The organism is Amycolatopsis jiangsuensis (assembly GCF_014204865.1).
Taxonomy (GTDB): Bacteria; Actinomycetota; Actinomycetes; order Mycobacteriales; family Pseudonocardiaceae; genus Amycolatopsis; species Amycolatopsis jiangsuensis.
Genome location: NZ_JACHMG010000001.1, coordinates 2058536 through 2287407, shown reverse-complemented (window position 1 = coordinate 2287407; position 228872 = coordinate 2058536). Strand labels below are relative to the sequence as shown.

Sequence of the window (228872 nt, the reverse complement as noted above, 5' to 3'; positions counted from 1 at the left end):
GGCTGTGGCACATCGCCCGGTTCGGCACGCGGACCCGGGACTTCGCCTACAAACTGAACTCGCTCGCGCCACCCGTGGAGGAGTTCCGGGTGGAGCTCACCGCACCGGACGGCACTGTCTGGGCGTTCGGCCCGGAGGGCGCCGAACAACGGCTGACCGGCAGCGCGCTCGGCTTCTGCCTGGTCGTCACGCAGCGCCGCCACCCCGACGACACCGACCTGGTCGCCACCGGCGACGAGGTGCGCGAATGGCTCGGCATCGCGCAGGCGTTCGCCGGGCCGCCCGGATCCGGGCGCGAAGCAGGGCAGTTCGCGTGAGCGCCCCAGCGCTGCGGATCGGCAACGCGTCCGGGTTCTACGGCGACCGGTTCTCCGCCGTGCGCGAGATGCTCACCGGCGGGCCGCTGGACGTACTGACCGGTGACTACCTCGCCGAGCTCACCATGCTCATCCTCGGCCGGGACCGGATGAAGGATCCGGATCGCGGGTACGCGAAGACGTTTCTCCGGCAGATGGAGGAGAACCTGGGCCTGGCCAAGGACAAGGGCGTCCGGATCGTCGCGAACGCGGGCGGGCTCAATCCGGCCGGGCTCGCCGCCGCGCTGCGCGCGCTGGCCGGGAAACTCGGCCTCGACGTCTCGATCGCGCACGTCGAGGGGGACGACCTGATCGGCCGCGCGGACGAGCTCGGTTTCGGCAAGCCCTTGACCGCCAACGCCTATCTCGGCTCCTGGGGCATTGTGGAGGGTCTGCGTGCGGGAGCCGACGTGGTCGTCACCGGCCGGGTGACCGACGCCTCGGTGATCGTCGGACCGGCCGCGGCGCACTTCGGCTGGGCGCGGGAGAACTACGACGCGCTGGCCGGCGCGGTGGCCGCCGGGCACGTGATCGAATGCGGTGCCCAGGCGACCGGCGGCAACTACGCGTTCTTCCGTGAGCAGCCGATCGGGGTCCCGGGTTTCCCGATCGCGGAAATCCACGCCGACGGGTCCAGCGTGATCACGAAACACCCGGGCACAGGGGGAGCGGTCAACACCGGCACGGTCACCGCGCAGCTGCTGTACGAGATCGCGGGTGCCCGCTACGCGAACCCCGATGTGACCGCCCGGTTCGACACCCTGGTGCTGGACGAGGACGGTCCGGACCGGGTCCGGATCTCCGGCGTGCGCGGGGAAGCGCCGCCGCCGACGTTGAAGGTGTGTCTCAACCGGCTCGGTGGTTTCCGCAACGAGACCACGTTCGTCCTCACCGGACTCGACATCGAGGAGAAAGCCGCGCTGGTGCGCGAGCAGCTGGAAGGGGCGCTGGCGAACCGGCGCCCCGCGGATCTCAAGTGGACGCTCGCCCGTACCGATCACGCGGACGCGGAAACCGAGGAACAGGCCAGCGCGCTCTTGCACGTTACTGTGAAGGACGCCGATCCGAAGGTCGCCGGCAGAGCGTTCAGCGGGGCCGCGGTGGAGCTGGCGCTGGCCAGCTATCCGGGTTTCCACGTCACAGCACCGCCTTCGGACGCTTCGCCCTACGGGGTCTACTCGGCGGCCTATGTGGACGCTGCCGAGGTACCGCACGTGGCGGTGCTGCCCGATGAAACGCGGGTCGACATCGCGCCGGCCGCGGAAACCCGTGTTCTGTCCGAAGTGGAGGAACCGGCGCTGCCCGAGCCGTTGCCCTCGGGTCCGGTGCGACGGGCCCCACTCGGAAAAGTGGCCGGCGCCCGCAGCGGGGACAAGGGGGGCAACGCCAACGTCGGCGTCTGGGTGCGTTCGGACGCCGCCTGGCGCTGGCTTGCGCACCGGCTCACCGTGGCGGAGTTCCGCCGGCTGCTGCCGGAAACCGAAGGCTTGCCGGTCACCCGGCACATCTTGCCGAACCTGCGGGCGGTGAACTTCGTGGTCGAGGGGATCCTCGGCGAAGGCGTCGCCTCGCAGGCACGGTTCGATCCGCAGGCGAAAGCGCTCGGCGAATGGCTGCGGGCGCGGGAACTCGACGTGCCGGAGGAGCTGCTGTGACCCTGGATCCCTTCGCGACACCCGAACGCCGGGAGCTGCGCGCGACGGTACGGCGGTTCGCGGAGAAGGAAGTCCTGCCGCACCTCGACGAGTGGGAGCGTGCCGGGGAGCTGCCCCGCGACCTGCACCGCAAGGCCGGTGACCTGGGACTGCTCGGCGTCTCGTTCCCGGAGCCAGTGGGCGGTGGTGGCGGCGACTACCTCGACGCGCTGGTGGTCGCCGAGGAACTGCACTACGCGGGTGGATCCGGTGGCCTTTTCGCGTCGTTGTTCACCTGCGGGATCGCCGTACCGCACGTCGCCGAGGCCGGCGACCCGGTGCAGATCGAGCGCTGGGTGCGGCCGACGCTCGCCGGGGACAAGATCGGCGCGCTCGCGGTGACCGAGCCGGACGGTGGCTCCGACGTCGCCGGGATTCGTACCACCGCGGTCCGGGAAGGCGACGAATATGTTGTCAACGGGGCCAAGACGTTCATCACGTCCGGCTGCCGTGCGGACTTCGTGACCACGGCGGTGCGTACTGGCGAGCCGGGTGCGCACGGGATCTCGTTGCTCGTCGTCGAACGTGGTACGCCCGGGTTCACCGTGTCACGCAAGCTGGAGAAGATGGGCTGGGCCGCTTCCGACACCGCCGAGTTGTCCTATGTGGACGCACGCGTGCCGGTGGAGAATTTGGTCGGCGCGGAGAACAGCGGATTCGCGCAGGTCGCCACCCAGTTCGTCACGGAGCGGCTGTCACTGGCCGTGCAGGCTTATGCGCACGCACAGCGCGCGCTCGAGCTCACGCTGGAGTGGTGCCGGATGCGCGAGACTTTCGGCCGTCCGCTGATTTCCCGGCAGCTCGTGCAGCACAAGCTCACCGAAATGGCCCGCAAGGTCGACGTCGCACGCACCTACACCCGGCAGACCGCGGTCCGGCACGTCGCCGGCGAAGAGGTGATCGCCGAGGCCTGTTTCGCCAAGAACACCGCTGTCGAGGCCGCCGAACGGGTCGTGAACGAAGCCGTGCAGCTGCACGGCGGTCTCGGCTACATGCGCGAGTCCGAGGTGGAACGTCATTACCGTGACGTACGCATCCTCGGGATCGGCGGCGGCACCACCGAAATCCTCACCGGCCTGGCCGCGAAGCGATTGGGATACACCGCATGACCACACTGAGGACCCGAGTGGACACGAGGGCGGACGAGTTCTCCGCCAACCGTGAGTCGATGCTGGAGAAGCTCGCGGAGATCGACGCCGAACACGCCAAGGCGGTGGCCGGCGGTGGCGAGAAGTACGTGGAACGTCATCGCCGGCGCGGCAAGCTGCTGGCGCGGGAACGGATCGAGCTGCTGCTGGACGAGGATTCGCCGTTCCTGGAGCTTTCGCCGCTGGCCGCCTGGGGCTCGGACTACCGCGTGGGAGCGAGCGTGATCACCGGTATCGGCATCGTGGAGGGCGTCGAATGCCTGATCTCCGCGAGCGATCCCACCGTCAAGGGTGGCGCGAGCAATCCGTGGACCACGAAGAAGTCCTTCCGTGCGGCCGACATCGCCGCGCAGAACCGGCTTCCGGTGATCAACCTGGTCGAGTCCGGCGGTGCGGATCTGCCCACCCAGAAGGAGATCTTCATCCCCGGTGGCCGGGTCTTCCGCGATCTCACCCGGTCGTCGGCGGCGAAGGTGCCCACGATCGCGTTGGTGTTCGGGAACTCCACCGCGGGCGGGGCGTACCTGCCGGGGATGTCGGACTACGTGGTGATGGTCAAGGAGCGCGCGAAGGTGTTCCTGGGCGGGCCGCCGCTGGTGAAGATGGCCACCGGGGAGGAGTCCGATGACGAGTCCCTCGGCGGCGCGGAAATGCACGCACGCACCTCCGGACTGGCCGACTACCTCGCCGCCGACGAGCAGGACGCGATCCGGCTCGGCCGCGGGATCGTCAAGCGGCTCAACTGGCGCAAACAGGGCCCGGCGCCGCGGACCGGCTACGCCGAGCCGGTGTTCGACGCCGAGGACCTGCTGGGCATCGTGCCCACCGACCTGAAGGTCCCGTTCGACCCGCGCGAGGTGATCGCCCGGGTGGTGGACGGATCCGACTTCGACGAGTTCAAACCGCTCTACGGGTCGAGCCTGGTCACCGGCTGGGCGAACATCCACGGGTATCCGGTGGGAGTACTGGCCAACGCCCGCGGGGTGCTCTTCGGTGAGGAGTCGCAGAAGGCGGCTCAGTTCATCCAGCTGGCCAACCAGATCGACACCCCGCTGGTGTTCCTGCACAACACCACCGGCTACATGGTCGGCAAGGAGTACGAGCAGAGCGGCATCATCAAGCACGGTGCGCTGATGATCAACGCGGTCTCCAATTCGAAGGTGCCGCATCTGTCCGTCCTCATGGGAGCCTCCTACGGCGCGGGGCACTACGGGATGTGCGGGCGTGCCTACGATCCCCGCTTCCTGTTCGCCTGGCCGAGCGCGAAGTCCGCGGTGATGGGGCCGGCCCAGCTGGCCGGTGTGCTGTCCATTGTGGCCAGGGCTGCTGCCGCGGGCCGCGGGCAGGAGTACAGCGAGGAGAACGACGCGGCGATGCGCACGATGGTGGAGAACCAGATCGAGGCGGAGTCGATGCCGATGTTCCTCTCCGGCATGCTGTACGACGACGGCATCATCGACCCGCGCGACACCCGCACGGTGCTCGGGCTCAGCCTGTCGGCGATCCACAACGGACCAGTGAAGGGCGCCGAGGGTGGCTTCGGCGTCTTCCGGATGTAGGGGTGGCTCAGTGATCGAGAACCTGCTGGTCGCCAACCGCGGCGAGATCGCGCGCCGGGTGTTCCGCAGCTGCCGCACCGGCGGAATCGGTACCGTGGCGGTGTTTTCCGACGCGGATGCGGAGGCGCCGCACACGCGGGAGGCGGACGTCGCGGTCCGGCTCCCGGGGAATGCGCCGGGAGACACGTACTTGCGGGCGGACCTGGTCGTGCGGGCTGCCGTGGACGCGGGTGCCGATGCGATCCACCCGGGTTACGGCTTCCTTTCCGAGAACGCCGCGTTCGCTCGGGCGGTGCTCGAAGCCGGGCTGACCTGGGTCGGCCCGTCGCCGGCGGCGATCGAGACGATGGGCTCCAAAGTGGAGTCGAAACGGCTGATGGCCGCGGCCGGCGTGCCGGTACTGTCCGAATTGGATCCCGGCGAAGTCACCGAGAGCGACCTTCCCCTGCTGGTGAAGGCATCCGCCGGTGGTGGCGGGCGCGGGATGCGCGTGGTACGCGAGGTGGCGGAGCTGGCCGAAGCGGTGGAGAGTGCGCGGGCCGAAGCGGGCTCGGCGTTCGGCGACTCCACGGTGTTCTGCGAGCGGTACCTCGAGACCGGCCGGCACATCGAAGTGCAGGTGCTCGCCGATACGCACGGGACGGTGTGGGCGGTGGGGGAGCGCGAATGCTCCATCCAGCGGCGGCACCAGAAAGTGGTCGAGGAAGCACCTTCGCCGTTCGTGGGTCCGGAAATGCGGGCCGAACTGTTCGACGCGGCCCGGAAAGCCGCGGAGGCCATCGATTACGTCGGGGCCGGCACGGTGGAATTCCTCGCCGCCCCGGACGGCCGGTTCTACTTCCTGGAGATGAACACGCGCTTGCAGGTGGAGCATCCGGTCACCGAGAACGTGACCGGGCTCGATCTGGTCGCCCTGCAGCTGTCGGTCGCCGAAGGTGCCGCGCTCGCCCCCGAACCTCCCGCGGCGGAGGGGCATTCGATCGAAGTCCGGCTCTACGCCGAAGATCCGGCGGCCGGCTGGCAACCGCAGAGCGGCACCCTGCACTCGTTCGAGGTGCCCGATGTGGACCGTTCCTTCCGGCACGGCGCCGGGCTGCGGCTGGATTCCGGTGTGGAGCCCGGATCGGTGGTCGGCGTGCACTACGACCCGATGCTGGCGAAGGTGATCTCGTGGGCACCGACTCGTGCCGAGGCCGCCCGGCGGCTCGCCGCGGCGCTGGCCGGCGCCAAGATCCACGGTGTGGTCACGAACCGCGACCTGCTCGTGCGCATTCTCCGTCACGAGGCGTTCCTGGCGGGAGAGACCGACACGGCCTTCTTCGACCGGCACGGGCTCGACACCCTGGCCCGGCCACTGGCCACAACGGACACTCGGCGGCTTTCGGCGCTGGCCGCGGCACTCGCGGACGCGGCCGCCAACCGCGCGTCCGCGACCACGCTGGGCAGGCTGCCCAGCGGCTGGCGCAATGTCCGGTCCGCGCCGCTGCGGAAGACGTTCAGCCTCGGTGAAGACCGCTACGAGGTCGATTACTCGCTCACCCGCGACGGGCTGCGGGCCGAAGGATATGACCACGTCGAGCTGGTCTCGGCGGAACCGGATCGGGTCGTGCTGGACGTGTCCGGAGTACGCCGGACGTTCGAGGTGTCCCGCTGGGCGGATGTGTCCTACGTGGACTCTCCGCTGGGATCCGTGGCACTGACCGCGGTAGCGCGGTTCGCCGACCCCGAGGCCGCACTCGCCGCGGGCTCCCTCGTGGCGCCGATGCCCGGCACAGTGGTGCGGGTCGCGGTGGCGGCCGGCGACACCGTGGCGGCGGGCGATCCGCTGCTGTGGCTCGAGGCGATGAAGATGGAACACCGGATCTCGGCACCGGCGGACGGCGTGGTCGCCGAGCTTCCGGTCGAGGCGGGGCAACAGGTCGAAGTGGGCACGGTGCTGGCTGTGGTGGGAGACGAGAAATGAACGCGATGAACTTCGTGGAACCCGAGGAGCGGGTGGCGCTGCGCAAGGCCGTCGCCGAACTGGCCGGCAAGTACGGCTACGAGTACTACGCGAAGAAGGCGCGTACCGGCGAGAAGACCGACGAGCTGTGGGCCGAGGCGGGCCGGCTCGGCTACCTCGGCGTGAACCTGCCCGAGGAGTACGGCGGCGGGGGCGCCGGGATCGCCGACCTTGCCGCGGTCCTGGAGGAGTTCGCCGCCGGCGGCACCCCGCTGCTGCTGATGGTGGTCTCCCCGGCGATCGTCGGGACCGTGCTCTCGCGGTTCGGCACGCCGGAGCAGAAGAAGCAGTGGCTGCCCGGGCTCGCGGACGGAAGCAGGAAGATCGTCTTCGCGATCACCGAACCGGATGCCGGGTCGAACTCGCACCGGATCACCACCACCGCCCGCCGGGATGGCGACGACTGGGTGCTGTCCGGCCGGAAGGTCTACATCTCCGGCGTCGACGAGGCGGACGCGGTGCTCGTCGTCGGCCGCACCGAGGACGGGAAGAGCGGACGGCTCAAGCCGGCACTGTTCGTCGTGCCGACGGACACGCCGGGGTTCGAGGCCCGCAAGATCGACATGGACATCATCGCCCCGGAAAACCAGTTCGCGCTGTTCCTCGACGACGTGCGGCTCCCGGCCGAAGCACTGGTCGGCGAAGAGGACGCGGCGATCGCGCAACTGTTCGCCGGACTCAACCCCGAGCGCATCATGGGTGCGTCGTTCTCGCTCGGCATCGCCCGGTACGCGCTGGACAAGGCGGTCGGCTACGCGAAGGACCGCCAGGTCTGGGGCGCGCCGATCGGCTCGCACCAGGGCCTGGCGCATCCGCTCGCGCAGGCCAAGATCGAACTGGAACTGGCGCGGCTGATGACCCAGAAGGCCGCTTCGCTGTACGACTCCGGCGACGACTTCGCGGCCGGCGAATCGGCCAACATGGCCAAGTACGCCGCCGCGGAGGTCGCGATCCGCGCGGTGGACCAGGCGGTGCAGACCCACGGTGGCAACGGCCTCGCGACCGAATACGGCCTCGGCACCCTGGTCACCGCGGTCCGGCTGGGCCGGATCGCGCCGGTGAGCAGGGAGATGGTGCTCAACTTCGTCGGACAGCACAGCCTGGGGCTGCCGAAGTCGTACTGAGCCACCGAATGCAGCGCAGCCGTCCGGTCTCGCGCGCACCGCGGGTCCTGAACGTCCGTCCGCGAACCACCGGAGTTCTGGAGTGCACATGGTTCCGTCCGCTGTTCCGACCGCCGGCCGAGGCCGGCGCGGGCCGGTCTGATGCTCCGCGAACCGCAGCAGGAACGCAGCCGTACGACGCGGCGGCGGTTGATCGAGGCTGCCATGGAGTGCTTCGGCGAACGGGGCTGGCACGGCGTCACCGTGGCGCTGATCGCCGAGCGCGCCGGGGTCTCCCGCGGGGCCGCACAGCACCACTTCCCGACCCGTGAAGCGTTGGTCGCGGCCGCGGTGGACCTGCTCGGCGAGGCACAGCTGGACGAGCTGCGGACGCGGGCGGCCGGGTTGCCCGCCGGCTCGCCGCGGATCGAACGCGTGGTCGAAATGGTGCTCAACCTCTACACCGGCCCGATGTTCCGCGCCGCGCTGCAGTTGTGGGCGGTCGCCTCCACCGACGAGCAGCTGCGGGCGGTGCTCGTGCCGCTGGAGGCGCGGGTCGGCCGGGAGGCGCATCGCGTCACGGTCGAACTACTGGGCGTCGACGAGGCCGGTGCCGGGGTGCGCGAGCTGGTCCAGGCCACCCTCGACCTGGCCCGTGGCCTGGGCCTGGCGAATCTGCTCACCGACGACACCCGCCGCCGTCGCCAGATCGTGCGCGAATGGGCGGCCACGCTGGAGGCCCGGCTCGGCGAAACCAGGGTGTCGTGAGTCACCTTCGAGGAAGGCGCGTTACAGTGTGGTTGTTAACACATTCGGCCCAACGGCCGATGACACTGAGTAAGTAGCTCCACCAGGAAGAAGGCGATTCCGGTGTCCGGTTCGGACGAGGCCCCCGTCGAGTTGTCCCATCGCGCGATGGCGATGCTCAAGGCCATCGCGCAGCAGCGTGCGGAAATGTCCACCAGCTGCGAACCCGACCTCTTCATCGACGGCTTCTCCTGCTGCGACCAGATGACCGCGCACGCGCTCGCCCGCGGCGGCTACGTCCGCCCGGCCACCGGCACCACCGCGGCCGGCGTCGGTCTGGTCACCGCGGAGCTGACCGAGGCGGGCGTCGCCGCGCTGTCGGTCACCCTCGCTGCCTGAGTAGGTCACTCGATCCAGCGTCCCCCGTTTGGCCGGTTGCGCGCAATGGGTCACGAACGCCGGAACGGGGACCTTCCCCGGACGGAAGGTCCCCGCAGTCAGACCGGTGCTTGTCCGGCGCCGGTACCGGGTCTGTCCGGCGTCTCAGCCCTGGTAGCCGGCCACGATCTTGGTGAAGGCGTACTGCTCCTGGTCGATGCCGCTGCAGTCACTGCCGCCGGAGCAGTCCCGGTTGGTCGCCCAGAAGGTGAGCCGGCCGAGGTGGTGGCTGCTCGCGTAGTCCCGAATCTTGGTGAAATCGTCCACCGACACGGATTCCCCGGCGTTGTCGGTGTTCCCGTTCATCGAGGACAGTCCGCTGCGCTGGTAGGCGGTGGCCTCGTCCCAGCCGAAGGTGGACTGCAGCTGCGCCGCCAGACCGTCGACGGCGGATTCGGTCATGGCGGCCATGTCACCCCCGTCGGAGAAGTCGAACGGCATCACCGACCACACGTCGACGTCCGCGCCGAGTGCCTTCGCCTGGGTGATCAGCCGCTTGCCCCAGTCGTTCGGGCCGTCCGGGGTGGTGCCCATGGTGATCACCACGCGCAGGCCGGGGTTCTTGTCCTTGGTGATCTTGACCGCGTTCAGGATCCGGTCCTGCACGGCCTCGTTCTCGAACTCGTCGGTGTTCTCGATGTCCAGGTCGATCGCCTTGAGCTGGTAGGCGTCGATCACCTTCTGGTAGGCGCCGGCCAGCTCCTCGGGTGAGCCGCACTGCGGGCCCAGTTTGCTGCCGGACCAGCCGCCGAACGAGGGGATCACGTCGCCGCCTGCGTCCCGGATGGTCTGGATCAACGCCTTGTCCGAGCCGTCGAGCGCGCGCGAGCCGTCCCAGGCCGGGGTGCAGCCGCCGCTGGAGAGCATGAAGGCGAGGGTGAAAGCCTTGACCCCGGTGGCGTCCATCGCCGCGGAAGGGTCGGACTGGCCGCCCCACTGGTACAGGTAGGGCGAGGCGACCACCGGGTCCGGCGCGGCGAGTGCGGACGGTGCGGCGAGCGCGGACGGCGCGACACCGGCCGTGGTGGCCAGCACGGCGCCGGCGGCGAACGCGAGAGTGCTGACGCGACGCAGGGATTTCATGGGTCCTCCAGCGAAAAGCCGTACGCCACCCGGCGTACGGGGGCGGAGCACCTGGCGAAGCGCGACGCGGCGTGATCGGCTCTCCGGCACTCGGCGGGGATGTGGGTGCCGTCACAATGGACTAGACCATTGGGAACTGTCAAGACGTCGCGGCGGGCGGAAAAACACCGCCCGGAACCGCCGAGGTCACCGCCCCGGCGCCGGTGCCGGTGAGCGGTAACCACCGGCTGCACCTGTTCGTCAGACGACGCGCTCGTCGGTGGAGGATTGGCTCGCCGGAGCAGGACGCGCTCACCAGGGAAGATGCCTCACGCGGCGGACGCACTCACTGAGCAGGGACGTGTTCGTCGGCGGACACGCTCGCTCGGGTCGACGTGCGCGGTTCACGAACCGTTGCTGCCGGACTCGCCCGGCCCGGGACCGGATCAGTCCGAAGTGGACGGTTCTCCGATGTCCTCGGCCCACAGGTCCGGTCGTTGCCGGATGAACTCCGTCATCAGTGCGGTGCACGCGGGGTCGTCGAGCAGGTCGACCCGGACGCCGTGGCCGGCCAGCCACGGGTGGCCGCCGGTGAAGGTGCTCGATTCGCCGATCACCAGGTGCGGGATGGCGAACTGGCGGACCAGGCCACTGCAGTACCAGCACGGAGACAGCGTGGTCACCATGATCGTGTCGCGGTAGTGCGGGCGGCGGCCGGCGGCGCGGAACGCGGTTGTCTCCGCGTGCAGGGACGGGTCGTCGTCCTGCACGCGGCGGTTGTGGCCGCGGCCGAGCAGACGTCCATCGCGGTCGAAGAGGGCCGCGCCGATCGGGACACCGCCTTCGGCCCTGCCCAGTTCGGCTTCTTCGCGGGCCACGGCGAGCAGCTGCTGCGGGTCGATCGGCATGCGTCAACCTTCGCCCGTCGGGGCCGTGATCGGCAAGCCGCACACCATCGAGGACCAAGGATGTCCGCGTTGTCTGGCAGAGTGCTCGGCATGTACGGAACGTCCGAGCGTCTGCTGCGGCTGCTTTCCCTGCTGCAGGCCCGCCGCGACTGGCCTGGTCCGGACCTCGCCGGCCGGCTGGGGGTGGACGTCCGCACGATCCGCCGCGACGTCGAACGGCTGCGCACGCTGGGCTATCCGGTGCACGCGACGCCGGGCGTGGCCGGTGGCTACCGGCTCGGCCCGGGTGCCGCGCTGCCGCCGTTGCTGCTGGACGACGACGAGGCGGTGGCGGTGGCGGTCGGGCTGCGCACGGCCGCGAACGGCACCGTCTCCGGGATCGAGGAGACGTCCGTGCGCGCGCTGGCGAAACTCGAGCAGGTCCTGCCCGCCCGGCTGCGCGGCCGGGTGCGGGCCATGGACTCCGCGCTCGTCCGGATGCCGGGCGGGGCGCCGGTGATCGACGCGGAGCTGCTCACCGTGGTCGCGGCCGCCTGCCGGGACCACGAACGGCTGCGCTTCACCTACGGCACGCGCGGCGGCGACGTCGCCGAACGCGACGTCGAGCCACTCAGTCTGGTGCACACCGGATCGCGCTGGTACCTGGTCGCCTACGACCTGGGCCGCGCGGACTGGCGCACCTTCCGGCTGGACCGCATCGACGGTTGCCCGGTGCCGGGTTTCCGCTTCCCGCCGAGGAAACCGCCTGCCGAGGACCTGGCAGCCTACGTGGCCGAGCGGATCTCCTCGGCGCCCTACGCGCACCAGATGACGCTGCGGGTGTCGGTGCCCGCGCACGAACTCACCGCGCGGATCCCGCCGTCCGTGGGCGTGGTGGAGCCGATCGACGCCGGGAGCTGCCGGTTGCGCACCGGTGCGAATGACCTCGACGCGGTCCCGTTCCACCTCGCGCAGTGGGACTTCGAGTTCGTGCTGGAGGACGCGCCACCCGGCCTGGCGCAGCGGCTCGCCCGGATCGCCGAGCGGTTCGCCCGCGCGGTGCCGTCGACCTGACCGCACTCAGCGCGCGCCGAGCATCCGCAGCACCAGTTCGCCGTACTCCTTGCCGAGTTCGTCCGGCGCCTGCCGGGTCCGCTCGCTGTACCAGCGGGCCACGTCCACTCCCAGCGACAGCACGGCGCGGGCCGCGACGTGCGGGTCCGCGACGGTGAACACGCCGTCGCGCACACCGTGCGTGACCACCTCCCGTACCCGCCGCTCGATCCGCCGGCGCAGCTCGCTGACGATCTGGTGCTCCTGCTCGGGCAGCGCGTTCAGCTCGTACTGCACGACCCGGGCGACGGTGTGTCGACGGGCGTGCCAGGCGACGAAGTCCTCGACCACCAGCCGGATCCGCTCGACCGGGTCACTGCTGCGGGCGAGGACCGCTTCCACCAGCGCCAGGGTCTGCTCGTGTCCGCTTCGGCTGATCGCGAACAGCAGCGCCGCCTTCGACGGGAAGTGCACGTACAGCGCGGCTGGGCTCATCCCGGCCGCGCCGGCGATGTCCCGGGTGGTCGTGGCGTGGTAACCGCGCTCGGCGAACGACTCCACCCCGGCGAGCATCAGCCGGCGCGCGGTCTCGGGCTGCACGTCGGGCCACAGGTCGTCGGAAACCGTCGTCATCCGGCGAACCTCCTCGTCGTCCCGGCGGCGGATGCGGCTGCCGGCGAGCTCGATTGTAAGCGCTTGCTTGGTGGAGGAACCCGGGTCCGGCCACACGAGAGCGAAAACGACACCGGGCTGAGCACGGACGGCGCTCATCGGCCGGATGTGTCCCGGCGTGCCGCGAGACTGCCGGCCGCTCCGATCCCGCGCTGTCAGCTGTGCCGTGCGTGAGCGCATCTCTCCGTGAAAAGCGCGAGGCCCAGACAAAGCGGCCGCCGGCCACTCGAGTGGCGGCCTGCTTGAGCCTGCTGAGCAGCGGCACAGCCTCGACGTGGAGCACCCCGGGGAGGCTCCCCAGCTGCTCGGTGATGTAGATGAAGAGCTCAGCGCTGTCGCGGCAGGTCCCCGCGGCCACGATGTTCGCAGAGCCCGTGACCGCAGCGACCCAGCTGGCCTGCCGATGCGAGGAGTGCGTCTCGCAGACCGCGACGATGAGGTGCGGGGAGACTTGCAGGAGCAGCGTGGCCGAAACCCGGTAGCCGAACGCTTCCGACATCACGTCCACGTCCACGGTGACCGCACCACTGTCCAGGAGCGCCTGGAGACGACCTCTGACGCGGGACAGTGGCCAGTCGAGGGTACGGGACAGCGCTGACGTGGTGGCCCTGCCGTCCCGGCGCAGCGCCTCCACAAGCGCGCGGTCTTCGAGGAGTACGGGACTGTATGTCTCCTTCCACCGGCGAGGATCGCGCCCGTCGAGGAGATGTCGCTCCGCTTCCTCGCTCAGCGGCTCCTCGAGACCGGACCACTCGGCAGGACCGCCGGAGTACGAGTGCAGCACCAGGTGAGTCGTGAACGAGAGCACTTCTGCCGTGTGCGAGATCCGGGGCAGCACTCCCGTGCCGCAGGCCGCATCGGCGGGCAGGGTCGTGGTGCACATCAGCTCCGCACCGCCGGAGTGCAGCGCAACCCAGGAAACGTCGTCGCGCGCGGCAAGCACATCGCCCAGGTGGGCAGCGGCAGCGGGACGGCACTGCAGCCGCAGCAGCCAGAGCCCACGTCGGGCAGAAGCTGCTGCCCCACTGACAGTGTCTCGGAGCGCACCTGCCTCGCGCATGGCGCGGTAGCGGCGTCCGGAACACCCGCTCAATCTCCATGACCAGCTCCGCATCACGCAAGGCACGTTTCGATAGTGCGCGCTTCTTCGCTGCCCAATATGTTCTCGGAGCGATCTGCACACCCGCGTCGTTCAAGACTGCACAGATCGACTCGACCCCGAGTTTCTTCCCCTCAACGACACGCTCGCGGTGGCCATCGATATAGTCGATGACCACCGCGAGCGGAACCTCCCGCCGATCCGCGGAACCGTCAAAGGCTATTTGGTCTTGCGGTCGAGCTCCGCCACGGCGAAAAACGCCGACGCCGTCTTCAGGATCTCATTCGCCCGCCGCAACTCACGCACCTCACGTTCCAGCTCGGCGATCCGCGCGGCATCGTCGCTGGTGCGGCCTGGTGCCGTGCCGGCGTCGATCTCGGCGCGCTTGACCCACGCCCGCAACGCCTCCGGATGAACGTCCAGCTGGCCCGCGACCCGACGGATCGCCGCCATCCGCTACCCCTCGGCCGCGATCGCGGCCAACGCCAGCCGCGTCGCCCGCTCACACAGCTCGTCGCTGTACTTCTTCGGTGCCGGCATGCTCTGCGTCCTCCCTGAGACCAGAGCCTGCACAGAACCCGGGGCGCAGCACCTGGAGCCGGACCGGACCCGGCCCAGGAGCGGTGGTCTGTCAGGACTGGTCGGGATAGGCGGCCGTGGCACGGATTTCGACCAGCAGGCCGGGGCTGGCCAGCCCGCTGACCCCGATCAGCGACCAGGTCGGATAGGGAGGCTTGACCAGCCGCGCCTTGGCCGCGGAAAAGCCGGGCAGGTGCTGGTGAATATCGACGTGGTAGCTGGTGACGTCGACGAGTGCGGACAGGTCGAGCCCTTCCAGCCGGAGGATCTCCTCGATCCGGCGGATGGCGATCTCGGTTTGTTCCTCGATGTCGTCGGGGATGGTCCCGTCGGCCCGGCGGCCGATGGTGCCGGCGATGAACAGATGCCCGTGCGAGCGAACGGCGGCGGAGTAGCCGAAGTTCGCGAAAGCGCTGACAGTTTTCCCGAACACTTCGGAGTCCTCGGGGACTTCGACGGGGTGGATGCTCATGGCGGTGTTTCCCTTTCGTTGATGCTGAATCGTGGGTTTCAGTTGCCCCAGCGGGACGAGCGGAAGGATCGCTCCATCCTGGTCCGGCCGAACTCCTCGCGTTCGCGAAGAAGCTCGCCGGGGATCGAGTACCGGGGCGCGTTCTTCGGGTCTTTCGCGGCTTGCGCGACGATCGCGTCGACCAGCGAACCGATCATGTTCAGTCGCGGGTACACCGCGTGCACGGCATCGGCCTGCTCGTCGCTGACCGCTTCGACGTGCGCGTTCCCCATCGGGCCGCCGAAATCGAGCGCGACGCCTTCGCGGACGAGCATGCACAGCGTGCCCCGGCGGTTCGCGATGCCGGTCGAGGTGTGCAAGGCGATCGCCTGCCACACCTGGTCGGCGTCCGATGCGGACACTCCGCGGCCGACGAGGAATTCGGCCGCGCGATCGGCGCCTTCGACCTCGAACCGTTGCCGGCCAGGGCCGTCCGCGGCGACCCCGAGGTCGTGCATCGCGCACGCGGTGAACAACAGATCGTCGTTGTAGTCGCTGCCCGCGGCCAGGCCGAGGCGGCCGGCCAGCAGCCGGGCGAACAGGTAACTGCGGATGCTGTGGTTGAACACCGGCGGCGTCTGCGCCGGGCGGATCAGCTCCACCACGGCCTCGGTCAACGGGGTACCGGGCAACGCGATCAGGTCATGCGCCTGCGCCAGTGGCGCCTCGGGAGTACGTGTGGTCATGTCCTGAGCTTGCCTGAGGACGGCCTGACCTGGCGATAGGCAAAATCACCACATGTCGATAGTATATTGCCATGACGGCCCATCGGATCGCGATCCTTGCCCTCGACGGGGTCATGCCCCTTGACCTGGCGATCCCGGCGCAGATCTTTTCCTCTCGCCCGGAGACCCCGTATGAGACGACCGTGTGCACCTTCGGCGCGAAGACACACACCGCAGGGGGCTTCGCGGTAGTCGCCGAAGGAAGCCTGGAACAGGTGCGCTCCGCCGACACCGTGATCGTGCCGGGGTCCGAACCGCCCGGCCTGCCGCCGGAAGCCATGCTCGCCGCACTGGCCGAGGCGCACGAACAGGGCACACGGATCGTGTCGATCTGCACGGGAGCCTTCGCGCTGGCCGCCGCGGGCGTGCTGGACGGGCTGCGCGCGACCACCCACTGGCAGTACATCGACGAGTTCGAGCGCGAATTCCCCGCTGTGTCCGTGGATCGCGATGTGCTCTACGTCGACGAGGGCGACGTCCTCACCTCCGCCGGAGTGTGCTGCGGCATCGACCTGTGCCTGCACATCGTGCGCCGCGATCTCGGCGCGGTAGCGGCCAACCGGATCGGCCGCGGCCTGGTGGCCGCCCCGCACCGCGAAGGCGGGCAAGCCCAGTACGTGCCCGCCCCCGTCCCGGCAGCCGGCGACGCGTCGCTGTCCGACACCCGTGAATGGGCCTTGCACCGTCTCGGCGAACAGCTCACGCTACGCCAGCTCGCCCGGCACGCGGGCCTCTCGCAGCGCACCCTCATCCGCCGGTTCGCCGAGGAGACCGGGACGACGCCGTTGCGGTGGTTGCTCGACGCCCGTCTTGGCCGGGCACGGGAACTGCTGGAGACCACCGATCAGCCGATCGACCGCGTAGCACGGGAATGCGGGCTGGGCACGGCCGCCAATCTGCGACTCCACTTCCGGCGCGCGCTGGACACCACTCCCACCGCCTACCGGCGCACCTTCCGGAGCTGACCGGCACGGCGGAGACCGGAAGCGCCGGTGCGCAACACCCCCGGCACGAGAGTCAGCTGGGACTCGCAGTCGCCACCGTGATCCCGAGATGACCACGGCCCCGCACACACCGTTTTCTCCCGATACACAAGGCATCCATGGCCGACGCCCACGGTCGTGCTCGCGAACTCGCCGCGACGGTCGCCCCGGCCGCCTGACCTCGGCGACGGGCGCTGAGCAGCCCAGCGCCGTCACGGGACGCTCAGCTGGAAGGTCGCAGCCGATCCGGAACCTCACGACCCATCCTGGTCGTCGGGCAGTTCGTGGCATGGGACACCGGCCGAGGCAGCGAATCACCTTGAGCGCTTGCTTTGCCGGGCGAGCCACAGCGAGCGGGGCTCGCTTGACTCGCCTCCTGTGCCGACCTAGTGTCTCTCGTATCTAATATACGATCGACCGAAGGGGTGGGATGATGGACGGCGCTCCCGCCGAGGTGGCCGCCGCGTTCCGGCTGGCGCTCGCCGACGGTGAAGTGGACCCGCTGGCCAACCGCACCGACCGGGCGCTGGCGGCGATCAAGCGCGGAATTCTCACCGGCGGGCTGCGGCCGGGCCAGCAGCTGGTGGAGGCCGACATCGCCGAGGTGCTGCAGATGTCGAAGACCCCGGTGCGCGAGGCGTTGAAGACCCTGGTGGGGTCGGGGCTCGTGGTGCTCAGCCGGTTCAAGGGCGCGGTGGTGCGGGAGCTGGACGCCGCAGCGGCGTCCGCGATCTACGACCTGCGGCTGCTGCTGGAGCCCGAAGCGGTGCGGCGCGCGGTGGCGAACGGTGCGGACGTGTCGGTCGCGGCGCGGGCGCTGGATCGCGCGGTGGCCGCGGGCGAGTCGGGAGACGCCGCCGGCATGAGCCTGGCGAACCGGGAGTTCCACCGCGCGCTCTACCTCGGCTGCGGCAATCCGCTGCTGATCTCGACGCTCGACGGGCTCAAGGACCAGACCGCGCTGGTCAGTGTCTCGGGCTGGCGTTCGGCCGGTGGCTGGCGGGACGAGGCCGAGGAGCACCGCGGCATTCTCGCCGCCGCGACCAAGGGCGATGCCGCGGCCGCCGCGGCGGCCCTGCACGAGCACGTCACCGGGTTCGTCGAGCGGACGATTCCCTTGCTGACCACCGAAACCGGGGAAGGCATCGCCGCCGCGGGCTGAACCTCCGGCGAACAGGCACCGCGAGCCGCTGGACTTCGCGGCGATCTCGCTGTGCCCTTTTCCCTCCCACGAAGGAGAACGATGGATCTGGACGAATTCCGGCGCCGCCTAGCCGACGTCGTGGCGATCACGCCGACGCCGTTCACCGCCGACGACGAGATCGACGTCGCGGCCTTCGAACGCGTCGTCCGGCGGATGGTCGACGGCGGCGTGCGCGTACTCACGGTCAACGGCAACACCGGCGAGTTCTACCCGCTCTCGCCCGCCGAACGGCGCACCGTGGTCGAGCTGACCGCGGCCGCGGCAGCGGATGAGGCACTGCTCGTCGCGGGGGTCGGGTTCGACACCGCGACCGCGATCGAAGCGGCGCACCATGCGCGTGACCAGGGCGCTCACGCGGTGATGGTGCACCAGCCGGTACATCCCTACGTTTCCCGTGCCGGCTGGATCGGCTACCACCGGAAGATCGCGACGGCGGCGCCCGATCTCGCGGTGATCCCCTACGTGCGGGACGCCCGGATCGAAGCGGAGGACTTCACCGTCCTCGCCGACGCCTGCCCGAACGTGCTCGCCGTCAAGTACGCCGTGCCGAATCCCGCCCGCTTCGGGGCGGTGGCCCGCGCCGCCGGGCTCGGCCGGTTCACCTGGATCGCCGGACTGGCCGAGCTTTCCGCGCCCGGCTACGCCGCGGTCGGCGCCGCGGGTTTCACGTCGGGCCTGGTCAGCGTGGCGCCGCACCTGTCACTCCGGATGCAGGAAGCCTTGGTGGCCAAGGACTTCCCGGCCGCGATGGAGGTGTGGGACAGCATTCGCGACTTCGAGCACCTGCGGCTGGCCGATTCCAGCGCCGACAACGTCAGCGTCGTCAAGGAAGCACTGCACCAGATCGGCCACGGCCGCGCCGACGTGCGTCCGCCCGCCTCCCGGCTCGACGTTCCCGCCAGGGAGAAGGTCGCCGAAATCCTCGCTGCCTGGGGTGTCCGGTGACCGAGCTGATCCGCAGTACCGATCCCCGGACCGGCCTCGCCGTCGACACCGAGTTGGTTGCGACCACGCGTGCCGAGGTCGCCGAAACCTGCACCCGCGCGGCAGTGGCGTCCGCCGGGCTGGAACGGCTCGGGCGAGCGGGCCGGGCGCGGCTGCTGCGCGCGATGGCCGAAGGGCTGGAAGCCCGGCGGGACGAGGTGGTGTCCGCCGCCGACCGGGAAACCGCGCTCGGCCGGTCCCGTTTGGACGGTGAACTGAATCGCACCGCGTACCAGCTGCGCTTGTTCGCCGAGGTGGTCGAGGAGGGTTCCTACCTGGAAGCCACCATCGACCATCCCGGCGACACGCCGATGGGACCACGTCCGGACCTGCGGCGCATGCTCGTGCCGACCGGACCCGTCGCGGTCTTCGGGGCCAGCAACTTCCCGCTGGCCTTCTCGGTGCCCGGCGGGGACACCGCCGCCGCGCTGGCCGCGGGTTGTGCGGTGGTGGTCAAGGCGCACGGCAGTCATCCGCTCACTTCCGCGCTGTGCGGCGAAATCCTCGAAGAAGCCGCAGCGCGCGCCGGCGCTCCGCGGGGCACGATCGCGGTGGTGTACGGCCGGGAGTCGGGTGAAGCCCTGGTCACCGATCCCGCGATCACCGCGGTCTCGTTCACCGGCGGGCATTCCGGGGCCACGGCGCTGCGTGCGCTGATCGCCGGCCGGCCGGACCCGATCCCGTTCTACGGCGAGCTGGGCAGCGTGAACCCCGTGGTGGTGACGGCACGGGCGGCTGCCGAACGAGGTGCGGAGATCGGCCACGGGGTGGTCGGCTCGTTCACCCTGGGCGGTGGCCAGTTCTGCACCAAGCCCGGGCCGGTGCTGGTGCCGGCGGGACCGGACGGGGACCGGCTGATCGCGGCCGCGAGTGCCGCGCTCGCCGAAGTCCCACCGCCCGCGCTGCTCAACGAGGGGATCGCCGAATCCTTCACGAAAGCGATCGCGAGCCTGTCCGGCCGGCAGCTGCTGACCGCGGACGAGGCACCCGGTGAAGGGTTCACCGTCCGGCCCACCGCGGTGCTCGTGGACGCTCGAGACCTCGATGCCGGGCTGCTGACGGAAACCTTCGGCCCGGTCACCGTCTTCGTCCGCTACTGCGCCGACCAGCTGCCTGGCCTGCTGGCGCGGCTGCCCGGTTCGCTCGTCGCGACCGTGCACGGTGCGGCAGGCGAGGATCCCGACCGGGACACCGCCGTCGAGGCGCTGCGCGGACGGACCGGGCGGCTGCTGTTCGACGGCTATCCCACCGGCGTCGCGGTCAGCTGGGCGCAGCACCACGGCGGGCCGTGGCCGGCCACCGACACCCAGCACACCTCGGTCGGAACCACCGCGATCCGGCGGTTCCTGCGGCCCGTCGCCTGGCAGAACGCACCCGAATCCGTGCTGCCGGAGGAACTCCGCGATCCGGCCGCGCTCGTGCCGCGGCGCGTCGACGGAGCCCTCGTCCTGCCTTCCTGACCCGATTCTCCTGCCGAAGCCGGGACCGCACGCGCGGTCGCCCGGCCGATGCCGCCTGCCCTCGCGGCGCGGCGATACCCCGAAAGGAACCGCACATGAGCACCCTGATCGACAGGGTCGAAGTCGTCCAGTTCGATGTGGACACTCCCGGCTACACCCGCACGTTCGACGTCGACGACCGCGGTGGGTCGTGGTACTACCAGCCCGGTGTCACGGGCAAGCGCGCGGTGCTGATGGTGCGGGTGCACACCACCGACGGGCACGTCGGCGAGTACGCGAACCACGCCGTCACCGGCGCGGCGCAGCAGGCCGCCGACGTCGCCCGCATCGCCGTCGGCAGGCCGTGGCACGCCCGCGAGCAGATCCTGCGGGTCGGCCGGAGGCTGTCCCGGCCCGCGCACTCGTACGGGCTTTGCTTCCTGGACAACGCTTTGTGGGATCTCGCGGGCAAGGTCTACGGCGTCTCGCTCACCGAACTCCTCGGAGGCGGGCGGGACCGCGTGCGGGCCTACGCCTCCAGCGTCAACGGTGACCGCGAAGGCAGCCTCACCACCAAGGAGGAAGTCGCCGAATTCTTCGGCGGGTTGCGTGACCTCGGCTGGACCGGGTTCAAGATGCACAGCTGGCACGAGGGCGACAAGTGGGAGGAAGCCGAGAACGTCGCGTACCTGCGGGAGAAGCTCGGCGAACGCGCCGACCTGATGCTCGATCCCGCCTGCGTCTTCGACTCCGTGTCCGACGCGATCTTCGTCGGCAAGGCCTGCCAGGAGGCCGGGTTCCGCTGGTACGAGGATCCGCTGCGGCCGCTGGGCGTCGGCGCGTTCGCCCACCGGCAGCTGCGGGACGCGCTCGACCTCCCGATCCTGCAGACCGAGCACGTGGCCGGGCCGGAGGCCAAGGCCGACTTCCTGCTCGCCGGCGGCACCGACCTGCTGCGCGTGGACTCGCACTTCGACCTCGGCATCACCGGCTGCCTCAAGACGATCAAGTTCGCCGAATCACTCGGGGTCAACGTCGAGGTGCACGGTCCGAGCCCGATCCACCGGCACCTGGTCGCGAGCATGCAGGCGACGTCGCTGTACGAGGTGGCCAACGTTTCGCCGCACCTGCCCGATCCGTCGCCGGAGATCTACACCTGCGGCTACCGCGACGCCTACGACTCGATCGGCGCCGACGGCACCCTGCCCGTGCCGTCCGGACCGGGCATCGGCGTCAGCTACGACGACGAGCTGATCAGCCGGCGCACCACGGCGAGCGTGACCGTCACCGCCGACAACTGAGCCGCCCTCCCTCCTCCTCACAAGGCAGGTGCAACGATGCCCTCCTCCCCGCCCACCGGGACCGGTGACCCGGCAGCCCTGGACAGCGCGACGCGCAAGGCGTTCCGCAGGCTCGTGCCACTGGTGATGATCATGTTCGTGGTCAACTACATCGACCGCGTCAACATCGGCTTCGCCAAGGACGCGATCGAGACCGATTCCGGGATCGGTGCCGCCGCCTACGGGCTCGGCGCCGGCCTGTTCTTCGTCACCTACGCGATCTTCGAGATCCCGAGCAACCTCCTCCTCGAGCGCTTCGGCGCGAAGTTCTGGCTGACCCGCATCATGGTCAGCTGGGGCCTCGTGTCCGCCGCGATGGTGTTCGCGCACAACGAGACCATCTTCTACGTCCTGCGGCTGCTGCTCGGCGTCGCGGAGGCCGGCTTCTTCGCAGGGGTGATCTTCTACTTCACCCAGTGGTTCCCCGACGCGGTGCGTGGCCGTGCGAACGCCGCGCTCTACTCGGCTTCGACGATCGCCGCGGTGATCGCGGGTCCGGTTTCCGGAGCGCTGCTGAGCCTGAACGGATTCGCCGGCCTGCGCGGCTGGCAGTGGATGTTCCTGCTGGAAGGCCTCGCCGCCGTGCTGGTCGGCGTGGCGGTCTGGTTCTGGCTGGTGTCCACGCCGGACAAAGCCCCGTGGCTCACCGACGAGCAGAAGACCGCGCTGCTCGGGAAACTGGCAGAAGAGGAACGCGCGCGAGCGGCCACGAAACGGGACCGGGCACCGTCCCGGTGGTCGATGCTGCGCGATCCGCAGATGCTGGTGTTCTGCTTCGTCTACTTCGCCGCACAGCTCGCGCAGTATTCGGTCACCTTCTGGCTGCCGAGTTTCGTCCGCCGGATCGGCGGGCTGGGCGAGTTCCTGATCGGGCTCATCGCGGTGGTCCCGTTCGCGGCCGCGTTCGTGGCGATCCTGCTGGCGGGCCGGATCTCCGACCGCACCGGGCTGCGCCGCACCGTGCTCGGGTCCGGGTTCCTGCTGGCCGCCGTCGGCCTCACGGTCGCGGCGCTGACGTCGCCGGTGCTCGCGGTGGTGATGCTGATCGTCGCGACCGTCGGGTTCAAGGTGGCGGCTTCGTCGTTCTTCGCGATTCCGCAGCAGTACCTGGCCGGCGCGCTCGCGGCACCCGGGATCGCGCTGATCAACTCGATCGGCAATCTCGGCGGTTTCGTTGCGCCGACGCTGATGGGCCAGGTGCAGGAACGCACCGGCAGCGTCTCGGGAGGACTGCTGGTGGTCGCCGCCACCTGCGTCGTCGCGCTCGTCGCGTGCGCCCTGCTGAAGTACGTCTCCCCACGACGCGCCGGGATCCGCCCGGAAGTCGCTCTCGCTCGTTCGCGCTGACGCCGCCGGGGAACCGGCGGGCGGGTGCGCGCGTCGCAGTATCGACTTCGCCGAACCGGGTGCCGGAGGCCCGGTCGGCTGACATACTGGTGCGCGCGCCCGTGACGTGGGCGTACGAGGAGGTGGACTGGGGTGAGTTCCCACCGCGTCTCGGACTGGGGTGACGTCCGGGCGCTGCACAAGAAGCAGGGCAAAGACGAGCACGCGTCCTCCCGGGCCGCCCGTGACGCGGACTCGGTGCACGACCCGTCCGGTGCGGGCAACGCCGAACTGGTCGCCGACGAAACCGGCACGATCGAACTGGATCCGGCCGAGATCGCCGCGGCCGACGCCGAGCTCGCGAAGCGGCAGGACGAGATCGCCGGCTACCTGCGGCAGGCGGGACAGCTGGCCAGCCCGCTCAAGGACGGCTACAGCCCGGTGGCCGCTCACCTGCGGAAAGCGTTCGGGCTCCGCGGGTCGGCGGACGCGGGCGTGCAGGCAGTGCTGCAGCAGTACCTCGACGAGCTGACGTCCCTGCGGGACGCGATCCGCGCCGCGAGTGCCGGGCACGTGCGCCACGAGGGCGACGCGCAGGACGCGCTCGGTGCGCTGCATCGCCGGGCGGACGAAGGGGGGCGGGCATGAGTCACAAACCGGACTACAAGCGGTTACCGTACGAAAAGCACCGCAAACACCGTTATTACCGCGAGGATCACCCGCAGACCGCGGCGCACAAGCGCCGGGTGCGGCGGGCGCGGCGGACGCAGACGAAGAACCGCAAGGACACCGCGTTCGGCAAGATCAACTGGGATGCCTACTCGCACCGCCAGCTCTACGACATGATCATGACCGCGGACCCGGCCGGGATGGGGTCGGCCGCGCACCAGTGGGCGGAGCTGGCGCTCAACGTCGACTCGGCCACCTCCGCGGTGCACAAGACGGTGCAGAAGCTGCTGCTGTCCTGGCGTGGCGGGGCGGCCGGGGGAGCGGCGCAGTCGGCCACGAAGCTCACCTCGTGGGGTGCCGGCGCGAGCGGGACCATGCGGCAGGTCGGGGACGATCTCGATCACTACACGACCGCGGTCACCACGGCCCGCAACAAGATGCCCGAGCCGGTGTTCTACTCGGCGGAGAACCAGTTCCGTGACGGGTACGACGTGAAGGCGGCGAGCGGGCCCAGCGGCGCGGTCATGGTCGACCAGCTGCTCGACGACCACCTGCCGGCCAAGAAGAAGGCCTCCAGCGCCAAGACCGAAGCGGTGCGGGTGATGGAGCACTACGAGACGACCAGCAAGGGCGTGCACGACAAGCTCCCGCACTTCACCGACGCGCCGGTGGCGACGCGGTCGGACCCCGGCGGGGACGCAGGCAGCGGCCCCGGCGGCGGTCCGGACCCGGACGGCACGACCACGGCCTCGGCCGGCTTCGGCGCGCCGGGCGGGATGCCGGGCGCGAGCGGCCCCGGGGCCGGCGCCGGGATGCCGGGCTCGATCGGTGCCGGGATCGGCGGGGCGGGCAGCGCGGGTGGTGCGCTCGGTGGCGGAACGAGCAGTGGTGGGCCGGGCAGCGGCGCCGCGGTGCCGGGCAGCGCGTTCGGCGGCCCGTCCGGGACCGCCGCGGCCGGTGCGGCGCAGAGCGCGGCCGGTGCGCGCAGCGGCATGGGCGGTGGTTTCTTCCCGCCGATGGGCGGCGGCCGCGGCGGGGAAGGCGACGGCGAGCACCAGAATCGCTACACCAAGGGCGGCAGCTTCGATTTCCTGGAGGACATGCCCTCGGCCTACCCGCCCGTGCTGGGTGAGTGAGGACCGGTGGCCAGGCAACTGAGCGGTGCGGACGGCGTCGTGCTGTCCCACCTGGAATTCGACCTGCTGTGGGCCGATCTCGACCTCGGCCCCAGCCCGTACCCGCTCGAGGTGCCCTCGCACGGCGGCACGATGGACGAGCGTGACGCGCTGGGGGCGAGCGTCGCGGAAAGCCTCGCCGAGGCCGGTCTCCTCGACGAGGAGGACGAGCCGCATCCGCGGCTGGCGCAGCTGTGCGGGTTGCTGGCCGACCCGGTGTTTTCGGTGGACCTGCTGGTGTTCCGGGAGCCGCCGCTGCGCGCGCTGGTCGCGGCCGGGCAGCGGCTGGGCGCGCTCGCCGTGCTCGACGCGGACGAGCTGGCGCTGCGGCCCTGCCTGCCGGACGAGGTGCCGGCGCTGGCCGCGGGCATCGTCGGGACGGCGCAGCCCGGGCCGGGCCGGACCGTCCGCCTGCCGCGGGAAACCTTCTCCGAGGCGATGACCGCCTTCGCCGACCGCGGGCACGACGCGTTCGAACGGGTGCTGGCCGGGGCCGGGATCGCCGGCGCCGACCTGCGCGGGCTGTCCACTCTGGTGGCGACCCCGCGCATTGCGTACGGGCAGCTGGCCGCGAACGGCCCGGGTGGCCGCTCCCCGTCGGTGGCTTGGTACGACACCGAGGCCGGCCGGTACGGCGCGGTCGTGCAGGAAAGTGCCGGCACCCGCTGGGTCACCGTCACGCCCGCGGACGACGCGTGGCTGGCCGACCGGATCGCCGAACTTCTCGACCGCGTCTTGTCCGTTCGAGGGAACCGGGAACCGAGGACCCCGCGGGACGCGTCTGATCCGAGCTAGCAGTGGAGCGCCTTGAAGGGGGCCTGCAGAGATGAGCAAGTTGTCGGCGGAGGAGATCGCGCAGCACGCCTACAAAGCGGGTTTCCGCGGGCACGCGCTGAGCACCGCGGTGGCGGTGGCGCTGGCGGAGTCGGGCGGCAACGCCCACGCGCACAACGGCACCCCGCCGGACAATTCGTACGGGCTGTGGCAGGTCAACATGCTCGGCTCGCTCGGCCCGGCCCGCAGGCACCAGTTCCACCTGCACTCGAACAACGATCTGTTCTCCCCGGACGAGAACGCCAAGGCGGCGTGGTCGATCTCGGGGCACGGCAAGAGCTTCCAGCCGTGGTCGACCTACACCAACGGCGCGTACAAGAGCCATCTCGCCGCGGCGCGCAAGGCCGCCGCCGACGTCGCCCGTCACCACGGCAAGGCCCAGCACCACAAGCCGGCGCACCACAAGAAGGCCGAGCATCACAAGAAAGCCGAGCACCACGGCCAGCACGCGCACGGCAAGAGCGGCGCCGGATTCCGCGCCGAACTCGAGCAGTTCGTCGCCTACGAGAAGAAGACCCAGCACATCGCCGACGAACTGGTCACCACCGGGAAGAAGACGGTGCACCGGGTCACCGGGATCGCCAAGGACAGCTTCGGCAAGGTCGGCGAGGAGACCGGGTTCGCCGACGCGCTGGGGGACTTCAGCCGGTCGCTGGAGCGCCAGGTGCGGGCCACCGGGGCGCAGGCGCGCACGATGGGCGCGGCGGTGTTCCGGGCGCGGGGAGACTACGCCGAGATGGACGAGCAGGCGGCGGCCGCACTGAGCAAACAGGACATCCAGGGCATTCTGGGCTGACGAGGGGGAGTTCCCGTGCTGGACACCGCAGGAGTCGCGACGTCGTTCGCGGACGAGATGAAGACCCACCACGGCAAGCTGCGAGGCAAGGCCGCCGACGCGCAGGCCGCGCAGCACGCGCTGCAGCAGGCCGCCCATGCCGTCACCGAGCAGCACGACGTGCAGCACAAGGCCGCGCATTCGCTGCTGAACGCCTGGCAGAGCAAGGCCGCGCCGTCGTTCGAGAAGGATTCGGACAAGTTCGGCAAGGAGCTGACCGTCACCGCGGGGGCGAGCCGGAAGGGCGCGCGGGTGGTCGGCGAGGTGACCGACGCGCTCGCCGGACGGCACCAGGCGACCGGCAAGCTCATCGACGAATTCGTCGCGAAGGCCCGCAAGCTGATCGACGCCGGATACCTGCTGGCGCGCAACGGAAGCCCGGCCGCGCTGCTGCTCGCCATCGGCGATGTGGCCGATCTGGCCGGCAAGTACCTCAAGGAATCCTCCGGGCACCTGAAGAACGCGCGCGCGGAAATGGAGGAGGCCGCCCGTAAGCTGCGGGCGCTGCAGAAGGAGCTGGCCCACGACGGGGTCGCGGACAAGGGTGGCGCGCACACCAAACCCGGGCACCACGAAAAGCACGAGAAACACCAGAAGCACGCGAAACACGAGAAGCACCACGGCACGAAACCCAGCCACAGCAAGAAGGTCGACAAGATCCTCGACCACGCGCGGTCCAATCTCGGCTACCACGAGGGCCCGAACAACCGGAACAAATGGGGCCCGACCGGGCAGCCGTGGTGCTCCTACTTCGCGACGTCGATGTGGCGGAAGTCCGGAGTGGACATTCCGAAGTACGGTTTCACCGGCGACGTCTACAAATGGGGCGAGCGCCATCATCTCGCCTACGGCCGCGGTGCGATCGCGCACCAGGCCAAGGCGGGGGACGCGATCCTGTTCGGCACCGGCCCGTCGTACGGGGGCAGCACGCACATCGGCATCATCGAGAAGGTCGACGGCCACAAGATCACCACGATCGAGGGCAACGCGAGCGACCGGGTCGAGCGCAACACCTACGTGCTGCCGCGCGATGCGCACCGGTTCTACGGAGGGGTGCACCCGAAGTGAGCATCACCGGCAGCGCACGTCAGGGCGGGGTGAGCGTCGAGGTGGCGCCCGGTGGTGCGCTGCGCAGCCTGGAGCTGACCGCCGAGGCACTGCGTGGCGGCGGCCCCGCGCTGGCGGGCGCGATCCTGCGCACGGTGCGCGAGGCGGCCGCGGAGGCGAACGAACGCGCCCGGCACGCGGTGGCCGCCGAACTCGGCCCGCTCGGCGACGACGAGCTGACCGGGCTCGGCCTCGGCCGGGAGGAGCATCTCGCGGAGCGCAGCGAGGACACCACCCCGGAGAGCTGGAGGGCGTGATGGAGGACGAACGCGGGGTCGACGACCTGATCGACATCGCCGACGAGATCCCGGAGACCCTGGGCCTGTCCGCCGGGCTGACTGAGATCCGCGCCACCGCCCGCGGCGAGGGGCTGTCGGTCACCGTCGACGTGCACGGCATGCTCGTGGCCCTGGACCTCGGCGAGGCCGCGCTCGAGAAGGGCCCCGCCGCACTGGCCGCGGAAATCTCCCGCCTCAGCACGGAAGCCGGTACCCGTGCCCTGCACGCGGGCATGCGCGCGATCAAGGCCGGCACGACCCCGGCGGTCACCGCCGCGGTCGGCGACGCACTGGCTCTGCCTCCCGAGTCCGAGCCCGGATCCGAGGCAGGCGTCGCCGCCGGTTCCGGTTCCGGTTCCGCGGACGATGCCGGAGACGGTCCCGCGGCTGCGGCGACCCCGCCGGCGCCCACCCGATCCCGCCGCCGCCCGGCACCCACGGACGACGACGAGGAGGGTTTCGTCCTCGAGCCGGTGAAAGACTGAGCGGCTACCCGGCTCGGCAGGCTCGTGGTTGGTGGAGGCCCGCTTCGGCAAGCTCGCGGTTCGTGGAGGCCCGCTCCAGTTTTCCGGCGGGCCTTGCCGCATCGCGGAAGGTGCGGTTCACGTCGGCCGGGCAGTGGCGAACCTGCCTCCCCAGTCGCCTGGTGGCTCAGGAGGTGGCGCCGCGCACCGCTGTCACGGCCTGGAGCAGCTCCGGGTCGCCGGCGGCCTTGTCGAGCGCGGCCTGCAGCACGGCGCGGTACGTCGGCTGGGTTTCGGTGAACCGGGTGCGCCCGGCGGGGGTGATCATCGAGTAGACGCCGCGGCGGTCCTCCTCGCAGAGGTCGCGGATGGTCAGGCCGGCGTCCTCCAGCCGGGCGCACATGCGGCTCACCGAGCTCTGGTTCAGCCCGACCGCCTCGGCCAGCTCCTGCATGCGCAGGCCGCCTCGTGGACCGTGCGCGAGGCGGGCCAGCGCGCGGTACTCGGACAGGCCGACACCGTGGCGGCGCTGCAGGGCTTTCGCCAGCTCCTGTTCGACCCGCGCGTGCAGGACGAGCATCCGGTCCCACGCCTGTTCGTCGATCATCGCGTTCTCCCTGCTCTTGACACCAGAATACCTGCAGGTCCAAGATTTAGATGTACATGCATCTAATGTGAGGAGGGCCTGATGTCCGACCGGGAATTCCTGTTCCTGCTGGGCGCCGCCCGCGCCGGGGGCAACACCGAGATGCTGGCCCGCCGGGCAGCCAAGGAGCTGCCCGCCGCGGTGCGGCAGCGCTGGATCCGGCTGCCGGAGAAGCCGCTGCCGCCGTTCGACGACCGGCGGCACGCCGAGGGCGGGCACCCCGATCCGGAGGGCAACGAACGGCTCCTGATGGACGCGACGTTCGCGGCGAGCGATCTGGTGCTCGCGTCGCCGGTGTACTGGTATTCGGTCTCCGCCGCCACGAAGCTCTACCTCGACTACTGGTCGGGCTGGATCCGCGTGGCGGGAGCGGAGTTCAAACCGCGGATGCGGGGCAAGACGCTGTGGGGCGTGACCGTGCTGAACGAGACCGAGCGCGAGGCCGAACCGCTGGTCGGCATGCTGCGCCTGTGCGCGCACTACCTGGGCATGCACTGGGGCGGAGTCCTGGTGGGCACCGGCAGCCGCCCCGGCGACGTCCTCGTCGACGACACCGCGATGACCGCCGCCCGCACGTTCTTCACCGCGGCCTCGCCGGAGCAGGTGGCAGCCGCTCACCCGTGAGCGGGACACACCCTGCACTCCGCGTCCGGTGATGTCACGCTGAGGTCATGACACACTACGCACTCACCCAATCGGTCGCGTTGGCGGCCGACCTGGAGGCGCGGGGATTCCTGGGCACGGTCGGCAAGATCGCCGCCGCGACGGTCATTTTCTTCATCGCCATCGGCCTGGTCGTCGGCCTGCTCATCGGCTTCTTCGTCGGCCGTGCGGTCGGCCGGAACAAGGCCCGCGTGCCTGACTGAACATCTTCGGGCTCGCGGGCCGGACACCCGGCCGGGCGCCCACGGCTGCCCACCCGGGACGGGGGTGGCTCGCCGGCCCGCGCGTCGCTGAGCCACCTCCGGCGCCCGGCCGAAGTCCTGTCCGGAACGGGACAGAACCACGGTCGCCTCTTCACCGGAACCGTCCGGTTTCCTATTCTGGAAAGCATTCCACTTCCCGGTGAGGGGAATGTCCATGCCGACATCGCTCGTGGTGGTGCTCGTTCTCGCTTCACTGGCCGTGCCGCGTGCGGCGGCGGACCCGGTGTGCGCGGTGTTCTGTGACCGGCTCGATCCCTCGCAGGCCGCGCACGAGAGTTTTCCCTTGCCCGACAAGCAGATCAACGGCCGGGTGCTCCGGTTGCACGCCTCCGACCCGGACGGGATGGCCTGGGCGAGCATCGACGACGGGCAGCCGGGGGACGCGGTGTGGCTCGACCGGTCCTGGGACGGCGGTGCCACCTGGGACGGGTTGCTCGGCCAGGCCGCGGTTCCGGACGGCCGGACCGGCGCCCGCACCCTGATGTACAACCTCACCGACCCGGTCGCGCACCGGCGCGGCCTGCTCCGTGCCTGCGGTGACGCGCAGGGCGTCGCGTGCACCGGCTGGATCCACCCGCAGGTGTGCGACGCGGCCTGCGACGGAACCGCGCCCGGGACCGGGGACGCCCAGCCGGTTCCGGCCACCACGATTCACGGCCGGGACGTCTCGCTGCACTTCGACGGCCAGGGCATGGCGTGGGCCGCGCTCGGCGCCGGCGGCGCGGGTGACGAGGTCTGGCTCGACCGTTCGTGGGACGCCGGCGCGAGCTGGCCCGACGGGTCCTCGCTCGGCCGCACGAGCGTGCCCGACGGCGCCACCGGGACGCACACCGCGGCGTTCGCCACCCGCGATCTGCGTGGCCGGATGCTCGGTGGCGCGGTCCGCGCCTGCGGTCGTGAGGTCACGCATTCCGACGGCAGTTGCACGGCGTGGGCGCGGCCGTCCCGCACCCGCGTGGCCGGCGCGGTGGACGCGCTGATGTGGTCCTACGAGCCCACCCGCGCCTGGTGGCCCTCGAGCTGGTGGAACTCGGCGGTCGCGGTGACCGCCGTGGCGAATTCGGGCAGCAGTGAGTTCGATTCCGTGCTGGCGCGGGTGTTCGACGTCAACCGGGCGTCCTTTCCCGCGGGTGAGCGCAGCTCCGATCCCATCGAGGGTGACTTCATCAGCAGGGCGATCGACGACTCCGCCTGGTGGGGGCTGGCCTGGATCGCCGCCTACGACCGCACCCACGAGGAGCGTTACCTCACCGAAGCGGTCACGATCGCCGAGTACGTGCACGGTTTCTGGGATCCGGGAACCTGTGGCGGCGGTGTGTGGTGGGACCGCGAACGCACCTACAAGAACGCCGTCACCAGTGGTCTGTACCTCCGTCTCACCGCGTCGCTGCACCTGCGTGTCTCCGGGGACACCGAATGGGGGCAGCGGGCCCGGGACGCCGGGGACTGGTATCTCGGCAGTGGCCTGATCAACGCCTCCGGGCTGGTGAACGACGGGCTCACCGCCGGGTGCGCGAACAACGGCCAGACGGTGTGGACCTACAACCAGGGGCTGGCGATCGGTGGCTTCACCGAGCTGTGGCGCGCGACCGGTGAACAGTCCTATCTGGACACCGCACGCCGGCTCGCGGACGCGGCGGAGGCCGGGCTCACCTCCGGCGGCATCCTCGTCGAGTCCTGCGACACCGGGTCGAATTCCTGTGACGACAACCAGAAGCAGTTCAAGGGCATCTTGCTGCGCTACTTCGGCGACTTGGCCGGGGCCACCGGCGAACAGTCCTATCAGGACTTCACTCGTACCCAGGCGGACGCGATCTGGCAGCACGACCGGGATCCGCTCAACCGGATCGGCCAGCGCTGGACCGGCGGCAGTCCGAACGTGACAGACTGGCGCACCCAGGCCTCGGGCCTCGAAGCACTGATCGCGGCCGGCTGAGCCCGGGAGAACGCCGGGCCGTCCACAGGGGACGGCCCGGCGTAGGGATGGGACTCACTGCCGGATCAGGTAATCGCTGTTCGCCACGTTCCAGTGGGTGGCCAGATAGCTGCCCTCGGGCGGGTCGGTGTTGAAGTAGTCGTCGCCGTTGCAGTCGATCTGGTTCTCCGGGGCGCCCTCGCACACCTTCACGAGCCCGCCCGGCGGGTCGGGAATACCGCCGTCGTCGTAGCACATGATGTCCTCGTCGTCCCAGCAGTGCCCGTTGCTGGTGGCGTTCGGCGCACTGGACTGGACCGCGCCGAGGGTGTGCAGCAGCTCGTGCCCGCTGGCCTGCCAGGACCAGCAGCCGGTGCCGATCGTCGCGTAGTGCGGGCCCGCGTTGTACGGGTTGTCCGCGCCGGGCCGGTCGTCCCCGCCGTTGCCGAAGGCCAGGCCGCAGCCGTCCTTGTCGTACCAGACCAGGTACTTGCGGTCGGCGTGGTCGTAGCCCTGCGCCTTGATCGCGTCGGTGATCGTGTCGACGGTGTCCATTGCGGAAGGATCGACGGCGACGTCGTCGATGACGGCCCGGCAGTCGCCGTCGGTGACGAACCGGACGTGCCGGGTCCCGCCGCCGAGGCGCTGTGCCGCTTCGACGAAGTCGTCGTCGATCTGGTCGGCGAAGCCGCGGAACTGCTCGGCCAGCTCGTCGTGCCGGTCCGGCTGGTCGGTGCTGTGCACGTAGAGCGCCTGAACGCGCTTCCCGCTGCTGCCGTCACCGTCGCAGACGGTCGAATGGGTCACCGGGCCGGACGCGGCTGCCGCCGTCGTCGCCGGCGCGGTCGCGGCGAGCGAACCGGCCAGCAGCGCCACCGCGCCCAGCACCGTCGCGTGCTTTCTTCTGAACACGTACTCCGACCTCTCTTCGTTCATGATCCACCGGTCCGGGAAGTCAGACCGCGTGGTGGAAGGTCACCGTGAAGCCACTGCAGCCGCTGCACTGCCGTACCACCTGGTTGCCGCCCTCGGAGTCCTGTTTGGACCATGCATACGCCTTGGGGCAGTGGCTGGAGATCGCGTCGCTGTAGGGGGTCTGCGCGTCGCGGTTCGGGTTCGTGCAGAGCACCGGCTTGCCACTGTCGTCCGTGCTCAGGTTTTCCGGCGGGCAGTACTGCAGGAGCGGGTCCGAGCAGCCGACCGGTTCGCATGACTCGCTCGGTGAGCGGGCGCCTGCTCCGGCGGGTTCGATCGTGATCGGCACCGACACCGCGTTCACGTAGCTCACGTTGTACCAGGGCGCGAGCTGGTCGCCCGGGTCGAAGTTGAACTCGGCGAGGCTGGTCGGCTGCTCGCCGGTGGTGCACTGATCCGCCAGCGGTCCGCAGTCGCCGATCGCGCAGTGGAACGAGCTGCCGGAGTCGCCGGTGCAGCCCTGCCTGCCGAAGAACCTGCCCCGCCAGTGCGGATCGTCGGGCACCGGGACGGTGGCCTGCTGACCGTCCTCGATGACCGGCAGCCCGGTCGGGGTGGGTGAGCCGTCGGCGTTGACGCTGGCACCGATCCAGAGCGTCTCGCCGCTCTGGTTGACCAGCGTGATGGTAGGGCCGTCGGTCGTCGCCGGGGTCTCGGCCGACGCGGCCGTGGACGAGGCCGCGGCTCCGCCGGTGGCCACCAGCGCGGCCGCCACCAGAGCCGCCAGTTTCGGGAAGATTCTTCTGCGCATCGCTGTTCCTCCGTGTCCGGGACCGGGGTACCGGAAAAGTCTCACCGGGACGGGAGGTGTCCGTCTTTACGGTCCGGCCGCACAACTGCGATGAACTCCGCCACGACAGCCATCGGCCGGCCCTGGGCGCGGCTGTTGACGAATCCGGCGCCGGTCTTATTCTCGGAAGCGACGCGGGCGGGAACCCGGAAACGAAACCCCACGCCGCCCGCGTCCGGGAGTGCGTTCGCTGTGTCGTCTCGCTTTTTCCGGTCCGCGTATCCCGGGCCGGCCGTGGCAGTGCCGCCCGGATCGTGCCCGGCGCGGCGGGCGATCGCGCTCGCGCGCGCCGGCCGTGACCTGGATGCCGCGGTCGGCGAGGCCGAGCGGGCGCTGGCCGATCCCGCCTGCAGGCACCGGCCCGGATGCGTGTTCGACGCGCTGAGCACCCTGGTCCTGGCAGGCGAGCTCGCCGCCGCCGATCGCGCGGCGGCCCGTCTCGGACATCACGACGACGCGGACACCGCAGCGCCGGACGAAGCAGCGCCGGACGAGAGACTGCCGGACGAGAAACTGCAGGACCACGGCACGCTCATCCGGGCGCGCACCGCACGGTGGCGCGGCGACCTGGACACCGCGTGGGAGCTCTACGATCAGCTCCACCGTCGTCCCGGCAGCGCGGAACTGCACCCGGTGCTCATGGCCGAAACGGCCGAGCTGCTGCTCTGTCGAGGTCGGCCGGTCGAGGCGAACGCGCTGCTCGCCGAAGCGGGCGACGGCGGAAACACGCCGGAGCTGCGGTGTGCCCGTGGCCTGGTCGCCATGGACGCCGGAGACTTCCGCGCCGGGCTGGCCGAGCACCTGGCCGCCGGACGGCAGTTCACCGTGAGCGGGGTGGCCAATCCCGCCGTGTCGCCGTGGCGGCGGCGGGCGGCGTGGTGCGCGCACGCGTGCGGGAACCTCGAACTGGCCGCGGATCTCGCCCGCGAGGACCATGAAGCCGCGCTGGCCTGGGGCGAACCGCGGGTGGTGGGGGAGACGCTGGCCGGGCTCGCGCTGCTGGCCGGCGACGGGCCCGAGCTCGACCTGCTCTGCGAAGCCGCGGAGCTGCTCGAGGCCGGCGCGGCGGCGATCGAGGCGGGCGAGGCGCGGTACGAACTCGGCCGCCGGCTGCTGGAGGCCGGCCGCCCGGCGCACGCCCGGGTCCAGTTCACCAGGGCCGCCACGGGATTCCGCGGTGCCGGGAACCGGCACCGGACGGCGCGGGTCGCGGAAGCACTGCGCGGATGCGATCCGCGACCCGGCCCCGCACTGACCCCGATCGAGCTGAAAGTCGCCTTTCTCGCCCTGGCCAACTATCGCAACCAGGACATCGCGGCGAAGCAGTTCCTCGCCGTGCGCACTGTCGAGTTCCACCTTTCGCAGGTCTACCGCAAACTCGGGATCCGTGGCCGCGACGAACTCCAATTCCCTCTGCTCGCTCCGGAGAACCTGCCGGCAGGCTGACGGCCGCGGATATCACCATTCACCCGAGGCCGCAGGAGTGCGGCGTACTGCCGCACGCCGCAATTGCGGGAAAACGCAACCGATGGCCGTGCACATTTCCTGCCCCCTTGTACCCTGCCCGCGGTGATCACACGAACGAGTGACAACGATCGTCGGGGCTCGCGTGCGGGCCAAGGCGAACACGCTGGTCACAGCGGTGTCGTCGGTCGAGCTCTCGGCAGGCTATTGGGCCACCCGGGTGGAAGGGGAAAATCCGGCGCCGGTACCGGTCGTTTCCCGCGCTACGCCACCCCGTTCGTGAAGATGCACCATGTTCCGTGAGATGACGGTGAAACCTTGCCGCCAGTGAGGCAGAGGAGCGGGCCGTGTCGTCGACGGAGGTGGCCAGTCCGGCAGCCGGTCCCGTGTTCGGGTTGCCTTACGCACCAGGGGGTGTGGCGGCCGCCCGGGTCGCCGCGGCGGAGCCGCCCGAACGTGCGCACGCGCTGCGGGCCGTCGCGCTGGCCAACGCCGGGGAGGACCGGGACCAGGTGGTCCGCGAGGCGGCTTTCGTGCTGGGTTCGCCGGGCAGACACGACGTGCTGTCGTTCTGGTACGCCGCGGTGGCCCTCGTGCACGCGGGGGAACTCGACCTCGCCGAGGAGCACTGCGACCGGGTGCTCACGGCGCGGAGTGCCGAAAACCGAGGCGTGACAAGGAATTTCGCGCTGGCCATGCGAGGCAGGCTGGCCTGGTTGCAGGGCGATCCGGCGGAAGCGGCCGCGACGTTCGACCGCGCCCTCGAGCGTGCTGCCGAGCCGTGCCTGCGCGATCTGCTCGTGGCGTGGTCGACCGTCGCGCACGTCGGCCTCGGCGACTTCGACACGGCCTACCGCCGGATGCTCGACCGGGTCTGTGCCGCGTCCCGTCCCGGCAACGACGACGAGGTGGAACTGGCTGCCGCGCTGGGAGAACTGGAGCTCGCGGCGGAACGCCACGAGGTGGCGAGAACGGCATTCCTCGACTGCGGCCGGCTGCTCACCGAACGCGGGGTGGCGAATCCGGCGGTGGTGCCCTGGAGATCCCGGGCGGCGCTGTGCGCGTTCGCGTCCGGGCGGTCCCGGCTGGCCGCGGTGCTCGCCGGCCGGGAGCTGGCACTCGCCCGGCGCTGGCCGAACGCGAGGACGCTCGGTGTGTCGACCCACGCGCACGCGGTCGTGGTGGGCCGGGGGGTTGCCGAGGCCCGCGAAGCGGCGGAAATCCTCGCCCGGGGCCCGGCCACCGGGGAACTGTTGTGCGCGCGGTACGACCTCGCGCACTTCCTCGCTGCCGACCAGCAGCATTCGCAGGCGCGTGCGGTCCTCGGCGGCGTACGGGATCTCGCGCGCAAGGCGGGTTACGCGGTGTGGGCCGCACGCGCGGAGGCCGCCTGCGACCGGCTGGCCCGTCAGGCCGGCGACCGGCTGACCGCGCAGCAGCGCACGATCGCGGAGCTGGCCCGGTCCGGGATGACCAACCGGCGGATCGCCGAACAGCAGTTCGTCACCGTGCGCACGGTCGAGTTCCACCTTTCCGGCGTGTACCGCAAGCTCGGGGTCTCCGGGCGGCGGGAACTGGCCGCGCTGCCCGCGCCCCTGCCCTGACGCCTGCCCTGAGTCACCGGACTTCCGGCGTGGCCGTGGCTGCGGGACGGCCGCAGCGGGCAGGGGCGGGCCTTGCGGTCCGGCCGCAGAAACGCCCGCTGGACCGGCGGGCACGGTTACCGTTCCCGGTGCGGGGGCGGAGAAACGGAGGCAGTCATGAGGTTCGTTCGCCCGCTCGCGCTGGCCGTATCGGCGATGCTGGCGGCGGTGACCTGGTTCCCGGCCACCGCTTCCGGCGAGCAGGACGGTGGGAAGAAAGGGGTCAGCCTGACCAACGTCGACGGCGCCGGTGACGCGCTCCGGGACTCGGGTGTGGGCTGGTACTACGACTGGGCCAGCGATCTGCAGGGGGTCGCGCAGCCGGACGGGGTCGAGTTCGTGCCGATGATCTGGGGCCGTGATTCGGTCACCGACGAGCAGCTGGACAGCGCGAAGTCGCTGGGCTCGACGCTGCTCGCGTTCAACGAGCCGGACCTGGCCGGGCAGGCGGAAATGTCGGTGGACGAGGCACTCGACGCCTGGCCGCGGCTCGAGGGCACCGGGATGCGGCTGGGCGCGCCGGCCGTGGCCGGCGGCGCGGACCAGCCGGGCGGCTGGCTCGACCAGTTCCTCAGCGGCGCGCAGGAACGGGGTTACCGCGTCGACTTCATCCCGCTGCACTGGTACGGCGGAGACTTCTCGGCCGCGGCGGTCGACCAGCTCCGCGGCTACCTGCAGGCGGTGCACGACCGGTACGGGAAACCGATCTGGCTTACCGAATACGCCTTGACGGACTTCTCATCGGGCACCCCGCGGTACCCGAGCCCGCAGGAGCAGACCGACTTCGTCAGCGGGTCGTCGGCGATGCTGCAGGATCTCCCGTTCGTCGAACGCTACGCGTGGTTCACCCTGTCCACCGGCACCGCACCCACCGGCCTCTACGACGGCGCGACCCCGAACGCCAGCGGTGAGGCGTACAAGGCGGGCTGAAAGCCGCCCGGATCAGTCCAGAGCCGAGTTCTTCGTTTCCGGGGCCCACAGCAGCGAGACACCGAGCCCGGCCACCAGTACCAGCGTGAGCACGAGCATCGTCGGTGAGAACCCGATGCCGTCGAGGCTGAGCGGGAGCAGGAAGGTGCCGATCGCGGAGCCGATCCGGCTGAGCCCGTTGAGCAGGCCGACCCCGGAGCTGCGCAGATCGGTCGGGAACAGCTCCGGCGGGTAGACCTGGTCGAGGTTCACCGCGCCGGACATGGTGAAGGTGAAGACGAGGAACAGCGGGAACAGCACCGCGGTCGGGGCGTCCGGCCAGATCGCCATCGGCGCCAGCGACAGGATCAGCACCACGAACGACCAGATGGTCAGGCCGCGGCGGCTGGCCTTCGCCACCGCCCACAGGCCGCCGAGGCTGCCCAGCAGCAGGAACAGGTTCAGCAGGCCGTCGCTGGTGGTGTCCTCCTCGCCGACGCCCATCTTCAGCAGCACCAGCGGCAGGAACGTGTAGATCGCGAAGTACGGGATGACCTGGGCGTTGTAGAAGATCGCGCCGAAGGCGGTGCGCCGCCAGTACTTCCGGCCGAACAGTTCGCGGTAGCGGGCGCGGCGCTCGCCGCGGTGCGAGGCGACCAGCGATTCGAACGCGGCGCCGTCGCCGCCGAGGCGGCGTACCACGGCGCGGGCCTGATCGAGTTTGCCGCGGGTGAGCAGCCACCGCGGGGATTCCGGGACGCCGATGCGCAGCAGCACGACCGCGACGGCCGGGAGGCAGCTGCTGGCCAGCAGCCAGCGCCAGGAATCGTCCCCGAGGTCCACCACGTAGTTGCCGAAGAAGAAGGCCGCGACGTAGCCGACGGTCCACAGCACGGTCAGCGAGGCGAGCAGACCGCCCCGGTACTTGCGCGGCACGAACTCGGCCACCAGCGTGGGCCCGAGCGCGTAGTCGGCGCCGATCCCGATGCCGATCAGCAGGCGCAGTAAGAACAACTGCACCGGATCGGCCACGAAGAACTCCGCCGCGGACGCGACCGCGATCAGCAGGAAGTCCAGTGTGTAGAGCCGTTGCCGGCCGATCTTGTCCGCGGCCCAGCCGACCAGCACGCTGCCGAGGAAGATGCCGATCAGCGCGGACGCACCGAGCAGCCCCTCCCACACCGAGCCGAACCCGAGCCGGCCGGCGATCACCGGCAGCGCGATGCTGATGATGCCCAGCTCGTACCCGTCGGAGAAGTTGGCGCAGAAGGTCAGGCCGGTGATGCGCAGGTGGAACCGGTTGAGCGGGACGTCGTCGAAGGCCGTCTCACTCGGCGAGGAAGAGGCCCTGGTCTGCGGCATAGTCTTCGAAACCTTCCAGTCGTTGCCGGGCGAGCGCGCCGGCCGCGTCGGCCATCGCCTCGACCAGCGCCACCGACAGGGACACGACCGCGGCGTGGGAGTCGAAGACGAACTCCGAGGCCACACCCGCCCCGAGCACGTCGTCGGCGAACGGGGTCAGCACGGACACCGGGCGGTCCGTGATCAGCAGGGTGCGCAGCCCGAGTGCCCGGGCCTGCGTGAGTGCTTCGGCGCTCTCCCGTGGGTAACGGGGGAGCGCGAACAGGACCATCACCCCGGCGCCACGCCGGTGGGCGTGGCGCAGGGCGTCCCCGAAGACGCTGCCGGCGTCGGTGACGAGGCGGACGTCCGGGTGGATTTTCCTGGCCAGGTAGGCGAACGATGCGGCCTGCGCGGCGGACACCCGGTAGCCGGCGACGATCAGCGGCTCGCCGGCCATCAGCGCCGCGGCGATGGTACGCAGCCGGGTCTCGTCGGCGAGCTGGGACCGCAGTGCTTTGAGCGTGCGCAGATCGGCGTCGATCGCGGCCTGGAACTTGTTCCCGCTCTCGGCCGGCGGTTCGGTGGGTGCCTCGCGCAGGTACCGGCGGAACTCGCCGTAGCCGTCGAAACCGAGCAGGGCGACGAACCGGGTCACCGACGGCTGGCTCACCTCGGCGTACTGGGCCAGCTCGGCACTGGTCAGCGCCGCGGCGTCGGCGGCGTGGTCGGCGAGGTAGCTGGCGATCCGCCGCTGCGCCGGGGTGAGCCGGTGCGCGGTCAGCAGATCGTGCAGCGGCCGGGGCATCGGACCTCCCGCCGTCTTGCCCACTGGGCGAATGAATAGTTTCATGTCACCATAAGAGTGAATGAAAACTTGTCAAGTGGGGTCGTGATGACCGACAGCAGCCGAATCGAGATCAGTGGCGCCGGGCTCCGGTGCGCCGACGTCGTGCGGGTGGCCCGCCTCAGTGCGTGGGCCGAACTCGCTCCGGACGCCATCGCCCGGGCCGGGCAGAGTTACGAACTCGCCGTCGAACTGGGCGCGAAACGCGCCGTCTACGGCCGGACGACGGGAGTGGGTGCCAACCGCCACACCGTGGTGGATCCGGAATCGGTCGACCAGCACGGGCTGCGGTTGCTGCGCAGCCATGCCGGCGGCACCGGCGAGCCGTTGTCCGGCGACGCGGTGCGTGCGGCGATGCTCGTGCGGCTGAACCAGCTCGCCGCGTCGGGCAGCGGAGTGCACCCGCGCCTGCTGCGGGCACTGGAAACCGCATTGCGCGTCGGCGCGCAGCCGCTCGTGCACTCACGCGGGGCGATCGGGACCGGTGATCTCACCTCGCTCGCCGAGGTCGCGCTGACCCTGGCGGGTGAGCTGCCCTGGGCGGCCGGTGCGCTCGATCCCGTCGCGATCAGCCCGGGCGACGCGCTCGCGTTCATCTCCAGCAACGCCGCGACGCTCGGCCAGGCCGTGCTCGCGTGGCGGGACCTGACCCGGCTGCTCGACGCCAGCACCGTGGTGACAGCGCTGACTTTCTGTGCTCTCGGCGGTTCGGCCGAGGCGTTCTCCGAACGCGTGCACCAGGCCCGGCCGCATCCGGGCGCGGTGCGCTGTGCCGCGCAGCTGCGCCGGCTGCTGACCGCGGCCGACGACCTGCCGCCGGGCCGCAGGCTGCAGGACCCGTTCGGGCTCCGGGCTTTCCCGCAGGTGCAGGGCACGGCGCTGGAAGCCGCGGCGAACGTGGAGCGCGTACTGGACATCGACCTCAACGCGGCGGCGGAAAATCCGTTCATCGACATCGAGACCGAGCAGGCCTACCACCACGGCCAGTTCTCCACCGCACACGTGGCGCTCGCTTTCGACCACATGCGGGCCGCGCTGCACCACGTGGCGGAGCTGTCCGCCGCGCGGTTGAGCGACCTGGTCGAACCCGATCTCAGTGGCCTCCCGCCGTTCCTCGCCGAAGGCCCGGCAGGCAGTTCGGGAATCATGATCCTCGAGTACGTCGCCCACGACGCCCTCGGCACGCTGCGTCACGCGGCCTCCCCGGTGACTCTCGGGACCGCGGTGATCTCGCGTGGTTTGGAGGATCACGCCAGCTTTTCCACGCACGCCGTGCGCAGCACGGTCGCCGCGACGGCCGCCTACCGCACGGTGCTGGCCTGCGAACTGCTCGGCGCGACGCGCGCGTTGCGTCTCGCGGACGCGCCGTTGCCGGACACCCCGCTGCGTGAGGCGTTCCAGCTCGCGTCGTCGGTTCTCCCGCACACCATGGCGGACCATCCGCTGAGCACCGAAATCAGCCAGGCGGAGACTCTGCTCGGCCGGCTGGCGTTGCTGTGAGGCCCGCCGCCGGGGCGGGATGATCCGCCACCGGAGCCGGGTGCAAGGCGGACCGGCGGCGCTCAGCGCGGGACCGGATGGCGCATGGGTACGGTGGCCGCGCTGGAAACGATCAGCACGGTCGCCGACCTTCGCCGCGCGGCGGTGAGCCGGTGCGGCCGGGCCGAGTCGAAATGCGCGGAGTCGCCGGTCTCCAGTGTTTCCTTGCGGTCGTCGAGGGTCAGCCGCACGGTGCCCGACACGACGTGCAGCCATTCCTCACCGACGTGTTCGGCCGCTGTGGTCGGTTTGCCTGCCGCGAGTTCGATGCGTACCACGGAAATCGCGGCACGCGGGCCGCTCAGCACCGTGTAGCGGCCGTCCTGTCCGACGTGCACCGGTGCTTCGCCGGCCCGGACGAGGTGCAGATCGTCCTCGTCGCGCTCCTCGACCAGCCGGCTGACCGAAACGCCGTAGACCCGGGCCAGCTGCAGGAGCGCGCCGATCGAGGGCTGCCGTTCGCCCTTTTCCAGACGGGACAGGTGCGGCGCGGAGATCCCGGTCTGCCCGGCGAGCGCGGCGAGCGTGATGCCGCGCTCGTCACGCAGCTCGCGAAGCCGTTCGCTCACCCGCAGGTCGATGTCGTCCACTGCTGCCATCCGGGTGATCCTAGTGCCCCGACGGGCACTCTCAGCGCGTCCGGGCCGCCGAGAGCACCAGGTGCAGTTCGGTCCGGGAAGCGATGTCGAGCTTGGTGAACACCTTGTGCAGGTGGTACTCGACGGTGCGCGGGCTGATCGACAGGGCGGTCCCGATCTCGGGGTTGGACCGGCCGTCGCGGGCGAGCACCGCGATCCGGCTCTCCTGCGGGGTGAGCTGGGAGCTGGTCTCGGGAACGCGCCGCCGTGCTCGTTCGCCGGTCGCGAGCAGTTCGCGCGACGCGCGCTCGGCGAAGGCGTGCGCGCCCATCTCCGCGAACGACTCCTGCGCTGCCCGCAGCTGCACCCTCGCGTCGACTCGCCGTCCTTCCCGGCGCAGCCACTCGCCGTACACCAGTCGCGCGCGGGCTTCCTGCGTCCGGCCCCGGGACCGGGACAGCCGATCGATCGGTGTCGGTTTTCCGGCGCGGGTGGCCGCCTCCACGAGTTCCGTGAGGGACCAGCCCGGAATTCCATCCGGCCGGACCCTGTGCCTGTTCTGGCTCCGGCGCGGCGGCGACCGGCCTGCGCTGCCGATCCCGGCGTCCCCGTCCGGACGGCGGACGCGGCGACGGGGATACGATCCCGCGGAGTGACTCCTTTTCGAGGCGGTAGACGGCACGCGGACCCCTGCGGGGATCGAGCATGAGGCCGTGGCTCCGAGCGGGCGCGGCCGTACTGGTGGTCGGCTGGGGCGCGAACCAGTTCTCTCCGCTGCTGATCGTGTACCGGGACCAGGAGCACCTCTCGCCCGCGGTCGTGACGGCGATCTTCGGCGCGTACGTCGTCGGCCTGGTTCCCGCGCTGTTCGCCGGGGCGTCGGTGTCCGACCGGCTGGGCCGCCGCCGCGTGATGCTGCCCGTGCTGGCGCTTTCGGCGGCCGCGTCGGTCATCCTGCTCTCCGGCGCGCATTCGATCGGGCTGCTGTTCGCCGGGCGGCTGGCCGCGGGGATCGCCTCCGGCGCGGCGTTCGGCCCGGGAAGTGCGTGGATCAAAGAACTTTCCGCCGGGGCGGGCGCGGGTGCGGGTGCCCGCCGGGCCGCGATGTCGTTGAGCGCGGGCTTCGGCGGCGGACCTCTCGTGGCCGGTGTGCTCGCGCAGTGGCTGCCTGCTCCGGCGGTCACGCCCTACGTCGTGCACGTGGCTGTCACCGCCGTCGTCGGCGTGCTGGTGTGGCGGGTGCCGGAGACCGTGCGCGAACGCGACGTGCCGGGCACGGTCCGTCGCCGCGAACTCCGGCGCGCGCTGGCGACGCGGGAGTTCCGGTGGCGGATCGCGCCGAGCGCACCGCTGATCTTCGGAGCGGCGACCACGAGCTTCGCGATCATGCCCGCACTGCTGCCGGTACCGGGGGCGCCGGTGGCGGCCGGCGGCGCCATCGCCGGGCTCACCCTGGGCACCGGTGTCCTGGTCCAGCCGCTGGCGCGGGTGCTGGAGCGGAAACGCGCCGGCTCGGTCCTGACCGTGGGACTGGTGGTGGTCGTCGGCGGCCTGGTGCTCGCCGCGCTCGCCGCCGCTGTGCAGCTCGTCATTCTCGTGGTCCCCACCGCGATTCTGCTCGGCGCCGGATACGGCATGCTGCTCGTGGGCGGTCTCAGCGGGATCGAAGCGCTCGCCGAGGCCGACGACCTCGCGACCGCGACCGCGGTCTTCTACTGCTTCGCCTACGCGGGCTTCGCGGTGCCCTACCTGTTCACGGCGGTGAACCACGTCGTTCCCGGTTCCGTCGTCCTGGTCATCGCCGCCGCTGCGGTCGCCGTACTGGCCGCGGTGACGACGGTGTCCGCGCGTTCGGCCGGCCCCGCTTAGCGCGGCGCCCGGGTGTCCGGTCCCAGGCGGACCGGGAGTTCGGTGTGCCCGTTGGACAGGAACGAGGCCATCGGAGCCAGCTGGTCCGGGAGATTCGTGACCAAGGCGGCCACGGTCTTCGAACGCGACCTCGGCTGCCCGGTCGAGCAGGCGCATCCGGGCTGGGTCGATCCGTTCGACACGTTCTGGACGGTGGTGATGGCCGATACCGATCTCGCCGGAATGCGCGCTCTGCTGGAATCCTACGAGATGTGGCAGTTCATGGCCGAATACGATCTGCTCATCACGCCGACGCTGGCGGTGCCGCCGTTCACCGCCGACGGAATGCCGGTGGGACCGCAGATCGCGGGCCGGCACCTCGCCGATGCCGAGGTGCTGCGTGCCTCGGCGGCGTTCGAGGCCGCCGCACCCTGGGCAGCGAGCTGGCCGCCGTTGTCCTGAAGCGTGCCGTTTCGACGACCGCGGCACCGTGGATGTCGTGTGCTCAGCCGAGTACGTCGGGTTCCTGGTCGGTGACCAGGTCGGCGAGCAGGCCGAAGTTGTGCCGGGCCATGTTCGCGTTGCTGAACTGACGGTGCGCCAGCCGGACCTCGTCATCGCTCATCACGCGAGGGGTGCCGGCGGCGTCGGCGAGCAGCTGCATCTGGCAGGCGCGGTCCATGGTGATGAACCACCACGCGGTCTCGGCCACGGAACGTCCGACGGTCAGCAGGCCGTGGTGACGCAGGATCGCCGCGCGCTTGTCGCCGAGGCGCTGCGCGATCCGTTCACCCTCGCTCTTTTCCAGGACGAGGCCTTTGTACTCGTCGAAGACGATGTGGTCCTCGTGGAAGGCGCAGGATTCCTGGACGATCGGTGCGAGTGGTTTGCTCAGCGCGGAGAAGGCGCGGCCGTGGATGGTGTGCGCGTGCGCGACCGCGACGACGTCGGGACGGGCGCGGTGGATCGAGGAGTGGATCCAGAAGGCCGCTTTGTTGGTCCGCGCCGTTCCTTCGACGACGTGGCCCTCTTCGTCGATCTGCAGCAGATCGTCGACCGTGATGCGGGAGAAGTGGACCGCGTAGGGGTTCACCCAGAACCGGTCGGGGAACTCCGGGTCGCGGGCGGTCACGTGCCCGGCGATGCCCTCGTCGAACCCGTATCGCGCGAACAACCGGAAGGTGATCGCCAGCTCGCGCTTGCGGCGCTCGCGCTCTTCCTCGAACGAGCCCGCGGACTCGGCGAGCTCGGGGATGTCCAGCTGCGGGATGTCCGGTACCGCGGTTTCGGCCTGCGGGGGAGTCATGGTCGGTCCTCCTCGTGCTTTCGGGCTGCGCGTGAAGCAGAATGCGACGCGGCAGTCCACAGTGTCAACCTCTTAGGCAATACAGATTGCCTAAGAGGTAACACCGAGGAGGTCGGCTCAGCGGCGCGAGCGTGCGGTCAGCGCTGCTGCTGCACGTCGTCGCTGAACTGCTGCTGGCACTGCTGCACCTTGGCCTGGTCGCCGCCCGCCTGCTGCACGCAGTCCTGTAAGTCGCCGATCTGGTTGCCGAAGATCGCGAAGATCGAGCCGAACACGATCGCGAACAGTGCGCCGATCACCAGGCCGATGCTGCCGGTCACGATGCCGGACACGGCGACGCCCTTGTTGGTTGCTTCGCGGCGGTTGGCCCGTTTCACGCCGAGAATGCCGAGAACGAGGGCGATGACACCGAGGACGATGCCGCCGATCACGGTCCAGCAGAACACCAGGGCCAGGATGCCCAGCACCAGCGCGGTGATGCCGAAACCGTTGCGGGGCGCCGCCGTGGGCTGGCCATAGCCCGCGCCGGGCGGCGGAGCGACGAACGAACCGCTCGAACCGCCGGGGTACTGCGGATACTGCCCACCCTGGCCGGGGTGCTCGGGTCGCTGAGGCTGCTCACGATCGTCTGGCGTGCTCATGGGTGTCACCTTCCCACTGGGGAGACCGGACCCGTCCGACCCGGCGCGCACCTTATCGGGTGGATTGCCCGATCGTTACCGGGTGAAACGCCGAGGTGGCCGGGGAACGCGGAGAGTGACGCCGGGTGTTCCGGCCTGGTCAGTGCGCGGGCGGCCAAGGCGGGCCGGGAATCGCGCGCCGCAGCGCCGGGCGATCTCGAGCCGGAAGCCGCCGCGGGGCGGCACCGGCGCGTCGTCGAACGTCACGAGCGTGACCCCGGCACACTCGGCCCCGGCCACGACGTCGGCCAGCGCCCGCGGGTCCACCTGGGCTGCGGGCGCCCGCCCGGGAAACCGCGCCGCGTCCGGATGCGCGCCACCACCGCGATCTCCACCGCGACGTGCAGGGCCCTGCCGGTACCGGGAGAACTCACACACCCACCCGCGCTCGATCCGTTTCCCCCAGCTATCCCGATTTCCCGCCCGAAAGCACGCGTGCCCAGGATGTGGGCGGACCGGCCGGCGTTGTGCCCAGCTCGTCCATTGTGGAGGGTGGGTTGGCTCGTGCCGGATCGACCTGCGCGGACGGCTCAGGGAGCCGTCTCAGCGGGCTCAGTCGGCTCAGTCGTCTTCGGCTGCGCGCTGGATCCCTTCCGCGATCGCCGGTACCAGGCTTTCGTCGAAGACGCTGGGGACGATGTGCTGCCGATCGAGGTCGTCGCCCACTGTGTCGGCCAAGGCGTGGGCGGCGGACAGCAGCATGCGGGTGGTGACGCGCGTGGCAGCGGAGTCGAGCAGCCCGCGGAACATGCCGGGGAACACGAGCACGTTGTTGATCTGGTTGGGCAGATCGCTGCGGCCGGTCGCGACGATCTCCGCGTGTTCACCCGCCGCTTCCGGGGCGACCTCGGGGTCCGGATTGGCCAGTGCGAACACGATCGCCCGCTCGGCCATCCGCTTGATGTCGCCGCCGCCGAGCAGTCCGCCGGCGCTCACCCCGATGAAGACGTCCGCGTCGCGTACCGCGTCCTGGAGGCTGCCCTTGGCGCCGTTCCGGTTGGTGTGCTCGGCCAGCCAGTGCTTCTCGCCGGTCAGGTCCCGGCCGCCGTGCAGGATGCCTTCGCTGTCGCAGACCGTGATCGCTTCGGCGCGGAAGTCCGCGCTCAGCAGGAGCCGGGTGATCGCGGCACCCGCCGCTCCCGCACCGGAAATCACCACCGAAGTGTCCGCGGGCTCACGATCGGTCAGCTCGAGCGCGTTGCGCAGCGCGCCCAGCACGGCGACCGCCGTCCCGTGCTGGTCGTCGTGGAAGACCGGCACCTCGAGCTCGTCGTGCAGCCGGCGCTCCACGGTGAAGCACCGGGGCGCGGCGATGTCCTCGAGATTGATCGCGCCGAACGACGTCGCCAGATCCTTGACCGTGCGCACCAGATCGTCCGGTTCCCGGCTGACCGGGCAGATCGGCCAGGCATCGACGTCGGCGAAACGCTTGAGCAGCGCCGCCTTGCCTTCCATCACCGGCAGGGCCGCGGCCGGACCCTGATCACCCAGCCCCAGCAGCGCCGAACCGTCGGACACGATGGCGACGGAATTGGCCTTCACGGTCTCCCGCGCGAGCACCGACGGGTCCTCGGCAACGCGCTTGGCCACCTCGGCGACTCCGGGGGTGTAGTGCTCGGCGAGATCGTCGGCGTCCTCGAGCCGCACCCGGGGGGTCACCTGCACCTTTCCGCAACTTCGAGTCATATCGCCCGGTTACCCGGCCCGGCTTCGCCGGAACCGTCACCCCCTACCGGGGTGTCAGGCGCCGTCGAGGGGGTAGACCCGGGGAAAACCGCGAGAGAGGAGCCGCCGTGCCCGCACGAACCGCAGATGGACCGACGTTGATGCCCGAGACCGAGCAGCTGGCGAACGGGAAGAACTTCGCCGCGGTGACCACGGTGCTGCCCAGCGGCCGGTTGCAGACCCAGATGATCTGGGTGCACAGCGAGGCCGGGCAGCTGGTGCTCAACACCGAGACACACCGGGCGAAGTACCTCAACGTCGAACGCGATCCGCGCATCACCGTGCTCATCCGGGACGAGGAGGACCCCTACCGCTACGCCGAGGTACGCGGCCGGGTCAGCAGCACCGAACGCGGCGACCGAGCCCGCCACCAGGTGGACGAGCTCGCCCGCAAGTACACCGGCGACGACTACCCGCCCGCGCAGATCAAGTCCGAACGGGTGATCCTCCGGATCGTGCCCGAACGCCAGACCTACATCGACCAGAGCAAGGGCGTCGCCGACTGAGCCGGTCCGGCCCGGTCAGTCCAGCACGATCGCCGCGTCCGGTTCGGTCACCCGGAAGCTGAAGCTCTCCTCCAGGTAGAGGGTGAGCGTCTCGGCGTCGTGGTGGCTGTAGCCGACCGAGAGGTCCTGGCCGAGTTCCACGACGAAGTCGCCGCCGGCGAGGCTGAGCACCACCGCGCCGGCGATGCCCGGGGTGCGTTTGACCCGGCCGCCGCCGAGCGCGCGGCGGAGGTGGTCCAGCACGAGCAGGCCGCCGTGTTCGGTGCTCTCCACGATGGCGGTGTACCCGTCCGGGTTGATCGCCAGCGCATACGGTCCGCCGATTCCGTTGCAGCGCAACGTGTTCACCGCGTTCGCCACGAGGTGCGGGTACCGCTCGGGGTCGGTGCCCAGGCTCAGGTGGTCATACGGGCTGGCGTCGACGATTCCGCCGATCTCGGCCGCCGGCCAGCCGTGGAACACCGCCCGGTTCTCGATGAGGCCCACCTGCGCGGCCGCCTGGTCCAGGTCGTCGAGTTCGAGGTCGTCCGCGCCGCGCTCGGCGTTCTCCAGTTCGGCGCGGTCGACGGTGAAGGGCACACGCACCTCGACCAGGGGAAGAACCCGGCGCCGCCGGACGGCGGTCTCGCGCTGTGTACCGGTTTGCGGAGCCTCGATGCGCTGGGTGCGGCCCAGCGAGGTGGCCGAATACGTCCAGCCGTGCGGTCCTTCGACGTCGACCATCTTGCGCGCCGCGAGGTGGGTGGCCAGCCGTTCCCGCGCTTCGTCGTCGATCTGGCGCCAGCCCTCGGCCGGGATGGGCGCCAGTTCACGCATGAGGTGGTTCATCGTGTTCACTGCTCCTTCAGCCCGCCGATGCCCAGCGAGACGTCTTCCGGGGTGTCCTTGCCGGTCTGCTGCTCGTGTTCGGCGACGTAGCGTTCCGGATCGACGTCGCCGGTGTCGATGCCCCGCCCGTCCTCGTGCTCGGCCTTGAACGCGAGGAACTTGCGGCCGAGTTCCTCACGCAGCCCCGGGTCGGCGTGCCTGCGGAAGTCGGCGAGCGCGTCGTCCTCCTCCTCGGCCATGTGCTCGCTGTTGGCGGTACGCGCCTGGCGCACCGCGGCGTGCCACGGCGGACTTCCCGCCGGATGCCGCCGCGCCTCGGCGACCGCGTCGCGGATGTCGTTGTGGTCGCCGACCGCGTCGAGGGTCTCGTCCTCGGCGTCGGTGCCACGCTGGATCAGTTCGGGGTAGAAGACCGCCTCTTCGGCCGCCGCGTGCAGATCCAGCAACGCCGCGAGCGGCTCCCACGCCTGCGCCAGCTCGTCCGGCGAGGCGAGGTCGTCCAGCTCGGCGAACGCCCGGCGGAACCGGTCGTGGTCGTCGAGGATCAGGCTGGTGATGTCGGTCATGACCCCCGACGCTAGGCCGCCTGCCGGCGTTCCGCTCGCTGGGCCGCCCAGGCGGTTGTCCCGGCCAGGAACGGGTATCCGGTCTGCGGTTTGTCCGCGACGCCGGGATTTGTCACAGCCGTTCGCGGCTACCGTCCTCGGGACTGGGCAACGCCAGGCCGATCCGTCAACTGCGCCGGTGGTACCCGTAGGGATGCGCGCCGGTCAGGGTCACCCGCACGAGGGCGCCGCTGGGGACCTGGTACTCGCGGTGCTCTCCCGGTTTCGCGCCGGACAGGGCGTGCCCGAGCGGGGAGTCCGGCGAGTAGACGTCGAGGCCGTCCGGGCTGTTGTCGTCGCGGGTGCCGAGCAGGAAGGTCTCGGTCGCGCCGTCGTCGTAGCGGACCGTGAGGACCATGCCGGGTTCGGCGACGCCGTCGTCGGGCGGGGCCTGGCCGACGACGGCGTCGCGCAGCAGGCTCTGCAGCTCGCGGATGCGTGCTCGCCGGTGCTGGTCGTGCACGAGGCGGTCCGGTTCGCCGGAGTCGCCGTCGGGACCCGGCGTCTGCTGCAGGGCGGCCAGTTCCGCGGCGAGGCGGGCGTGCGCGTCGGGCGTCAACCAGGGACGCGAAGGAGTCGTCGTCATGACGGGTGGGCCTTTCGGGTGAGGGGTGGTCGTCCGTGGGGGCCGGGGCGGCAGGGGAGGAGCCGGCCCCCACGGACTCGGGAAGCCCCGCGGACGTCAGCGGGACTCGGGAAGGTGCGCGAGGACGCCCGCGTCGGCGGCGAAACCGCTCGCGGCCTTCACGAGGATTTCCCGTTCGACGCGCAGCAGGGCGTTCTCCGCGCGGAGCCAGGCCAGCTCGGCGTGTTCGTTGCCGCTCAGCGGTCGCGGACCGGCGGGTTCGGCGGACACGGCCGCGTCACCGCGCCGGGTCGAACGGCCGCAGGGACTCCGGTTGCTTGCCGGTGGTGATCTGCTCGGCGAGCAGGCGTCCGGTGACCGCGCCGTGCGTGAAACCCCACATGCCGTGCCCGCCCGCGACGTACATCCCGGGTGCGGCCGTCTCGCCGATCACCGGCCGTCCGTCGGCGCTGACCGGGCGGGAGCCCACCCAGGTGCCGGTGCGCCGCTCCCAGTGCACGCCGCTGAGCAGCGGCCGCGCCGAGGCGATGATCGCGTCCACCCGCTCCTGGTACAGCGGGTCGCCGGGCCTGCGGAACTCCATCGTCCCGGCCACCCGCAGGTTGCCCTGGTACGGCGTGCAGGCCACCCGGATGCCCGGCAGGTACACCGGGCCGCGCACCGGATGCTCGGTCGGCACGGTGAAGGAGTATCCGCGTCCGGCGCGCACCGGCACCCGTACTCCCCACTTGCGGGCCAGTTCGCCCAGCCACGCACCGGTCGCGAGCACGACGGCGTTGGCGCTGAGCGTCCGGCCGCTCGCCGACTGCACGGTGTAGGCGTGCTGGTGCCGGCGTATCGCGGCGACCTCGAAGCGGTGCCGGATCGTGCCGCCCCGGCTGACCACCGCGCGGGCCAGCGACTCGACGAACCGGCCGGGGTCGACATACCGCTGCCCGTCGAGCCGGATGCCCGCGGTGATCCGGTCGGTGGCCTGCGGGACCTGCGCACGCAGGTCGGCGCCGGTCAGCGGAGTCCAGGAGACCTCCTGGCCCGCGTCGGCCAGCCGGCGCAGTTCGGCCACGAGCGCACCCGCCTGCGCGGAGTTCTCGAACATCGCGGTGATGGGTGCGTCGATGGTCGGCGCGTCGACCCCGTTGGCGGTGAGGACTTCGAAGGCTTCCAGGCATTCCTGGTTCAACGGCAGGTTCGCCCGCACCGCCCGGGTCCACGAGCGGGTGGTGCAGTGGGCGGCGAACCGCGACAGGAACGACCACAGCCGGGGATCGGGGGTCGCGGGGACGTGCAGGGGCGCGTCGCGGTCGAGCAGCGTCCGCAGGCCGTAGCGCAGGACCGCCGGCTCGTTGAGCGGAATCGCGAGACCGGGCGAAAGCCAGCCGGCATTGCCCCACGACGAGCCCGCCGCGATGCCTTCGCGGTCGACCACGGTCACCCGTACGCCTCGTTCCTGCAGGAACCAGGCCGTCGACAGCCCGACGATGCCGGCGCCGACCACGATCGCCGAACGCGGTCCGCCGTCCATCCGGTCCTCGCCCATCTGCCTTCCTCTTCCTCGCCGTGCGTGGTGCTGACGCGGCCAGGATGACCCGGATCCGGCGGGCGGTCGTTGTCCGGTTCGGCCAACCGATGCGGGTCAGGTTGTCCGAACCGGTCAATCGCGGGGACCGGCGACGGCGAGTTCGATGATCATCGCCAGCCGTTTCTCGGGCAGATCGAGCCGCAGCGGCGTGACCTCGGCCATCTTCCGGAGCCGGTAGCGGATGGTGTTGGGGTGCACGCCGAGCCGTTCCGCGGCCTGGGTGAGCTCGCCCTGGGTCTCGAGCCACGCGCGCAGGGTCGCGACGTAGCTGGTGGAGTTGGCCGCGTCGTGCCGGGCCAGGTCGGCGATCGGCCCGCGCGCGGGGAACCGGCCCGCCGCCGCTGCCGCGCGCAGCCGGAGGACCAGGATGTCGTCCCAGGACTCGTCGTAGACGACGGTGGCGTCGCCGGTTTCCGGACGCGCGTCGTGCAGCGCCAGGCATTCGTCGGATTCACGCCTGCTCGCGGGCAGTTCCGGGGTGGACGAGGGCGCCCCGATGCCCGCCGCGACCGTCACCTTGCCGGGCAGCGCGTCCCGGATGCCGTCGATCCACGCGCGGGCCGCCGTGACGTCGTCACCGGGCAGGATGGTGTAGACGGTGTTGCTGAACAGCGTGCTGCGGCCGGGCCGGGACCAGCCGAACCCGGTGGTGGCGCGCTCGAACGCGAGCAGCAGCGCCGCGTGCCGTTCCGCGGCGATGTGCGCCTGGAGTGCGATCACCCGGAACCGGCCCGGCGGCAGGCCGAGCCTGCTGAGCACGGCCGCCGCGTCCGGGGTGCCCTCCAGCAGCCGGATCACCAGGTCGGACTCGACCTGCCGTTCGAGGTCGGCACTCGCCCGCGAACGCAGCAGGTGCAGGCCGACCGTGCGCGAACTGTCCCGCAGCACCGTGCGCAGGACCTCGGGCAGCGGCTGTTCGCATTCCACCCAGATCGACCCGAGTGTCTCCCGTCCGGCGCGCACCGCGACCACCATGCGGCCACTGAGCCCGTGGTCGGATGCGGCCTCGACGAACAGCGGCTCGTCCGACGCGGCCAGATGCGTGAACACGCCGCGGCGCTCGAACAGCTCGCGAACCGCGTCCGGTACGCGCCTGCCCAGAATCGTTTCGAGCCTCACCCGGTCGGCGCCCTGCTGCTTGCTGGAATACGCCAGCACGCGCGACAGCCGGTCCTCGATCGTCACTGCGCTGCCGAGCGCGTCGGCGAGGCTGTCGGCCAGGGCGAACAGGTCGGTCGGCCCACGCCCGGACTCCGTCTCGCGCCCTTCGAGCACGATGCCGTAGACCACGCCGGCGAGCTGCCCCCACGACACTTCCGGATCGACGAGCAGCACCGCGACGCGACCCTCCTCCGCCCGCGCGACCGCTTCCGGCCCCGGCGGCACGGAGCCCCGCGCCAGCACGACGGACGCCCGCGCGGCGACCGCCTGATCCACCGCCTCGAGCACCGAACCGACGCCCACCGCGAGATAGACGTCGCCGCGAAGCCCTTGCGGGGCGCCGGGATCATTCATCACCACATCGCGCAACGCGACCTCGCGCGTGACCGGGCAGCAGCACAGCCGCACCCCGTATCCACTGAGGACGTTGACGAGCCGATCGAGCGTGACCATGTCCTGTTCATACCGGAGCGGCGGGGGTCACGGGGTGGCCGCCCGCCCCGGCACCCGGCCGGGTCTCAGTCGTCCGGCCAGTTCCCGGTCGCCCTGCGGTAGCCGACGGCTCCGGCCCGGTCGGTCGCCGCCTTCACCGCGCCGAAAATGGCGCCCTGCACGGCCGCGGCGATGACGACCTGCGTCCACGAGTAGTCCCGGTCGGTCGCGTTCGGCGCGTCTTCCTCGCCGGACGTGCGTTTCCAGACCTGCTTGAACACCTGCCCGGCGAGAATGCCACCCAGCGCGCTGACCACGAAGCTCAGCGGCTTGTAGAGAATCTTGCCCATACCTTCCTCTTCCGCCTCGAAACCAGGCGGGTACCCGCCCGAGCCCCGGTCACACCAGCCCGCCGGTGCCGATCCACGGGGTGACTCCGGTGTGCGCGGCGATGAGGAGGCTTTCGTGGGCGGCGGTTATTCAGAAGCGAGCAGGTCGTCGACAGCAGCGACCGTCACGGTGCCGCGAGCCATGGCCGCGAGACGTGCGTCCACTGTGACCAGAGCATCTGCCTGCAACTGGGCGACAGCGATGTACTCGGCATCTCTGAGCGTGTCCCAGCCGTGCTGGCGGGCGATCCGCCACGCGGTGCGACGCGACACCCGGTCACCGAGAAGCCGCATCTTCGTCTCGGTCATCCGCTCGTGTGCTTCCATGGCTGCTGCTTCGGTGCGTTTGCCTGCACTGACCTCGTGCAGCAGGAGATCCAGCGCCTCCGAGCGGATCGAGTTCGGTGCGACCAGCCTGTGCCTCGGATCGACAAGAACCCCGGTATCCACGAGGTGGAGCAAGGTCGGGGCGTCGATCACATAGCGAGCCATGGACTCGAGCGTAGCCGGATCGATGCGCGCCATGGTGCTTTCCGGAATCGGAAGGTCAGCTTGGCACGCCGGTCCGCGCGAACGACGCTACGAGAGTCCGGAATGGACAGTCCGCTCGTCCCCCGTTCGGGTCGCTACTGCGCCTCGGGCATGTACCGTGAATCCGCTTCCCCGGACGGTGCGGTGGTCGGCGCTCCCTGTTCGTGACCGGGACGGCCTGGGGTGCGGCGGCGGCGTTTTTCGTTCTCTTCGACCAGGTGCCGGCGGCCGCCGGTGAGTGCTGCCCGTACCTCGTTCTCGACCGTGGTGAAGGTCCGGTAGTAGCCGTCGTCGTACTCCTCGACGACCTGGTAGGTCCAGCGGTCCTGCACCACGTTGATCCCGATCAGCTCGGTGGCGACCCGGTCGGCCCACTCGTCGTGCCCGGCCTTGCGCAGCAGCTCGACCGCGTCGTCGAGGGTGAGGTCGGCGTATCCGGTCAGCTGGTGGAAAGCATAGAGGTGACCGCGGGCGCGTTCGACGGTTTCCAGGGCTTCGGTCACCTTGCCGGCCGCGGCCACGGTCGCCGGGTCGGGCTGAGCGGAACCGGGCATCACGGGGTCCTTTCCTGCGAGCGTGCCACTGCCGGATCTCGGCGCGGGGAACGGGATTCGCCGCAGCGCGGCACCCGAGGCGCTACCCCGGTGACCGTCCGCTAAACCCGCCGCCGCCGCGGGCAGGTCGTCACGGCCGGCGTTGCACCACCGGCGCGGGCGGCGCACCCTGAAAGCAGCTTGCCCGCGATCTGCGGCTCCGGAGGCGTGCACCGATGCAAACGTTCTTGCCCTACCCCGATTTCGCGGCCAGCGCCGAGGTGCTCGACCGCCGCCGGCTGGGCAAGCAACGGGTGGAGGCCCTGCAGGTGGTGCGGGCGCTGACCCGGCCCGGCTACGGCTGGCAGAACCATCCGGCCGTCGCGATGTGGCGTGGATACCCGGAGGCGCTCGCCCGGTACGGGCTCGACATCTGCCGCGCCTGGTCCGCGCGAGGCGGCGCGGACAGCTGCGCCGGCAAGATCGTCACCGAGCTGGCGGACACCGGCATTCCCGAAGCCCGCAGCCAGGCCGAACTCGAAGCGGCCGGGGAACTCCCGCCCTGGCTGGGCGACGCGGACGTGCATCGCAGCCACCAGGCCGCCCTCGTCCGCAAGGACGCCGCGCACTACCGGCACTGGTTCCCGGACGTGTCACCGGAGCTGCCCTACGTCTGGCCCCGCTCCGATCGCGCGGGCCATGGATGAGCAGGTGTGGCGCCGGCGCGGGCGGGTACCCCGCCGCAGTTTCCCCAGGCGACGGAAGAGAGGTGCGTCAATGCCGTCCTACGACTACACCGCACAGGTCGATGTGCCGGCGGACCAGCTTTTCGGCTATCTCGCGAAACCGGGCAACCTGCCGGCGTTCCTGCCCGCGTTGACCGAGGCGCGCCCCGTCGAGGGCGACCGGGTGCACGTCGAAGCCGACGTCGACGGCAGGCATGTCGCCGGCGAGGCGTGGCTGCACGTGGACCGCGGGGCCCGGACCCTGAGCTGGGGCGCGCCCGGCGAGGACGACTACCACGGCGACCTGAGCGTGCGCGACCACGGCGAGAACGACAGCGAGGTCACCATCCGGCTGCACACCGAACGCGCCGGCGGCGAGGAGGTCCAGCGCGGTCTGGAGGAGGCCGTCGCGGCACTGGCGCACCGCGCCGCAGCCGAAACGGACCTGTCCGCGGCCGAACACCAGGAGGGCTGGTCCTGAACCGATTCCCGGCGCCCTGAGACTGATGATCGGCGCCAGCGTGACCACGAAACGTGGCCGAACCATCGCTCTCCGTCTTTCATCGGGCGCTGTCGCACGGCCGGGGCTTGAGTGGCGGGACCGCACGGCTAACCTGGGCTAAGCACCCGCTTAGCCGCCCGTCCGCGCGGCAGAACAGGAGGCCTGTGTCGTGAACTCGTTCGAGGACCGCGTTGCCCTGGTGACCGGGGCCAGCCGGGGGATCGGGCTCGCCATCGCCACCGAGCTGGTCGCGCGCGGGGCCCGGGTGTGCGTCACCGCCCGCAAACCGGAGCCGCTGGCCGAGGCCGTCGCCGGGCTGGGCGGGGACGAGCACGCGCTCGGTGTGCCCGGCAAGGCCGACGACGACGAGCACCGGGCCGACGCGATCGCGAGGACGATCGACCGGTTCGGGCGGCTCGACATGCTCGTCAACAACACCGGCATCAACCCGGTCTACGGGCCCACCGTCGACGTCGACACCGGTGCCGCGGCGAAGATCATGGCGGTGAACGTGCTGGCTCCGCTGGCCTGGGTCCGCCATGCCCGCGACGCCTGGATGGGCGAGCACGGGGGGACGGTGGTCAACGTCGCGTCGATCGCCGGGCTGCGGACCTCGCCCGGCATCGGCATGTACGGCGTCAGCAAGGCCGCGCTGATCCGGCTCACCCAGGAGCTCGCCGGCGAGCTCGGACCGAAGATCCGGGTCAACGCGGTGGCCCCGGCGGTGGTCAAGACGCAGTTCGCGACCGCGCTCTACGAGGGACGCGAGGAGGAGGTCTCGGCGGCGTACCCGATGAAGCGCCTCGGCGTGCCCGAGGACATCGCGGGTGCGGTCGCCTTCCTGCTGTCCGGGGAGTCCGGCTGGATCACCGGGCAGACCATCGTCCTCGACGGCGGCATCACCCTCGGCGGTGGCCTGTGAGCGCCGGGGTCGTGATCACCGGCGGCGGTGGGGGCATCGGCGCCGCGATCGCCCGCCGGTTCGCCGCCGACGGCGCCCGGGTCGTGGTCGCCGACCTCGACGAAGACCGGGCCGCCGAGGTGGCCGCCGAGATCGGCGGGACGGCGTTCGCCGGGGACGTGGTGAGCGAGGCGGGCGTGGCGGCACTGCTGACCGCCGCGCGCGAAACCCTCGGCGAGATCGACGTGTTCTGTGCCAACGCGGGCATCGCCCCGTTCGGCGGCGAACAGTCCACAGAGGACGACTGGGCGAATGCCTGGGACGTCAACGTGATGGGGCACGTCCGCGCGGCCCGGGCGCTGCTGCCGGCGTGGCTCGAACGCGGCGAGGGGCACTTCGTGGTCACCGCGTCCGCCGCGGGCCTGCTCACCAGCCTGGGCTCGGCGCCGTATTCGGTGACCAAGCACGGCGCGGTGGCGTTCGCCGAATGGCTGGCCGCGACCTACCGGCACCGCGGCATCACGGTGCAGGCGATCTGCCCGCAGGGGGTGCGGACCGCGATGCTGGAGAGCACCGGCGAACGCGGCAAGCTGCTGATGGCGGCCTCGGCGATCGAACCGGAGCAGGTGGCCGACGCGCTGTTCACCGCGATCGACGAGGGCCGGTTCCTGGTCCTGCCGCATCCGGAGGTGGCGGGCTACTACGCTGCGCGTGCCACCGAACCCGACCGCTGGCTCGGTGGCATGAACAAGCTGCAGCGCAAGATGGAGCAGCTGCCCGAGGCGTGACCCGCGCGGGCGGAGTTCCGACAAACCGTGGAAGGGCGCTCGACCGGGTCCCCACGGGCTGCGGTCGCGGCCGTCTCACGGGGCGGCCGATACTTCGCGCTGCGGCACCGGAGCCCCGCTCCCGCCGCGGGCGCCCGCCGCCGTGGCGGGACGGACACGAACAGACCGGGAGCCGGCATGACCACCCCCGTCCGGGCCGAGGTGCCGCGATCGCGGATCGCCGTCGCGAGCTTCATCGGCACCGCGATCGAGTTCTACGACTTCTACATCTACGGGACCGCGGCGGCGCTGGTGTTCGGGAAGGTCTTCTTCCCCACCTTCTCCTCGACCGCCGGGGTGCTCGCCTCGCTCGGCACGTTCGCGGTCGGCTTCATCGCGCGTCCGGTCGGCGCGGTGCTGTTCGGGCACTGGGGCGACCGGCTCGGCCGCAAGTCGATGCTGATCGTTTCCCTGCTGGTGATGGGGCTGTCCACGGTCGCGGTCGGTGCGGTGCCGGACTACGCCGCGATCGGCATCTGGTCGCCGGTGCTGCTGACCGTGCTGCGCTTCGTGCAGGGCGTCGGGCTCGGCGGCGAATGGGGTGGCGCGGTGCTGATGTCCACCGAGTACGCGCCGCCGGGGCAGCGTGGGCTGTACTCGGCGTTCCCGCAGCTGGGCCCCGCGATCGGGTTCGTGCTGGGCAACACGCTGTTCCTGGTGCTCGGCGCGGTGCTGCCCGCCGCGGAATTCCAGGCATGGGGCTGGCGGCTGCCGTTCCTGTTCTCCGCGGTGCTGCTCGTGGTCGGCTTCTACATCCGGATCCGGATCGCCGAGACGCCGGTGTTCCAGGCCGCGCTGGACAAGGCCGAACAGGCCCGGGTCCCGCTGTTCGAACTCGTCCGCAAGCAGCCGCGGGTGCTGCTGCTCTCGACGCTGTCTTTCGTGCTCGCGCACGCGTTGTTCTACACCGTCACCACGTTCTGCCTGTCGCTGGCGACCTCCTCGCTCGGCATTCCGCGCACCACGGTGCTGGTGAGCCTGCTCGTCGCCGCCGCGGTGATGGGCGTGGCCACGCTGGTGTTCGCGATGAAGTCGGACAAGTGGGGGCGGCGCCGGCTCAGCGCGGCTGCCGCGGTGTCGGTGGTGGTGTGGGCCTTCCCGCTGTTCGCGTTGATGCAGACGAAGAATCCGCTGCTGCTGACCGTCGGGTTCATCGGCGGACTGCTGTGCTTCGCGATGCTGTACGGGCCCATGGGGGCCTTCCTGCCGGAGCTGTTCCGGGTGCGCTACCGCTACTCCGGGGCGTCGATCGCCTACAGCGTTTCGGGCATCGTCGGCGGCGGGGTGGTGCCGCTGATCTCCACCGACCTGCACGCCTCCACGGGATCGTCGGTGCCGGTGTCGCTGCTGCTGATCGTGCTCGGCGTGGTCAGCCTGCTGTGCATTCTCGGACTGCCGGAAACCCGTGACCACGACTTCGCCGACGGGCTCGGCGAGGACCAGGTGCCCGCGGCGTCCTGACCCGGGGCCGGCCTGCTCAGCCGGGGGTGATCAGGTCCGCGACGAGCAGTCCGGTGTGCAGCAGCAGCCGGTTGCGTCCGTCGTCGAGGTCGAGGCCGGTGATCTCGCGGATCCGGTCGAGCCGGTAGTACAGCGAGGTGCGGTGCAGGTGCAGGGCCTCGGCCGTGCGGGGGATCGAACCGCCGAGGTCGAGGAAGGTGCGCAGCGTCCCGGCAAGGCGGGCGCCACGGGAATCGCCCAGCAACCGGCTCACCGGTTCCGGTACGAGCGTGGGCAGCAGGGCTGACTCCGGGATCCGCAGCAGGATCGCGTACGCACCGAGTTCGGCCCACTTCGCGATGGGGCCGAGGGAGGGCAGCAGGCGCGCGCCTTTCGCCGCCGCGACGGCCTGCGAACAGGACTGCCAGGCTTCGGCGAGCCCGGCGACCGGCTCGCCGAGCCCGGCGACGACGGCGTCCGGTTCGCCGAGGAGCTGTCCGAGACCGGTGGTCATCCGCTGTGCTTCTCGCGCGACCTCGGCCGGGTCGAAGCGGGCCTCCGCGTGCACCAGCACGCCACGCGTGCGGTCGACGAGCGGGAGCAGGCGCCTCGGCCGCCGCCTCGCCGCCGATTCCAGCACGCTGCGCAGCGCCGCTTCGGTCTCCTCGGGCGTGCTGGCTCGTGGTCTGGCCTCCACCACGGTCACCGCCACCTGCGCCGCGTCGGTCAGCCAGCCTCCGGCGATACCCGCGGCCAGCGCGTCCCGCCGGGCGTCCGGTTCGGGGCCGAGCAGCCGCAGGAGCGTGCGTTCGCGGCCGGCCCGGAGGTCGTCGGCAGCGATCCGCGATCCGTGCAGCAGGGCCGTGGCGGTCTTCGACACCTGCTCGATCCGCGCGATCTCCGGTGCGGCCAGCGAACGGTCCGCGTCGATGACCATGAGCAGCCCGAGCAGTTCGCCCCGTTCACGCAGCGGTACGCAGAACCGCGGGCTCATGCCCAGTCCGGTATCGCCCGTCAGCGTCCCCGGCCGTGGCCACTGCGCCACGCCCTGGCCGAGGATGAAGCCGCTGACGTCCGGGCCGGCGTCGTGCTGCAGCACCGCGCGGATCCGTACGTCGTCCTCGTCGCCGAAATGCCGGCTGGTGCAGAGCACGCGCACGAGCGGATCGTTGATCGCCACCGAGCGCCGCAGCTCGTCGGCGAGATCGTCCACGAGCGTCTGCAGTGCGTCGCCGCCCACCCGGCCGCGATCGGTCATGCGGGACTCCTTCTTCGACAGAACGTGGAACGACGCCTCCCGAATGTAGGACGCCGGGTGGTTCCGGCGCGTCCGTGCCCCGGTGATCCTGGAGCGGGGGGCCGTGGGAAGGAGGGATCGTGGCGCGTCTGGACGACCGGATCGCCGTGGTGTTCGGGGCCGGTTCGAGCGGGGCGGAACTCAGCAACGGCCGCGCGGCAGCGCTCGCCTACGCCCGTGCCGGTGCCACCGTCGCCGCGGTGGACCTGGTGAAGGAGAGCGCGGAGGAGACTACCCGGCTGATCACCGAGGAAGGCGGCACGGCCGTACCGCTGACCGCGGACGTGACCGAGGAGGACGACGTGGCGGACGCGGTCGCGTCCGTGGTGTCCACGCTGGGCGTGCCGGCGGTGCTGCACAACAACGTCGGCGCGGCGGTCACCGGCTCGCTGACCGGGCTGTCGGTGGCGGAGTGGGACGCGGCGGTCGCGGTGAACCTCACCGGCGTCTTTCTGGCGTGCAAGCACACCCTGCCGCACATGCTCGCGGCCGGCCGCGGCGCGATCGTGAACGTCTCCTCGCTGGCGAGCATCCGGCACACCGGCTACGAGTATCCCGCCTACATGGCCGCGAAGGCGGCGGTCAACCAGCTGACCGTGTCGCTCGCCCTGACGCATGCCCGCCACGGCGTCCGGGTCAACGCCGTACTGCCCGGCCTGATCGACACCCCGCTGGTCGGCCGTCAGCTGGACCGGGACCCGGGCGCGCGGGCCGCCCGCGACGAGGCCAGCCCGACCGGGCGGATGGGCAGTCCCTGGGACGTCGCCCACGCGGCGGTGTTCCTCGCCTCGGACGAGGCGGCCTACATCAACGGCGCCTGTCTGCCGGTGGACGGCGGGCTGAGCGCGAAAACCGGGTAGCGGCCGGTCACCGTGCGCCACGGGCCGGGGAGCGCCACGATGAGGGTCCGCACGGAAGGGGTGGCCGATGGTCGAGACGGTCCGCGGCGCGGTGGCGCCCGAGGCACTGGGCCGGGTGCTGATGCACGAGCACATCTTCGTGCTGAGCCCGGAATTCGTGGCGAACTACCCGGAGCACGACGGGTTCGACGAGTCCGTGCACGTGCCGGAGGCGATCGCCACCCTGCGTGCGCTCAAGGCCGCCGGAATCGACACGATCGTCGATCCCACGGTGATCGGCCTGGGCCGGTACGTGCCGCGGGTGCAGGCCGTCGCGGCCGCGACGGACCTGCAGATCGTGGTCGCCACCGGTCTCTACACCTATCGCGACCTGCCGCACTACCTGCAGCTGCGCGGACCCGGCACGCCGCTGGGCGGGCCGGAACCGCTGGTCGAGATGTTCGTCGGGGACCTGACCGAGGGTATCGCCGGCACCGGGGTGAAGGCCGGGGTGCTCAAGTGCGCCACCGACGAGCCGGGGCTGGCCCCGGGCGTCGAACGGGTGCTGCTCGCGGTGGCCGAGGCGCACCGGCGGACCGGTGCGCCGATCATGACGCACACACACGCGGGTACCCGGCGTGGACTGGACCAGCAGGACGTGTTCGCGGCCGAGGGGGTCGACCTGCGGCGGGTGCTGATCGGGCACTGCGGCGACACCACCGACCTGGGCTACCTGACCGAGATCGCCGACCGCGGTTCGCTGCTCGGCATGGACCGGTTCGGCCTCGATTCGTACCTGCCGTTCGAGGAGCGCGTGGCGACGGTGGCGACGCTGTGCGAACGCGGCTACGCGGGCAGCATGGTGCTCTCGCACGACGCCGCGTGCTACCTGGACTGGATGGACCAGCCGCTGCGCGAGACTCTGCTGCCGAACTGGCACTTCCTGCACATCACGAACGAGGTGCTGCCCGCGTTGCGAGCGCGGGGCGTCAGCGAGGACGACCTCACGACGATGCTGGTCGACAATCCCCGGAAGTTCCTCGCGCCCGCCGCCGCGCACTGACCGAAATCGACCGGACGGTACGTTCGCGAGGTTCGGCCATGACAGGAGGCACACGGAATGGGTGTGGAAGCGGACAACGTCGCGCGGATGCGTGCTTTCGTCGAGCAGGTGCACGAGGGTGGGCAGGTCGCGCTGATCGAGGAGTTCGTGCATCCGGATTTCCGGAACCGGTCGGCCAAGAAGGGCAGGCCGGACGACCGCAGCGGCGTCGCCGACGTCACGCGGGCGCTGCACACCGCGTTCGCCGGCCTCGAGGTCGAGATCGTGCACTGCGTGGCTTCCGACGACGTCGTGGCCACGCACAAGATCTACCGGGGACGCCACGTCGGGGAGTGGCTGGGGACACCCCCGTCGGGCCACCACGTCGAATTCCCCGTGATGGACTTCGTCCGGGTGCGCGATGGCCGGTTCGTCGAGCACTGGTCCGTTCTCGATCCGCCGTCCCCCGCGTAGCGCCGCTCAGCCCGGGCCGGTCAGCCCGCCCAGGGGAGTGCGGCGCGGCGTCAGCGTGCGGTGGCTGATCCGCCAGCCGTCCGGGGTGCGCACGACGACGTCGTCATAGGACACCGAAGCGCAGGTGCCGTCGGCTCCGATCCCGAGGCCCTTGGAGCGGGCCCGCGCCCGGTCGTCCGTCTCCGCGGTGACGACGATGTTGGTGACGTGATGGGCGACCGGATTGTCCGCGCCCAGTGCCCAGCCGGCCGCGCGCAGCGCCGCCACCCCGCGCAGCGGCTCCTGCCCGAACCCGGTGAGGTCGTAGACGACGTCCGCGGTGAACAGGTCCTCGAAGCGGTCGAGGTGCCCGTCGTCGACGAGATGGCCGTGCATCGAGAGCAGGTCGGTGATGGCCCAGCGGTCTTCGAGGGTGAAGGACATCGGTGTCCTTTCGTCGTCGGGGAATCGGCCGGATTCTCCCGACCCGCCGTACGAGGCGGGAAAATCCGGTTCCACTCAGGCCGGCAGCTCCACCAGGTCCGCCAGCCGCGCGCGGTGCCGGCCGGGCGTGCCGAAAGCCAGCTCGTCGCTCTTCGCGCGTTTCAGGTACAGGTGCGCGGGGTGCTCCCAGGTCATCCCGATTCCGCCGTGCAGCTGGATGGCTTCCTCGGTGGCGTGCACCGCGATCGGGCTCACCCTGGCCTGGGCCACGGCCACCGCGATCGGGACGTCGTAGCCGCCGGCGAGGGCGTCCGCGGCGTACCGGGCGGCGGCGCGGGCGCCGACCAGCTCGGTGTACAAGGTGGCCAGCCGGTGCTTCAGCGACTGGAACCCGCCGACCGGACGGCCGAACTGGTAGCGGCCCTTCAGGTACGTCACCGTCTCGGTCAGCGCCCATTCCGTCAGGCCGGTCTGTTCCGAGGCCAGCAGACCGGCCGCTGTCGTGAGTGCACTGTCCACAGCGGACTCCGCGGCGGCGCCCCGCACGATCGGCCGGGCGGTGGCGCCGGAGAAGGTCACGTCGGCGATGCGGCGGGTCAGGTCCAGCGAAACCACTTCGGCCACGGTCGTTTCCGCGGCGTCCACGGCATACAGGCCCGGGCCGTCCGCGGACGTCGCGGGAACCACGAACACCTCGGCCACGGAGGCGTCGGCCACCGTGCGTACTTCGCCGGTCAGGGTGCCGTCCGCGCGGACGGTCGCCGGGAACGGCGAGCCGGGGGCGGTGGACAGCGGTACCGCCAGCGCGCCGGTCAGCTCGCCGGACGCCAGGCGCGGCAGGAGTTCGTCGCCGGTGCCCAACAACGCCGACGTGGCCAGCACCGCGCTGCCGAGGAACGGCACCGGGGCCACGCTGCGGCCCAGTTCCTCCAGCACGACCGCTGTTTCCCGGGCCGAAGCACCGTGGCCGCCGTGGGCTTCGGGCACCATCAACCCGGCCGCGCCGAGGTCGGCGGCCAGCGTGTGCCACAGGTTCCGGTCGTAGGGGTCGGCGGTTTCGGTCCGCCCCAGCACCTCGGCGGGCCCGGCCCGGTCGGCCAGCAGCGAGCGCACGGACGCGCGCAGATCCTCTTCGACGTCCGAGTACACCAGGTTCGGCGAGCTCATCGCGGCAGGTCCTTCCAGGCGACGTCCTTGTCCACCCGCGGCTCGGACGGCAGCCCCAGCACGCGTTCGGAGATGATGTTCCGCAGTACCTCCGACGTTCCGCCCTCGATCGAGTTCCCCTTGGCGCGCAGGTACCGGTAGCCGGCCTCGCGGCCGAGGAAGTCGACCTGTTCGGGACGGCGCATTGCCCACTCGTCGTAGCGCAGGCCTTCCTCGCCGAGTAGTTCGAGCTCCAGCCCGCTCAGCTTCTGGTTCAGCTCGGCAAATGCCACCTTCATCGCCGAACCTTCCGGCCCGGGCGCGCCCGCGGTGAGCTGCTGGCGCAGCCGGTCGCCGGCCAGCCGCAGCGATTCGCCCTCCACCCACAGCCGCACCAGCCGGTCCCGCAGTTCCGGCGTGCGCAGCTCCGGCCGTTCCCGCCAGGTTTTCGTGAGCACGCCGAGCATTCCGCCCTCGCGCGGAAGTGCCACGCCGCCGATGGCCACGCGTTCGTTCATCAGCGTGGTCTGCGCGACCTTCCAGCCCTCGCCGACCGCGCCGATCCGCTGGGTGTCCGGAATCCGCACCTCGGTCAGGAACACCTCGTTGAACTCGGCCTCCCCGGTGATCTGGCGCAGCGGCCGGACCTCGACCCCGGGTGCGGTCATGTCACACAGGAAGTACGTCATGCCCTGGTGCTTCGGCACGTCCGGATCGGTGCGGGTGACCAGGATGGCCCACTGCGCCAGGTGCGCGCTGGAGGTCCAGACCTTCTGGCCGGTCACCACCCAGTCGTCGCCGTCACGCACCGCGCGGGTGGCCAGCGCGGCCAGGTCGGAGCCCGCGCCGGGTTCGCTGAACAACTGGCACCACACCTCCTCACCGGTCCACAGTGGACGAAGGTAGCGGCGGCGCTGCTCGTCGGTGCCGAACGCGAGGATGGTCGGCGCGGCCATGCCGAGACCGATCCCGATCCGGCGTGGATCGTTGTCGGGGGCACCGGCCTCGGCGAACGCGGCGTCGACGGCGGCCTGCAGGGCGCGCGGCGCGTCCTGCCCGCCCAGCCCGCCGGGGAAGTGCACCCAGGCGAGTCCGGCGTCGAACCGCGCCCGCAGGAACTCCAACCGCGGCAGGGTTTTCGGATCGTGCGTGGCGAGGAAGTCCGCGACCTGCCCGCGCAGATCCCCGGCGGTCACGGTCACCGGCCCGCCTCCGCCCGGTACTTCTTCAGCTCACGGCGCGCCAGCGAGCGCTTGTGCACCTCGTCCGGGCCGTCGGCCAGCCGCAGCGTGCGCACGCCCGCCCACAGCTCGGCGAGCGGGAAGTCCTGGCTCACACCACCGGCACCGTGTGCCTGGATCGCCTTGTCCAGAATCCACTCGACGGCCAGCGGGGTGGAGATCTTGATCGCCTGGATCTCGGTGTGCGCGCCCTGGTTGCCCACGGTGTCCATCAGCCACGCGGTCTTGAGCACGAGCAGCCGCTGCTGCTCGATCCGCACCCGCGATTCGGCGATCCAGTCCTGCACCACGCCCGCGTCGGCGATCGGCCGCCCGAACGTCTCCCGCGAGAGCGTGCGCCGGCACATCAGCTCCAGTGCCCGCTCGGCCATGCCGATCGCCCGCATGCAGTGGTGGATCCGGCCCGGCCCCAGCCGCGCCTGCGCGATCGCGAACCCGGAGCCCTCCTCGGCGATCAGGTTCTCCGCGGGGACCCGGACCTCGTCGAACACGACCTCGGCGTGACCGCCGTGGTCGCCGTCGGTGTAGCCGAACACGTGCATCCCGCGTTCGACGGTGAGCCCGGGGGCGTCGCGGGGGACCAGGATCATGCTCTGCTGCCGGTGCGGCGCGGCCTCGGGATCGGTCTTGCCCATCACGATGAAGATCGCGCAGTTCGGGTTCATCGCGCCGGAGATGTACCATTTGCGGCCGGTGATCACGTACTCGTCGCCCTCGCGGCGGATCCGGGTGGCGATGTTGCGCGCGTCGGAGGAGGCCACGTCCGGTTCGGTCATCGCGAACGCGGAGCGGATCTGCCCGTCCAGCAACGGCTGCAGCCACTGCTTGCGCTGCGCCTCGCTGCCGAACATGTGCAGGACTTCCATGTTCCCGGTGTCCGGGGCAGCACAGTTGACCACCGACGGCGCCAGATGCGGGCTGCGGCCGGTGATCTCGGCCAGCGGCGCGTACTGGAGGTTCGTCAACCCGGCACCCTGCTCGCCGGGCAGGAAGAAGTTCCAGAGGCCCCGCTCCCGGGCCTGGGCCTTCAGCTCGTCGACGATCGGCGGCGGTGCCCACGGGTCGGTGCGCTCGGCGAGCTGCCGCTGGAAAACGGGTTCGGCGGGGTAGACGTGTGAATCCATGAACTCGAGCAGCTGCCCGCGCAGCTGTTCGGTCCTCTCGTCGAACGCGAAGTCCATTACCTCTCCTCTTTGAGCGTCTCGTTGCCGTGCGAGATCAGGCGGGCGACGCCGTCGCCGATGCCCTCGAAACCCGCACCGACGGTCTGGCCCTTGCTGTGCCGGTAGTAGATCCCTTCCAGGATCACGGCGAGCTTGAAGAACGCGAAGCTCACGTACCAGTTGAGCGCGGACACGTCGCGCCCGGAACGCTCGGCGTAGCGGGCGACCACCTCGTCGGCGCTCGGATACCCGGGCGCGGAGCTGGCGTTGGACACCATCTGCAGCGACACCTTGTCGCGTTCGGCGTAGGCGACGAGCAGCGCCACGTCGGTGAGTGGGTCGCCGAGGGTGGACATCTCCCAGTCGAGCACCGCGCTGATCCGGTCCCTGTCGTCCACCAGCACGTTGTCCAGCCGGTAGTCACCGTGCACAATGGACGGACGACCGGAGGCGGGCAGCTTCGCGGCCAGCCGGTCGTGCAGCTCGTCGGCCCCGGGCAGGTCGCGGCTGCGCGAACCGTCGAGCTGCTTCTTCCACCGCCGCAGCTGCCGCTCCAGGAATCCTTCCGGCCGCCCGAAATCGCCGAGCCCGACGGCTTCGGGCTCCACCGCGTGCAGGTCGACGAGGGTGTCCACGAGCGCGTCCGCGATCGCCCGGGTGCGCGCCGGCCCGACCTCGGTCAGCTCCTCGGCCGAACGGTACGGCGTGCCCTCGACGAACTCCATCACGTAGAACTGCGCGCCGAGCACGTCCGGTTCGCTGCACAGCAGGACCGTCCGGGGCACCGGGACCGGGGTGCCGGCCAGTCCGCTGAGGACGCGGAACTCGCGGCCCATGTCGTGCGCGGTGGGCAGGACGTGCCCGAGCGGCGGACGGCGCACCACCCACTGCCCGGTGCCGTCGCTCACCACGTAGGTGAGGTTGGACCGGCCGCCCTGGATCACTTCCGCGGTGAGCTCGCCGGTGACCAGTCCGGGCCGCTCGCGGTCCAGGTGGGCACGCAGCCGGGCCAAGTCGAGTCCGGGTGGGTCGGTGCGGGTCATCGGGCCTCCTTCGGGCAGTTCCGCAGCACAGTACCGACTGCTGGGGAGTGGCTGCGCCGGTCGGAACCGGCGCAGCCACTCGCGAGAGGGTGAAGGGTCAGGCGATCATCCGGGAGACCATTTCGGCCACGCAGGCCGGTTTGGCCTCGCCCTCGATCTCGATCGTCCAGCGCACCACGGCCTGCTTGCCACCGGGCACGTCGGTGACCTCGATCAGGTCGGCGCCGCCGCGGACCCGGGCGCCGACCTTCACCGGCTGCGGGAAGCGCACCTTGTTGAGGCCGTAGTTGACGCCCATCGTCAGGCCCTCGACCCGGTAGATCTCCGGGCCGAACATCGGGATCAGCGACAGGGTGAGGAAACCGTGCGCGATCGTGGTGCCGAACGGGCCGTTCGCGGCCCGCTCCGCGTCGAGATGGATCCACTGGTGGTCACCGGTCGCGTCGGCGAACCGCTGCACCTGCTCCTGGGTGATCGGGTGCCATTCGCTTTCGCCGAGGTGCTCGCCGACCGCGGCGGCGAGGTCGGCGAGATCGGAGAACGTGCGCATCGCGGTCAGTCCTTCGGTCCGCCGGCCACGTAGATGACCTGTCCGGACACGAAGCCCGCGCCCTCGCTGACGAGGAAGGACGCCACGTTCGCGATGTCGTCCGGGGTACCCACGCGCTGCACCGGGATCTGCGCCGCCGAGGCCTTCTTGAAGTCCTCGAAGTCCACGCCGAGCCGCTGCGCGGTGGCCGCGGTCATGTCGGTGGCGATGAACCCGGGCGCGATCGCGTTCGCGGTGACGCCGAACTTGCCGAGCTCGATGGCCAGCGTCTTGGTGAAGCCCTGCATGCCCGCCTTGGCCGCGGAGTAGTTGACCTGCCCGCGGTTGCCCAGCGCCGAGGTGCTGGACAGGTTGACGATCCGGCCCCACTTCTGCTCGGTCTGGTACTTCTGCACCGCGCGGGTCATCAGGAACGAGCCGCGCAGGTGCACCGTCAGCACCGAGTCCCAGTCCTGCTCGGTCATCTTGAACAGCAGGTTGTCCCGCGTGATGCCGGCGTTGTTCACCAGCACGGTCGGGGCGCCGAGTTCCTCGGCCACCCGGGTCACGGCGGCGTCCACCTGCTCGGCGTCGCTCACGTCGAGTGGCACACCCACCGCGCGCCCGCCCTCGGCGACGATCGCCTCGGCACCCTGGCGTACTCCCGCCTCGTCGAGGTCCAGCAGCCCGACGGCGAACCCGTCGGCGGCGAGACGGCGGGCGACCGCGGCACCGATGCCACGGCCGGCCCCGGTCACGATGGCCACGCGGGAAGGGGAATCGCTCACGGTGGGTCTCCTCATCGTCGAGAACTTGTGATCGAGAAACTTCGTCGGGGACTTCGGGGAAAGCCGTCCTGGCCGGACAGTACCGCCTCGCCGTGCGGTACAGCCGCCGGCGGCTAAGCGTACGCTTAGTACGGTGGGCGCGCGAGTGCGGCGTTGTATCAGGCAGGTGATTTAACAACGGAGTAGGCTGCCGGACACAGCCTCGACGTCAGGAGGAGCGTGCCCATGCCTGCCATCCCGCTGACCGCGAACAGCACGGTGGGGGACTGGCTCGACCATCCCGAGGGTGGCGTCCTGCTGCGTGAGCTGCTGGCGGAGAACGGGGCCGGTATCCAGGTGCTCGATCCGGCCCGCGGGCTACCGCTGCGGCAGCTGGCCGAGCTGAGCGGGGGCCGGCTGCCCGCGGAAGTGGTGGACCGCCTCGTGCGGCAGGTCAACGGCGGGCGGGTGCCGGACGAGGACATGGTGGCGGGATGGCGCGAACGGATCGTCGCGGACCGCTTCACCGGCCGGACGGTCGTGGTGACCGGGGCGGCGTCCGGGATCGGCCGGGCCACCGCGGCGCGGATCGCGCGGGAGGGCGGCCGGGTCGTCGCGGTCGACCTCGCGGCGGACGGGCTCGCCGCGCTCGCCGAGCGGACCGGCGCGGAACCGGTGCCGGTGGACCTCACCGATCCCGGCGCCGCCGAACGGATCGCGGAGGCGGCCGGCGACCAGGTGGACGGGCTGGCCAACGTCGCGGGCATCTCCGACGACTTCTCCCCGGCACACGAGGTCAGCGACGAGATGTGGCGGCGGATCTTCGCGGTGAACGTGGACGCGACCCTGCGGCTGACCCGGGCGGTGGTGCCGGCGATGCTCGAGGCCGGTCGCGGGTCGGTGGTGAACGTGGCGTCCGAGGCGGCGTTGCGCGGCTCGGCGGCCGGAGTCGCCTACACCGCCTCGAAACACGCGGTCGTCGGGATCACCCGGAGCTGCGCGTTCATGTACGGACCGCGCGGGCTCCGATTCAACGCGGTCGCTCCCGGCGGGGTGGCGACCGGGATCGCGGGCGACTTCCGGCCGGATGGCTCCGGCTACGAGCGGCTCCAGCCGTTCCACCGGCTCATGCCGCCGATCGCGACGCCGGAGCAGCTCGCCGCGTCGATCACGTTCCTGCTGAGTGACGACGGCGTGAACCTCAACGGGGCGATCCTGCCGTCGGACGGGGGCTGGTCGGTGCAGTGACCCGGGAGGGCAAGGCGAGGGCGGCGAGCGCGACCAGTTCGGTCAGCGCCAGGCCGCGCTCGACGAGCCCGAGCGGGATGAGCACCCACCAGCGCTGATCGGTGAGCGCCGCGACCGCGACGGCGCCGAGCAGTACCGCGAACCAGGCCAGGGAAAGCACGGCGAACAGGCGGGCGGCGAAGCGCCGGCGCGGGGAATCGGGAAACACCGCGCGGGCCGCGGTGAGCACGGCCAGCGGAAGGCACACGAAGGCCACGATGCTGGCGATCCGGTGCAGAGTGCCGCCCGTGCCGGACGCGGTGACGCTGGTCCAGTCGGTCTTCGGGAAGGCGACGACCACCAGCAGCCCGATCGTCCACAGCGCACCGAACACGGCCGCGATCCACGGCAGCCGCCGCTGCAGCCACAGCACTGCCAGCGTGACCGCGGACCCGGCCGCGACCAGGGCCACCGCGAGATCGAACACCCATTTGTTCGCCGAGAGGCCGTATTCGCTGATCGTCCGCCGCAGCACGCTGATCTCGTCGGTCGGCGGGATCAGCTGCAGCAGCAGGACCAGCGCGGCACCCCCGGCGAGCGCGGCGACCCCGGCGAAGGCGAACAGAGCGGGACGGCGGTCCCCGGCCACAGTGGTCATCCCGCCAGTCTCCCAGGTGCGGCATATGTCCGGAGTGAACGGATCCGCCGGCTGTCGTGGCCGGGCCCGGGGCGGTGGACGACGAACCGGCAGCCCGTCGCCGCACGGCTTTCATCAGGCGTATACCCGGGGGTCACCGGCGCCGGGTTGGATCGACAGGCAGCACCAGGTCCACAGTGGACGCGAAGGAGCCGTCCGGGGTCCGCGGCCGGGAGCCGGCGAGATTCGTTGTGGCCAACAACAAAGTATGGAGGACGGCGATGACGGTTGGCAAGACCCGGCGGGCAAGGTATAGACCATAGTCGGGCAATCGATGATCGAATCATTGACAAGGCCTGCGCGGCCTGTGATTCTCTGCTTCACGCACCATTGACGGAAGATCCCCCGACGACCCGTTCGGACTTCTCATGTGGCAGACCATCCTCGTCCCCCCGGTCAGAATTGAGCGACGGGTAGCCGTGGAACTCGGCAGAGTCGCGCGAAGACCACGCGCCTGATCAGGTCACTGCCGGCCGTCGTCCGGTTCCGGAATCCCGTTTCCGGTGCCCGTCCGCCGGCTCGCCTGGGTGTCCCGCCTGAATCGCGGGCACTTTTCCGCACCGCAGCTACCGCAGTCCCGGCCCGGCCGGAAGTGCTGATGCACTTCTTCGGAATGTCCGCACACGCAGATGTTCTTGCCGGTCATGTGGTGCGTTCACTCCCTTGCTGCGCGACGTCGCGCCGCGCTGTGCCTTTCCTCGCAGAACCAGTGTAGCCGAACGCGCTCCGGCACCGCCGCCGAAGCGCCGCCGCTGCGCGGGTTCCCCCGATTCGCAGGGGGATTCGGCCGCCGCCATCCGATTCCGCCCGCTTTCCGATGCCAGCACGCGCGCCGCGGCGCCGTTCCGACACCCGTGAAAGGTGGCCATGCGTACTCCCGATCCCCGCATCACCCTGGTCATACCCGTGCTCAACGAGGCGAGAAACCTCGAGGTGGTGCTGCCGGCCCTGCCGCCGGTGCACCAGATCATCGTCGTGGACGGCAATTCGGCCGACGATTCGGTCGCGGTCGCCCGGCGGTTCCTGCCGGAAGCCGACGTGCTCACCCAGACCCGGCGCGGCAAGGGCAACGCGCTCGCCTGCGGGTTCGAACGGGTGACCGGCGACATCGTGATCATGGTGGACGCGGACGGGTCCGCGGCACCGGAGGAGATCCCGGCGTTCGTGGAAACCCTGGTGGCCGGCGCGGACTTCGCCAAAGGCACCCGGTTCACGGCCGGCGGTGGCAGCGACGACATCACGCTGCTGCGCCGCGCCGGCAACGCTGTCCTCAGTGGACTGACGAATCTGCTGCTGCGCACCAGGTTCACCGACCTGTGCTATGGCTACAACGCGTTCTGGGCCGATGTGGTTCCCTCGCTCGGGCTTCCGGAGCCCGCCGGCACGGAGCCGCGCTGGGGGGACGGGTTCGAGGTCGAGACGCTGATCAACTGCCGCGTCGCGCTCGCCGGGCTGAAGATCGCCGAGGTGCCGAGCTTCGAGCGCGACCGGATCTACGGAACCAGCAACCTCGACACCTTCCGCGACGGGCTGCGGGTCCTGCGGGTGATTTTCCGCGAAACGGCGCGGTCCCGGCGCAAGCGCCGCCGTGGCGAGGCCGCGGTGTCCGGTGTGGACCGTGTGGTGCGCCCATGACCGGAGCACGGCACGCGGCGTCGGTGGTGCTCTGCTGCTACACCGAGGACCGCTGGGACGACCTCGTGGAGGCGGTGAAGTCGGTGGGCGGCCAGACCCTCCCGCCGGCCGAGCTGGTCGTGGTGGTGGACCACAATCCGGCGCTGCTGCGGCGGGCTGCCGAAGCCTTCGAGGCGCCGGGCGTGCGGGTACTGGAAAACCACCGCAGGGCCGGGCTTTCCGGGGCGCGCAACACCGGGTACCGGGCCGCGGTGGGGGAGATCGTGGCTTTCCTCGACGACGACGCCGCGGCCGATTCCTGGTGGCTGGAGGAAATGCTGGCGCCCTACGCGGATCCGGCCGTCGCCGCGGTCGGCGGGCGGGCGATCCCGGCGTGGCCGGATGACGCGCCGCCGCGGTGGCTTCCGCCGGAGCTCTACTGGATCGTCGGCTGCGGGTACACCGGGCAGCCGGAAAGCCGCGCCGAGGTGCGGAATCTGATGGGCTGCGCGATGTCGTTCCGCCGCAAACACCTCGAGGCCCTCGGCGGGTTCACCGAGAGTGTGGGACGGACCGCGGCACTTCCGCTGGGGTGCGAGGAGACCGAACTGTGCATCCGGCTGCGGCAGCGGGTACCGGGCGCGAAGGTGGTCCTGGAGCCGGCCGCGACGGTGCGGCACCGGGTCACCCGCGGCCGCACCGCGCGCGAGTACATCCGGCATCGCAGCTGGGCGGAAGGGATCTCGAAGGCGGCGGTCTCCCGGCTCGTGGGTGAACAGGACGCACTGGAGACGGAGCGCTCGTACCTGCGTGCGGTACTGCCGAAAGCAGTTCTGCGCGAACTGCGGCGGGGGAATCTCGCCGGTGCCAGAGGAATCTTCGTCGCCACCGCAGCTGCCGGGGCCGGATACGTGAGGGGCCGGCTTCGCCGCGGTGAGAACGAAACGCAGCCGTCCCCGATCCCGGTGCACACAGTGGACCTGGCCGGCGGGTCCGAAGTGGACTGGCCGGGTGAGGCCGCGGCGCTCGTGCGGGCCGGTGAGGTGGTGCTCGGTTCGGTACGCCGTCCCGAGGACGCCGCCGGACTGCGTGAGCGGCTGGCCGAGCTGTCCGCGGACCGGCCACCGCGGCCGGAGCGGCTGCCCCGGGTCAGCGTGGTGCTCGCGACCGCGGGCCGGCCCGACGACGTCCGGCGGTGCGTGCACAGCGTGCTGGCCACCGGTTATCCGGACCTGGAGATTCTGGTGGTGGACAACGTCGCCGACGGGCCGCGCGGTCCGCTGCGGGAACTGGCCACCACCGACGAGCGGATCCGGCTGCTGCACGAACCGGTGCCGGGGGCCGGCCGGGCCCGCAACCGGGGCGCACAGGCGGCGACCGGCACCGTGCTGGCCTTCACCGACGACGACACAGTGGTGGACCGGGGCTGGCTCGCCGAACTGGCCGCGGAGCTGGCGCAGCCGGACACCCCGTGCGTCACCGGGCTCGTCGCCCCGCTGCGGCTGGACACGCCAGCGCAGGTGTGGTTCGAGGCGTTCGGCGGATTCGGCAAGGGCTACCGGCGGCAGGCGTTCACCGCGGACGCGCACCGGCTGCAGTCGCCAGGGCGGTTCGGCTCGGGCAACAACATGGCCTGGCGCCGCGAGGATTTCCTGGCACTCGGTGGGTTCGACGAACGGCTTGGCCCCGGCAGGCGCACGAAGTCCGGGGAAGATCTCGACCTCTACCTCCGGCTGGTCGGCTCCGGCAAGCGCGTGGTGTACACCCCGCACGCCGTGGTGCGGCACGAACACCGTGGCACCGAAGAGGAACTGCTCCGGCAGCTGCGTGGATACGGCACCGGGCTCGCGGCCATGTATCTCCTCCACGCCGCCCGCCCTGGCGGCCTTCGCGAGCTGGCCCTCGCCGTGCCCCGCGGGCTGCCCCGGTTGCTGGGCCGGAAATCCGAGCAGAGCACGGAGTCCGCCGGCGTGCCGCGCCGGCTGGTCATCGAGCAGCTGAAGGGCACCGTCTCCGCTCCGCTGGCTTTGCTGCGGGAGCGCGCCCGGTGACCCCCCGAACCACGATCGCGGTGAGTGCCGCGCTGCTGGTGCTCACCCTGGTCACCGCGGCGCTGGCGGTGACCGGCCTGACCGGGCCGGTCCGGCTGTGCGTCACGCTCCTGTTCTTCCTCGCCGTCCCCGGCTGGTCCGTGGTCGCCTTCTTCCGGCCGGGTACGTCCTCGCTGACCTGGGCTCTGGTGCTCGCGACCAGCGTCGCGCTGGACCTGCTCGGCGGGGAGCTGATGCTGCTGACGCAGTGGCAACCCGCGGTGGCCTCGGCCGCGGTGCTCGGGGTGTGCGGGGTCCTGCTCGTCGTCCACCTGGCCACGGCGCGCCGTCCGGCGCTTTCCATGCTTTCCCGGGGAGGTGGCCGGTGACGAGTTCGGCTACCGCACCCGCGGCCTCCGGCGGCGTCCGGCGCGCCCTCGGAACGGGGACCGCGCTGTCGCTGAGCGCGGTGATCACCGGCGTGGCCGGACTGGTCTGCTGGGTGGTCGCGGCAGGAGCGCTGCCCCCGGAGGCGGTCGGACGTGCGTCCGCTTTCGTGTCCGGGTTCGTGCTGATCGCGGGCATCGCGCAGCTCAACGTCGGCCTCGGGCTGTTGCGCTGGCTGCCCGGCGCGGGCGGGCGCACCGCCGGTCTGGTCGGCCGCGGCTACCTCGTGGTCGCCGTGGCGGCGGCGGTTGGCGGGCTCGTGTTCGTGCTGCTTCCGGTCGGCCGCCAGGCGGCCCCCGGCCCGCTGGCCGCGTTGTTCGTGCTGGCGAGTGTCTGCTGGGCGATGTTCCAGCTGCAGGACTACGTGCTCGCCGCGCTGGGCCGGGTCTGGTGGGTGCCGCTGTTCAACGGCGCGTTCGGGCTCGTGCGCGTCGCGGTGCTGCCGGTGCTGGGCGCGGCGCTCGGCTCACTCGGCGTGCTCACCTCCTGGGTCGGTCCGACGGTGGTCTGCACGGCGCTGGCCAGTGTGCTCGTTTTCCTGCAGGCACGGCGGAAACGGGACGAGTCGCCGCGGGCCGAGTTGCCTTCGGGCCGTACGGTGGTGTCCTTCCTCGGGCCGACGTACTTGGCCACGATCGGCACCACCGTGCTGTACAACGTCGTCCCACTGATCGTCACCGCCCGGTTCGGCCCGGCCAGCGGCGCGGTCTTCTTCGTGGTGTGGAACGGCCTCACCGCCACCGACTACGCGCTGAACGGGTTCGTGAACTCGATGGTCCTGCGGGGTTCGGGAGACCCGGCGGAACGCCCGGCGATCCTGCGCGCGGTCGCCACCCGGCTTTCCTTACTGGTCGGCGCCGGTGCGGTGGGCGGGTTGCTGCTGGCGCCGGTGCTGCTCGGCCTGTTCGGGCCGGCCTACGCCGGCGAAGGCACGACCGCGCTCCGCGTCGTGCTCGTCGGGATCGTGGCGCGCACCGTCGTCGCACTCGGCGTCGCGACGAAACTGATGGACGGCAACGGTCTCGGCGCGGCACGGATCCAGTTGTCCGGGACGGTGCTCGTGGTGGCCGGGGTGGTCCTGCTCCCGTCCGCTGTGGGGATCGCCGGTCCGGCACTCGGATTCACGCTGGCGCAGATCGCGGTCGCCGGGACGGTGCTGCCGGGGCTGATCCGGCGGATGCGCGGGGTGGTGCGATGAGCCTGCTGCTCACCAGGCCGGAACCGACGGTCGCGGCCGGGCCGGCACCGCACCGGTGGCGGTGGCTGTCGCCGCTGCTGTGCGTTGTGGCCGTGGTGCTGTACGTGCTGTTCCTGGCTCCGGTCGATCCCAGCGAACTCGGGTCGATCGGCCTGATCGCCGCGCTGAATCCCGCGGTGCTGGCGGCGTTCGTGCTGCTGTCGGCCGCGTTCGTCGTCGAAGTCCGCGCGCAGCGGCGACGGGCGTGGCTGCTGCTCCTGATGACCGTGCTGGCCGTGGTGGGAATGTACGGCCTGCCCACGATCACCGAGCCGGTCGCCCGGCTGCCGGTCTCCTGGCTGCACGCCGGCTGGGCCGACTACATCGGCACGCACGGCGAGGTGCTGCACAACTTCGACGCCCGGTTCTCCTGGCCCGCGTTCTTCGCCGTGGTGGCCTGGCTGACCGACCTGTCCGGGATCGGGAACCCGGAAGCACTGCTGGCGTGGGCGCCACCGGTGCTGACCGGCCTCGCCGCGATCGGCGTGCACGCGGTCGCCACCGCGGTGCTCGGCCGTGGCCGGGTGCCCTGGCTCGCGGCCTGGCTCTTCCTGTGCGTCAACTGGGTCGAACAGGACTACTTCTCCCCGCAGGGCCTGGCTTTCCTGCTCTACCTCGGTGCGCTCGCGCTGGTGTTGCGGTGGCTGTGCGGGGACGTTCCGCCGCGAAGCCGGATCGTCGCGTCGTTCGGGCTGGTCCTGCTGCTGCTCGCGCTCGCCCCCGCGCACCAGGTCACGCCGTTCGCCTTCGCCGCGATCCTGGCCGTGCTCACCGTGACGCGGAAGCTGCGGGTGCCGTGGCTGCTGGCGGTCGCGATCCTCACGCCGCTGACCTGGCTGGTGCTCGGCGCGGGCGACTACTGGGTGGGGCACCTGCACGTGCTCACCGGCGGGATCGGCGACCTCTCCGGGGCGGTGCAGGAGAACGTGCAGGCCCGGGTGGCCGGTGATCCCGGCCGGATCACCGTGCTCGGGTTCCGGTTCGGCCTGGTCGGGCTGCTCGGTGTGCTCGCCGCGGCCGGATGGTGGGGGCTGCGGACCCCGCGGGGCCGCCCGATCGCGCTCGGCGTGGCCGCGGTGGTTCCGGCCGGGCTGGTCGCGCTCCAGTCCTACGGCGGGGAAATGCTGCTGCGGTCCTACCTGTATTCGCTGCCGCTGCTGTGCACGCTGGGCGGCGCGGCACTGGACCGGTGGCTGCGCTCGACGCGTGCGCGCAAGCTGGCGACCGCGGTGGTGGTCGTGGTGCTCGGGGCCGCGTCGGTGGTGCTGGTCGGCGCCCGCGGCGGAAACGACAGCTACGTGGCCTTCCGTGCTTCCGACCGCGCGGTCGTCGCCGAGGCCTACCGGCTCGCCCGGCCGGGTCAACGGATCGCACTGCTGACCGCCTACGCCCCGCTGGACTGGTCCCGCGTCGGTGAGGTCAAACAGGGCTCGCTCGAACGCACCTGCGAACCCGGCCCGGCCGCGGGCTCCTGCGTTCGCCGCGTCGGCCCCGACTTCCTGGTGCTCAACCGCGCGCAGGACAACTACGGGGTGACCCTGCTCGGCCTGCCCGCGGGCTGGACGCGGCAGGTCGACACCGAGCTCGTCTCGTCCGGCGCCTACCGCGAACAGCTGCGGATCGGCGATTCCGTGCTGCTCGTCCACCGATCCGGAGGTACCCGATGACCACTTCACCCGCCCGGCTGCTCTACGTCGGCTGGACCGGGCAGGGCAATCTCGGTGACGACGCGATCGCCGACGCGCTCCTGCCGCGGCTGACCGGCGTCGAGTCTTGGCACGTGCCGCACGATCCGGCCGCGTTCGCCCGCCGCGCCTTCGACGGCGGAATCCGCGGTTCGGGCGCGCGAGCGGTTCTCGTCGGCGGCGGCACGGTCGTCGGACGGCGCAACTGGCGGCTGCTGCTCACCGCGACCGGGCTCGTGCTGGCGCGGCGCAGGCCGTGGCACCTGATCGGCATCGGCGTCGAGGATCCCGCTTTCCAGGGCCGGAACTCCTTCTCCGGCGGCGGAGAGCTCGGGCGCTGGCCCCGGCTGCTGGAACGGTTCGAGCGGGTCACCGTCCGCGGTCCGCGTTCGGCCGCGCTGCTGGCCGACGCCGGCGTGCCCGCGGAGGTCGTGGGCGATCCCGCCCTGCTGCACGAAGCCGCCGCGGTCACCCCGCGGGACCGTCTCCTCGGACTGAACCTCGGGTTCGGCGACGACCTGTGGGGGCACGACCACGAGCGGGTCGTCGACGCCGTCGCGGACCTCGTCCGAGGCGCCGCGGCCGACGGGTGGCGAGCGCGGTTCCTCGTGATCAACCCGAAGGACGAGCCGCTCGCCCGCGCCGCGCTGCACCGGTCCGGTGTGGACGGAGAGATCCGCACGACCCTGACCGTGCCGGACTACCTGGCCGCGGTGGGAGACTGCACGGTGCTGGTCGCGGAACGGCTGCACGCGCTCGTCCTGGGCGCGGTCGCCGCGGTGCCGCTCGTGGGCTTGGAGTACCAGCCCAAATGCGCGGACTTCCTCGCCTCGATCGGCGCGGACGACGCGTCGGTGCGCACGGACGTGGTGACCGCGGGCCGGTTGCGCGGCCACGTCGACGCACTCGCCGGCGAGCGGGACGCGCAGTCACAGCGGGTGCGGGGCCGGGTCGAGGACCTGCGCGGCCGGCTGCACACCGAACTGGACCGGATCCGCGCGGGCGCCGCGGTGGGTGCGCGATGAGCGGGCTGGCCGGGCGGCTGCTGCGGGAACTGCGGGTGGAGCTCGGATTCCTGACCCGGCGGGCGCTGCTGAACGTCGTCGCGGCGAGCACGTTCACCCCGCGGCCGCTGCGGTGGGCGCTGTACCGGGCGTGCGGGATGGCCGTGCGTACGCCGAACGTGTTCCCCGGGCTGCAGATCGCGGGCCGGCCGGGCAACCTGGACGTCGGGACCGGCACGTTCGTCAACACCGGGTGTTTCTTCGAGCTGGTCGCGGAGGTCTCCATCGGCAGGGACTGCCAGCTGGGCATGCAGACCATGGTCGTCACGTCGCACCACGAAGCGGCAGGCGGCGAGGTCTCGCGGCGTCCGGTCGGGCGGCCGGTGCGCATCGGCGACCGGGTGTGGACCGGAGCCAGGGTGACGGTGCTGCCCGGGGTGCGGATCGCGGACGACGTGGTGCTCGCCGCCGGCGCGGTCGTCACGAGGGACTGTCCCGAACCGGGTCTGTACGCCGGGGTGCCGGCCCGGCTGGTGCGCTCCGCCGCCCCGGTGGGTGCGCCGTGATCGGCGGGCTGGAATGGACGGCGGCCGTGGCGTTCGTGGCGCTGCTGGCACTGGTGCTGACCCGGACCGTGGTCGCCGAGCAGGGCAGCGCCGGGAAACCGGTGCTGCGCCGGATGGACATCGCCGCCGCGGTGGTCGTGGTGGCGCTGGTCGCGGTACTCGTGGCGAGGGTGCTCGCGGAGTTCTAGACGAGCTGGTTCTGGCCGGGCCGGTTCCAGAGGAGCGAGTTCCAGAGGAGGAGACGGATGACGAACCGGACGAGGCGTGCCGCCGTGGCCGCCGTGGCCGGGCTCCTGCTCGGCGCGCAGATCGGTGCGGCGGGGGCGGAAGACCGGGAGCCGGACACGCACGCTCGCAAGCTGGTCGCCCAGGACGAGTTCACCGGAAACCGGCTCGACACGTCGAAGTGGTCGCCCTACGACGCGAAGTCCTCCAACGGCATCTCGCAGTGGACCCCGGACGAGATCGGCGTCGGCGGCGGAGAACTGCGGATCAACGGGCACGGCAAGGACCCGTCCGGCAAGGGAAATCGCTCCGGCGCGCTCTGCTGGTGCCGCGGGGCCGGTGACCAGGCCTACGGGCTCTGGATGGTCCGTGCCCGGTTCGACGCGGGCAAGGGCTACGGCGTCGCGATGCTGCTGTGGCCGCAGTCGAACCACTGGCCCGAGGACGGCGAGCTGGACATGGTGGAAAGCGCCCGGCCGGAACGCAACACCGCGCTCGCCTCCGTGCACTGGGGTTCGCTGCCGAACGGCCAGCGCGACAGCGGCAAACTCTGGGGCGACTACACGCAGTGGCACACCTACGCCGTGGACTGGCAGCCCGGGTTCGTCAAGTACTCGATCGACGGACAGACCGTGTACGACACCCGCTACAGCACGAAGAACCCTGGCATCCCGAAGAATCCGATGCACCTGGTCATCCAGCAGGAACCCGGCCCGTTCGGCGCGCCCGGCTGGATCCCTGCGCCGGACGAGTCGACCCCGGACCAGGTCACCACGCACGTCGACTGGGTCCGGATGTACGAATGAGCGGCGCCCGGCGGACCGCGGCTCAAGCGGAGGTAATCTCCACTCGGTAGTCTCCGCCTGTCACCGCGAGGTACCGCATGAACGCCGCCAAGCCGCTGCGTGCCGATGCCCGGCGCAATCGCGAGGCCCTGCTCGTCAAGGCCCGGGAGGTCTTCGACGCCGGGAAGTTCTTCGACCTGCGCTTCGACGATTTCGCCGGCCTGGCCGGCGTGGGCGTCGGCACGCTGTATCGCCATTTCCCCACCCGGGAGGCGCTGGCCGAGGCGGTCTACCAGGGCGAGATCGACGCACTGTGCGAGCGTGCCCGTCTGCTGCGGGCGACCGCACCCGCTGACGAGGCCTTGACGAACTTCCTGCGTGAAATGGTCGAGCACATCGACGCCCACCAGGGCCTCGCCCGGACGTTGGCGACGCTCATGGCCCACGGCTCGGGTGCGCGTGACGACGGCAGTCGCGCGCTGGAGCAGGCCGTCACCGAGTTGGTGGCCGCCGCCGTGCGGGAGGGAGCTGTCCGCGACGACGTCGGAGCCGGTGCCGTGATGATGGTGCTGCACGGGATCGGCGCGGCCCACGACCGCCCCGGCTGGCGGGCCGAGGCCGACGGTGTCATCACCCTCGTGCTGGACGGGCTGCGCCGACCGCGGTGAGCCTTCCGGCTCAGGCCGCCCGGCCGGTGCCGGTCACCCGGTCCCGCAGTGTCCGCAGCGCGTGGTGGTCCACAGTGGACGGTTCGGCGGCGAGCCAGCCGCCGATCTCGTGCAGGAACAGCTCGGGTGTCATGGGCGGGGCGGGTTCGCCGTCCGGCTCGGCCGTGGTCAGGCCGCCGTCGCGGCTGGGGTAGAGGATCATCGCGCCGCGCACCGCCACACCGGGCAGCAGGTCGCGGTAGCGCTCGAGGCTTTCCGCGAGCCGGCTGCCGCCGCCGCGGAACGGCCGCCCGTTGCGCAGCAGCCGTCCGTCGCGCGTGGTCTCGTAGTGCCCTGGCAGCCACTGCTTCGATTCGACCAGCACCAGCCGCCGCCCGCACAGCACCGCGTGGTCCACGTCCGCGAACACCGACCCCGGCCAGGACAGGCCGTGGAAGACGCGGGCGCCGGGCAGCCGGGTCAGGTAGCGCTGCAGCAGGTCCGCGGTGAGCCGTTCGGCCAGCTCGTCGGCCTCGGTACCGGGGCTGCCGAACACCGCGGCGCCGCCGAACTCCTCGGCGAACTTCTGCCGGGCACGGCGGGCGCCGAGGAAGCCACGGGCCAGCCGCTGCACCAGCACCGCGGTGCCCGCGGTCAGCGTCAGCCACACGATCAGCACCGGAGGGGTGAACTCCAGCCCCGCCAGCAGCGGCAGCAGCACCAGGACCAGCCCGGCGACCGCGGCCACGACCGGGGTGTGCCCCGGCGCGCGCCGCCGGCCGTGGCGCATCCGCCGGTCCGCACCGCCGAACGCCCACCAGGCCAGGTCCTCGGGGTCCAGCCCCGGCGGCTCCGGAACGTACCCGGGTTCCTCGCCGAACCGCCGCCGCGGCCGTGGCCGTGGCACGGTGACCGCGGCCGAGTCGTACCGCGCGCGGCGGACCGGATCGCCGAGGGTGTCGTAGGCCTCGTGCAGCAGCTGGAACGTGCCGACACTGCCGCCGGCGTCCGGATGCCGCGCCTTGGCCAGCCTGCGGTAGGCGGCCTTGATCTCCGTGGCCGACGCCGTCTTCCCCACGCCGAGCACCGCGTAGTAGTCCGGCACGATCGCGTTCCACCTCCGCCAAGCCTGCCCGCGCAACGATATGGGGTCGCCGAACCGGCCCGCCACCCACCTCCGCCGCGCGCCGGAGTGAACTCTGGTAGCGCCCTCGCCGTGCCGTGCCGTGCCGTGCCGTGCCGTGCCGTGCCCGCCCGCGCCGTGCCGGGCGTGCCGTGCCCCCGTGTCGTGCCGCCCGCGCCGCGATCGCCCTCCGCCCCGGCCCCGCCGCAGTCGCCCTCCGCTCCCGCCCTCCGTCCTCACCGGGGCCTTCACGGCCCTTCCGCTCCGGTGCGTTCTATGTTAAGAACCTTTACTAACTACTGGACGGAGGCGCGACGTGAGCTCATCCATCCGCCCCGGGGACTCCGCCACGGCGGAGCTTCCGCGGACCGGCCTCGAGCGGCGCATCGGGCCGCTGCAGGCGACCGCGATCAACATGACGCAGATGTGCGGGATCGGCCCGTTCGTCACGATCCCCGCGATGGTCGCGACGATGGGCGGCCCGCAGGCGATGTTCGGCTGGATCGTCGGCGCGCTCATCGCGCTGGCCGACGGGCTGGTGTGGGCCGAGCTCGGCGCGGCGCTGCCCGGCGCCGGCGGCACCTACATCTACCTGCGCGAGGCGTTCCAGTACCGGACCGGGCGGCTGATGCCGTTCCTGTTCGTGTGGAGCGCGGTGCTGTTCATCCCGCTGATCATGTCCAGCGGCATCATCGGCCTCGTCCAGTACCTCGGTTACCTGATCCCGGGGGTGGCGGGCGACGACGGGGTCACGCCGCTGGGCAAGGTCATCGGCGTGGTCGTGGTGGCGCTGGTGGTGCTCGCGCTGTTCCGCCGGATCGGGCAGATCGGCAGGCTCACCACCGCGCTGTTCGTGATCATGCTCGCCGCCGTGCTGACCGTGGTCGTCGCGGCGTTCAGCCACTTCGACGGCGGCCAGGCCTTCGGGTTCACGCCCGGCGCGTTCGGTGCCGGCGGCGCGTTCTGGGGCGGCCTCGGCGCCGGGCTGGTGATCGCGATCTACGACTACCTCGGCTACAACACCTCCGCCTACCTCGGCGGGGAGGTGCGGTCCCCTGGCCGCACCATCCCGCGGTCGATCGTCTTCTCGATCCTCGGCATCATGACGCTGTACTTCCTGCTGCAGGTGGGCGTGCTCGGCTCGATTCCGCTGGAGCAGCTGAAAACCGCGACGTCGGTGGCCTCCACGGTGCTCGAGCAGGCGTGGGGCTCGGTGGTGGCGAAGGTGGTGACCGTGTTCATCGTGGTGGCCGCGATCGGCTCGGTCTTCGCCGGTCTGCTCGGCGGATCGCGGGTGCCGTTCGAGGCCGCGCGCGACAAGGTGTTCCTCCCGATGTTCGCGAAACTGCACCCGAAGCTGAACATGCCCACCGCCGGTGTGCTCGCGATGGGCGTGATCACGGCGATCGGCTCGCTGTTCACCCTGACCGACGTGATCAACGCGGCGGTCACCGTACTCGTGATCATCCAGTCGCTGGCGCAGGTCGCCGCGATCTGGGTGCTGCGCAGGCGGCAGCCGGGCCTGCGGCGCCCGTACCGGCAGTGGCTCTACCCGGTGCCGACGCTCATCGCGCTCGCCGGCTGGGTCTACATCTACGTCTCCGCCACGACGCTCTCGATTCTGCTTTCGGTGGCGTGGATCCTGCTCGGCGTCGTCGCATTCCTCGTGTACGCGGCGGCGGAAAAGACCTGGCCGTTCGGGCCGAAGGAAATCCGCGAGGCGTTCGTCTCGCCGGCCGAAGGGCGCCGGGCATGAGGAAACCGCTGATCGCCGGAATCGCCGCGCTGGTCCTGCTGCCGGGCGTGCTGAGCGCACCGGCGTCCGCGCAGGCCCCGGCGCTGCCCTCGCAGCCGCACGGGAAGTCCGTCGTGGGCCGGGCCGGCTGGCAGGTGCTGACCACGGCGAAGGTCCCCGACGGCGGTGAGAAGGTGTCGCAGCCGGGCTACTCGACGTCCGGCTGGCTGCCGGTGAAACCGGACGACGCCGGCGCACCGGGCACCGAGATCACCGCGCTGCTGCAGAACGGCCGGTGCCCGGACGTCTTCTACTCCGACACCATGCGCAAGTGCTTCGGATACGTCGACAAGCTCGGCCCGGTGACCACCAAGCCGTTCTCCGACCCGTGGTGGTACCGCACCGACTTCAATCCGGGGTTCCGGCAGGGGAAGAACGCGAAGCTGACCATCCCGGGCATCGTCGGCGAGGGCGACGTGTGGGTCAACGGCACCCAGGTCGCCGGCCGTGACCTGGTGAGCGGCGCGTTCGCCGCACACACTTTCGACGTCACGAAGCTCCTGCGTCCTGGCAGGAACAGCCTGGCGGTCAAGGTGTATCCGAACGATCCGACGAGCATGTACACCGTCGACGGCGTCGACTGGGGGCAGATCCCGCCGGACAACAACACCGGCATCCAGTACCCGCCCACCCTGCAGTTGTCCGACACACTCACCGGCGACAACGCACACGTCGTGCAGGACAACGCGGCTGATCTGTCCACGTCCTCGCTGACGGTGAAGACGGACGTGACCAACAACGCCGATACCGCGCAGACCGGTGACGTGTCGGCCACAGTCACCCCGCCCGGGGCAGGTGCGCCGGTCTCGATCACGCAGCGGGTCACCGTGCCCGCGCGCCAGAAGCTGACGGTGTCCTTCACGCCCGCGAAGTTCCCGTCACTCAAGATCCGCGACCCGCAGGTGTGGTGGCCCTACTCGATGGGCAAGCAGCCGCTGTACACCCTGCGCACCGCGGTGGCCCAAGGCGGAGCCGTCTCCTCGTCCACTTCGGACACTTTCGGAATTCGCACGATTTCCTCGCGGCTGGTCGGGAAGTCCGAGCAGCTGCCCGAGGGGGCGCGGCAGTTCTCGGTCAACGGCAGGGACTTCGTCTTCCGCGGTGGCGGGTTCGCACCGGATCTCTTCCTGCGCTACGACAAGGCCGACACCGCGCACCAGATCGCGCTGATCAAGAACCTGGGACTCAACGGCGTGCGGCTCGAGGGCCACGACATGCCGCAGGACTTCTACGAGCAGGCCGACCGGGCGGGGCTGCTGGTGATGGGCGGGTTCCTGTGCTGTGACGCCTGGCAGCCGGAAAAGCCGGACACACTGACCGAACGGGATTACCGGATCTTGCACGATTCGGCCTCCGCGATCGGGCGGGCCGAACGCCACCACCCGAGTGTGTTCACCTACGGCTGGAGCGACAACGAGCCGGTGCCCCGGCAGGAAAGCGAGACGCTGGAAGCCTTCCGTGACGCCGATTTCGACGTCGAGATCGTCGCGTCCGCGGAGTACAAGAGCACCCCGACCCTCGGCAATTCCGGGGAAAAGGAAGGTCCCTACGACTGGGTCCCGCCGTCCTACTGGTACGACACGACGCACTTCGATCCCAGCGACAGCAGCCGGACCAATGCCGGCGGTTCGTGGGGATTCGCGAGCGAGCAGAGCGCGGGACACACCGTGGCCACGCTCGATTCGCTCAACCGGTTCCTCTCGCCGGAGGAACGGGCGAAGCTGTGGCAGGACCCGGCCTACAACCAGTACCACGCCAATTTCGAGCCCGGCCACGGCGGATACGCCTTCGGAACTCTGTACACTTTGGACCAGTCGATCGAGAAGCGATACGGTGCCTGGGATTCGCTGGAGTCCTACGTGCAGTCCGCCCAGATCGCCAACTACGAGAACACCCGGTCGCAGTTCGAATCGTTCCTGGCGCATTCCACCGACCGCGACAATCCGTCCACCGGGGTCGTGTACTGGATGCTGAACAAGGGCTGGCCGACGCTGCTGTGGTCGCTCTACAACGACGACGGCGACCAGCCGGGTGCGTTCTTCGGTGCGAAGAAGGCGAATCATCCGCTGCATGCACTGTATGCCTACGACACCGGCACGGTCACCCTGGACAATCTCGGCGCGGCCACGCAGTCCGGGCTTTCGGTGCAGGCGAAGGTTTACGACACCGCGGGCAAGGTGCTCGACGATCAGACCGCGAGTGGCCTCGGGCTGGGCAGCCAGGGCGTGCACCCCGGGGTGCTGAAGCCGAAGGTGCCGGCGGAGACGAAGGCCCCGGCGCCGGCCCAGGTGTACTTCGTGGAACTGCAGGTGCGCCAGGGCGGGAAGGTCGTGGACCGCAACGTCTACTGGCTGTCGACACAGAAGGACGTCGTCGACTGGGACAAGACGCTTCAGCAGCCGCAGGCGACACTGAGCCAGTACGGTGACCTGAGCGCGCTGCGCGACCTGCCGGAATCGCGGATCGGCGTGACCACCTCGACCCGCGACGCCGCCGGGCCGGACGGCGCGGACACGGCGACCACGGTGACCGTCACGAACACATCGAAGACGCCTGCGGTCGCGTTCTTCCTGCGCGCGGACGTGCGGCGCGGCACCGCGGACGGGCACCCGGCGGCCGGGGACAACCAGCTCGCCGCGGCGACCTGGGACGACAACGACATCACGTTGTGGCCGGGACAGTCGCAGACGCTGACGGTGACCTACCGGTCCGCTGACCTGCACGGTGCGCCCGCGGTGGTCAGCGTGGGCGGGTCGAACACCGACCAGGTCGTCACCCCGGCCCGCGGGGCACACGGGTGAGCGCGGACGACCACATCCTCGGCATCGATTTCGGCGGTACCAAGGTCGCGCTGGGGCTGGCCGACCGCACCGGGAAGCTGCTGGCGACCCGACGGCTGGACACCGACGCGGCGGCCGGGGCCGGGCAGGTCGTGAGCCGTGCCCTCGCCGCGGCGGCAGGGCTGGTGGCAGGCGAACGGTCAGTGCTCGGCGGGATCGGCGTGGTCAGTCCCGGCATCGTGCTGCCGGACCGGATCCTGCTGGCGCCCAATGTGCCCGGGTGGGAACGGCTGCGGCTGGCCGAACGGGTGTCGGCGGAATTCCCCGGTGTCCCGGTGACCGTGGGCACCGACGCGAAGGCGGCGGCACTGGCGGAAAGTACCTGGGGCACGCTGGCCGGGGCCGATCCGGCGGTGTTCCTCTCGCTGGGCACCGGGATCGCGGCCGCCGTGCTGGTCGGCGGCCGGGTGCTGACCGGTGCGCACGGCGCGGCCGGGGAGATCGGCTACAACCTGCGGTTCCCGCAGGACTGCGCGGGTTTCGCCGGCGGTGCGGCGCCGCTGGAGGAGGCGGTCGGTGGGCGGGGCCTGGGCGGCCGGGCGAGCGAGGCGCTGGGCCGGACGGTCACCGCCGGTGAGCTGTTCGCGCTGGCCCGCGAGAACGCCGAGGCCAAGGAGCTGGTCACCGCGGCACTGGACGAGCTGTCGATGCACGTGGCGAACCTGGCCATCGCCTTCGACCCCGAGCGCATCGCGGTGGGCGGCGGACTCGTCCGCTCCGCCGACGTCCTGCTGCCGGCCCTGCGGGAACGCCTCGCCGCCGCGGTGCCGTTCCCCCCGGACCTGGTCCCGGCCCGCTTCGACCAGGACGCCGCCCTGCTTGGCGCGGTCGCCCTCGCTTTGGGCTGAGTTCCGGTGCGCCCCTGCCCTTCGTCCGGAACCAGCCTGCCGTTGCCGCGGGGTGAGCCCGTTCCGACGCTCCGCGGTGGGGAACTCGGTCAGATCCGTTCGGCCACCAGGTGCCAGACGGGCATCACGACCATGCCGCCCGCTCTGGTGTCGATCGGGCCGGGCTCGGGAAGCTCGCTCCGGGCAGCTCGCCACCGGTCGGCGCAGGGCGCCGAGCATCCCGGGGACACCGGACTGGTGTAGTACCCCGACGCGCCCCGCCTGTACGCGCACGCGGCGCAGCTGAACGACGTGGCCGGCGGCGACAACGTGCAGAGCGAGGACTGCGGCCGCGACTACCTCCGCACCGCGGTCGCCGGCTATGACGGACCCACGGGCAACGGCACCCCGGACGGACCGGCGGCGTTGCGACCCGCTCCGGGAGTGGTCACGGCCGCGGCCCGCGAGCGTGACCGGTGTCTCCGTCGCTGGTCGGTGCCACCGGGCGGTGCGGTAGGGTCGCGGACATGGGGAGTCTCCGCTCGCGTGTCCTCGCCTGGGCCGGCCGCCGGTACATCGCCCGCCAGCAGAAACGCGGCTTCAACCTGGAGAAGATGGCGCTGCTGCCGGACGCCGCGCTGCTGCCGATGCGCCGGGAGGGGCTCGACCCGCTGCCCGAGCTCGCCCGGCGGCGGGAGGAGGCGCCGATCAGCAAGCTCGACCTGCCGTTCGGCATGAACGCCTGGCTGGTCACCGGGCACGCGGAAGCCAAGGCCGTGCTCGGCAAGGTCTCCGAGTTCAGCAACGACTTCACCAACCTGGTCGGCAGCGCGGGGGTCACCGAGGACCAGAACCCGGGCGGGCTCGGGTTCGCCGATCCGCCGGTGCACACGCGGCTGCGGAAGCTGCTCACGCCCGAGTTCACCATGCGTCGGCTGTCCCGCCTGACGCCGCGGATCGACGAGATCGTGGCCGGGCAGCTGGACGCGATGGCCGCCGCGGACGGGCTGGTGGACCTGTGGGAGTCGTTCGCGCTGCCGATCCCGTCGCTGACCATCTGCGAACTGCTCGGCGTGTCCTATGAGGACCGCGCCGACTTCCAGCGGCTGAGCACGGCGCGGTTCGACCTGTTCGGTGGCGCGGGCGCGTCGCTCGGTGCGATGTCGGAGTCCCTGCAGTACCTGCGGGAGATCGTGAAGAAGCAGCGTGCGGAGCCGGGGGACGGCCTGCTGGGCATGCTGATCAAGGAGCACGGCGACGAGATCTCCGACGAGGAGCTGGCCGGCCTCGCCGACGGTGTGCTGACCGGGGGCCTGGAAACCACCGCCAGCATGCTGGCGCTGGGTGCCTTGGTGCTGCTGCGTGATCCGGCCGCGTTCGAGGCGGTGCGCGGTGACGAGGAGTCGGTGCACCGGTTCGTCGAGGAGCTGCTGCGGTACCTGACCGTGGTGCAGATGGCGTTCCCCCGGTTCGCCAAGCAGGACATGGACATCGCCGGCGTCCACATCGGCGAGGGCGACATCGTGCTGGTGTCCCTGTCGGTGGCCGACCGCGACCCCGCACTGGGCACCGGCGACATGAACCGATTCGACCCGACGCGCGAACCGTCGTCGCACCTGGCGTTCGGTTTCGGCATCCACCGCTGCATCGGAGCCGAACTGGCGAGAATGGAACTGCGCACGGCCTACCCGGCCCTCGTCCGGCGCTTCCCGGACCTCCGGCTGGCCGTGGCACCGGAAGAACTGGAATTCCGCAAGGTGTCCATCGTGTACGGCCTCGATTCCCTGCCGGTACAGGTGAGCTGACCGTCTCCCGCAGGCGCGGGGTCGGCCACCCCGATCGCCCGCACCCCGATCGCCCGCACCCCGGCCGTCGCGCAGCGGCTGTTCCAGCGCCCGCCAGGTCTCCACGTAGCGGTCCCGACCCGGCTGCGGCCAGTGGATCAGACACAGGTCCGCCACGCCCAGGCCGAGCGCTTCGGCGCTGCGGTCGAACACGCGGAGCGTTGATGCTAAGCGTGGTCTGAGTTCCACAGCCGCGGGGTGGGGAACCGGCTTGGCTGCTTGCCGTTGGCTTGGCGGTCGGGGGTTGGTTCGGCTTCTCGCCGTCGGCTGGCGGAGCCAGGTGAACGGCTCGCTTCTCGCCGTTGGCTTGGCGAGTCGGGGGTTGGTTCGGTTCTTGTCGTTGGCTTGGCGAGCCAGGTGACCGGCTCGGCTTCTCGCCGTGGCAGGTGACCGGCTCGGTGTGCCGCCGTTGACGACTGGCCGAGCCAGATGGCCGGTGCGGCTGTCCGCTGGTCCGTACCCGAGCTTGCGGTCGACAGAACGAGACCGATATCCCGACTCGGGGCGGCGTGATAGGTCTGTCCTCGGTGGCTCGGTGGCTCGGTGGCTCGGTGGCTCGGTGGCTCGGTGGCTCGGTGGCCGCGTAGTTCGGCGGGCTCGATTGCTCGACGGTGTGGCGGCTGGGGTCCGACAGTCGCACGGCCGCGCAGCTCGACCGTTCGGGTCTCGACGGCCGCGCAGCTCTCTTGCACGCGGAGCCTGCGGCCGCTCAACCGCCGAATTTTGACAGCCGTACGGCTCGGTGGCTTGGATTGTCAGTGTCTGCATGGCTTGGCGCTTCTGTGGTCGGGTGTTGATGGCCGTACAGCTCGGTGGCCTGGGTCATCGGCAGCCGCACAGTTCGGCGGCTGGGTCATCGGCGGCGCATGGTTCGGCGGTTCGTCGCCGGCCCCGGCAGCTTGATTCCCGGGGCTCGGACGGTCACGTCCGGCGGAGTGGTGTATGAGATCGACTCCGCGTGATCTTGGTTCGGGATTCTAGGCGGTTATTGCCTCGGTTGTCATGAGTGCCTCGCTGCCGGTCGGTGCGGCTTCGGTGGTGACGATGCGGATGCGTGAGCGGGCCAGTAGATCGAGGCCCATGTAGCGGCGGTTCTCGGTCCACTCATCACTCTGTTCGGCCAGGACGGCGCCGACGAGGCGGATCAGGGAGTCGCGGCCGGGGAAGATCCCGACCACGTCGGTGCGACGGCGGATCTCCTTGTTCAGTCGCTCTTGAGGGTTGTTCGACCAGATCTGGCGCCAGACCTCGCGCGGATATGCGGTGAACGCCAGCAGCTCATCGCGGGCGTTGTCGAGGTGCTCGGCTGCGTCGGGCCAGCGCGCGGTGAGAGTGTCGACCACGCGTCCGTACTGGGCTGTGACGGCGTCGGCGTCGGGCTGGTCGAAGATCGTGCGCACCTGCGTAGCGACATGCGGCTGCGCCGACTTCGGAACACGGGAGAGCAGGTTACGCAGGTAGTGGGTGCGACACCGCTGCCACGCCGCACCCGGCAACGCCGAGGCGATCGCCGCCACCAAGCCGGGATGGGCGTCGGAGATGACGAGCTGGACCCCGGACAGGCCGCGGGCGACCAGACCGCGCAGGAACGCCAACCAGCCCGCTCCGTCCTCGCTGGAGGCCACATCCAGGCCGAGGATCTCGCGGTGCCCGTCGGCGTTCACCCCGGTCGCGAGCAGCGCGTGCACGTTGACCACCCGGCCGTCTTCGCGGACCTTCACCGTGAGCGCGTCGACCCACACGAACGTGTACGGGCCCTGGTCGAGCGGGCGCTCGCGGAACGCGGCGACCTGCCCGTCGAGGTGCGTGGCCATCTCGCTGACCTGCGAACGCGACAGCGACTTCACCCCGAGTTGTTCGGCCAGCTTCTCCACCCGCCGGGTGGAGACACCGAGTAGGTAGGCCGTGGCCACGACGGTGACCAGGGCCTGCTCGGCGCGGCGGCGGTGGGTCAGCAGCCAGTCCGGGAAATAGGAGCCCTGGCGCAGCTTCGGCACCGCCAACTCGATCGTGCCCGCTCGGGTGTCCCACTCCCGGGCCCGGTAGCCGTTGCGCTGGTTCGTCCGCTCGCTGCTGCGCTCGCCATAGCCGGCCCCGCACTGCTGATCGGCCTGCGACGACATCAACGCGTTCGCCATCGTCGCGATCATCGTCTGCAACAGATCCGGCGACACACCCGCCGAGGCGAGCTCCTCGACAAGCTGGGCAGGGTCCACACTGTGTGGTGCGGCCATCGTGGTGGTCCTTCCTGGAGTTCCTTGGTCGGTACTCGAGAAAGATCACGCGGTGGCCGTCTCACGTCACGACGCCACGCCGCTCACCAGCGACGAACCCGTACACCACCTCCGCGGACGTAACCCCAACTTACGGCCGCGCTTGATCAGCAGAGGGCTCGAGCGACCGCCGGCTTCAGCAAGTTGAGACGAGGACGCTCGTGAAGATCCAAAGCATCACTGTCGAGAACCATCGCCGACTGCGTGACCTTGCTATCGAGGTCAGAGGACACGCGGTCATCGTCGGAGCGAACGATGTCGGCAAGACATCGCTGCTGAGATTGCTGAACCTGCTGCTGGGGGCGACGGCCGGTCAGCTGTATTCGGCGTTGACGTTCGAGGACCTTGCTGACCAGGCCAAGCCGATGACAGTGGAAGTCGAGTTCGGCGGATTCACCGACGCGGAACGGACTGTGTTCCCGCACGAGATCTCGATCGCGCAAGGCGGTCATCAGGAGAGCTTGCGCCTGCGCCTGACGGCCGCGGCCGATCCGGATGATCCGGAGTTGCTGACCATCGAGCGATGGTTCCCCGACTCCGGGCATCAACGGTCGCCGTCTCGCGAGCAGTTCGCCGCGATCGGCTGGAGGTACCTGCCAGCCACCCGAACCGCGAACGCTGCGCAGCTGGATGGCCCGAAGAGCGCGTGGCAGGCCCTGCTGTCGGCGGTCGACCTCGGAGAGGCGCGGACGAGCCTGGCTGGTCTGTTGCAACAATTCAACACCACGCTAAGCAGCAGCGTCACTCTCGAGCAGCTTCGCGGGCAGATCGCGGCACACCTGTCGAAGTCGATGCCGACCGGGGTGGCGGCGGACGAGCTGGTCGTGCGCACCTCCGCGGATCCGGCGGTGTCGGCGCTCGAGAACGTTTCGCTCTTTTTCGACCGCGGAGGCCAGCATGTGCCGGTGTCCGAGCAGTCGGATGGGCTGCGCCAGTTGATGATGATGACGCTGTTCGACCTGGCGCAGGGAGCGGCGAACATCGTGGCGATCGACGAGCCGGAGCTGCACCTGCACCCGGCCAGCCAGCGCACGATGGCCGAGCTGCTGCAAAGCTCGGCGAACCAGAAGATCGTGGTCACGCACTCGCCGTACATCGTGCACCGCTTCGACCCGTCGCTCGTCGTCACCATCACCCCGGACGGGCAATGCCACCAGGTCGCCGAGAATAAGATGACCCAGGTCCAGAGAGTGTTGGCGAACTGGTGGTCGCCGCGTCTGCTGGAAGTCCTGACCTCCCGCTACGCCCTGATCGTTGAAGGGCTCTCGGACCGGATCTTCGTGGAAGCCGCCGCGGAGGCGATGAACATCAGCTTGAGTCGGCTCGGCGCGGTGGTGTTCGAGCTCGATGGCGCGGACAAGTTCCGCCACGTCCACAAGTTGCTGGGCAAGGACGGGTTCGGCATTCCGATGCTCGGCCTGGTCGACGACGCCGAGCAGGGCAGCTGGCACGTCGGGTTCGGCGGCAGCCCGAAGAAGGCCGTGGGCAAGGGCCTGTGGGTCTCCACGCCTGACCTGGAGGGTGAGTACTGCACGGGCTTAGGCGGCCCCGCCGTCGCACAGATCCTGGTCCAAGCCGGCGTGTGCCGCGAGAACGGTGTGCTGCAGGCGTGCCAGGCAGCCAGCTACGCCGACATCGCACCCGAGCCACTGGCCGAGTTCTGCCGTGGCATCAAGGTCACCGCCGCGGTTGCGGTCTCCGCGGCGCTGACCGAGCACACCGTCGCGAAAGTCCCGAGCGTTCACGGCCTGCTGGACCGACTGCGAACGGATGCCGCATGACGACGACACCGCTGCTGGCCGATCCGCGACCGGCGATCGCCACCAGCGAGCTCGCCAATCTCCTGGTAGTGGCCCCGCCGGGATGCGGCAAGACCGAGGTCCTCGCCCAGCGTGCCGCGTTCCTCATGGGGCGGCTTAAGCCCGGTCAGCGAATCCTGGTATTGACGTTCTCGAACAAGGCGCGGCAGAACCTGCGTGAACGGCTGGTCCGGGAGCTCGGGCCGGCGCAATGCCGCCGGTATGTGACCGTTCGGAACTTCCACGGTCACGCCGCGGAGGTCTTGCGTGCCCACGCTCGCACAATCGGCCTGGCGCCAGATTTCTCCCAGCCGTGCAGGCAGACGCTCAAGACTGCGATCAAGCCCCACGCCGCGAAGCTGCCACCAGGCGATGCTGTAGCGATCACTCGCGAAATCGAAGAGGCCTTGAGCGCGGCAAAGCAGCAACCGCTCGACGACCACGAAGTCCTCGTTGCCTTGGCCAACGCGGGCAACGGCAAAGCTCTGGACATCGAACGGAGCCGGCAGAACACCGGGCAGTTGCACTACGACGATCTGCTGCGCCACGCCCAGCGCCTGCTGCGAATACAAGCGGTGGCGAACCTGTATCAGCAGCACTACGGCGCACTGTTGGTTGACGAATTCCAGGACTTGACCCCGCAGCAGCTCGACATCGCGCTGCGGACGGTCTCTAGCTATCGCACGTTCGTCGGCGATCCCCTGCAAGGCATCTATACCTTTGCCGGGGCACGGCCGGACCTGGTGGAAGCCGAGCTGCGTCAGTTGTGTGGTGAGCCGATGCGACTGACCACTTCCTACCGGTCCTCGCCGGCGGTGCTGGCGGTGGTCAACCCGGTCGCCGAATCGATGGGAAGCCCACCCCTGACGTCTGCGAACTCCGAGCAGTGGTTCGAAGGAGGGGCCTCTACCGCGATCAGGTTCACCACCGAAAACGCCGAAACCGAGTGGATTGTTGACACCGCTCGCAGCATCCTCGCGCGCGACCCTGCCGCTACGATCGGAGTCATCGCCCGGTCCAGCTTCCGCCGGGAAAACGTCGACACTGCGTTCACGGACGCGGATGTTCCCTCGACTCAATGGGACTTGGCGGTCCAGAACCCGCAAATCATGGAGACACTCCGGATCGCCGCCAAGGGACTTGCAGCGTCAGCGTCACTAGACAAGCTGAAAGATCGCGCCTTGACCGGTGTGCCCGCGGCTGATGTCGACACGCACCAGGAGATAGCGGACGCGATCAGCCAGTTGAAAGGATCTGCCTCCCAGGCTGGGACGATCGGTGAAGCGTTCACACGATTGCCGGAGCGTGACCCGAGCGCGGCGATCGGGCCGGGTGTGCATCTGCTGTCCGCGCATACCGGGAAGGGACAGCAGTTCGACTGGGTGTTCGTGCCGGGCTTTGAAAGGGGCCACATCCCCGATTGTCTGGCCTGGATCCGCCGCCAGGGCGCGGCGTATCTTCGCCCCAGCTGTGTCAGGGTGTCGGGTCATTCTGTGCCTGGACATGACGGGCTCCGGGCGGTGAGCGCCCGGGCGGTGCGGGGCCACTAAAACGAGGGTCCGGGGCCTCGCCTCGTCCGGCGCGCATCCGCCGAGGTGACCGACTTTGCAAGGCAACCGCCACGGCCGGCGAGCGTCGGCGGCGAATCCGTACCCCGTCCCTGCGTGTTCGCCCGCTGTCAGATCGTCGAATACCCGCCGCTTGACGAACCCCCGGGCGAGATCAAGCTGACCCTGTCCTTTGTGGACCCGGCGGGATTCGTCGAGGACTGCGAGGGACAGCCTTGACCACCGTCTTCTGACGCTGCTAGCTTGAAGAAGACAGACCGTTCTATCTCTTCAGCTTCACCCTCTGGCCTGCCGGCCAGGAGGCAACGGGCTCACCGAGAACAAGTAGGCCGCTTGGCGCGGCGAGCCTTTCAAGGAAGAAGACATCACATGACAAAGACGGCTCGATACACGTCGGAGGCGGCCGAGGCCCTGGTCGCGCGCGCACGTGCGGCTGTGCCGGTGCTGGCCGCGCACGCAGGCGTCACCGACCAACAGGGACGCGTTGCTTCGGAAAGCCTCGAGGTGTTGCGTGAGGCCGGCTTGTTCGCGCTGGGCACGCCGGTCGAGTTCGGCGGCACGGACGTCGATCTGGTCACGCAGGTGCAGGTGCTGTCCGAGTTGGGGCGTGGCTGTCCGTCTTCGGCATGGCTGGTGACGATCTCGGCGGGAACGAAGGATCATTTTTCCCGGCTGTTTCCCAAGGAAGTGCTCGCAGAGGTCTACGCCCAGCCGGACGTGCGGTGGTGTGGCGGTGCAACGCCCGGCGAGGCCGTGGCAGCCCCGGGTGGGTCGCGGGTCAGCGGGCGCTGGGCATACGCCTCCGGGGCCGAGGATGCTCACTGGGCGTTGCTGTCCGTGGTGTCCGTGCGGGACGACGGCGTGCCTCAGGTGGGCGGTGCGCTCGTGCCGATGTCCGAACTGGCCATCGACCGGACCTGGCGCGTGGCCGGGTTCCAGGGCACTGGCAGCCACACGGTTGTCGCCAATAATGTGTTCGTTCCCGCGGAGCGAATGATCCAGTTACCGCGCGGCCTCGGTGGCGCCCCCGACGTCACGCTCGGCGAGCCGCTGAGCATCGTCTCCCAGTCGGTCGCGGTCGCGGGGGTCCTGGCCGGTGCGGCGCGCGGTGCGCTGGACGTCGTGGAGGCCGTTGTCGGTACGCGCAAGCCGCCAATCTCGCCGTACGACAGCCTCGCCGAGTCGGCCTCGGCGAGGCACGTGTTCGCCACGGCTGAACACATGGTGACCAGTGGTTACGACCGGTTGGTCAGCCTGGCGGGCCGCATCGCCGACCAGGCCCCCGGTGAAGAAGTCACCGACGTGCAGCGGTCCGCCTTGCGGATGGAGTTGGTGTCGGTTCTCCAGCAGTTCCAGCGTGCGGTCGACCTGCTGCTGGATCTGCACGGCTCCAGCGCATTCGCCCTCGACAACCCGTTGCAGCGATTCTGGCGGGACCTCAACGTCGGTGCCCGCCACGCCCAGCTGTCCACCTACCTCACCACCGAGAACCACGGGCTGCTGGTGACCGGGGCGGGCGGACCGCTCCTCATGGGCTGAACGTCCGACAGCGGGAAGCCGTCGAAGACGTCAGTTTCAGGATGAGCTGGCGTGTCTTCGGTCGCGGTACCGGATACTCCAGAGGTCAGCTTGGCGACCGGACACCGGATGCTTCGCGACGCCGACATGGCTCGGAGCCTGGACGATCGGAACCTCGAGCGGCGGCAGCCGGTGACGGTGGCTCTCCCGCCCCCCCCCCGGGAGAGCCACCGGTCCGTCAGGAGTGGGACTGGGTCTTCCAGAAGTCCCAGTCGTGCTCGGCGGCGAACTCGGCCGTGCTGGTGACGTCGGCGCGACCGTCGCCCAGCGAGACCGCGGCTGGGAGCCGGGGCCAGCTTGTCGTTGGCGAATGGCCGTTGGGGTTTCCGGTGCGCGCGAATTCCGCCCAGAATCCGATCATGCGTTGCGACAGGCGTTGCTGCTCGGCGGTGAGCCGCAAGGGCAGGTCGGCGACGTCGAAGAGGTAGGGCAGTTCCGCGGTGTGGTAGGCGCCCAGGTCGAAGTCCGATCCCGGCAGCGTGGGCGCGTCGTCGGTGAACTCGTAGGCGTAGACGGGAGCGTTGCGGGCGAGCTGGAGGCCCTGCTCGCGCACGTCGCTGACCCAGCCGTCGGTCAAGGCACGGCCCAGCGTGATGGCCGGCTGGTCGCCGGGGTTCAGGGGGTAGTGCGCCAGGGCGGCCGGGCCACCCATGGACGTGAGGATCGCTCCGTAGTTTTCGGAGGTCACCGGATCGCCGGACTGCGACCGCAGGAACCCGAATACGCGCATTTCGTCCTTGGTGGTGCCCGTCAGCACCGGCACCTTGGCCGCCCGGCCCGCCCGGATCGCGGTGGCCGGGTCCTCGGGCAGCACGGTTCCGCCCGACACCAGCCACGGCCCGGTCGCGTAGTCCAGACGGCCGAGGGGCACCGGGAAGGCCAGCTTGCCCTGCTCGGCGGTGATCGTCTTGGCGTCAAGGGCGCGCAGCCGGGCCGCCAGACCCGGGCCGCGCTTGACGCCGAGCGTGTCGCCGGTGAACCGCTTGCTCGCCTCCTGGGCGGCCTTCAGCGGAACGGTCGACGAGGCGTCGCCGCTCTCCAGGATCGCCGCGTCAAACAGCCCGCGGGAGCCCGGGGCCACCAGGTGCGCCGCGACAGAGATGCCGCCCGCGGACTCCCCGGCGATGGTGACCCGGCCGGGGTCGCCCCCGAAGGCGGCGATGTTGCGCTGCACCCAGCGAAGCGCCGCCTGCTGATCCTGCAGTCCGTAGTCGCCGCCGGTGCCCTCGGGGTCGAGGGCGGGGTCGGCGAGGAAGCCCAGTGCGCCGAGCCGGTAGTTGACGGAGACCGTGACGATGCCCTTCTTGGTCAGCTTCGTCGTGTCGTAGGCGTCACCGCTGCCGCCGGTGAAGGAGCCTCCGTGGATCCACACGAGTACGGGGTTCTTGTGGGCGTCGGGGGTGGTGCGGACGGTGAGGTTGAGGCTGTCCTCGCTCACTGGCTGCGGGGTGCGGCCGGGGGCGAGGTTCACGGGCAGCAGGCCGAAGCTGTCTTCCGGCTGCATCGCGCGGTTGCCGGGGCGGGTGGTGTCCCGGACTCCGTGCCAGGAGGCCGCCGCGGCGGGTGCTTTCCATCGCAGGTCGCCGGTGGGCGGCGCGGCGTACGGGATGTTGTGGAAGGCGAGAGTGCCCTGCTCGACCCGGCCGTGGATGGCCCCGGTCTCGATCCGCACCTGGTCGGAGATGTGCGTGGCGGCGTGCGCCTGCGCCGGGAGGATCCCGACTGTCAGAAGCAGCGCAGCGAACAGCGCCTTGACAGACGTGGCTGTCCACGGCCTGTGTAGCGGGTACTTCATTGGTACGTTCTTTCCCTTCGCGGAACGAATAGGCGGGCTCCATCACGACGGCGGTGTCGCCGGACATCGTCGTGCTTCTCCAGCCCAGAAGCGCTTTCTGCACCGACGCTAGGCATCCTCCCGGCGGGCTGGGAGGGTGTACTGCACCCACTGTGATCTGCGCCGCGCGGTGCTCGGTGTGGACAACCGGTGGTACTGCCGTCGGAAACTAGTTCCTCCGCGCGGAAAGATGCGCTCAGAGTGCGAATACGGTCTCCAGTGACGCGAGCCGCGGCATCGGGAACCCGATTCTCCGTGCTTCCGCGAGTACGTCTCTGGCGTAGAGGCCGGCACTCTCCCGAGTCATGTGCCCCGTCCGTTCCACCTCTTCCATGATGAAGCTGTACAGGTTCTTACCGGCCAGGAGTCTGTGCAGGAGGAAGCCGAGCAGCTCTGCGGGGACACGCGAGATGAGGGCGGCACCCCTGCCTGGTGTTCCTCCTCGGGCCTGCACCAGCGGAATCATTTCGCGCACCAGGAGAACGGACTGCTTGACCGCCTCGCGCGAGGCGACCAGGCGCGCCTGTCCTCCCACCGCCAGTCCCTGAGTCAGGAGTCCGGCGTCCATGATGAAGTGGATCCAGAGCCAGGTGCGGAAGTCCGGTTGCTCGGACACTGAGAAGCCGGCGTCCTTGAAGAGGGCTCGGACGGTCTGGTACCGCTCGGTCCGGTTCGAGCCTTCGCAGAAACCCATGAAGATGTTCTTCAGGACGCCACCGCGGAGGGTGGAGCCGGTGAAGCCCCCACCACCGCCGGGGAATGCCCAGACGGCTTGCGTGTAGAGCCGGTGTTCTTGCCCGGCCAGCACAGGTAGTAGGCGACTGTCGCTTCGTGAAACTGACCCCCAGGAGTCCCAAGAGATCGCCGGGGGTCGAAGTTCCCGAGGCGTTGACAGAGCGCGGCAGCGGCTGTGAATCGTCGCTCTGTTATCGGCATGTGCTTCGCGGACCGGCTGCCCCGGACGTCGGGGTGCACGGTGATGCCGACGTGGACGACCCCGCCAGGCAGCAGGCCTCAGCAGTACAGCTTCCAAAGGTCGTGATCCAAAGCCTCGGCAATTGCTGGGGACGAGTCTTCCAAGCCGGCGAGCTGAGCGCGGTTGTGCTCGCGAATCTCGCCATCGTGGCCGACCAGCGGGCTGTCCCTGGACAGGTCCAGCAGCCACAACGGCCGGAGCGTCGCGCCGCGCAGTACTTTTCCCTCCGCCGAACCCGCGCCCGCGTGTAGCCAGCGCACGCCGGGGAGCCGCGCCGCCATGTAGTAGGTGAGGTTGAAGTATTCGGCGGCCGAGGCGAGCCGGCTGTGATCGAGGCCGTGCGCCCGCAGGTAGACGGTGTCGCCACACCGGTAGTACAGGCAGAAGCCGATGGGTGGTTCACCGGGCCGCGAGCACAGCGCTACCTCGGCACGCGAACCGGCCAGTTCGCCCTGCTCGCGCAGGGAGCCGGCCATCGGAGCCACGTCGACGTTCCGGCCGTAGCGACGCAGCGACAGGGCCAGCAGCCGGGCGGCGTCCGGCCAGGCCTCGCCGAGCGTCCGGTGCTCCACCTCGTACCCGGCCTTTTCGAACTTCCGCACTTCGCTGCGGATCCGGCGGGCGCGGTGTGCCGAAAGGGATTCCAGCCATGCGTCGTAGCCACCGGGTGGGATGTGGATCCAGGCGTCGGTCGTCAACGCGATCGGGACGGTGTGGCATCCCGCCGCGCGCAACGTCGTGACGTCCTCGGTGGTCAGATACATCGCCACGCGGGCGATCTTCGACGCCTCGTGCAGCGGTGAGCGCAGCGCACGCACGGCGTCGAGCAACTCGGCGGCGGCCTCGGTCCGGTCGGCACCGTCTTCGGTCAGCAGATGTGCCAGATAGCCGCGGCGCTGGCCGATGAGAAGACCGCCCGGCTCGGGTGCCGGCAGGCCGCGTGCGGCGAGGACGTCGTGCCACCGCATGTCCGGAGTGGGGGCGTCGGTCACCGCCGCTACCGGAACCGCGGCCCGGCCGCCGCCCCGGGTCTTCACGCACAGCCCGCCGGAAACCGCTCCGGGCTCCAGGGCGCAGATTTGCAGCCACAGCGCGGACGAGTAGAACCTGTTGCCGGCGAGCCGATCCCACTCGCTGTCCTCAAGACCGCCGATGGCATCGGCGAAAGTGTCCGCCGTGGCGGGCATGGTGCCTCCCGTGATCTCGGCTCGACCGTGCCCGCGAGTGGTATTCCCGGGTCCTTGGAGCAGTTCATTGATAACACAGATTCGCGCCGTCCGCGGCGGACGTGAGCGGGCAGTTGAGCCGCGCTTGAGTCGCCTGGATTTGTCCGCATCAGCCGTGAATGTAGCCGCAATTGAGTGTGGCGGTAGTCCGGAGTGGAACAGTGAATCCGGTGGGCCGTGGAGGTCCGGTCAGCATCGAGCAAGAGTGGAGAATTCATGTCGGCGGAGCGGGTGGCGGCCCAGTACAACGAGGAGCTCTGCGCACCGGGCGGCGACCTGCGCGAGGTCATCCCGCACGTCAAGAAGTACCCGACGCTCGCGGCTTGGAACGGCAAGTACCTGGCCCGGCCTCTCTTCGTCGACGAACGTGAGATTCACCGGTTCGCCGAAGACCTGCGGCACCTTGTCGACCTGACTCTTTCCTTGCCGGATCGGATGTTCGACGGCAATTTGGACAAGTTCCGGTCGGTCCTCGACATCGGCGACGGCCGCTGGGCGGCGATACGGGAGTTCGATGATCTGCTGCCGCCCTGCTATGGCCGGGCCGACATGTATCACGACGGTACCTCGTTCAAGCTCCTCGAGACCAACTTGGGAAGCGAGTGTGGCGGCTGGGCCCTCGCGAGTGAGATTTCCCAGGCGATGATGGAGGTCGACGCCTTCGCCGGCTTCGCGCGCCGGAACCAGCTTGGTTACGTCCACCCCGTTCGCGCTGTGGTGGAGACGCTGCGCCGCTTCGGTGCGCGGGTGGCACCCGGGCGCGAACCCGTGGTGGCCTTGCTGGAATGGCGTGGTGGCCTGGAGGTCTACGGTGAGCTCTGGCGCAACTTCCAAGCCGCACTGCGCTCGGCGGGCCTCGACATCCTGGTGGCCGAGGTTCCCGACGTGCACGAACGCGGCGGGGCGCTCTACCTCGGTGATACGAAGATCGACGTGGTCTACCGCGCCTTCGTCCCGGACCAGATCGTCGAGGAGCCTGACGGCTGGGACCTGGTCGCACCCGTGTTGCGTGCGCACCGGGCTGGCCGCGTGCACCTGTGGACTCCGTTGTCCAGCAATGTGTTTGCCAATAAGGCCTGTCTGGCTCTGCTTTCGGACCCGGCGTGGCGACGCGCGCTCGGCGAGGACGAATGCCGGCTCGTCGATCGAGTCCTGCCGTGGACCCGGCTGATCAACACCGAAGCGCTCCGTACCGACCTGTTCGACGAATGCCTGGCGCGGCGCGATCAGTTGATCCTGAAGGTCAACGCGCGTGGTGGTGGTGTTGGTGCCGTGGTGGGCTGGGAAACCGACGATGTCATGTGGCGGCAGGCGCTGGAGACCTCGGCCGTCGAAGGATGTGTCGTGCAGCAGAGGGTGAAGCCGCGACCTGAGTTCGTGGTGAACCCGGTGGCCGGGAAAGCCGAGGAATGGCATGCGGCTTACGGTATGTTCTACACGCCTGAAGGTTTCGCGGGGCTGCGCGCAAAGGCGGTGCCTGCCGGTTCGGGAAGCATTATCTCCTTCACGTCCCATGCGGACGCGCACGCCGCGGCTGTCTTCCAGCAGCGCGAGCTGCCGGCCGAGGTGGCCGATCTGCCGCAAGGCGCAGTGCCCGCTGATGCGGCGAAATAACGAGAAATCATGACGGGGCAGCATTCCACCGTGCCTTCGGCATGGCAGCGAACGCAGGCGTTCTGGGGCCTGCCGGACCTCACGGGAAAGGGTCGGTTCGTCTCGGCCAACCTGATCGACAGTCTGGGAAACGGGTTGGTATCGGCGTTCACCGTCGTCTTCTTCGTGAAGACGACTTCGCTGTCGCTGGTCGCCGTCGGTACCGCGCTGACCGTTGGCCAGCTGCTCGCCCTGCCGGTTCCACTCTTGGTCGGGCGTCTGTTGGACCTTTGCGGTCCGCGCACCGTGATCGCCGCGGGCAACTGGGTGTCTGTCGTCGGATTCATCGGTTTCCTGTTCTCGCATTCGGCCTGGCAGATCGCGCTGTGGCAGTTCGTCGTGCAACTCGGTGCCACGGCATTCTGGATGGGCAACAACCCCCTTATCGTGCTGATCTCCCGAGGCGTCGAGCGGGCCCGCTGGTTCGGCTTGGCCCGTGCCTTGCGCAATGTCGGCGTGGGTGTCGGTGCCGCCGCGTCCGCGGTAGCTCTGAGCATCGGAAGCGCCGGCTGGCTGCGGGGGATCATGGTGATCAACGCGGTCACGTTCGCTGTCGCGGGCTGGCTCGTGATCACCTTCCGGAATGTGGACGCGAGCAAGCCGGCCGGCGGCGGGCCCGTGGAGCCGAAGCCCGCCGGCACACGGCGTGCCGCGGGGGAAACCGTCGCACGAGCTCCCGGCGGAAGCGTGCTGAAGGACACGAAATACCTTCGGCTGGTTGCGGCAAGTATCTCGTTCGCTTTCGCGTCCACAGTGCTGAAGGTGCTGCTCGCTGTCTACGTGGTGGACAACCTCGGCATCGGCTCCGGGATCGTCGGCGTGCTGGTCGTGCTGAACACGGGCATGGTCGCAGTGCTCCAGACCCTCGCCGGCCGGTGGATCGAATACCGCAGGCCAGGAGCGGTGCTGGTGCTGGCGCTGCTGCTCAACGCAACGGCGTTCATCGTCTTCGGCACGCTGCTCTTGGTGCCTCGCTGGGCGGTGATCGCCGGGCTGCTGATCGCGGTGGTGCTTTACACCATGGCCGAGATCCTCAGCTCGCCGCCGATCAGCGGACTGAGCGTCGTGATGGCGCCCGAACACCTGCAAGGCCGGTATCTGGGTGTCTACAACCTGTCCTGGTCGGTCGGCGGCGCCTTCGCCCCGGCGTTGCTCACCGCCCTGTTGGCGGGCGGTGCGGTGCTGCCCTGGGTGTTTCTCGCCGGGATCAGCGTGTTGTCCGTACCGCTCGTGTTCGGACTCGGACGGCAGCCCGCGGGCTTGGCCGAGGTCACACCGGCCGGGGAGGTCGCGCAGGGGGAGCGGCTTGCCGACGGCCACCCGCCGAATGCGCGGCCGGTGCTCGGCGGTGGCGAGGAAAAGGCGTCGTCAGGCACCCCGCCGGGGTCTGCCACCCCACAGTGAGCCATCCCGAGCCGCGGCGGAGATCGGCGAGGCTCTCGTCGAAGCGCTGGACGCCTCGCCGCCGACACCACCTGCACGAAGGAGACAGTGAAGTGACTCATCCGGCAGACGACTCCGGTGCACGGATCCGCGCCCGCCGCAACCTCGGCGGACAACCGGCACGGATCTCCGGTCGAGGCGGCTGGCGGGGCCGCTCATGAACGACGTCACCGTCCCCGGGTACCCAGCCGAGCGCGCTGTTTTCCCGGCACGGCTGGTGCCACTACCCGGCACCGCGATCGTCGCGCTCGGTCCGGCGGTCGCCGGACCGGACGCGGACCTGATGGGCAAGGGGTTCAGTGTCACCGGCGCCGGACTGCTGATCGTGCTCGCCGGGGCGGTAGCCGTACTACTCCCTATTCCCCGCCAGTTCAGGAAGACGGACCTGCGGACCGGCGGAGCGGCGCGGGAGGTGGCCGATGCCTGATCCTCGGGACTTCACCCCTTTGATCTCCCAGCGCACCAGGCGTGGCGCCTCCGACGCCATTCGCGACATCCTCGCCGCGGCCGCATCACCTGGTGTGCTGTCCCTGGCCGGCGGACTACCTGCCGCCGAGACGTTCCCACGCGCCGCGGTGCGCGACGCCGTCGATCGAACGCTGTCCCACTCGGGCACCGCCGCACTGCAGTACGCGCCGACCGAGGGCGTCGGCCGGATGCGAGAGTGCGCGGCGGAACTGGCCGGCCGCAGCGGTGCCCCCACCACCGCGGCCAACGTCCTGATCACCAGCGGCAGCCAGCAGGGCCTGTCACTCGTCGCGGGAGCCTTCATCGAGGAAGACGATGTGGTCGCGCTCGACGACCCCAGCTATCTCGGTGCCGTGCAGACGTTCCGGGCCGCGGGCGCCCGGCTGCTGCCTGTGCCCTGTGACCGCGACGGCATGGACACCGACGTCCTGGAAGCGCGGCTGGCGGCGGGCGTCCGCTGCAAGCTCGTTTACGTAGTACCGCACTTCCACAACCCCACCGGCGCGATGCTCAGTCCCGCGCGCCGCCGCCACCTCGCCGACCTCGCGGACCGGTACGGGTTCCTCATCGTGGAGGACGACCCCTACGCCGACCTCGCTTTCGACGGGATCCGCCACCCTTCTCTCGAGCTGTCCCACGCCGGCGTCATCCGCTTGATGAGCCTGTCCAAGACGCTGTGTCCCGGCTTCCGGGTCGCCGCACTGGTTGCCCCGGCGCGCTTGACGGCAGTCCTCGCCGGCGCCAAACAGCACACCGACCTGCAGACCAACACCTTCGGTCAGCACGTGGTGGCGGAACTCCTCGGCACACCGGGCTTCCTCGCCCCGCACCTGGCCGGCCTGCGTAGCTTCTACCGTGACCGGGCAAACCGGTTCGCGGAGGTACTCGCCGAACGGACGCCATGGCTGGAGTTCGAGAAACCGCGCGGCGGCCTCTTCGTCTGGTGCGCCTTGGCCGCCCCCAACGCCGACTCCGCGCGGCTCGCCCGGGCGGCCCTCGATGCCGGGGTCGCCGTCGTGCCGGGAGCACCGTTCTGCGTGGAGTCCGATGGAACGCGCCGACTGAGGCTTTCCTACGCCGCCCTTACCGCGGAACGGATGCGCGATGCGGCGGGACGACTCGACATCGCGTACGCCCGGACCCACCTGGTCCCCCAAGGATGAACTCCGCACTTCCGACTAAACCCTCCGAAGGGAGCACGACGTGACATTCACCGAAGAAGCCCTGACCACGGCCGGTCCCGTCACCGGCTGGAGCGGCGCTCCAGACTATTTCGCCATCCGTGAGTACTCCGGGTTCGACCCACACGCCGTCGTGGACGTACTACGCGGAAGGATCGCGGGTGCCATGTTCCGTGGCATGGTGGACCCGGAGACCTGCGGGACCCTCGCCGAACGGTTCTGGGCCAGCCCCCACCGCAGGACACGTGGCGTCGAGGCTCCCGGGCACTTCCTGGGCGCCTACCACTACCACAAGACCACGCGAACCTACCTGCAGGAGTCGGCCGAGGCCGCCGAGGCCGTCGACGCGGTCCTCGACGTTCCCGGCGACCCGATCAAGCGCTTCCACCAGGGACTGGCCGACGTCCTCGCCCCTGACGGAGTACACGTACGTCTCGCGCAGCACGACGGCGCGCAGGCCTGCCGGGGATTGCTGCGCTCCTGGCACGGACACGGCGAGTACGCCCTCGCCCCGCACGATGACCGGTCGCAGTGCACCGAGCCGCAGCAGGCGGACTTCGAGATCCAGCGGGTCGTCGACCACAACGTCGTGGCCCTGAACATCTGCCTGGAGAACGGCAACGGCGGGCGCCTCGCCTACTGGAACGTTCAGCCGGATGACGCTAGCAAGCTCCGTCTCGGCCTGCACCACACCGGCTCACCTTATCCGCTCGAGTCCCTCGACGGCGTCGAGATGGAGTGGCTCGAGGTCAACGCCGGCGACGTATACGTCTTCAACGGCGCCCATGTGCACGCCGTGGAGCCCAATACCGACCCGGAGCTGCGGCGCACGACCCTGGCGGCCATCTTCGGCTTCATCGACGACTCGACCGTCGTCTCATGGACGTAGGCACACAGTTCCATCCCGTTCCCGCCCTGCGACCACTCCGCAAGCTGTCCTACCCGATCGGAGAACCCGCACAGTGACCACCCTGATTCCGGCACCACGCACCGCGGAACGACTCGTCACGGACCTGTTCACGGTCATCGACGAACGGAGGTGGGACGAGCTGACCGACGTCTTCGCCCCCGGCTGCGTCTATGAGCGCCCCGGCTACGAACCACTTGCCGGCCTCGCCGACATCGAGCACTTCTACCGCCACATCCGTGTCATCTCGGTCGGCCGGCACCTCGTGGACCGGGTGGTCTCCGATCTCGGATCGGCGGCTTGCTGGGGCCGCTTCACCGGGGAGGACCGCTCCGGACGTTCCCTGGACGAAGGTTTCGCGGACACGTACCTGGTGCAGGACGGAAAGATCGTCCGCCGCACCACGTACTTCTTCCGTGCCGCGATCTGACCCGCTCGACCTGGCGGTTACCGCCCTGAACGAAGTGGATGGCCGATGAATGCTGCCTCGTTCGGCACAGCCGGCCTGACCGAGGTCACCGACCCCAGAACCGGGGAGCACCTCGGGCGGGTGTCCCTGCTGCCGCTCACCGCGGTCGAGCAGGTGGCGCGCACCGCCGCCGGGGCCTCTCCCGGCTGGGCTCGGACACCGACGGCCGAGCGGTGTGCCCGTGTCTTGACCATGGCCGACCGCCTGGAGAAGGAAGCCGGCGAGCTTGCGGCGGCGTTCAGCCGGGAACACGGAAAGACCGAGGCAGAGGCCGCCACCGAACTCGCCCGTGCCGTCGAGATGCTGCGCTGGAGCGCCGCGGCGGCACCGGAACTGTGCCGCGCATCCCCGCTTCCCGGCCGCGCGGGCGCAGAGCGCGAGGTCGTGGTCGAGCCCGGCGGCCCGGTTCTGGCGATCGTCCCGTGGAACTTCCCGGCGGTCGTCCTCGCCCGGAAGATCGGGCCGGCCTTGGTCATGGGCTGCAGCGTCGTCGTGAAGGCACCCGAAGAGACTCCCGCGATCGCGGCCGCGTTCGGCCGGGCCGTCACGGCGGCTGGACTGCCTCCGGGCACGGTCCAGATCGTGCACGCGAACCCCGTGGTGTCGAACGCCCTCGTCCAGCGTCCGGAGTTCACCACGGTGACCTTCACCGGCTCAACCCGCGTCGGGCGCGCGGTGGCGGCCGCGGCCGCCACTTCCCTTACCGCGTGCGTATTGGAACTCGGCGGCCACGCGCCTGCCATCGTGACCGCCGACGCCGACCTCGACGCCGCCGTGGCGGCTCTGGTTCCGGCGAAGTTCGGCTCGGCTGGGCAGAGTTGCGGGGCACCGAGCCGGTTCCTCGTGGACCGCAGGGTGCACGACGCCTTCGTGGAGAAGCTCATCCAGCACGCCCCGCTCTGCGACAACCAACGGATGCCTTCCGGTGCACTGGGCACGATGGGTCCCCTCAACAACGTCCGCCAGCGCCAGCGGGTCCACGCCCTGGTGGTCGACGCCGTGAGCCGCGGAGCCCTGGTGCGGCTCGGTGGGGTCGTCCCGGACGGGCCGGGCCACTATTACCCGGCCACGATCATCACGGACCTGTCTCAGGATGCCCGCGTGCTCGCGGACGAGCCGTTCGGGCCGATCGCGCCCGTGCTTGCCTACGACGACGAGGACACCGCCGTCGCCTGGGCGAACAGTACCGGCTACGCACTGTCGGCCTATGTTTTCGGGGACCCGTTGCGCACGGAACACGTCTGCCGCTCACTCAATGCGGGCAGCGTGTCGCTGAACTGTGCCGCAGGCGCGGCACCGGACGCTCCTTTGGGTGGTCGCGCGGCCAGCGGCTACGGCTATGAAGGAGGCGACCAAGGACTGCTGGCGTTCGGCCGGCTGAAGATCCGGCAACGGCTGGGGAGCGGCCGCGGCCCCTCGCAACACCGCACCGCGCCCGTGCGGTGCCCGGTCCCCGAGGCGTGCGCTCGGGCTTTGCGACAATCCTGACCGGTGTTGTGTTGTTCGTCTGGTTCGTTCGACGACGGACGAATTGACGTGAACGGGCTCGTAGGCTTTTCGAGAACGACAGGCGCGTGAGCGGCGGTAACCAGGGGCCGTGAGCTGCCGTGGTCACGGGCCAATGCCGGATAACCGCATTCCTGCCGAAACCGCATGAACCCGACAATCCGCGCGCCCGAAACCGGCAAGGCTCCGGTATTGCGGCGGGCGTCGCACTCGTGGCATGCGACCCACGGGGCGCAGCGTCTTCGCTGAGATTTTCTTCACCGGGAACTTGACATACACCGCCATGTCATCCCCGCGTGTTTCACGCCGTTCGGCACCGCGCGTCTTTCAAAGCCGGTCTTGATGAGATAGATCACTCGACAGGGAGCCGTCAGGCCCGGCGCTCACGCCAAAGGGGACTGGCGGTTTCAGGTCGTGGTGCAGATGCGCGCGCGAGACTGGCCGCTCGCCAGTCCCCGATTACCGCGGCGACCCGTGTTGCAGAGGGCGAATCCGTGGGCCGGTTTGATTCGGCCGAACCGCAGATCAGGCGGTAGGTGGCGGCTGCCGCGCGGTGGCGGAGGGCTCGTTCGTGCTGTCGGCTTCGGCGTGGACGACTCACGCGTCGCAGGGATCCACTCGTCCAGGTGGTTGTGCTCTGGTTCGCCGCAGCTCACGCCAGGCAGGTAGAACGGTCGTTCTTGACACTTGGGTGTTCACGTTGCTACCTTGAGTTGTGTATGGAGCGTCCACTCCAGGCGGGGAATGGTCTGGGGCTTGGCATGGTGGATCGTCCCCTGTGTCGAAGACGTTTCCGATGTCGTTTCAGTGTGATTTCAGCCGACCGGGGATGAGGGCATGACCGAAGGGCGCAGGGTGAGCAGTACCGCGGGGGTTTTCGGGCGCGGTGAGACGACTGTCTCGCGAACGACGTTCGGTGCCATGTGGCCGACGGGTCTTGATGGACGCCGGCGCGAGTGACGTCGGCGTGATCGCCGGTTCGAGCCGGCGTCAGGTCCGATCGGGGTGGATTGGCCGGGCCGGAGAGTCGTTCGCGGAGGTTCGCGGCGAGGCGGCCGTGACCATGGCGGCTTTCCCGCGAGCGGGACCAGTTGCAGCCGGGCATTGAAACGACTGCGAATTCGTCGCCGTGCGACGGCGGGGTGCTGTGCATGTCGAACAGGGTGCCCTGTGATGGTTCGTTGCGGGCGCTTTTTGGTTAGTTGTACCTATGCTGTTCGTCGGTTTTTTTACTGTTGGTCCACCGCCGCGGCTGCCGTTTCCTTTCGCGATATTGGTGAGTTCTTGTGCGCCGATGCGAATCAAACGAGCCGTTGCCGCCCATTCGGGTGAGGCGGCCTTTCGGTGCGCCTCGACCGGCATTTTCGGCTGAATGCTTCCGGACGTGTGTCCGATGGCCGGCAATGCGCGAAGTGGCGTCAGCAAGGGACCGGCGTCGTCAATCGGATGCGAACGTACTTTTACCGGTCGCGCACGGCGGTGCGTCAGGACTTGGTTCAGAGCTGGGGAGCTAAGGGGGAGTGGGTATGGCATTCTCGGCGGGCGATGAAAGCGATGGCGTCGTGGCGGCTTCGTTCCGGGTGCTGGGTCCGCTCGAGGTGAGTGGCGAGCAGGGTGCGGTGTCCGTCGCCCCCGGACGCCAGGAAATCGTTCTCGGTGCTCTGGTGCTTGAACTGAACCGGGTGGTGGAAACCAGCTACCTGGTGGATGTCATCTGGCCTGATGATCCGCCGAAGACCGCGCGTACCCAGGTGCAGATCTGCGTCTCCCGGCTGCGCAAGGCGCTGTCGGACGGGAAAGTCGACGCCTCCATCGAGACCCGCCCGCGCGGGTATTTCCTGAGAGCTCCGGAGGATGCGACCGACCTCGGTGTCTTCGGCCGTCTGGTGACGACCGCGGACGCCCTGGCCCGTGACGGCCGGAAAGCGGCCGCGGTCGCGGCGCTCCGCTCGGCGATCAGCCTGTGGCGGGGCCGGTGCTTGGCCGGTTTGCCCAGCGCGGTCCTGGCCGGTACGGCGGCGCAGTTGGACCAGAGTCGCCTGGAAGCGGTGGAGACCTGCCTCCGGTGGGAGCTGGAGCTGGGCCGCCATGAGCGACTGATCGGCGAACTGCAGCAGCTCGTCGCCCAGCAACCGTTGCGCGATCGGCCGCGGGGGTACCTCATGCTCGCCTTGTACCGTTCGGGTCGGCCGGCGGAAGCCCTGGACGTCTACCACCAAGGCCGCGCCCTGTCCGGCGAAAAGCTGGGCCTGGCCCCGGGGAAGGAGCTGCGCCGGCTCGCGCAAGCGATCTTGACCGACGACGCCGGTCTGGTGCCGGCCGAAGCGGACGAACCGTCTCCCGCCGAGGCGACGTCGCTGCCGGAGCCGGAGACCTGTGCCGCGGACGACCCCGTGATCACCCCAAGGCAGCTTCCGGCCGACATCGGCGACCTCGTGGCCGACGGCAGGATCGTCTCGGCGATCTCCGGTGCCGTCACCGAGGGGCCGGAAATGGGGCCGCCGAACATGGTCGTGCTGCTCGGTGGACCTGGTGTCGGCAAGAGCACGCTGGCCAGGCACGTGGCACACCGGCTCGCCGCCGAACACTTCCCGGACGGGCAGCTCTACTGCGTCCTCCGCGGACCGGGTGGTCAACCGGTGGACCCCGCGGCGGTGCTGGGGCGGTTCCTCCGAGCGTTGGGCGTGCCCGGACAGGCCATCCCGGACGCGCTCGACGAACGCGCGGAAATGTACCGCAGTCTGCTGGCCGATCGCCGGGTCCTCGTGGTGCTGGACGACGCGGTGGGCGAGTCGCAGCTGCGGGTCCTGCAACCCGGAGCCGGCCGCAGCGGCGTGCTGGTCACCAGCCGCGGCCAGCTCACGGGACTACCGGGCGCCCGGCGATTCGAGCTGGAGTCGCTGAGCCCGGAGCAGGGCATCCAGCTACTCGGACGGATCATCGGTGAACAGCGGGTGGAGTGTGAGCGGGAAGCGGCGCGGTCTCTCATCCGCCTGGTGGGCGGGCTGCCCCTCGCGCTGCGGATCATCGGTGCGCGCCTCGCCGCGCGTCCGCACCGGTCACTGACCACCATGTGGCACCGGCTCGAGGACGAGCAGCGTCGGCTGGACGAGCTGACCCACGGCGAGCTGTCGATCCGGGCGAGCCTGTCGGTCAGCTACTACGGACTGGCGAGGACCGACCGCCGGCTGTTGTGCATGATCAGCCTGGCCGAGGGGGCGGAAATTCCGAGCTGGCTCGGTGCCGCCTTGATCGACGACCGCACGCTCGATCCCGCCGACCTGCTGGAACCGCTCATCGAGATGCGACTCCTCGACACCGCGGCCATGGACCAGAACGGGGAGTTCCGATGTGGGCTGTCGGAGATCGTGCGGACGTTCGCCCAGGAACGGCTGCGGTCGGAGATCTCCGAAGCGGAACAAGTCGCGGCGGTACGTCGCATGGTGGGCGGCTGGATGGCACTCGTGGACCGGGCGCACCACGAGATCTACGGAGGCCCATTCACGATTGTGGCGGGCCGGGCCGAACGGTGGCAGCCGCCGGAGGTCGGCCTCCGGCAGTGCGTCCACGACCCGCTCGGGTGGTTGGAGACCGAGCAGGCCAATCTGGTGAACGCGGTCGAGCTGGCGGCCCGGTGCGGACTGGACGAGCTGTGCTGGCAACTCGCCACGGCTCTGGTAACTCTGTTCGAGGCCCGTGGCTACCCCGAACTGTGGGAGCGAACCCACCAAGTCGCGCTGGCCGCGGCACAGGAGGCAGGCAACGAACGAGGCCGGGCGGCGATACTCGCCTCGTTGGGAACCCTGCACTTGTACCGGGGCGAGTACGAAATGGCGCGTCCCTACCTCGGCACCGCGTTGGAAATCTTCGAGAGGCTGCGGGAGCCGACTGGTCAAGCGCTGTGCCTACGTGACCTGGCGTGCATCGAGCGCCACCACGGCGACGACGATCGGGCGCTGGTCCTCTACGAAAGCGCCGAGCGGAACTTCGTGCAGGCGCGGGACGTCGTCGGGCGGGCATACGTGCTGGGTGAAATGGCGCACATCACGATGCGGCGAGCGGACTTCGTGCCGACCCAGCGGTACCTCGACGAGGCTCTCGGGATCTGCCGGTCCGCCGGCTTCGAGCGCGGCCAGGCCCTGGTCCTGCGGCGGCAGGGCCAAATGATGATCCACCAGCAGCGGTACGAGGCTGCGGAGCGGACCCTGCTCGAGGTCCTCGCCATGGTTGGGGCGTACGGAGACCTGGTCGGGGAGGGGTACGTCCTGCACGATCTCGGCCGGGTGAACGCGTGTTTGCACCGGGTGGAGCGCGCCGTCGATTACTACTCGCAGTCTGCCAGGGTTCGAGAACGAATCCTGGACCACCGCGGGGCGGCCGCGGCACGTGCTGACATCGTTGTAATCCTGGGGCGGCCCATGAAGTCGGCCGGCTGACGCCGCGGGCGTGATCCGGCCGTCACGTCCAGGGCGTGTTCAGGACGCACGCTTCGCCGGTGCACGACACGGCCGCTTGGTGCTGCACCGCCTCAGGCTGCCGCGTGTTCACCCCGAAAATCAGCACGAATGCGGCAACGGCGGCGCACATCAGGTTATTGGCGGCCATATGGTGCTGCCCTCCTCTTGGTGAAGTAATCTTCACGACTCCGCTGGTGGATCCAGTGTCATCCATGCGCCCATCTTGGCCGTATTTCTGGCCTATCGTCACTCTATCCCGGGCTGTCCTCGCTGCGGATGCGTACGTGATGCCGGGCCGATAAGGCAACTCTGGAGACTGGTTCAGGTGAGCTCGCATCCCCTTGCGGGGTAGGGCGCGGGTGACCGAGCAGAGAGCTTGGTGACGCCGGCGGGGAAGACCTTGCCGGGAAGTCCCATGGAAAGGTGAGCGACCGATGGCGATGGACATGGACGCGGAGTTCTACTCCCGGGTTGCCGATCGGTTCGGTGGCTATTTCAGCGATGCACGGAGTACCGACGTATTTGTCGACGGTCGCCCGGAGGACCTCTTCGACGAATGGGTGATCGCGCTGGGAGGTGCGCGGGCCAGGCTGCTGGACGTCGGCTGTGCCGACGGGCGCAGTCTGCTGCGCACATCACTTGTGTATGAGGCGGTAAAGGGGATCGACCTGTCGTCCTCGATGCTTGAGAGCGCCGTCCGCAACCGGGACGCGGTGAGCGCGTCGAACGTCACGTTCGAACTGTGCGATGCCGCCGAAACCGGATTTCCCGACGACCACTTGGACGTGGTCACCTCGCGTCGCGGACCGCTGTTCCTCGACGAGTTCAAGCGGGTGCTCCGCCCAGGTGGAACTCTTGTGTACATGGGGATCGGGGAGCAAGATGCGCGCGAGCTGAAGGAGGAGTTCGAACGTGGGCAGAACTTCGGCAGTTGGAATGACGGGCCCCTCGCCGGCGAAGTTGCCCGTGACATGTCCAAGTCTGGTTTCTTGGTGACCAAGAAGCGGGAGTTTCGATTCGAGGAATTTTATCACTCGGCGGGCGATCTGGATACATTCCTTCATGCTGTTCCCATTCTTGACGACTACGACTCGATGGCTGACAAGAGTGCGTTCGATCGGTATGTCGCCGCCGCGGCCGAAGCGGCGGGTGTCCGGTTGAGCCGCCATTGGTTCATCGTGCAAGCGCAGAAGCCAATGACCGCTGGCACGTCCCATTCATAGGAAGCGGTGTGTCATGGAGCAGGGGCTGGTAGTCAACGAAATTTTCGGTCCGACCGTACAGGGCGAAGGCCGGTCGCTCGGGCGCCGATGCGCCTTCCTTCGGCTTGGCGGGTGCAACCTGTCGTGCTCGTGGTGTGATACGCCCTATACGTGGGACTGGACCGGAGCTGGTGAGAGTGGCGTCGCCCACGATCCACGCAAGGAACTGCACCGGCGCTCGGTCGATGATGTCGTCGCGGAGCTGCTCGAATTCGGAACCGATCTGATCGTGATCTCCGGCGGGGAGCCCTTGGGGCAGCAGAAGCGGCTGATTCCCCTAGTGGTGGAATTGACCGGCCGCGGCCTGGAGATCGAGATCGAGACCAATGGGACGCACCCGGCCGCGCCCGAACTCGCCGCCGCCGGTGTCAGGTTCAACGTCTCGCCGAAGCTGTCCCACTCGGGCGACAGCCGGCGGCGCAGGATCGTCCCCAATGCGCTCGTCAACCTGGCGCAACTGCCTGGTAGCACCTTCAAATTCGTCTGTCGGAACACCGGTGATCTCGATGAGGTGGCGGAGCTGGTTTCCACCTTCAACCTCTCCTCGGTGTGGATCATGCCGATCGGGCGCACCGCCGACGACGTCACCAAGCACATGAGCGAGCTGGCGGACGCGGTCGTCGAGCGCGGCTGGAATCTGACGACCAGGCTGCACACATTGTTGTGGGGCGACAAGCGGGCAGTATGAGAAACGCTGCGCACGAAGGATTAGGGAGCTTGGATCGATGGGGTTCAAAATCACGAAGAAGTTCGAGTTCTCGGCCAGTCACCAGCTGGCCGACCTGCCGGCCGAGCATCAGTGTGCCCGAATGCACGGGCACAATTATGTAGTCGAACTCGAGCTCGGAGCCGAGGACGCCGACTTGTTGCCGGTTGGCTTCATTCGAGACTATGGAGAGTTGTCGACATTCAAGGACTGGATCGACAAGAATCTTGATCATCGGCATCTCAATGATGTGATGGACGTGAATCCAACTGCCGAGAACATGGCGGCCTGGGTCTACCGGACATGGTTGTTGGAGTATCCCGAGCTGACTTGTGTTCGCGTCTCGGAAACTCCCAAGACCTGGGCAGAGTACCGGGCGTAAGCCCGGTGACTTCGAATCTTGCGAGAAAGGTGATCGCATGTCGATAACAGAATTAGGGCTGGACGACGACCCGATGGTTTCGAAGGTGACCGAAGATCCGTTGGTCGACATCGCCCGCCGGCTCTTGGAGGAGATCGGTGAGGATCCCACTCGCGACGGACTCCGCGACACGCCCAAGCGGTTCGCCCGCTGGTGGCGGGAGTTCATCGACTATGAGCCGGGTTCGCTGGACACGCTTTTCGAGTCGATCGGCACCAGTCAGCTCGTAGTCGTCTCGGATATCCAGGTCTGGTCACTGTGTGAGCACCACCTGCTGCCCTTCAAATGCGCCGTGACGATCGCATATCGTCCAGGGGAGAAACTGCTCGGCCTGTCCAAGTTCGCCAGGGTCGCCCATCAGTGCGCGCACCGGCTGCAAGTCCAGGAGCGCCTCGTGGACCAAATCGCGCTGGAGATCAGCACGCTGAGCGGTACCGCGGACGTCGCGGTCATAGCGAAGGGCGAGCACCTTTGCATGACGATGCGGGGCGTCAAAGCCGCGGCGCAGATGACCTCCACCGCGTATCGCGGGGATTTCGGCACGGATCCGAAGCTCCGGGGAGAGCTGTTCGACCTGCTCCGGGCCTGACGAGTCAGGCTGGATCACCGTTCCGATCCAGCCTGCGGGAAAGGACGACGATGAACGAAAACCATTCTTCGACGCCGGCGGGAGCGGCCCGTCTGCTCCCCACACTGGACGCCGGCCGGCTGCTGGCAGACCTCATGACCGCGCGCGACCACCTGTGGGATGAGCAGAGCGCGTACGCGAACGGCCAGGTGACCAGGTGGGAGGAGCCGCAGGACTGGCGCTGCCTCCCGGTGCGCAGCCCCGGGGGTGACAAGACCCGTACCGACGCGGGCGGCCCCGGCGGCGCGGAATTCGCCGACACCGAGTGGCTGGACCACATGCCCTACGTGGAGGAGGTCCTGCGGTCGATTCCCGGGCCGCTCCACGCGGCGAGGTTCATGGATCTGGGACCCGGAGTCGTCGGATATCCCCACAACGATGCCAAGTTCGCCCCGGACTGGGGGGTGGCCCGGCTGCACATGCCGGTCATCACCCACGAGGAAGCATCGCTGGAGCTCGACGGAGAGGTCCACCGCTGGCAACCCGGCGAGTTCTGGTTCGGCGACTTCAGCCGCAAGCACCACATCCAGAACCTCGGCACCGAGCATCGCGTCCATCTTGTCGTGGACGTGCTGGTCACTCCGGCTCTCGCGCAGCTGTTCCCGGCGGACTGGGCCGGCTACTTCGACGGCCCGGAAGTGCTCTACAACCGGCCCGCCGCCGCCGCTACCACGGACTCGGAGCGGGAAGGCGCGCGATGTTCGTTCGAGGCGCCGGCGCACCTGCTGGAGACCGAGGTGTTCGGGTCGCTCGACGGTCCGCAGCCCCTGGCGGAGTTCAGCATCGTCGACACCGGTACGGAGCTCGCCATCCGATCTCCCCATGGCCACCCGTTCCCGCTGGCGGCCCTTGGCGGAAACGAGTACCGCTTGGTCGGGTGGAGTGAGGAGCGAACTCTCACCATCAGGCTGGACGCTCCACGGCCCGAAGTCGATCTCACCTACCGCAAGGGCCGCCGTTCGACGCGGCTGAGCGTTCCGGCCACACCGGGGGTCTGACGGAGATCCACGCGTCGCCAACGCTTCGGCTCCTGTGCAAGCCGCAAGGCTGCTTTGGCCCCACCGGCCGACCCGTCGACTTCTATGCGCCGAAAGGCAGAACATGCGCAAAACCGTCGCAATTGTTTCCGGTGGCCTGGACTCGGTCACCATGGCGCACCACCTCCGAGCCCAAGGACACGCACTTCGGTTGTTGTCCGTGGACTACGGGCAACGCAACCTGGTGGAACACAAGTTCGCCGCGAGGGCGGCGAGAACGCTCGGGGTGCCGCACGACATCGTCGATCTGCGCTCGGTCGGCATGCTCATGCACGGCTCCTCACTCACCGACCTGACGGTCGAGGTGCCGAATCGTAAGCCGGAATCACCCGGGCAGAGCCCGAACGTCGTACCCAACCGCAATGCCGTTCTCCTTTCTGTCGCCTTCGCGGTCGCTGTCGCCGAGGAGGCGACCGCGGTGGCCATCGGGGTGATCGACGACCCGCAAGCCGCACCCGACAGCAACGTCGCCTTTCTCGAGGCTTTCCTTGCCATGGAGAAGGTCGCGACCCACGGGTACGCGCACCCCGAGCTGACGTTGACCGCGCCACTGGCTGGGCTGCGCAAGAGTGACGTGGTATCGCTCGGCGAGCGGCTCGGCGTTCCCTGGACCGAGACCTGGACCTGCATGCGCGGCGGCCCGCTGCACTGCGGAGAGTGCGCATCCTGCTGGGATCGGCAGGAAGCGTTCCAAGGTGCCGGTGTGACCGACCCTACGGCCTACCAGACCAGTGCATCGAAGGAGCTGTTGTGACCGAAGACTTCCCCGTGCTCGACCTTCGCGACGCCGCCGGTTCGGCAGGATCCAAGGCGGAGTTCCTGCACCGGCTGCGCGCGGCCATCCATGAGATCGGCTTCTTCCAGCTCGTCGGCCACGGTGTCGAGGACAGCGAAGACATGCTCGAGCTGAGCCGCCGCTTCTTCGCCCTGCCGGAGGGCGATCGGCTCGCGCTGAACATCCTCGACTCGCCACTGTTCCGCGGCTACTCCGAACTCGGCCGCGAACACACCAAGGGTGTTCCGGACCAGCGCCGGCAGCTCGACATCGGGCCGGAGCAGCCCGCGCGGAGTTTCGAGCCCGGCGATCCCGCCTATCAGTGCCTGGTCGGGCCGAACAAGTGGCCTTCGGCGATGCCTGAACTGCGTCCGGCCATCGAGTCCTGGATCGCCCGGCTGACCGATCTTTCGCACCGCTTGCTACGGCTCATGCTCGAGGCGCTCGAGGCACCGGCGGACTTCCTGGACGGTGTGGTCGATCCGGACCCGCAGATCCACCTCAAACTCCTGCACTACCCGGGTCCCACGCAGACCGGCGAGGACGACGGCTCCGGGCAGGGAACCGGTGCCCACAACGATCTCGGACTGCTCACCCTGCTCGTCCAGGACAGCAATGGTGGCCTTCAAGTCGCGGTCGAGGACGACCGGTTCATCGACGTGCCGGTGATTCCGGGGGCGTTCGTGGTCAACCTGGGAGAGCTGCTGGAGGTAGCGACAAGGGGGTACGTGCGCGCCACGCTCCATCGGGTGGTCCGGCCCGGCACGGGCGTCAACCGCTACTCCATTCCCTTCTTCTACAACCCTCGCCTGGATGCCACGATGCCGCCACTGCCCGGCCCCTACGTCGAGAGTGCCGGTGGAGTCACCGATGTTGCCGGCAACCCGTTGTTCGCCCTCTACGGCGACAACGTCATGAAAGGCGTGATCCGCTCGTTCCCCGAAAACGTCGCCCGGCATCACCCGCACCTGGCCGCGGCGAAAACGGGGTGAGAAATTCCGGACCCGTCTGTGCCGGGCGCGTTCTCACCGCCCGGTCCAGGCGGCCGCGCGGCGCGTCGCCGGCCGGTCGAACGGAACCGGACGAACACGAGGCAAGGCGAATTGCATGCGAATCAACCTTCTCGGGCCGCTCGAGGCCCACCGGGACGACCACCGCGCCAACCTGGCGCCTGCCGCCCAGAAAGTACGCCAGACCTTGGCGATGCTCGTGCTCAACGCGGGCCGGGTGGTGTCCCTCGAGCAACTCATGGACGAGCTGTGGAACGACGATCCGACCGCCAGTGCGCACACCGCGGTGCAGACGTATGTGTACCAGCTCCGGAAGCGGTTTTCCCTCGGCAATCCGAGGAGCGCCGGCGCGGTGCGGGCCGACGAAGTGCTGCTGGCCACGGTCGACGGTGGCTATCAGCTGTCGCTGCCCGCGGACCACGTTGACGTCTTCCGGTTCGAGCCGCTGCTCGCCCGTGCCGGAGCGGAGTTCCGTGACGAGGATTTCGCCCGAGCCCGTGACACGGCTGCTGCGGCCCTGCGGCTCTGGCGGGACGACGTACTGGTGGACGTGCGCAAAGGACCCAGGTTGGCGGCTGAGGCGGCCAGACTGCAGGGGTTGCGTACCAGCGCACACCACTTGCGGATCGAATCGGACCTGCACCTCGGCCGGCACCACGAGGTGCTCGGCGAACTCACCTCCATGGCCCGGCGGGAACCGACAGACGAGCGGGCCCAGGGCAACTTGATGATCGCGCTTTATCGCATCGACCGGCGGGCGGAAGCGCTGGAAGTCTACCGCCGGGCTCACGAGCGGATCGCCGCGGAGCTGGGTCTCGACCCCTCGGCCCGGCTTCAGGCCCTGCACAAGGCCGTGCTCACCTCGGATGAGGCACTGCTGCGTCCCGGCGAGCGGAAAACGGCCGGGCCCGCTGCGATCCGCGTGCCCTGCCATCCGCCTGCCCCGCGCGAGCGTCTGACCGGACGCGCCGGCCAGCTGACGCGCCTCACTGCGGCGTTGACCGGCCGGGAGCGAACCGGCCGGCCGGTCGTGATCGTGGAGGGCGCCCCGAGCACCGGGAAGACCGAGCTGTGCCTGCACGCCGCGCACCAGGTGAGCGGTTGGTATCCGGATGGGCAGCTTTACGCGCGTCTGCGAGACGACGCGGGCCGGCGGGTGCGGTCCTCCGAGATCCTTCGTTCGTTCCTGCGCGGGTTGGGTGCGACAGGGGAGCAGCTGCGGCTGGGCTCGGCCGATCTGAGTCTGTTGTTCCGCAGCTGGACTGCCGATCTCCGCGTCCTGGTAGTACTCGACGATGTGTGCGACGAGGGTGACCTGACGCCGCTACTGCCATCGGGCACGGGCTGCGGGGTGGTGATCGGCAGCCGCCGGCGGCTGTTCGTGTCCTCGTCGGCGTTCCACCTCGAACTGGCCGGACTGCCCTTTCCCGACTGCCTGCAACTGCTGGCGTCTTGCCTGCCCGGGCACCGCATCGCGACGGACCAGGAAGGACTGCGCCGGCTGGTTCGCTTGTGCCGGGGGCTGCCGGGCGCGCTCCTGGCCGTCGCGGCGCAGTTGCGCCGGCGTCCACACTGGACGGCCCAGCAAGCCGCGGCTTGGCTACTCGCCGCGGAGGGCGCGGACGGCGACCCGTTGGGCGTACGCGCCGCATTCGAGCGGACGCTCGCGACACTGCCCGCCGAATCGCTGGCCCTGGCGTACGAGCTGCTCGGCCGCGGAGTTCCCGATCAGGTCACGCCGGCGTCGGTCGCGGCGTCCCTGCGGATCAGCGACCAGGACGCCGAGGACCTGCTGGAGGAGCTGGGAGAGCGCTACCTGGTGCGCGCGCGGCTCCCCGATGCGGACAGCCGGTTCGCTTATGAATGGGAGCCTGGCGTACGCCCGTTCGCGACGCCGCCGAGCGGCGTGCCGATCCGGCGCTCGGCCTGATGGCACCACCTTTCCCGGACTTGCCCGCATCGCCGATTCTTGGAGAAACCGTTATGTCCCAGCGCCCGAAACTCGTCCTCGTCGGTCAGCTGTCGACGCTGCCCTGGCTGTTCGAGGCCGCCGAGCGGGCCGGTATCGACTTGATCCTCGTTCCCAGGGGGGACGACACGAAGGAGTCCGCAGGGCGCGCCCCTGCCGTGGTCGAACTGCTGCCGCTGGACATAGAAGGTGATCCGGAAGGCGCGCTGTCCCAGCTCGCTGGACGCTACCGGCAGGAGCCGTTCGGCGGGATCATGGCGGCCAACGAGCAGGCGGTGCCGTTCGTGGCGCGCGCTGCCCGGGAACTGGGCCTCGTCGGGCTCACCGAGAAAACGGCGGCGCTGGTGCGCGACAAGCGAAGCATGCGCCGTCACCTGCTGGAGGCTGGTCTTGGCACACCCGGCTTCGTGGTCGTGGAGGCCCCGGACAGGTGGGCCGACGCGCTCAGCCTGCGGTTCCCCGTGGTGGTGAAGCCGGTCAGCGGTCACTCCAGCTTCGGTGTGGTCCGAGTGGACGACAAGGACGGTCTCGAAGAGGCCGTGGCCGGCACCTGGGCGCTTGTCGATGCGCGCCGGGGTGCAAACGACGGATTGGCCGCGCAGGTCGGCGTAGTGGTCGAAGAGTACCTGGACGGGCCGGAGATTTCCGCCGAATCCCTTGTCCATCGGGGGGAGGTCCGGGTCTGCGCCATCAGCTGGAAGGGCGAGCTGACGGGGCCATACTTCCAGGAGACCACCTTGCGAGCTCCTGCCCAGCTGCCCGCCGAAGTACTCGCCGCGACCGAGGCGGAGGTGATCGCCGCGCACCACGCCTTCGATGTCACAGAAGGCACCACGCACACCGAACTGCGGCTGGTCGGCGGCGTGCGCCCGGTGCTGCTGGAGATGGGCGCGCGCATCGGTGGCGGGGGATACATGGCGCACTTCGCGCACGTCGGAAGCGGGATCGACCTGGCCGCCGACGCGCTGCGCATTCACCTCGGCAGGCAACCGCTGTACTGGAGTGAGAAGCCGGTCCCGGCCGGTCACGTGGCGGCCTACCAGGTACCGGTCGGAAGCGGCGGGCGAGTCAAGCGAGTGCACGGACTGGACTCGGTGCGGGCCGACCCACGGGTGGAGTACGTGGTGCAGAACGCGGGCCCTGGCACGCTGCTGCCGCCCTACCCGGACTTTGCGGGATACCCGGTGATCGTGATTTCCCGCCACGGGTCCGACGCCGAAGCCGAGGCGTACCGCGAACACCTCGCCAGCACACTGTACGTCGAGTACGAGGACCAGGGGTGAGCCGGCGCCAGGCCGCAGCAGACCGGCGGATCGTGTCGTGCACGGAGCTTCGCGCCCACTTCGGCCAGTAAGCACTGCCTTTCCAGCCCTGCTTTGTGAGAGCAGCGGTGTACGCGTGCGAGAAGGAGAGAAAAGATGCAGCAGAGCAAGGCACGACTGAGCGGACAGCAAGCCGATCCGGGATTCTTCCGGTTCGAGGAGCGCGACGAACTCGACTACGAGCTCGTGTTGGACGTTCTTCACGGACGCAGGCTGGGGGTGATCTTCAGGGATGTCATCCCGGCGGCGGCGCGCAAGGATCTGACCGAGCGGTTCTGGGCCAGCCCGGCACGACAGCACCGGGAGGGCGAGCCATCGCACTACGTCGGCGCCTACCACTGGAACAAGGACGCCGGCACCTACCTCGACGAGTCGGCCGCGGTCGCCGAGCACGTCCGCGACGTGATCGACGCCCCCGATTCGCCATGGCACTTGTTCCGTGAGGGCGTCGGCGAGGTTCTCGGCAAGGAGGGCGCGTCGCTGCGGGTGGCGGAGATGAACGGCCGCCCGGCGTGCGCCGCGCTGATCCGCGCGTGGGACAAGGAAGGCGATTTCTCGCTCGACCCGCACGAGGACGAAGCGCAGTGCAAGGACCCGCGGCAGCGCGGTTTCGAAATCCAGCGGGTTCTGGATCACCAGATCTGCGCGGTGAACATGTGCACCGAACACACCGCCGGCGGGCGGCTGGTGATCTGGAACATCCGTCCCGACGACGCGACCCGGCGCGCGCTCGACATCGAGCTGACCGGGCTGCCTTACCGGGCCGAAGACCTGGCGGAGTTCGAGGAGTTGCGTGTGGACATTCGAGAGGGTGACGTCTACGCCTTCAACGGTGCGTTCGTCCACGCGGTGGGCGCCAATTCCGGCAACCGCACCACGGTGTCCTTCATCATGGGGTTCACCGATTCTGAGACGGTCGTGAGCTGGACCTGATTCCGACCGGGCCGGCAGCGAGAGCAACCACCGGCGGCGCGCGTTTCGCTTGGCACGGAAGCATGCCGAGCCGCGGTTCGGTCTCAAACGTCATCGCGCAGTCGCGCGCAATCAGCGCCAACGCGGCCGAAGAACCGTCCGCGAAGGCCACCGCGAGCGCTGCCCTGGCCTGGATCGAGGCCGTGTACTTCGGAGCAGGCAGCCGGTTTGTCTTCGCCGGCTCCCTGCGCCGAGGCGCGTCCGGTGGCGTCGGCGTCGAAGGTGACGCCGGTGGCAATGCGTACTTGAGTCCCGGTTGAGTCGCCTCGGCCCATTCCGTGTCAAACTCGTTCTATGCTCCATGAGCGTGCTGAGCAATTCCTGGTCGAACGGGCAAGGCAGATCCGCTCGGGCCTGACGGAAACCCCACTGATCGCCTTGGCGGACGAGAAATGCGAAATCTTCGTCAAGCTGGAATTCTGCAATCCGAGCGGAAGCAGCAAGGACCGATCGGCGATGTGGATTCTGGAACAGGCGATCGGCCGCGGGGAAATAACCCGCGAAACGACGGTGGTCGAGTCCTCGTCCGGAAACTTCGCGCTAGCCATGGCCTACTACTGCCGAATGCTCGGGATCCGGTTCATCCCGGTCATCGATCCGAACTGCAACGAGTCCACCGAGGCCCAGCTTCGGCTCTTGTGCGGACGCGTGGAAAAGGTCGCCGCGGCTGACGCGGCCGGTGGCTATCTGAAGACGCGGTTGTCGCGTGTGCAAGATCTGCTGGCCGAACTGGAAGTTGCCTATTGGCCGAACCAGTACGCCAATTCGGATGCCAGTGACGCGCATTACCGTTTCACGGCTGCCGAATTGATCGCGCAGGCCGGTCCGCTGGACTACCTGTTCGTCGGCGTGGGCACGGGTGGAACGATCGCCGGGCTCTCCCGCCGGATCAAGGGGGCCTACCCGGACTGTGTGGTGGTCGCCGTCGACACCGAAGGCTCGGTGATCTTCGGCGGCCCGCCGAAGAAGCGCCGGATCCCCGGCATCGGGTCCAGCATCAAGCCACCGCTGTGCGACCAGGCGCTGATCGACGAGGTCCAGATCGTCTCCGAAGTGCACACCGTCGAGGCCTGCGCCGCGATGGCCGCCAAGTACGGCTTGTACGCGGGCGGTTCGACGGGCAGTGCCTATTCCGCCGTCCAGGACTACTTCGCCCGCAGCCGTCCCGGCGTCCACCGCCCGCGGGTCGCGTTCCTCGCCGCCGATCGCGGCCAAGCCTACGCCGGGACGGTCTACGACCCCACCTGGGTTCAGCAGTTGCGCGCCGAAGCAGCACAGACCGCCGGCGTCGAAGTACTGGCCGTCAACTGAAGGAGAGCCAACCCATGTCCACCTTGGCCCCACCGCTCATGACGGTGATCGCCGCGGGCGACATCGCCGCCGAGACCGACCATCACCGCCCGGAGCTGATCGAGGTCGTCCGTGCCGCCTACCTCGCGCACGATGCCGGGCAGAGCTCGAACCCGCACAGTTCGTTCCTGCGCTTCCCGCACCAGGACCGGTCGCGCATCATCTCCCTGCCCGCTTACCTCGGCGGCGAGTTCGAGGTCGCCGGCAACAAGTGGATCGCCAGCTTCCCGGACAACACGCGGCACGGTCTCCCCCGTGCCTCGGCCACCCTGATCCTCAACGACTGCGTCACCGGCTACCCGTTCGCCTGCATGGAATCCTCGATCGTCTCGGCGACCCGGACCGCGGCGTCCGCGGTTCTCGGCGCGCAAACGCTGCTCGGTGGGCGCCGGGCCCGGCAGGTCGGCATCGTGGGCACCGGCCTGATCGCCCGGCACGTGTGGCGGTTCCTGCGCGATCTCGGCTGGGAGATCGGCGGGTTCCGGCTCTTCGACCTCGAACCGGCGGTGGCGAGCCGCTTCGGCGCCATGATCGCCGGGCACACCGAGGCCGAGATCGTGCTCGCCGACCGGGTGGAGGACGCGTTCACCGGCTGCGATCTCGTGCTGCTGACCACCGTGGCCGGTGAGCCGCACCTCCACGACCCCCGGCTGCTGGCGCACAACCCGGTGGTCCTGCACCTCTCCCTGCGCGACCTCGCACCCGAGGTGATACTCGCCGCGCAGAACTTCACCGACGACGTGGACCACGCCGTACGTGAGCGCACCTCGCTGCACCTGACCGAACAGCGCACCGGCAACCGGGACTTCGTCGACGGCACTCTCGGCGACCTGTTGCGCGAGCGGTTGTGCCGGGACCCCGGACGCCCGGCGATCTTCTCGCCGTTCGGGCTGGGCGTACTCGACCTCGCCGTCGGCAAGTGGGTGCACGACCGGATCGTCGCCGCGGGCCGCGGCCGTCGCGAAGGCGATTTCTTCATCGGGGCGGAGGCCTGACGCAGATGAGCTCATCACCCGTCGAAGACCGGTACGTCGTCGTGGTGAACCACGAGGAGCAGTACTCCGTTTGGTTCGCCGACCGCGCTCTGCCCGCCGGCTGGACCGCCACCGGCGCCCGGGGGACCCGCCAGGAGTGCCTGGACCACATCGAACAGGTGTGGACCGACTTGACCCCGCGGTCTGTACGGACGTCACGATGACGGCCGCCGGCCCCGCGGCCGCCTGGCTGCGCGGGCTCGGTAGCCGTGAACGCACCGCGCGGCGGCGCCTTTTCGTCTTCCCGCACGCCGGGGCCGGTGCGTCCGCCTACCGGCTCGCGCCCCACCTGCCGGACACCGTCGAAGTCTGCACGGTCCAGCTGCCCGGAAGGGAGAGCCGGTTCGCCGAATCAGCCCTGACGTCCATGGACGAGGCCGTGGCCGCGCTCGCGCCGCTCGTCGCGGACCACACGGACCTGCCGTACGCCTTTTTCGGACACAGCATGGGTTCCCTGATCGCCTTCGAGACGGCCCGGCGGCTGCGTGCGCTGGGCACACGCCTGCCGGAGCGTCTCTTCCTGTCGGGCATGCGCGCCCCCGACCTGCCGGACCGCGATTCGCGGCACACGCTGCCGGATGACGAGCTGCTCGCCACCGCCGAATTCGACGGCGTGGACGCCGAGCTGAAAGAGCTGCTGCTGCCGCTGCTGCGCGCGGACCTGACATTGTGCGAGACCTACCCGTACCGCGTTGAGGCCCCGTTGCCGTGCGCTGTGACGGTTCTGGCCGGCTCGGCCGACGACAGCGTCGGCGAGCCGGAGCTCGTCGGCTGGCGCCGGCACACCTCGAGCGACTTCTCGGTGCACCTGTTCCCGGGTGCGCCCCATCTGTATGTGCGCGGCGCGGAACGAGAGCTCGCCGAGACGATCGTCCGCGCGTTGTCCGCACAAGGCTGAGAAAGGATCGTCCATGACGCCGACCACCCTCGTCGCGCTGTGGGAACAGCAGGCAGCCGCAGCACCCGACGCGGTCGCCGTCGTCGCAGGAGGTCGCCACGCCACCTATGCCGAAGTGGACCGCCGGGCCACGGCACTCGCCGCCGAGCTGCGGATCCGTGGCGTGGGGCCGGAGGACCTGGTCGGGGTTTGCCTCGATCGCTCGGTGGAGCTGGTCGTGGCCTTGCTCGGCATCCTGAAATCGGGCGCCGCGTACCTGCCCCTCGACCCCGGCTACCCAGCCGACCGGCTGCGGTACATGACTTCCGACTCGGGGACCGGGCTGACGCTGTGCGACGCGCACCGGCGCACGCAGGCTCTGGCGTCCGGCGTGGCCGAAGTCCTGTCCGCCGAGGACTTCCCCGCGGAACCGTCGGTTCCCGTCGGGCAGGCAGTACACCCGTCCCACCTGGCCTACGTCATCTACACCTCCGGTTCGACGGGCGTACCCAAGGGCGTCGCCGTCGACCACGCGGCGGTCGCCTCGTTCCTGCGGAGTGCGGCCGAGCGCCCGGGCCTGGAGCCGGGCGACCGGGTCCTCGCGCTGACCCCGCTGTCGTTCGACATCTCGATTCTGGAGCTGTTCCTGCCGCTGACCCGAGGGACGACGGTGGTGATGGCCCCGCGCGCCGCCAACACCGACCCGGAGCTGCTGGCCGCCACCATCGCCGAGGCGGGGGTGAGCGTCGTGCAGGCGACTCCCACCAGCTGGCGGATGCTGCTGGCGTCCGGCTGGACCGACGGGCACGGCCGAGTGCTGCTCTCGGGTGGTGAGCCGCTCGACTCGCGGCTGGCCGGCGACCTGCTCGCGACCGGCGGCACCCTGTGGAACCTGTACGGGCCGACTGAGGCGACGGTGTGGGCTACCGCCGCCCGCATCGCCGTCGCCGACCGCGTCACGGTCGGCACGGCCCTGTCCAACACCCGCCTGCACGTCGTGGACGAGAATGGGCGAGAAGCCGGTCCAGGATTCGTCGGCGAGCTGTGGATCGGCGGCCCAGGCGTGGCACGCGGATACCTCAACCGGCCCGCACTGACCGCGGACCGGTTCGTACCCGACCCGTTCGGGGATACTCCGGGACGCCTGTACCGGACCGGAGACCTCGCCCGGTGGTCCGCCGACGGCACCCTGGAACTGCTGGGACGCAACGACGACCAGGTCAAGGTACGCGGCGTCCGCATCGAGCTCGGCGAGATCGAGGCCGCTGCGCGCAGCCACCCCTTCGTCGCGGACGCGGTGGTGGTCGTCGACCACGAGGCAGCCGGGGGCGACCAGCTGGTGGCGTACCTCGTGCCCGCCCCCGGCGCACGGAATGCGGCAGCGGACCTGCCGCGCCAGGTCCGTGAGCACCTGGCCCGGCGACTTCCCGCGCACATGGTGGCCCAGGGCTACGCCGTGCTCGAGGCCTTGCCTCGCACCCCGGCGGGCAAGGCCGACCGGGAAGCCGCCCGGCGAATCCCGCACGGCCCGGTCCGAGCGAGCGGGCCGGCGCCCGGCGATGAGCCGCTGCCGTCGCGCACCGCGGCCGTGTGCCGCGTGTGGGCCGAAGTCCTCGGGCTTGACGACGTAGCGCCGTATGACGACTTCTTCGGACTGGGCGGCCAGTCGCTCACCGCGGTCCGGGTCGTGGCCCGGCTGCGCGCGCAGCTCGGCGTGCCGGTCGACACCCAGTCGGTCTTCGCTCATCCGACCCCGGCCGCGCTCGCCGCGTCGCTGGACGGCGCGGCCCCCTCGGCCGACCGGCCGATCCCCGCGGCAACGACTGCCGAACTGTCCTTCGGCCAGGAGCGGATCTGGTTCTTCGAGCAGCTGAACGACTCGGTACCCGCGTACCACCTGCCGGTGGCCTTGGGCGTACCCGGCGGGCGTGTTGATCCGGCGCTGCTGCAGGAATGCCTGTCCGCTCTGGTGCGACGGCACCCCGCGCTGCGCACGGCTTTCGTCTCCGACGACGGCCGGGGCCGTCCCGAACCGCGCGAGCCGGCCTCGGTGCCGCTGCGCCGCATCGAGGTGGCAGAGGAGGAGCTGGACGCGCTGATCACCCGGCTTGTCCGTGCCCCGTTCGCGCTCGACCGCCCACCGCTGCTGCGCGCGGACGTGCTGTGTGCTCCGAGCCGTGACGTGGTCTTGCTGACGATGCATCACCTGGCCTGCGACGGCGCGTCGATCGACCTCATGGTCCGGGAGCTTGGCGAGTACTACGCGGGCCTCGCCGACGGCCACCGCCCCATCCCGGCGCCGCTGCCTGTGACGTACGCCGACTACGCGGCTTGGCAGCGTGAGCGGCTCACCGGTGCCGAGTTGGAGCGGCTGTCAGGTCACTGGCGCGCCCGGTTGTCGGGGATGCCTGTCCTGGAGCTGCCGACCAGCCGTCCCCGGCCGCCCGCCGCGAGCCATCGTGGCCGCCGCGAACTACTGCGTGTCCCGATCGACTTGACTCGCCGGCTCAGGCGGCTGTGCCGTGCCGAAGGCATCACGTTGTTCATGGGCCTGCTGGCTCCGTTGCAGGTGCTGCTCGGTCGCTACGCCGACGAGACCGACGTCGCCGTCGGCACGCTGATTGGCGGCCGGCCGCGTCCCGAGCTGGACGATGTGGTCGGCTACTTCGTGAACACCGTCGTCCTGCGCACCGACTTCTCCGGCGATCCGACCTGGCGCGAGCTGCTGGGCCGGGTCCGCGAGGTTGCGCGGCAGGCATACGCGCACCAAGAGCTGCCTTTCGAGAAGCTGGTGGCTGAGTTGAGCCCGGAACGCGACCTGAGCCGCAACCCGTTGTTCCAGGTGCTGTTCGCTCTGCACGAGGAGCCGGTGGCCGGTCACCTCACCGAGCTGTACGACCGCAAGGAGCTGGAGGGACGGCTCGGCACCGCCCGCTTCGACCTCGCCATCGACGTGACGGACCACGCTGCCGGGACCGGTGACCTCAGCATCTCCGTCGAGTACGCCACCGACCTGTTCGACGCTGCCTTCGTCCGCGGACTCGGCCGGCACTTCCTGCGGGTCATCGAGCAGATGGTGTCCGACGTCGCCGCCCCGCTGTCCGAGCTGGAGATCGTCACGGCCGACGAGCTGCGCGCTCTCACCACCGGCAACCGGGCAGAACCCGTGCCAGGGCCCAGCACCCTGGTCCGCCTGTGGGACCATCAGGTGCGGAGCACGCCGGACGCGATCTGCGTCGTTGGCGACGGTCGGTCGCTGACCTTCGCGGAGGCCGATGCACGGAGTTCGGCCTTGGCGCGGAAACTGCGAGCCGAGGGGGTCCGCCCCGAAAGCCTGGTCGCTGTTTGCCTCGAGCGCTCGGTCGAGCTGGTGGTCGCCCTGCTGGGCGTGCTGAGGGCGGGAGGCGCCTACGTGCCGCTCGACCCAAGCTATCCGACGGACCGGCTGCGGTACCTGCTGGCCGACTCGGGCGTCCGCCTGGTCGTCGCCGATCCGGGGCACCCCACATCGGCTCTGTTCAGCGACGACGTGTGCCTCGTGGAGGTGGATCAGGAGCCTGGCAAAGATCCCGGGCCGCTCGAAGAGGCACAACCTCACCACCTCGCCTACGTGATCTACACATCGGGCTCCACCGGCAATCCCAAGGGTGTCATGATCACCCACGCCAACATCACGGGGTTCTTGGAGTGGAACCAGCGGTTGTGCCAACTGACCGGGCGGGACCGGGCCCTGCTCAACCACTCGACAGCGTTCGACAACTCGGTCTGGGAGATCTTCCAGTGCCTGGTGTCCGGCGCCGAACTGCACTTCGCGAGCCCCACCGCGGCCTACGACCCCGAGGAGTTCCTGCGGCAGGTCGCCGAGCGCGGCATCACGACGCTCAACGCAACGCCCTCGCAAATGCGGGTCTTGCTGGAGTCCGGTACGGATCCGGCCGCGCGACTCGCTTCCGTACGTCTGCTGTTCACTGGTGCCGAAGCCGTGCCACACGACGTGGCCCGCCGCGTCCTGTCCGCCACCGCGCCGGGATGCCAGGTCTACAACGAGTACGGGCCCACCGAAGCTACCATCACCTCGGCATTCTGTCCGATCACGGAAGAGCTGCTCGATCGGCACAGTCATCTCCCGAGCGTCCCGTTCGGCCGGGCGACCGACAACGCGCTCCTCTACGTCCTGGACCCGCGGTTACGCCCGGTGGCCCCTGGCTGTCGCGGCCTGCTGTACGTCGGCGGCAGCGCGGTCGGCCGTGGCTACCTCGGCCGGCCGGCCCGCACAGCGGCGGCATACCTGCCCGACCCGTACGCCGCGGAGCCCGACGCCCGGATGTATGCCACGGGCGACGTGGTTCGGCTGCTACCCGATGGCAACCTGGTCTTCCTCGGTCGCAACGACCACCAGGTCAAGGTGCGCGGCTTCCGCATCGAGCTCGGCGAGATCGAGTCCGCGCTGCAGAGTCACCCCGCCGTGGCCGAATGCGTCGTCGCCATGGCCGGCACCGGTTCCGGCGCGGATCATCTGGCGGCCTACGTGATCCCCGAGCACACTGACCGGCCCGCTCCGGAAGCGGCGGAACTGCGCGCTCATGTGGCGGCGAAACTACCGCCTTACATGCTGCCGCAGAGTTACACCGTGATCGGCGAGATCCCCTTGACCCCGAACGGCAAGGTCGACCGGGAGGCATTGCCCGCCCCGCGCTCGGTGGCCGCCCTTCCCCCGGCCACCCGCCGGCCCGCAACCAAAATCCAGCTCCTCGTCGCCGAAGTGTGGCGGGAGTGCCTGGGGCTCGGCGACGACTTCGGGCCGGAGGACGGCTTCTTCGACGTCGGCGGCAGCTCGTTGACCATCGCCACGGTCGCGAGCCGGCTCGGCGAACGACTCGGGCGCCGGGTTCCGCCGGCCCTGGTCTTCAAGAATCCCACTCTCGCCGGCCTCGCCGAGGCCTTGGGGCCTGTGTCGAATTCGCCTCGACCAAGTTGAGCTGAGTTGGTGCTGTCAGGCGTGTCGGTGGCCGACACGGGAACGTGACGAGCGCGGTGCTCGGTGTGGACAACCGGTGGTACTGCCGTCGGAAACTAGTTCCTCCGCGCGGAAAGATGCGCTCAGAGTGCGAATACGGTCTCCAGTGACGCGAGCCGCGGCATCGGGAACCCGATTCTCCGTGCTTCCGCGAGTACGTCTCTGGCGTAGAGGCCGGCACTCTCCCGAGTCATGTGCCCCGTCCGTTCCACCTCTTCCATGATGAAGCTGTACAGGTTCTTACCGGCCAGGAGTCTGTGCAGGAGGAAGCCGAGCAGCTCTGCGGGGACACGCGAGATGAGGGCGGCACCCCTGCCTGGTGTTCCTCCTCGGGCCTGCACCAGCGGAATCATTTCGCGCACCAGGAGAACGGACTGCTTGACCGCCTCGCGCGAGGCGACCAGGCGCGCCTGTCCTCCCACCGCCAGTCCCTGAGTCAGGAGTCCGGCGTCCATGATGAAGTGGATCCAGAGCCAGGTGCGGAAGTCCGGTTGCTCGGACACTGAGAAGCCGGCGTCCTTGAAGAGGGCTCGGACGGTCTGGTACCGCTCGGTCCGGTTCGAGCCTTCGCAGAAACCCATGAAGATGTTCTTCAGGACGCCACCGCGGAGGGTGGAGCCGGTGAAGCCCCCACCACCGCCGGGGAATGCCCAGACAACTTGGTCGCCGGGCAGCCGGGACACGACGGCCGATGGCTCCGCCCAGACGTTTCCGAACATCAGCACGGTGGCATCGCCGACACGAGGGCTCAGGAAGCCGATGGCGTTGTCCAGCTGGTCGTGGTTGACGCTCAGCACGATCAGGTCGTAGTCGTGCCTGGCGGTCAGCTCTTCCCGTAGGGTGATTGGCCAGTGCTGGACGACCGCAGCGCCGCGGCGCGCCCGCCCGTCCCGGATCTGCAGGTCCACCAGGGAACCGAGCGTTGCCGCTCGGCCCGGCCGGACGTAGAACTCGACCTCGTGTCCCGCCTTTTCCAGCGCCCAGCCGTAGAGGGTGGCGATCGTGCCGCGCCCGAACATCAGGATTTTCATCGGATCTCCCAGCTGACCGGGAGCGCAGCCGCGCCGTAGACGGAATTGAACACGCGGAACTCGACCTCAGAGTCCGGCACGGCGAGCGCCAGTGAAGGGAAGCGGCGGAGCAGGGCAGGAAACGCCGCGCACAGTTCCAAACGCGCCAGCGGTGCTCCCAGACAATGGTGCACGCCATGACCGAACGCCAGGTGTCCCGCTTCGCCGCGACCGATGTCGAGCGCGTCGGGGTGGTCGATGAACCCGGGATCGCGGTTGGCGGCGGGAAGGGCGACTAGCACGGCGTCGCCGGCGCGGATGGTGACGCCGGCCAATTCGACATCGGCCGTGGCCGTGCGCTGGACACCCGTGTGGACCACCGACAGCCATCGCAGCAGTTCCTCCACGGCCCTCTCCGTTGCGGCCGGGTCGTCGCGGACGACGGCGAGCTGATCGGGGTGGCGCAACAGTGCCAGGGTGCCCAGGCCGATCATGTTGGCCGTCGTCTCGTGGCCGGCGACCAGGAGCAATAGCGCCATCCCGGCCAGCTCGGGATCGGTCAGCTCGTCGCCGTGTTCGCGCACCAGCATTCCGAGCAGGTCGTCGGCAGGACTCCGCCGCGCACGGACGACCAGCCCGCTCAGGTACCGGTGCAGTTCCTGCAGGGCGGCCACGCGCTCGTGCTCGGGCCGCGAAAGGTCCATCTGCTCGGCGCTGCGCCGCTGGAATTCGTCGCGTTCGTCCCAGGGGACGCCGAGCAGTTCGCAGATCACCAGCGATGGAACGGGAAGGGCGAAGTCGGCGATGAGGTCCGCCGGTGGTCCCTTCTGCGCCATCACGTCGAGGTGCTCTTCGACGATCTGCTCGACGCGCGGGGCGAGCGCGCGCATCCTCCGCAGGGTGAACTGACCGCTGAGCATCCGGCGCAGGCGGTGGTGGTCCGGCGGGTCGGAAAGAAGCAGGTTTCCGGCGACGGATTGTTCCGCGTTCGCCTCGGCGAATCCCGGCAGGGGAGCGGCATTGCTGAACCGGGCGGTGTCCGCCAAGACGGCTCTGACGTCCGCGTAACGGGTCACCAGCCAGGTCGGAGCCCGGAACGGGCCGTCGATTCGCACAACGCCGTCGTCCTTGTGCAGGGAAAGCAGCTCGGGGGCAGGATCGAGACCATTTCGCCGCATGGGCAACGGAATTTCCGCCGGCGGATCGATACGGCTTGTAGTCACGACATCTCCCGAATGTGCTCCGATGATCACTGTCATCGACGTTAACACTCCAAATGGAGCGAGTTGTCCACTTCTGCGGAAGTGAGAACAACCGTCGTTCGAGTGACTCAACTCGCTGTGGCGCACGCGGGCTGGAATTCCGATGTCGCGTCCGGTTCACTGGACGTGTGAATACGCAACGGAGCGGCGAGGACGGGTTGCGCTCGGACGCCGCGCGCAACCGCGTGAGGATCGTGGAGACGGCCCGAGAGCTCTTCCGCGCCCGCGGCATCGACGTCCCGATGAGCACCATCGCCCGCCACGCGGACGTCGGGGTGGCGACGCTCTTCCGTCGGTTCCCGACGAAGGAAGCTTTGGTGACCGAGGTGTTCACCGAGCAGATCGCGCGCTGCCAGGCTTTGCTGGACGAAGCCGCCGACGACCCCGATCCGTGGCACGGCTTCTGCCGGCTCCTCGAGTTCACCTGCGCGGAGCAGCTGAAAGATCGCGGCTTTACCGAGGCATTCCTCGCGCTGTTCGCCGACCGGGTCGACTACCGGAAGCGGCGCAGGGACGTCGAAACCCTGTTCGCGAAACTCGTCCAGCGTGCGCAGGAGGCGGGGCGGCTGCGGCCGGACTTCGCCCCCGGCGACCTGATCATGATCCTGCTGGCCAACGGAGGTCTTCGCGACGCCCCACCGGAACACGCGGAGGACCTCTCTCGGCGCTTCGTCGCCTACCTGTTGCAGACATTCAGCGCCGATGGCGCGGCGGAACGCGAGCCCCTGCCGCCGGCCGGCGCGCTGGGCCTGCACCACGCGCAGCGGCGGGGCGAGGACACCTGACTCAGGCTGCTTTGCCCGCCACCAGGCGCGCTAGGAATCGAGAACGTGTCCCTCGACGAAGGTCTTGGCCGCGACAGTCCCTCGTCCATCACTGCTCGGCGCCGGCGAGCGCGTCTACCGCCGACTGTCCGGGAGGGAGCATGAGACCGCCGATGCAGACGTCTTAGGCGACCACCGCGCTGTCGCCGACCTGGGGTGAGCTCCCAGGTCGCGAAACTATGAACTGCCTGCTGCTCGCCGGGCGAGCCGACGGCGCCCGCGTCGACACACTGGCCGGGCTGGGGACACACGCGGATCCCCATCCCGTGCAGGAAGCGTTCATGGCCGAGTACGCCTTCCAATGCGGGTTCTGCCTTCCCGGCATGATCCTGTCCGCCGTCACGCTACTCGAAAGCACGCCCTCGCCGTCGGACGCGGAGATCCGTGACGCGTTGAGCGGCAACCTCTGTCGCTGCACCGGTTACGTCAACGCCGTCCGCGCCGTGCGCCGCGCAGCCGGGCGCTAACGCCATTCGAACTACACCGTCGCGGCGCAGCCGCGACGGCTCGTCGGAATGCCCAAAGGAGTGCACATGTCCGCACCCAGCAGACAATCCATCACTACTACGACCACCACCCGCCCGCGAGCTTTTCGCACTTTGCTCGGTGCCGGGGTCGGCAACACGCTCGAGTGGTATGACTGGAGCGTCTACGCGATCTTCGCGTCCTTCTTCGCCAAGCAGTTCTTCGTCGACGACGGAGCCACCGGCGCGTTGCTGTCCACTTTGGCCGTGTTCGCGGTCGGGTTCGTGATGCGGCCGATCGGCGGCTTCGTCTTTGGCTGGCTCGCCGACCGGCGCGGCCGCCGGTTCTCGATGACCGCGTCGATGATCCTCATGGCGGCCGGCAGTCTCCTCATCGGGCTCGCGCCGACCCACGCCCAGGTCGGTACCTGGGCTGCGGTGATTCTCGTGTTCGCGCGTCTGGCGCAGGGGCTGGCCCACGGCGGGGAGATCGCGGCGTCGTACACCTACATCGCCGAGATCGCGCCGCGCGCCCGCCGCGGACTGTGGTCCACGAGCCTCTACGTTTCGGTGACCGCCGGTATCGTGCTGGCCTCGCTGATCGGCGCGGGCGCGAGCAGCGTGCTCGGCGCTGAGGCCGTGCGGAACTGGGCGTGGCGCATCCCCTTTCTGATCGGCGGGCTGCTCGGGCTCGTGGGTCTGTACCTGCGTAGGACGCTGCCGGAAACCGAGTCGTTCACCGGGGCCGTGTCCGCACGCCAGTCCACTCGCGACCTGCTGCGCGGGCTGGGCCGGAACAAGCGCAGCCTCGCGCGGATCCTCGGATTCAGCCTGGCCAGCACTGTCGTCTACTACGCCTGGGCGATCGGACTGTCCGGCTTCGCGATCACCGCGAAGGGCGTGCCTGCGCCGGGGGCGCTGTGGGCCACGGTCGCGGCCAACGTCGTGTTCATGGCCACGTTGCCCTTGTGGGGCAAGCTGTCCGACCGCATCGGGCGCAAACCTGTCTTCCTCGGCTATGGGGTGGCGTTCGTCGCGCTGTCTTTTCCGCTACTGGCGGCGTTGAACGACTCCGCGTGGCGCCTGTTCGGAATCATGGCCGTCGCCCTGTTCTTCCTGGGTGCCTTCGTCGGGATCATGCCCGCCTACTTCGCCGAACTGTTCCCGACCGAGGTGCGGGCGTCGGGGATCGGCGTGCCCTACTCATTCGTCGTCGCGATCTTCGGCGGGACGGCACCCTACATCCTGACCTGGGCGAGCAGCCGCGGCCTGGAGTGGGCGTTCGCCCTCTACATGGTCGTCCTCGTCCTGGTCGGCGTGGTTACCACTCTGCTGAGCCCGGAGACGAAGGGCCGCGATCTACAGTGACCGACCGGGCGGACGTGGGAGTCAGTGAAGGTGGCCACTCATGCCGCGAAACGGCCTCCAGGGCCGCGAGCCGTGGCACCGGAAACCCAATTTGCCGTGCCTCCGCCAGTACGTCTCTGGCGTAGGGGCCTGCGTCCTCTCGCGTCATGTGCCCCGTCCGATCCAGTTCTTCCACGAGCTTCGCAGAAACCCATGAAGATGTTCTTCAGGACGTCACCGGGGAAGGGAACCGTAGAATCTTCCGCCGCCGGGAAAACTCAGACAACCTGGACGCCGCGCAGCCGGGATACAACTGCCGATGGCTCCGCCCAGACGTTTCCGAACATCAGTACGGCGGTGTCGCCGACCCGGATGCTGAGAAAGTCGACGACGTTGTCCATCTGACATGGGTGAGACTCAGCACGATCAGGTCGTAGTCGTGCCCGGCGGTCAGTTCCTCCCGCAAGATGATCGGCCACTGCTGGACGGGCGGGTGCGCCGCGGCGCACCCGCCCGTCTCAGATCTACAGGTTCACTTTGGAACCAAGCGAGGCGCTTCGGCGCGGGCGAACGTAGAACTCGACCTGGTGCCCTGCTTCCAGAGCCCAGCGCAGGAATCAGCGCCCAATCACGAACTCCCGGTGCCAGACACGCCTTAAGTCACGGACGTCGCCACACCGTTCCGCGTTGCTCGTACTCCAGGACGGCTTCGGCGCCGATGGCCGCTTCGGCGCCGAGTTCCCGGGTTACCAGCCAGAGAGCGAGGTCCAGGCCGGACGTGACGCCGCCCGCGGTGACGAGGTCGCCGTCGTCGACGACCCGGGCGTCGATCACTCGCGCCTGCTGGGCGGCGAGGTCGGCTTTCGCGAGGTGGTGTGTCGTGCACGGACGGCCCTTCGTCAGACCGGCGGCGGCGAGCACCATGACTCCGGTGCACACTCCGGCGACGACGGCATGGCGGGCGCGGCCCAGATCGTGCAGGAAGGCGCTGTCTTTGATGAGGGCGTTGACGCCTGGGCCGTTCTTCGCGGCGTACCCGCCGCCGGGGACGATGAGGACGTCGCCGGCGACGTTCGGGTTCCATGACGTGGCCACGGCGAACTTGGTGCCGAAGGTGCCGGTCACGACGCCCGGCGCACCCTGTTTGACGAGCATCACCTCGACCTTGCCGTGCTGATGCCCGGCGTGGCCCAGCACGGCAAGGGGACCGATGACGTCCTGCTCCTCGACGCCGTCGAAGAGCAGGATCTGCACGCGGAGGGTCCCGCGCGTCGGCTGAGCGGCCGAAGCGGTGCCGGCGGCTGCGAGTGAGGCGAGCGCGGCGGTACTCGTCGAGGCGGCGGAGAGCCGGAGGAAGTCCCTGCGTTCCATGGGTGACGCCTTTCTGCCAGGGGTGTCGCTTCAGCAGTCGTGCACGCTCTCGCCTGAGTTCCCGGTCGGTGAAGAGGCGTGGTTTCGAGCAACGACATTTGTCGAGCGGCTCGCAACAGACTTCGACAACGGTCGATTGTGACGCAGGTTTCACAACGCCCACACTGATCGCACCGACGTAAGGAGGGAGCCCGGGCATGAATCTTGGCCGTCAGGAAACCGTGGGAACAGACGAGGCTTTCCGCCGAGCGGCCGAGGCATCGCCGAACTTCGTGCCCGTGCGTGATCGGCTCCTGGCCTGGATCCGAGGCCGCTTTGTCCGCGGGCGCTGCCGAGCAGGCGGTTACCTGTCTCGGTCGGCAAGGGCGGTGGCGAGCAGGCGCTCATCGCACAAGACGATTCGCCGGGCGGCAGGGGTGATCGACACAGCCACCACGATCGCGGCGCGCGCGAGGGGCCAGCGTCGCGTCGCTCACGTCGGTGCCGATGCCGTTCTGCCCATGCGAGCCTCCTTGCTCGCAGAGTGGATCGCCTAACCGCATTCGGCCCTAAGCTGCCGCTGACTAGAACGTTCTGTCTTGACAGAACCGCGAGGATGGATCATGCTAATGGCGAGGTAGAACGTTCAGTCTCGTAGGGTTGTCTCCATCGCTGAAGGAATCGTCGTGGTCGCTGCCGAATCGCTTGGCCGATGACCGTCCGACTGGGCGGCGTCGACGGTCCGAATGTCCGGCCAGTACTACCGAAGTCCTCGCGAATGTGGCCGCTGCTGGCCTCGATGTTCGTCGTCAACATCTTCGGCTACGCGGCCATCGGCGGGGTGCTTTCGGTCCTGCTGCCGAGCCAGGTCCGGCTCGTCGCGGGGGACGGAGCACCCTCGGCGCTGGCCCTGATCACTGGAGTCAGCGCGATCGCCTCCCTCGCCGTGCCACCCCTCGTCGGGCTGTTGTCCGACCGCACGCGCAGCAGGTGGGGACGGCGGACCCCGTGGATCTTGTCCGGGGGACTCGCCACGGCCGCTTCGCTCCTCCTGCTCGGGGTGGCCGGCTCCGTCCCCGGACTGCTCGTCGGCTGGTTCCTCGTGCAGGGCACCGTGAACATCGGGCTCAACGTCGTTCTGGCGACGATCCCCGACCGGATCCCGCCGCGTCGTCACGGCCTCGCCAGCACGGTGCAAGGCTTGGGTCTGCCGGTCGGGAGTGTTCTCGGCGTCCAGCTCGGTGCGATCTTTGTGGACTCCGTGCTGGTCGGCTATGCCGTTCTGGCCGTCGCCTTCGCGCTTGCCGCGGCATTCTCGGCGTGGCTGGCCCGGGAGCCCCGGCGCAGCTCGCCCGACGGACGGCAACCGGCGTGGGTGGACGTGCGGAGAACCTTCTCCGGTCTCCGCTTCCGTGACTACCGCTGGGTTTTCGTGTCCAGGGCGGTGCTCTACCTGGGCTACAACATGGTCAACGGGTTCAGCCTCTACGTGCTACAGGACTTCATCGATCCGCCGCCGGGGGTGGCCCCGGCCGACGGAGTGGCCACCGCACTGACCATCAGCCTGGTGTTCGTCACCATCGGAACGGCCGGTGCCGGCCCGCTAGTGGACCGCCTCGGACAACACCGCGGCTTCGTGCTGGTGTCGTCGCTGCTGCTCTCCGCCGCCCTGTTCGTACCGGTGGTGTGGCCGACGTGGACCGGCTTCCTCGTCTGTGCCGCTCTGAGCGGCTTCGCGCTGGGGCTCTACCTCGGGGTGGACCTGGCGCTGGCCACCCTCGTCCTGCCGAAGTCCGACGCCGGGGGCCGCGATCTCGGCGTGTTCCACATCGCCCTGACCGCGCCCCAGGTCGTAGCGCCGTTCCTCGCGTCGCTCGCTGTGACGAGCCTCGGCGGCTACTCGGCGTTGTTCCTCATCGGCGGCGCCATCGCGCTGATCGGGTCCGTCGCGGTGTTGCGAGTCAACCCGAAAGCCGTGTCCCGGCACCAACTCCCCGAGGAGCCGACATGATCGCGCACGAGCACGCTGAGGCGGCGATTCGCCGGCTCAGCGGCCTGCCGGAGTCCGTCGTCCGGGTCTGCCTCACCCCGGACATCGAGGACGGCTTCCGTGTCCGGGTCTCCGACGGCGTACTGACCGTCGCCGCGTCCGGTGCCGGCGCCGCCGTCGCCGGGTACGCCGCATTCGCGCGCCGGACGGGTGCCGCCCACGTCTCGCGACTCGGCACCCGCCTAGTCGACCGCGAGCTCCCCGAGGGTACGGAACTCTCCGGCGACGCGACGATCCGCCGTCGCGTCGCCTACAACCTGACCGTCGCCGGATACACGACCCCGTACTACGACTGGACGCGATGGGAACACGAGATCGACCTGCTGGCGGCGGCGGGGGTGACCGCGGCGCACCTCACCCTTGGACAGGAGCTGGTCTACCTCACCACGTTCCTGCGGTACGGCTACGAGGAGCGCGAGCTCCTGCGGTGGCTCGGGCCGCCGACGCACCAGCCGTGGCTCTGGCTGAACAACATCCAGGACTTCGGCCGCGGCACCAGCCGAGCCCTCGTCGACGGCCGGGCGGCACTGGCCCGGCGGGTGATCGAGCGGATGCGCACACTCGACGTGGTTCCGATCCTGCCGGGATTCTCCGGCACGGTCCCACCAGGTTTCGTCGAGCACCGCGCTGACGCACGTATCGTCCCGCAAGGCCGCTGGTTCAAGGACGTTGTCGGCCCCGTGCGGCCGGACTGGCTCGACTCGGCCACTGACACCTACGCCGCCGTAGCCAAAGCGTTCTACGCCGAGCAGCGAGCGGCCTTCGGCTCGACCGGAATGTGGGCCGTGGACCTGGTTCACGAAGGCGGCCACACCGGCGGCACCGACCTGGGCTCGGCGGCCCGCGCGGTCCAGCAGGCGATGACCGCGGCCGACCCGGACGCGACGTGGGTCATGCAGGCCTGGGCCGGCAACCCCCGCCGCGAACTGCTCGAGGCCGTCGACGCCGATCGCGTAGTGGTCATCGACCTCACCGGCGAGGACCACCGCGAGGACGGGTTCGGCGGCCCGGAGTGGGTGCACGGCATCCTGCCCAACTACGGCGGCCGGACGGTGCTCTACGGCGACCTGGAAGAGGTGGCTGCTCTTCCACGCCGGTGGCGCGGCGCGAGCCGGCCGCCAGGGCTCACCGGGATCGCCGACATGGCCGAAGGCGTCGACAACAACCCGGTGCTGTGGGACCTCTTCCACGACCTCGCCTGGGCACCGGGCCCTGTCGAACTGCGCTCGTGGCTACCGGAGTGGACGGCGTCGCGGTACGGCGCGGCGGACAGCGGGGCCGACGAGGCGTGGCGGATCCTGCTGCGCACCGCCTACGGACCCTGGCGGCACGCGAATCGGGGTGGCCTCCCCGCCGAGACGGCACAAGCCTTGGCCGGCCTGCCGGTCGATGCCGCGGATGTTCGCGGCGCGCCGGGGTTCGCCGAGATGCTCGACCACGTGGAGGACGCCATGTCCGAAACCTCGTCGCCCTACGCGAGCACCGACTCGGTGCTCGCGGCAGTGCCTAGCCTGCAAGCGAACCAGGCGAGCCTGTTGGGACCGCGCGCCGCCGCCTACCCAGCCGGAGCCCTTGTCCCCGCCCTGCGGGCGTTGCTCGGTACCGCCGGGCGGCTGGACTCCCCAGGACTGTCCTACGACCTCGTCGACGTGGCCCGCCAGCTGGCGGACGACGTGGCCCGGGTCGCTGTCGGCACGATCGCGGCCGCCGCGCGCGCCCGCGATGTCAAGGCGTACGACGCCGGTGTCCAGCGCCTCCTCGACCTGATGGACGCACAGGACGGCGTGCTCGCGACGAACGAGCACTTTCTACTCGGCCAGTGGCTCGCCGACGCTCGCGCATGGGGCTCGACGGAGGAAGAGCGTGACTATCTCGCCGAGGAGGCCAAGCGCCTCCTGACGTCCTGGGGTTATAGGGATTCGGCCGTTCTGGCGGAGTACGCGACCCGCTCTTGGGCGGGTCTCGTGGGCGGCTACTACCGCTCGCGGTGGGCGCTCTGGCTCGGCGAAGTCCGTGCGACCCTCCTCGGTGAGCCGACCACGCCGATCGACTGGTACGCCCACGCCGACCGGTGGAACCGTGCGGACACCTCGTATCCCGACCACCCGGCAGGCGACTCACGTGCGGCGGCGGCTGCGGTCCTGGATCGTGCGATCGCGATTCTCGGGCACATTTGAGGTCGACCGGGGAAAGCCGGTCGGGGCATTAAGGCGTGACCAGGGCCATCAGTTCTTCGCGGACGGCGGTGAAGACGGCAGGGCTCTGCTCGACCCGGCTGATCGCGAGGGCCCCTTCGGCGGCGGTGACCGCCAGGATGGCGATACGGTCCGCGCGGGTGGCGTCGATGCCGTGGCTCGTGAGGCCGCGCACCAGGCTTGCGCACCAGGCTTGGAAGAACTCCGCTCCCGCCTGCCGGATCTCCGGCGCCTGCGCGGCGCGTTCGATCGTGATGGGGACGACCGGGCACCCGAGGACGAAGCCGGAGTCGGCGAACTCGGCGGCGATCCGGTCGATGCTCGTTCCCAGCAGGTCCGCGGCGGACGTACTTTCGGCCGCGACCTGATCGAGTGCTCCGAGCACCTGTGCGGTGCGCAGAGCGATGACCTCCCGGGCGATCTCGTCCTTGCCGCCCTTGAAATGGAAGGTGACTGACCCGCGAGGAGCGCCGGAAGCGTCGACGATATCGCTGATCGCCGTGGCGCCGTACCCCTTCTCGCGCATGGCCTGCAGCGACGCCTTGATGATGCGGTCGCGTGTGTCGGTCCGCTGGCCCATTCCCGAACCTCCTCGAGCTCTCGGGTGAATAGTACGCACATACGAGCACCCACGATGCTAGTATGTCCGTACGAGCTAGATAAGGAGTCCACCATGACCGTCTACCCAGCGGACCGCACCGCGCTGGTTGTCATCGACGCGACCAACGACTTCATTTCCGAGGGCGGCAAAGCCTGGCCTGGCCTCAAAGACGTGCTTGACGAGGTCGGCACCGTCGGCAACATGAAGCGCCTGCTGGACGTGGCCCGAGCGGCCGGGATCCAGGTGCTGCACGCCCCGATGGAGACCCAGCCGTGGGACTACGGGCCGTGGCGACACCGCACTCCCAGCCACGACGGCATGCTCGCGGCCCAGCTGTTCCAGGCCGGCACCTGGGGTGCCCGGTTCCATCCGGACTTCGTCCCCGTCGAAGGCGAGGTGGTGGCCACCCCGCACAAGACGTTCACCGCGTTCCACGGCACGGACATCGACACCCAGCTGCGCCAGCGCGACATCGACCATGTAGTCCTTTGTGGCCTGACCACCAACACGTGCGTCGACTCCACCGGCCGCGACGCGGTCGAGAAGGGCTACCACGTCACGTTCGTCACCGACGCCACCGCCACCTTCACGATCGAGATGCACCGAGCGACGATCGAACAGAACTGGCCCCGCTACGCCCATCGCATCCTGACCACCGACGACCTCGTCGGCGAGCTGATGCCGGCGACCACCTCCGGGCGACCTTGATTTCAGGAAATGCGCGGGCGATGCCGGCCCGCGCCTACCCGTCCGCCTTGGCCGCCGTCCAGCGGCGGCCGGTCTCGGCGGCACGGGCGATCGCCGCTATCAGTGCGGAGTTGTGGACGGCGTGCTGGAAACCCGGGGTGGTGTGCGTGCCCAGTGCCAGGTCGCGAGCCAGGCTCGCGTAGACCTCGGCCACGTTGAGCGCCGAAGCCGGCAATTCCCGGGCGACTGGCTCGTCCGGTGCTTCGAACGGCACGCTCGCCGTCAGTGCCAGATCTGCGCCCTGCACTCCGTAGATGGAGCCGCCGCTGAGCTTCAGCCATCCGTCGGAGCCGCGGAGCTCGAGGGTGAAGAGCGCGTCCTCGGGTGCGACGCCGCCCTGGGCGTCGATGGTGACGACCGCGCCCGAGGATGTCCGGGCCAGGACGTCGACCTGGTCGGGGACCTCCCGGCGGGTGGTTTCGCCGGTGTCGAGGAGGGTGGGGTTCGGCCAGAGGGTCGCGGTCCGGGCGTCGGCCTCGGTCAGGTCGCCGAGCACCGCTTCCACGATGTCCAGGGTGTGCCCGGCCGTGATGGTCATGAGGTTGGCGCCGGAGGCCGCTTGCTCGAAGTATTGGTAGGCCGCGAGGGCGACGGGGCCGAATCCCATTGAGGTGGACACGACGCGCGCATGGAGGGGCTTGCCTATGGCGCCCTTCGCAACCAGTTCGGCTGCCCGCCGCACCGCCGGGTTGAGGCGGCCCTGCAATCCGATGGCACTGTGCTGGGCCTGCGAGGCGGCGGCGATTTGCTCGGTTTCGGCCAGTGATACGCCCAGCGGTGCTTCGCAGTACACCGCCTTGCCCGCATCGAGCGCGGCGACGACGAGGTCGCGGTGTGCGGGGACCCGCACCGCGATGGTCACGATGTCCACCGAGCTGTCCGCGATCATCCGGAACGGGTCGGAGAACCATTGCGAAGCGCCGAATGCCGCTGCGGCCTCGCGCGCGCTTTCCTCACGGCGGGTGGCTACGGCGGACAATTCCACCGCGCCCACGCCCTGGATTGCCGGGATGTGGGACACCTGCGCCCAGCTCGCCTTCGTGTCGGCTCCGACGACCCCCACCCGAAAAACCCGCTCTGCCATTCACTTCTCCTTGCTCTGTGTCGCGACCGGAAACGGCGATCGACGCCGTCTCGTGGACGTCAGTCAACTCCCACGCCGGGTCGGCAACCAGGTCCGGAGCTGCCTGGTCATGGTGTGCCCAGGCAGAAAACGAATCTCCTTCTTAGACTGGTTTCATGCCCGCACAGCCAGCCCGGTCCCAGCCGGCTCTTTCGCCGCCGCGCGCCAATTCCAACCTGGCGCTGGGCTCCTTCCTGCGCTCGAGAAGGGATCGGCTCACCCCGGCTCAGGCGGGGATCACTGCGTTCCCGGGACTGCGCCGGGTGCCGGGCCTGCGGAAGGAAGAGGTCGCGGTGCTGGCCGGGATCAGCCCCGACCACTACAGCCGGCTCGAGCAAGGTCGTCAGGCCACGCTCAGCGAGGAGCTGTGCGACGCGCTGGCCCGGGCGCTGCGGCTGGACGAGTTCGAGAGCAGGCACCTCCGGACGCTGGCGGCGCGCTCGCCACGCAGAGCACGCTGGCGGCCCGCGCAGGTCGCGGACCCGGGATTGCTTCGGGTGATGACCGCGCTCGACGAGCTTCCGGTGCTGCTGCTGGGGCAGCGCACAGAGGTCCTGGCGCGCAATACCCTGCTCGACGCCGTCCTCGGCGTGGTCTTCGAACCGGGAGCGTCGTTCGTTCGCTGGCTGCTGCTGGAACCGGCGGCTCGCGAACGCATCACCAACTGGGACCACTTCGCCGCCGCCGCGGTCGGCAACCTGCGGTATGAGATCGGCCGGCACCCGGGCGACACCAAGCTTGCGGACCTCGTCAACGACCTGCGGGCAAGCTCGGCCGATGTGTCGCGGTGGTGGGACGAGCAGGGCGTCATCGACCAGACTTCGCTGGTCAAACGGATCCTGCACCCGGCGGCCGGCCCGCTCGAATTCGGTGTCGAGGCGGTCACCGCTCCGCACTGCCCGGACCAACGGCTGGTGATCTACACCGTGGAGCCCGATTCGCCGACTGCTCGGATTATGCCCTTGCTGCACAGCTGGACACGGTCACCGGAACAGACCCGGGTAACCGACCGGGGGGAGTGACTGCGGACAGTTTGCCCCATCCCCCAGGTCCGTTCCGGGAGTTTCCTCAGCCTTTGCGCAAGGATGCCGCCCGGAACCGGCACCGGATCATCGAGGTCGCCCGGCACTACGTCGATGACGGCAAGCCTCTGCAGCTCAACGACGTGGCGCGGACGGCATCCATCGGCGTGGCCACCGTCTACCGGCACTTCCATACGCCGGAAGCACTGCTGGAGACCGTCGCGCACCCGGCCATCGAGGAGCTGGTCCGGCGAGCCGGGCAGGCGCTGACCGAGCCGGACCCGTGGACCGCGTTGCGGGCTTTCCTCGCCGCCGCGATCGAGGCCCTGCTGACCGACCCGGCCGTGCCCCCGGTGTTCTCCGCGGTCACCGACAGCTTGGAGCACACCGGCGACCTCAAACGCGGGCTCGTCACCGCCTTCACCGAACTCCTGGCACGTGCGCACGCGGCGGAAGTGATCGATTCCCGTGTCACGGAGGCGGACATGGCCCCCCTGATGTGCGGCGTTGCCTTCGCCGCGAACGTCCACAGTGCACTCGACCCGGCGGGACGGGCCGCACACGGCCTGCGTTACCTCGAACTGCTCCTCAACGGACTTTCCGCACGCGCGTCACGCTGATCGCGCCGAGCACCCCGAAGACCGCGCCGCCCAGGAACAGGCCCAGGTAGCCGAACGAAGCGATCAGCGCGGGCGCCGCGACCGGGATGAGCGACTGCGGCAGGGACTGCGCGAGGTTCGCCACTCCCAGGTCCTTCCCGGCGGTCTCCGCGCTGGGCAGCACGTCGGCGATCAGGGCGAGCTCGACGGCGAAGAACGCGCCCAAGCCCGCGCCCAGAACCAGTTCGCCCGCGAAGACCACTGAGACCGAGGGGGCCAGCGCGATCACGGTCAGGCCGGCGATGGCGATGACCGACGAGATGATCACGAACAGCTTGCGGCGCCGGAGCCGGTCGGAGAGCCAGCCCAGCAGTGGGGCGACCAGGACGATCCCGATGGCGTTGGCGAGGATCGCCTGGAAGACGAGGGTCGGGGCGTCCTCGTCGGACACCCCGAACTGGGCGATGAGGAAGTACGTCAGGTAGCTGGTCGCGGTGAACTGCGTGGTCGTCAGGAAGAACCGCGTCAGCCAGGCCCAGCCGAGGTCAGGGTACTTCCGCGGGTTGAACACGAACGAGCCGAACAGGGACCTGAGGTCGAACGGCTCGCGGGGGCCCGCGGGCCGGACGCGGTCCTTGACCGGGGCGATCACGGCGACCATCAGCACGGTGCCGATCAGGCTGGGAACCAGGTACTGCCCGAGGCCCGCGGGGAAGAGCTGGACGAAGAAGGTCGCGGCGACCCCGCCGACGTTCTGGGCCAGGCTGATGAACGACGCAGTGCGCCCGCGCCGCCCCGGGCCGATCTGGTCCGGGAGCATGGCGACCAGCGCGGCGAGCGCGAAGTTCAGCCCGATCTGCGCGATGCTCCAGCCGATGAGCACCACGGGCACGCTGGGGGCGAACGCGATGAGGACGATCCCCGCGTAACCGATCGCGGCGCCGGAGAAGATCCACGGCTTGCGCATGCCCAAGCGGCTGGTGGTGCGGTCGGAGAACCGGCCGGCGAGCGGATTGGCGAGCAGCGAGAAGAACGCGCCGACGCCGAGGATCAGGCCGAGGTCCGCCGCCGCGCCGGTCAGGTCCAGTTCCCGCAGCCGGAGCGCGATCGTGATGACGAGCGGGGGCACCAGCGCGATGGAGAAACCCAGGAGGGCCAAGGGAATGGCGAACTGGGGGTAGCGCGACGGCCGCGGGGACACGGCCACTGGTCTGGCGTCGGTTAAGGGGTTCGACTCGTCCACGGTGACTTCCCTCGGCAGGCGTGCCGGGGCGCGGTGCCCCGGAGGGGAGCCAACGTAACACCGAAAAGTTCCAAGTGGAACTTTTACTTTCCGACGGGCTTCAGCAGGTGCTCCAGGAGCGTCATGCCGGCGTGCAGGTCCACTCGGGAATCGAGCAGGCACTGCGTCGAAAGCCCGTCCATGGTGGCGATCACCAGGGAGGCCGCCACCTCCGGGGAGATGTCGTCCCGCACGGTGCCCGCGGCCTTGGCGAGCCGCAGGATCAGCAGTGCCTCCCGGCGGATGGATTCGTAGCGCTCGACGAAGAACGTGCGCGAACGTTCGTTGCCCGGCTCGAGTGCGCGGGCGACCATGCTGTGGCGCAGGGCGACCAAGCCTGGTGCCCGGGTGACGTAGTCCTCCAGGTGGGACGCGAAATCGATCGACTCGACCACGTCGACGCGGGCGTCGGCCAGTGCCTGCCGGTCCTTTTCGTGCAGTACTTCGAGAAAGAGCTCTTCGCGCGTGTCGAAGTACCGGCGGAGGGCGGCGTGGCTGACGCCGATCGCCTCGCCGATGGCGCGCAGGCTGGTGCCTTCGAAGCCGAACTCGGCGAACACCTCGATGGTCCGGTCGAGGATCTGCTGCCGGCGGTGGATGCCCTTGGGGTACCGGCCGCGCTTCGCGGTGTCCTTCGCCTCGGCGTCGCCGGGCTCCCCGGCACGCTTGCCTTGCGACACGTTCGCCTCCTCGTCGGATGTCCGGCCCAACGTATCAAGACAAAAAGCTCCACGTGGAACTTTTCTGATACGGTGCGCCCATGCATGACAACGTCGCCCAGGTCGAACAGCGCGTCGGCGCCACCGTCCGCGATTTCGTGGCGCCCGCGCTGTTCCGCCGGACCGCCCCCGTCGACATCACCGCGTGGGAGGTGCCCGACGAACCCGTCCCGTTCGCGGACGCCGTGCGGCAGGAGTTCGAGCCGTTCGAGGCCGGCCAGGCGTGGAGCAAGCCGTGGGGGACCACGTGGTTCCACCTCACCGGCCCGGTGCCGGCGGGCTGGGGCCGCGCGGGCACCACCGTGCAGCTGTTCGTCGACCTGGGGTTCTCCAGCCTCATGCCGGCCTTCCAGGCGGAAGGCCTGCTGTACCGGCCGGACGGCACGATCGTGAAGGGCGTCGAGCCCTTCAACCACGTCGTCGACGTCGAGGGCAAGTCCGTCGACCTCTACGTCGAAGCGGCGTCCAACCCGAACATGCTCGAGCACTTCTTCGTCTCGGCCGCCCCCGCGGCGCCCGGCGGGATGGCGGCGGCCCTCCCCGGGACCTTCCTGCCGGCGCCGCCCGCGCACACCGCCCGCCTGGGCAGCAAGGCCACGGCCGGCTCGGCGCCGATCTACACGCTGCGCAGCGTCCTGCTCGTCGAGCGCGATCTCGAGGTGGACGCGCTGCTCGCCGACGTCACCGTCCTCACCGGACTCATGCGCGAACTCGAACCCAGCCTTCCGCGCCGGGCCGAAATCCTCCGCGCGCTCGAGCGGATGTGCGACGCGATCGACCCGGACGACGTCCGCGGGAGCGTGGCGGCCGCCCGCCGGGAACTCGCCGCCGTGCTGGCCGCGCCGGCTCACGCGACGGCGCACTCGATCGTGGCGGTCGGCCACGCGCACCTGGACTCCGCGTGGTTGTGGCCGACGCGGGAAACGGTCCGCAAGTGCGCGCGGACGTTCTCCAACGTCCTCGACCTGATGGACGCCGACCCCGGCTTCACCTTCGCCTGCTCCAGCGCGCAGCAGTTCGCGTGGGTGAAGGAGTTCTACCCGCAGCTCTTCGACCGCATCCGGGAGCGCGTGGCCGAAGGCCGGTTCGTCCCCGTGGGCGGCATGTGGGTGGAGAGCGACACGAACATGCCCGGCGGCGAAGCCCTGGTGCGCCAGTTCCTGCACGGGCAAGGCTTCTTCCTCCGCGAGTTCGGGCTGCTCTCACGCGAAGCCTGGCTGCCCGACTCGTTCGGCTTCACCGCCGCGTTCCCGCAGATCGCCCGCTCGGCCGGCACGGACAGCTTCCTCACCCAGAAGATGTCCTGGAACGACACGAACCGCATGCCGCACCACAGCTTCCTGTGGGAGGGCCTGGACGGCAGCCGGATCTTCACCCACTTCCCGCCGAACGACACCTACGGTTCCGACCTCGGCGCCGCCGACCTCGCCAAGGCGCAGCGCCAGTACGCCGAAAAGGGCGCGTCGAACGTCTCCATGACCTTGTTCGGCTGGTACGACGGCGGCGGCGGGCCGACCCGCGAGATGATCGCCGCCGCGCACCGCACGCGGGACCTCGAGGGATCACCGCGGGTGACGCTGGGTTCCCCGGCCGAGTTCTTCGCCGAGGCGAAGGCGAACCTGGCCCGGCCCGACGTCTGGTCGGGCGAGATGTACCTCGAAACGCACCGGGGGACCTACACGTCGCAAGCCCGGACCAAGCGCGGCAACCGCCGCAGCGAGCACCTGCTCCGCGAAGCCGAGCTGTGGAGCGCGACCGCGGCCGCCCGCGGGCTGCTCGACTACCCCTACGAGCAGCTGGACGCCGTCTGGCGCACGGTGCTCCTCCAGCAGTTCCACGACATCCTGCCCGGCTCCGCGATCGCCTGGGTGCACGAGGAGGCCGAGGAGAACTACCGGCGCGCCGGCGAGGAACTCGAAGCCGTCATCGCGGTCGCCCAGCGTGCCCTCGCCGGGGAAGGGGAGACGACGGTCGTGTTCAACGCGGCTCCGGTGGCGGACGGGGACGTCCGGCCCTTGGCCGCGGCGGTGGGGGGTACGAAACCGGTGGTGCGGCCGAAGGCCGTCCCCGACGGCCACCTCCTCGAGAACAGCCGCATCTCCGCGCGGTTCGACGCGGCGGGCTTCCTGGTCTCGCTGGTCGACGTCGCCTCGGGCCGCGACCTGATCCCGCCCGGCGAGGTGGCTTCGCTGCTGCAGGTCTTCCGGGACAAGCCGAACCTGTTCGAAGCGTGGGACATCGACCGCTCCTACGCCAACACCGTCACCGAGCTGCGTGCTCCCGCCGAGGTCCGGATCGTCGGCGACGCCCTGACCGTGCGCCACACCCACGGGAAATCCGAGATCGTCCAGCGCTTCCGGCTCGCCGCCGACGCCGGCGAGCTGCAGATCGAGACGGCGGTCGACTGGCACGAACAGGAAAAGCTGCTCAAGCTCGCGTTCCCCGTCGACGTGCGGGCCGAGCACTACGCGTCCGAGATCCAGTTCGGGCACGTGCTGCGGCCGACCTACACCAACACGTCGTGGGACGCGGCCCGGTTCGAGACGGTCGCCCACCGCTGGGTGCACGTGGGCGAGCCGGGGTTCGGGGTGGTGATCGCCAACGCGTCGACGTACGGCCACGACGTCACGCGCACGACCCGCGACGACGGCGGAACGACCACGCTGGTGCGCCAATCCTTGCTGCGTGCTCCGAAGTTCCCGGATCCGGACGCCGATCAAGGCGCCCATGTCTTTCACACCACGATCGGCTTCGCGGCGACCCCGCTCGAGGCGGCGGCCGCCGGCTACCGGCTCAACCTGCCGCAGCGCGGCGTGCGGGGCGACCACCCCGTCGAGCCGATCGCGACGGTGTCCTCTCCGTCCGTGCTCGTCGAATCCGTCAAGCTCGCCGAGGACCGTTCCGGCGACCTCGTCGTTCGGCTGTACGAAGCGCAGGGGGCCCGGGCCGAGGTCACCGTCGGGCTGGGAGCGCCGTTTTCCTCGGCGTGGCGGACGGATCTACTCGAGCGGGACCTGGGTGAACCGGCGTGGTCCGGGAACGAGCCGATCACGCTGGAGCTGCGGCCGTTCCAGATCACGACCATCCGCGCGCGGCTGACGCGCTGAGGACCGCGGCGGCGGGCCGACATTGGTCGGCCCGCCGCCGCGGTCGTTCACCCGGACCGTGGTCCTTCAGCTCGTTCGCCCAGCCGCGCGTGAGCGTGCGCATGGCAGTCTTGAACGCCGCGTATGCACCGACGCATGCGGTGGGCCAGCCGTCTCGACGACATCGTCGACCATCGAGGCCCACTCGTTCACCAGCGGGACCTCAGCCCTGGTCATCCTCGCCGAACTGATCGCGCGCGAGGCAGGTCAGGACTTCTCGGTGGCGGCCAGGTCGAGCGCGATGTCGGTGATCATGTCCTCCTGACCGCCGACCATGCCGCGGCGGCCGACCTCGACGAGGATCGCCCGGGTGTCCAGGCCGTAGCGCACCGCGGCCGCTTCGGCGTGGCGCAGGAAGCTGGAGTAGACGCCCGCGTAGCCGAGGCTCAGCGTCTCGCGGTCGACCCGGACTTCGCGGTCCTGCAGCGGGCGCACCAGGTCGTCGGCGGCGTCCATCAGCGGGAACAGCTCGCAGCCGTGGTCCCAGCCCATCAGGTCGGCCACGGCGATGAACGCTTCGAGGGGGCAGTTGCCCGCCCCCGCGCCCTGCCCGGCCAGGGAAGCGTCGACCCGGACCACGCCGTTCTCCACCGCGACCACGCTGTTGGCGACGCCGAGGGCGAGGTTGTGGTGGGCGTGGATGCCGATCTGCGTCTCCGGCTCGAGGACGTCCCGGTAGGCGCGGACCCGGTCCCGGACGCCGTCCATCGTGAGGCGGCCGCCGGAGTCGGTGACGTAGACGCACGCGGCGCCGTAGGACTCCATCAGCTTGGCCTGCTTCGCGAGTTCGCCCGGCTCGGCCATGTGCGACATCATCAGGAACCCGGCGACGTCCATGCCCAGGTCGCGGGCGGCGCTGATGTGCTGGGCGGAGATGTCGGCTTCGGTGCAGTGCGTGGCGACGCGGACCGAGCGGACGCCGAGCCGGTGCGCCTCCCTCAGGTCGTGCAGCGTGCCGATCCCGGGCAGCAGGAGCGTGGTGGGGATGGCGGTGCGCGTCACGTCGCAGACCGCCTCGATCCACTCCCAGTCGGTGTGCGCGCCGACGCCGTAGTTGATGCTGGAGCCGGAAAGCCCGTCGCCGTGGGCGATTTCGATGGCGGCGACGCCCGCGGCGTCCAGTGCGCCGGCGATCGCCCGCGCCTGCTCGACGGTGTAGTGGTGCCGGATGGCGTGCATGCCGTCCCGCAGGGTCACGTCCTGGATGTACAGGTCGGTCATCGGACTGCCTCCTGGGCGGCCATGCGTTCGGCGGTCCGCAGCGCGGCCGAGGTCATGATGTCGAGGTTCCCGGCGTAGGCCGGCAGGTAGTGCGCGGCGCCCTCGACCTCGAGGAACACCGACACCTGGACCGCCTCGCCCGCCGGGACCAGCCGGTGCAGCGGGTCGTCGGCGGGCACGCTGGCGAACTGGACCTTCTGCTTGAGCCGGTAGCCCGGCACGTACGCCTGGACCCGCCCGACCATCTCTTCGATCGACGCCGTGATGGCTTCGGTGTCCACAGTGTCCGCATCGGACACGAGACAGTGCACGGTGTCCCGCATGATCAGCGGCGGCTCGGCGGGGTTGAGCACGATGATCGCCTTGCCGCGGGTGGCGCCGCCGACTTTTTCGATCGCGGACGCGGTGGTTTCGGTGAACTCGTCGATGTTGGCCCGGGTGCCGGGGCCGGCCGAGCGCGAGGAGATGGAGGCGATGATTTCGCCGTAGTGCACCGGCGTCACCGCGCCGACCGCGGCGACGATCGGGATGGTGGCCTGGCCGCCGCAGGTGACCATGTTGACGTTGGGGGCGTCGAGGTGTTCGCCGAGGTTGACCGGTGGGACGACGTAGGGTCCGAGCGCGGCCGGCGTGAGGTCGATGACGGTGCGGCCGAGGCCGCGCAGGACCTCGTCGTGGCGGCGGTGGGCGCCCGCGGAGGTGGCGTCGAAGACGTACTTGATGTCGGCGAATTCGTCCAGGCGGACGAGGCCGTCGACGCCGTCGTGCGTGGTGGCGACCTTGAGGCGGCGGGCGCGGGCGAGACCATCGGAATCGGGGTCGATCCCGGCCATGGCCGCGATCTCCAGCTGGTCCGACAGCTGCAGAATCTTGATCATCAGGTCGGTGCCGATGTTGCCGGAGCCGATGACGGCGACCTTCGCGCTCATGCGGCTTCTCCTGCGAAGGTGATCGTGACGTCGCCGAGGCCGGAGATCCGGGCGGTGAAGGCGTCCCCGGGCACGGCGGGGACCATCGGCCCGAGCGCGCCGGTCAGGACGATGTCACCGGCGCGCAGGGGTTCGCCGCGCCGGGCGAGGGTGGTGGCGAGCCAGGCGGCGGCGTTGAGGGGGTCGCCGAGGCAGTCGCGGCCGGTGCCCTGCGAAACAAGTTCAGTGCCGCGGTGCAGCTGCATCTCGACCTCGGCGGGCTCGACGTCGTCGAGGGTCTTGTGGGTGTCGCCGAGGACGAACAGGCCGGAGGAGGCGTTGTCGGCGATGGTGTCGACGATGGTGATGTCCCAGCCCGCGATCCGGCTGTCGACGATCTCCAGCGCCGGGGCGAGGAACGCGGTGGCCGCGCGGACGTCGGCGATCGAGCAGTCGGGGCCGGGCAGGTCGGCCCCGAGGACGAGCGCGATTTCGGCTTCGACCTTGGGCTGCAGCAGCCGGCCGATCGGGATGGTGCCGTCGTGGTCGAGGGCCATGTCGGAGAACAGCGCGCCGAAGTCGGGCTGGTCGACGCCCAGCTGGCGCTGCACGGCCGGCGAGGTCAGGCCGATCTTGCGCCCGACGAGGCGGTGTCCCGCCGCGAGCACGCGCTCGGTGGTGAGCTGCTGGACGGCGTAGGCCGCGTCGAGGTCACCGTCGGCGAAGAGGTCGCGGATCGGCGGGCAGGGGGTTCCAGCAGCGGTCGCGGACGCCAGCAGTTCGGCGGCCTTGTGGACAACGGCGTTCATGGGAGATTGCCTCCAGTGTGGGATGGTGCCGATTCAGGTGGTCGGCGGGAACATCGTGGGCAGATCGTTGACGCGGAGGTACGTGGCTACGCCGGGCTGACCGCGCACACGGAGTGCACGGCGGTGCCGAGCGCCTGGCGGTGCAGCGCGTCGAGCCGATCCAGGACGATCGCCGAGCCGGTGGCCAGTGCGAGCTGGACGGTGCACGGGATCCGGTCGGCGCGTACGTCCATAGTGGTCTTTAGGTGCGCGAGCAGCTCAGCGGTGAGCTGGTCGAGCCGCGCGCGGATCTGGCCCAGGTCCGGGCGAGTGGTCGGCGCTTGGTCCGGGTGCGTTGTCCAGCGGTCGAACAGCCCGCGCTGCACCACTTTGCTCGCGGTGATCTGGTCGCGGAAGAACGCTGCCGCCGCGTCCGGGTCGAGCCCGATGGCCCCGGCCTGCTCGCGGACCTGGTTCAGCACCTGCTCCTCCCGGGCGGGGTCGTCGATCGGTGAGTCGGTGCCGAACTTGGCCGCCGCCACGTCGTCGCCCACGCGCAGGCGTTCGACGACGAGGTCGGTCAGCGAGCCGAGCCGGCCAAGGGAGCCGTTCGCGGTGAGCGCGGCCCCGGTGGGAATTTCGGCGGCCGTCGCCGCGGGAACGGACAGCGTCATCGTGCCGGCCACCGTCAGAGCGGTGGCGGCGATGCCGCGGGCCACCTTGGTGCTCGTCTTCAACTGCATTTCTCGCTTTCCTGGAGGGGGAGGTAGGTGACGCCGGTGAGCCGCTCGGAGGCCTCCCACAATCGCCGCTGCAGGCGGATGTCGTGGGACAGGGCGCTGGAGGTGACCAGTTCGGGGTAGCCGGTGCGTCCGCGCGGGCCGAAGTAGTCGCCGCCTCGGGCGTGCGGGTCGGTGGCGGCTCGCAGCGGTCCCAGTGCGCCTCTCGCCGCGGTCTGGGACAGGGCGAGCGCGAGCGGGTTGATCTTGGGGTTGAGCGCGGCCCGGATCAGCGGGTTCATTTCGCGCCCGCCCTCGGTCCGGGCCAGGCCCGGGTGCCCGGCCACCGCGATCGTCGGGGCCCTGGCGGCCCGCAGCCGGCGATCGAGTTCGTGGGCGAACAGCAGGTTGGCCAGCTTGGCCCGGTTGTAGGCCGCCATGAACCGGTAAGCGCGGCCGGGCTCGGGATCGAGGCCGGCCGGCTCGATCGTGCCCTGCCGGTGGCCGTTGCTGCCCACCGTCACCGCGCGCGACCCGGCGGTGCCGGTGAGCAGGTTCAGCACCAGGCCGGTGAACGCGAAGGGGCCGAGGTGGTTCACGGCGATGGTCGATTCGAAGCCGTCTTCGGTGACCGCGTACCGCACGCGGAAGCCGCCGACGTTGTTCACGAGCAGGTCGAGGTGGTCGTACTCGTCGTGCAGCCGCCGGGCGGCGGCGCGGACCGACGCGAGCGACGCGAAGTCGACCAGCAGGGTCCGCACGACGGCGCCCGGGGAGCCGGCCCAGATGCGGTCGGCTGCCGCGGCCGCTCGGCTCGCATCGCGGCAAGCCAGCACGACGTCGGCGCCGCGGCGCGCGAGCGCGTCCGCGATCGCGAAACCCAGTCCGGTGCTGGCGCCGGTGACGAGGGCGGTCCGGCCGTGCTGTGCCGGGATGTCCTCGAAGGACCAGCGTTGGCGTGTCACAGGTACACCTTTCGTGTCTGTATGTAGCGATCACTATAGCAGAGCTCGGATAGAACGTTCGGTATCGCGGGAGTGTTCGCGATCGAGAAAGGACCCCCGGCATGACCAAGCCTCTGTACCTCGGCATCGCCACCTCGACCGGCGACGGCCGTACGGGAGGTCAGGCGCGGACCGACGACGGCCTGCTCGACATCTCCCTGGCGATCCCCAAGGAAATGGGTGGCCCCGGCGGTGCGACCAACCCGGAGCAGCTGTTCGCGGCGGGCTGGGCCTCGTGCTTCCACTCGGCGCTCAAGGCCGTTGCCGCTCAGCGGAAGGTCAAGGTCACCGACTCCGCCGTCGTCGCGGAGGTGCAGGTGCACTCGACGGACGAGGGCGGCTTCACCCTCAGCGCGGCGTTGCACGCCGAACTGTCCGGTGTGGACCAGACGACGGCCGACCGGCTCGTCGAAGGCGCCCACGCGATCTGCCCGTACTCCAATGCGACGCGTGGCAACATCCCGGTGACGGTCGACGCGACCGTCGCCTGAGCCGGGTGGCCGGGCCGGCCGAGGACCGCCGGCCCGGCGCTCCCGGTGGGGGAGCAGGGGCGTCGCGGACCTATCATGGCCGCATGGCGAGGGATTCCAGGTCCGCATCGACCGCCGCCGGTTGAGCAGCCCTCGCCGGCATCCCGGACGCCCAGCTGCGAGTGCTGCCGCACTGCCGGCACTGGGCCCGGTACGAGCGCGCGCCCGAGTTCAACTACGTCGTCCGCGAGTTCCTGCAGGGTGGCGCGGCCGCCGCGGCGGAGGGATGACACCGTGGGAATCCGGAAACTGGGTTACGTCGGTCTCGACGTCACCGACCTCGACGCATGGACCGATCTGCTCGTGCGCACGCTGGGCGTGGGCGTCACCCACGCCAAGTCGGGCACGGACGAGATCGTCCTCGCCGAGCTCGACGAGTTCAAGTACCGCCTCGCGCTGCGTCCGTCCACTGAGGACCGTCCGCGCGAGCTGGGCTGGATCGTCGATTCGGCCGGCGAGCTGGACCGGCTGACTGGGCGACTCACCGACGCGGGGTTCACCGTCGCGGACGGCTCCGTCGAGGAGAAAGAGCTGCGCGGTGCGACCCACCTGCGCTGGTTCACCGACCCGGTCGGCTACCGCGTGGAGCTCGCGGTCGGCGAAGCCAAGATGCGCCTCAGGGCCGACCGGCGTCACCGGCCTTTCGAGCATTCACGGCCTGCGGGCCAGCGCGTACAAGTCCGCCTACGTCAGTGCCGAGCACGGCCTGCTGGGACTGTCCAAAGTGCTCGCGCTGGAAGGCGCCGCCCACGGCGTCAGCAGCAACTGCGTGTGCCCCGGGTACGTGCGCACTCCGCTGGTGGAGAACCAGCTGGCGGACCAGGCGGCCGTGCACGGGCTGAGCACCGAAGCGGTGCTGTCGGAAGTGCTGCTGGCGAGGTCGGCGGTCAAGCGGCTGATCGAGCCGGGCGAGGTCGCCGGCGCGGTGGCGTACCTGTGCTCGCCCGAAGCCGATTCGGTCAGCGGCACCGAACTGGTCCTGGACGGAGGCTGGAGCGCCTCCTGACCAGGACCCGCTCGGGGCGGTCAGGTCATCGGCAACGGTGTCGCGGCGAAGACGCCGTCCGGGTCGACGGCGGCCTTGATACGCCGCAGTCGCGGCAGGTTGTCCCCGTGGACGTGCGGGATCTGGTCGGCCGCGTCCGGGCCGAGCAGGTTGGCGTACCCGCCGGGGAAGGCGTGGGCGGCCAGCGTGACGGAGGCCGCGTCCGCCCAGCCGCCCACGTGCTCGCCGACCCGGACCCTCTCAGCGGCCGCAGGTCCAGGGTCAACCCTCCGTCGGCCAGGATGGCGGATCGAACGTTCTCCTCATTGACTGTAGCGCTCACTCCAACGAGTGCGCCACCCAGCGAACTCGTGACTTGGAGTAGTGATACCGACCGTTCTATCTGCTACACTCGAAAGATGGTACGTACTGCTCGAAGCCGGGTCTCCGAAGCGCGGTCGAGGCTGCTCGCGACGGCCACGCAGATCTTCTACGCCGAAGGCCTGCACTCCGTGGGCATCGACCGGATCGTCGCTGAGGCGAAGGTCACCCGCGCCACGCTGTACCGGCACTTCCCGAGCAAGGACGACCTCGTCGTCGCGTACCTCGAAGGTGTCCACGAGATGGAGCGCGAGGGGATCGACAAGGTCATCGCCGGGGACTTGCCGGCGGGCGACGGGGTGCGGGCGATCGCCAAGTCGATCGCCGACGGTATCGGGTCGGCGCATTTCCGGGGCTGCGCTTTCCTTAACGCCGTGGCGGAATACCCGGACCCTGACCACACCGTGCACCGGGCCGTCCTCGCGCATCGCGAGTGGTTCCTGCGGACGGTCACGGACCTGCTGGCGCAGGTGGGTGACACCTCGCCGGAGCTTGCGGGGCGGCACTTCGTGATGTTGCGCGACGGCGCGATGGCGGCGGGCTGCCTGTCGGATCCCGCTGAGGTCTGCGACACGTTCCTCCGGGGTGTCGACGGCATCCTGCAGCACCGCCTCGAGTCCGCAGGGAAATGACCCTGCCGTAGGGGTAGAACGTTCAGTCTTGACGAGCGTGGAGTTCGTCGCTACGGTGAGTTGTGTACTGATCGCTCCATACAAGGGGTGATGCCGGGTTCCGCGTCGGCGGGCCCGTACGTGCCCGCCGGACCGAAGGAGACCCCCGTGAGCGTCGCTTCCAGTGCCCTCGCGGCGTCGTTGCGGCGGTTGTACTTCACCCGGTTCGCCTTCGCTTTCGTCTGGGCTGCGCTGGTGATCGCCACCGCGTCGGACCTCGGCCCAGCGGCCGTCGCGCTGCTGGTGCTATACCCACTGTTCGACGTCGCCGCGGCGATCGTCGACGCGCGGGCGGCGAAAGCGACCGGCTCGGTGCTGGCGCTGTACGTCAACGTCGCGGTCAGCCTGCTGGCCGCGGCCGGAGTGGCCGTCACGGCAACGTCCGGCATCCCCGGCGTCCTCCGCGTGTGGGGGAGCTGGGCCATCGTCTCGGGCCTGGCGCAGCTCGCGGTCGGGATCAGCCGCCGCCGGCTCGGCGGCCAGTGGCCGATGATCCTCAGCGGCGGCCTCTCGGTCATCGCCGGCACTTCGTTCGTCCTGCAGGCCGGGCGCGACGGGGCCTCGCTGGCCGCCATCGGTGGCTACGCCGTGCTCGGTGGCGTCTTCTTCCTCGTTTCGGCCCTTCGGCTCGGTACTGCCGCGAAGAAGGCGGCCCTGAGCGCCGGAACCGTCTGACGCAGATGAGCGCGCGCTACACCGGCGTGGCCGTCTCCACGGGCGATGGCCGGGCGGCTGGCCACGCCCGAACCGACGACGGACTCCTCGACCTCGATCTCGTTCTACCACCGGAGATGGGTGGACCCGGAGGAGCGACCAATCCAGAACAGCTGTTCGCGGCGGGCTGGGCTTCGTGCTTCCACTCGGCGCTCAAGACCGTCGCGGCGCGGACGGGTCGCCTCATCGTGGATTCCGTGGTGGTCGCCGCGGTACAGCTGCACTCCACTGCGGACGGCCGATTGACGCTCAGCGCCGCGCTGCACGTCGACGTGTCCGGTGTCGGCCAGGTGGCGGCCGAAGAGCTGGCGTTGGCTGCCCATGCCACGTGCCCCTACTCCGTCGCGACGCGCGGCAACGTCCCCGTATCCGTCACGGTTCGGGTCGGTGAAAGGCTTCAATGAGCACCTTGCAGTTCAAGCGTTCCCCGCGGTTGGCGGCGCCGCGTCCACCGGGTGGTGAGGTGCACCTCGAGCCGCCACCCGAGGTGCCCCGGGTCATTCCCGGCAACATCGTGCTGAAGGCACTCCCAGTGGTGATGATCGTCGCGTCGCTGGGGCTGCTGGTGTTCCTGTTCCAGTCGAGCCAGCGCAACCCGCTGACGATCGCGCTGGGCGCCACGACGGTCCTCGGCACGCTCGGGATGATGGCCGGCGGCGGTGGCAAGGGCAGCGGGGTCAAGCGCGCCGAGATGGACGAGGACCGCAAGGACTACCTGCGGTACCTGGGCCAGATGCGTGACCGTGCGCGGGAGGCGATGGTCGACCAGCGTGCGGCGCTGGAGTGGGTGCACCCCGACCCGCAGACGCTGTGGTCGCTCGCGGCGAGCCGCCGGATGTGGGAGCGACGGCAGAACGACTCGGATTTCCTGCACCTGCGTGTGGGACGGAGTTCGCATCGGCTGGCCACCCGGCTCGTGCCGCCGCAGACGGGCCCGGTCGACGAGCTGGAGCCGATCTCGACCTTGGCGTTGCGCCGGTTCGTCCGGGCACATTCGATCGTGCCGGACCTGCCCACGCAGATCGCGTTGCGGGGCTTCGCCGCGGTGTGCCTGCAAGGGGACCTCGAACTGACGCGGGGCCTGGTCCGCGCGATGCTCGCGCAGATCGTTTCGTTCCACAGCCCGGACGACGTGCTGGTCGCCGTGGCGACCGCGGGGCGCGCCAAGGGGGAGTGGGAGTGGGCGAAGTGGCTGCCGCACGTGCAGCACCCCACCCTCTCCGACGGCATCGGGCAGCTGCGGATGATGGCCGGCTCGCTGGCCCAGATCGAAAACTGGCTCGACGAAGAACTGCGTGATCGCCAGCGGTTCTCCCGCAACGCCACTCCGGCGCCGGACCAACCGCACGTCGTCATCATCATCGACGACGCCGAAGTCACGCGCGAGGAGCAGATCATCCTCGAAGAGGGGTTGGTGGGAGTGACGTTGATCGACCTGTCGGAGTCGATCGGCAACCTCGCTTCCCGCCGAGGCCTCCGGCTGGTGGTGGAAGCGGATCGCATGGGGGCGCGCAGCACCGGCGGAGTGGAGTGGTTCGGGCGGCCGGACACGTTGAGCGTCGTGGAAGCGGAAACGCTGGCCCGTCGGATTTCCCCGTATCGCCTGGGAAGTTCAGGTGGCCAGGACGCGGCGGAGGAGGAGCCGCTGCTGTCGAACCCGTCGCTGCTGGAGCTGCTGGGCATCCCGGGTGACCCGATGACCTTCGATGTGCAGCAGGCGTGGCGGCCGCGGCCGATCCGTGACCGCTACCGGGTGCCGTTCGGGGTGGGTGAGTACGGGCAGCCGGTGGAGCTGGACATCAAGGAGGCCGCGGCCGAGGGGATGGGCCCGCACGGGTTGTGCATCGGCGCGACCGGTTCCGGTAAGTCGGAGTTCCTCCGCACCCTGGTGCTCGGGATGCTGGCCACCCACTCCTCCTCCACGTTGAATTTCGTGCTGGTGGACTTCAAGGGTGGCGCGACGTTCCTCGGGTTGGACAAGGCCCCGCACGTCTCGGCGGTGATCACCAACCTCGCCGATGAGGTCACCCTGGTCGACCGGATGAAGGACGCGCTGGCGGGGGAGATGAACCGCCGGCAGGAAGCGCTGAAAAACGGCGGCAACTTCAAAAACGTCTGGGAATACGAGAAAGCCCGCGAAAACGGCGCCGACCTGGACCCGCTGCCGGCGTTGTTCATCGTCTGTGACGAGTTTTCCGAGCTGTTGGCGGCGAAGCCGGACTTCATCGACCTGTTCGTCGCGATCGGCCGGCTGGGCCGGTCGCTGCAGATGCACATGCTGCTGGCCTCCCAGCGCCTGGAAGAGGGCAAGCTGCGCGGCCTGGACTCGCACCTGTCCTACCGGATCGGCCTGAAGACGTTCTCCGCGGCGGAGTCCCGCGCGGCGATCGGCGTGCCGGACGCGTTCGAGCTGCCCTCGGTCCCCGGTGGCGGGTACCTCAAGTACGACACCTCGACGCTGGTGCGGTTCAAGGCGTCCTACGTGTCGGGTCCCTACCGGCCGGCCGGGATCCAGGCGGCGGGCCCGGCGGCGACGGTGGTGCGGGCGGACAAGCGGCCGCAGCTGTTCGTCCCGGACTTCGTCGAGCTGCCGAAGGAACCGGAGCCGGAGCAGATCGAGGCCGCGCCGGTGGCGGCGGCCCCGCAGTCCGAAGAAGCGGTCGAGCCGTCCGAGCTGGATGTGATCGTCTCGCGGCTGATCGGGCAGGGCCCGCCCGCGCACGAGGTGTGGCTGCCGCCGCTGAAGGACCCGAACTCCCTCGACACGCTGCTGCCGAACCTGAACCCGACCGACGACCGCGGGTTGTCCCCGGTCGGCTTCTTCGGCAACGGGCGGTTGCAGGTGCCGCTGGGGATCATCGACCGGCCGTATGAGCAGCGGCGCGACCCGCTGTGGGCGGACTTCTCCGGCGCGGCCGGGCACGGCGTGATCGTCGGCGGCCCGCAGTCGGGCAAGTCGACGATGCTGCGGACGCTGATCATGTCGATGGCGCTGACCCACACCCCGGAAGAGGCGCAGTTCTACTGCCTGGACCTCGGCGGCGGCACGCTCGCCGGGCTCGCCGACCTCCCCCATGTCGGTGGGGTCGCGGTCGCGCGGCGCGAGCCGGACAAGGCGCGACGGATCGTGGCCGAGCTGACCACCCTGCTCACCGAGCGGGAGGGCCGGTTCGGGGCGATGGGCATCGACTCGATGACCGAGTTCCGCAACCGCAAGCGCCGCGGCGAGATCCGGGCCGACCAGGACCCGTTCGGCGACGCGTTCCTCATCGTCGACAACTGGCGTGCCCTGCGCGACGACTTCGAAGAGCTGGAAACCACGATCACCCGGCTCGCCACGCAGGGTCTGTCCTACGGCGTGCACGTCATCATCGCCGCCAACCGGTGGGCGGACATCCGCCCGGCGATCAAGGACATGATCGGGACCCGGTTCGAGCTGCGGCTGGGTGACCCGACCGAGTCCGACATCGACCGGCGCGTGGCGGTGAACATCCCGGCCGGGCGGCCGGGCCGCGGCCTGACCCGGGAGAAGCTGCACATGCTCGGCGGTCTCCCGCGCATCGACGGCTCCAGCGACCCGGAAACCATCGCCGCGGGGTGGCGGACGCGGTGGCGAAGATCAAGGGTGCGTGGCGGGGCCGGGCGGCGCCGCAGGTGCGGCTGCTGCCGGAGATGATCACCTATGAGGAGGTGCTCAAGCTCGATTCGGCGCGGGATTCGAAGCTGGTCCCGATCGGGGTGAACGAGGAGGATCTGCAGCCGATCTATCTGGACTTCAACGCCGAGCCGCACTTCTACGCCTTCGCCGACGGCGAATCCGGGAAGACGAACCTGCTGCGCCAGATCGCCCGCGGGATCTCCGAGCGGTATACGGCCAAGGAGGCGCTGATCCTGCTGGTGGACTACCGGCGCACGATGCTGGGGTTCATCCAGGGGGATTCGCTGCTGGGGTATGCGGTGTCGGCGGCGCAGCTGGAAAGCATGGTCAACGACGTGTTCAACTCGATGACCCGCCGCCTGCCGGGTCCGGATGTGACGCAGGAGCAGCTGAAGACGCGGTCGTGGTGGAAGGGCCCGGAGTTGTTCATCCTGGTCGACGACTACGACCTGGTCGCGACGTCGACGAACAACCCGTTGCGGAAGATTTCCGATTTCCTGCCGCAGGCGAAGGATGTTGGGTTGCATCTGGTGGTGGTGCGCCGCACGGGTGGTGCGAGCAAGTCGATGTATGACCCGATCATCGGGAAGCTGAAGGAGATCGCGGCGCCGGGCATGGTGATGAACGGTTCCCGCGACGAGGGCGCGCTGGTCGGCAACATCAAGGCCAGCGCGATGCCACCGGGCCGGGGCAACCTGCTGACCCGCAAGGCGGGCAAGCAGCTGATCCAGGTGTCGTGGATCAACCCCGACTGAGTACGGAAACCGGCCACTGTGGATCGTCCCGGGTTCGATCGCTGGTCAACGCGTCTCCCAAGTTATTGAGTGAGCGCTACATGCAGAGTCTTCCCGGGGGACGTCGCCGACCGCCGCAACGAAGCGAGGTTTCCCGTGAACGTCCTCGAGCAGGTCAAGAACTCACTGATGAGCCGTGCTCAGGTGAGAGCGGTCGCGCTCTGCCTCGTCATCAACCTGATCGACGGCTTCGACCTGCTGGTCACGTCGTTCGCCGGCCCGGCGATCACCTGGCAGTGGGGCCTGTTCCCGTCGGCGGTGGGTGTGCTGCTGAGCGGGGGGCTCGCCGGCATGGCCGTCGGCGGGCTCTTCCTCGCCCCGCTGGCCGACCGCGTCGGGCGCCGCCGGCTCACGCTCGGCTGTCTCGCCTTGGCGTCGCTGGGCATGCTCGCCGCCGCCGCGGCACAGGACTTCGACCAGCTGCTCGCGTGCCGGGTGGTGACGGGGCGGCCGTGGGCGCGATGGCGGCCAGCCTGCCGGTGCTCACCTCCGAATACGCCAGTCACCGGCGCCGAGGGCTGGTGGTCGCGCTGATCACGACCCGGCCTCCCGATGACCGCCGCCGACGGCGGGCCACACCGTTGGCGGCTGCCCGCGAAACCTCCGGCCACCGCGAAGTTCTGCGCGGTGGCCGGAGGTTTCGTCAGTCTGCTGTGGAGGGACGGCCCCCTTGCGGTCATGGGTTCGTAAGAATCTGGATAGAACGATCTGTCTTGACATCGGGTGACGTGCCCGTCATGCTGGCATGAGATAGAACGTTCGGTCTTGTCGGGGAAGGTTCCCGCGGCCTTGAAGGGATCATGGTGATTACTGTCGACTCGCCCGCCGTAGGTGGGTTCGCCCCGGCGCTGCGCCGGTTGTACTTCGTGCGGTTCGCGTTCGCCATCGTGTGGGCGGTCCTGGTGTTCCTGACGACCAAGTCGGGTCTGGGGGCGGTCGGCGTCGCCCTGGTCGTCGTCTACCCGCTCTTCGACGTGGGTTCGGCCATTGTGGACGCTCGGTCGGCGAAGGGTGCCGGTTCGGTGACCGGGCTCTACGTGAACATGGCGATCAGCCTGCTCGCCGCCATCGGCATCGGGGTCGCCGCCGCGTCGGGCATCCCGGCGGTGCTGCGGGTGTGGGGTGCCTGGGCGATCGTGGCCGGTCTGGTCCAGCTGGTCGTCGGCATTTCCCGCCGCAAGATGGGCGGCCAGTGGCCGATGATCCTCAGCGGTGGCATCTCGGTGCTGGCCGGCGCGAACTTCGTGATCAGTGCTTCCGCGGCGAACCCGGCGCTGTCCGGGGTAGCTGGTTACGCCGTCCTCGGCGGCATCTTCTTCCTCGTCTCGGCGATCCGGCTCGGCCGCGCCGCGAAGGGGAATTGACATGTCGACCTACGACGTCATCGTCATCGGGGCCGGCCCGGTCGGGGAGAACGTGGCCGATCGGGTGGTGCAGGGCGGCCTGACCGCCGCGATCGTCGAGCGGGAGCTGGTCGGGGGCGAGTGCTCGTACTGGGCGTGCATGCCGACCAAGGCGCTGCTGCGCAGCGGCGCGGCCCTACGCGCCGCCCGGCAGGTGCCCGGCGCGCGGGAAGCGGTGACCGGCGAGCTCGACGTGGCCGCTGTCCTCGGCCGCCGTGACGACTTCGCCTCGCACTGGAACGACGAAGGCCAGGTCTCCTGGCTCGACTCGGCGGGCATCGCGTTGCACCGCGGGCACGGCCGGATCACCGGCGACCGGGTCGTCGAGGTGACCGCCGCCGACGGCACCACCACGACGGTGACCGCGCGGCACGCGGTCGTCGTGGCCACCGGCAGCGGCGCGCTGGTCCCGGACATCGAGGGCCTGCGCGACGCGAAGCCGTGGACGAGCCGCGAAACCGTCGCGGCGAAGGAGGTCCCGGCCCGGCTCGCCGTCATCGGCGGCGGCGTGGTGGCCTCGGAGATGGCGACCGCGTTCAGCCAGCTGGGATCGTCGGTGACGATGCTGGCCCGCGACGGTGTCCTGCACATGCAAGAGCCGTTCGTCGGTGAGCAGGTGGCGGCCTCGTTGCAGGACAAGGGAGTCTCGGTCCGCGTCGGTGCCGAAGCCGGGTCCGTCAAGCGCAACGAGGACGGCACGGTCTCGATCACGCTCACCGACGGCGAGCAGATCGAAGCCGACGAGCTGCTCGTCGCGATCGGCCGCACGCCGAATACCCAGGACCTCGGGCTGGAGAACATCGGCTTGACGCCGGGGTCCTGGCTGACGGTCGACGACACGATGCGGGTCAACGACTGGCTGTACGCGGCCGGTGATGTGAACCGGCGCGTGCTGCTGACGCACCAGGGCAAGTACCAGGCCCGGGCGGTCGGCGACGTCATCGTCGCTCGCGCGAAGGGTGAGCCGGTCGACGACGCGCCCTGGGGGCGGCACGCGGCCACCGCCGACGAGCGCGCGGTGCCCCAGGTGGTCTTCACCGACCCGGAAGTCGCGTCGGTCGGTCTGACCGCGGCCAAGGCCGAGGCGGCCGGGCTGAACTTCCGGGTCGTCGATTATGACTTGGCCGCTACGGCGGGGTCCGCCGTGCACGCCGAGGGTTACCGCGGGCATGCCCGGATGGTCGTCGACGAGGACCGCAAGGTGATCGTCGGCTTCACCCTCGTCGGCCCGGATGTCGCGGAGATGATCCACGCGGCGACCATCGCGATCACCGGCGAGGTGCCGATCGACCGGCTCTGGCACGCGGTCCCGGCGTTTCCCACCGTCAGCGAGGTGTGGCTGCGGCTGCTCGAAGCCTACGGCCGCTGACCCACCCGGCCTGGTGCCCCGGCCCCGCCGCGATCCGGCGGGGCGGGGCACCGGCACGCCCTCCTTTCCCCGAAAGGGGTTTCGCCATGCTTTTCCGCTTCTCCCGCCTCGCCGTTGCCGGCGTCGCGGCCCTCGCCCTGCTCGCCACTTCCGCACCGGCCACGGCCACCGCCACCGGCGGCCCGAAGCCGACCATCGTCCTCGTCCACGGCGCGTGGGCCGACTCCTCGAGCTGGGCACCCGTCATCGAGCGGCTGCGCCGCGACGGCTACCCCGTGCGCGCCATCGCCGATCCGTTGCAGGGGCTGACGAGCGACACCGCGTACGTCGCCGGCTACCTGTCCACGATAGACGGACCGAAGGTACTGGTCCGCCACTCCTACGGCGGCGCGGTGATCACCAACGCCGCCACGGAGGTCACCGGCGTGAAGTCGCTCGTCTACATCGCCGGGTTCGTCCCCGCCGCCGGTGAGACCATCGGCGAGGTCGCCGCGAAGTCGTCGACGCCGCTGCCGCTGATCGCCACCCAGGTCCCGGCCGGCACCGAGGTCGTCATCGACCCGGCGCAGTTCCCCGCGGCCTTCGCCGGCGACCTCGACCGCACCACCGCGGCCGATCTGGCCACCACGCAGAGGCCCGCCAACACGAGGGCCGTCACCGACGCCAGCGTCGCCGAAGGGTTCCGCGCCATCCCGTCGTGGGCGCTGATCCCGCGCCAGGACCGCGCGATCAGCCCCGACGTGCAGCGCTTCATGACCGCCCGGGCCGGCGCCCGCAACACCGAGGTGGACGGCTCCCACGCGGTCATGCTCAGCCGGCCCGACGCCGTCACCGAGCTCATCGAACAAGCCGCGCGATGACCGCCGAGACCCTCCCGCGCGCCGTTCCCGCGCCGATGACCCACAAGCAGATCCTGCAGGCCCTGTCCGGGCTGTACCTGGGGATCTTCGTGGCCATCCTGTCCTCGACCGTCGTGACGAACGCGCTGCCGACGATCGTCGCCGACCTGCACGCCGGCCAGAGCGTCTACACCTGGGTGATCACCGCGGCGCTGCTCTCCACGACGGTGTCGAGCCCGGTCTGGGGAAAGCTGGCCGACCTGGTCAGCAAGAAGCTGCTCGTCCAGGCCAGCCTGACCATCTTCACGGTGGGCTCGGTGCTGTCGGGCCTGTCCGCTGACGCCGGCTTGCTCATCGCGGCCCGCGTCGTGCAGGGGATCGGCGCGGGCGGGCTGATGGCGCTGATCCAGGTGATCATCGCGACGATGATCCCGCCGCGGGAACTCGGGCGGTATTCCGGCTACTTCGGCGCGGTGTTCGCGGTCGGGACCAGCGCCGGGCCGCTGATCGGCGGCCTCATCGTCGACACGGACTGGCTGGGCTGGCGCTGGTGCTTCTTCGTCGGCGTGCCGTTCGCCGTCGTCGCGCTGATCATGCTGCAGAAGACGCTGAACCTGCCGGTCGTGAAGGGCTCGGTGAAGGTCGACTGGGCCGGGTCCGCGCTGCTGACGGCCGCGGCGTCGGTCCTGCTGATCTGGGTGACGCTCGCCGGCGACCGGTACGCCTGGCTGTCCTGGCCGACCGCCGTCCTGCTCGGCGGCACCCTGCTGCTGGCACTGGCGTTCGTCGCCGTCGAACGGCGGGCCGCGGCCCCGGTGCTGCCGCTGTGGCTGTTCCGCACCCGGACCGTGCTGCTGGCCATCACGGCGGGCCTCGCGATCGGGGTCGCCCTCTACTCCGCGACGACCTACCTGAGCCAGTACTTCCAGCTGGCCGAAGGCAAGTCGCCCACGGTGGCGGGGCTGCTCGCGCTGCCGCAGATCCTCAGCCTCGCCTTGGCGTCCAGCGTCGCCGGCCGGATCATCACCGCCACCGGCCGCTGGAAGCCGATCCTGGTCACCGGCGCCGTGCTGATCACCGCCGGGCTGGCGCTGCTCGGCTTCACCGACCGCGAAACGCCGTACTGGCAGCTGGCCGTCGCGATGACCCTGCTCGGCCTGGGGCTGGGCAGCACGCTGCAGAACCTCGTCCTGGCCGTCCAGAACCAGGTGAGCCCGCGCGAACTCGGCGCGGCGACCTCGTCGGTGTCGTTCTTCCGCACGCTCGGCGGCACCATCGGCGTGTCCGCTCTCGGCGCGGTGCTGGCCGGCCAGGTCGGCCACCACATCGCGGAAAAGCTCGGCTCCGCCGCCGGCGGCGCCCTGTCCCGGCCGGCCGAACTGCCCGCACCCGTCCGGGCCGTGGTCGAAGAGGCCTACGGGCAGGCGACCGGCACCCTCTTCCAATACGCCGTGCCGCTGGCGCTGGTCGCGCTCGTGTGCGTGCTGTTCATCCGGGAAGTGCCGCTCCGGACGACCAACGCCGAGGGTTCGCGATGACCCTCGACGAGGAGACGATCACCGGCCTCGAACGCGAGTTCGCCGTCTTCGTCCGCCAGGACCGGGCGGCGCTGGGGCGACTCGGCCGGGAGGTGCACCCGGACCTCAAGGTCGCGGCGTACCGCCTGCTGGCCCACCTGGCGGAGCGCGGCCCGCGCCGCCCGACCGAGCTCGCGTGTCACGTCGGCGTGACGGCGCCGACGATCTCGCGCCAGCTCCAGCACCTGGAGGAGCTGGGGTTGATCGAGCGGGTCGGGGCACCGGACGACGGGCGGGCGTACCTGGTGCAGTTGACCGAGGCGGGACGCCGCCGGGTGGAAGAGGTCGGTGTGGCCCGACGGCGGCGGCTGGACCGGTTGCTCGGCTCGTGGGCGGACGCCGAGATCCGCGCGTTCGCCGAGCTGCTGGCGAAGTTCAACGGAAGTGCCGCCACCCCGCCTCCCCGCCGGTGCGGCGGGGACGGCTGACGTCCGGTCGCCGCCGGGCTAGTCCGCGGTGAGCGCCGCCCGGATGGCGCGCTCGACGATGTCTTCCAGGGCCGCCGGGATTTCGCGGTCGGCGCTCAGGTACCGGCGTGCGGCGGCGTAGGGCAGATCGACCACGATCAGCAGGATCTCCGCCGTGCCCCGCCCGGTCGCCGCTTTCAAGTCGGTCACCAGGCGGCGGATGTGCCGGTCCCAGTCGGCCTGGTCGGTCTCTCGCGCTTCCCGGCTTTCCGCGGGCCAGGCCGCGGGGTCGAAGGAGCCGAGACCGGCCAGCAGCACCCGCGCGTCGGCCGGGTGGGTGCGGCACCAGGACACGGTCCGGCGCCCGAGCGCGACCGCCGCGGCCACCGGCTCGGCGTCGAAGAGCGGGTACAGCTCCGCGTGGAAGCTCCGCACGGCCCGGTTCCAGACCGCGGCCAGCAGGGCCGCGCGGTTGGGGAACCGGTGGTAGACGGAGCCGCTCGACACGGCGGCTTCCCTGATCACGCCGGCGATGGTGATCGCGTCGGCGCTGCCCGCGGCGAGCAGCCGGGCGGCCGCGTCGAGGATCGTCGACGTGTCGTGCACGAGGCGTGGCATGGGTTGACGATACCGAACGCGCCTTCTAGAGTTCTCTCTCTAGAGAGAGTCGTCTAAGGAGCACGTCATGCAGAGCCTCGTCGTCAGCGGCCCGCGCGGCCTGGAGTGGCAGGACCGGCCCGCGCCTCGCCTGACCGCGCCCGGGGACGCGCTGGTGCGGCCGATAGCCTCGTCCGCCTGCGATCTCGACCGCCGGCTCGTGGTGTCGCCCGCGCCGTTCGCCACCCCGTTCGCGCTCGGGCACGAGGCGGTCGGCGAGATCGTCGACCTGGCCGGCGACGATTCTCCGCTGCGGGTCGGCCAGCGGGTGGTCATCCCGTGGCACATCAGCTGCGGCACGTGCGAGAACTGTCGGCGCGACCTGCCCGGTGCCTGCGGTTCGGTGCCGCGCCTGGCGTCCTACGGCACGAGCGCCGGCGGGCTCTGGGGCGGGTTGTTCGACGAGCTGGTGCGGGTGCCGTGGGCCTCGTACAACCTCACTCCGCTTCCGCGGGGCGTCGATCCGGTCGTGGCCGCCTCGGCTTCCGATAATCTCACCGACGCCTTCCAGGCCGTTCGGCCGACTCTCGACGCTCAGCCAGGCGCCGACGTGCTCGTGGTCGGCGGGACGGCCAGCCTCGGGCTGCTGGTCGTCCTGAGCGCCGTCGCGCTGGGCGCGGGCAGCGTCACCTACCTCGACGTCGACGAAGCCCGGTGCGCCCAGGCCGCCGCGGCCGGGGCGACTGTCATCGCGGCCGACGCTTACCCCGACCGGCTCGACGGCCCTTTCGACCTGGTCGTGGACGCTTCGGCCGCGAGCGCGGGCTTCCGGTGCGCCTTGCTGTCCACACGTCCGGGCGGGACGTGCGTGATCCGGTCTGTCTACTTCGGAGAGCCTCGGCTGCCGTACTTCTCGTTGTACGGCACGGGAATCACGCTCGTCGTCGGGCCGCCGCACGCCAGTCCGCACGTTCCCGGCGTGCTGCGGCTCGTCGAGGACGGAACCCTCGACCCGGCGCCGGTACTGGCGGGCCCGTTCGGCTACGAGGACGCGGTCGAGGTGCTGCTGGACCCGCCGCCGGGCAAGCCGGTCTTCGCTCGGCCGTGAGCGGCGGAATCTACGTAGTGTCGAGTTTATCAACGTGGTGTAGATTCGATTCTCGGCTGAGTTCGTCGGGGTAGACGGTTCCGGACAGGCACAGTGCGAGGAGCTTGTCGATCACCTCGACGACTTCGCCGCTCTCGGCCCAGGCGACTTCCGAGGGGGCGAACGGGGTGGAAAGGCTGAAGGTGTCCGCGCCCCGCACCGCCACCGCGTATTCGGGGCCGCGAATCACCACGGAGTCGACCCAGCCCAGTCCGGTTCGTGTGGCGTGCAGACCGTCGACTTCGCCGAAAGCGTTGGGGAGCGGTCTGATCACGAAGCCATACGCGCGTAGCTGGGCGATGCGACCGTATGCCGGGTTCATGGCCGGGCCGGCATGATCTTCGCGAGGTGTCTACGGCGGCCGTGGGCGGGAGGGGGTTGTCTCGGCCGCATGGTGCACCTCGGTTCGGTGGCTCGTCACTCGGCTGCGCCGTTCGGCGGCAGGCACTCCGACTTTTGACCGCTACCGCGGAGTAGGCCACCCCTGGGTGGTTCGTATCACATCGACGGACAGCGTCGACCGACCGTCCGGGACCCACCGGGGCTGTCGTGCCAAGCCGACGTTGTTGCCGTCGGCGAAACCCGGTCGAAACCGCGCTTTCGGACGTGGCACGCTAGCCTTCGAGCGGCGCCGAACCAGCGTAGACCGCGGTGGCGAGCGACGTCTGGCTCGCGCAGCCAGGCGGTCATCCGGGCATCAGGTCGACCACGCATGGCCGCCGCCGAAGGGCGCTATGCGCATTGTCGAGCGAAGTTCGCAATGTGATGCTCTTCCGGAATCCACGGTCCCTTAGACGGCGAAGCGCGACCGAACTGATCGCGGGCATCCTCGAGAGCATGGCCGAGCCCCTCACGCTCATCCCGACCGGCCCGCGAACCAACATCGCGACCGTGCTCGAACAGCGCCTCGATCTCCAGCAGGAGATCAAGGAGATCATCTGGATGGGCGGGTCCAGCAGCAGAGGAAACGTCGGGGCCTACCCGAGTTCAATGCCTGGGTCGATCGCGAGGCGGCCGACCTGGTCTTTAAGCGGCTCTTCCGGAAATGGAGTGCAGGTGAGGGCGTGACGGACCGCGAGGTTGGGGTCGTGTCGCTGCGGTGAGGCGGGCCCCGAGAAGTTGATGATGACGGTTCCTACGCCAACATCAGCAACGATCCCGGGGACCCGATGTCGCAGCCTACGTGCCCGCCTGCCCAGATCGTGGCCGACACGATCATCCGTACCGTTGAGCTCGGGGTGCGGATCACCGATGCCGCCCTGCGCGGCGAGGTCACGGTGTTGTGGTGCGACCTGCTCACCGACGGGCCCGGCACGTGCCCCGGGTGCGGGCTGGTCGGGATCTACCGCGACAGCGTCGAGCGCCGCGTCAGCGATGTTCCGGTGGTCGGACATCCGTTGCAGCTGCGCGTGCGGGTGCCGCGCTACCGCTGTGTCCACGGCGGCTGCGCCCGCGAGATTTTCGCCCACGACAGCAGCCGGTTGGCCCGCCGCGGTGCGTCGACCACTCGGCGGTGCGCGGAGTATGTGTTGCGGCGCTTGGCGATCGACAAGGTCACCGTCGCCGCGGTCGCCCGCGAACTCGGCCGCAGTTGGGACACCGTGAACAACGTCGCGGTCACCGCGACCGAGCAGCTCTTGCTGTCCGCCGGCCCCGCCCGACTCGACGGAGTCCGGGTGGTCGGAGTCGACGAACACAAGTGGGCGCACGTGTTCGGCGCCGACGGGGACGGGTTCGTCACCGTGATCACCGACCTCACCGCGGTCGTCGCGGGGCAGGGTCGTGCGCGACTGCTCGACCTGGTCCCGGGCCGCTCGGCGGCGGCGATGAGGACCTGGCTCGAGGCCCGAGACCAGGGATTCCGCGACGCAGTCCAGGTCGTGGCGATGGACGGGTTCGGCGGCTACAAGAACGCCGCCACCGACGCGGTCCCGGACGCGGTCACGGTGATGGACCCGTTCCACGTCGTCGCCCTGGCCGGGCACAAGCTCGACCTGTGTCGCCAACGCATCCAACAGGACACCCTCGGCCACCGCGGCCGCACCGGTGACCCGCTCTACCGGGCACGCCGCACCCTGCGGACCCGCCTCGCACTGCTCACCGACAAACAGAGATCTCGGCTCGAGACGGTGTTCGCCGCCGACGAGCACGTCGCGGTCGAGGTCACCTGGTGGGCCTACCAGCAGATCATCGCCGCCTACGCCGCCGCTGACCGCCGCCGCGGCAAGGCCGCACTCACCGCGGTCATCGACCGGATCCGCAGCGGGCTACCGGCCGGGCTCGACGAGCTTGCCACCCTCGGACGGACGCTGCACCGGCGCCGAGACGACGTCCTGGCCTACTTCGAGCACCGAGCCTCCAACGGCCCGACCGAGGCCATCAACGGCCGGCTCGAAGCACTCCGTCGCAACGCCCTGGGCTTCCGCAACCTGATCAACTACCGCATCCGGTCGCTACTGCACTGCGGAGCCCTCGCACTCTAGACGGCTGATTCCGTGAAGTTAGTGTTAGTGGTCGTAGGCGATGAGTGATCGTTTGCTGGTCAGGCCGGTGTTCCAGTTGTGCCAGATGCCGGCGGCCATGGCCAGCAGGCGTTGGGCGACGCGGGTGAACACTCCGGCGGGGGTGCGTCCGCCGTGGGCTTCGAGGTCGAGCTGGCCCTTGAGGGTCTGGTTGACCGACTCGATCCGTTGACGGACACCGCCGAGGTTGCCGTTGCGGTAGGTCTCGTCCTTGCGGTCCGGGCGCAGCAACTCCAGCCCCATCGCCGCGGTCAGCTTCTTGAATTCCTTGCCGGCGAAACCCTTGTCCGCCAACAGGGTCTGGCCGTCACGAACGAGGTGGTGGTTGTGCTCGAGCAGGGCGGCCAAGACCTCGCGTTCGCCGAGTTTCGGGTTGGCCAGGCACCACATGATCGGCATGCCGTCGCCGGCGCAGACGAGGTAAAGCTTGAGCCCCCAATACCACCGAGAGTGTGACGCACAGTAGCCGTAACTGGCGTGGCCGGCCAGGTCGGAGCGCTTCACGGTTTCCCGGGACATCCCGCACGGCACCGGGGTGGCATCGGTGATCCACATGTCGTCAAACCAGGACGGACAGCACAGGGAAAGGGCCAGGATGGTCTTGCGCAGCAACGGTTCTGATGCCTTTAACCGCTTGTGGTAGCCGGACTGCCCAGGAAGATGAGCAAACCATTCACGCCACCGGGAGTCGGCATGAAGATGGCGAATCCATCGGCGCTCGGAGTCATACCGCAGCAACACTTGGGCAGTGGCCAGCGTGATCAACTCACTGTCCGTGAGTAGTGGGCGCCGTCCCCGGCCGGTCCGGGGCAGCACCACATGGTCATCGACGAGCACGTACAGTGCCGTCAGGAGGGTGTTCAGGTCGTTCTTCACAAAATGATCATGAGCACCCTCCACTCATGCCCACACTCGGGGCCACTTCACACGACCTTCACGGAATCACTCATCTAGATCCGGAAGAGCCCTTTAAGCCTGGCCTCCCACTCAGCATGGTCGGCCTCAACATCTCGATGAGCAGTTTGCTGTCGAATTTGGCCAAGTGGTCTTCGAACTAGTGCCGAGGGCTGCGCAAGACGGGTTGCTCACCATCGGGACCACGATCCCGACCACCCTGTCCGACCCGTCGCGTAGGGGCCTTGCCCAGAGCATTCACCTGACAATCGAGGCGATCCGCGGTCCCACGCACGAGTCGCATGCGAAGACTCGGTCATCGTCGCGGGCGCGCCCGGTCACTGGTTCCCCGCCCACACGGCGGGCACCCGGTCGGCCCACGGGCTTGCCTGTTCGAGCTGACCGGCGAGGCGGAAGAGGAGGCCTTCCAACCCATACCCCGCAGCGAACTGCATGCCAATCGGCAGTCCGGTTCCCATGTCGACCGTCAACGGCACCGACATGGCTGGCGTGCCCGTCACGTTGAACACCGCGCTGAACGGCGAGGAGGCGAAGAGCCGGCGAAGCCAGCCGAGGCCGTCCAGTGCTTCGACACCCCGCGCGTGCGTGCCCAAGAGCGGAGGAAGGTCCGGCGCTGTCGGGCTGAGCAGGACGTCGTAGGCGGCGAAGGAACGTGCCAGGCTCCGGGCGATCCGGTTGCGGAGTTCGAGCGCGGCGACGAACTGGGCGCCGCTGACCTGTCGACCGTAGTGATAGCTCGTCAGGGTGGCCGGCTCAAGGGTCGAGGAGTCGATTGGACGTCCGGTGGCGGCGGCCAGCTCGTCGATCGACGCGGTGAGATTCGCCGTCCACTGGCGGGCGCTGGCGAGGACAAAGTCCTCCCAATCGACACCGAGGTGAACTTCGGCTTCTTCCACGTGGTGGCCGAGGGATTCGAGCAAGCGCGCGGTGCGGGCGAGCGCATCGGCGACGCACGCGGCCGTGCGGTTCCCGCCCCAGGCGTGGGTCAGGACGCCGACCCGCAGCGAGCGCGGATCGCGCCTCACCTCCTCCGCATACGGGCGCGACGGCTCCTGGGCGAAGTACGGGTCGCCCGGCTCCGGGCCGCGGATCTGGTCGAGCAGAACGGCGCTGTCGCGCACGGTGCGGCTGAGGCTGCCGTGCACGGCCAGGCCATTGAAGACTTCGTCGGCGTACGGGCCCACGGAGACTCGGCCGCGGGTGGGCTTTAACCCGAACAGGCCGTTGTAGGAGGCGGGGATGCGGAGTGAGCCGGCGGCGTCGGTGCCGTGCGCGATCGGGACCGCGCCGGCGGCGACGGCCGCGCCGGCTCCTCCGCTGGATCCGCCCGCGCTGCGCGCCGGGTCCCACGGGTTGCGGGTCGCGCCGTACAGCACCGGTTCCGTCGTGGTGCTGTAGGCCAGCTCGGCGGTCGCGGTGCGCCCGAACGTGACGAGCCCGGCCTGGCGGATCCGCCGCATCAGGGAGGAGTCGGCGGGGGAGACGTGGCCGGCCGCGAGGCGGCTGCCCAGCTCCATCCGCTTGCCCGCCATGGCGACCGCGATGTCCTTGATCAGGAACGGGACGCCGGCCAGGGGGCCTGAGCGGGGTTCGTCGTCGGCGGGCCACGTTTCCACGACGGCGTTGATCTGCGGGTTGACGGCTTCGGTGGCCGCGCGGGCGGCGGTCTCCAGCTCCGCCGGGGTCACTTCGCCCTCGGCAACCAGCTTCGCGAGCCCGACCGCGTCGAAGCTGACGTACTCGGTGGTTTCCACTGCTGCTCCCATCAGCCAAAGCGATACCTATCAGTCTCATACGATACCGAACGGTATCAGAAGATACGGAATGGTATCGTAGTCGTCATGACCGTGAGCCCCGGCAGGCCTGGCAGGGTGGCCACGCTGCCCCCGCGCGAGCGCATCCTCGACGCCGCGGAGGAGCTGTTCCAGCGCGAGGGCATCCAGCGCGTGGGTGTCCAGGCGATTGCCGACCGGGCCGGGACCACCAAGATGGCGATCTACCGACACTTCGAGACGAAGGACGCGCTGGTCGCGGAGTGGCTGCGCATCCTCGCCGCCGAGTACCAGGCGGCCTTCGACCGGGTCGAGGCCGACTACCCCGGCCGGCCGCGCGAGCAGATCCTGGGCCTCGCCCGCTTCATCGCGGACGGCCTGCCGTCGATCTCGTACCGGGGCTGCCCGTTCATCAACTCTCTCGCCGAGCTGCCCGACCGCGCGCACCCTGCGCGGCGGGTGATCGAGGAGCACAAGGCCCACCAGGCATCACGGCTGCTGGGCATGTGCTCCGAGGCTGGCCTGCGTGACCCAGAGCAAGCCACGGCTGCGATCACTTTCGTCTTGGAAGGCGCGCAGGTGAGCACGCAGAACGGCAGCATCGAGCAAGCAGGGGACCGGCTGCTGGAGATTGTCGAGGCTATCCTGGCCCAGTACGGTTAGTCCGCGGTATGCGGTACCCGGATGACGTGCTCGACATGCGCACCAGGTGGCCGATGAGGTCGCGCGCCAGCCCGCTCGGAACACAGCGTCGGCTGCGCCCACTGGCCATCACGGACCTGGTTCACCAGACGGCCGATCACCCCGAACGACTCTTCGTGGAGGTCGGGTAGACCCCGTCAGGTGTGCCAGCTCCGCCCCTGCCCGGTGAGGACACGCCCGAACGCCAGCTCGGGGAAGTGCGCGCCCACGCCCGTCGTGGCGTCGTCCTCCAGTTCGCGGAAGAGGCTGTCGCGCACTCGCCGGGCGAGGGCCGGGTCGACGTCGGCCATCGACTGCCAGCTGGGCTCGTCGAGCTGCACCGGGCAGGTGATCGCGTCGCCGAGCAGCAAAGCGCGTTGCCCTGCCGAGGACACGACGACGCAGAGGTGGCCTGGTGTGTGGCCTGGGGTCAGCATCAGCGACAGTCCGGGTGCGATGGTGGTGTCGTGGTCGGCGAGCTGCACGCCGTCGCCGAGTTCGCGCGTGGCGAGCAGACCGCGGCGGATGTGGTCGGCCAGTTTGGCTTCGCCGACGACGAAATGGTCCCAGTCGCCGGTGCCGAACCAGATCGTGGCCCCGGGGAACACCGGTTCGGCGTTCGTGTCGAAGAGCCAGCCGCAGTGGTCGCTGTGCAGGTGGGTGCAGACGACATCAGTGACATCGGCCGGTGTCATGCCGATCGCGCGGAGACCGAGCAGCAGCTGGCCGCCGATGAGGAGTCGTCGCGGGCCGGCGTCGTCCAGCGTAGGGCCCATACCGGCGTCGACGAGCACCGTGCGGTCCCCGGTGCGGACGAGGAAGCAGCCGATGGGCAGCCACGCCATGCCGTCGCGGGCCTGGAACAGGTGTTCATGGCCTTCCGGTCGCACGTGCTCGCCGAAGTAGGCGGGCGACGCGCGGAAGGTGCCGTCGGTGAGGGGGTGGATGGTGATGTCGCCGATCTGCATCGATCTCCCTTCCGGTCGTCCTCATCAACCCTACCGCCGACTGTGTAGTGAGCACTACTTCGAGCTCGCGGACTGCGCCGTCCACTTTGGAGTCCGCGGTGCCGCTAGGAAGAACGGAGCAGGTTGGTGTTGAGGAAATCGTTGATGATGCGTTCGGTCTTGGGTCCGTTCTCGGGTAGTTCGGCTCCGTGGGCCTGGGGCAAGCGCCGCACCGTCACGGTGACGCCCTCGTCGACCAAGCGCCGGGCGTACGTGCTGCCCTCGTCCCGCAAGACGTCGTAGTCGCCGAGGACGATCAGTGTGGGCGGCAGGCCGTGGAGGCTGGGTGCGTGCATGGGGGAGGCGTAGGGGTTGTGGGCGTCGGCCGGTGAGGCGAGGTACATGTCCCACATCTCCAACGCGTTCTGCCGGGTCATCACGTAGCCCTCGGCGAAGCGGTGCATCGAGGGGGTGTTGCAGCCGCTGTCGGTCGCCGGGATGTTGAGCACCTGCGCGGAAAGCGACGGGCCACCCCGGTCCCGGCTCATCAGGGCCACCGCCGCGGTCAGGGCACCGCCGGCGCTGCCGCCGCCCGCCGCCAGGCGGGCCGGGTCGACGCCGAGGCGCTCGGTGTTAGCCACCACCCAGTTCAGGGCCGCGTAGCAGTCCTCGACCGGGAGCGGGAACTTGTGGTCCGGAGCCATTCGGTAGTCGACGTCGATGACGACGACGCCCAGCTCGCGGGCGCGTGCGCCGTGCACCGCGGCGTTGCCCCGCAACACGTCGAGCCCGCCGCCAACCCAGAAGCCTCCGCCGTGGAAGTGGATGTACGCCGGTGCCGCGCGCACGCCGGCGGGCCGGTAGACGATTGCGTTGATCGCACCGGCCGAGCAGTCGCCGCAGCCGGCCCAGCCGCATCCGCCGGTGACGGGGATGCGGACCTCGCTCACGTCGACGTCCGCGCCTGCGGACGGCCTTCCCATGGCCTCGCTCATCTGCGCCTGCTGCCGGGCGCGCTCCTGCGTGACCCCGGCGAACCACGCGTCCCGGGCGACGGGGTCGGCAGGCGGGTGACGGACGGTGGGGGCCGGCATGTCGGCCAGGCGCGGGGTGATCTGATCGATGATCTCGCGAAGTCGTGGCTCCACAACCAAATCCATGGTCGCGAACGTTAGGTGCCTTGCCCGCGAATGTCTACACAGGACCGAAATTCGGGGCTACGGACGACTGATGCCCCGCAAGACGATCCGAAGGGCCCGGTCCGCCTGTCCGCGCCGCTCGTCGGGGGTGGTGTCAGCCCGGGACCCTACGGTCACGACCACGCCGCTGACGAGGGAGAGGACGTCCTCGGCATCGACGTCCTCCCGGACGGCTGCGGCCTCCTTCGCCCGATTGAGCAACCCGTTCAGCGCCTCGCTGACGAGCTTGTGCCCGCGCTCTGCGTTGCCCGCGGCGTCGCTTTGCTGCAGGCCTTGGGACATCAGCTGGATGAGCACGCCTTGGGATTCCAGGCCCAGCGCCACGAACGAGCCGAGCCACTGCGTCAGGGTCTCCCACGGCTCGCCGGTTCCGGCGAGCGCGTGGGCCCGCTCGGCGATCCTGGCGGTGCGGTCGCCGTATATCCGCTCGAACAGGTGCATGCGGCTGGGGAAGTGGCGGTAAAGCGTGGCTGGGCCGACGCCGGCCTCCTTCGCCACCTCTTCCAGCGCGACTCCCGGTCCCACGCGCTCGATGAGGCGCTCGGCCGCGGCCACGATCTGCTCGATGCTCCGCTGCGCGTCCGCTCGCATCCGACGGCGTGGTGCGGGCGAAGCCATCTCCTCGGCTGTCAAAGGAACTTCCTCCCTCTTGCGGATATCTGTGAGGGTAGCTTACGATGTCGTCTAGTTGAGAGTTGACTCTCAGTTAAGCACCTTCAGCGAGGAAGGAGCCACGCCCCCCGTGAAGTCCGAAGTGGACACTTCGGCTGCGGGGTTTCGCCGAGACCACGAGTCCGGCACGCGACGGGCCGCAGCGCGGTGCCGGAGCGTCGTGTCCGTTGCTGCCTTCCTTGCGGCTCTTTCTCGTGCACGCCAAAAACTCTTCCGGATGAGGAGAAGACTGTGTCCTACGTCAGTGCTCTCGGCTACATCGGAGTCGGTGCCAGGGACCTCGACGCGTGGCAGACGTTCGCCACCGAGATCCTGGGTCTGCAGGTCACACGCGCCCAGGACGCCGAGAACGTCGATACGCTGTTCCTGCGCATGGACGCCCGCGATCACCGCATCGCTGTGCGCGCCGGCGAAGACGAGCTGAGCTACGCCGGGTGGGAAGTCGCCGACGAGGCGGACTTCGAGGCCCAGGTCCGCGCGTTGGAGTCGGCCGGGGTGGCCGTCAAGGAGAACTCCGGGCTAGCCGAGGTCCGCGGCGTCCGCCGGCTCGTCCAGTTCGAGGATCCGGCGGGCTTCCGGCTGGAGCTCTTCTTCGGCGCCGCGACCGTCGCCGATCCGTTCGTCTCGCCCACGGGTGTCCGCTTTGTCACCCAGGATCCCCGCGGCAGGGATCTGGGCCTGGGCCACATCGTGCTCGCGGCGCCGGACACAGACAAGATGATCGACTTCTACCTGAACACCCTGGGGTTCAAAGTCAGCGACTTCATCACCTTCAAGCCACTGGTCCTCACCTTCACGCACGTCAACCCGCGTCACCACTCCCTTGCCTTCGGCCCGGCTCCCGAGGGGACCAAGCCGTTCATGGACCACTTCATGCTCGAGGTCGACGACATCGACGGCGTCGGCCGTGCCCTCGACCGGGTCCGCGCCCGCGAAATCTCACTGACCGCGAGCCTGGGCCGGCACACCAACGACGGAATGCTGTCGTTCTACATGAAATCCCCTTCGGGCATCGGCGTCGAGTACGGCACCGACGGGAAGCTGATCGACGACGACGTCTGGACTATCACCAACTGGGACGCGGCCCAGTTCTGGGGACACGACCGCAGCCACACGCACTGAAAGGCGGCGAACATGGCAGAGACGAGCGTGGTGGACCAGCTCGATTCCCTGGTCTCGCTGGAGCGCGGCGAAATCGACAGGCGCATCTTCAGCGACCAGGAGATCTTCAACCTGGAGATGAAGCACATCTTCGGCCGGGCCTGGCTGTTCCTGTGCCACGAGAGCCAGATCCCCAAGCGGGGCGACTTCTTCGAAGCGCCGATGGGGACCGACAACGTCCTGGTCGTCCGGCAGAAGGACGGCGGTATCAAGGCGTTTCTCAACACCTGCTCCCACCGGGGCAATGCCGTCTGCCGCGCGGAAGAGGGCAACGTCCGCAACTTCATGTGCACCTACCACGGCTGGACCTTCGGCCTCGACGGCGAATTGGTTGGTGTCCCGGGCTCGTCACTGTTCTACAAGGACAAGCTGGACCGCTCGAAATACCCGCTGCGGAAGGTGGCCCAGCTAGAGAGCTACCGGGGATTCGTATTCGCGACGTTCGACGAGACGGCCCCGCCGCTGCCGGAGTACCTGGGCGCCACGGGCCGGCTCGGCCTCGACCTGCTCGCCGAGCGCGGCGACATGGAGGTCATCCCGGGCATTCAGAAGTTCACGGTCAAGACGAACTGGAAATTCACGGTCGACAACGTCTTCGATTATTACCACCCGCAGATCACTCACATGTCCGCCTTCGCGCTGGGTCTGATCCCTGCTCCGCCCGACAACTACATGGAAGGTGGCGCGAAGAGCGAGACCGGCGCGAACCTAGAGGTACCCTTCTTGCCCACGGACCTGCACAACGTGGTGATGGTGGGCGAGTACGGTCACGCGATTTCCGGCCCGGACCAGGACGCACTCGAAGTCAGCACCGGTGTGGAGCCCTTCGCTTGGCGTCACAACGACGAGACGCAGGCGAGGCTGGGCCGGCACGGCAGCCGGGTCGCCGGCCACCCGCACATTTTCCCTACGACCTGGGTGACCGCCGGCGGGCAGCTGAGTCTGCGCGTCCCCCGCGAGCCGGGTGTCACCGAGATCTGGTGGTTTTCCTTCCGCGACAAGAACGCCTCGCCCGAGGAGAACGCCGCACTGCTCAGTTCCCACATCCATTTCTTCGGCCCGGCCGGGTTGCTGGAACAGGAAGACGGCGAGAACTGGGCGCAGTCGACCTTGCAGACCAAGGGGCTGCGCAGCCGCGAAGTCCCGCAACTGCTGAAGATGGGGCTCGGCACCTCCGAGGTCGTCAAGGACGACGGGCTGGCGATCATCGATGCGCCGATCAACGAACACGCTCAGCTGTGGACTTACCACTCGTGGCGTGAATGGCTGCGCAACCCGACGTGGGAGGAACTGCGCGAGCGGACCGTCCCGCACGACCGCTTCTGACCGACACCTCGCGAGGGAATTCCAGATGACCACCGAAACCGCGCAGCAGGCGCAACTGACTGCTGTGCTCCTGCAGCACGAAGTCGAGCAGTTCTACTATCACGAGGCGGCACTGCTCGACGCGCACCGGTACGAGGACTGGGTTCTCCTGTTCACCGAGGACACCCACTACTTCATGCCTCTGCGGCGCACCGTCACCCGGCGGCAGCTGCACCTCGAGTTCACCAAACCCGGAGAAATGGCGTTCTTCGACGAGGACAAGAACTACCTCGAGATCAGGGCCCGGAAGTTCGCCACCGGCACCTCGTGGGCGGAAGACCCGCCTTCGCGGACCCGGCACCTGATCACGAACGTGCACATCGCGGAGAAGTCCGGCGACGAGCTGCAGGTGCACAGCAATTTCCTGCTCTATCGGACCCGTCTGAAGAACGACGTCGACCAGTGGGTCGGGCGGCGTGAGGACACCCTGAGGTTCACCGAGGCGGGCCTGGCCATCGCCAAGCGCCACATCTTCCTCGACCAGACGGTTCTCCAATCGGCGAACCTCAGCAGCTTCTTCTGACCGCCGGCCGATTCCGGAACCCCGAACACAGAACGAAAGTCAGCCGAACCATGCCCTGGATACGCGCCTGTTCCGTCGGCGAGCTGGACGACGGCGACGCCCTTCAGCTCCCCACCACCCCTCCGATCGCGGTCTTCCACGTCGACGGCGCGTTCTACGCGCTGGACGACACCTGCACGCACGGTCAGTCCTCGCTGGCCGACGGCTACGTGGACGGCACGCAGGTCGAATGCGCGTGGCACTTCGCGAAGTTCGACCTGAAGAGCGGAGCCGCGCTGACACCGCCGGCGAACGTGCCGCTGTGCAGGTACCAGGTGCGGGTCGAGCGCGACGAGGTCATGGTCGAGCTCCCGGACCGCGGGTGAGGGCCCCGAGGTGACCAGGTCGAGCTGCGTCATCGTCGGTGCGAGCGCGGCCGGGGTGTCCGCCGCCGTCCGGATGCGGCGGATGGACTATCCCGGAACCATCACGCTCGTCGACGTCGATCCGCGGCTGCCGTACGAACGGCCGCCGCTGTCCAAGGCGCTCCTGGACGAGGGTACCGCCGGACTGGTGCCCATCCAGCCGGCGGAGACCTACCGGGACCTCGACATCGACCTGCGTCTCGGCGCGCGTGTCGTCGAAGTCGACCCGGCGCGGCTGACCGTCCGCCTCGGCGACGGGGACGTCCTGAAGTCCGGGCGCCTCGTCTTGGCGACCGGTGTCCGCCCGCGGAAGCTCACGGTGAAGGGCGCCGACGCGACCAACGTGCTGTCGCTGCGCGATGCCGCCGACGCCGGACGCATCGGCGCGCACCTGGGCCGCGGCGGCCCGCTGGTCATCGTGGGCGGTGGCTTCATCGGCCTCGAACTCGCCGCGGTCGCCGTGGACCGCGGCATCGAGGTCACCGTGGTCGAAGCGCAACCCCAGCCGCTCACGCACGTCCTCGGACCGGACGTGGCCGCGCTCGTGACCGGCCTGCACCGGGAACACGGTGTCCGGCTGCTGTCCGGCGTCACCGTCGCCGGGTTCCTCGGCCCGGCGGGCCGGGTGGAGGAGGTCCGGCTCTCCGACGGGCGACGATTGCCGGCCGCGGCGGTCGTCGTCGGCGTCGGCGTGGAACCACGCCACGAGCTGGCCCGATCGGCCCGCATCGACACCGATGACCACGGCATCCCCGTCAACGAGTTCGGGCAGACCAGCCGCGCCTGGATCTACGCCACGGGCGAGGTCGCCAGCCAATTCCACCCGGACCTGCCGCGGCGCGGCCGGATCGAGCACTGGGACGCCGCCCTGCGGCACGGCGCGGCGGTGGGCTCGACCCTGGCTGGCGAACCGGTCCGCTACACCGACCCGCCCTACGCGTGGTCGGACCAGTACGGCGCGACGCTTCAGCTCATCGGGCGGGCGCGGCCCACCGACGAACTGGTGCTGCGCGAGGGCGCGGCGCCGGGCCGGTTCCTCGCGTTCTGGCTGCGGCACGGCCGCATCGGCGCGGTCGCCGGGATGGACGCCGCTCGGGAGATCGGCGTCGTCAAGCGGCTGATGGCCGCGGGAGTCCTGGTCGGCCGTGAGCAGCTGACCCGCTCCGACACGAACCTGCGCGCGCTCCTGAAGGCGCGCTCCACCATGCCCGGCTCGCGCCTGGCGAACTAGCAGATTGGCAAGGTTGTGACCGCACCGTCTCAGGAACTGACCAACGAATCGACCTACCGGCTCGTCGACACCGCCGACTACCGGATCCAGGTCAACGAGGCAGGCGAGGGGCATCCGCTCCTGCTGATCCACGGCACCGGACCGGGCGCCACCGGGTGGTCGAACTTCGAGCCGAACATCCGTGAACTCGCCGCGTCCTTCCACTGCGTCGCCGTGACGATGCCCGGCTGGGGAGACTCCAGCCCCCAGGACCTGCAGACCGGGCGCGACCAGGGCCGAGCCGTGCTCCAGCTGATGGACACGATGGGCATCGACCGCGCCGCCATCGTCGGCAACTCCATGGGCGGCGCGATCGGGATGGTGATGGCGACCGAGCACCCGGAGCGGGTCTCGAAACTGATCATGATGGGGTCCGGGATCTGGGGCGTGAACGTCATGGCTCCCAGCGGGCTGTCCGAGGGGATGCAGTGCATCTTCAACGCCTACGAAGACCCTTCGCCGGAGAACTTCCAGAAACTCGTCCGGACGATGTGCTTCGACCCCTCGTTCGCGACCCGTGAACTCGCCGAGGAGCGGTCGCGCACCGCGCTGAGCAAGCCCGAACACCTGCGGAACTGGCTCGACCTCATGCGCAGCGGTGCGGGCGGGACCGGGTTCCTGCAAGCGGGGCAGAAGATGGCCGAGTCCGACGTGCCCACCCTGCTGGTGCACGGGCGGGACGACCGCACCGCGCACTACGAGATGTCGCTGCGCGCCCACGCCATGATCCCGGACTCCCGCCTGCTGATGTTCAGCCGGTGCGGCCACTGGGCGCAGCTCGAGCACGCGGCGGAGTTCAACGCCGCGGTGAAGCACTTCCTGGAGCGTGTCTAGTGCCCGGTCGTCTCGCGGGGCTCTCCGCCCTCGTGACCGGTGGCGGTTCCGGCCTCGGCCGCGCCGTCGTCGACCGGTACCTCGCCGAGGGCGCCCGCGTGACCGTGCTCGAGCGGTCCGAGGAGAAACTGCACGACGTCGTGGCCGCGCACGGTGACCGCGTCCGGGGGGTGCACGGGGACGTCACCTCCGGCCGCGACAACGAAACCGCGGTCCAGGCCGCCGTCTCCGCCTTCGGCGGCCTCGACACCTTCGTGGGCAACGCGGGGCTGTGGGACTTCAACCGGCCGCTGCTCGACCTGCCGATGGCCGAGCTCGAAAGCGGGTTCCGCGAGCTCTTCGACGTCAACGTCAAGGGGTACGTCGTCGGTGCCCGCGCCGCGGCCGGAGCCCTGGCGGACCGGGGCGGGTCCATGATCTTCACCCTGTCGAACGCGGCGCTGTACCCCGGTGGCGGGGGAGTCCTGTACACCGCTTCGAAACACGCGGGGGTAGGGGTCGTTTCCCAGCTGGCCTACGAACTGGCCCCGCGGGTCCGGGTCAACGCGGTCGCACCGGGCGGCATGGCGACGGACTTGCGGGGACCGGCCGCATTGGGTTTGGGGGGCCGGGCCATCAGCGACGTGCTGCCCGCGGCCGAGCAGCTGCGCCGGTACTCCGCGCTCGACATGTCGGCGACCGCGGAGGACTACGTCGACCCGTACGTGCTCTTGGCCGCGCGCAGCGAATCCAGGACGGTGACCGGGACGGTCTTCGACGCCAGTCACGTCGGGACCCCACGCCGTCCCGGCGCGGATCGTTGACCGGCATGGCGTCCTTGGGCCGGTCTTCGCGGGTTTCCACGTGGGCGCCGTTCGCGCATGCGGCGTTCCGGATCCTGTTCGTGGCCCAGCTGGTCGCCAACGTGGGACGGCTCATGCAGGCGGCCGGTTCGGCCTGGGCGATTCAGGAGAACGACGGCTCGCCCTTGCAGGTCTCGTTGATCCAGACGGCGACCTATGTCCCGTTGGTGGCGCTGGGTTTCGTCGCCGGCACCCTCGCCGACCGGCTCGACCGGAGGCGGCTGCTCGTGGCTTGCCAGGCGTGGATGGCGCTCAGCACGGCCGCGCTGTTCGTGGCCACGTGGCTGGGCTGGACCGACCCGCGGGTCGTGCTGGCGCTGACCTTCGCCACCGGGCTCGGCACGGCGATCGCCGCGCCGACGTGGGCGGCCGTGCAGCCGTCGCTGGTACCGCGGCACCTCGTGGGCCGGGCGGTCGCGCTGAACGGGTTGACGTTCAACGTCGCCCAGGCCGCCGGCCCGGCCATCGCCGGCTTGGTGATCGCCGCCCTCGGCACGCAGTGGGTGTTCCTCATCAACGCCGTCACCCTTGCCTGCACGGTGCCGGCCGTCTTGGCCTGGAAGACTCCCGTTCCGCCGGCGCGTCCCGCGGAGTCTTTCGGGCAGTCGTTGCGCGCCGGCCTGCGCAGCGTCGTCGTCGCGCCCCAGCGCCGGATCCTGACGCGCTACGCGATCTTCGTCGTGCCGGCGACCGCGGTGATGGCGCTGACGCCGGTCCTCGCCGGGGAACGGCTCGGCCTCACCGGTGGCGGCTTCGGCGCGCTGCTGGCCCTGTTCGGTGCCGGAGCGGCGCTGGCGGTGACGATCTGGCCACGCGTGGAAAGCCGCGGGGAGGAGTGGGGGCTGGTCGCCTCGGCCGTCGTGCTGGCCCTCGCGCTGGTGACGGCGGCCCTCAGTACCCAGCCGGTCGTTGCCGGCGCTGCCCTGCTGGCCGCGGGCGCCGCCTTCACGCTGGGCAGCACGTGCGCGTTCGTCGCGGCGCAGCGAGTGGTCGACGACGCAATGCGCGCCCGGGTCATGGCTGCCTACACCGTAACCTCGGGCGCGGCGGTCGCAGCGGGGAGCGCGGGGTGGGGCTTGGTGGCCCGCACCGGCCTCGCCGGCGCCTTCGCGATCGCCGCCGTGCTGGCCGTGATCACCGTGGCCGCGCACTTCAGGTGGCCACTGCCCGCCAGAACGGAGGAAGAGGAAGGCGGGTTCACGGAACCTCAATGAGCGGATCGTCCACATGACACACGAAGTCGCACGCGCCACCCTCGTCACCGGTGGTTCCGCGGGGGTGTCGGCGCAGCCGCGCTCTCGCCGTCGGCGGAGATATCTTCGACCACCGGCCGAGGGACTCGGCGTTCGAGGCACCGGCCGCTGAGTTCGGCGTTGCCGACGTGGCCACCAACACCGTCGGATCAGCCGGCCCAGGCCCAGGTTGCCGAGCTGCACCTCGATAGGTTCGATCGCGTGGTGCGGACCAACCCTGCTCGGAGCCACATAGTGCTGCACCGTCGGCAATGACTGAGCAGTCTGCTACCGCGCCACTTTGGCGATCGAGCCGCTGGGCAGTTTGTGCGACAAGCTTCTCACCTGGGGCATCACCTCCCGGGCGAACATTGCCATCGCCTGGTCCGCCTCCTCGACCGCGAGTCCCGGCACTTGGAACGAGACGTCGAGTGCGTCGAGGCGGCAGTCCCCGATGTAGGCCGCGAGGGTGCCGGCGACCGTCGAGGGACCGCCCACAACGGTTACGTCCGCGGAGGTGGTGTACGGGTTCGTCGCTGGTGAGCGGCGTGGCGTCGTGACGTGAGACGGCCACCGCGTGATCTTTCTCGAGTACCGACCAAGGAACTCCAGGAAGGACCACCACGATGGCCGCACCACACAGTGTGGACCCTGCCCAGCTTGTCGAGGAGCTCGCCTCGGCGGGTGTGTCGCCGGATCTGTTGCAGACGATGATCGCGACGATGGCGAACGCGTTGATGTCGTCGCAGGCCGATCAGCAGTGCGGGGCCGGCTATGGCGAGCGCAGCAGCGAGCGGACGAACCAGCGCAACGGCTACCGGGCCCGGGAGTGGGACACCCGAGCGGGCACGATCGAGTTGGCGGTGCCGAAGCTGCGCCAGGGCTCCTATTTCCCGGACTGGCTGCTGACCCACCGCCGCCGCGCCGAGCAGGCCCTGGTCACCGTCGTGGCCACGGCCTACCTACTCGGTGTCTCCACCCGGCGGGTGGAGAAGCTGGCCGAACAACTCGGGGTGAAGTCGCTGTCGCGTTCGCAGGTCAGCGAGATGGCCACGCACCTCGACGGGCAGGTCGCCGCGTTCCGCGAGCGCCCGCTCGACCAGGGCCCGTACACGTTCGTGTGGGTCGACGCGCTCACGGTGAAGGTCCGCGAAGACGGCCGGGTGGTCAACGTGCACGCGCTGCTCGCGACCGGGGTGAACGCCGACGGGCACCGCGAGATCCTCGGCCTGGATGTGGCCTCCAGCGAGGACGGAGCGGGCTGGTTGGCGTTCCTGCGCGGTCTGGTCGCCCGCGGCCTGTCCGGGGTCCAGCTCGTCATCTCCGACGCCCATCCCGGCTTGGTGGCGGCGATCGCCTCGGCGTTGCCGGGTGCGGCGTGGCAGCGGTGTCGCACCCACTACCTGCGTAACCTGCTCTCCCGTGTTCCGAAGTCGGCGCAGCCGCATGTCGCTACGCAGGTGCGCACGATCTTCGACCAGCCCGACGCCGACGCCGTCACAGCCCAGTACGGACGCGTGGTCGACACTCTCACCGCGCGCTGGCCCGACGCAGCCGAGCACCTCGACAACGCCCGCGATGAGCTGCTGGCGTTCACCGCATATCCGCGCGAGGTCTGGCGCCAGATCTGGTCGAACAACCCTCAAGAGCGACTGAACAAGGAGATCCGCCGTCGCACCGACGTGGTCGGGATCTTCCCCGGCCGCGACTCCCTGATCCGCCTCGTCGGCGCCGTCCTGGCCGAACAGAGTGATGAGTGGACCGAGAACCGCCGCTACATGGGCCTCGATCTACTGGCCCGCTCACGCATCCGCATCGTCACCACCGAAGCCGCACCGACCGGCAGCGAGGCACTCATGACAACCGAGGCAATAACCGCCTAGAATCCCGAACCAAGATCACGCGGAGTCGATCTCATACACCACTCCGCCGGACGTGACCAACCCAGCCGAGCTGAGCGCAGATGTCGTCGAGCTGCCAGGTGCACTTCCGCTCGAGTACCTGTTGTTGCCAGCCCTTCGACGGAGGAGTGAAGCGGGCCCAGAAGTACTTCGCGACGTCCTCGATCCGCCGACGTGCGGTCAGGTCGTCTTCGGCGACGAACACCAGGCGCGCTGCCCGTCTCACGTCACGACGCCACGCCGCTCACCAGCGACGAACCCGTACACCACCTCCGCGGACGTAACCGCTCGGGACGTGTGGGTGGCTTGACTGCTACGCGACTGGGTAGCTCGGCGGCGGGTTTGCTGGGCTTCTGGCTGGGTGGTTCGGCGGCTGGGTTGCTGAACCTCGCCGGCTGGGGCGTTCGGAGGCCGAGAACCCCTTCGGCCGCGGCTGAAGTCTTAAGTGAGCGGATCTCCTCTGGCTGGGGCTGCCGTTCGGAGCCTGCGGATTCCCTTTGGCCGGGGGTGACGTACGAAGCCTGCGAACTTCTTTTGGCGGGGAGTGGCGTTCGGCGTGAGCAGGGTCCCCTTCGGTCGGGGCTGAAGTTCGGAACCTGCAAACCCCGTTTGGCTGGAGCTGGCGTTCGGAGTCAGCGGCCCCCTGATCGGGAGTGGAGTCAGCGAGTCAGCGGCTCCCCTTTGGTCGGGACTGGAGTGCGCGGCTTTCCGTTGGCTGGGGTTGGAGTCTGGAGTGCGCGGCTCCCCGTTGGCCGGACTGGAGTCCGGACTGAGCGGCTTCTCGTTGGCCGGGGTTGGAGTCCGGAGTTAGCGGCTCCCCGTCGGCCGGAGCTGGAGTCAGCGAATCAACGAGTCGGCAAGTCAGCGGACCCCCTTCGGTCGGAACTGGATGCTGATCCGCGGACCTACTGCGCGCGTGGTTTTCGGGATCGCGTGTTCCCAGGTGCGTTGGCAGGAGCCGCCCATGACGATCAGGTCTCCGTGGCCCAGGGGGTAGCGGTGGGATTCTCCGCCGCCGCGGGGGCGGAGGGCCAGGTGGCGTTGCGTGCCCACGGAGAGGATCGCGACCATGGTGTCTTCGGTGCTGCCGCGGCCCAGGTTGTCGCCGTGCCAGGCGACGCTGTCGCGGCCGTCGCGGTAGTAGCACAGGCCTGCGGTACGGAACGGTTCGCCCAGTTCGCCGGCGTAGTGCGCGGACAGCGCGGCCCTGGCCTCGTCCAGGATCGGGTGCGGCAGCGGCGCGTGTTCCGGGTAGAAGCTCAGCAGCCGGGGCACGGCGACGACCCGGTCGTACATCTTCCGCCGCTCGGCTTGCCAGGGGACCTCGGCGGCGAGCCTGCTGAACAGGTCGGCCGACCCGGCGAGCCAGCCCGGCAGGACGTCGACCCACGCGCCGTGGCTCAGCTCGATGCGCCGCGCCCCGGACAGCGGTCCCAGCGCGGTCGGCTCGCTTTCGCCGAACAGCGAGCCCTGAAGTGCGTGACTCATACCGTTCAGCGTACCCGAAACTCGAACGCCTGTTCGAGTGATTTCTACTCGGCCGGCTTCGGGTGGGCCACGACGACGAGCCGGTGCATGCGGGCGTCCGGAGAGCTTTCGTCGTGATAGCGCGATACGAGGGCGGTGACCACGGTGGTCAGCTCCTCGGTGAACGCCGCCCGCTCCCGCGCCGAGCGAAAGGAGATCTCCGTGTCGAGCGTGAGCGTCGACAGAGGCTTCCCCGCCCGCGCGGCCCGGCGGGCGAGGCCGGCGACCTCCCGCACCGTGCGGCCGGCGACCGCCAGCAGGTAGCCCACCGACAGCCGGTCGGGCTTCACCGCGGACTTCCCCGCTGCGCCGAGCGCGGCGGGGGAGACGAGGTACGACGCGGCGGTCGCGGCGAAGAGCCGTTCGGTGAGACCGCCCCACTGCCGCGTCCCGGCCGGCTCCACGAGACCGTGCGCTTCGAGCGCCCGCAGGTGGTAGTTCACCTTCTGCCGGGTCAGGCCGACGCGGCCGGCGAGCGCCGCGGCCGAGGCCGGTTCGGTGAGTGCCGCGAGCAGCCGCGCCCGGACCGGCTCCAGGGCGATCGCCGCCGTGGCCGGGTCCTCGATCACTTCGACGTCGCGCATGGTCCGAGCCAAGCAGTGACAAACATAGTCGTCAAGGGTTCGGGTGCACGGTCGCGGCTCCGGGTCCGGCAAAAACCTACCGCACCGCCTCGGAACCGACGACCGCGCCGCCGGGCGGGTCCGCCGCCCATTCGTCCGGAGAATCCCAGGCGGTCAGGTGTCTGCGGCTGGTGAACCGGCGGTGCTCGCCGGTCACCGGATCGTCGAACTCGAGCACCTTCGCCAGCAGCTGCAACGGTCTCGTGAAGTCGTCGAGCGGCTTTTCCCGCAACTGCGGGTAGAAGTCGTCGCCGAGGATCGGGATTCCCAGCCCGCTCAGGTGCAGGCGCAGCTGGTGCGTACGGCCGGTGGCCGGCAGCAGCCGGTACCGCCCGAGGTCGCCGCGGTGCTCCAGCAGCTCCACAGTGGACTCCGCGTTCGGCGGCCCGGGCACCTCGTGCGCGGCCAGCACGCCCCGCTCCTTGACGATCCGGCTGCGTACCGTACGCGGCAGTGAAAGCTCCGGATCGTACCGTGCGATCGCCTCGTATTCCTTGTGCACCAAGCGATCCCGGAACATCGTCTGGTACGCCCCGCGGTCCGCCGGGGTGATCACGAACAGCACCAGCCCGGCGGTCACCCGGTCCAGCCGGTGCGCGGGGGTCAGCTGGGGCAGCCCGAGCTCGCGGCGCAGCCGGACCAGCGCGGTCTCCAGTACGTGGCGGCCACGCGGGATGGTCGCGAGGAAATGCGGCTTGTCGGCCACGAGCAGGTGCTCGTCGCGGTACAGCACGGTCAGCTCGAACGGCACCGGTACCTCGTCGGGCAGGTCGCGGTGGAACCAGATGAACGTGCCCGGTTCGAACGGTGTGTCCACCCCCAGGGGCCCGTGCGCCCCGAAGATCCGCTCCTCACGCAGCATCTGCTCGATCCGCTCGGGATCGGCCCGGGGCAGCCGCTGCACGAGGTGCTCCAGCAGGCTGGTCCACGGGCCCTCGTCCGGCAGCCGCAGCCGCGCGGGTTCGAGGCCGTGCCGCGGCGGGATCGGGGGTGGGAGCTTGCGTCTCATCGGCTCCCGAGTCTAGTCGCCGGGCTGGTGCCGGTAGATCGCGATGTAGCGGGCCCTCGCCTCGGCGTCGGCCTCGTCGGCCTTCTCCCGGCGGATCCGCTTGCCGGTGCGGGGCGGGAAACCGTGCCGGGACAGCCGGTGGTCGATGCTCTCTTCCATGTACGCGCAGGAGTAGAAGTACGCCACCAGCGCGGCCATCAGCACGATCGCCAGGCGCAGCTGGATCGGCGCCGGCAGCAGCAGCCAGACCAGGCACAGCGGGACGATGCCGACGCTGCTGCGCAGCACGTGCCGCGCCTTCCAGTGCTTCGACGTGGTGTCGTGCAGCAGCCAGTCGTGGTAGCGCTCGGGCAGCCGCCCGCCGACCGCGTACCAGAACCAGCGCAGCACCCCGGGACGCTCCGTCATCCTGCCTCCTTCCGGCTGCCGTCGAGCGTACCCTAATGATTAGTGCACTAACTTTTAGTGTGGCGAAGGCCGCGGGCGGGCACGCTAGGGTGGCGTTCCGGTGGCAGGAGGGAGCACGGGTGGCCGAGATCGACCTGGGCGCGGACCCGCTGAAGCTCGACCGGCAGGTGTGCTTCGCCCTGTCCGTCGCCTCGCGCAGCGTGATCGCGATCTACCGTCCGCTGCTCGAACCATACGGGCTCACGCATCCGCAGTACCTGGTGATGCTGGCGCTGTGGGAGAAGGCGCCGCGTTCGGTGAAGGACCTCGGCAGCGCGCTGCGGCACGAGCCGGCCACGTTGTCCCCGTTGCTGAAACGGCTGGAGGCGATCGGGTACGTCACCCGCGGCCGCAGCCATGCCGACGAACGTCAGCTGACCGTGGACCTCACCGGCAAGGGACGCGCGTTGCGGGCCGAGGCCGAGAAGATCCCGTACCGCGTGGTGGAAACGCTGGGCATGGAGGTCGCCGAGCTGGAGGCGCTGCACGCCGCGCTCGGCCGGGTCATCGCGGCCACCGCCTGAGCGCCGCCGGGCATAGCCGGAGCCGGCCGGGTGTTGCGCCAGGGGAGCGGAAGGAGCACCGGGTGGGCGAAGAGGTGAAGATCCGGCTGGGGGTGGCCCCCGCACCGGGCACCGGACCGGCGCGGTTCGCGGAGTTGGCCGGCACGCTGGAGGAGGCGGGTGTCGACTCGCTGTGGCTGTCGGAACTGGTGTACGCGCCGGACGTGGACCCGATGATCGGGATGGCGCACGCGCTGGCGCGGACGAGCCGGCTCAAGGTCGGCACCGGGGTGGCGATCCTGCCGGGGCGGCATCCGGTGCTGGTCGCCAAGCAACTCGTGACGCTGGCCGGGCTCGCCCCGAAACGGGTGCTGCCGGTGTTCGGGTTGCGCCCGGCCCGCGCCGCGGAGGGCGCGCTCTTCCCGGTGCCGCGGGGCAGGCGCGCGGCGGTCTTCGACGAATCGCTGACCCTGCTGCGGTTGCTGCTCGACGGCGACGAGGTGGACTTCCACGGCGAGTTCTTCCAGGTCGAGGGCGCCACCGTCGGCCCGCGTCCGCCGAAGCGGCTCGACGTCTGGCTCGGTGGCGCGGCACCCGCGGCATTGCGCCGCGCCGGGCGGCTTTCCGACGGCTGGCTCGGCAGTTTCCTCCCGCCGGACCAGGCCCGGGCCGCGCGGATCGCGATCCAGCAGGCCGCGGACGAGGCCGACCGCGAGATCGAGGCCGACCACTTCGGCCTGAGCCTCGCCGTGGCCTTCGACGGTGACGTCCCGGACGAGCTGCGAGAGATGACCGCCCGCCGCAGCCCGGGGGTGCCGGTGACCGATGTCGTCGCGACGAGCTGGGCGGAGGCCCGCCGGCTGCTGGAGCAGCACATCGACGCCGGCCTGTCGAAATTCGTCCTCCGGCCGGTCGGCACCGGCGGCTACGCGGAGTTCCTCGACGGCTTTCGCCGGGAACTGATGCCGCTGCAGAACTGACGTCGCTCAGCCGGGGAAGGTCAGCTGCTCGGTCCGGCGCGGCATCAGGCCAAGCGCGAGCACACCGAGTGCCGCCACGCCCACGATCGCCAGGAAGACGTAATGCGTGGCGCCGGCCAGCGAATCCCGGACGTACGCGGCGGTCGCGGACTCCGTGGGGACGCCGCCGAGCACCTCGCTGGTCGCGTCGACACTCGCCGGCAAATGCCCGGCCACGTCCGCGGGCGGGTTCGCGAACCGGGACGCGAGCGTGGCGTTGGCGATCGCGCCGAACACCGCCGTGCCGACCGCGCTGCCCAGCGAACGGCTGAACATGGTGGTCGCGGTGACCACCCCTCGACGTTCCCAGCCGACCGTGGACTGCACCGCCACGACCGTCGGGCTGGACATCAGGCCCAGCCCGATGCCGAGCACGAACGCCGCCCCCGCGGCCGACCAGATCGACGACGCGGGGTCCAGCAGCGTGGTCAGCACCGCACCGGTCAGCGCGAAGCCACTTCCGATCAGTGCCGTGTCGCGGAAACCGATGCGGAGGTAGAGGCGCCCGGACACCGACGACGCGAGCGGCCAGCCGACGGTGAGCGCGGCCAGCGCGAAACCCGCGGTCAGCGCGCCGGTGCCGAGGACACCCTGGGCGAAGGTGGGCAGGAACGAGCTGAGCCCCAGTACGACCGCGCCGATCACGAGGGCGGCGAGGTTGCCGCCGACCAGTGTTCGCCGCGTGAACACCCACAGCGGCAGCACCGGTTCCGTGGCACGCCGTTCCACCACGACGAACGCGCCCAGCAGCAGCACCGCGGCGGCGAAGGCGGCGACGCTCGGCGCGGACGTCCAGCTCCACGCCACGCCGCCTTCCAGCAGCGCCAGGATCAGCAGCGTGCAGCCGAGCGTGAGCAACGCCGCGCCCGGGTAGTCGACGCGGTGGCGGGTGCGTCCGACCCGCTCGGTGAACCTGCGGTGCAGCATCCACGCGGCGAGCGCGCCCAGCGGCAGGTTGACGAAGAAGATCCAGCGCCAGCTGAGGTATTCGGAGAACACCCCGCCGAGCGCCGGGCCGACCACCGAGGCGACCGCCCACACCCCGGCGACGTAGCCCTGCACCCGGGCGCGCTCCTCGACGGTGTACAGGTCGCCGATCATCGTCATGCTGATCGGCTGCACGGCGCCGGCCCCGATGCCCTGCACGGCGCGGGCGGCGATCAGCACCGGCATGCTCCACGCGGCACCGCACAGCACCGAACCGGCGAGGAACACCGCGATGCCGCAGAACATCACCGGCCGCCGGCCCAGGACGTCGGCAAACTTCCCGTACAGCGGAACGGTGACCGCCTGGGTCAGCAGGTACACCGAGAACAGCCACGGGAACTGGGAGAAGCCGCCGAGGTCGCGGACCACCGAGGGCACCGCGGTGGCGATGATCGTGCTGTCCAGCGCGACCAGGCCGGTGCACAACATGACCGCGATGAGCACCGGACCGCGTTCGGACCGCAGGCCGACGGCACTCTTCGCGGCGGGCGGCGACGCGGCGTCCGGGGAGTCCATGCTTCGCGACAACTCCACCGGGTCCCCCGGCATTCCGCGGCCGGAGGAGATCGGCCGCCCGTCATGATGGGGGAATGGACACGTGGGTGCGGCCGATCCGCCGGGGATGGGTGGTGCGCGGCCAGGTGCCGGGCCCGGACGTCGACGAATTCGCCGAACCGGACGCGGTGACCGCGGCGCTCGCCTCCCCGGCCGCGGCCGGGGACACGCTGCTGGCCGCACAGCACCCGGCGCGGACTCCCACCGCGCTGGCCGCGGGGCTGGACCTGGCGGCGGCCTTGCCGGCGGCGAGGGCGACGCTCGCGCGGCTGCGTGCCCGGCACTACCGCGCGCTGCGCGAATTCGTGACGGCGTACCGGATCGACGGCACCGTGTCCGGGGTGCTGTGCCTGGTCGACGCCGGCGGCCTCACCGCGGGCGACGCGCACGTGTGGCACACCGAGGAGGTCTACCCCGAGGTCGTCGCGGAGCGCGCGGCGGTGCTCACCGGACTGGGCTGCGCGACGAGCGCCGCCCTGCTGGTACCGGTGGACGAGGGCGCCCGGCTCACCGAGGCGGTCGAAGCCGCCCGCACCGGCCGTCCCGACGTGTCCACTGTGGATCATGCCGGGCGGGTGCACGAACTGTGGGTGGTGCCGTCCGGAACCGTGCAGGAACGCTTGCTGCGCGCCGCTTCCGCAGCGGACCTCCTGGTCGCCGACGGCAACCACCGGGTGGCCGCGGCAGCGGCCACCGGCTCCCTGCTCGCCCTGATCACCGCGGGCCCGCCGCTCGAGATCGGCGCGATCCACCGCGTCCTCACCGGTACCGGGCTCACCGCGGACCGGCTGGCCACCGCGTGGCGCGCGGCCGGGCTGGCGGTCACGCCGGCCGCGGACCCGACCCCGCCGGCCGCTCCCGGCGCCGCGGTCGTGCTCGCCGGCGGGACGGCACTGCACGTCCGGCTCCCGGCGGACGACCCGCTGTCGATCGACCACGAGGTGGTCGAACGGGTCCTGGTCGCCGGGGCGCTGGGCGTGGCACCGGACGGCCCGCACCTGCGCCCGCTGCTCCCGGGCCGTCCGGTACCCCCGGAGGCCGACGCGGTGGTGCAGCTGGCGCCGGTGCCGTTCGAGACGGTCCGCGCGGTGCACGCAGCCGGGCGGCGGATGCCCCGCAAGGCCACGTATTTCACCCCGAAACCCCGCGGTGGCCTGGTGCTGGCCGAGCCGGCCGCACCACCGCCGGAGTGAAAACGCTGCAGGTCAGCACCCATTCGGCCTAGGATCTGCTGGGTGGAGCTGCCCGTGATGCCGCCAGTGCGGCCGATGCTCGCCAAGCCCCTGCGCGAAGTGCCGCGCACCGGTGGGCTGTGCTACGAACCCAAATGGGACGGGTTCCGCTGCGTGGTGTTCCGCGACGGCGACGAGGTCGAGCTCGGTTCGCGCAACGACCGGCCGCTCACCCGGTACTTCCCGGAACTCGTCGACCTGCTGCGCGCGGCGCTGCCGCCGCGGTGCGTCGTCGACGGGGAGATCGTGCTGGTCACCCAGCGCGGCCTGGATTTCGGGGCACTGCAGCTGCGGCTGCACCCCGCGGCCAGCAGGGTGCGCAAGCTCGCCGCCGAGACCCCGGCCAGCTTCGTCGCGTTCGACCTGCTCGCGCTCGGCGAGCAGGACCTGACCGGGGAACCGTTCGCGCGGCGCCGGGAGCTGCTGGAGGACTTCCTCGGCACCGCGCCCGGCGGCGGGCTCCAGCGGGTGCACCTGACCCCGCTCACCACCGACCCGGACGTCGCACAGGACTGGTTCACCCGCTTCGAGGGTGCCGGATTCGACGGGGTGATGGCCAAACCCGCCGACCAGCCCTACGAACAGGACCGGCGGGTGATGTGGAAGGTCAAACACGAACGCACCGCGGACTGCGTCGTCGCCGGCTTCCGCTGGCACAAGGACGGCCAGGGCGTCGGATCGCTCCTGCTCGGGCTGTACGACGAGACCGGGACACTGCACCACGTCGGCGTCGCGAGCAGCTTCACCAAGGCTCGGCGCGGCGAGTTGGTCGAGGAACTGGCGCCGTGGCGGGAAAACGCGCTCGAAGGGCATCCGTGGCGCAGCTGGGCGGAATGGGAAGCCGCCTCCGCGGGAAAGAGCACGTCGGCGGAATGGGAAGCCGCCTCCGCGGGAAAAAGCACGTCGGCGGAACAGAAAGCCGCCTCCGCGGGAAAGAGCACGTCGGCGGAATGGGAAGCCGCCTCCGCGGGAGGGAACACGGGGCGGGAAAACACGCGGCGGCCGGGTGCGAACAGCCGGTGGGCGCCGGACAAGGATCTGTCCTGGGAGCCACTGCGCCCGGAACGGGTCGCGGAGGTGCGCTACGAACACCTGCAGGGCGACCGCTTCCGGCACGGCGGTCGGCTGGTCCGGTTCCGGCCCGATCGCGAACCGCGGTCGTGCACCTACGCGCAGCTGGAGGAGGCACCGCCGGCCGAGCTGACGGATCTGTTCGGCGAAGCACGGTGACCCCGGCGAGCGGCGTGACGCTCGACCTCGACGGGACCGAGCTGACCATTTCCAGCCCCGGCAAGGTCTATTTTCCCGAACGCGGGGAGACGAAGCTGGATCTCGTCCGCTACTACCAGGCCGTGTCCGGGCCGTTGCTCGACCGGCTCGGCGGCCGTCCCCTGCTGCTGGAGCGCTATCCCGACGGCGCGGGCGGGAAATCCTGGTTCCAGAAACGCGTCCCGAAGACGGCACCGCCCTGGCTCACCACCACCGTCGTGTCCACGCCGAACGGCACCACGAGCGACGCACTGGTCGCGGTGGACCTCGCGCACGTGCTGTGGGCGGTCAACCAGGGCTGCCTCGGCTTCCACGTGTGGCCGAACCGGGCGGACTCCCTCGCCATCGCCGACGAACTGCGGATCGACCTCGACCCCTCACCCGGCATCGGATTCGACCAGCTGCGCGAGGCCGCGGTGCTGGCGCGGGAGTTCCTCACCGGGCTGGGTATCGAGGCGCAGGTCAAGACCTCCGGCTCCCGTGGCCTGCACCTGTACGCGATCCTCGAACCCCGGTGGGACGGTTACCAGGTCCGGGCCGCAGCCGTCGCGCTCGCGCGGGCGCTGGAGCGGCGGCACCCGGAGCTGATCACCGCCCAGTGGTGGAAGGAGGAGCGCGGCAGCCGGGTTTTCGTGGACTTCAACCAGAACGCGCCGCACAAGACTGTCTTCGGTGCCTGGTGCGTGCGGCCCCGCGTGGGTGGCCAGGTGTCCACGCCCATCGGCTGGGACGAACTTGCCACCGTCGAACCGGACACGCTGACGCTCGCCACCGTTCCCGCGCGGCTCGCCGACCGCGGCGACCCGTGGGCAGGCGCGAACGACCGCCCGCAGTCCCTGGAGCCGCTGCTGGAGATGTCTCGTTCGGACCTGGCGAACGGCCTGATGGACGCCCCGTGGCCGCCGGTCTACCCGAAGATGCCGAACGAACCGCCCCGCGTCGCACCGAGCCGGGCGAAGAAGACCTGAGCCGCCTGGGAAGTCTTCGCGGACTGGGTGTTGTTCAGCCCAGCGGCAGGTCGAAGGCCAACTGCTCCAGTCCACCTGCCGGCCCGGGCGAGCCTGCCAGCGTGGCCGCGCAGTGCGGGCACGGGCTGATGTGCCCGGTCCCCGGCGCGGTCAGGTCGATCGGCGTCCAGCTGCGCGAATCCCTTTCCCCGCACGCGGAACGGCGATAACGCAGGTCGTCGGACCGGGTCATCAGGTGCGCCACCGGATGCTCGTCGGGCAGTGCGCCGACGAGGTACCACCGGGCCGTGCTCGTCTCCACCATGGAACTGCCCTCCTGGGAGGCCGGTTCGAGCTGTACACGCGCGACCCATCGTGCGCCGTCGGCTGTGGACAGTGGCGCGTTTGCGGTTGTTCGGCGTGGCGTACTCGCCCGGGATCAGTCGTCGGCGACCGGTTCGTCGAGGTAGCGGAGGATTCGCAGGAGGCCGCGTTCGTCCGGGACGCTGTCGTCCGCGACGCAGTCCTCGAGCCGCCGGAGCACCGCGGCACGGTCGATGCCCGCGCCGATCAGGACCAGTTCGGTCCGCCGCGGCCCGGTGGGCCAGGCGGAGCGGTCGAGCTGCACGAAGGCACCGACGGTGTGCAGGCCGAAGCGCGACCGGGCGTCGGCCGAACCCAGGTCCAGCTGCCCCTTCACGCGGTACAAACCGGGCGGGCGCTGTTCCAGGAACTCCAGGAAACGTCGCGGAGACAAGGGGCGTTCGGCGGTGAACGTGACACTGTCGTACTGCGCGTGCAAGTGCTGCGAATGGTCCTCGTCGCCGCGCAGATCATCGAAGGACAGCTGCCCGTAGCGTTCCCGCGGACGCGGCTCGAAGAACAGCTGCGGGTCCACGCGACCGTGGTCGGTCACGAGCAGCGGGACGCCTGGCGCGAATTCCTCGACCACACCGCGCACCTTGGCCAGCGCGTCCGGGTCCACCCGGTCGGCCTTGTTGAGGATGACCAGGTCGGCGATGCGCAGATGCTCGGTGAGCTCCGGATGCCGGGCCCGAGACGACTCGAACTCCGCGGCGTCGACCACTTCGGCGAGGCCGCCGTAGCGGATGTCCGGGTCCTCGCTGGCGATCATCAGCCGCAGCAGGTCACGGGGTTCGGCGATCCCGCTCGCCTCGACCACGATCACGTCGATGCCGGACTCGGGACGGGAAAGCCGGCCGAGCATGGCGTCCAGTCCGCTGGCGTCGACCGCGCAGCACAGGCAGCCGTTGCCCAGCGACACCATCGTGTCGACTTGGCCCGCCACCGCGAGCGCGTCGACGTTCACGCTGCCGAAGTCGTTGACCACCACCCCGACGCGGGCACCGTGGCGGTTGGCGAGCAGGTGGTTGAGCAGCGTCGTCTTGCCCGAGCCCAGGAATCCCGTGACGAGCACCACCGGAATCCGCCGCCTGCTCATCGGTTCCTCCTCGTGGTCGCTGCCCGACCTTATCGCCCGCTCGTCCGGCGGTACGGCGCGCGGCGGGTGACGGCGGGCCCGGCTCTGCCCCGGTTCGCCCGTTTTGCTTGGTATGACACGCTTTTTCCGCTGCGGGACGGCTGTTGCCGATCGGCCCGGGCAGGTGTAGACCGAGCCGGTGACTGAAAGTGCTGCCGCCGCGCCGGACAAGCGCAAGCTCACCGCGGACCAGCGGAACTCCTTCCTCGCCGCCTGGCTCGGCTGGAGCATGGACGCGTTCGACTACTTCCTCGTCGTGTTCGTGCTCGCCGACATCGACAAGGACGCCTCGTTCGGTGCGACCGCCACCCAGCTGGCCTTCATCACCACCGCGACGCTGGTGATGCGCCCGGTCGGCGCGCTGCTGTTCGGGCTCTGGGCCGACCGGGTGGGCCGGCGGATCCCGCTGATGGTGGACGTGCTGCTGTACTCCGTGGCCGGGGTGCTGTGCGCGGTGGCGCCGAACTTCACCGTGCTGCTGATCCTGCGGTTCGTGTACGGCATCGGGATGGGCGGCGAGTGGGGTCTCGGTGCCGCGCTCGCGATGGAGAAGATTCCGGTGCAGCGGCGCGGGTTCTTCTCCGGTCTACTGCAGGCCGGGTACTCCGCGGGGTACCTCTTCGCGGCGCTGGCCTACCTGCTGTTCCACACCGCGTTCGGGCTGGGCTGGCGGTGGCTGTTCGTGCTGAGCGTGATCCCGGCGCTGATCAGCCTGCTGATCCGGGCGCGGGTGCGGGAATCGGAGGTCTGGGAGTCGACGCGGGAGAAGATGCGCGTCACCCGGACCTCGGTGCGCGACGTGCTGCTCAACCCGAAGGTGATCCGCCGGTTCGTCTACCTGATCCTGCTGATGACCGCGTTCAACTGGATGAGCCACGGCACCCAGGACCTGTACCCGACCTTCCTCAAGGCGACCGAGCACGGCGGTGCCGGGCTGAGTGCGGCCACGAGCACCTGGATCGCGGTGATCTACAACGTCGGCGCGATCGTCGGCGGCCTGCTGTTCGGCTCGCTGTCGGAACGGTTCGGCCGGCGGATGACCATCGTCGGCGCGGCCGTGCTGGGCCTGCCGGTCATCCCGATCTTCGCCTTCGACCACGGCGCGGGGCTGCTCGTGCTCGGCTCGTTCCTGATGCAGGTCATGGTGCAGGGTGCCTGGGGCGTGATCCCGGCGCACCTGACGGAGATGTCGCCGGACGCGATCCGCGGCTTCTTCCCCGGCGTGACCTACCAGCTGGGCAACCTGCTCGCCGCGCTCAACCTGCCGATCCAGGAGAGCATCGCGCAGTCGCAGGGCTACACCGCGGCGTTGCTGTGGACGGTCATCCCGGTGCTGATCGCGGTCGCCGTGCTCACCGCCGTGGGCAAGGAGGCCAAGTCGATCCACTTCGGCGGTGAAGGCGCGACAGCGGCCCCCGCGGGCACCTCCGGCAGCTGAAGTTTCCCACCCCCAGGTCGTCGACCTGGGGGTTTGCTGTCGAGTCATCGGCGATATATCGCAGTCATGTCGGCGATACAGCTGCGATAGGAGACGAGATGACCAGGACGGCGGGCGGAGATCATCTGTTCGGCGGCTTCGGCGGGCCGGAGCGGGGACACGGGTTCGGATTCACCGGGCGCGGGCGACGCGAGGGGTTGCCCGGGTACGGCGACCGTGGTGGGCACAGTGGGTTCGCCGGCCCCTGGCGGCACGGGGGGCGGTTCGGCAACCAGGATGAGCGGGACGCGCACGGCGGGCATCCGGGGTTCGGTGGGCATCGGGGCTTTGGCGGGCATCCCGGGTTCGATGGGCATCCGGGCTTCGAGCGGCACGGGCACTTCGGTTTCGGACCGCATGAGGGGCGCAGCGGGTTCGAGCCGTTCGGCGGGTTCGGTGGTCCTGCCGGGCCGGCGGAGCATCCCGGGTTCGGTGGGCACGGGGGATCCCGGCGTCCGGACGTGGGGGAGTATCCGGGCGACGGCGGCGATTCCGGCGAAGTGCCCTTCGCTCCCGAGGCGCGCGGGCCCGAGTGGTTTCCGCCGGTGCCGCCGCCCCCGCCTCCGTTGCCGCCCCTGCCTCCGGGGGCGGGGCGGGGATTCCCCGGGTTCCCCGGCGGGCCGGGTGGCGGGTTCTTCGGACGGGGTGGTCCGCGCGGTGGCCGGGCACCGGCGCGGCCGGTGCGGCCCGCGGTGCTCGCGCTGCTCGCGGAGGAGCCGCGGCACGGGTACCAGCTGATGCAGGAGATCCGCCGCCGTACCGGCGACGAGTGGCGGCCGAGCCCGGGCTCGATCTACCCGATCCTGCAGCAACTGGAGGACGAGGGCCTGGTGCGGACCGCGGAGGTCGGCGGCCGCCGGGTCGCGCACCTCACCGAGACGGGACGTGAGCACGTCGCCGGGCGGGAGGAGGAATTCGCCGCGCTGTGGGAATCCCGCGCTGCCGAGGACGAGCCGGGTGCGGACCGGTTCGCCGCGGCCTACCGCCAGGTCGGCGAGGTGGCCGGCGCGGCGATGCAGGTCGCGCAGGCCGGAACGGAATCCCAGCTGGGCGAAATGCGCAAGATCCTGCGCGAGACCCGCCGCAGGCTCTACGCCCTGCTCGCCGAAGAGGAAACCGAGGACGACGACGAAGGCCACGAGTGACCCCCGGTGGGCGGGTCCGAGGTGGACCCGCCCACCGGTCGGACTGGCCGCCGGTCGGACTGGCCGCCGGTCGGACCGATCGGAGTGGGTGGACTCGTCGGCTGGTCGACCGGCGCGGTAGGGCTGATCAGGCGGGAATGCAGTGGGTGGGGTGAGCCGGTTGCGTGCGGCATGCCGGTCGGAGTGGGATAGCTGGCCGGGCGGGTCGAACCGGCCGGGTGGATGAGCCGATGGCCGGGGCATGCCGGTCGACCGGGCCGGGGCCCGGGGAGGCCGGCCGTGCGGGCCGGTGGGCTGTAGCTTCGGTTCCGGCAGGCATCCCGCATCGTTGGAGGACTGGTGGAGATCACCGACATCACGGTGGACCGGCTGCGGTTGCCGCTCGATCCGCCGTTGCGTGCTGCGTGGGATCCGGTGCCTCGGCGGCACTTCGACGCGACCGTTGTGCGGGTGCGCACCGACGCCGGGGTCACCGGGATCGGCTCGGGCGACACCATGGCCGGCTTCGACGCGGTGAAGCACCTGTTCGTCGGCCAGGACCCGCTCGACATCGTGCGGCACGTGAAAGCCATCGAGACGGCCAATTTCCACGGCGGCAGCTACTGGCCGCTCGAAGCCGCGCTGTGGGACCTGATCGGCAAGGTGGCCGGGCTGCCGGTGGCCACGCTGTTCGGCAACGCGGCCCGGGCACTGCCCGCCTACGCGTCCACCGCGGAGCTGAAGCCGCCCGCGGAACGCGTCGAAACCGCTTTCGCCGCCAGGGAAGCCGGTTTCCGCGCGATGAAAATCCGGATCGACCGCTCTCGTGTGGATGAAGGTGTCGAGACCGTGCGCGCGGTACGCGAGGCGCTGGGGCCGGACTTCGAGATCATGGTCGACCTCAACCAGTCCTGGCGGATGGCCGGCGACACCGCGGACGCCACCGATCTGGCCGCGACCCGGAAACTGGTGCGCCGGCTGGCCGAACTCGACGTGTACTGGGTCGAAGAACCCTTGCCCTACGCCGACCTCGACGGATTCCGGACGCTGCGCGCGGACAACCCCGGCGTGCGCATCGCGGCCGGGGAAATGCACCATTCGGTGCCGGAACTGCTGCGGTACCTCGACGAGGACGTGCTCGACGTGTACCAGATGGACGTGGTGCTCTCGATCGGCCTGCACCGTGCCCGCACACTGGGCGAGCTGGCGCGGCTCCGGCACCGCGCGTTCACCCCGCACAGCTGGACCAACGGCATCGGCCTGCTCGCGAACCTGGCCGTCGCCGCCGGAGTCGGGGGCGGCCCGTACTTCGAGTTCCCCTACGATCCGCCCGGCTGGAGTCCGGAACGCCGCGATTTCCTGCTCACCGAGCCGGTCACGATCACCCCGGACGGCGAGGTGGCGGTACCCGAGCGGCCCGGCCTCGGCTTCGACCTGGACGAGGACGCCGTCCGCCGCCTGCGACTCTGACCGGCCATGCCGGGCCGAAGCCCGGGAACACCTCCGTCAGAGAACCGGAATCCCTGACGGAGGCGTTCCCGGCAGCGCGCGGCTCAGCGCTTCAGGCCGTGCTCGATCGCCTCGACGATCCGCGGGCGCAGCTGCGCCACGCTCACGATCGCGTCCACGGAACCGACCTGCACCGCGCGCTCGATGCTGTGCACACGGTCGAATTCCGTGGCCACCTCACCCAGCTTCTCCGCCCGGACGGCCGCACGGACCTCCGCCAGCTCGGCCGCCCGCGCGGCGCGCTCGGCGCCGGCCGCCTCGCCGGCGAGGGTCTGCAGCGCAGTCACCCGCGGGTCGTTCGCGGTCCGCGTGTTCACCTCACCGGCGAACACCACCGCGGCGGCAGGGGCACCGCCGAGCACCGACGCGAACGAGCCTTCCAGGGCCAGCACGGTCATGTTCGGGTTCAGCGCCTTGGAGAACACCACGAACGCCCCGCCGTGGTAACGGGAGATCACGGTGAACACGATCGGGCCGTCGAAGTTGACGATCGCACGGCCGATTTCCGCGCCGTACTCCAGCTGCAGCTTCCGCAACGACTCCGGCGAGCCGTCGAAGCCGGACAGGTTGGCCAGCACCACGAGCGGCCGGTTGCCGCTGGCCGCGTTGATCGCGCGGGCCACCTTCTTCGACGACCGCGGGAACAAGGTGCCCGCGGTGTAGGTGTCCGGCCCGTCGTTCGGCGGGAATCCGCGCCGCGGCACCGCACGCGACTCGATGCCGACCAGGCACACCGGACGTCCGCCGATGTGCACGTCCTGCACCGCCGCGGTGTCCGCGTCCGCCATGCCCGCCCAGCGTTCCAGCACCGGATGGTCCTGATCGGACAGTGCGCGCATCACGGTGCGGATGTCGAAGGGCTTCTTGCGGTCCGGGTTGTGCTCGGCGGAGAAGATCTCGCCCACGCGCGAGAAGTCGCTGCCGACGATCGCGTGCGGATAGTCCGACATGTCCCGGGTCACCGGGTCGCTCGTGGTGGCCTGGCGGGGACCGGGCTCACCCGGCACCACGTAGGCGTGGTCGTAGTGCGCCATCAGCACGTCCCGCGCCCCGGCCAGGTTCGGCGCCCAGTACTGCGCCTGCCCGTTCGGGCCCATCACGCGGTCGTAGCCGCCGATGCCGAAGTTGTCCTCCGCCGACACGCCACCGGAGAAGTCGAGTGACTGCTTCCCGGTCAGCACCATCGCCGAATCCGGCGTCATCACCAGAATGCCCTTGGTGTGCATGAGCATCGTGGCCTCGGCGTTCCAGTACGGCTGCCCGCCCACGGTGATGCCGGCGACGACGATGTTGATCTCCCCGCCGTCCTGGGTGAACTCGACGATCCGCTTGAGCGCCGCGGCGATCCAGTCCATGTTCTCCACCCCGGAGTCCATGGAGATCTTCGCCCCGGCGGACAGCGCGAACCATTCGACCGGAATCCGCAGCCGCTGAGCCAGGTCCAGCGCACCGATGATGCGCGCGCACTCCGGTTCGGCGAGCGCGCCCAGCGACTTCGTCGGGTCGCCCAGCAGCACCACGCGCTGCACTCCCTCGGGCACCCGCGTGGTCGGCGTGCTCACCAGCCCTGCGACGATACCGGCCGTGTTGTGGCCCTTCGGCCGATCCACCGGCACCAGCGCGCCGTGCTCGTCGAGGTCGTGCTCGGTGAAACTGCCCGCTCCGGCCAGCAGGTCGGTCAGCTCGTACGGGTACACGGTGTCCCGCCGCGCCGCCCGCAGCACCTTCTGCCGGTAGTCGTCCAGCGGCTGCACCGGCGTGCTGTCCGGGACGCCGATGCCGAGCCGCACGCCTGCGCCGACCTCGTTGCGGATCGTCACCGCGACGTCGGCCAGCTCGCCGGTCTCCGGATTCCGCCGCCGCGCCAGGAACTGGATCTCCTCCAGCCCGGCACCGGCGGTGGTCGGCAGCACCCGCTCGGCGAGCAGGTTCAGCTCGGCGGCGGTCAGCTCGCTCGGCGGCCACACGTAGATGACGATCCGGTTGGTGTCGAAGCGTTTCCGGGCCGGCCGCTGGGCCTGCACGGAGCGGATCGCGGTGAGGCACGCGGCGAGGGTGTCCTCGGTCGCGGGCAGTGACACGAGCCGCCCGTCCGCCTCGCGCAGCGGAGTCAGGTCACGCACCTGCGCCATCGCGACGAGCCGCTCGTCGGCAGGGTTGGCCCGTGCCACGCAGTTGAACAGGTACACCTCCTCGTCCGCGGACGGCAGCCGGGTGAGGTCGAACTCCTGCAGCCGCTCCAGCTGCATGCGCTCGGCCACCCGCGGATGCAGCCCGCGGATCAGCCGGTCCTCGCCGAACGCGGTCCCGTCCCCGGTGCGGCGGAAGGTGAAGTGGTGGTGCATCACCGCACCACCCCCGCCGGCGACGGTGGTGGTGATCCGGTTCAGGTGTGCTGGCAGCGCCTGCGCCGCCAGCACTTCTTCCAGCCGGCCCGCCATCGCGTCGGTGTCCGGCTGGTCGGACCAGGTCAGGTAGATGTCGGCGACCGCGGGGCCGCTCGCGTCGGCGGACAGCTCGGCCAGGGCACGGACCGCGTCCGGCAGCTGTGGGAAGTCCACCGCGGTGGTGAGCACCCGCGCCGGCTCCGCGTGCTCGGCGGTGACGAACACACACCCGGCCACGGCGCGGGTGCGCACCTCGGACAGGCTCCGGTTGCCGTAGTAGCGCCGGGTCAGCACTTCCAGCAGCGGCGCCGGATCGGCGCCGGCACGGCCGATGCGCTGGCCGAGCAGCCGCACCAGCGGTTCCGAACTGGACACCATGGTGGCGATCCGCTCCGGGCGGTCGGCCGCCTCCGGGTTCCGGTCGAGGTAGCGCAGGTGATTCCGCACGTCGGCGTACACCTCCGCACGGGCGCGGCGCAGCAGAGGCTGGGCGAACCAGTGGAACACCACGCCGCGCGCGAGGTCGCTGACCGCAGGAAAACGCAGCTGCGTGGCGGCGACCAGGTGCTCCAGCGCGAGCCCTGCCTCCTCGCGCAGCTCACCGGCCGGCGGCGCCTGCGCCAGCCATTCGCGCAGCAGCGCGGACACGATCGCGATGTCCGAGGCCGCCCGCTGCTGGGCCAGGAAGATGCGGAAGACCGCCTCCTCCAGCTCCGGCGTGCGCTCCAGTTCGCCGACGCCGTAGTGCCCGAGCACCCGGCGCAGCCGTGACTGGAACTTCTCCGGCAGCCCGGCCCGCTCCACGTCGAGGCTCTGCAGGTAGGTGTGGAAGTACTCGCGCGAGCTGTGCACGTGGCCCGTCGCGCTCAGGTCGTCCGCCGCCGGTTTGGCGCGGCTCAGCTCGGAAAGGTCGGCGAACACGCGCAGCAGCGCGACCTCGTCGGCGACCGGGCGGCCGGCGGCGAGCTCGGCCCGCGCGGTGAGGTAACCGGTGAGCGCCCGGCCCTCGTCGAGCGGATCCGCGTCGAAACCGAGCAGCAGGCCGGAAAGTTCCTGCAGACCACGTTCGGCTCGTGCGGCCGCGGTGATCCCGGCCGGCTCGGCAGGAAGGTCGATCTCCGCGACCTGCGCCGTCTCGGCGGTCTCGGCGACGGTTTCGTCGGCGAGCGGTTCGAGCCGCAGCAGCGGGGCACCGGTCTCCACCTGGCTGCCCACCGACACCGGCAGTTCCTTGACCCGGGCACGGAACGGCGCGCGCAGCACCGTCTCCATCTTCATGCTTTCCAGCACCAGGACCGGGCTGCCGGAGTCGACCTCGTCGCCCACCGCGAGCGGCGTCGCGACCACCAGCGCGGGTGCCGGGGACCGGACCACGCCGCCCTCGTCGAGGCTGACGCGGTGCGTCACGCCGTCGACCTCCACCAGGTGGGTCGGTCCGTGCGTGCCGGTGACGAGCCGGAACCGCGTGCCGTTGACGGTGATCTGGCCGCTGTGCTCGTCGAACCGCTCGAGCTCGACATCCGCCGCGTGCACTTCGCCGCCACCGCTGAGGCCCACCCGGAACCACTGGGGACCGGTGCGCGCGACGGTGACCCGGTAGGAGACCCCGCGCAGCTTGAGATCCAGCGGACGGCCGCTCTCGTGACGCACCTGGGGGCGGCCGCCGCGCGCGGTGGACAGCAGCCGCTGCCGGGCGGCCTCCTCCTCGTCCTCGTACGCTTCGATCGCAGCGGCGGCGAGCGCCACCGAGGAGTGCCGGGTGGTGACGAGCCCGCCTTCGGCGCGGACCCGGTCGATCCAGCCGGTGTCCGCGCTCGCGTCGATCACGTCGGGCTGGTCGAGCAGATCGAGCACGAAACTCTTGTTGGTGGCGCCGCCCTCGATGAGCACGGAGGTCTCGCGCATCGCTCGGCGCAGCCGTGCCAGCGCCTGGTCCCGGTCGCGGCCATAGGCGATGATCTTGGCGATCATCGAATCGAAGTCGGCCGGGATGGTGTCGCCCTCGCTCACCCCGGTGTCCACCCGGATGCCTGGGCCCGCGGGCAGCAGCAGTCGCGCGATCCGGCCCGGCGACGGTGCGAAGTCGCGGTCCGGGTCCTCGGCGTTGAGCCGCGCCTCCACCGCGTGCCCGGACTCGGCGGGCTGCGGGCCGGTCAGCTTCCCGCCGCCGGCGACGTGCAGCTGCAGCCGCACGAGGTCGGTGCCGGTGGTGATCTCGGTGATCGGGTGCTCCACCTGGAGCCGGGTGTTCACCTCGAGGAAGGCGAACAGCTTCTCGCCCGGGTGGTAGAGGAACTCCACGGTGCAAGCGCCGCGGTAGCCGACCGCGACCGCGAGCCGCTCGGCGGACGCCTTCAGCTCCGCGGTCTGCTCCGGCGCGAGCACCGGTGACGAGGACTCCTCGATGATCTTCTGGTTGCGGCGCTGCACCGAGCAGTCGCGCACGCCGAGCGCCCACGCCGTGTCACCGTCGGAGATCACCTGGACCTCGACGTGCCGCGCGCCGGTGACGAGCCGCTCCAGGAACACCACGCCGCTGCCGAACGCGCGCAGCGCTTCCTGGCTGGTGCGCTCGTAGGCCTCGGCCAGCTCGTCGCCCGAGGACACCTTGCGGATGCCGCGCCCGCCGCCGCCCGCGGTGGCCTTCAGCATCAGCGGATAGCCGATCTGCTCGCCCGCGCTCAGCGCGTGCTCGAGCGTGGCGACCTCACCGCGGCTCCACGGCGCGACCGGCACGCCGACCTCCTCGGCGATCAGCTTGGCACCGATCTTGTCGCCGAGCTTGCGCATGGCCTCCGCGCTCGGCCCGACGAAGGTGACACCGATCTTGTCGCACAGCTGCGCGAACGCCGGATCCTCGGCGACGAAACCCCAGCCGACCCACGCCGCGTCGGCCCCGGTCTCGACCAGCGCCGTCTCCAGCACGGCCAGGTCGAGGTACGGACGCGCGGACGCGGGCCCGAGCGAGTAGGCGACGTCCGCCTCGCGCACGAACGTGGCGGTGGCGTCCGCGTCGGTGTAGAGCGCGATCGTCTCGATCCGCTCACCGGTCTCCGCGGAGAGATCCCGGACCGCGTGGATCAGCCGCATCGCGGCCTCCCCGCGATTGACGATGGCGACACGACTGAACACGGACTGAGCCTCCTCATGACCCCGGAAATGACCCCGGACACCTCGCGCAGCAGGCGGCTTCCGGCTCGCCGGGACGCCGCCTGTCCTCGTCCTACACCCTGCTCCTCGAAGCTCCTTCGACCCAATGGCGTGGATGGCGCATGCCGGACCCGCCGGATTGTAGGAACCCGCCAAAAAGCACCACGAACACCGGGTCGCAGCCGCGTTTCACGCGAGGTATGCCACAAATCACGCCACCGCTGTCCACGCGGGAACGAACACGTGGCCACCGGTCGAACCCCCGGTGACCGGCTGTCTCCGGACGCTCCGCCGGCCCTTGCGCGCGTACGCGGCTGCTGGACCGTTGCCGGCCCGGACATCCGGCCGGCACCTCGATCCTGGGCCATCCCGGACTGGCATGGGGCAAGAACGCGGCACGGCGGCGGCCGTGGCGTGTGCTCCGGTGCGGATCCGGTCGTCTCCGGCCGGAAGCCCCGCGGTGCGGAAGATCGCGGTGCGGAAGCCAGCGATGGCGGAAACCCGCAGTGCCGAACTGCTTGTGAGCCTTGACACACTCAGGGTCCACCCCTACGTTACGGCGGTAATCGATTTCCCGACGCGGGCAGGGCCGAGAGGGTGGGTCATGGGCGACGGCGGCGTGCTGGTCGAACTGGCCGGCGTCGGGAAGACCTACGGCGGGGTGCGTGCACTGCGCTCGGTGGATTTCACCGTGCGTGAGGGGGAGGTGCACGCTCTCCTCGGGGAGAACGGGGCCGGCAAGTCGACCCTGCTGAAAATCCTTTCCGGGGAGGTCGCGGCCGGGGCCGGGGTGGTCCGGATCGGCGGGCAGCCGGTCCGGTTCTCCCGGCCCGCGGACGCGCGCCGCGCCGGGGTCGCGATGATCCACCAGGAACTCGACCTGGTGCCGGCGCTTTCGGTGGCGGAGAACGTGTTCCTCGGCCGGGAGCCGCACACCCGCCGGGGCACGGTGGACCGGCGGCGGATGGTCGAGCGGACCCGCGAGGTGCTCGCCCGCTGCGGGGTGGACCTCGATCCGCGGATCCGGGTGGAGCGGTTGCGCACCGGCGAACAGCAGCTGGTCACGATCGCCAAGGCGCTTTCGCTGCGGGCCCGCATCCTGCTCATGGACGAACCCACGTCGGCGCTCTCACCGCCCGAGGTGGAGCGGCTGTTCACCGTGGTCGGGCAGTTGCGCGGGGATGGGGCCGCGATCGTCTACGTGTCGCACCGGATGGACGAGATCGGCCGCGTCGCCGACCGGGCCACGGTGCTGCGCAACGGCGAGGTGGTCGCCGCGTTCGCCGCCAGGGACCTGAGCGCGGAGCGGGCCGCGGAGGCGATGGTGGGCCGCCCGGTGGAGCAGCTGTTCCGCGTGGCCGGGGCTTCCGGCGCGGGGGAGGACGACGTGCTGCGGGTCGAGGACCTGGCGGTGCGGCCGCGGCCGGGACGGCGGGAGCCGGACGGGATCAGTCTCACCGTGCGGGCCGGCGAGATCGTCGGTCTGGCCGGGTTGCTCGGCGCGGGGCGCACGGAACTGCTGGAAGCACTCTACGGGGCGTCCGGGGCGGTTCCGGTGCGCGGACGGATCCGCGTGCGCGGCAAGGAGTTCCGGCCGCGGTCGCCGCGCCGTTCGCTGCGCGCCGGCATCGCCTTCGTTCCCGAGGACCGGCGGATCTCCGGACTGGCGCTGGAGCATTCGGTGGTGGCCGGCACGGTCTTGTCCATTGTGGACCGTCTGGCGCGGTTCGGGGTGGTCTCCGCCCGTAGGGAGCGTGGCGCGGCACGGGGTTCGGCGGAGCGGCTCGGGGTGAAGGCCGGGTCGCTCGCGGCGCCGGTGGGCTCGCTGTCCGGCGGCAACCAGCAGAAAGTCGTGCTGGGCCGGGCATTGCTGACCGAACCGGCGCTGCTGCTGCTCGACGAGCCGACCCGCGGGGTGGACGTCGGGGCCAAGGCGGAGATCTACCGGTTGCTGGGCGAGACCGCGCGGGCCGGGGTCGGGGTGCTGCTCGCCTCGTCCGAACCGGCCGAACTGGTCGGGGTGTGCGACCGGGTGGTGGTGCTGCGCGGCGGGCGCAGCGTGGCGGAACTGGACACGGCTGAGGCGGGCGAGGCGGAACTGCTCGCCGCATCGATGGGAGAGGTGCCGATGGAGGACGTGCGGTGACCGGGCGCAGCGTGCTCTCCGCGGTGTTCCGGTTCCAGAGCGTGTTCGGGCTGGTGCTCGTGTTCGCCGCGGCGATCGTGTTCTCCCCGCACCACAACGGGGATCTGGTGTTCCTCGACAGCGGGAACCTGTTCAACGTGGTGCGCGCGATCTCCGAGATCGGCATCATCGCGGTCGGCATGACGCTGGTGATCCTGGTCGGCGGCATCGACCTGTCGGTCGGCTCGGTGGTCGGGCTGGCCAGCGTCGGCGTCGCCGAGCTGCTGACCACGAACGACTGGGGCCTGGTGCCCGCGGTGTTGCTCGTTCTTGCGCTGGGCCTGGCTTTCGGTGTGCTGCAAGGGATCGCGAGCGCACGGTTCCGGATCCAGGCGTTCATCGTCACGCTCGCCGGCATGCAGATCGCGCGGGGTCTCGCCCGGATGTGGTCCGGTGGCGAGGGCGTGTCGATCACCTACGGCGACCGGCCCGGCCAGGCCCCGGTGCCGTTCTCGCTGCTGGGCGAGCGGACCTTCGGCGGGGTGGTGCCGATCCCGGCGCTGATCTTCGTCGTGGTCGCCGCGCTGGCGGTATGGCTGCTGCGGGCCAGCGCGTTCTCCCGGCACGTGTACGCGATCGGCGGCAACGAGAAGGCCGCACTGCTGTCCGGCGTGCCGGTGAACCGGGTCAAGGTGCTCGTCTTCGGCCTGTGCGGGCTGCTCGCGGCGCTGGCCGGGATCGTGCACGCGGGCCAGCTCAACTTCGGCGGTCCCAACGACGGCACCGGCTACGAGCTGAACGCGATCGCCGCGGTGGTGATCGGCGGTACCAGTCTCTCCGGCGGGCGCGGGTCGGTGTTCGGCACCGTCGCCGGCGCACTGCTCGTCGGCGTGCTCGACAACATCCTGCAGCTCAACGACATCGACTCGAACGTGCAGCTGATCGTGGTCGGCGCGGTGATCGTGCTGGCCGCGGGCCTGCAGCGGCTGCGCCCGGCCACGGCTTGATCACGGCCCAGCCGGAAACGTGAAGGGAAAGGAGAGCGCATGTCCGCTATCACTCGCCGCGGGGCGGCACTCGGGGCCCTCGCCCTCGTGTCGGCACTCACCGCCTGCGGCACCACGCACGAGAACGCGCCCGGTGGCTCGGCCGGCGGTGCGCCGTCGACGCGGGCGTGCCAGGGCGCCGGCGGGAAGTACACCATCGGCATGAGCCAGGCGAACCTTGCCGAGCCCTACCGGGTGCGGATGGACGAGGACATCCGCAAGGCGGCCGCGGGCGTGCCCCAGTTCACGGTGAACTTCTCCGACGCCGCGCAGGACAACGCGAAACAGGTCGAGCAGGTCAACACCTTCCTCACCCAGGGCATCGACCTGCTGATCATCAGCCCGAACGAGGCCACGCCGCTGACCGCGGTGGTGAAGAAGGCCTACGACCAGGGTGTCCCGGTGCTCGTGCTGGACCGCAAGGTCGACGGCGAGGGCTACACCTCGTTCATCGGCGCGGACAACGTGGACATCGGGCGGCAGGCGGGCCGGTTCTTCGCGGACAAGCTGCTGCCGGGCGGCGGGAAGGTCGTGGAGCTCAAGGGCCTCGCGGGCTCCACCCCGGCCAAGGAACGCAGTGACGGCTTCGATCAGGGCATCGCCGGGCACGGCATCACCGTGGTCGGCACCGCGGACGCGGACTGGCTACGGGACAAGGGACAGCAGCAGGCGGACGCGTTGCTGAAGGCGCATCCGGACGCACAGGCGCTGTTCTCCGCGAACGACCCGATGGCCGAGGGCGCGCGGATCGCCGCGCAGAACGCCGGCCGCGCCGATCTGCCGATCACCGGTATCGACGGGCTGCCGGTGCCCGAGGGCGGGATCAAGGCGGTGGAGGCCGGCCGGCTCTCGGCCACCTTCGTCTACCCGACCGGCGGCGCCGAGGCGGTCGCCTCGGCGAAGAAGCTCCTGGTGGACTGCCAGCAGGTGGAGAAACAGCAGACCTTGCCCACCCGCCTGGTCACGCGCGAGAACGCGGCCCAGGTCTACGCCGAGCTGAACCGGAGCTGAGCACCCATGGCGCGTATCGGCATCATCGCCGTCTCCGACGGCCGGGATCATGTGCACCACCGCAACACCGGCTTCATCCGGTCCAAAGTGGACGCGCTCACCGCGGCACTCACCGAGGCCGGGCACGAGGTCGTCAGCGGCGGACTGGTGGCCACCAACACCGGAGCCACCGCGGCGGCCCGTTCGGTCGCCGCCGCGGGGGTCGACGTCACCGTGCTCTACTACGCGGTCTGGGCGTTCCCGCACTTCACCATGCTCGCCGCGGACGCGACCCCCGGGCCGCTGCTGCTGGTCGCGAGCACCGATCCGACCGAACCGGGCCTGGTCGGGATGCTCGCCGCCGGCGGGGCGCTCGACCAGATCGGCCGGGCGCACACGCGGCTGTGGGGAGCCGCCGACGACGCCACGCTGCTGGCCGAGGTCGGTGCGCACGCCCGGGCCGCGGCCGCGGTCGCCTCGCTGCGGGGGTCGACGTTCGGCCGGTTCGGCGGGCGCCCGATGGGGATGAACACCGCGGTCGCCAACACCGATCAGTGGATCCGGAAGTTCGGCGTCGACGTGGAGGAGATCGACCAGTACGAGCTGGTGCGCCGCGCGGAGGCGGCCGACCCGGGCCTGGCCGCGGAGGCCGGGCAGGGGCGGGAATGGCTGGAACGGCACGCCACCGTGCACTACGACGGCGACCGGCTCACCCCCGAACTGCTGGAACGCCAGCTGCGGCTGTACCTGGCGGTGCGGGACGTGGCGGCCGAGCGGCACCTGGACTTCTCCGGGATCAAGGCGCAGCCCGAGCTGACCGAGCACTTCGCCACCGCGGACGTCGCCGAGGCACTGCTGAACGACCCGTACGACTGGAACGGCGCCAAGGCCGTGCACGTCACGGCCACCGAGGCCGACATGGACGGCGCGCTCACCATGCAGCTGCTGCACCGGATCACCGGCACGCCGGTGCTCTTCGCGGACGTGCGGCACTACCACCCGGACCGCGACGTGTGGGATCTGTGCAATTCCGGGCAGCACGCGACGTGGTTCGCCGCCCGCAGCGACGATCCGGCGGAGAACCTGGCGAAGGTGCACCTTTACCCGGAGGTGTTCTTCTTCCCCGCGGGCGGGGCCTCGGTGCAGCACATCGCCGCCCCGGGCGGGATGACGCTGGCCCGGCTGAGCCGGCTCGACGGCGAGTACCGGCTGCAGCTGATGCTCGGCGAGTTCGAGAACTTCGACGAGCGCACGACCGGAGAGCTGGTCGCCCGCTCCACACCGGAGTGGCCGCACGCCTTCGCGCGGCTCGACGTGCCCGCGCCCACCTTCCTGTCCGGTTTCGGAGCCAACCACGTGCACGCGGTACCCGGCGACCGGCGGCCGGAGCTGCGCGCGGCGGCCGCCCAGCTCGGCGTCCGGCTCGAGGAGTGGACTCGGTGAGCGGAACAATTTCTGCCCGTTCGTGTCCCTCGACTTGCCCTCCGCGTGAGCACTTGAGACCTATGTCTCCACCAAAGGGGTGAAAGATCGCCAGTGGGGCAGCTTGTACTCTCACCGCGCGTTACTCATGGAGGAAGAACTCACGAGTAACCTGGAGAGTACGAGGAGGTGGCGGGCATGGGTATCGAGCCACCGATCGTCCGCGCGACGATCATCTTCGGTCTGCGCACGTTCGGGGCGGTCCCGCTGCCGGTACGTGCCGACCTCGAGTACGACGCGTCGGATCCGTACGCGGTGTCCGTCGGCTACCACGCCGGTGCCGGGGTGGTCCGCTGGCTGTTCGGCCGCGACCTGCTCGCCGACGGCCTGCTGGCGCCGGCCGGCGACGGCGACGTCCAGGTGCGGCCCGCGGCCGACGAGAGCCGGGTCGTGGTCGAGCTGAACGCCCCGGACGGGTCGGCGGTGCTGGAGGCGGAGGCGAGCGAACTGGCCGACTTCCTCGACCGCACCTACGACGAGGTGCCGGTCGGCGACGAGCCGAGCTGGTTCGACTTCGACCGCGAACTGACGAAGCTGGCCTACCGCGACTGATTCCGGTCCACGGTGTCCATTGTGGACACGGTGAACACTGTGGACGGTGGGTGGTGTTCCCCGGACGGGGGTTGACCGAGTGCGGAAAGCGCGTACGGTCGGCTCCGTTGGCTGTTGTTCAGACGCGTGCTGCGGTCAGCGCCCCGAGCAGTTCCCTGCGAAAGGAGCGCCACGCATGACTACCCCCTTCACCGCGCATTCCGCCCCCGCGCACCTGACCGTGACCACCGATCGGCGTGGCGCCGCGGTGGTGATCGCCCCGGTCGGAGACGTCGACGCCGCCACTGCTCCGGCTCTCGAAGCGGCCGCGGCGGCAGTGGATCCTTCCGAAGCGGTGGTGATCGACCTGTCGCAGGTCGGGTTCCTGAGCTGCGCGGGCGTCCGCGCACTGCTCGCCGCCTCGGAGCGCCTGCCCTCGCTGACGGTGGTCACCGGACCGGCACGAACGGTGCGCCGGTGCATCGAGATGGCCGACGCGGGATCGGTCCTGCGGGTGCGCGAAACACTGGTCGACGCCGTACCCGTCGCCTGATCGGGCCGGCAGCGGCTCGTTTCGGCCCGGCGGTACCCGGGTAATTTCCCGGGTATGACCTCGCAGACCTATGGCGTCCCGCAGATCGAGCTGAACAACGGGGTACGCATCCCGCAGTTCGGGTTCGGGACTTTTCAGCTCTCGGCCGACGATGTCACCGCGGCGGTGCGTACCGCGCTGGAGGCCGGCTACCGTCATCTCGACACGGCGCAGGCCTATGAGAACGAAGAGGGCGTCGGCGAAGGAATCCGGCAGTCCGGGGTTCCGCGCGAAGAAGTGTTCGTGACCACCAAGCTGGCCAACGACGCGCACGGCCACGACAACGCGATCACCGCGTTGGAGGGCAGTCTCCAGCGGCTCGAGCTGGAGTACGTCGACCTGTACCTGATCCACTGGCCGCTGCCGAACCAGGACAAGTACGTGCGGACCTGGCACGGCTTCGAGGAGCTGGTACGGGCGGGCAAGACCCGTGCGATCGGCGTCTCCAACTTCGGCGTGGCCGAGCTGGAACGGCTCGCGCACGAGTCCCAGATCGTGCCCGCGGTGAACCAGATCGAACTCCATCCGGCCTTGCAGCAAGCGGAACTGCGCGCGCAGCACGAGGCGCGGGGGATCGCGACCGAGGCGTGGAGCCCGCTCGGGCAGGGCGAGGTGCTGGGTGATCCGCTGCTGACCGGCCTGGCGGAGAAGTACGGCAAGACCGCAGCGCAGATCGTGCTGCGCTGGCACGTGCAGATCGGGAACATCGTGTTCCCGAAATCGGCCACGCCGGAGCGGATCCGCGAGAACCTCGCGGTGTTCGACTTCGAGCTGTCCGACGCCGACCTGGCCTCGATCGGGAGTCTGGAGGCCGGGCTGCACACCGGACCCGATCCGGCGGAGTTCCGCGGCTGACCTCGTTTCCACCCGGGCCGGCCGGGTACCCCCGGCGGGAAGGACACGCCTGGAAGGAGCGTCCTCGATGACGACCGAATCCTATGTTGCGTTCCTCGGGGTGGGGATCGCGTTGATCCTGATCGACGGGCAGCTCATCTACCGCAGCGGGCGCGGCTACCTGGAGCACTCGTCCGGCGATCCGGGGGCGGGATCGTCGATGACCCGGCTCGTCACCGTCCTGTTCCACCTCGTGAGCCTGGGCCTGCTGGCGCTGCTGTCCACCATCCCGCTGGGCGGCAGTGGCCTGCCCGGAGTCGTCGGCAGGCTCGGGGTCCTGCTGCTCGTGCTGGCGCTGGTGCACGCGATCATCCTGACCGCGCTGAGCCGGCTGCGCGGCGAGCAGGTGGTGGGCGATGCGGTGGCCAACCGTCGGATCTCGAACCGGGAGGCCGAGCGGAGGATGCCCACGTCGACCGTCACCCCGGTGCCCGGGCAGGAAGGCCCGCCCCCCGATGTGAGTCCGTCGCTGGAGGACAGGGGACCGTACTCGGCGCCGTGGAGCTGACCGGACCGCAGCCGCGGTAGCGGCCCGGCCGCTCTCCCGATACCGGGCGCGATGATCGTGCCCGGTATCGTACCGCCGGTGGTGGAGGCGGCTTTCGGTGTGCTGGATCTCGGTGTGCTGCGGCGGTGCCGGTCCGGTGTTCTGGTGCTCGTGCTGGCGCTCGCGGTCTCGGCGTGCGCGGCCTCGGACGCGTCGGTCGGGCGGATCGGCGACGTGGTGCGGACGGAGTCGGGCCTCGTCCGTGGCACCGTCACTCCGGATCACCGGGTGTTCCAGGGTATCCCGTACGCGGCGGCGCCGGTCGCGCAGCGGCGCTGGCAGCCACCGGCGCCCGTCGAGCCCTGGGCGGGGGAGCGGGACGCGACGAAGCCCGGGCCGCGGTGCCCGCAACCAGCGGCCGGCGACGCGGTCACCAGCGAGGACTGTCTGAGCCTGAACGTGTGGACTCCCGCTGCTGGCGCCCAGGGACGCCCGGTACTGGTGTGGCTGCACGGAGGCGCGTTCGTCAACGGCGGCGGTGACCGCTACGGCGCCGAGCGGCTCGTTTCCCGTGGCGACGAGGTCGTGGTCACCCTCAACTACCGCCTCGGCGCGCTGGGGTTTCTCGCCGACCCGTCGCTCGGCGCGCAGCCGGGAAACTACGGATTCCTCGACCAGCAGCAGGCTCTGCGCTGGGTGCGGGACAACATCGAAGCTTTCGGCGGGGATCCGGCCGCGGTGACGATCGCCGGCGAGTCCGCCGGCGGGATGTCGGTGTGCGACCACCTGGTGGCGCCCGGTTCCCGCGGCCTGTTCCGCGCCGCGATCGTCCAAAGTGGACCTTGTGGGGCGCAGGCGACACTGGCGGATGCGGAAGAAGCCGGCGTGAAGTACGCGGCCGCGCACGGTTGCCCGGATCGCGCCACCGCGGCCGCGTGTCTGCGCGCGCTGCCGCCTGCGAAACTGCTCGACGCGCCCACCTACGTTTCACTCGCCGGCATCGAGCTGCCCGGCCCGGTCACCGGTGGCTCCGTGCTCCCGCAGGCTCCCCTCGACGGGATCCACGGCGGTGCCGCGGCGCCGGTGCCGGTCCTGCTGGGCACGACACACGACGAGTTCACCTACTTCCTCGCGCAGGAGGCGGCGTCGACCGGGCTGGAGATCACCCGGCACGGTTACGTCGAAGCACTCGGCCGGATCTTCCCCGACGCGGCCGCGGTCGCCGCCGAGTACCCGGTGGACGCGTTCAGCGGCAACGCTTCCCTGGCCTATGCCGCGACCGTCACCGACTCGGCCTTCGCCTGCCCGGCAGCGCGGATGTCGGCCTCCCTGCCGTCGGTGTCGACCTACGAGTTCGCCGACGGGACCTCACCGGCGGCCAAGGCGGTCTCCGCGCCGTTCCCGCTCGGCGCGACGCACACGTCCGAACTGCCGTACCTGTTCGACCTCGACGGCAAGCCGGTCGCGTTCACGCCGGCGCAGCAACGGCTGGCCGACCGGATGGTGGGCGACTGGACGGCGTTCGTGCGCGGCCGCGCCACCGGGACCGACGTGTCCTACCGTGCGGACGGCGCGCAGCCGCTGACCGGGTTCGCCCAGGACCACCACTGCGCGTTCTGGGCTACTCGACCGTGACCGTTGCCGGATCGAACGCGACGTACCCGGAGAAGTCCGCGCCCACCCGCCGGATCGCGGCCGCGTCGGGCTCGGGGTAGCTCCACCCGGCGTCGGCCAGCCGGTCGCCGCCGAGGGTGGCGTCGAAGTACCGGGCGCGGCCCTTCCACGGGCAGGTGTAGGCCGTCGCGCTGTCGGTGAACACACCGGGGGTCAGCGACGCGGGCGGGAAGTACCAGTTGCCTTCGATCCGCACCAGCTCGGTTTCCGGGGCTTCGGCCAGGACGACGCCGCGAGTGATCGCCTTCATGTTCGTCTCCTCTCCAGCTCCTGGAGCAAACCCGTCGGCCGGCGCCGGTATTTCCGGTGCTGATCCGGCAGGATGGCGATATGACGGTGGCGCCTGGCGATCTGGACGAAGCGATCGAGTGCGTGGCCGCCACGCTGGCACCGCACACCGGTGGCGACTGGACCGGCCGGGCCGGTGCGCTGGACTGGAGTTGCCGGACAACCGCCGAGCACCTCGGTGACACTCTGCTGTCGTACGCCGCGCAGGTGGTCAGCGGGCCGGCCGACCACTACGTCCGGTTCCTCGCCACCGCCGAGGCGGACGCGTCGGCCGCGGAACTGCTCGAATTCGCGCTCACCGGCGGCAGGCTGCTCGCGGCGGCCGTCCGCGCCGCCGGGCCCGGTGCGCGGGCCTACCACCCGAGCGGCCGGTCCGATCCGGCCGGCTTCGCGGCCATGGGCTGCGCCGAGCTGCTGCTGCACGGCGAGGACCTGGCCCAGGGGCAGGAGACGGTGCTCGATCCGCCCCGCGAGGTGTGCGCCCGGGTCGCCGCACGGCTGTTCCCGGAGCAGGAACCGGCCGCCGACGGCTGGGACTCGCTCCGCTGGTGCACCGGCCGGATCGCGCTGCCGGGCCGTCCGCGGCGCGATGCGTGGCGGTGGCGCGGCGAACCACTGGAGGACCACCGGAGAACCACCGGATCGGCCACTCGTGAAACGCTCGAGGACGGCTCGGGAACCCGTCCGTAACGCTGTTTTCCATCTCGCGGAGTGAACACGGCTGCCCATCGGCCGGTCACTTCCGGTAGTCTCGGTGCCCAGGTCGAGAGGCGCTGCAACGGACCCGGGCGGTCCGCCACGCTCGGCCGGTCGCACCACGATCGCAAGGGCGCCTCCGTGACTTCAGCTGCGGAGGTGGCATGACCGAGACTTTGCGGACCCTGCTGGACCAGCGCGTCGTGGTGCTCGACGGGGCCTGGGGCACGATGCTGCAGAACGCCGGCCTGCAGCCCGCGGACTACCGCGACAGCTGGCTCGAAGGGCATCCGAAAGACGTCACCGGCGACCCGGATCTGCTCAACCTGACCCGCCCGGACGTGGTGCTCGACGTGCACCGCCAGTACCTCGCCGCGGGTGCGGACATCACCACCACCAACACGTTCACCGCCACCTCCATCGGCCAGGCCGACTACGGCCTGGAGGGCAAGGTGCGCGAGATGAACCTGCGTGCGGTGGAGCTGGCGCGCCAGGCCGCGGACGAGTTCGGCGGCCGGTACGTGGCCGGGTCGGTCGGCCCGCTCAACGTCACGCTGTCGCTGTCGCCGCGAGTCGAGGACCCGGCGTATCGCGCGGTCACCTACGAGCAGGTCAAGGACGCCTACGCCGAGCAGATCAAGGCGCTCGCCGACGGCGGTGTCGACGTGCTGCTCATCGAGACCATCTTCGACACCCTCAACTGCAAGGCGGCGATCACCGCCGCCCGCGAGGTCGCGCCGCAGCTGCCGCTGTGGATCTCGGTCACCATCGTCGACCTGTCCGGCCGCACGCTGTCGGGCCAGACCGTCAGCGCGTTCTGGCAGTCGGTCGCGCACGCCGAGCCGCTCGTGGTCGGGCTCAACTGCTCGCTCGGTGCCGCCGACATGCGCCCGCACGCCGAGGAGCTGGCGAAGATCGCCGGCGCCTACACCGCGTGCTACCCGAACGCCGGGCTGCCCAACGCCTTCGGCGGCTACGACGAGACCCCGGAGCAGACCGGTGGCGCGCTCGGCGAGTTCGCCGGCGCCGGGCTGGTCAACATCGTCGGTGGCTGCTGCGGCACCACGCCGGAGCACATCGCGAAGATCGCCGAGTCGGTCAAGGGGGTCCCGGCGCGGCCGGTTCCGGTGCCCGAGCGGGCCACCCGGTTCTCCGGCCTGGAGCCGTTCACGATCGGCGCGGACACCGGGTTCGTGATGATCGGCGAGCGCACCAACGTGACCGGTTCGGCGCGGTTTCGCAAGCTGATCGAGGCGGGCGACCACCAGGCCGCGGTCGACGTCGCGCTGGAACAGGTGCGCGGCGGCGCGAACCTGCTCGACGTCAACTTCGACGCCGACCTGCTCGAGTCCGAGCGGGAGATGACCACGTTCCTCAACCTCATCGCGACCGAACCGGAGGTCGCGCGCATCCCGGTGATGGTCGACAGTTCCCGGTGGAGCGTGCTGGAAGCCGGCCTGCGCTGTGTGCAAGGCAAGGGCGTGGTCAACTCGATCAGCCTCAAGGAGGGCGAGGGCCCGTTCCTGGAGCAGGCGCGCCGGATCCGCGACTACGGCGCGGGCGTGGTGGTGATGGCCTTCGACGAGAAGGGCCAGGCCGACACCGCCGACCGCAAGGTCGAGATCTGTTCGCGGGCCTACGATCTGCTCACCCTCCAGGCCGGTTTCCCCGGTGAGGACATCGTCTTCGACCCCAACGTGCTCGCCGTGGGCACCGGCATCAGCGAGCACAACGGCTACGCCAAGGCCTTCCTCGAGGCACTGCCGCTGATCAAGCAGCGCTGTCCGGGCGCGCACACCTCCGGTGGCATCTCGAACCTGTCGTTCTCCTTCCGCGGCAACAATGTCGTACGCGAGGCGATGCATTCGGCGTTCCTGTTCCACGCCGTGCGCGCGGGGCTGGACATGGGCATCGTCAACGCCGGGCAGCTCGCGGTGTACGAGGACATCCCGAAGGACCTGCTGGAGCTGGTCGAGGACGTGCTCTTCGACCGCCGCGACGACGCGACCGACCGGCTGGTGGAGTTCGCCGAGACGGTGAAGGGCAGCGGGACCAAGCGGGTGGTCGACCTGTCCTGGCGGGAGACGCCGGTCGCGGAGCGGCTTTCGCACGCGCTGGTGCACGGCATCGTCGACTTCATCGAGGAGGACACCGAGCAGGCGCGGCAGTCGTTCGACCGGCCCCTGCAGGTGATCGAGGGCCCGCTGATGGACGGCATGAAGATCGTCGGCGACCTGTTCGGTTCCGGGAAGATGTTCCTGCCGCAGGTGGTCAAGAGCGCGCGCGTGATGAAGCGGTCGGTCGCCTATCTGGAGCCCTACATGGAGGCGGAGAAGGAAAAGATGAAGGCCGAGGGCCGCATCGACACCTCCCGCGGCCAGGGCAAGGTCGTGCTCGCCACGGTCAAGGGCGACGTGCACGACATCGGGAAGAACATCGTCGGCGTCGTGCTGGGGTGCAACAACTACGAGGTGATCGACCTCGGCGTGATGGTGCCCGCGGCGAAGATCCTGGACACCGCGGTGGCCGAGCACGCGGACGTCGTCGGGCTGTCCGGGCTGATCACGCCGTCGCTGGACGAGATGGTCTCGGTCGCCACGGAAATGCAGCGGCGCGGGCTGAAGCTGCCGCTGCTGATCGGCGGGGCCACCACCTCGAAGCAGCACACCGCGGTGAAGATCGCCCCGGCCTACGACCACAGCACGCTGCACGTGCTCGACGCGTCCCGCGTGGTCGGAGTGGTGTCCGATCTGCTCGACACCGACCGCTCCGACGTGCTGGACGCGAAGAACCGGGCCGACCAGCAGCGGTTGCGCGAGCAGCACGAGAACCGGCACACCACGCCGTTGCTGACGCTGGAGCAGGCGCGGGCGAACAAGGAGGAGGTCTCGTTCGCCGGGCTGCCGGTGCCGGACTTCACCGGCCGGTGTGTGCGGGAGCCCTCGATTGCCGAACTGCGCGAGATGATCGACTGGCAGTTCCTGTTCCTGGCCTGGGAACTCAAGGGCAAGTATCCGGCGATCCTCGACCAGCCGGTGGCGCGGGAGCTGTTCGACGACGCGAACGGGCTGCTCGACGAGATCATCGCCGACGGCTCCTTCCACGCCCGCGGTGCCTACGCCTACTGGCCGGCGCACGCCGAAGGCGACGACATCCTGCTCGAGGGCGAGTACGCGGACTTCCGGTTCCCGATGCTGCGTCAGCAGACGCAGAAGCCGCAGGGCCGGGCCAACCGGAGCCTCGCCGACTACGTCGCCCCCGAAGGCGACCACCTCGGCGGGTTCGCCGTCGCCATCCACGGCGCCGAGGACCTGGCCGCCCGCTACGAGGCCGAGCACGACGACTACCGCGCGATCATGGTGAAGGCACTGGCCGACCGCCTGGCCGAGGCGTTCGCCGAGTACCTACACCTGGAGGCCCGCCGCCGGTGGTTCGAACCGGACGCCGAACCCGACCTGGCGGACCTGCACGCGGAGCGGTTCCGCGGCATCCGCCCGGCGCTGGGCTACCCGGCGAGCCCGGACCACAGCGAGAAGAAGGACCTGTTCACCCTGCTCGGCTCGGACGACCTCGGCATCGGACTCACCGAGTCCTACGCGATGTACCCGGCCGCCGCGGTGAGCGGCCTGATCTTCGCGCATCCGCAGTCGCGCTACTTCACCGTCGGACGGCTGGGCCGCGACCAGGTCGAGGACTACGCCCGCCGGCGCGGCCTGGACCTGGCCGAGGTGGAGCGCTGGCTGCGCCCGAACCTGGCGTACTGAGCATCCATCGGCGCGCGGCTCAGCTGTCTTCGAGGATTTCGGCCAGCAGCACGGTGTCGCGCAGGTAGCGCTCGTACGGGAAGCCGGCTTCGAGCAGCCCCTGGCGCAGCTGTTCGTACAGGGGCTTCCCGCTGTCGTGGAAAGCCGCGTGGCCGGCTTCGGTGAGGGCGACCAGGCGGCGCCGGCCGTGCTCGGGGTCGGGGCGGACCTGGACGAGGCCGGCCGCCTCGAGCGGGCGCAGGGCGCGGCTGATCGCCGGATCGGACACCGAAAGTGCCTGTGCCAGCTGGTGCTGCGTCGCCGCGGTTCCCCTCGTCTGGCTCGTGGTGGCCGTGGCGGGCGCACTGATCCGTACCCGCCACAGCCCGTCCAGGGCCGCGGCCCTGGAAACCTGGCAACGGTGGTGGGGTATCGCCGCACTCGGCTGCGGCAGCCTGTGGATGACGATCGCGTTCCTCGGCGCCCCGGACGTGATGGCCACCGCGATCGGCTTCGCGCGGACCCCGTTCACCTTCGAGATCGCCTTCGCGAACCTCGGGCTCGCCGTCATGGGGTTCCGTGCCGCCTCGTCCTCGGCCACCGCGCGCGAACGCATCACGGTCGGGCTCGGCGCCGGAATGTTCCTGTGGGGCGCCCTGATCGGCCATGTCTACCAGTGGTTCGCCAACGGTGACCACGCGCCCGGGAACACCGGTGGGGTCCTGGTCTGCGACCTGCTCTTCCCCGCGGTCATGATCATCCTCGCCCGCCGTTCGCAGCGGCTCGCCGTGGCGGAGCAGCCGGCCACGGTCCTCGCCTGAGGACCGGTCATCTCTGGCGGTCGGCGGGTGGTTGCGGCACCATCGGGAACTGTGACGGTGGCAGGCGCGGGCGGTGACCTGGAGATCGCCGTCCGGTGGCGCGGACCGGCCGCGGTGGTGACCGTGGGCGGGGAGATCGACCTGGTCACGGCCCCGGAGCTGGACGAGGTGGTCGGCGGGGTGCTCGACGACCGCCCCGGCGTGCTCGTCGTGGATCTGCGCGCGGTCGGCTTCCTCAGCTCGTCCGGCCTGCAGGTGCTGGCGGGTGCGCACCGGCGGCTGGATGCCGGCGCGCTGCGCGTGGTCAGCACGTCGGCGGTGACGTCGCGGCCGCTCACCACCACCGGGCTCGACGAGTGGATCGGCCTGTTCGGCTCGGTCGACCAGGCGCTGGCCGGCGTCGCCGGAACGGACGGCTGAGGGGTGCCCGCGACTTCCGCCACCGGGTCGTTGAGCTGCCACGACGTGCCCGCCGAGCCGGCCGAGCTGCGCACTCTGCGGCATCGCCTGCTGGCGTGGGCGCTGGACGCGGGCGTGCCCGGCGACTGCGCGCAGGACATCGTGCTGGCCGGCTACGAGGCTTTGGCGAACGTCGCCGACCACGCCTATCGCGACGGCGAAACGGGTCGCGTCGACCTGGACGCGGCGCGGCACGCGAACCACGTCGAGGTGGTGATCACCGACCACGGCCGTTGGCGCCCGTCCGGCGAGGACGGCACCCCGGTTCCGCTACGCGGCCGCGGGCTCCTGCTGCTGCGCGCGAGCGCCGACCACACGGACGTCCGTACCGGGGAACACGGCACAGTGGTGACGTTGGGCTGGGATCTGCCCTCGTCCCGAGCCTGACCGTTGAGTGCGCCTGCTCAGTAGTGTGGCCGGTGGCCGTCGGGCATGATGGTCAGGTGAGCGAGTCCGCCGACGCGACTGCTGGTCGCGATGTCCCGCCGAGTTTCGCCGACCAGCTGCGTCAGCGGTCGGCCGCCTTCCGCGTGTGCGCCGGCAATGAGGACCGGGCCGCCGAGCTGTTCGCCGGACTCGCCGAGCGGGGACTTCCCGGCATGACGGAGATGCGCAACCGTTCCGAGCGCGCGGCGAGGATGCTCGAACAAGTGGCGTCGGTAACGGCGGCGCAAGCGATGGCCTACGACGAAATGCTCGCGGCGGGCGGCCCCGACGACTCCCGCGCCTACGTCGAGTACGAGGCCAGCACCCGGCGCCTCCTCGCACTGATGCCCACCGACACACTCACCGACTGAACGTGCCGGAACGGCTGGCGTTCCGGCAGTTTCCGGAGAGCCGGCGCCCCGGCTTCCGTCCGGACACCTCGCACGTCGGAATCCCCGGCCACTTCACGGCACCAGCGGTGCTTCGGCGGCGCGGCGGCGGAGGAGGTACCGCTGTACCTTGCCGCTCGGGTTTCGGGGGAGTTCCTGGACGAACTCCACTCGTCGCGGGTATTTGTACGGCGCGGCAAGGGATTTGGCGAAGTTCTGGAGTTCGGTCACCTTGTCCGGTCCGGGGGTGGCGCCTTCGGTCAGGACCACGTAGGCGGCCACCACCGCGCCGCGTGCCTCGTCCGGGGCGGCGACCACGGCGCACTCCAGCACATCCGGGTGGCGCAGCAGCACTTCCTCGACCTCCGGGCCGGCGATGTTGTACCCGGACGAGACGATCATGTCGTCGCTGCGGGCGCGGTAGTGGAAGTAGCCTTCGCTGTCGCGCACGTAGGTGTCGCCGGTGAGGTTCCAGCCGTGCTCGACGAACACGGTCTGCCGGTCGTCGGCGAGGTAGCGGCAGCCGGTCGGGCCCTGCACGGCGAGCCGGCCCGGCGTGCCGTCGGGGACCGGGCGGCCTTCGTCGTCGACGATCCGCGCGCGGTACCCGGGAACGGCGCGGCCGGTGGCACCCGGGTGCACGTCCTCGTCGGCGGCGGAGATGAACACGTGCAGCATTTCGGTGCTGCCGATGCCGTCGATCAGCCAGTGCCCGGTGGCTGCGTGGAAGTCGGTGGCCACCGACGCGGGCAGGGCCTCGCCCGCCGACACCGCGCGGCGCAGCCCGGCCAGCAGCGACCGCCGGTCCGACGCGAGGATCGCGCGGTACGCGGTGGGTGCGGTGAACAGCACCGTCACGCCGTTTTCGGCGACCAGATCGGCCAGCTCGAGCGGGGTGGCGCGTTCGACGAGCAGCGTTGCCGCACCGGCGTGCAGCGGGAAGACCAGCAGCCCGCCGAGACCGAAGGTGAACGCGAGCGGGGGAGTGCCGCAGAAGAGATCCCCGGGCTCGGGGCGCACCACATGCCGCGAGAACGTGTCGGCGATCGCCAGCAGGTCACGGTGGAAGTGCATGGTCGCCTTGGGCCTGCCGGTGGTACCCGAGGTGAACGCGAGGATCGCGACGTCATCGGCCGCGGTGTCCACGTCGGCGAACGTCGCGGGCCGGGCCCGGCAGCGGGCCGAGAGGTCGTCCGGCGCGTCGCCGCCGTAGCAGATGACCGGCAGGTCGAAGGCGGCGAGCTCGTCCGGATAACGGTGGTCGCACAGGGCCAGCACGGGTGCACAGGCCTCGACGATCTTGGTCAGCTCGTGCGCCCGCAGCATCGGCATGGTGGCGACGGCGACCGCGCCCGCTTTGAGCACGCCCAGCCAGCACGCGGCCAGCCACGGGGTGTTGGGCCCGCGCAGCAGCACCCGGTTGCCGGGCACGACCCCGAGCGCACTCAGCTCGCCGGCGACCTGGTTCGCCCGCGCGAGCAGTTCGCCGTAGGTCCACGAGCTGGTGGGGGACAGCACCGCGCGCCGGTCGGCGCCCCAGCGCGCGAGGGCGTCGTCGAGCAGCCGGGTGGCCGCGTTGAGCCGATCGGGGTAGTGCAGCTCGGGCAGGTCGAACAGCAGCTCGGGCCACTGCTCGGACGGCGGCAGGTGATCCCGGCAGAAAGTGTCTACATGGGCACTCGGCAGCAACGGCACGACTGACCTCCCGGCGACGCGGCTACCGGGTACTGTAATACGCTTTACGGCCGTCAGGAAGACGCAAGAAAGATCAGCCGGCGAAAGCCCTCGGCGCGGCCACCCCGAAGGTCGGCGACTTCTCGCACGTTCCGCCCGCCCGGAAGTCGTCGAGGTCGCCGCCGGAGCTGTCGTCGACCGCCGCGCGCAGCATGCCCTTCAGATCGACCCCGCCCTCGGAGGAGAAGGGCGGTTCCTCCCCGGGAGCTGACCGGTTCGTATCGGTCCGTTCGGGATCATCAGAGGGAAAGCAGCATGCGCACGCCCAGCGCGGTCATCGTGAGCGCGATCACCGCGTCCAGTATCCGCCA

General features: G+C 70.2%; 213 protein-coding genes and 3 pseudogenes (2 of these 216 running past the window's edge). 141 read left to right on the top strand and 75 right to left on the bottom strand.

What is annotated here, in order from left to right; all coding sequences use genetic code 11:
- The 8 genes from BJY18_RS09945 to BJY18_RS09910 all read left to right on the top strand — a co-directional run.
- Positions 1-317, top strand: the end of a protein-coding gene (locus BJY18_RS09945; RefSeq protein ID WP_184779669.1) for a TIGR03084 family metal-binding protein. It extends 475 nt beyond the left edge of the window; 317 of the gene's 792 nt are visible here — the last part of the coding sequence; the start codon falls outside the window, past its left edge; its stop codon occupies positions 315-317.
- Entirely contained in the window at positions 314-2011 is a 1698-nt protein-coding gene (locus tag BJY18_RS09940; protein ID WP_312873805.1) for an acyclic terpene utilization AtuA family protein, read from the top strand. Before BJY18_RS09945 ends, BJY18_RS09940 begins: the two co-directional genes overlap by 4 nt.
- A complete protein-coding gene (locus BJY18_RS09935) occupies positions 2008-3159 on the top strand; it encodes an acyl-CoA dehydrogenase family protein (protein ID WP_312873804.1) in 1152 nt (383 codons plus the stop codon). Before BJY18_RS09940 ends, BJY18_RS09935 begins: the two co-directional genes overlap by 4 nt.
- Positions 3156-4757 carry an acyl-CoA carboxylase subunit beta gene (locus tag BJY18_RS09930; RefSeq protein WP_184779663.1) on the top strand — a complete coding sequence of 534 codons (1602 nt, stop codon included), beginning with the start codon at positions 3156-3158 and terminating at the stop codon, positions 4755-4757. Before BJY18_RS09935 ends, BJY18_RS09930 begins: the two co-directional genes overlap by 4 nt.
- Before the next feature lie 10 nt (positions 4758-4767).
- Positions 4768-6720: an ATP-binding protein gene (locus BJY18_RS09925; RefSeq protein WP_184779661.1), complete on the top strand. Its 1953-nt coding sequence runs from the start codon at positions 4768-4770 to the stop codon at positions 6718-6720.
- The gene (locus BJY18_RS09920; RefSeq protein WP_184779659.1) at positions 6717-7883 is read left to right on the top strand and encodes an acyl-CoA dehydrogenase family protein; all 1167 of its coding nucleotides are present in this window, start codon (positions 6717-6719) and stop codon (positions 7881-7883) included. The genes BJY18_RS09925 and BJY18_RS09920 overlap by 4 nt, the downstream gene beginning before the upstream one ends.
- Positions 7884-8024: 141 nt before the next feature.
- Positions 8025-8630 carry a TetR/AcrR family transcriptional regulator gene (locus BJY18_RS09915; protein WP_184779657.1) on the top strand — a complete coding sequence of 202 codons (606 nt, stop codon included), beginning with the start codon at positions 8025-8027 and terminating at the stop codon, positions 8628-8630.
- A gap of 102 nt (positions 8631-8732) precedes the next feature.
- Positions 8733-9008 (top strand): hypothetical protein, encoded by a 276-nt coding sequence (locus tag BJY18_RS09910; protein WP_184779655.1) that lies wholly within the window; start codon positions 8733-8735, stop codon positions 9006-9008.
- A gap of 144 nt (positions 9009-9152) precedes the next feature.
- Here the strand turns inward: BJY18_RS09910 and BJY18_RS09905 are convergent, their stop codons facing one another.
- Together BJY18_RS09905 and BJY18_RS09900 are read right to left on the bottom strand one after the other, a co-directional pair.
- Positions 9153-10130: a chitinase gene (locus BJY18_RS09905; protein WP_184779654.1), complete on the bottom strand. Its 978-nt coding sequence runs from the start codon at positions 10128-10130 to the stop codon at positions 9153-9155.
- Positions 10131-10555: 425 nt separating this feature from the next.
- Positions 10556-11017: a nucleoside deaminase gene (locus BJY18_RS09900; RefSeq protein WP_184779652.1), complete on the bottom strand. Its 462-nt coding sequence runs from the start codon at positions 11015-11017 to the stop codon at positions 10556-10558.
- 90 nt (positions 11018-11107) lie between these two features.
- Between BJY18_RS09900 and BJY18_RS09895 the strand changes: the two genes are divergently transcribed.
- Positions 11108-12070: a helix-turn-helix transcriptional regulator gene (locus tag BJY18_RS09895; RefSeq protein WP_184784528.1), complete on the top strand. Its 963-nt coding sequence runs from the start codon at positions 11108-11110 to the stop codon at positions 12068-12070.
- Between the two features lie 6 nt (positions 12071-12076).
- On the opposite strand, the gene BJY18_RS09890 is transcribed toward BJY18_RS09895, so the two are convergent.
- The 4 genes from BJY18_RS09890 to BJY18_RS09875 all read right to left on the bottom strand — a co-directional run bounded on the left by BJY18_RS09890 (position 12077) and on the right by BJY18_RS09875 (position 15596).
- Positions 12077-12682, bottom strand: a complete 606-nt coding sequence (locus BJY18_RS09890; protein WP_184779651.1) for a TetR/AcrR family transcriptional regulator — start codon at positions 12680-12682, stop codon at positions 12077-12079.
- 1357 nt (positions 12683-14039) lie between these two features.
- On the bottom strand, positions 14040-14273 hold the full coding sequence (locus BJY18_RS09885; RefSeq protein WP_184779650.1) for a transposase: 234 nt from the start codon (positions 14271-14273) through the stop codon (positions 14040-14042).
- 178 nt (positions 14274-14451) lie between these two features.
- Positions 14452-14871, bottom strand: a complete 420-nt coding sequence (locus BJY18_RS09880) for a RidA family protein (protein WP_184779649.1) — start codon at positions 14869-14871, stop codon at positions 14452-14454.
- Positions 14872-14909: 38 nt separating this feature from the next.
- On the bottom strand, positions 14910-15596 hold the full coding sequence (locus BJY18_RS09875) for an HD domain-containing protein (RefSeq protein WP_184779648.1): 687 nt from the start codon (positions 15594-15596) through the stop codon (positions 14910-14912).
- A gap of 71 nt (positions 15597-15667) precedes the next feature.
- On the opposite strand from BJY18_RS09875, the gene BJY18_RS09870 reads away from it, so the two are divergent.
- The 13 genes from BJY18_RS09870 to BJY18_RS09810 all read left to right on the top strand — a co-directional run bounded on the left by BJY18_RS09870 (position 15668) and on the right by BJY18_RS09810 (position 28294).
- The gene (locus tag BJY18_RS09870) at positions 15668-16600 is read left to right on the top strand and encodes a GlxA family transcriptional regulator (protein WP_184779647.1); all 933 of its coding nucleotides are present in this window, start codon (positions 15668-15670) and stop codon (positions 16598-16600) included.
- A gap of 451 nt (positions 16601-17051) precedes the next feature.
- Positions 17052-17780: a GntR family transcriptional regulator gene (locus BJY18_RS09865; RefSeq protein WP_184779646.1), complete on the top strand. Its 729-nt coding sequence runs from the start codon at positions 17052-17054 to the stop codon at positions 17778-17780.
- Between the two features lie 81 nt (positions 17781-17861).
- Entirely contained in the window at positions 17862-18767 is a 906-nt protein-coding gene (locus BJY18_RS09860) for a dihydrodipicolinate synthase family protein (RefSeq protein ID WP_184779645.1), read from the top strand.
- Positions 18764-20266, top strand: a complete 1503-nt coding sequence (locus tag BJY18_RS09855; protein ID WP_184779643.1) for an aldehyde dehydrogenase family protein — start codon at positions 18764-18766, stop codon at positions 20264-20266. The genes BJY18_RS09860 and BJY18_RS09855 overlap by 4 nt, the downstream gene beginning before the upstream one ends.
- Before the next feature lie 95 nt (positions 20267-20361).
- On the top strand, positions 20362-21546 hold the full coding sequence (locus BJY18_RS09850) for an enolase C-terminal domain-like protein (protein WP_184779641.1): 1185 nt from the start codon (positions 20362-20364) through the stop codon (positions 21544-21546).
- A 36-nt stretch (positions 21547-21582) separates the two neighbouring features.
- Positions 21583-22932 (top strand): MFS transporter, encoded by a 1350-nt coding sequence (locus tag BJY18_RS09845; protein ID WP_184779639.1) that lies wholly within the window; start codon positions 21583-21585, stop codon positions 22930-22932.
- A 132-nt stretch (positions 22933-23064) separates the two neighbouring features.
- Positions 23065-23559, top strand: a complete 495-nt coding sequence (locus tag BJY18_RS09840) for a hypothetical protein (RefSeq protein ID WP_184779637.1) — start codon at positions 23065-23067, stop codon at positions 23557-23559.
- Entirely contained in the window at positions 23556-24716 is a 1161-nt protein-coding gene (locus BJY18_RS09835) for a PPE domain-containing protein (RefSeq protein ID WP_184779635.1), read from the top strand. The genes BJY18_RS09840 and BJY18_RS09835 overlap by 4 nt, the downstream gene beginning before the upstream one ends.
- A gap of 6 nt (positions 24717-24722) precedes the next feature.
- Entirely contained in the window at positions 24723-25550 is an 828-nt protein-coding gene (locus BJY18_RS09830) for an ESX secretion-associated protein EspG (protein WP_184779633.1), read from the top strand.
- A gap of 31 nt (positions 25551-25581) precedes the next feature.
- A complete protein-coding gene (locus tag BJY18_RS09825) occupies positions 25582-26385 on the top strand; it encodes a transglycosylase SLT domain-containing protein (RefSeq protein ID WP_184779630.1) in 804 nt (267 codons plus the stop codon).
- 15 nt (positions 26386-26400) lie between these two features.
- Positions 26401-27492: a CHAP domain-containing protein gene (locus tag BJY18_RS09820; protein WP_312873803.1), complete on the top strand. Its 1092-nt coding sequence runs from the start codon at positions 26401-26403 to the stop codon at positions 27490-27492.
- The gene (locus BJY18_RS09815) at positions 27489-27788 is read left to right on the top strand and encodes a YbaB/EbfC family nucleoid-associated protein (RefSeq protein ID WP_184779628.1); all 300 of its coding nucleotides are present in this window, start codon (positions 27489-27491) and stop codon (positions 27786-27788) included. The genes BJY18_RS09820 and BJY18_RS09815 overlap by 4 nt, the downstream gene beginning before the upstream one ends.
- A complete protein-coding gene (locus BJY18_RS09810; protein WP_184779626.1) occupies positions 27788-28294 on the top strand; it encodes a hypothetical protein in 507 nt (168 codons plus the stop codon). The genes BJY18_RS09815 and BJY18_RS09810 overlap by 1 nt, the downstream gene beginning before the upstream one ends.
- Positions 28295-28460: 166 nt before the next feature.
- Here BJY18_RS09810 and BJY18_RS09805 read toward each other — a convergent pair whose 3' ends face one another.
- The gene (locus tag BJY18_RS09805) at positions 28461-28880 is read right to left on the bottom strand and encodes a MarR family winged helix-turn-helix transcriptional regulator (RefSeq protein WP_184779624.1); all 420 of its coding nucleotides are present in this window, start codon (positions 28878-28880) and stop codon (positions 28461-28463) included.
- Between the two features lie 81 nt (positions 28881-28961).
- Between BJY18_RS09805 and BJY18_RS09800 the strand changes: the two genes are divergently transcribed.
- From BJY18_RS09800 to BJY18_RS09790, 3 genes are all read left to right on the top strand, one after another.
- Complete coding sequence (locus BJY18_RS09800; protein WP_184779622.1) at positions 28962-29543, top strand: flavodoxin family protein; 582 nt, start codon at positions 28962-28964, stop codon at positions 29541-29543.
- A gap of 47 nt (positions 29544-29590) precedes the next feature.
- Positions 29591-29785: a hypothetical protein gene (locus BJY18_RS09795; protein WP_184779620.1), complete on the top strand. Its 195-nt coding sequence runs from the start codon at positions 29591-29593 to the stop codon at positions 29783-29785.
- Positions 29786-29999: 214 nt separating this feature from the next.
- On the top strand, positions 30000-31781 hold the full coding sequence (locus BJY18_RS09790; RefSeq protein WP_246458825.1) for a glycoside hydrolase family 76 protein: 1782 nt from the start codon (positions 30000-30002) through the stop codon (positions 31779-31781).
- A gap of 54 nt (positions 31782-31835) precedes the next feature.
- Here BJY18_RS09790 and BJY18_RS09785 read toward each other — a convergent pair whose 3' ends face one another.
- Entirely contained in the window at positions 31836-32696 is an 861-nt protein-coding gene (locus BJY18_RS09785; RefSeq protein ID WP_246458824.1) for a hypothetical protein, read from the bottom strand.
- A gap of 19 nt (positions 32697-32715) precedes the next feature.
- Positions 32716-33486 (bottom strand): thaumatin family protein, encoded by a 771-nt coding sequence (locus tag BJY18_RS09780; RefSeq protein WP_184779616.1) that lies wholly within the window; start codon positions 33484-33486, stop codon positions 32716-32718.
- 273 nt (positions 33487-33759) lie between these two features.
- Between BJY18_RS09780 and BJY18_RS37725 the strand changes: the two genes are divergently transcribed.
- The 3 genes from BJY18_RS37725 (at position 33760) to BJY18_RS09765 (ending at position 37562) form a co-directional block, all read left to right on the top strand.
- The gene (locus tag BJY18_RS37725; protein ID WP_184779614.1) at positions 33760-34971 is read left to right on the top strand and encodes a helix-turn-helix transcriptional regulator; all 1212 of its coding nucleotides are present in this window, start codon (positions 33760-33762) and stop codon (positions 34969-34971) included.
- Between the two features lie 365 nt (positions 34972-35336).
- Positions 35337-36593 (top strand): LuxR family transcriptional regulator, encoded by a 1257-nt coding sequence (locus BJY18_RS37720; protein WP_184779612.1) that lies wholly within the window; start codon positions 35337-35339, stop codon positions 36591-36593.
- A 156-nt stretch (positions 36594-36749) separates the two neighbouring features.
- Positions 36750-37562, top strand: coding sequence for a glycoside hydrolase family protein (locus BJY18_RS09765; protein ID WP_246458822.1), 813 nt, complete (start codon positions 36750-36752; stop codon positions 37560-37562).
- A 12-nt stretch (positions 37563-37574) separates the two neighbouring features.
- Here the strand turns inward: BJY18_RS09765 and BJY18_RS09760 are convergent, their stop codons facing one another.
- The gene (locus tag BJY18_RS09760; protein ID WP_184779610.1) at positions 37575-38903 is read right to left on the bottom strand and encodes an MFS transporter; all 1329 of its coding nucleotides are present in this window, start codon (positions 38901-38903) and stop codon (positions 37575-37577) included.
- Complete coding sequence (locus BJY18_RS09755; RefSeq protein ID WP_184779608.1) at positions 38869-39690, bottom strand: MurR/RpiR family transcriptional regulator; 822 nt, start codon at positions 39688-39690, stop codon at positions 38869-38871. Before BJY18_RS09755 ends, BJY18_RS09760 begins: the two co-directional genes overlap by 35 nt.
- A gap of 87 nt (positions 39691-39777) precedes the next feature.
- Between BJY18_RS09755 and BJY18_RS09750 the strand changes: the two genes are divergently transcribed.
- Positions 39778-41229, top strand: coding sequence for an aromatic amino acid ammonia-lyase (locus tag BJY18_RS09750; RefSeq protein ID WP_184779606.1), 1452 nt, complete (start codon positions 39778-39780; stop codon positions 41227-41229).
- Positions 41230-41291: 62 nt separating this feature from the next.
- Here the strand turns inward: BJY18_RS09750 and BJY18_RS09745 are convergent, their stop codons facing one another.
- Positions 41292-41867 carry a helix-turn-helix domain-containing protein gene (locus BJY18_RS09745; RefSeq protein WP_184779604.1) on the bottom strand — a complete coding sequence of 192 codons (576 nt, stop codon included), beginning with the start codon at positions 41865-41867 and terminating at the stop codon, positions 41292-41294.
- A 31-nt stretch (positions 41868-41898) separates the two neighbouring features.
- Positions 41899-42261, bottom strand: coding sequence for a helix-turn-helix transcriptional regulator (locus BJY18_RS36330; protein ID WP_312873802.1), 363 nt, complete (start codon positions 42259-42261; stop codon positions 41899-41901).
- Between the two features lie 290 nt (positions 42262-42551).
- Between BJY18_RS36330 and BJY18_RS09735 the strand changes: the two genes are divergently transcribed.
- Both BJY18_RS09735 and BJY18_RS09730 read left to right on the top strand, forming a co-directional pair.
- Positions 42552-43715, top strand: a complete 1164-nt coding sequence (locus tag BJY18_RS09735; RefSeq protein WP_184779603.1) for an MFS transporter — start codon at positions 42552-42554, stop codon at positions 43713-43715.
- Between the two features lie 96 nt (positions 43716-43811).
- A complete protein-coding gene (locus BJY18_RS09730) occupies positions 43812-44156 on the top strand; it encodes a hypothetical protein (protein WP_184779601.1) in 345 nt (114 codons plus the stop codon).
- A gap of 43 nt (positions 44157-44199) precedes the next feature.
- On the opposite strand, the gene BJY18_RS09725 is transcribed toward BJY18_RS09730, so the two are convergent.
- The 3 genes from BJY18_RS09725 to BJY18_RS09715 all read right to left on the bottom strand — a co-directional run bounded on the left by BJY18_RS09725 (position 44200) and on the right by BJY18_RS09715 (position 47339).
- Positions 44200-45000 carry a class II aldolase/adducin family protein gene (locus BJY18_RS09725; protein WP_184779599.1) on the bottom strand — a complete coding sequence of 267 codons (801 nt, stop codon included), beginning with the start codon at positions 44998-45000 and terminating at the stop codon, positions 44200-44202.
- Positions 45001-45137: 137 nt separating this feature from the next.
- Positions 45138-45641: a DUF4190 domain-containing protein gene (locus BJY18_RS09720; RefSeq protein WP_184779597.1), complete on the bottom strand. Its 504-nt coding sequence runs from the start codon at positions 45639-45641 to the stop codon at positions 45138-45140.
- Between the two features lie 600 nt (positions 45642-46241).
- Positions 46242-47339: an NAD(P)-dependent malic enzyme gene (locus tag BJY18_RS09715; protein ID WP_312873801.1), complete on the bottom strand. Its 1098-nt coding sequence runs from the start codon at positions 47337-47339 to the stop codon at positions 46242-46244.
- 134 nt (positions 47340-47473) lie between these two features.
- On the opposite strand from BJY18_RS09715, the gene BJY18_RS09710 reads away from it, so the two are divergent.
- Positions 47474-47911, top strand: coding sequence for a PPOX class F420-dependent oxidoreductase (locus tag BJY18_RS09710; RefSeq protein WP_184779593.1), 438 nt, complete (start codon positions 47474-47476; stop codon positions 47909-47911).
- A gap of 15 nt (positions 47912-47926) precedes the next feature.
- On the opposite strand, the gene BJY18_RS09705 is transcribed toward BJY18_RS09710, so the two are convergent.
- The 9 genes from BJY18_RS09705 to BJY18_RS09665 all read right to left on the bottom strand — a co-directional run bounded on the left by BJY18_RS09705 (position 47927) and on the right by BJY18_RS09665 (position 54576).
- Complete coding sequence (locus BJY18_RS09705; RefSeq protein ID WP_184779591.1) at positions 47927-48739, bottom strand: family 1 encapsulin nanocompartment shell protein; 813 nt, start codon at positions 48737-48739, stop codon at positions 47927-47929.
- Between the two features lie 5 nt (positions 48740-48744).
- Positions 48745-49305 carry a hemerythrin domain-containing protein gene (locus BJY18_RS09700; protein ID WP_184779589.1) on the bottom strand — a complete coding sequence of 187 codons (561 nt, stop codon included), beginning with the start codon at positions 49303-49305 and terminating at the stop codon, positions 48745-48747.
- A gap of 166 nt (positions 49306-49471) precedes the next feature.
- The gene (locus BJY18_RS09695; RefSeq protein ID WP_184779587.1) at positions 49472-49930 is read right to left on the bottom strand and encodes a GreA/GreB family elongation factor; all 459 of its coding nucleotides are present in this window, start codon (positions 49928-49930) and stop codon (positions 49472-49474) included.
- A 96-nt stretch (positions 49931-50026) separates the two neighbouring features.
- Positions 50027-50200 carry a hypothetical protein gene (locus BJY18_RS09690; RefSeq protein ID WP_184779586.1) on the bottom strand — a complete coding sequence of 58 codons (174 nt, stop codon included), beginning with the start codon at positions 50198-50200 and terminating at the stop codon, positions 50027-50029.
- 7 nt (positions 50201-50207) lie between these two features.
- Positions 50208-51467 (bottom strand): NAD(P)/FAD-dependent oxidoreductase, encoded by a 1260-nt coding sequence (locus BJY18_RS09685; protein ID WP_184779584.1) that lies wholly within the window; start codon positions 51465-51467, stop codon positions 50208-50210.
- Positions 51468-51581: 114 nt separating this feature from the next.
- A complete protein-coding gene (locus BJY18_RS09680; RefSeq protein ID WP_184779582.1) occupies positions 51582-53123 on the bottom strand; it encodes a PucR family transcriptional regulator in 1542 nt (513 codons plus the stop codon).
- A 65-nt stretch (positions 53124-53188) separates the two neighbouring features.
- On the bottom strand, positions 53189-53452 hold the full coding sequence (locus tag BJY18_RS09675; RefSeq protein WP_184779580.1) for a DUF4235 domain-containing protein: 264 nt from the start codon (positions 53450-53452) through the stop codon (positions 53189-53191).
- A 126-nt stretch (positions 53453-53578) separates the two neighbouring features.
- Entirely contained in the window at positions 53579-53983 is a 405-nt protein-coding gene (locus tag BJY18_RS09670) for a type II toxin-antitoxin system VapC family toxin (RefSeq protein ID WP_184779578.1), read from the bottom strand.
- A 134-nt stretch (positions 53984-54117) separates the two neighbouring features.
- The gene (locus tag BJY18_RS09665; protein WP_184779576.1) at positions 54118-54576 is read right to left on the bottom strand and encodes a hypothetical protein; all 459 of its coding nucleotides are present in this window, start codon (positions 54574-54576) and stop codon (positions 54118-54120) included.
- A gap of 215 nt (positions 54577-54791) precedes the next feature.
- Here BJY18_RS09665 and BJY18_RS09660 point away from each other — a divergent pair, with 215 nt between their 5' ends.
- The 5 genes from BJY18_RS09660 to BJY18_RS09640 all read left to right on the top strand — a co-directional run bounded on the left by BJY18_RS09660 (position 54792) and on the right by BJY18_RS09640 (position 58971).
- Positions 54792-55262 carry an MSMEG_6728 family protein gene (locus BJY18_RS09660; protein ID WP_184779574.1) on the top strand — a complete coding sequence of 157 codons (471 nt, stop codon included), beginning with the start codon at positions 54792-54794 and terminating at the stop codon, positions 55260-55262.
- Positions 55263-55332: 70 nt separating this feature from the next.
- Positions 55333-55761, top strand: a complete 429-nt coding sequence (locus tag BJY18_RS09655) for an SRPBCC family protein (protein WP_184779572.1) — start codon at positions 55333-55335, stop codon at positions 55759-55761.
- A gap of 190 nt (positions 55762-55951) precedes the next feature.
- Positions 55952-56704: an SDR family oxidoreductase gene (locus BJY18_RS09650; protein ID WP_184779570.1), complete on the top strand. Its 753-nt coding sequence runs from the start codon at positions 55952-55954 to the stop codon at positions 56702-56704.
- Positions 56701-57471: an SDR family oxidoreductase gene (locus BJY18_RS09645; protein ID WP_184779568.1), complete on the top strand. Its 771-nt coding sequence runs from the start codon at positions 56701-56703 to the stop codon at positions 57469-57471. Before BJY18_RS09650 ends, BJY18_RS09645 begins: the two co-directional genes overlap by 4 nt.
- 177 nt (positions 57472-57648) lie before the next feature.
- Positions 57649-58971 (top strand): MFS transporter, encoded by a 1323-nt coding sequence (locus BJY18_RS09640; RefSeq protein ID WP_184779566.1) that lies wholly within the window; start codon positions 57649-57651, stop codon positions 58969-58971.
- A 16-nt stretch (positions 58972-58987) separates the two neighbouring features.
- On the opposite strand, the gene BJY18_RS09635 is transcribed toward BJY18_RS09640, so the two are convergent.
- Positions 58988-60208 carry a PucR family transcriptional regulator gene (locus BJY18_RS09635; protein WP_184779564.1) on the bottom strand — a complete coding sequence of 407 codons (1221 nt, stop codon included), beginning with the start codon at positions 60206-60208 and terminating at the stop codon, positions 58988-58990.
- A 119-nt stretch (positions 60209-60327) separates the two neighbouring features.
- On the opposite strand from BJY18_RS09635, the gene BJY18_RS09630 reads away from it, so the two are divergent.
- The 3 genes from BJY18_RS09630 to BJY18_RS09620 all read left to right on the top strand — a co-directional run bounded on the left by BJY18_RS09630 (position 60328) and on the right by BJY18_RS09620 (position 62602).
- Positions 60328-61107, top strand: a complete 780-nt coding sequence (locus BJY18_RS09630) for an SDR family NAD(P)-dependent oxidoreductase (protein WP_312873800.1) — start codon at positions 60328-60330, stop codon at positions 61105-61107.
- A gap of 67 nt (positions 61108-61174) precedes the next feature.
- Entirely contained in the window at positions 61175-62149 is a 975-nt protein-coding gene (locus BJY18_RS09625; RefSeq protein WP_184779562.1) for a phosphotriesterase family protein, read from the top strand.
- A 57-nt stretch (positions 62150-62206) separates the two neighbouring features.
- Positions 62207-62602: an ester cyclase gene (locus tag BJY18_RS09620; protein ID WP_184779560.1), complete on the top strand. Its 396-nt coding sequence runs from the start codon at positions 62207-62209 to the stop codon at positions 62600-62602.
- Positions 62603-62608: 6 nt separating this feature from the next.
- Here BJY18_RS09620 and BJY18_RS09615 read toward each other — a convergent pair whose 3' ends face one another.
- The 7 genes from BJY18_RS09615 to fabG form a co-directional block, all read right to left on the bottom strand.
- Positions 62609-63025: a nuclear transport factor 2 family protein gene (locus BJY18_RS09615; protein WP_184779558.1), complete on the bottom strand. Its 417-nt coding sequence runs from the start codon at positions 63023-63025 to the stop codon at positions 62609-62611.
- Between the two features lie 75 nt (positions 63026-63100).
- On the bottom strand, positions 63101-64192 hold the full coding sequence (locus BJY18_RS09610) for an acyl-CoA dehydrogenase family protein (protein ID WP_184779556.1): 1092 nt from the start codon (positions 64190-64192) through the stop codon (positions 63101-63103).
- The gene (locus BJY18_RS09605; protein WP_184779554.1) at positions 64189-65373 is read right to left on the bottom strand and encodes an acyl-CoA dehydrogenase family protein; all 1185 of its coding nucleotides are present in this window, start codon (positions 65371-65373) and stop codon (positions 64189-64191) included. The genes BJY18_RS09610 and BJY18_RS09605 overlap by 4 nt, the downstream gene beginning before the upstream one ends.
- The gene (locus tag BJY18_RS09600) at positions 65370-66593 is read right to left on the bottom strand and encodes an acyl-CoA dehydrogenase family protein (RefSeq protein ID WP_184779552.1); all 1224 of its coding nucleotides are present in this window, start codon (positions 66591-66593) and stop codon (positions 65370-65372) included. Before BJY18_RS09600 ends, BJY18_RS09605 begins: the two co-directional genes overlap by 4 nt.
- Positions 66593-67618 carry a phosphotransferase family protein gene (locus BJY18_RS09595; protein WP_184779550.1) on the bottom strand — a complete coding sequence of 342 codons (1026 nt, stop codon included), beginning with the start codon at positions 67616-67618 and terminating at the stop codon, positions 66593-66595. The genes BJY18_RS09600 and BJY18_RS09595 overlap by 1 nt, the downstream gene beginning before the upstream one ends.
- A gap of 97 nt (positions 67619-67715) precedes the next feature.
- A complete protein-coding gene (locus BJY18_RS09590; RefSeq protein WP_184779548.1) occupies positions 67716-68168 on the bottom strand; it encodes a MaoC family dehydratase in 453 nt (150 codons plus the stop codon).
- A gap of 5 nt (positions 68169-68173) precedes the next feature.
- Positions 68174-68935, bottom strand: coding sequence for a 3-oxoacyl-ACP reductase FabG (gene fabG, locus BJY18_RS09585; RefSeq protein WP_184779545.1), 762 nt, complete (start codon positions 68933-68935; stop codon positions 68174-68176).
- Between the two features lie 225 nt (positions 68936-69160).
- Between fabG and BJY18_RS09580 the strand changes: the two genes are divergently transcribed.
- Complete coding sequence (locus tag BJY18_RS09580) at positions 69161-70162, top strand: SDR family NAD(P)-dependent oxidoreductase (RefSeq protein WP_184779543.1); 1002 nt, start codon at positions 69161-69163, stop codon at positions 70160-70162.
- Here the strand turns inward: BJY18_RS09580 and BJY18_RS09575 are convergent.
- Positions 70116-70799 (bottom strand): DUF998 domain-containing protein, encoded by a 684-nt coding sequence (locus BJY18_RS09575; RefSeq protein ID WP_184779541.1) that lies wholly within the window; start codon positions 70797-70799, stop codon positions 70116-70118. The genes BJY18_RS09580 and BJY18_RS09575 overlap by 47 nt on opposite strands.
- Positions 70800-71705: 906 nt before the next feature.
- Here BJY18_RS09575 and BJY18_RS09570 point away from each other — a divergent pair.
- The 10 genes from BJY18_RS09570 to BJY18_RS09525 all read left to right on the top strand — a co-directional run bounded on the left by BJY18_RS09570 (position 71706) and on the right by BJY18_RS09525 (position 81099).
- Positions 71706-72473 carry a glycosyltransferase family 2 protein gene (locus BJY18_RS09570; RefSeq protein WP_184779539.1) on the top strand — a complete coding sequence of 256 codons (768 nt, stop codon included), beginning with the start codon at positions 71706-71708 and terminating at the stop codon, positions 72471-72473.
- Positions 72470-74503, top strand: a complete 2034-nt coding sequence (locus BJY18_RS09565) for a glycosyltransferase family 2 protein (RefSeq protein ID WP_184779537.1) — start codon at positions 72470-72472, stop codon at positions 74501-74503. The genes BJY18_RS09570 and BJY18_RS09565 overlap by 4 nt, the downstream gene beginning before the upstream one ends.
- Positions 74500-74871, top strand: coding sequence for a hypothetical protein (locus BJY18_RS09560; protein ID WP_184779535.1), 372 nt, complete (start codon positions 74500-74502; stop codon positions 74869-74871). The genes BJY18_RS09565 and BJY18_RS09560 overlap by 4 nt, the downstream gene beginning before the upstream one ends.
- Positions 74868-76127, top strand: a complete 1260-nt coding sequence (locus BJY18_RS09555; RefSeq protein ID WP_184779533.1) for a hypothetical protein — start codon at positions 74868-74870, stop codon at positions 76125-76127. The genes BJY18_RS09560 and BJY18_RS09555 overlap by 4 nt, the downstream gene beginning before the upstream one ends.
- Positions 76124-77833, top strand: a complete 1710-nt coding sequence (locus BJY18_RS09550; protein ID WP_184779531.1) for a hypothetical protein — start codon at positions 76124-76126, stop codon at positions 77831-77833. Before BJY18_RS09555 ends, BJY18_RS09550 begins: the two co-directional genes overlap by 4 nt.
- The gene (locus tag BJY18_RS09545; RefSeq protein WP_184779529.1) at positions 77830-78876 is read left to right on the top strand and encodes a polysaccharide pyruvyl transferase family protein; all 1047 of its coding nucleotides are present in this window, start codon (positions 77830-77832) and stop codon (positions 78874-78876) included. Before BJY18_RS09550 ends, BJY18_RS09545 begins: the two co-directional genes overlap by 4 nt.
- A complete protein-coding gene (locus tag BJY18_RS09540) occupies positions 78873-79421 on the top strand; it encodes an acyltransferase (protein WP_184779527.1) in 549 nt (182 codons plus the stop codon). Before BJY18_RS09545 ends, BJY18_RS09540 begins: the two co-directional genes overlap by 4 nt.
- On the top strand, positions 79418-79609 hold the full coding sequence (locus BJY18_RS09535; RefSeq protein WP_184779525.1) for a hypothetical protein: 192 nt from the start codon (positions 79418-79420) through the stop codon (positions 79607-79609). Before BJY18_RS09540 ends, BJY18_RS09535 begins: the two co-directional genes overlap by 4 nt.
- 57 nt (positions 79610-79666) lie before the next feature.
- Positions 79667-80452, top strand: coding sequence for a glycoside hydrolase family 16 protein (locus tag BJY18_RS09530; protein ID WP_184779523.1), 786 nt, complete (start codon positions 79667-79669; stop codon positions 80450-80452).
- Between the two features lie 77 nt (positions 80453-80529).
- Positions 80530-81099, top strand: a complete 570-nt coding sequence (locus BJY18_RS09525; protein ID WP_184779521.1) for a TetR/AcrR family transcriptional regulator — start codon at positions 80530-80532, stop codon at positions 81097-81099.
- Between the two features lie 10 nt (positions 81100-81109).
- On the opposite strand, the gene BJY18_RS09520 is transcribed toward BJY18_RS09525, so the two are convergent.
- A complete protein-coding gene (locus BJY18_RS09520) occupies positions 81110-82183 on the bottom strand; it encodes a J domain-containing protein (protein WP_184779519.1) in 1074 nt (357 codons plus the stop codon).
- A gap of 334 nt (positions 82184-82517) precedes the next feature.
- On the opposite strand from BJY18_RS09520, the gene BJY18_RS09515 reads away from it, so the two are divergent.
- The 4 genes from BJY18_RS09515 to BJY18_RS09500 all read left to right on the top strand — a co-directional run bounded on the left by BJY18_RS09515 (position 82518) and on the right by BJY18_RS09500 (position 89468).
- A complete protein-coding gene (locus BJY18_RS09515; RefSeq protein WP_184779516.1) occupies positions 82518-83957 on the top strand; it encodes an APC family permease in 1440 nt (479 codons plus the stop codon).
- A complete protein-coding gene (locus tag BJY18_RS09510) occupies positions 83954-86797 on the top strand; it encodes a glycosyl hydrolase 2 galactose-binding domain-containing protein (protein WP_184779514.1) in 2844 nt (947 codons plus the stop codon). The genes BJY18_RS09515 and BJY18_RS09510 overlap by 4 nt, the downstream gene beginning before the upstream one ends.
- Positions 86794-87684, top strand: a complete 891-nt coding sequence (locus BJY18_RS09505; RefSeq protein ID WP_184779512.1) for an ROK family protein — start codon at positions 86794-86796, stop codon at positions 87682-87684. Before BJY18_RS09510 ends, BJY18_RS09505 begins: the two co-directional genes overlap by 4 nt.
- A 506-nt stretch (positions 87685-88190) precedes the next feature.
- Positions 88191-89468, top strand: coding sequence for a cytochrome P450 (locus tag BJY18_RS09500; RefSeq protein WP_184779510.1), 1278 nt, complete (start codon positions 88191-88193; stop codon positions 89466-89468).
- A 1016-nt stretch (positions 89469-90484) separates the two neighbouring features.
- On the opposite strand, the gene BJY18_RS09495 is transcribed toward BJY18_RS09500, so the two are convergent.
- Positions 90485-91741, bottom strand: coding sequence for an IS256 family transposase (locus BJY18_RS09495; protein WP_184776778.1), 1257 nt, complete (start codon positions 91739-91741; stop codon positions 90485-90487).
- Between the two features lie 200 nt (positions 91742-91941).
- Here BJY18_RS09495 and BJY18_RS09490 point away from each other — a divergent pair, with 200 nt between their 5' ends.
- The 4 genes from BJY18_RS09490 to BJY18_RS09480 all read left to right on the top strand — a co-directional run bounded on the left by BJY18_RS09490 (position 91942) and on the right by BJY18_RS09480 (position 96686).
- Positions 91942-93561 (top strand): ATP-dependent nuclease, encoded by a 1620-nt coding sequence (locus BJY18_RS09490; protein WP_184779508.1) that lies wholly within the window; start codon positions 91942-91944, stop codon positions 93559-93561.
- Positions 93558-95129, top strand: a complete 1572-nt coding sequence (locus BJY18_RS09485; protein WP_184779506.1) for a UvrD-helicase domain-containing protein — start codon at positions 93558-93560, stop codon at positions 95127-95129. Before BJY18_RS09490 ends, BJY18_RS09485 begins: the two co-directional genes overlap by 4 nt.
- Before the next feature lie 114 nt (positions 95130-95243).
- Positions 95244-95366, top strand: a complete 123-nt coding sequence (locus BJY18_RS37425; protein ID WP_281393657.1) for a hypothetical protein — start codon at positions 95244-95246, stop codon at positions 95364-95366.
- 114 nt (positions 95367-95480) lie between these two features.
- Complete coding sequence (locus tag BJY18_RS09480; protein ID WP_184779505.1) at positions 95481-96686, top strand: acyl-CoA dehydrogenase family protein; 1206 nt, start codon at positions 95481-95483, stop codon at positions 96684-96686.
- A 217-nt stretch (positions 96687-96903) separates the two neighbouring features.
- Here BJY18_RS09480 and BJY18_RS09475 read toward each other — a convergent pair whose 3' ends face one another.
- The 3 genes from BJY18_RS09475 to BJY18_RS09465 form a co-directional block, all read right to left on the bottom strand.
- Positions 96904-98520 carry a carboxylesterase/lipase family protein gene (locus BJY18_RS09475; RefSeq protein ID WP_184779503.1) on the bottom strand — a complete coding sequence of 539 codons (1617 nt, stop codon included), beginning with the start codon at positions 98518-98520 and terminating at the stop codon, positions 96904-96906.
- Between the two features lie 235 nt (positions 98521-98755).
- A complete protein-coding gene (locus tag BJY18_RS09470; protein WP_184779501.1) occupies positions 98756-99367 on the bottom strand; it encodes a ketopantoate reductase family protein in 612 nt (203 codons plus the stop codon).
- 206 nt (positions 99368-99573) lie between these two features.
- Positions 99574-100722, bottom strand: a complete 1149-nt coding sequence (locus BJY18_RS09465) for a GNAT family N-acetyltransferase (RefSeq protein WP_184779499.1) — start codon at positions 100720-100722, stop codon at positions 99574-99576.
- Positions 100723-100977: 255 nt separating this feature from the next.
- Between BJY18_RS09465 and BJY18_RS09460 the strand changes: the two genes are divergently transcribed.
- The 8 genes from BJY18_RS09460 to BJY18_RS09425 all read left to right on the top strand — a co-directional run bounded on the left by BJY18_RS09460 (position 100978) and on the right by BJY18_RS09425 (position 112824).
- Positions 100978-102375 carry a glutathionylspermidine synthase family protein gene (locus tag BJY18_RS09460; protein ID WP_184779497.1) on the top strand — a complete coding sequence of 466 codons (1398 nt, stop codon included), beginning with the start codon at positions 100978-100980 and terminating at the stop codon, positions 102373-102375.
- Between the two features lie 9 nt (positions 102376-102384).
- Positions 102385-103818: an MFS transporter gene (locus tag BJY18_RS09455; protein ID WP_184779494.1), complete on the top strand. Its 1434-nt coding sequence runs from the start codon at positions 102385-102387 to the stop codon at positions 103816-103818.
- Between the two features lie 196 nt (positions 103819-104014).
- The gene (locus BJY18_RS09450; RefSeq protein ID WP_184779492.1) at positions 104015-104284 is read left to right on the top strand and encodes a hypothetical protein; all 270 of its coding nucleotides are present in this window, start codon (positions 104015-104017) and stop codon (positions 104282-104284) included.
- Positions 104277-105488 carry an aminotransferase-like domain-containing protein gene (locus BJY18_RS09445; RefSeq protein WP_184779490.1) on the top strand — a complete coding sequence of 404 codons (1212 nt, stop codon included), beginning with the start codon at positions 104277-104279 and terminating at the stop codon, positions 105486-105488. The genes BJY18_RS09450 and BJY18_RS09445 overlap by 8 nt, the downstream gene beginning before the upstream one ends.
- 40 nt (positions 105489-105528) lie before the next feature.
- Entirely contained in the window at positions 105529-106395 is an 867-nt protein-coding gene (locus BJY18_RS09440; RefSeq protein WP_221457656.1) for a hypothetical protein, read from the top strand.
- Positions 106396-106468: 73 nt separating this feature from the next.
- Positions 106469-106843 (top strand): nuclear transport factor 2 family protein, encoded by a 375-nt coding sequence (locus BJY18_RS09435; protein WP_221457654.1) that lies wholly within the window; start codon positions 106469-106471, stop codon positions 106841-106843.
- A 45-nt stretch (positions 106844-106888) separates the two neighbouring features.
- Positions 106889-108370, top strand: a complete 1482-nt coding sequence (locus tag BJY18_RS09430) for an aldehyde dehydrogenase family protein (protein WP_184779486.1) — start codon at positions 106889-106891, stop codon at positions 108368-108370.
- A 1544-nt stretch (positions 108371-109914) separates the two neighbouring features.
- Entirely contained in the window at positions 109915-112824 is a 2910-nt protein-coding gene (locus tag BJY18_RS09425; protein WP_184779484.1) for an AfsR/SARP family transcriptional regulator, read from the top strand.
- Between the two features lie 22 nt (positions 112825-112846).
- Here the strand turns inward: BJY18_RS09425 and BJY18_RS09420 are convergent, their stop codons facing one another.
- The gene (locus tag BJY18_RS09420) at positions 112847-113059 is read right to left on the bottom strand and encodes a hypothetical protein (protein ID WP_184779481.1); all 213 of its coding nucleotides are present in this window, start codon (positions 113057-113059) and stop codon (positions 112847-112849) included.
- A 220-nt stretch (positions 113060-113279) separates the two neighbouring features.
- Here BJY18_RS09420 and BJY18_RS09415 point away from each other — a divergent pair, with 220 nt between their 5' ends.
- From BJY18_RS09415 to BJY18_RS09340, 16 genes are all read left to right on the top strand, one after another.
- The gene (locus tag BJY18_RS09415) at positions 113280-114068 is read left to right on the top strand and encodes a class I SAM-dependent methyltransferase (RefSeq protein WP_184779479.1); all 789 of its coding nucleotides are present in this window, start codon (positions 113280-113282) and stop codon (positions 114066-114068) included.
- 13 nt (positions 114069-114081) lie between these two features.
- Positions 114082-114795: a 7-carboxy-7-deazaguanine synthase QueE gene (locus BJY18_RS09410; protein WP_184779477.1), complete on the top strand. Its 714-nt coding sequence runs from the start codon at positions 114082-114084 to the stop codon at positions 114793-114795.
- A 37-nt stretch (positions 114796-114832) separates the two neighbouring features.
- Positions 114833-115195: a 6-pyruvoyl trahydropterin synthase family protein gene (locus tag BJY18_RS09405; protein ID WP_184779475.1), complete on the top strand. Its 363-nt coding sequence runs from the start codon at positions 114833-114835 to the stop codon at positions 115193-115195.
- An 85-nt stretch (positions 115196-115280) separates the two neighbouring features.
- Positions 115281-115823 carry a GTP cyclohydrolase I gene (gene folE, locus BJY18_RS09400; protein ID WP_312873799.1) on the top strand — a complete coding sequence of 181 codons (543 nt, stop codon included), beginning with the start codon at positions 115281-115283 and terminating at the stop codon, positions 115821-115823.
- Positions 115824-115873: 50 nt separating this feature from the next.
- The gene (locus tag BJY18_RS09395; RefSeq protein WP_184779471.1) at positions 115874-116860 is read left to right on the top strand and encodes an aspartyl/asparaginyl beta-hydroxylase domain-containing protein; all 987 of its coding nucleotides are present in this window, start codon (positions 115874-115876) and stop codon (positions 116858-116860) included.
- Between the two features lie 103 nt (positions 116861-116963).
- Positions 116964-117653 (top strand): 7-cyano-7-deazaguanine synthase, encoded by a 690-nt coding sequence (locus BJY18_RS09390; protein WP_184779469.1) that lies wholly within the window; start codon positions 116964-116966, stop codon positions 117651-117653.
- Positions 117650-118666 carry an isopenicillin N synthase family dioxygenase gene (locus BJY18_RS09385; RefSeq protein ID WP_184779467.1) on the top strand — a complete coding sequence of 339 codons (1017 nt, stop codon included), beginning with the start codon at positions 117650-117652 and terminating at the stop codon, positions 118664-118666. The genes BJY18_RS09390 and BJY18_RS09385 overlap by 4 nt, the downstream gene beginning before the upstream one ends.
- Before the next feature lie 115 nt (positions 118667-118781).
- Complete coding sequence (locus tag BJY18_RS09380) at positions 118782-120614, top strand: AfsR/SARP family transcriptional regulator (protein WP_184779465.1); 1833 nt, start codon at positions 118782-118784, stop codon at positions 120612-120614.
- Positions 120615-120667: 53 nt separating this feature from the next.
- Positions 120668-121936 (top strand): ATP-grasp domain-containing protein, encoded by a 1269-nt coding sequence (locus BJY18_RS09375; RefSeq protein ID WP_184779463.1) that lies wholly within the window; start codon positions 120668-120670, stop codon positions 121934-121936.
- Positions 121937-122071: 135 nt separating this feature from the next.
- Entirely contained in the window at positions 122072-122908 is an 837-nt protein-coding gene (locus BJY18_RS09370) for a 2OG-Fe(II)-dependent halogenase WelO5 family protein (protein WP_184779461.1), read from the top strand.
- A gap of 62 nt (positions 122909-122970) precedes the next feature.
- Positions 122971-123207 (top strand): hypothetical protein, encoded by a 237-nt coding sequence (locus tag BJY18_RS09365; protein ID WP_184779459.1) that lies wholly within the window; start codon positions 122971-122973, stop codon positions 123205-123207.
- A 34-nt stretch (positions 123208-123241) separates the two neighbouring features.
- Complete coding sequence (sbnA, locus tag BJY18_RS09360) at positions 123242-124258, top strand: 2,3-diaminopropionate biosynthesis protein SbnA (protein WP_184779457.1); 1017 nt, start codon at positions 123242-123244, stop codon at positions 124256-124258.
- 14 nt (positions 124259-124272) lie between these two features.
- Entirely contained in the window at positions 124273-125292 is a 1020-nt protein-coding gene (sbnB, locus tag BJY18_RS09355; protein WP_184779455.1) for a 2,3-diaminopropionate biosynthesis protein SbnB, read from the top strand.
- A 5-nt stretch (positions 125293-125297) separates the two neighbouring features.
- The gene (locus BJY18_RS09350) at positions 125298-125495 is read left to right on the top strand and encodes an MbtH family protein (RefSeq protein ID WP_184779453.1); all 198 of its coding nucleotides are present in this window, start codon (positions 125298-125300) and stop codon (positions 125493-125495) included.
- A complete protein-coding gene (locus tag BJY18_RS09345) occupies positions 125492-126229 on the top strand; it encodes a thioesterase II family protein (RefSeq protein WP_184779451.1) in 738 nt (245 codons plus the stop codon). Before BJY18_RS09350 ends, BJY18_RS09345 begins: the two co-directional genes overlap by 4 nt.
- A 13-nt stretch (positions 126230-126242) precedes the next feature.
- A complete protein-coding gene (locus BJY18_RS09340; RefSeq protein ID WP_184779449.1) occupies positions 126243-131186 on the top strand; it encodes a non-ribosomal peptide synthetase in 4944 nt (1647 codons plus the stop codon).
- Positions 131187-131308: 122 nt separating this feature from the next.
- Here the strand turns inward: BJY18_RS09340 and BJY18_RS09335 are convergent, their stop codons facing one another.
- Together BJY18_RS09335 and BJY18_RS09330 are read right to left on the bottom strand one after the other, a co-directional pair.
- The gene (locus BJY18_RS09335; RefSeq protein WP_184779447.1) at positions 131309-132256 is read right to left on the bottom strand and encodes a ketopantoate reductase family protein; all 948 of its coding nucleotides are present in this window, start codon (positions 132254-132256) and stop codon (positions 131309-131311) included.
- Positions 132253-133494 carry a cytochrome P450 gene (locus tag BJY18_RS09330; RefSeq protein WP_184779445.1) on the bottom strand — a complete coding sequence of 414 codons (1242 nt, stop codon included), beginning with the start codon at positions 133492-133494 and terminating at the stop codon, positions 132253-132255. Before BJY18_RS09330 ends, BJY18_RS09335 begins: the two co-directional genes overlap by 4 nt.
- Before the next feature lie 131 nt (positions 133495-133625).
- Between BJY18_RS09330 and BJY18_RS09325 the strand changes: the two genes are divergently transcribed.
- The 3 genes from BJY18_RS09325 to BJY18_RS09315 all read left to right on the top strand — a co-directional run bounded on the left by BJY18_RS09325 (position 133626) and on the right by BJY18_RS09315 (position 136153).
- Positions 133626-134282, top strand: coding sequence for a TetR/AcrR family transcriptional regulator (locus BJY18_RS09325; protein ID WP_312873798.1), 657 nt, complete (start codon positions 133626-133628; stop codon positions 134280-134282).
- A 218-nt stretch (positions 134283-134500) separates the two neighbouring features.
- The gene (locus BJY18_RS09320; RefSeq protein WP_184779441.1) at positions 134501-134788 is read left to right on the top strand and encodes a (2Fe-2S)-binding protein; all 288 of its coding nucleotides are present in this window, start codon (positions 134501-134503) and stop codon (positions 134786-134788) included.
- A 66-nt stretch (positions 134789-134854) separates the two neighbouring features.
- Positions 134855-136153, top strand: a complete 1299-nt coding sequence (locus BJY18_RS09315; RefSeq protein ID WP_184779439.1) for an MFS transporter — start codon at positions 134855-134857, stop codon at positions 136151-136153.
- A gap of 257 nt (positions 136154-136410) precedes the next feature.
- On the opposite strand, the gene BJY18_RS37420 is transcribed toward BJY18_RS09315, so the two are convergent.
- Together BJY18_RS37420 and BJY18_RS09310 are read right to left on the bottom strand one after the other, a co-directional pair.
- Positions 136411-136533, bottom strand: coding sequence for a hypothetical protein (locus tag BJY18_RS37420; RefSeq protein WP_281393656.1), 123 nt, complete (start codon positions 136531-136533; stop codon positions 136411-136413).
- Between the two features lie 259 nt (positions 136534-136792).
- A complete protein-coding gene (locus BJY18_RS09310) occupies positions 136793-137503 on the bottom strand; it encodes a DJ-1/PfpI family protein (protein ID WP_184779437.1) in 711 nt (236 codons plus the stop codon).
- Positions 137504-138194: 691 nt separating this feature from the next.
- On the opposite strand from BJY18_RS09310, the gene BJY18_RS09305 reads away from it, so the two are divergent.
- Together BJY18_RS09305 and BJY18_RS09300 are read left to right on the top strand one after the other, a co-directional pair.
- On the top strand, positions 138195-139493 hold the full coding sequence (locus BJY18_RS09305; RefSeq protein WP_184779435.1) for an MFS transporter: 1299 nt from the start codon (positions 138195-138197) through the stop codon (positions 139491-139493).
- Positions 139490-141709 (top strand): alpha-N-acetylglucosaminidase, encoded by a 2220-nt coding sequence (locus BJY18_RS09300; protein WP_184779433.1) that lies wholly within the window; start codon positions 139490-139492, stop codon positions 141707-141709. The genes BJY18_RS09305 and BJY18_RS09300 overlap by 4 nt, the downstream gene beginning before the upstream one ends.
- Positions 141710-141737: 28 nt before the next feature.
- On the opposite strand, the gene BJY18_RS09295 is transcribed toward BJY18_RS09300, so the two are convergent.
- Positions 141738-142307, bottom strand: a complete 570-nt coding sequence (locus tag BJY18_RS09295) for a TetR/AcrR family transcriptional regulator (protein ID WP_184779431.1) — start codon at positions 142305-142307, stop codon at positions 141738-141740.
- A 93-nt stretch (positions 142308-142400) separates the two neighbouring features.
- Between BJY18_RS09295 and BJY18_RS09290 the strand changes: the two genes are divergently transcribed.
- The gene (locus BJY18_RS09290) at positions 142401-143036 is read left to right on the top strand and encodes a cysteine hydrolase family protein (protein WP_184779429.1); all 636 of its coding nucleotides are present in this window, start codon (positions 142401-142403) and stop codon (positions 143034-143036) included.
- A 34-nt stretch (positions 143037-143070) separates the two neighbouring features.
- Here BJY18_RS09290 and BJY18_RS09285 read toward each other — a convergent pair whose 3' ends face one another.
- Positions 143071-144159, bottom strand: coding sequence for a Gfo/Idh/MocA family protein (locus tag BJY18_RS09285; protein ID WP_184779427.1), 1089 nt, complete (start codon positions 144157-144159; stop codon positions 143071-143073).
- A gap of 155 nt (positions 144160-144314) precedes the next feature.
- Between BJY18_RS09285 and BJY18_RS09280 the strand changes: the two genes are divergently transcribed.
- Both BJY18_RS09280 and BJY18_RS09275 read left to right on the top strand, forming a co-directional pair.
- Positions 144315-145220, top strand: a complete 906-nt coding sequence (locus tag BJY18_RS09280; protein WP_184779426.1) for a helix-turn-helix transcriptional regulator — start codon at positions 144315-144317, stop codon at positions 145218-145220.
- Between the two features lie 53 nt (positions 145221-145273).
- Positions 145274-145840, top strand: a complete 567-nt coding sequence (locus tag BJY18_RS09275; RefSeq protein WP_184779424.1) for a TetR/AcrR family transcriptional regulator — start codon at positions 145274-145276, stop codon at positions 145838-145840.
- Here the strand turns inward: BJY18_RS09275 and BJY18_RS09270 are convergent.
- Positions 145809-147020 carry an MFS transporter gene (locus tag BJY18_RS09270; RefSeq protein ID WP_221457651.1) on the bottom strand — a complete coding sequence of 404 codons (1212 nt, stop codon included), beginning with the start codon at positions 147018-147020 and terminating at the stop codon, positions 145809-145811. The genes BJY18_RS09275 and BJY18_RS09270 overlap by 32 nt on opposite strands.
- A 125-nt stretch (positions 147021-147145) precedes the next feature.
- Entirely contained in the window at positions 147146-147781 is a 636-nt protein-coding gene (locus BJY18_RS09265; RefSeq protein ID WP_184779422.1) for a TetR/AcrR family transcriptional regulator, read from the bottom strand.
- A gap of 80 nt (positions 147782-147861) precedes the next feature.
- Here BJY18_RS09265 and BJY18_RS09260 point away from each other — a divergent pair, with 80 nt between their 5' ends.
- Entirely contained in the window at positions 147862-150927 is a 3066-nt protein-coding gene (locus BJY18_RS09260; RefSeq protein WP_184779420.1) for an alpha-mannosidase, read from the top strand.
- 246 nt (positions 150928-151173) lie between these two features.
- On the opposite strand, the gene dmpG is transcribed toward BJY18_RS09260, so the two are convergent.
- The 5 genes from dmpG to BJY18_RS09235 form a co-directional block, all read right to left on the bottom strand.
- Entirely contained in the window at positions 151174-152187 is a 1014-nt protein-coding gene (dmpG, locus tag BJY18_RS09255) for a 4-hydroxy-2-oxovalerate aldolase (protein ID WP_184779418.1), read from the bottom strand.
- Entirely contained in the window at positions 152184-153116 is a 933-nt protein-coding gene (locus tag BJY18_RS09250) for an acetaldehyde dehydrogenase (acetylating) (RefSeq protein ID WP_184779416.1), read from the bottom strand. Before BJY18_RS09250 ends, dmpG begins: the two co-directional genes overlap by 4 nt.
- Entirely contained in the window at positions 153113-153904 is a 792-nt protein-coding gene (locus BJY18_RS09245; RefSeq protein WP_184779414.1) for a 2-keto-4-pentenoate hydratase, read from the bottom strand. Before BJY18_RS09245 ends, BJY18_RS09250 begins: the two co-directional genes overlap by 4 nt.
- Positions 153905-153990: 86 nt before the next feature.
- Positions 153991-154626: a chorismate mutase gene (locus tag BJY18_RS09240; protein WP_184779412.1), complete on the bottom strand. Its 636-nt coding sequence runs from the start codon at positions 154624-154626 to the stop codon at positions 153991-153993.
- Complete coding sequence (locus BJY18_RS09235; protein ID WP_184779410.1) at positions 154617-155567, bottom strand: oxidoreductase; 951 nt, start codon at positions 155565-155567, stop codon at positions 154617-154619. Before BJY18_RS09235 ends, BJY18_RS09240 begins: the two co-directional genes overlap by 10 nt.
- Before the next feature lie 101 nt (positions 155568-155668).
- Between BJY18_RS09235 and BJY18_RS09230 the strand changes: the two genes are divergently transcribed.
- The 3 genes and pseudogenes from BJY18_RS09230 to BJY18_RS09220 form a co-directional block, all read left to right on the top strand.
- Positions 155669-156097 carry an organic hydroperoxide resistance protein gene (locus BJY18_RS09230; protein WP_184779408.1) on the top strand — a complete coding sequence of 143 codons (429 nt, stop codon included), beginning with the start codon at positions 155669-155671 and terminating at the stop codon, positions 156095-156097.
- A gap of 240 nt (positions 156098-156337) precedes the next feature.
- Positions 156338-156667 (top strand): annotated as a pseudogene (locus tag BJY18_RS37980) (VOC family protein); the annotation flags it as partial.
- 100 nt (positions 156668-156767) lie between these two features.
- Positions 156768-157142 (top strand): annotated as a pseudogene (locus tag BJY18_RS09220) (SDR family oxidoreductase); the annotation flags it as partial.
- Positions 157143-157162: 20 nt separating this feature from the next.
- On the opposite strand, the gene BJY18_RS37415 reads toward BJY18_RS09220, so the two are convergent.
- Positions 157163-157360 carry a BBE domain-containing protein gene (locus tag BJY18_RS37415; RefSeq protein WP_312873797.1) on the bottom strand — a complete coding sequence of 66 codons (198 nt, stop codon included), beginning with the start codon at positions 157358-157360 and terminating at the stop codon, positions 157163-157165.
- Positions 157361-157540: 180 nt separating this feature from the next.
- Here BJY18_RS37415 and BJY18_RS09210 point away from each other — a divergent pair, with 180 nt between their 5' ends.
- The 10 genes and pseudogenes from BJY18_RS09210 (at position 157541) to BJY18_RS09165 (ending at position 168955) form a co-directional block, all read left to right on the top strand.
- Complete coding sequence (locus tag BJY18_RS09210) at positions 157541-158134, top strand: TetR/AcrR family transcriptional regulator (RefSeq protein WP_184779406.1); 594 nt, start codon at positions 157541-157543, stop codon at positions 158132-158134.
- 147 nt (positions 158135-158281) lie between these two features.
- Complete coding sequence (locus BJY18_RS09205; protein ID WP_184779404.1) at positions 158282-158848, top strand: hypothetical protein; 567 nt, start codon at positions 158282-158284, stop codon at positions 158846-158848.
- Positions 158849-158853: 5 nt separating this feature from the next.
- Positions 158854-159291: an Ohr family peroxiredoxin gene (locus BJY18_RS09200; protein WP_184779402.1), complete on the top strand. Its 438-nt coding sequence runs from the start codon at positions 158854-158856 to the stop codon at positions 159289-159291.
- A pseudogene (gene eccCa, locus BJY18_RS09195) lies at positions 159288-163300 on the top strand (type VII secretion protein EccCa). Before BJY18_RS09200 ends, eccCa begins: the two are co-directional and overlap by 4 nt.
- Positions 163301-163435: 135 nt before the next feature.
- On the top strand, positions 163436-163873 hold the full coding sequence (locus BJY18_RS09190; RefSeq protein WP_221457649.1) for an MFS transporter: 438 nt from the start codon (positions 163436-163438) through the stop codon (positions 163871-163873).
- A 266-nt stretch (positions 163874-164139) separates the two neighbouring features.
- A complete protein-coding gene (locus BJY18_RS09185) occupies positions 164140-164703 on the top strand; it encodes a hypothetical protein (RefSeq protein WP_184779401.1) in 564 nt (187 codons plus the stop codon).
- A 1-nt stretch (position 164704) separates the two neighbouring features.
- On the top strand, positions 164705-166111 hold the full coding sequence (locus tag BJY18_RS09180; protein ID WP_184779399.1) for a dihydrolipoyl dehydrogenase family protein: 1407 nt from the start codon (positions 164705-164707) through the stop codon (positions 166109-166111).
- A gap of 86 nt (positions 166112-166197) precedes the next feature.
- Positions 166198-166971, top strand: a complete 774-nt coding sequence (locus tag BJY18_RS09175; RefSeq protein ID WP_184779397.1) for an alpha/beta fold hydrolase — start codon at positions 166198-166200, stop codon at positions 166969-166971.
- Positions 166968-168488, top strand: coding sequence for an MDR family MFS transporter (locus BJY18_RS09170; protein ID WP_246458818.1), 1521 nt, complete (start codon positions 166968-166970; stop codon positions 168486-168488). Before BJY18_RS09175 ends, BJY18_RS09170 begins: the two co-directional genes overlap by 4 nt.
- Entirely contained in the window at positions 168485-168955 is a 471-nt protein-coding gene (locus BJY18_RS09165) for a MarR family winged helix-turn-helix transcriptional regulator (protein ID WP_184779395.1), read from the top strand. Before BJY18_RS09170 ends, BJY18_RS09165 begins: the two co-directional genes overlap by 4 nt.
- Before the next feature lie 18 nt (positions 168956-168973).
- Here the strand turns inward: BJY18_RS09165 and BJY18_RS09160 are convergent, their stop codons facing one another.
- Complete coding sequence (locus BJY18_RS09160; RefSeq protein ID WP_184779393.1) at positions 168974-169552, bottom strand: TetR/AcrR family transcriptional regulator; 579 nt, start codon at positions 169550-169552, stop codon at positions 168974-168976.
- A 67-nt stretch (positions 169553-169619) separates the two neighbouring features.
- Between BJY18_RS09160 and BJY18_RS09155 the strand changes: the two genes are divergently transcribed.
- A complete protein-coding gene (locus BJY18_RS09155) occupies positions 169620-170639 on the top strand; it encodes a zinc-dependent alcohol dehydrogenase (RefSeq protein ID WP_184779391.1) in 1020 nt (339 codons plus the stop codon).
- A 10-nt stretch (positions 170640-170649) separates the two neighbouring features.
- Here the strand turns inward: BJY18_RS09155 and BJY18_RS09150 are convergent, their stop codons facing one another.
- Complete coding sequence (locus tag BJY18_RS09150) at positions 170650-171000, bottom strand: hypothetical protein (RefSeq protein WP_184779389.1); 351 nt, start codon at positions 170998-171000, stop codon at positions 170650-170652.
- Between the two features lie 443 nt (positions 171001-171443).
- On the opposite strand from BJY18_RS09150, the gene BJY18_RS36755 reads away from it, so the two are divergent.
- Together BJY18_RS36755 and BJY18_RS09140 are read left to right on the top strand one after the other, a co-directional pair.
- The gene (locus BJY18_RS36755; protein WP_281393802.1) at positions 171444-171746 is read left to right on the top strand and encodes a nucleoside hydrolase; all 303 of its coding nucleotides are present in this window, start codon (positions 171444-171446) and stop codon (positions 171744-171746) included.
- Positions 171747-171847: 101 nt separating this feature from the next.
- On the top strand, positions 171848-173161 hold the full coding sequence (locus tag BJY18_RS09140) for an ISL3 family transposase (protein ID WP_103380686.1): 1314 nt from the start codon (positions 171848-171850) through the stop codon (positions 173159-173161).
- Between the two features lie 24 nt (positions 173162-173185).
- On the opposite strand, the gene BJY18_RS09135 is transcribed toward BJY18_RS09140, so the two are convergent.
- Together BJY18_RS09135 and BJY18_RS09130 are read right to left on the bottom strand one after the other, a co-directional pair.
- Positions 173186-174076 (bottom strand): IS982 family transposase, encoded by an 891-nt coding sequence (locus tag BJY18_RS09135; protein ID WP_184778676.1) that lies wholly within the window; start codon positions 174074-174076, stop codon positions 173186-173188.
- Between the two features lie 356 nt (positions 174077-174432).
- Positions 174433-175881 (bottom strand): amidase, encoded by a 1449-nt coding sequence (locus BJY18_RS09130; RefSeq protein ID WP_221457647.1) that lies wholly within the window; start codon positions 175879-175881, stop codon positions 174433-174435.
- Positions 175882-175956: 75 nt separating this feature from the next.
- On the opposite strand from BJY18_RS09130, the gene BJY18_RS09125 reads away from it, so the two are divergent.
- Entirely contained in the window at positions 175957-176550 is a 594-nt protein-coding gene (locus BJY18_RS09125) for a TetR/AcrR family transcriptional regulator (protein WP_184779385.1), read from the top strand.
- Between the two features lie 176 nt (positions 176551-176726).
- Here BJY18_RS09125 and BJY18_RS09120 read toward each other — a convergent pair whose 3' ends face one another.
- The 3 genes from BJY18_RS09120 to BJY18_RS09110 all read right to left on the bottom strand — a co-directional run bounded on the left by BJY18_RS09120 (position 176727) and on the right by BJY18_RS09110 (position 179347).
- A complete protein-coding gene (locus BJY18_RS09120; protein WP_221457645.1) occupies positions 176727-177536 on the bottom strand; it encodes an MBL fold metallo-hydrolase in 810 nt (269 codons plus the stop codon).
- 104 nt (positions 177537-177640) lie between these two features.
- Entirely contained in the window at positions 177641-178675 is a 1035-nt protein-coding gene (locus BJY18_RS09115; protein ID WP_184779383.1) for an alpha/beta hydrolase, read from the bottom strand.
- A gap of 57 nt (positions 178676-178732) precedes the next feature.
- Positions 178733-179347 (bottom strand): TetR/AcrR family transcriptional regulator, encoded by a 615-nt coding sequence (locus BJY18_RS09110; protein ID WP_184779381.1) that lies wholly within the window; start codon positions 179345-179347, stop codon positions 178733-178735.
- 270 nt (positions 179348-179617) lie between these two features.
- Between BJY18_RS09110 and BJY18_RS37715 the strand changes: the two genes are divergently transcribed.
- Genes BJY18_RS37715 through BJY18_RS09070 form a run of 8 tightly spaced genes read left to right on the top strand, consistent with a single transcriptional unit; the run spans position 179618 to position 186999 of the window.
- Positions 179618-180508 (top strand): VOC family protein, encoded by an 891-nt coding sequence (locus BJY18_RS37715; RefSeq protein WP_221457643.1) that lies wholly within the window; start codon positions 179618-179620, stop codon positions 180506-180508.
- 12 nt (positions 180509-180520) lie between these two features.
- Positions 180521-181873, top strand: a complete 1353-nt coding sequence (locus BJY18_RS09100) for an aromatic ring-hydroxylating oxygenase subunit alpha (protein ID WP_184779379.1) — start codon at positions 180521-180523, stop codon at positions 181871-181873.
- Between the two features lie 25 nt (positions 181874-181898).
- Positions 181899-182435: an aromatic-ring-hydroxylating dioxygenase subunit beta gene (locus BJY18_RS09095; protein ID WP_184779378.1), complete on the top strand. Its 537-nt coding sequence runs from the start codon at positions 181899-181901 to the stop codon at positions 182433-182435.
- Positions 182436-182485: 50 nt separating this feature from the next.
- Positions 182486-182800: a bifunctional 3-phenylpropionate/cinnamic acid dioxygenase ferredoxin subunit gene (locus BJY18_RS09090; RefSeq protein ID WP_184779376.1), complete on the top strand. Its 315-nt coding sequence runs from the start codon at positions 182486-182488 to the stop codon at positions 182798-182800.
- 10 nt (positions 182801-182810) lie between these two features.
- Positions 182811-184070, top strand: a complete 1260-nt coding sequence (locus BJY18_RS09085) for an NAD(P)/FAD-dependent oxidoreductase (protein WP_184779374.1) — start codon at positions 182811-182813, stop codon at positions 184068-184070.
- Positions 184071-184085: 15 nt separating this feature from the next.
- Positions 184086-184943, top strand: a complete 858-nt coding sequence (locus BJY18_RS09080; RefSeq protein WP_221457641.1) for an alpha/beta fold hydrolase — start codon at positions 184086-184088, stop codon at positions 184941-184943.
- Positions 184943-185746: a 3-(cis-5,6-dihydroxycyclohexa-1,3-dien-1-yl)propanoate dehydrogenase gene (hcaB, locus tag BJY18_RS09075; protein ID WP_184779373.1), complete on the top strand. Its 804-nt coding sequence runs from the start codon at positions 184943-184945 to the stop codon at positions 185744-185746. Before BJY18_RS09080 ends, hcaB begins: the two co-directional genes overlap by 1 nt.
- A 5-nt stretch (positions 185747-185751) precedes the next feature.
- A complete protein-coding gene (locus BJY18_RS09070; protein WP_184779371.1) occupies positions 185752-186999 on the top strand; it encodes an MFS transporter in 1248 nt (415 codons plus the stop codon).
- 306 nt (positions 187000-187305) lie between these two features.
- Here the strand turns inward: BJY18_RS09070 and BJY18_RS09065 are convergent, their stop codons facing one another.
- Entirely contained in the window at positions 187306-187515 is a 210-nt protein-coding gene (locus BJY18_RS09065) for a hypothetical protein (protein WP_184779369.1), read from the bottom strand.
- Positions 187516-187643: 128 nt separating this feature from the next.
- On the opposite strand from BJY18_RS09065, the gene BJY18_RS09060 reads away from it, so the two are divergent.
- A complete protein-coding gene (locus tag BJY18_RS09060) occupies positions 187644-188900 on the top strand; it encodes an IS256 family transposase (RefSeq protein WP_184776778.1) in 1257 nt (418 codons plus the stop codon).
- Positions 188901-188931: 31 nt separating this feature from the next.
- On the opposite strand, the gene BJY18_RS09055 is transcribed toward BJY18_RS09060, so the two are convergent.
- The 5 genes from BJY18_RS09055 to BJY18_RS09035 all read right to left on the bottom strand — a co-directional run bounded on the left by BJY18_RS09055 (position 188932) and on the right by BJY18_RS09035 (position 192485).
- Positions 188932-189144, bottom strand: a complete 213-nt coding sequence (locus tag BJY18_RS09055) for a hypothetical protein (RefSeq protein ID WP_184779367.1) — start codon at positions 189142-189144, stop codon at positions 188932-188934.
- 635 nt (positions 189145-189779) lie between these two features.
- Positions 189780-190406: an alpha-ketoglutarate-dependent dioxygenase AlkB gene (locus tag BJY18_RS09050; protein ID WP_184779366.1), complete on the bottom strand. Its 627-nt coding sequence runs from the start codon at positions 190404-190406 to the stop codon at positions 189780-189782.
- Between the two features lie 44 nt (positions 190407-190450).
- Positions 190451-191029 (bottom strand): ArsR/SmtB family transcription factor, encoded by a 579-nt coding sequence (locus BJY18_RS09045; RefSeq protein WP_184779364.1) that lies wholly within the window; start codon positions 191027-191029, stop codon positions 190451-190453.
- A 76-nt stretch (positions 191030-191105) separates the two neighbouring features.
- On the bottom strand, positions 191106-192077 hold the full coding sequence (locus BJY18_RS09040) for an RluA family pseudouridine synthase (RefSeq protein ID WP_184779362.1): 972 nt from the start codon (positions 192075-192077) through the stop codon (positions 191106-191108).
- A 12-nt stretch (positions 192078-192089) separates the two neighbouring features.
- Positions 192090-192485 (bottom strand): DUF5313 domain-containing protein, encoded by a 396-nt coding sequence (locus BJY18_RS09035; protein WP_184779360.1) that lies wholly within the window; start codon positions 192483-192485, stop codon positions 192090-192092.
- A gap of 119 nt (positions 192486-192604) precedes the next feature.
- On the opposite strand from BJY18_RS09035, the gene BJY18_RS09030 reads away from it, so the two are divergent.
- Both BJY18_RS09030 and BJY18_RS09025 read left to right on the top strand, forming a co-directional pair.
- Positions 192605-193048 (top strand): MarR family winged helix-turn-helix transcriptional regulator, encoded by a 444-nt coding sequence (locus BJY18_RS09030; RefSeq protein WP_184779358.1) that lies wholly within the window; start codon positions 192605-192607, stop codon positions 193046-193048.
- 62 nt (positions 193049-193110) lie between these two features.
- Positions 193111-194007: a TIGR03854 family LLM class F420-dependent oxidoreductase gene (locus tag BJY18_RS09025; protein WP_376774648.1), complete on the top strand. Its 897-nt coding sequence runs from the start codon at positions 193111-193113 to the stop codon at positions 194005-194007.
- A 6-nt stretch (positions 194008-194013) separates the two neighbouring features.
- On the opposite strand, the gene BJY18_RS09020 is transcribed toward BJY18_RS09025, so the two are convergent.
- Positions 194014-195549 carry an MDR family MFS transporter gene (locus tag BJY18_RS09020; RefSeq protein WP_184779356.1) on the bottom strand — a complete coding sequence of 512 codons (1536 nt, stop codon included), beginning with the start codon at positions 195547-195549 and terminating at the stop codon, positions 194014-194016.
- Positions 195550-195623: 74 nt separating this feature from the next.
- On the opposite strand from BJY18_RS09020, the gene BJY18_RS09015 reads away from it, so the two are divergent.
- From BJY18_RS09015 to BJY18_RS09005, 3 genes are read left to right on the top strand one after another with little or no spacing between them, the layout of a single operon-like run.
- Positions 195624-196781, top strand: coding sequence for a DUF1015 family protein (locus BJY18_RS09015; RefSeq protein WP_184779354.1), 1158 nt, complete (start codon positions 195624-195626; stop codon positions 196779-196781).
- Between the two features lie 42 nt (positions 196782-196823).
- Positions 196824-198050: an ATP-dependent DNA ligase gene (locus BJY18_RS09010; protein WP_184779352.1), complete on the top strand. Its 1227-nt coding sequence runs from the start codon at positions 196824-196826 to the stop codon at positions 198048-198050.
- On the top strand, positions 198047-199057 hold the full coding sequence (locus tag BJY18_RS09005; protein ID WP_184779350.1) for a DNA polymerase domain-containing protein: 1011 nt from the start codon (positions 198047-198049) through the stop codon (positions 199055-199057). Before BJY18_RS09010 ends, BJY18_RS09005 begins: the two co-directional genes overlap by 4 nt.
- 34 nt (positions 199058-199091) lie before the next feature.
- Here BJY18_RS09005 and BJY18_RS09000 read toward each other — a convergent pair whose 3' ends face one another.
- On the bottom strand, positions 199092-199361 hold the full coding sequence (locus BJY18_RS09000; RefSeq protein WP_184779348.1) for a hypothetical protein: 270 nt from the start codon (positions 199359-199361) through the stop codon (positions 199092-199094).
- A gap of 114 nt (positions 199362-199475) precedes the next feature.
- Positions 199476-200498, bottom strand: coding sequence for a CobW family GTP-binding protein (locus BJY18_RS08995; RefSeq protein WP_184779346.1), 1023 nt, complete (start codon positions 200496-200498; stop codon positions 199476-199478).
- Between the two features lie 178 nt (positions 200499-200676).
- On the opposite strand from BJY18_RS08995, the gene BJY18_RS08990 reads away from it, so the two are divergent.
- The 3 genes from BJY18_RS08990 (at position 200677) to BJY18_RS08980 (ending at position 204608) form a co-directional block, all read left to right on the top strand.
- On the top strand, positions 200677-201975 hold the full coding sequence (locus tag BJY18_RS08990; protein WP_184779344.1) for an MFS transporter: 1299 nt from the start codon (positions 200677-200679) through the stop codon (positions 201973-201975).
- Between the two features lie 98 nt (positions 201976-202073).
- Entirely contained in the window at positions 202074-203159 is a 1086-nt protein-coding gene (locus tag BJY18_RS36325; RefSeq protein WP_246458814.1) for a PadR family transcriptional regulator, read from the top strand.
- 339 nt (positions 203160-203498) lie between these two features.
- Positions 203499-204608 carry a mandelate racemase/muconate lactonizing enzyme family protein gene (locus tag BJY18_RS08980; protein ID WP_184779342.1) on the top strand — a complete coding sequence of 370 codons (1110 nt, stop codon included), beginning with the start codon at positions 203499-203501 and terminating at the stop codon, positions 204606-204608.
- A gap of 83 nt (positions 204609-204691) precedes the next feature.
- On the opposite strand, the gene BJY18_RS08975 is transcribed toward BJY18_RS08980, so the two are convergent.
- Positions 204692-210166 carry an ATP-binding protein gene (locus BJY18_RS08975; protein WP_184779340.1) on the bottom strand — a complete coding sequence of 1825 codons (5475 nt, stop codon included), beginning with the start codon at positions 210164-210166 and terminating at the stop codon, positions 204692-204694.
- A 622-nt stretch (positions 210167-210788) separates the two neighbouring features.
- On the opposite strand from BJY18_RS08975, the gene BJY18_RS08970 reads away from it, so the two are divergent.
- From BJY18_RS08970 to BJY18_RS08930, 9 genes are all read left to right on the top strand, one after another.
- Entirely contained in the window at positions 210789-212330 is a 1542-nt protein-coding gene (locus BJY18_RS08970) for a sugar ABC transporter ATP-binding protein (RefSeq protein WP_184779338.1), read from the top strand.
- Positions 212327-213316: an ABC transporter permease gene (locus BJY18_RS08965; RefSeq protein ID WP_184779336.1), complete on the top strand. Its 990-nt coding sequence runs from the start codon at positions 212327-212329 to the stop codon at positions 213314-213316. The genes BJY18_RS08970 and BJY18_RS08965 overlap by 4 nt, the downstream gene beginning before the upstream one ends.
- 39 nt (positions 213317-213355) lie before the next feature.
- Positions 213356-214366, top strand: coding sequence for a substrate-binding domain-containing protein (locus BJY18_RS08960; RefSeq protein ID WP_184779334.1), 1011 nt, complete (start codon positions 213356-213358; stop codon positions 214364-214366).
- 6 nt (positions 214367-214372) lie between these two features.
- Positions 214373-215788 carry an L-fucose/L-arabinose isomerase family protein gene (locus BJY18_RS08955; protein WP_184779332.1) on the top strand — a complete coding sequence of 472 codons (1416 nt, stop codon included), beginning with the start codon at positions 214373-214375 and terminating at the stop codon, positions 215786-215788.
- Positions 215789-215965: 177 nt separating this feature from the next.
- The gene (locus tag BJY18_RS08950) at positions 215966-216379 is read left to right on the top strand and encodes an SsgA family sporulation/cell division regulator (protein WP_184779331.1); all 414 of its coding nucleotides are present in this window, start codon (positions 215966-215968) and stop codon (positions 216377-216379) included.
- Between the two features lie 175 nt (positions 216380-216554).
- Complete coding sequence (locus BJY18_RS08945; RefSeq protein ID WP_184779330.1) at positions 216555-216911, top strand: STAS domain-containing protein; 357 nt, start codon at positions 216555-216557, stop codon at positions 216909-216911.
- A 54-nt stretch (positions 216912-216965) separates the two neighbouring features.
- Complete coding sequence (locus BJY18_RS08940) at positions 216966-217805, top strand: aldo/keto reductase (RefSeq protein ID WP_184779329.1); 840 nt, start codon at positions 216966-216968, stop codon at positions 217803-217805.
- Positions 217806-217872: 67 nt separating this feature from the next.
- Positions 217873-218352 carry a hypothetical protein gene (locus BJY18_RS08935; protein ID WP_184779328.1) on the top strand — a complete coding sequence of 160 codons (480 nt, stop codon included), beginning with the start codon at positions 217873-217875 and terminating at the stop codon, positions 218350-218352.
- Between the two features lie 78 nt (positions 218353-218430).
- Complete coding sequence (locus BJY18_RS08930) at positions 218431-219966, top strand: carboxylesterase/lipase family protein (protein ID WP_312873796.1); 1536 nt, start codon at positions 218431-218433, stop codon at positions 219964-219966.
- On the opposite strand, the gene BJY18_RS08925 is transcribed toward BJY18_RS08930, so the two are convergent.
- Positions 219953-220255: a DUF427 domain-containing protein gene (locus BJY18_RS08925; protein WP_184779326.1), complete on the bottom strand. Its 303-nt coding sequence runs from the start codon at positions 220253-220255 to the stop codon at positions 219953-219955. The two genes, BJY18_RS08930 and BJY18_RS08925, sit on opposite strands and share 14 nt — an antisense overlap.
- A gap of 80 nt (positions 220256-220335) precedes the next feature.
- Between BJY18_RS08925 and BJY18_RS08920 the strand changes: the two genes are divergently transcribed.
- Together BJY18_RS08920 and metH are read left to right on the top strand one after the other, a co-directional pair.
- Positions 220336-220983, top strand: a complete 648-nt coding sequence (locus BJY18_RS08920; RefSeq protein ID WP_246458813.1) for a maleylpyruvate isomerase N-terminal domain-containing protein — start codon at positions 220336-220338, stop codon at positions 220981-220983.
- Positions 220984-221153: 170 nt separating this feature from the next.
- On the top strand, positions 221154-224753 hold the full coding sequence (gene metH / locus BJY18_RS08915; protein WP_184779325.1) for a methionine synthase: 3600 nt from the start codon (positions 221154-221156) through the stop codon (positions 224751-224753).
- 19 nt (positions 224754-224772) lie between these two features.
- Here metH and BJY18_RS36740 read toward each other — a convergent pair whose 3' ends face one another.
- A complete protein-coding gene (locus BJY18_RS36740) occupies positions 224773-225165 on the bottom strand; it encodes a MarR family winged helix-turn-helix transcriptional regulator (protein ID WP_376774756.1) in 393 nt (130 codons plus the stop codon).
- Here BJY18_RS36740 and BJY18_RS36735 point away from each other — a divergent pair.
- Genes BJY18_RS36735 through BJY18_RS08890 form a run of 4 tightly spaced genes read left to right on the top strand, consistent with a single transcriptional unit; the run spans position 225086 to position 226809 of the window.
- Positions 225086-225553 (top strand): DUF6790 family protein, encoded by a 468-nt coding sequence (locus tag BJY18_RS36735; protein WP_184785070.1) that lies wholly within the window; start codon positions 225086-225088, stop codon positions 225551-225553. The genes BJY18_RS36740 and BJY18_RS36735 overlap by 80 nt on opposite strands.
- A gap of 51 nt (positions 225554-225604) precedes the next feature.
- A complete protein-coding gene (locus BJY18_RS08900; RefSeq protein WP_184779323.1) occupies positions 225605-225973 on the top strand; it encodes an STAS domain-containing protein in 369 nt (122 codons plus the stop codon).
- A gap of 3 nt (positions 225974-225976) precedes the next feature.
- The gene (locus BJY18_RS08895) at positions 225977-226399 is read left to right on the top strand and encodes an ATP-binding protein (protein WP_184779321.1); all 423 of its coding nucleotides are present in this window, start codon (positions 225977-225979) and stop codon (positions 226397-226399) included.
- 56 nt (positions 226400-226455) lie between these two features.
- The gene (locus BJY18_RS08890) at positions 226456-226809 is read left to right on the top strand and encodes a hypothetical protein (RefSeq protein WP_184779319.1); all 354 of its coding nucleotides are present in this window, start codon (positions 226456-226458) and stop codon (positions 226807-226809) included.
- A 93-nt stretch (positions 226810-226902) separates the two neighbouring features.
- Here BJY18_RS08890 and BJY18_RS08885 read toward each other — a convergent pair whose 3' ends face one another.
- Entirely contained in the window at positions 226903-228522 is a 1620-nt protein-coding gene (locus BJY18_RS08885; RefSeq protein ID WP_184779317.1) for an AMP-binding protein, read from the bottom strand.
- Between the two features lie 278 nt (positions 228523-228800).
- Positions 228801-228872, bottom strand: the 3' portion of a protein-coding gene (locus tag BJY18_RS08880; RefSeq protein WP_184779315.1) for a LysE/ArgO family amino acid transporter. Its footprint extends 531 nt past the window's final position; only the last 72 of its 603 coding nucleotides appear in the window; its start codon lies off the right edge, out of view; its stop codon occupies positions 228801-228803.

Coding starts and splice junctions, on each gene's coding strand:
- BJY18_RS09930 (WP_184779663.1), top strand. CDS start 3,156: ATGACCACACTGAGGACCCGAGTGGACACGAGGGCGGACGAGTTCTCC.
- BJY18_RS09920 (WP_184779659.1), top strand. CDS start 6,717: ATGAACGCGATGAACTTCGTGGAACCCGAGGAGCGGGTGGCGCTGCGC.
- BJY18_RS09915 (WP_184779657.1), top strand. CDS start 8,025: ATGCTCCGCGAACCGCAGCAGGAACGCAGCCGTACGACGCGGCGGCGG.
- BJY18_RS09905 (WP_184779654.1), bottom strand. CDS start 10,130: ATGAAATCCCTGCGTCGCGTCAGCACTCTCGCGTTCGCCGCCGGCGCC.
- BJY18_RS09900 (WP_184779652.1), bottom strand. CDS start 11,017: ATGCCGATCGACCCGCAGCAGCTGCTCGCCGTGGCCCGCGAAGAAGCC.
- BJY18_RS09895 (WP_184784528.1), top strand. CDS start 11,108: ATGTACGGAACGTCCGAGCGTCTGCTGCGGCTGCTTTCCCTGCTGCAG.
- BJY18_RS09890 (WP_184779651.1), bottom strand. CDS start 12,682: ATGACGACGGTTTCCGACGACCTGTGGCCCGACGTGCAGCCCGAGACC.
- BJY18_RS09885 (WP_184779650.1), bottom strand. CDS start 14,273: ATGGCGGCGATCCGTCGGGTCGCGGGCCAGCTGGACGTTCATCCGGAG.
- BJY18_RS09880 (WP_184779649.1), bottom strand. CDS start 14,871: ATGAGCATCCACCCCGTCGAAGTCCCCGAGGACTCCGAAGTGTTCGGG.
- BJY18_RS09875 (WP_184779648.1), bottom strand. CDS start 15,596: ATGACCACACGTACTCCCGAGGCGCCACTGGCGCAGGCGCATGACCTG.
- BJY18_RS09870 (WP_184779647.1), top strand. CDS start 15,668: ATGACGGCCCATCGGATCGCGATCCTTGCCCTCGACGGGGTCATGCCC.
- BJY18_RS09865 (WP_184779646.1), top strand. CDS start 17,052: ATGGACGGCGCTCCCGCCGAGGTGGCCGCCGCGTTCCGGCTGGCGCTC.
- BJY18_RS09860 (WP_184779645.1), top strand. CDS start 17,862: ATGGATCTGGACGAATTCCGGCGCCGCCTAGCCGACGTCGTGGCGATC.
- BJY18_RS09850 (WP_184779641.1), top strand. CDS start 20,362: ATGAGCACCCTGATCGACAGGGTCGAAGTCGTCCAGTTCGATGTGGAC.
- BJY18_RS09845 (WP_184779639.1), top strand. CDS start 21,583: ATGCCCTCCTCCCCGCCCACCGGGACCGGTGACCCGGCAGCCCTGGAC.
- BJY18_RS09835 (WP_184779635.1), top strand. CDS start 23,556: ATGAGTCACAAACCGGACTACAAGCGGTTACCGTACGAAAAGCACCGC.
- BJY18_RS09825 (WP_184779630.1), top strand. CDS start 25,582: ATGAGCAAGTTGTCGGCGGAGGAGATCGCGCAGCACGCCTACAAAGCG.
- BJY18_RS09810 (WP_184779626.1), top strand. CDS start 27,788: ATGGAGGACGAACGCGGGGTCGACGACCTGATCGACATCGCCGACGAG.
- BJY18_RS09805 (WP_184779624.1), bottom strand. CDS start 28,880: ATGATCGACGAACAGGCGTGGGACCGGATGCTCGTCCTGCACGCGCGG.
- BJY18_RS09800 (WP_184779622.1), top strand. CDS start 28,962: ATGTCCGACCGGGAATTCCTGTTCCTGCTGGGCGCCGCCCGCGCCGGG.
- BJY18_RS09795 (WP_184779620.1), top strand. CDS start 29,591: ATGACACACTACGCACTCACCCAATCGGTCGCGTTGGCGGCCGACCTG.
- BJY18_RS09790 (WP_246458825.1), top strand. CDS start 30,000: ATGCCGACATCGCTCGTGGTGGTGCTCGTTCTCGCTTCACTGGCCGTG.
- BJY18_RS09785 (WP_246458824.1), bottom strand. CDS start 32,696: ATGAACGAAGAGAGGTCGGAGTACGTGTTCAGAAGAAAGCACGCGACG.
- BJY18_RS09780 (WP_184779616.1), bottom strand. CDS start 33,486: ATGCGCAGAAGAATCTTCCCGAAACTGGCGGCTCTGGTGGCGGCCGCG.
- BJY18_RS09765 (WP_246458822.1), top strand. CDS start 36,750: ATGAGGTTCGTTCGCCCGCTCGCGCTGGCCGTATCGGCGATGCTGGCG.
- BJY18_RS09760 (WP_184779610.1), bottom strand. CDS start 38,903: ATGCCGCAGACCAGGGCCTCTTCCTCGCCGAGTGAGACGGCCTTCGAC.
- BJY18_RS09755 (WP_184779608.1), bottom strand. CDS start 39,690: ATGCCCCGGCCGCTGCACGATCTGCTGACCGCGCACCGGCTCACCCCG.
- BJY18_RS09750 (WP_184779606.1), top strand. CDS start 39,778: ATGACCGACAGCAGCCGAATCGAGATCAGTGGCGCCGGGCTCCGGTGC.
- BJY18_RS09745 (WP_184779604.1), bottom strand. CDS start 41,867: ATGGCAGCAGTGGACGACATCGACCTGCGGGTGAGCGAACGGCTTCGC.
- BJY18_RS09735 (WP_184779603.1), top strand. CDS start 42,552: ATGAGGCCGTGGCTCCGAGCGGGCGCGGCCGTACTGGTGGTCGGCTGG.
- BJY18_RS09725 (WP_184779599.1), bottom strand. CDS start 45,000: ATGACTCCCCCGCAGGCCGAAACCGCGGTACCGGACATCCCGCAGCTG.
- BJY18_RS09720 (WP_184779597.1), bottom strand. CDS start 45,641: ATGAGCACGCCAGACGATCGTGAGCAGCCTCAGCGACCCGAGCACCCC.
- BJY18_RS09705 (WP_184779591.1), bottom strand. CDS start 48,739: ATGAACCACCTCATGCGTGAACTGGCGCCCATCCCGGCCGAGGGCTGG.
- BJY18_RS09700 (WP_184779589.1), bottom strand. CDS start 49,305: ATGACCGACATCACCAGCCTGATCCTCGACGACCACGACCGGTTCCGC.
- BJY18_RS09695 (WP_184779587.1), bottom strand. CDS start 49,930: ATGACGACGACTCCTTCGCGTCCCTGGTTGACGCCCGACGCGCACGCC.
- BJY18_RS09685 (WP_184779584.1), bottom strand. CDS start 51,467: ATGGGCGAGGACCGGATGGACGGCGGACCGCGTTCGGCGATCGTGGTC.
- BJY18_RS09680 (WP_184779582.1), bottom strand. CDS start 53,123: ATGGTCACGCTCGATCGGCTCGTCAACGTCCTCAGTGGATACGGGGTG.
- BJY18_RS09675 (WP_184779580.1), bottom strand. CDS start 53,452: ATGGGCAAGATTCTCTACAAGCCGCTGAGCTTCGTGGTCAGCGCGCTG.
- BJY18_RS09670 (WP_184779578.1), bottom strand. CDS start 53,983: ATGGCTCGCTATGTGATCGACGCCCCGACCTTGCTCCACCTCGTGGAT.
- BJY18_RS09665 (WP_184779576.1), bottom strand. CDS start 54,576: ATGCCCGGTTCCGCTCAGCCCGACCCGGCGACCGTGGCCGCGGCCGGC.
- BJY18_RS09660 (WP_184779574.1), top strand. CDS start 54,792: ATGCAAACGTTCTTGCCCTACCCCGATTTCGCGGCCAGCGCCGAGGTG.
- BJY18_RS09655 (WP_184779572.1), top strand. CDS start 55,333: ATGCCGTCCTACGACTACACCGCACAGGTCGATGTGCCGGCGGACCAG.
- BJY18_RS09640 (WP_184779566.1), top strand. CDS start 57,649: ATGACCACCCCCGTCCGGGCCGAGGTGCCGCGATCGCGGATCGCCGTC.
- BJY18_RS09635 (WP_184779564.1), bottom strand. CDS start 60,208: ATGACCGATCGCGGCCGGGTGGGCGGCGACGCACTGCAGACGCTCGTG.
- BJY18_RS09625 (WP_184779562.1), top strand. CDS start 61,175: ATGGTCGAGACGGTCCGCGGCGCGGTGGCGCCCGAGGCACTGGGCCGG.
- BJY18_RS09620 (WP_184779560.1), top strand. CDS start 62,207: ATGGGTGTGGAAGCGGACAACGTCGCGCGGATGCGTGCTTTCGTCGAG.
- BJY18_RS09615 (WP_184779558.1), bottom strand. CDS start 63,025: ATGTCCTTCACCCTCGAAGACCGCTGGGCCATCACCGACCTGCTCTCG.
- BJY18_RS09610 (WP_184779556.1), bottom strand. CDS start 64,192: ATGAGCTCGCCGAACCTGGTGTACTCGGACGTCGAAGAGGATCTGCGC.
- BJY18_RS09600 (WP_184779552.1), bottom strand. CDS start 66,593: ATGGACTTCGCGTTCGACGAGAGGACCGAACAGCTGCGCGGGCAGCTG.
- BJY18_RS09595 (WP_184779550.1), bottom strand. CDS start 67,618: ATGACCCGCACCGACCCACCCGGACTCGACTTGGCCCGGCTGCGTGCC.
- BJY18_RS09590 (WP_184779548.1), bottom strand. CDS start 68,168: ATGCGCACGTTCTCCGATCTCGCCGACCTCGCCGCCGCGGTCGGCGAG.
- BJY18_RS09580 (WP_184779543.1), top strand. CDS start 69,161: ATGCCTGCCATCCCGCTGACCGCGAACAGCACGGTGGGGGACTGGCTC.
- BJY18_RS09575 (WP_184779541.1), bottom strand. CDS start 70,799: ATGACCACTGTGGCCGGGGACCGCCGTCCCGCTCTGTTCGCCTTCGCC.
- BJY18_RS09570 (WP_184779539.1), top strand. CDS start 71,706: ATGCGTACTCCCGATCCCCGCATCACCCTGGTCATACCCGTGCTCAAC.
- BJY18_RS09565 (WP_184779537.1), top strand. CDS start 72,470: ATGACCGGAGCACGGCACGCGGCGTCGGTGGTGCTCTGCTGCTACACC.
- BJY18_RS09550 (WP_184779531.1), top strand. CDS start 76,124: ATGAGCCTGCTGCTCACCAGGCCGGAACCGACGGTCGCGGCCGGGCCG.
- BJY18_RS09545 (WP_184779529.1), top strand. CDS start 77,830: ATGACCACTTCACCCGCCCGGCTGCTCTACGTCGGCTGGACCGGGCAG.
- BJY18_RS09540 (WP_184779527.1), top strand. CDS start 78,873: ATGAGCGGGCTGGCCGGGCGGCTGCTGCGGGAACTGCGGGTGGAGCTC.
- BJY18_RS09530 (WP_184779523.1), top strand. CDS start 79,667: ATGACGAACCGGACGAGGCGTGCCGCCGTGGCCGCCGTGGCCGGGCTC.
- BJY18_RS09525 (WP_184779521.1), top strand. CDS start 80,530: ATGAACGCCGCCAAGCCGCTGCGTGCCGATGCCCGGCGCAATCGCGAG.
- BJY18_RS09510 (WP_184779514.1), top strand. CDS start 83,954: ATGAGGAAACCGCTGATCGCCGGAATCGCCGCGCTGGTCCTGCTGCCG.
- BJY18_RS09500 (WP_184779510.1), top strand. CDS start 88,191: ATGGGGAGTCTCCGCTCGCGTGTCCTCGCCTGGGCCGGCCGCCGGTAC.
- BJY18_RS09495 (WP_184776778.1), bottom strand. CDS start 91,741: ATGGCCGCACCACACAGTGTGGACCCTGCCCAGCTTGTCGAGGAGCTC.
- BJY18_RS09485 (WP_184779506.1), top strand. CDS start 93,558: ATGACGACGACACCGCTGCTGGCCGATCCGCGACCGGCGATCGCCACC.
- BJY18_RS09475 (WP_184779503.1), bottom strand. CDS start 98,520: ATGAAGTACCCGCTACACAGGCCGTGGACAGCCACGTCTGTCAAGGCG.
- BJY18_RS09465 (WP_184779499.1), bottom strand. CDS start 100,722: ATGCCCGCCACGGCGGACACTTTCGCCGATGCCATCGGCGGTCTTGAG.
- BJY18_RS09460 (WP_184779497.1), top strand. CDS start 100,978: ATGTCGGCGGAGCGGGTGGCGGCCCAGTACAACGAGGAGCTCTGCGCA.
- BJY18_RS09455 (WP_184779494.1), top strand. CDS start 102,385: ATGACGGGGCAGCATTCCACCGTGCCTTCGGCATGGCAGCGAACGCAG.
- BJY18_RS09450 (WP_184779492.1), top strand. CDS start 104,015: ATGAACGACGTCACCGTCCCCGGGTACCCAGCCGAGCGCGCTGTTTTC.
- BJY18_RS09445 (WP_184779490.1), top strand. CDS start 104,277: ATGCCTGATCCTCGGGACTTCACCCCTTTGATCTCCCAGCGCACCAGG.
- BJY18_RS09430 (WP_184779486.1), top strand. CDS start 106,889: ATGAATGCTGCCTCGTTCGGCACAGCCGGCCTGACCGAGGTCACCGAC.
- BJY18_RS09425 (WP_184779484.1), top strand. CDS start 109,915: ATGGCATTCTCGGCGGGCGATGAAAGCGATGGCGTCGTGGCGGCTTCG.
- BJY18_RS09420 (WP_184779481.1), bottom strand. CDS start 113,059: ATGGATGACACTGGATCCACCAGCGGAGTCGTGAAGATTACTTCACCA.
- BJY18_RS09415 (WP_184779479.1), top strand. CDS start 113,280: ATGGCGATGGACATGGACGCGGAGTTCTACTCCCGGGTTGCCGATCGG.
- BJY18_RS09410 (WP_184779477.1), top strand. CDS start 114,082: ATGGAGCAGGGGCTGGTAGTCAACGAAATTTTCGGTCCGACCGTACAG.
- BJY18_RS09405 (WP_184779475.1), top strand. CDS start 114,833: ATGGGGTTCAAAATCACGAAGAAGTTCGAGTTCTCGGCCAGTCACCAG.
- BJY18_RS09395 (WP_184779471.1), top strand. CDS start 115,874: ATGAACGAAAACCATTCTTCGACGCCGGCGGGAGCGGCCCGTCTGCTC.
- BJY18_RS09390 (WP_184779469.1), top strand. CDS start 116,964: ATGCGCAAAACCGTCGCAATTGTTTCCGGTGGCCTGGACTCGGTCACC.
- BJY18_RS09380 (WP_184779465.1), top strand. CDS start 118,782: ATGCGAATCAACCTTCTCGGGCCGCTCGAGGCCCACCGGGACGACCAC.
- BJY18_RS09375 (WP_184779463.1), top strand. CDS start 120,668: ATGTCCCAGCGCCCGAAACTCGTCCTCGTCGGTCAGCTGTCGACGCTG.
- BJY18_RS09370 (WP_184779461.1), top strand. CDS start 122,072: ATGCAGCAGAGCAAGGCACGACTGAGCGGACAGCAAGCCGATCCGGGA.
- BJY18_RS09365 (WP_184779459.1), top strand. CDS start 122,971: ATGCCGAGCCGCGGTTCGGTCTCAAACGTCATCGCGCAGTCGCGCGCA.
- sbnA (WP_184779457.1), top strand. CDS start 123,242: ATGCTCCATGAGCGTGCTGAGCAATTCCTGGTCGAACGGGCAAGGCAG.
- sbnB (WP_184779455.1), top strand. CDS start 124,273: ATGTCCACCTTGGCCCCACCGCTCATGACGGTGATCGCCGCGGGCGAC.
- BJY18_RS09350 (WP_184779453.1), top strand. CDS start 125,298: ATGAGCTCATCACCCGTCGAAGACCGGTACGTCGTCGTGGTGAACCAC.
- BJY18_RS09345 (WP_184779451.1), top strand. CDS start 125,492: ATGACGGCCGCCGGCCCCGCGGCCGCCTGGCTGCGCGGGCTCGGTAGC.
- BJY18_RS09340 (WP_184779449.1), top strand. CDS start 126,243: ATGACGCCGACCACCCTCGTCGCGCTGTGGGAACAGCAGGCAGCCGCA.
- BJY18_RS09335 (WP_184779447.1), bottom strand. CDS start 132,256: ATGAAAATCCTGATGTTCGGGCGCGGCACGATCGCCACCCTCTACGGC.
- BJY18_RS09330 (WP_184779445.1), bottom strand. CDS start 133,494: ATGACAGTGATCATCGGAGCACATTCGGGAGATGTCGTGACTACAAGC.
- BJY18_RS09320 (WP_184779441.1), top strand. CDS start 134,501: ATGAACTGCCTGCTGCTCGCCGGGCGAGCCGACGGCGCCCGCGTCGAC.
- BJY18_RS09315 (WP_184779439.1), top strand. CDS start 134,855: ATGTCCGCACCCAGCAGACAATCCATCACTACTACGACCACCACCCGC.
- BJY18_RS37420 (WP_281393656.1), bottom strand. CDS start 136,533: ATGGACAACGTCGTCGACTTTCTCAGCATCCGGGTCGGCGACACCGCC.
- BJY18_RS09310 (WP_184779437.1), bottom strand. CDS start 137,503: ATGGAACGCAGGGACTTCCTCCGGCTCTCCGCCGCCTCGACGAGTACC.
- BJY18_RS09305 (WP_184779435.1), top strand. CDS start 138,195: ATGACCGTCCGACTGGGCGGCGTCGACGGTCCGAATGTCCGGCCAGTA.
- BJY18_RS09300 (WP_184779433.1), top strand. CDS start 139,490: ATGATCGCGCACGAGCACGCTGAGGCGGCGATTCGCCGGCTCAGCGGC.
- BJY18_RS09295 (WP_184779431.1), bottom strand. CDS start 142,307: ATGGGCCAGCGGACCGACACACGCGACCGCATCATCAAGGCGTCGCTG.
- BJY18_RS09290 (WP_184779429.1), top strand. CDS start 142,401: ATGACCGTCTACCCAGCGGACCGCACCGCGCTGGTTGTCATCGACGCG.
- BJY18_RS09285 (WP_184779427.1), bottom strand. CDS start 144,159: ATGGCAGAGCGGGTTTTTCGGGTGGGGGTCGTCGGAGCCGACACGAAG.
- BJY18_RS09280 (WP_184779426.1), top strand. CDS start 144,315: ATGCCCGCACAGCCAGCCCGGTCCCAGCCGGCTCTTTCGCCGCCGCGC.
- BJY18_RS09260 (WP_184779420.1), top strand. CDS start 147,862: ATGCATGACAACGTCGCCCAGGTCGAACAGCGCGTCGGCGCCACCGTC.
- dmpG (WP_184779418.1), bottom strand. CDS start 152,187: ATGACCGACCTGTACATCCAGGACGTGACCCTGCGGGACGGCATGCAC.
- BJY18_RS09250 (WP_184779416.1), bottom strand. CDS start 153,116: ATGAGCGCGAAGGTCGCCGTCATCGGCTCCGGCAACATCGGCACCGAC.
- BJY18_RS09245 (WP_184779414.1), bottom strand. CDS start 153,904: ATGAACGCCGTTGTCCACAAGGCCGCCGAACTGCTGGCGTCCGCGACC.
- BJY18_RS09240 (WP_184779412.1), bottom strand. CDS start 154,626: ATGCAGTTGAAGACGAGCACCAAGGTGGCCCGCGGCATCGCCGCCACC.
- BJY18_RS09230 (WP_184779408.1), top strand. CDS start 155,669: ATGACCAAGCCTCTGTACCTCGGCATCGCCACCTCGACCGGCGACGGC.
- BJY18_RS09210 (WP_184779406.1), top strand. CDS start 157,541: ATGGTACGTACTGCTCGAAGCCGGGTCTCCGAAGCGCGGTCGAGGCTG.
- BJY18_RS09200 (WP_184779402.1), top strand. CDS start 158,854: ATGAGCGCGCGCTACACCGGCGTGGCCGTCTCCACGGGCGATGGCCGG.
- BJY18_RS09185 (WP_184779401.1), top strand. CDS start 164,140: ATGGTGATTACTGTCGACTCGCCCGCCGTAGGTGGGTTCGCCCCGGCG.
- BJY18_RS09180 (WP_184779399.1), top strand. CDS start 164,705: ATGTCGACCTACGACGTCATCGTCATCGGGGCCGGCCCGGTCGGGGAG.
- BJY18_RS09175 (WP_184779397.1), top strand. CDS start 166,198: ATGCTTTTCCGCTTCTCCCGCCTCGCCGTTGCCGGCGTCGCGGCCCTC.
- BJY18_RS09170 (WP_246458818.1), top strand. CDS start 166,968: ATGACCGCCGAGACCCTCCCGCGCGCCGTTCCCGCGCCGATGACCCAC.
- BJY18_RS09165 (WP_184779395.1), top strand. CDS start 168,485: ATGACCCTCGACGAGGAGACGATCACCGGCCTCGAACGCGAGTTCGCC.
- BJY18_RS09160 (WP_184779393.1), bottom strand. CDS start 169,552: ATGCCACGCCTCGTGCACGACACGTCGACGATCCTCGACGCGGCCGCC.
- BJY18_RS09155 (WP_184779391.1), top strand. CDS start 169,620: ATGCAGAGCCTCGTCGTCAGCGGCCCGCGCGGCCTGGAGTGGCAGGAC.
- BJY18_RS09150 (WP_184779389.1), bottom strand. CDS start 171,000: ATGAACCCGGCATACGGTCGCATCGCCCAGCTACGCGCGTATGGCTTC.
- BJY18_RS36755 (WP_281393802.1), top strand. CDS start 171,444: ATGCTCTTCCGGAATCCACGGTCCCTTAGACGGCGAAGCGCGACCGAA.
- BJY18_RS09140 (WP_103380686.1), top strand. CDS start 171,848: ATGTCGCAGCCTACGTGCCCGCCTGCCCAGATCGTGGCCGACACGATC.
- BJY18_RS09130 (WP_221457647.1), bottom strand. CDS start 175,881: ATGGGAGCAGCAGTGGAAACCACCGAGTACGTCAGCTTCGACGCGGTC.
- BJY18_RS09125 (WP_184779385.1), top strand. CDS start 175,957: ATGACCGTGAGCCCCGGCAGGCCTGGCAGGGTGGCCACGCTGCCCCCG.
- BJY18_RS09120 (WP_221457645.1), bottom strand. CDS start 177,536: ATGCAGATCGGCGACATCACCATCCACCCCCTCACCGACGGCACCTTC.
- BJY18_RS09115 (WP_184779383.1), bottom strand. CDS start 178,675: ATGGATTTGGTTGTGGAGCCACGACTTCGCGAGATCATCGATCAGATC.
- BJY18_RS09100 (WP_184779379.1), top strand. CDS start 180,521: ATGGCAGAGACGAGCGTGGTGGACCAGCTCGATTCCCTGGTCTCGCTG.
- BJY18_RS09095 (WP_184779378.1), top strand. CDS start 181,899: ATGACCACCGAAACCGCGCAGCAGGCGCAACTGACTGCTGTGCTCCTG.
- BJY18_RS09090 (WP_184779376.1), top strand. CDS start 182,486: ATGCCCTGGATACGCGCCTGTTCCGTCGGCGAGCTGGACGACGGCGAC.
- BJY18_RS09070 (WP_184779371.1), top strand. CDS start 185,752: ATGGCGTCCTTGGGCCGGTCTTCGCGGGTTTCCACGTGGGCGCCGTTC.
- BJY18_RS09060 (WP_184776778.1), top strand. CDS start 187,644: ATGGCCGCACCACACAGTGTGGACCCTGCCCAGCTTGTCGAGGAGCTC.
- BJY18_RS09050 (WP_184779366.1), bottom strand. CDS start 190,406: ATGAGTCACGCACTTCAGGGCTCGCTGTTCGGCGAAAGCGAGCCGACC.
- BJY18_RS09045 (WP_184779364.1), bottom strand. CDS start 191,029: ATGCGCGACGTCGAAGTGATCGAGGACCCGGCCACGGCGGCGATCGCC.
- BJY18_RS09040 (WP_184779362.1), bottom strand. CDS start 192,077: ATGAGACGCAAGCTCCCACCCCCGATCCCGCCGCGGCACGGCCTCGAA.
- BJY18_RS09035 (WP_184779360.1), bottom strand. CDS start 192,485: ATGACGGAGCGTCCCGGGGTGCTGCGCTGGTTCTGGTACGCGGTCGGC.
- BJY18_RS09020 (WP_184779356.1), bottom strand. CDS start 195,549: ATGGACTCCCCGGACGCCGCGTCGCCGCCCGCCGCGAAGAGTGCCGTC.
- BJY18_RS09015 (WP_184779354.1), top strand. CDS start 195,624: ATGGACACGTGGGTGCGGCCGATCCGCCGGGGATGGGTGGTGCGCGGC.
- BJY18_RS09000 (WP_184779348.1), bottom strand. CDS start 199,361: ATGGTGGAGACGAGCACGGCCCGGTGGTACCTCGTCGGCGCACTGCCC.
- BJY18_RS08995 (WP_184779346.1), bottom strand. CDS start 200,498: ATGAGCAGGCGGCGGATTCCGGTGGTGCTCGTCACGGGATTCCTGGGC.
- BJY18_RS36325 (WP_246458814.1), top strand. CDS start 202,074: ATGACCAGGACGGCGGGCGGAGATCATCTGTTCGGCGGCTTCGGCGGG.
- BJY18_RS08970 (WP_184779338.1), top strand. CDS start 210,789: ATGGGCGACGGCGGCGTGCTGGTCGAACTGGCCGGCGTCGGGAAGACC.
- BJY18_RS08960 (WP_184779334.1), top strand. CDS start 213,356: ATGTCCGCTATCACTCGCCGCGGGGCGGCACTCGGGGCCCTCGCCCTC.
- BJY18_RS08955 (WP_184779332.1), top strand. CDS start 214,373: ATGGCGCGTATCGGCATCATCGCCGTCTCCGACGGCCGGGATCATGTG.
- BJY18_RS08950 (WP_184779331.1), top strand. CDS start 215,966: ATGGGTATCGAGCCACCGATCGTCCGCGCGACGATCATCTTCGGTCTG.
- BJY18_RS08945 (WP_184779330.1), top strand. CDS start 216,555: ATGACTACCCCCTTCACCGCGCATTCCGCCCCCGCGCACCTGACCGTG.
- BJY18_RS08940 (WP_184779329.1), top strand. CDS start 216,966: ATGACCTCGCAGACCTATGGCGTCCCGCAGATCGAGCTGAACAACGGG.
- BJY18_RS08935 (WP_184779328.1), top strand. CDS start 217,873: ATGACGACCGAATCCTATGTTGCGTTCCTCGGGGTGGGGATCGCGTTG.
- BJY18_RS08925 (WP_184779326.1), bottom strand. CDS start 220,255: ATGAAGGCGATCACTCGCGGCGTCGTCCTGGCCGAAGCCCCGGAAACC.
- BJY18_RS08920 (WP_246458813.1), top strand. CDS start 220,336: ATGACGGTGGCGCCTGGCGATCTGGACGAAGCGATCGAGTGCGTGGCC.
- metH (WP_184779325.1), top strand. CDS start 221,154: ATGACCGAGACTTTGCGGACCCTGCTGGACCAGCGCGTCGTGGTGCTC.